Raw genomic sequence first — 230,686 nt, 5'->3', positions numbered from 1 at the left:
AGCTTGGAGAAAATTTATTCTCCAAGAAAATCCCAATCCAGCTCTGCATCCGGTTCCTGCTGAACAACTGAAGTTGTGTTATGAGATGCTTGTGACAGCCCAGCCATACAGCCTGCCAGAAATACCGGAAGTGTTCTCTCCATAGCACTTTCTACAGAGGAAATAATCTGATTTACAAATCGCTCTTCTCGTTCTCTGGTTTCAAAGTAAGGATCATCCTGACTGCGATAATAGCGGTCAAAATATTCCACCAGAGCTACGGCAATCACATTGCTGTAGGATTTGAATTGTTGCTTGTCCATAGTCTGAAGATACTGCCATGCTCGTTTCTGGGTGTCCTTTTCCAAATTGAAACGTAGATTTGTGCTGCGGATATTCTCGATCATGGGTTACTCCTTCCTGCGAAGGCTGGCAAAGGCGAGATATTCATAACCTTTGGCTGTTGCACAAATATCATCCAGAATGGTCACTCGGCTTTCATCATACTACCCGAAGTGCTTAATCAGACAGCCGCCACCACCAACGATATACAGTCGCATCAGATCCGGATTGTATTCATAGCGGCGAAGTGTAGCGAAAATATCAGCCACATAACGTTTAGCTACGGAAGTAATACAGTCCAGATACGGCTTGCTGATGTCAGCAGTTCCGAAACGAAGCACCTGCTCAACGGTAGATTCTTCGATTTTCACGCCGAAGCTGTCCAGTACCGCATTCTTAGCGGCAATCATACATTGATTGACACCGAACTTTTCTGTCCAACAACGGCTCTCTATAGCCTTTTTGTTATTGATATACAAAATGTTCAGGGTACCGTTTCCGATGTCTGCCAGAAGATTGGTTCCTTTGAAATCTCCCAAACGGCTGACAATAGCAGGGTATCCCTGCGGGAACAGACTGCATCCAACAAAACAGATATGGTAGTCTTTGCCGTTGAAGCGGAAATCCACATCCTTATTACGGAGCAGATAGTTTCGGAAATCTTCACGCTGTTTACGAATCCAGGTCAGCGGCAACCTAGCAGCCAGATGAACATCTGCTTCACGGATGCCGTACACATTCAACTCTCTGGCAACTGCCATAAGGGTCAAAATGTAGTAGTCCTCGTCCATGGCTTTATCTGCGATAAATTCCTTATGACCTTCCCCGATGCGGTAATAGATACCGCCATATTCCAGAATGTTTCCGGAAAAAATCGGTTCGGTTTCATAAGCTGCCACTCCGGTATGGGTAACTGTGTTTGCTGTCTTGATGTTGCCGTAGCCATGATCCACGGCAATGATTTTGATGTTATTCAGTTCTCTCATTTGCTCTGTACCTCCTTGTGCTTGTTTGCGTTCATAAAAAATGCCCCCTTTCAGTAGATTTGCTTTGAATTGGCACCAGTTTTTCTAATTTGGTGCTGTTTTTATTGCAATTTCATTCTACTGAAAGAAGGCATAAAACACATTGAGTGTGGATTGAGCGAAAATTGAGCAAAAAGAAAGCAGCCACACACCATAGTGCATGACTGCTACATATCTAAGATAAGATTTCATTAAGAAGTTTTTGATATTTTGTCCCCAAAGATACAATCATCAACTTATACCAAGTATCACGTGAAAATTCACCATTTTCGATACACCATATTTTATAATGCAAATCTCTGGTAGCGGTATATTGATCGATCGGCATTCCATCTACGCTATCAGCATATTTCTGAATATAGTCTGTTCCACTATATTGATTCTTTGTATAATCAATATGCGTGAAAACTTCTCTCCGAGGATAATACATTCCATGCAAAAATGTTGTAATCACATGACCAGATCCGTTTTCTTTATATGGCAATGCTTCGATTTCAATATGCCAAAACTCTTCGTTTGTATTTTGATCCTCACCTTTTTTTATAACCATAAGAAGCTTTGCCATCGTGTCACTATCAATATGAACAATAACTGTTTTAGTACCAGTTAGGCTACTACCATTAAATTTGAATTGTGGACCATAGAATTTTTCAAATGCTACTCCTGTATAGTCATAATACTCAGCAGCCGGCATAGCCAGTCTTTCATCCAAACGATACAAAATATCACAATCCGATGTATCATCATGAATTATTCTTGCAAACCCAACCATGGTATCAAAAGGATCAAGCATAGTTTTATTCGTAAAATAGTTATAGAAATATCCTTTACCATCAAAAATCAAACCATCTTTTTTGAAGATAGCCCCATTTACCTTTGTCAATCCATATTGATTGATTGGATAAGCAAATTCTTCTTTGCCGACAACGTCAGTAATATCAATCTTGCTGGGATATAAATTATCAAAAACAAAAGAAACAACAATTAACGCAACCTTATTCATATCTATATCATCAACAAATGGCGTTATTATTTTGTATTTTGCAATGGCGTTGTAATAAGCATCTGAAGATAATTCTTTCTTTGGTTTAAACATAGTAGTAGCAGCGAATAAAGCACAATTCGATTGATCATTCTCAATCATATATTTCATCAGCTCATCTATGTCAATTCCATTCTCTGCTATTTTCGTTTTTACGAAATCTCTAAATGGAATCATGAACGGATCAATAACGCCTCGTTCACGTTTCATTGCATAATAGAGTCCAATATACTTATGAATCGCTAATCGTTTATACATTATTTTGTTGCATTCTTCTGACTCTGCCATTTCCAAAAGAAAAAGTTCCGGTTCCATAACTATCCTCAATTCATTTTTTCTCTAACAACTGTTGTGCCAAATAAACTCCTGCCTGCGCATAAGTTCCAAGCAATGCTTGTTTCTTCGCTTCTATCATTTCCGGCTCCGCTTCAAACACTATTTCATAGACTGTCATAGCTTTCTGAAAATGTGTGGTTGCTTGCTGAACTTCTCCGATGGTCAGGCAGATATTTCCCAGCGCTTCCTGAACAGTGGCATAATCGATGGTCTGATCTGAATTATACTCACGGATTACACGGGACAATTTTCTTAAAGCAGAAAGTCCCATATCCGGTTGTCCCATTTCAGTAAGCAATACCGCATAGTTCGTAATCTGAGGGATGCTGTCATGATAAGGCACAAGTCCGAACTGCTCCAGCAGTTGGATTCCTTGCTCCATATGCTGCTTTGCCAGTTCATGCTTTCCAGACTGACGATACATACTACCAAGATTGGCATGGAGGTTAGCAGCCAGAAGTGCGTTATCCGAATTAATCTCGGTAAGCATGGCAATAGCATCCTTTTCCAGCTTGATTGCTTTATCTGGTTTCTTTTCACAACACGCACGGTAGTCCATCAGTAAGGCACGATCCGATATTGAACCAACTGCATCATCCTTCAGAAGTTCCGTAAGATGCTTCAGCACTAGCTCCATTCCCTGAACATAATGAAATTTTTCCATATACGGGAACACATCCTCCGCAAAGCTCAGATAAAATGGCATATCATCGTTATCAATCAGATTGATAATGGTTTCAATGGTCTGGAACAACTGCTTATAATAGGAAACTTCTTCTCCGTTACGCAGGCAAATCTGCTGTAAGCTATTAAGTAAAGTACGGCAAGTAGTAACGGACGGCTTGATTTCTTCAACTGCCACTTCCTGCACCATCGGATGTAAAGCAATTACATGACCTTCCATTGCCTGCACAAAGCCTTTTTCAATCAAATCATTAACTGTATTCATGTCACGCAATTTCAGCCAATGAGCAAACAACCTGCCGCTGATACCGGTAACCGGAAGCAAGGAAAGACTTCTCATAACCTCTGTTTCGGTATCTGATAAATGGTACAGAGAAAACAAGGTGCGGATATGATGATAGTAGGTTGCCTTTTGACTTTTTCCATCCTTGGTAATGCCAATCGTATCGGTGGCATCCAGAGCAACTTTTTCTTCTTTCAACTTATTTAACAAGAGCATCGGCTCCATAATTCCGGATTCCAACAAACGGGCTGACATTTCTACCGCCAAAGTATGACTGTGAACAGTTTGGATGATTTGTTCCAAAACAGGTCGGTATTTTTCTGCTTCGGAGTAGAAGCAGCCCATCAAACCAACTAACGCTTCGGTATCTGAAATCTCTTCCAGAGTCATGGAAGTATAATTGTTAAAACGGCTGCGTGTGGTAAACAAAATACGGCAACGATATTTCATCACAACCGACAGCAATCCATCCTGCGTAGCGGTAACATTGAAATTATCAATAATAAACAACGTATCATCTTTTAAAGTGCGCAGAAAACGGTTGTGTTTGCGAAAGCGTTCTTCATCATCGTCATTTGGCAGATCATCTGCAAAATCCATATCAATAATATCCTGCTTCAGATCTCCGGTGTAAGCAAGGTAGAGAATATTGGTATATTCTTTGTTGTGCTGTTTCGCATAGGCTTTCGCCAGTTCACTTTTTCCAATGCCGGCAATGCCCTGGAGAAAAACTTTTCCGTGGTCGCACAGCAAATGATGCAGTGTGGCAAGTTCATCGTCTCGTCCACAGAAATGACGGCAAGGCTTAGGAACCCCACCATCATATACAAAGTCTTTCACGACAGGCGAAAGGGTTCCTGCAGACAACAGCTGCTTGGTATTGGAGTCACGCTTCACAAAGGAACGTTCCATGCCAAAGCACAATGCAGCAGTAAGGAATCTTGCTTCATCCTTTTCTGTTTCACAAGGATAATTCTGGAGAAGCTGCTCCTTGGCTTTATCGGATATAGTTGTATCCTGCACCAGAATATTATAGACTTCCTGCACCGCCATAGCACCGTCATACATCAACGGAAGTACATTCCTGTGCATATCCGCTGCAAGGAGATTACGTTTGTGATTGTTCATATAATATCCGGTGATGCGAGGGCTGATTTTTGCCTGACCATTAAACCAACGGCAGACCAAACCATTATCAAAATCAAAGTCTTTTGATTCTTCCGAGTTTAAGAAACTGACAAACAACTGATACATCATATCAATCTGATTCATGTTATGAGCATCACTGATATATTTACGAATGGTGGTAATGACTGAACTGAAATCTAAATATTCCATAGCCAGCCCTCCTTCCTGAAAATAGTCAATTTGCGCTCAATCGGCGCTCAATGAACCTTTGAAAGATTCTTGATAAGATGATACCACAAAAGAAGTTACGCAGTACCCCAACAATATTATAGCAGAAAATGCCATCTTTTGAAGCAGGAAAACAGGCACTATAAGTTGGGAATAGCGGACAACTTCTCTCTCATAGACTGAAATACCGAGGGAGGTGCGTGGTATCGCAAGAAAGAGTGCTCCAATCAATGTAATTGTCCATTATCCAAAAACCATAGAAGGTCAGCGTGAATTGGCAGAACGTGTTGCCGGTGTCCACGCAGATATGGTCAATCAGCATATTAAAAAACTGAATTGTCCTTCCGAACAGAAGGTACAGCTATTGGATGCGGTTATCAAATCCGCATCCATAGAGAAAGCAGGTGCGCAAACTCTGTAAGTTTGAACACCTGCTTTTTTCTATACCTTTATGATGTCTTTGAAATATTTCTCCCAAGAAACCTTGAACATTTGCTTTTCATCATTCTCCCAGCACCTGAGTGTTCCCGGATCAAGTTTTATCAACCGGGCAAACTGCTTTTTCTTCAACCCAAGGCTTTCACGATATTCTCGTATCATTTTCCCTTGCCCTTTATATAAGAAGCGATTGTAATCATCTAAAAGGTCATCTACCGGAACTTGATAGAGTTCTGCCAGCTTGTCCACGATTTCTTTCGGATAGTGATCTACACAACCCACTTCAAAATCTATGTAATGACCTCTGGTTATGCCAATTAGCTCGGCAACTTCTTTCTGCATCAGCCCCATGTGATGACGGCACCAGCGAAGTCTATCCTGCACATTCGGTATATCTTCATAATTCTGATACTGCTGATTGAATAACTGGGCTTCCAAGAGCTTACGAGGGGCTATCAGTCGGAAACTATGGATATACATCGGTGCATACCTCACATAGCCTTCCGAAGTGGAACAAAGGATGTATGTATTCTCGAAAACCTGTGCCAGAATACGCCATTTGGGTTCTTTTCTGCTATGGGGGTACTGGTTTGGAACCATAAACGCATCTGTGAGAGGATAGCATTATCAATACACTTTGCAGCATAGGTTGCAAGTTTAACATTTTTACCGCTATTGTATGATGATACAGCTTTTATAAGACCTATTGTGCCTATTGAAATCAAATCTTCACTATCACGACAGTTAGAAGAATATTTTTTAGCTATATGTGCCACAAGTCTAAGGTTTTTTTCTATAAGAATATTTTTAGCCTCAACGCTTCCTTTTTCGTATTCCTCTATATAATATTTTTCTTCCTTTGGATTTAAAGGTTTATCAAATAAATTTCTTCCTGAAACATAGGCGAACATATAATAAAAATTCAAGAAAGCAAGCATAAAAAACCTCCATAACAAATTATGTAGCACAAACCTGCTTTATATAATCCGCCTTGATTAATATTATATTAGATATAAAACAAAAATATGATATATTAAAATTTTAAAAAATATTTAAACAATGAGGAAACAAAATAAATTTTAAATCATATTATATTTTAAATCATACTTAAAAGAGGTCTATAATATGCCAAAAATATATTTAAGTCCTTCATTACAAGAATTTAATAAATATCTAAGTGGAGGCAGTGAGGAAGAGTACATGAACCTTGTAGCTGATGCTATGATACCATATTTAGAGGCAAGTGGAATTGAATACACAAGAAACAGACCTGACATGACTTTGACGGAGGTTATAAATGAGTCTAACAGCGATAACTATGACCTTCATCTTGCCCTACATTCAAATGCCTCACCGGAAAGTCTTGCTGGGAAACTTCGTGGAACAGATGTGTATTATTGGTACACCAGTGTTCCTGGAGAATTTTTTGCTGATATATTAGCAGAAAATTTTAAAGATATATATCCAAACCCAGAAGATGTAAAAGCTGTACCAACAAACACTTTAAGAGAACTTAGAAGAACAGTTGCACCAGCAGTATTAATAGAAATAGCATATCATGACAATCCAGAAGACGAAAAATTTATAAAAGAAAATATTGATAAAATAGCAAAAACTATTGTAAGAGCCCTTACTGAATATTTTGGTATACCTTTTGTAGAACCTAAAAAAAGCTAAATGAAGTTTATTCTCACACAGGAAAACCCTTTAAACTCCTGTGTGAGTAACACCATTTAGCTTTTATGCAAATTTACTCCCTGCAATAGCTCTTAAATTATCTTTTAAAACTGCCACTTCTTCTTCTGTAAAGTTTTTAAGAACTTCTCTATTAACATCTTCAATAATATCCTGAATAGGTTCTTTTAACATTTTACCTTTTTTTGTTATAACAACACGAACTTCACGTCTGTCTTCTTTGTTTACAACTCTCTCTATAAGTTTCTTTTTCTGCATTCTATCAAGAACCCCTGAAATTGTTGATGTTTCAAGACAAAGTATTTCAGAAATCTGTTTTGGTGTGGCATATCCCCTATCCCATAAACAGCTTAAAACTCCATACTGTGAAGGTGTTACATCATATTCTGAAAGCTTCATACTAAGATACTGAAATACGGCATGCTGTGCTGTTGTAAGTAAATAATTTATACATTGTGTCAATTCCATGTTTATCTTCCTTTTCCCTTATTGTCCCTTTTGCTTTTAAAACCCTGTTTTTACAATTATATTTTAAATATAATTTTTTGTCAATTAATGTGCATATTTACTATAAATATAGTGAATATATTTAATTTCAAAAACAAAAAATATAAAGCTGTATAAAAATACAGCTTTATATTTTAAGTTATATATTATTTTACAGCTTTTCTAAGCATATCAAATTTTTTAACAGGACGTGGGAATTTAACTTTTAAAATCTGCTGTGGGTGAGGTGCTGAAGTTATCTCCTCTCCATCTTCATTCCACATTTTTTCAACAATCATTTTAAATGACTCACCCTTTGTCGGCATAACTTCTATTTCGTCACCAACTTCAAATTTATTTCTCTGCTCAACAATAGCACAGCCAGTTTCTTCATCATAATCTTCCTGAACCATACCTATAAAATCATAATTTCTTATATAAGTATTGTTTGTATAAACCTGTTCGCTTCCTCCTGGTTTGCCATAATAGAAAGCAGTTGTATAATCTCTATGACTTGCCTTTGATATTTCTTCAAAATAATAAGGTATTCTACTTTCATATTTTTCAGGGCTTTCAAAATAGTCATCAATAGCTTCTCTATATGCTTTTATTACAGTTCCTACATAGAAAGGTGTTTTCATACGTCCTTCTATTTTAAAACTAATAACACCACTTTCAACAAGGTCAGGAATATGATTTAACATACAAAGGTCTTTTGAGTTATATATATATGTTCCTCTTTCATTCTCCTCAATAGGCATATACTCACCTTCTCTTGTCTCCTCAACAAGATAATATTTCCATCTACAAGGATGAGCACAAGCCCCTTTGTTGGCATCTCTACCACTTAAATAGTTACTTAAAAGACATCTTCCTGAATATGAAATACACATAGCACCATGAACAAAGGCTTCAATCTCCATATCACCAGGTATTTTTTCTCTTATCTCTTTAATCTCCTTTAAAGAAAGCTCTCTAGCAACAACAACACGTTTTGCTCCAAGATTGTACCACATATTAGCACTCATATAGTTAGTATTGTTAGCCTGAGTTGAAACGTGAAGTTCCATATTAGGAACAGCTTCTTTTGCAACAGAGAAAACACCTAAGTCAGAAATAAGTAAAGCGTCAGCTCCAGCACTTTCAACTTCTTTAAAATATTCTGCCATTCCGTTAAAGTCATTATTATGAGCATAAATATTTGCTGTAACATAAACTTTTACACCATGGTCATGGGCAAATTTTATACCCTCTTTCATAGTTTCATAATCAAAATTTTTAGCTTTAGCTCTAAGGCTGTAAGCCTCACCACCAATATATACTGCGTCAGCTCCATAAAGAACCGCTATTTTAAGTTTTTCCAAATCTCCTGCTGGTGCAAGCAATTCAGGTTTTACTCTATTATTAATCATCGTTTTCTTCTTCTCCCTCTTTTATCCATTGACCTTCTTTAATTTTTACACATAAAGCCACACCGTCACCTATTGGTATTATTGATGACTCAAGTAAATCACTGTGAGAAATATCCCAAAGGAAATTTCTCATTCTCTTATGTATTGTTCTCTGTCGTCTTGGAACTTCAAATCTTGACTGAGCAATATCTCCTCCCTGTAAAACATCATCAACTATAAGCATTCCACCAACAGGAAGAAGTCTTATACAGTGTGGAAGAAAATTTCCATACTGTCCCTTTGCAGCATCCATAAATATTACATCATAAGGACCTTCAAGAGTTGGAAGTATATCTGCCGCATCACCCTCAAGAATTTTTATTGTATCTGTAAGTCCCATTCTCTCAATGTTAACTCTTGCATCTTTAAGCATAACTTCAAAACGGTCTATTGTTGTTATTGTACCATCTTCTGGTATATATTGAGCCATAAGACTTGATGAAAAGCCTACGGCTGTACCTATTTCAAGTATATGTTTAGGTTTTTTAAGTGTAAGAAGAACACTTAAAAATCTAGCTGTCTCATGAGGTATTATAGGCACATTAGCCTCTGTTGCCTCCTCCTGTATCTCTCCCAATGTGCCTTTATATTTAGGCTGTACTGTTCTAAGATACATATTTAAGTAATCATCTGTTACATAATTCATAAAAATATTCCCCTTAATTAAACTGTGCTTTGTATGCTTCCTTTGCAGAAAGGAAATCATCATAATTATTTGTATAGTAATGTTCTCCGCTTGTTCTATCCTTTAAAACATAGTATATATAATCATTGTCATCTGGATTTAAAGCAGCCTCTATTGCAGCCTGTCCCGGATTTGCAATAGGTCCTTTTGGCAATCCATTATTTTTATAGGTGTTGTATGGAGAGTCGGTTTCAAGGTCATCATAAGTAACCCTTTCTTTTTTTGTTCCCATAGCATAAAGAACTGTTGAGTCTATCTGTAATGGCATATTAATTTCAAGTCTGTTATATATTACACCAGCGGCAATAGGTCTTTCTTCTGGTACAACTATTTCTTCTTCCACAAGAGAAGCAACAGTTAAAGCCTCATCAAATGTAAGACCTAAATTTTCAGCTTTTTTGATATTTTCATCAGTATAGAAATCATTAAATCTTGAAAGCATTTTATTTATTATATCCTCTGATGTAGCATTATCACTTATATAATAAGTATCAGGGAAAAGATAACCTTCAAGTCTGTACTCTCTATCAGAAGGAATATTTTTTACAAACTCATAGTCAAACTGAGCCGTATTTGATGTATTTATAAAATCCTCAGCTGTGACAATGCCTTTTTCCTCTAAATACTGACCTATCTCAGCAACAGTATATCCTTCTGGTATAGTTATTTTATTTTTCTCTGTTATATTTCCTCCACTGCTTAAAAGCTCCATAATTTCTTCTTGTGAACTTCCTGTATTTATAGAATATGTTCCCTGTTTAAATTTTCCATCATATCCATCAATGCGACTTTTAATTCTAAACATAAAACTGTTTGATATAACTCCATTTTCTTCTAATATATCGGCAATATCTGAAGTTGTAGAACCGGAAGGAACTGTAATTATAACATCTTTACCACCATTATCAGCTACTTTATTACCTTTAAAAATTCCAACAGCACATATAACGGCAACAATAAAAATTAAAATAATTACAGCAAATTTAATTTTGTTATTTTTACCCACACAATCACCTTTTCTTCATTAAAATATTTTATTACTGTTTTTATTATAACAGTTTAATTAACAATACTTCAATGATTATAGGACATAAACCGTAAAAATTCTTTAATATTTCCGTAAAAATCATTTAAAATGCCTGTTTTTATAAAACAGGCACAAATTTTTAAATATCTTTTTCAGAGTCAAAATCGTTTTCTATATTAAACACAATACTTTTATTCTCAACACACACATTTACTGTGTCTCCAAAGTTCAAATTGCCTTTAAGATACTCCTCAGCTAATTTATTTTCAATATTAGTCTGTATAGCTCTCTTTAAAGGTCTTGCACCATAAGCAGAGTCATATCCTTCATCAGATATAAAATCTATTGCCTCAGGAGTAAATACAAGGTTTATTCCCATACTGTCTTTTGAACGTTTAATAAGTCCCTTTGTGAGTATTCTTACAATATCATTTATGTTTTCTCTACTTAATGTATGGAACACTATTATATCATCAATTCTGTTAAGGAACTCAGGTTTAAATATATTTTTAACCTCGTCCATAACATTCTTCTTCATATCCTCATAATCTTTTTCAGCCGAATCAACAGTTTTAAATCCAAGTTTTTTAGGAGCAACAATATTTTTTGCACCTGCATTTGATGTCATTATTATTACAGTGTTTTTAAAATCAACTTTACGACCTTTAGCATCTGTAATATGACCATCATCAAGAACTTGAAGAAGAATATTAAACACATCAGATGATGCCTTTTCTATCTCATCAAAAAGCACAACAGAATATGGTTTTCTTCTTACTTTTTCACTTAACTGTCCACCCTCGTCATATCCCACATATCCGGGAGGTGAACCTATCATTTTAGAAACGCTGTGTTTCTCCATATATTCTGACATATCTATACGGATTAAAGCGTCTTCATCTCCAAATAAAACTTCTGAAAGAGCCTTTGAAAGTTCTGTTTTTCCAACACCAGTAGGACCAAGAAAAAGGAATGAACCGATAGGTCTTTGAGGGTCTTTAAGTCCAACTCTACCTCGTCTGACAGCCTTTGAAATAGCTGTAACAGCTTCATGCTGACCTACAACACGTTTATGGAGTATATCTTCCATGTGTATAAGTCTTTCGCTTTCAGACTGTTGTATAGTTTTTAAAGGTATTCCTGTCCAACCTGATATTACATCTGCAACATCTTCTTCTGTGACAGTTGTCTGCATAATATTTTTTTCATCTTCCCACTCTTTACGTTTAGAAGCTAATTTTTCACGGACTTCTTTTTCATCAGCTTTTATTTTAGCCGCTTTTTCAAAGTCCTCATCTCTTATGGCAATTATTTTTGCTTCTCCCATTTTATTAAGCTCTTTTTCAAGTTCCTTAATATATTTAGGTGGAGTAAATGTTTTAAGTCTGACTTTTGATGAAGCCTCATCAATCAAATCAATAGCTTTATCAGGAAGACTTCTATCTGAAACATATCTATCAGAAAGCATTACAGCAGAAACAACAGCCCTATCTGTTATAGTTATACCATAATGATTTTCATATTTCCCTTTAAGACCTCTAAGCATTACAATAGCCTCATCAGTTGTAGGTTCTGAAACATCAATAGGGCTAAATCTTCTCTCAAGAGCTGCATCTTTTTCAATATACTTTCTATATTCCTCCATTGTTGTTGCACCTATAATCTGAAGCTCACCTCTATCAAGATAAGGTTTTAAAATATTAGCTGCATCAATAGCACCTTCAGCACCACCAGCTCCTATTATAGTATGAATTTCATCAATGAAAAGTATTATATCACCTTTTTTACGAACTTCATCTATAACTTTTTTTATTCTCTCCTCAAACTCACCTCTATATTTTGAGCCTGCAACCATTGAAGAAATATCTAAAGAAACAAGTCTTTTTCCCTTAATAGTATCAGGCACATCACTTGAAATTATTTTCTGCGCTAACCCTTCAACTATGGCAGTTTTACCAACTCCTGGCTCACCTACAAGACAAGGATTATTTTTTGTTCTTCTACTTAAAATTTGAACAATTCTATCCATCTCATAATTTCTGCCAAATATAGGGTCAAATTTATCATCTCTGGCAGCCTGTGTGAAATCTCTGCTGTATTTATCTAAACTTGGTGTATCGCTTGATTTTTCATTACTCTCAATACTATGAGGGTTCATTCCTTTAGCATTAGTAGAACCTTCACCAACTCCCAACATATAATAAATTTCTTCTATAATTTTTTGAGAACTGTCCTCCATAGAATTTATTATCTTTGCAGCTATACTTGATGGACTGTTTAATATTGCCATAAGAATATGTTCTGTACCAGTTTTTTTCTCACCAAGTCTTTCAGCCTCAAAATTTGCTGATTTTAAAATATCCTTAGCCTTTGGAGTATAATTCCCATACTGTCCATTATCAGCTCTCTCTGTTACCATTTCATTTATTTTTCTTATAACAATATCTTTTTTTACAGAATGGGCTTCCAATATTTTTGCAGCAACACAATCTTCAACAGACATAAGACCTAAAAGTATATGTTCAGTTCCTATGTAACCACAGGAAAGACTTTCTGCCCATTCTCCTGCCTTTTCAAGGGCAATTTTTGCCTTGTTTGTATAATTGTCAAGCATATTATCCCTCCCTTATATTTTATTATTTATTATTATCACAGATATTGAATATTATTAAAAAATGACTGCCGAAAATATCAGCAGTCTTTTAATTTAACTAAAAATACTAAAAGGATAACTTTCAGGCATTTCAAAAAATTCAAAAATTTCTTTGTTTTTATAAGGTTTAAATGAAAGTCCCGCAGAAAAAAGACCAACATCAACTCTTTTTCTTGTTCTTCTTTCTTTATTATATTTCATATCTCCCACAAGGGGAAAACCTGCATTTGCAAACTGGACTCTTATCTGATGATGACGACCTGTTTCAAGGTTTATTTTAACCAATGAAACAACCCCCAGTTCACTATCTTCACAAAATGCAATTCTATCATAATACAAAATAGCCTCTTTTGCACCCTTTACATTACTATTTACGATAGTAGATATGTTAAGTCTTGTATTTTTAACAATATAATCCCTCAAAGTACCTTTTTCAGGTGGTTTTCCATATACAACAGCAACATAAGTCTTTTTTATATTTTTTTCAGCCATAAGCTTTGATAAAAGAGTTTCTGTTTTTTTATTTTTTGAAAAAACCATAATACCGCCAACAGGTCTATCAAGACGGTGTATAAGACCTATATTTTCATTGTTCTTTTCAAGTTTTAATGCTGTCAAAAAATCCATATCACCTGTTTTATCCGGTTGAGACGGAACTTTGGCAGGTTTAAGGGCAACAATCATATTTTCATCTTCATAAAATATTTTAATATCCATAAAATCAATTTACCTTCTCAAGAATTATACTTCCAAAAGGTGGAACAACAACTTTTACAACTCCACCTATAACTTTATATTCTTTTTCAGTTGTATCAAAACCATTTTCATATGAAACTATACGGCTTTTTAATGTATCATTACATTTTATTTCAATATTTTTTACAGGAACAGAAATTTCTTTTTCCTCGCTTGTATTATTTATTACAGTAAGAACAACATCATCTTTATAAAATCTTCCATAAGCTAAAATGCCATAATCTTTTAAAACAATTTTAACAGAACCTTTTTTGAGGACTTCACTGTTTTTTCTTATATTTATAATAGCTCTATGGTAATTTATAAGGTCTTTATTTTCATTTCCCCAAGGATAAGTTCTTCTGTTATCAGGGTCAGTCCAACCTGTCACACCGGCCTCATCACCATAATATATTGTAGGTGAGCCTGGCCATGTCATTTGCATTGTAATAGCCTCTTTCATAATACCAACATTTACACCAATATCCGCAGCCTCACTGCCCTTTGTGTGAAGTCTTCCAACATTCATATTTGTTCTTGTAAGGAAACGAGAATGGTCATGGTTTGAAAGCTCATTCATAGCTGTATATATAGACTGATATGAAAGTTTAGCCATATTATATTTCATTGTATTTTCAAAAACATCAGCATTACAGAGAAGTTCTCCCTTAAAATCTTCGCTGTGTTTTTCCATACCTGTTAAAAACCATGAAACAGGCTCCATAAATGCATCATAGTTCATAACAGTGTCCCATTCATCTCCCTGAAGCCATTTTGAAGCATCTCCATAATGTTCAGCAAGAATTATAGCGTTAGGGTTTCCGGATTTTACAGATTTTCTGAAATCTTTCCAGAATTTATGATTAAAATCTTCACTGTAACCTAAGTCAGCAGCAACATCAAGTCTCCAACCGTCAGCATTATATGGAGGAGAAACCCATTTCTTGCCTATATACATTATATAGTCATAAAGGTCTTTAGATGCTTCATAATTGAGTTTAGGGTGGTTATCATATCCCCACCAACCGTCATAACAGTCATTATTAGGCCAGTTTTCATCATACCACTTAAAATAGTTATGATATATGCTGTTTTTGTCTTTATATGCTCCCAAAGGATATTTTCCTGTATTTCCATAGAAACCTTCTCTATCAAGCCATTTATTAAAAGCGCCACAGTGATTGAAAACACCATCAATAATAACTTTTATACCATTTTTATGAGCTTCATCTATTAAATGAGCAAAAAGTTTATTGCTAGCCTCAAGATTTTCTTTGTCTGTTGTTCTCTGAACATACATACTTGCATGTTTATTATTAAATTTTTCAAAAACAAGAGGACTTCCTCCGTCTTTAACAATCTTTCCATAGTGAGGGTCTACATAATCATAGTCCTGTATATCATATTTATGATTACTTGGTGATACAAATATAGGATTAAAATATATAACTTCAATTCCCAAATCCTTTAAATATGGAAGTTTGTCAATTACACCTTGCAAGTCTCCACCATAGAAATTTCTTATATCTTCAACCTGTGGCCTTGCATTCCAATCACTTATAAAATTAGTAGGTTTTCCAAGATATATATATTCATTTGTTTTTACATCGTTTGTCTTATCTCCATTATAAAATCTGTCAACATATATCTGATACATGACAGCACCTTTTGCCCAATCAGGTGTCTTAAAATCTCTAAGTATTTTAAAGTGCCATTCTTTATTCAAATCATCTGTGACACCAAGCTTTGTATAATATATGCTTAAACCATTTTTTTCTATCTCAAAATAATAAGTTTTAGCTTCACTTTCCGGAGCTACAACAGTTTTAAAATAGTCAAAATCTCCCTTTGTATCACAAAGTTCCATTTTTATTTTTTTATCATCATATATTAAATAAACATTATCTGCATTATTTTTAGCTGTTCTTATACGTATTGTAACACAATCATATTTTGAAGGTTCAGAAGGTGTTCTGAAATTTTCTGTTTCATCACTGAAAATAGCCTTCACATCAAGTTTTTCATTAATAATTTTTGCGTAAATCATAAGTTTCTCTGTATAACCCAATGTTTTTACAGATATAGATGCTCCCAAAACTACTACCTCCCCCAATAATAAAAATATTATACCGAAATGTATTTTATCATAAAATATAAATTGAATAAACAGTTAATTTTAAAACTTATATATTAACATAATAAAAAAAGCGGTTCAAATAGAACCGCCTGATTTTATCAGAGTTTTTCAACTTTAACAGAAGTATCGAAATCGCTGTCTGTACAACATTCACATCCGCATGCGTCGCAGTCGTCTTCATCGCAGTCCTCGCACACATCTTCTATTTCATCATCGTATTCAAACTCATCATCCCAGTCGTCATCCCACTCATCTTCAAAGTCATCTCTCATACTTTTTTTAACAAGATAGACAACACCAGCTGTTGTTGCAACAAGAAGACCAATAACAACAGCTATAAAAAGATAAAAAGCTCTTTTATCCTCTCTGTTCTGTAAATCGATTACAGCTCTTTTTAAATCATCAATAGAACTTGGACCATCTAAAAATCTTTTCATAATTTTTCTCCTTTCGGCTTTAAAAAATTAATTACCATAGCCTTTAAAAATTTTGTTTCTTGAAAATTCTCTGTTTCTTTTTAAATCACAATACTCCAGATATGCTTTTTTTAACATCTGACGCTCATCATTAAATTTCAAAAGATGATATGCCTCATGAAATTTATAAAATCCGGCATCTGCAAAAAATTCTTCGCTTTGAGGTTTACAGTAAAAAGAATCAGCGGACATAAGATACCAGTGCACTGTTTTACTTACAGTATCCTCACTTCCTTTAAATGAATACTGAGTTTTTCCTATATACTTTATGATTTCACCAGTGGCTCCGGATTCCTCTTTGACCTCACGCAAAGCAGTCTGTTTAAATGTCTCCCCTTCTTCAACGGTTCCCTTAGGCAATACCCAGCCCATATATCTGCCGTTTTGATTTTTATAAAGAAGCAGAATTTTCCATTTGTAAATAACGACACCGCCGCAACTTACTGCTTCTATCACTTAAATACCTCCGACTATATATATTCTTTCTTCTATTAACAAATAGTATAACGCTTTTTTTATATCATTTCAAGATTTGTTGATAATATTACTAACCATTATTTTCAAAAAACATTAATCATGACATTTTAATACAAAAAATAAAAAACGTTTATAATTTTATATAGTTATAAACGTTTTTATATATTATATTAATTCCAATTTTTATCTAAAACAGCCTGCATAAGTTTTCCAGCTATCGGAGCAGCTTTTTTATTATTTCCTGAATTTTCTAAAATAACAGCCACAGCAACTTCTGGATTATCTGCCGGTGCATAGCCAACAAACCAAGAATGGTCTATACCCTTAGAATTTTCTGCTGTTCCTGTTTTTCCTGCTGCTTGATAGCCTTTAAGGGCTGCTGCTGTTCCTGTTCCCTCATTTACAACAGAAATCATCATATCATTAAGCTTTTTAGCTTCATCATAGGTCATTATCTCACCTATTGTTTCAGGAATTATTGTTTCTGATGTTTTTCCGTTAGGGTATTCTATATGGTCAACTATATAAGGTTTTTTCATAATTCCACCATTTGCCACAGAAGAAACAAGACTTGCCATATATATTGGAGTTACAACAGTCTTTCCCTGTCCTATGGCAGTTTCAACAAGCTCACTTTCAGAGCTATTTTTATCTATAACAACAGAGCTTTGACTTGAAGGCAATTCAAAACCTAAAGATGAATTTACCATAAGTCTGTCAGCAACTTTTCTTAAATTTTCTCCGCCTATGCGTTTTCCTATTTCTGCAAAATAGCAATTACAAGACTCTGCCATAGCCTCATGCATATCAACTGTACCATGAGCCTTATTATTATAACAGTGGATAACTTTATCCTCAAACTCTGCTTCACCTGTACATTCAACAGTAAATGTCTCCCAATCTTCAAGATATTCCATAGCTGCAAGAGCTGTTACTATCTTAAATGTTGAACCGGGAGGATAAAGACCTTGAGTTGTTCTGTTTATAAGTGGACTTTCCTCCGAATTTTTAAGTTCATTCCAATTTTCATCAACAGTATTAGGATTAAAATCAGGATAAGCCTGCATGGCAATAATTCTTCCTGTTGAAGGTTCCATAACGACAACAGCTCCCTTTTGGTCTCCCAAAAGGTCTCCTGCAAGGGATTGTATTTCCATATCAACAGTTAATACAACATCATTCCCCTTAACTTCAGTTCCCTTAAAAGCATTTGATATTCTTTGAACAACTTCATTGTGTATATTTTCAAGTTCAAAATTTTCAGCAGCTTCAACACCCGTTTTCCCCATAGATGAATATCCTGTAACATGGGCTGCCATTCTTGAACGAGGATAATTTCTAACATATCCATTTTCTGTATATTCGCTTTCAGCTATTATTTCTCCGTTTATATCCTTTATATTTCCTCTCTTAATTGAAGTATCTGAATATTGAAGTCTTGGATTATAAGGATTTGTTATAAGCTCATCTCTGTCAAATATAGTGAGTTTTCCAAGCCATATTATTATAAGAAAAAACATAAGTGATATAAGCCAGAATATTTTTTTAATACTGCTTTTCATCAGTAATCACTGCTCCCTTCACTTCGTATTTCATAATATGACTCTATCCATTGGAGAAGTCCTATCATCATTATACTTACAATAACAGAACTACCACCATAATTTACAAAAGGCAATGTCACTCCTGTCATAGGAATAAGTTTTATAACACCACCTATTATTATAAAAGACTGAAAAGCAAACATTGTTGTTATACCTACTGCAAGAAGACTGTAATATCTTCTTTCACATCTCAATGCTATTTTTATACCTCTAAAAAATATCATTATAAATATACAAACAATGCCCATAGCAAATATAGTTCCAAATTCCTCACATATTGCCGAAAATATAAAGTCTCTCTCAACAACAGGTATACTTTGAGGCATACCCTTTGTCAATCCACTTCCAAAAAGTCCCCATGTTGATATGGCAAAAAGAGATTGAACAATCTGATAACCTCCACCCTCAACATCTGACCAAGGATTTTTCCAAGCTGCAACTCTAACTCTAACATGACTAAAAAGGTTATAGGCAATAACTGCCGCAATAGAAGCAGCACCCATTCCGCTGAAAAACAAAATTGCATTTGATGTTGCAATATATAACATAGCCATATATGTAAGGAAAAATATTAAAGCTCCTCCCAAATCTTTCTGCATTACAAGCAAAAATACTATACCAGCACTTAAAGAACCTGTAACTATAAGCTGTTTAAGCTCAATACGTTTTCTAAATACTGATGCCAGATAGAATATAAATAGGAATTTTACTATCTCTGAAGGCTGAAAACTTATTTTTCCTATTGTAAGCCAGTTTACAGAACCAAACTCCTCATCACCAAAAACAATAGTCGAAAGTATAAGAATATAACTTACTATAATATAAAGTTTCTCAAACATTTCAAATCTTGGTATGAGTTTGAGTATAAGAGGTATAAGCAACATTATACAAACACCAAATGTCATCCAAACAAGCTGTTTTTCTGCCAATTCTGGTTTAAGTCTTTGAAGCATAACCATTCCTATATCAAGCAAAAATATCATACTGTTCCATATAAGAGGACAACTTTTTTTATAAACTTTACGAGTGACACTCAAAGCAATTATTATAAAAAGTAGTCCTCCAGCACCTACCAAAAGATACCTAATATTGAAAAAGAATTCTCCCGGAATATATGCCAGTATAAGGTATGCTGTTATATGGAAGAATATTATTATTATACGTTGTATAGACACAGCATAATAGGGATTTCCTATATAATATCCCTGTTCCTCTGCAACATATACAACACCTTGCCACAGGTAAAATATAATATAAAATGCAAAAAGATACCTGCTAAACAATAAAACTAATTCAAACATAATAAATACCTCTGTTTCCGAGCAGAAGTCTTAATGCTTACTCAACCCCTCTAAAGAAATGACCTTTTGTACTTCCCTTTTCGCTCATCTCTGAAAGTAATATTTTTGTTTCAGGAGAAATATTTCTTCCAAGAACAACATCACAATAAGCATTAAGTATACGCTCTGTTTTTTTAGGGCCTTCTTTTGTAAATAAAAGTCTTATATAGCCTGTTGAAGTCTCTGCAACCTCATCATAAAATTTTAATGTAAAGAGAGGTTTTCCGTTTAATATCTGACAAACACACTGTTTACAATCAGGCATAAGAGGGAATTTCATTCCTTTTCTGTCTTTCAAGAAATATAAATCTTTATTATATCTCTTTGAACAGTACATTCCAGCTTTTTTATCACCATCAAAAGAACCTATTGGACACTGGTGTGTTGTCATAAGAGGGATATATCCATATCCTAACATTTCACAGTTTTCATCTGCAATATTGTTTATTTCCTTTATGTTAAGCTCAGGAGATATACATATTCTATCAACATTTTTACTGTTCCAATATCTGACAGCTTCACTATTAAAAACATTCATACTATAATCAACAGCGATTTTTTTGCCACTATTTTCAACTATGCTATATTCACCTAATGAGCGTACAAGGAAACCGTCAATATCACTATTTTTAAGTTTATCAATAAATTCACCAAACATATTTCCTGTGTTCATTCTATATATACGAGGTAAGGCTGCAAATAACTTCACACCTGTTTTTTTACATCTCTCTATACATTTATCAATATTTTTTTCAAAAGAGTCTGTAAGTTCAAAATATACAGTGTCAACATTTCTATTTCTTGTGACAACATCAAACTGCATTATATCATTTACAAGAACAGTTATTTTCTTTGTTCTCATAATTCTATTTCTGTTTGACTTAAATTTTTCGCTAGGTGTTGGAACACGTTTTGTCTTTTTAATTATATTTTCAGAAAGCATTTCTGTTGCTTTACGTCTTATTTCATTCAAATCACTTATTCCAACATATATATCATCATCAGCATTTATAGAAATATATCCAAGAGAAAATGGTGTAGCACCCATTTTAGAAAGCTGTTTTTTAAGTTTATCCTCTGTCATAGGCTGATTTTGAGCCTTTTCAACAACAGCACCTTTCACAAAGGCAAGAGAACCGGAATTATCCCAAAGTTTTAAAGTCATTTCCTCACCTTTTCTAGCTGTAAACTCTCCATATATTTCTTTTTTTCTTCTATCTTTCTCCCATGTAGCACGGAGAGTGTCCTCAAGGAGTTTATCATGAGTTTTATAAACAACATTATTTTTGCTTATGTCTCCCTCTATTGAAAGACTTATAACTTCTCCAGCTTTAGATTTTTTATTTATATTACTTCCTACATGAGGTTCAGAGTCTGTCCAAATTTCAATACCGTCTCCCGGCACAAGAGGTTCTCTTGTTCTTATTGTAACTCTGCCTATCTTAGGGTTATATGAGTCAACAAAACCTGTTTTAAGTCCCCAAGTTTTAGGTCTTTCAATACTCATCATATCACTTCCAGAATGAGTTTCATAATATCCTTCTGTAAAACCGCCTCTATTAAAAAGCTGTAAGAGTATTTTCATATCAGCATCATCAACAGCATAATTATCAGGCTCATTAATATACATATCAATATATTTTCTGTAAACCTTTGTTACACCAGCAACATACTCAGGACTTTTCATTCTTCCTTCAATTTTAAATGAGCTTATTCCAGCTTCTATAAGTTTAGGAAGTATTGTTATTGTTTCAATATCTTTAGGACAGAGGAGATGACCTTCTTTTATTTTATCGTATTCATTATATAGAGTATAAGGTAAGCGGCAAGTCTGAGCACATCTTCCCCTATTTCCACTTCTTCCTCCAAGCATACTACTCATTATACACTGACCAGAATAGGAAACACACAAAGCACCATGGACAAAAGTTTCAATCTCAACATCTGTATTTGATGTTATATTTTTTATCTCGGTAAGAGAAAGCTCACGACTTAAAACAACTTTTGAAAATCCCATTTCATATAAATATTTGACATCTTCAAGGGAATTTGTTGTAAGCTGTGTACTTGCATGGAGAGGAAAATCAGGATAATGTTCTTTTACAAGTTTAGCAGCTCCTAAATCTTGCATTATAAGAGCATCAACACCCATTTTATAAAGTTCATCTATAAATTTTAAAAACTCGTTTATTTCCTCATCTTTATAAATAGTATTTACAGTTATATATACCTTTACACCTCTAAGATGACAATAATTGCAAACTTCATCAAGCTCATTTATACCAAAATTATTAGCATACTGTCTTGCACTGAAAGACTTTCCACCAAGATATACAGCATCACAGCCATTATTTACAGCTGCACAAAGGCTTTCCATTGAACCTACTGGAGATAAAAGTTCCGGCGGATTGTTTTTAATCATATCAATTCTCCCTTCATACAAAAAAATAGCAGTAATCTGCTATTTTTATAATACTTATTAAATTTTAATTATATTATGTATTTATTTGTCGGCAGGTGCAAGAAGAAATTCTTCCAAGTCACTTTCAAGTTGAGCATTTTCTTTTTTCAATCGCTCAATCTCTTTTTCAAGGGCTTCTTTTTCTGTTTTAACAACTCCAAGCTCTTTTTCAATATATTCCCTACCTGTTTTTACAGTTTCAAATTCTTTTTCAAGTTTTTCTTTAACAATTTTAATATCATCAAAATCTTTTGAAATATTTTCTTTATCTTCTTTTATTATGTCAAATTCACTTTGTAAATTTTCATTTACCTTTTTAATATCGTCAAATTGTTTTTCCAAATCAATTTTATCTGTGTTAGCCTGTCCAAGTTTTTTCTGTATATTTTCATTTTCAGATTTCATTATATAAATTTCTTTTTGGAGACTACTATTTATATCATTAGATTTTGAAAGTTCTTTTTTATAATTTTCATTTTCATTTTTTAAAGTTTCAATATCTTTAAAAGATTTAGATTTTTCAGCTTTTAAAACCTCAATATTTCCCAAAAGATTTGATTTTTCAGTTCTAAGCTTTTCTAACTCTCTTTCGAGAGCTGATTTTTCAGCTTTAACACCTATAATCTCTTTTTCAAGATTTTCTTTTAAAACTCTCAAATCATCATTTTCAGACTGTAAACTTTTAACATTATCCTCAAGATTTTTAATCTGTTCTTCTGATAATGATAAATTTTGTGAAAGTTTAAGCTGTTCATTAAGCTCCATAAGAACGACATTTTTTTCCATTTCCTTAAAATAATCATCTGCTATATTTATAGCTGTGAGAACAGAAATCATATTACTGCTTACGCCTTTAGCTTCCTCACGTTTTCTTATTTCAGAAAACTTATCATTTATATAATTTGCAACTTGTTTTATATATATTTCTGACTCTTCGCCAGCAAGGGAAAAAGTCTTACCTTCAATAGTCACTTGAACTTTATTTTTCATAAACACCGTTCCTTCTGTACCGAATTTACCTATTGTATTATATCATAAAACCCTCACCAGTTAAAACTATTTTAAAAAATTTTTACAAATGAAAAAAGGCCAACTGCCGATGTTGACCTTTTTCCACAAAGAGAAGGTATTTCTTATTGGGATTGCAGCTTTAAAAGCTACATTGTGAAAATATTGGGGAGTTTTCACATTGTTATTATATCAAAATACTTATATTATGTCTACATAAAATATTAAAATTTTATATTGTTTATCAAATAATACAAAATAAATGATTTTATATTATAAATAGATATTAACTATTATATTCCGCAAGAATTTTTGCAAGTTCATACTCACTTTTTACAATTATACCATCATTAATTCTAACTTGTTCCTCATGGGTTAAAGTTGAAATAGGAGTCTCTGTTATTTCATATAAAGTTCTTCCCTCATCTTTATCTTCATAATATACAGCAATATATCCATCTTTCTGTGTAACTATAAAACTTTCTTCATTTTTCTCCTCAACTATTTTTCTCATAACAACTTCTTTTGATGAGAAAGAAACTATTTGCCAATCTGGATAATATTCAAGCATATCATTAAAATCAAAACCTAATAAAAAATATGGTGGAACCTCCTCACTTTCCTCCATAACACCTTCATTTTTATAATAATATTGATATACCATTTTTGTTGACTCTGTTATTGTATTATCAGCAATAACCATTTGCAAATGGTCTTCTGTATTATCAACATTTTCTGTTTTTACTGTATTATCATCAGTATTTTCAGTAACTTCTTCAATTTGTTCTTGATTTTCACTTTGATATACACTTTCAGCTTTATTATTTTGAACATCATTGTTTATACTGCTATTTCTGTAAACATAAAAAGCTGTACCAAAACACAAAACACCACTTAAAATACATACAGATGCTATTATATATAATATTTTCCTTTCTGCCATAAAATCACTCCTTTAAAAGTAATTATTGACATAAAAAAAATATATATACCTTTTATATGATTAAAAAATACTATATTTTTACAGTAATTTTATATATTTAAAAATATTAAAATTAAAGACCTTTAATTATAAAATTTATACATACATACTCCTACTAAATATATATGTTTTATATAATATATTCTTTTAAAATTAATTTTTATTATTAAAGAATTATATTGATTTTTTTATGTTTTTTTCATATTATTTTCATATCATACTTATATTGTATGCTGTAAAAAACTTAGAAAAATTAAAGCTAAAATCAATTTATGGAGGTCAAATCCAATGGCTCAGGGTAGCACATCAAAAAACAGCATAACTGAAGGTATAATATGGAAACAACTTCTTATATTCTTTTTCCCAATTGTACTTGGAACGTTTTTTCAACAGCTGTATAATACAGCAGACACAATTGTTGTAGGACAATTTGTAGGAAAAGAAGCTCTTGCCGCTGTCGGAGGTTCGGCAAACCAGATTGTAAATCTTATTGTTGGATTTTTTGTAGGTCTTTCATCAGGTGCAACAGTAATAATAGCTCAACACTATGGAGCGAGAAGTCGTGGAAGTTTAAATAAAACCCTTCATACAGCCTTTGCAATAGCTATTGTAGGAAGTATAATAATAAGTGTTTTAGGATTTATATTTGTTCCTTTTCTTCTCAAACTTATGAAAACACAAGAAAGTATTCTTGATACATCAATTTTATATTTAAGGGTATATTTTGCCGGTATAATATTTGTATTTATATATAATATGGGTTCCGGTATTTTAAGAGCTGTGGGAGACTCAAAACACCCTCTTTATTTTCTTATTGTATGTTGTGTAATAAACATAGTACTTGACGTTGTATTTGTTGTAGTATTTGACATGGGAGTTTTAGGAGTAGCCTTTGCAACACTCATTGCTCAGGCAGTAAGTGCAATTCTTGTTACAATAACTCTTATGCGTTCAACAGATATATACAGACTTAAATTAAGAAGAATAAGATTTAACACTGTTTCATTCTATTCAATACTTTTTATAGGAATACCATCAGGGTTCCAGACAACAATGTATAATATAGCAAATATGTTTATACAGTCATCATTAAACCAGTTGGGAACAGACACTGTTGCTGCATGGACAGTTCTTGGAAAACTGGATGCTTTTAACTGGATGATAATAAGTGCTTTTGGTATAGCTGTTACAACATTTATAGGACAGAATTATGGAGCATTAAAATTTGATAGGGTACGAAAAAGCACAAAAATTTGTCTTGGAATGACTCTTGTAACAACTCTTTTACTCAGTATAATATTTGTTCTTTCAGCTAAATTTGTTTTTGGATTATTTACAACAGATAAGACAGTAATTGATATAGGATTTAAAATGCTTATGGTTCTTGCTCCTGCATATATAATATATGTGCCTATTGAAATTTTATCAGGAGCATTAAGAGGTATAGGAAATGTTATAGTTCCAATGGTTCTCACTTGTATGGGTGTATGTGTATTAAGAATTGTATGGCTTATTGTGGTTGTTCCAAAATATAACACTGTTGAATCAATACTTTACAGTTTCCCTATATCATGGGCAATAACAGCAATATTATTTATAATATACTATATTATAAAACAGAAAAAATTCCCTCTTGAGTTAAAAATGGAAAAGAAAGCTCAAGCTGAAAATTAAAAATATAAAAGCTGTGAAATTAAAATTCACAGCTTTTTTTATACATAAAAAAAACAACCTCTTAAATAGAGGCTGTTCCCATAACATAATTTTCAACTTCTCTTGTAATAGCAGACATGTTTGTATTAATTGGAGTTACTGATGTTGTCTGGTCAATATACAATGCATATATATCGCTATTTCTTTCAAGTCTTTCCACATCTACAAAAAGTCTAGATTTAAGAGCATAAGGCTTATTCAAATCCCTCTTTGTAGGTTTTACAAACTCAAAATAATTCTGTCTACTCTGCATTGTAAATCTAAATTCATTTGAATTTTTAGGACATGCAGGAACATTTATATTATATATATTGACATTTTCAGGCATACCCTCATTTAATATTTTTTTTGCAAATGTTCTAAGCACCTTTTTAGCAGCTGACCAATCAGCATTTATATATTCATTTGTACGCTGAACACTTAAATCTGCCTGTATTGAAACAGCTATACTAGGTATACCATGACTATCAGCCTCAAATGTAGCTCCTAAAGTTCCACTACAAGTAACTGAAAGTCCAACATTTTCTCCATAATTTATTCCGCTTATACATAAATCAGGTTTTCGGTCTGCCAACTCAAGTATACCATGAGCAACAGAAAAAGCAGGTGAACCATGAACCCCGTATCCCTTTATAATTGTGTCGTTTATTTTCAAAGGAGTTTCGTCAATTATTCCGACTTCATTAGTTCGTGGGAAAGCTCTCCCCATACCAGTTTGTTGAGTATGAGGAGCTGATACAAGCACATCTCCCAAGTCAAATACTGCTTCAACGGCCGCAATAAGCCCAGGGGAATTTATACCATCGTCATTTGTAACAAGTATCAAAGGTCGCATGTTGTTCACCTTTCTTTCCGAAAACCTTTAATTTATTTTAATTATTTGAATATTTCATATGTCTTTTTGAGAACTGCATCTGTATGATTTGTTATGTCTTTATAAATAGGACACATCTTAGCATAAAGCTCAACGTTCTCTTTGTTAGGCTCAAATACATCTTTAACTTTAACCATTTTTTCAACAGCTTCATCGAATGTCTTGTATGCTCCTACTGCAACAGCTGCACATATTGCAGCACCAACACCAGCAGCACCATTTACAACATTACGTTTTGCAGGTATACCGAATACATCAGCAAAAATCTGCATGAATAAATCACTGTTAGAACCACCACCTGTGATGATGATATTGTCAAGTGTAACACCAAGTTCTTCACACATTTCATCAACACGGTTTTTCATTGTAAGAGCAATAGCTTCAAGTATTGAACGATACATATGAGCTCTGCCATGTCTTCCGTCAAAACCTATCATAATACCTTTTTTGTAAAGGGCATCTGTTGGAGCAAGCCAGTCAAGAACTGTCATAAGACCATCACAACCAGCTGGAACGCTCTCAGCTTCAACACTTAACATTTCTTCTGCTGACATTCCCTCATCTAAAGCCATGTGTTCATAGCTCTTTCCAAGTACATTTTTAAACCAACTTACTGTCCACATACCTCTACGGATACCATTACTTTCATATAAGTAGTTATGTGGTGTTGATGCGAAGTTTGACCAGAAGTTAACTGTATTCTTTGGATTTTCTGTTCCCTGCATCATAGCAGCTATGTATGTTCCTAAAGAAACACAAGCTGTTGTTTTACCTGTACAACCAACTCCAAGACCTTCAACAGCTTTGTCATTTGATGTAGCTACAACTGGAAGACCTTTAGGGAAACCTGTTGCTTTTGCAGCTTCTTCTGTGACATAGCCAAGTATATCACCAGGCATTACAAGGTCAAAGAGCATTTCTCTTGGAATTCCGTAGTAATCAAACTGTTCGCCATCTGGAAGCCATTCCCATTTATCTGTATCCATTGGCCACATTCCCTGATAGTTTGCTGCTGTATCTTTAAATTCACCTGTAAAACGGTGTGTAATATATCCTGATGAAGTTGTAACATATCTTACTTCTGGATTTGTGTGTTCATAAGGTTTTGAAACTCTAACGTCCATCCAGCTCATAGCAGGCTGTGCAAGTGTTCCATCTTCTTTTAAGTATGCACGACAGAAACGTATTGTACATAAACCAATACCAAGTATGTCTTCAACATTTCCCTTAAAGTTTGCCATACATTTTTTACCGGCAACACATATAGCGTCCCACCAGTCATCGTCAGGATGTTCAACTATTCCTGGTTCAGGTAAATCATAAGGTCTTAAAGGCTCTTTACCTTCACATACTATGTTTCCTTCAAGGTCAAAAATTATTATTTTAGCACTCTGAGAACCTTCATCAACACCGATGATATATTTTTTGCTCATTTGTTTCATCTCCTGATTTCGAAATATTTTTTAAGGAAATTATCTTACTAAGTATCCACCATCAACAACAACAAGTGTACCATTTACATAGTCTGAAGCGTGGCTTGCAAGGAATACCATTGTTCCCATAAGGTCCTGTCTTTCTCCCCAACGGTCAGCTGGAATATGCTCTTTGATTTTGATGAATTTTTCATCGTTTGCACTACCTGTTCCTGTTGTCATGCTTGTCTGGAAGTATCCTGGAGCGATACCGTTTACTGTAATTCCGTATTTTCCTAATTCATCAGCATAAGCTTTTGTAAGTCCCATTAAACCAGCTTTCATTGCAGCGTATGCAGGTGAGCCAAGTCCACCAAGGAATGAGAATAATGAACAAATGTTGATGATTTTACCACTTCTCTGTGGAATCATATATTTAGCAACTGCATGGCTTAAATCAAATGCTCCTGTAAGGTTGATAGCTATCATTGGGTCCCATTCTTTTCTTCCGAACTCAAGAACGTCAGCTATTTTACAGATACCAGCACAGTTTACAAGTATATCAATGCTTCCGTATGTTTCAACACATTTTTCAGCGATTTTATCGCACATACCATCTTCTGTAAGGTCTCCCTGCATGAATGTGTATTTAACACCACAGTCTTCGATTAATTTTTTTGTTGTTCCGTCATCATCTACAAAAGCGAATGTAAAAATGTTTGCACCTGCTTTTGCAAGAGCAAGAGCGAAAGCCTGTCCTAATCCGCTGTTTCCGCCTGTTACTATTGCGTTTTTACCTTTTAAGTTAAAGAAATCAAGTGAAAAATCATTAATATTGTAGCTCATTGTAAATACCTCCGTAATCTCGAAAATTATATTTTTTAAAGTTTTAAAGATGTATTAAAGAGGACTCAAACTCCAATTTGTATCTGCGCACCATACAAAATTGGACAAAAAAAGAGCAACTTCCATCTATGCAATATTAGATAGAAGTTACTCTCTCTCGTACTCTTTAGTAACTGACTTTATTATAAGCCTACTGTATCACATTGTCAATAATACTAAATACTCAAATAAATATCAAAATTTTTATGCATATTGCACAATTCTTTTTTCATTTGCCAAAACTGGTGTAAATCTCTCAACTCCAAATTTTTTAACAAACAAATCACACTTACAGAGGAACATATAATACACATTAATTCCTGAACCTCTTAATGTTTCAAAGTTACCCTGTCCTTTTGCAATACATAAATCAGCTTCATAAACAGCTTTTTTAGCCTCATCTGAAAGGACTTCAATCTGTGTTCCAGGTATAGATGTACCATTTGAAATAACCTGTGCAAAATCATTCATACATATTTCTAACGCATCTTTTATTGTTGCATCATTAAGTGTTGGCACACCTCTAACCATAACCTTTATATTCAAATGTGGATACAATTTTTTAAGAACTCTTATAAAAACCTTATCCAAAACAATTTCACCGGCATTGTCGGTAATATAAAGAAGGTTTTTGCCCTTTTCAATATCATCCTTCAAATTTGAAAGCTCATCAGATGAAAGCTTTATTTCTTCTCTCTTTTCAAGGAGTTCATTTAATTTTCCTTCGTCAACAGTGTCCATTGCACCAAAATCTATATAGTTTCCTGTTATGGCACATTTTACAGCTGACTCAAAAATATTATCAGAGTTCATAACTATGTTAAAAAACTCATCTTCTCTTTCAATAAGAAGTTTATTATACTTCTCTTTAGCGTCTTTATATGTATCTGTAACACCTAATTTATTTTCAAGAACAAGCATTGTCTTATTCATTAAGACAGGCGCACTGATATTGTCATCACATTCAGACATTATTTTAAAAACATCTTTTATTATCTCTATACTATCAGTATCAGAAACATTATATTGATTAAGAAGACCTTCTATTTTTCTGATACAGCAGTAATAACACTGAAGATTTGCTCTCATAAAATCTCACCTTAAAAATAAATATAATAAAATCAGCAGTCCCAAAGTTCTATTTTTGTTGTTGAAACAGCCACAGCACCTGTTTTTAAAGCTCCCATTATATCTTCTTTATCCAATATAAGACCACTTGCAACAACAGGCTTTTCTATACCTTCCATAAGGTAATGTATTACCTTTGTAAGACCGGCAGGCATAAATTCAACAACATCAGGGTTACTTGCTTTTACATGTTTTTCTATATTTCTATATGTCATAACGTCCATCATAAAAAATCTTTGTATTGTAAAAAGACCAACTTCATTGGCATGTTTTATGAGTGACGGTTTCATACTTATAATACCATCGGCTTTGGTATATTTTTTTATAAAATCAACACTTATTTCTTTTGGAGAAAGTCCAACAATAAGGTCTATATGTACTATAACCTTTTTTCCAGCTTCTTTAAGCTCATCAACTATATCTGCAATATTGCATATATCACCATAAAGTATATACACAATATCTGAATCAGAATTTTTTGCTGGTTCAATCCATTCATCGCCTTTTATAGCAGGTATAACCGGACATATATCTGTTGATTCCATAAAATGTTTTATTGTCATTGCCATATTATTTAATATCCTCCTGTTTTTAGAAGAGCTCTTATTCTGTCTCCTCAATAGGTAAACGCTCTGATTTTATAGGATTACCTTTTTCGTCATAATCCTCTTTATATTGGTAATACTTTCGAGGGTTTTTAGCTATTTTCAAAAGTCCCGCAGCCATACATATTACAAGGAACATATTAGGGAAGCCGCCAAGATTTGAAGCCGCTTTTATTCCGTCAATTCCAGCAAAACTTATAAGTATCCATGTCATAAGAGCAATAGATACTCCCCATACAGCTTTAAGCCATGCAGGAGACTCTTGTTCTTCCTGTGTAATGCCTTCTGTACAAAGTCCAGCCATAGCATTAGTATTTGAGTCAGATGCAGTAACAAATGAAATAAATACAATAAAAAGATAAAATGGTATTACTATTATAGCAAGAGGAAGCTGGTCAAAAACAGCATATACAACAGACTCAGAGCCTTTCTGAAGCATAATGTCATAGAAACCAAATCCGTTAAGTTCATAATATATAGCTGCTGTTGAGAAAAGTCCCATCCATATTGTAGCAAAAACTGAAGGTATAACAAAGTTACAAATTATAGCTTCTCTTATTGTATATCCTCTAAGTATTTTACCTAAAAATACAGCTGTTATAGGAGTCCATGCAAGCCAGTTACACCAGTAGAATATAGGCCAACTCTTTGCCCATGAGTCACCCATTATTTCACCTGTATAAAGACTCATTCTAAAGAAGTCTGATATGTAAGCTCCAAGAGATTCCATTGTAAAATTAAGCATAAAAGCAGTAGGTCCAAATATAAGAAGGAATACTAAAAGTACCATATAAACCTTTGCATTTATATCTGAAAGTATTCTAATACCCTTCATTACACCTGAAATACTTGATATAACAAATGTTATAACAATTACAGTTATTATAACACCCCAAGATAACGGTGCACTCTTTATGCCAAATACTCTTTCAATTCCTCCACCTATTGTAAGTGTACCTGTTCCAAGAGACGCTGCCATACCTGCAACAAGAGCAAAAAGACATACAACGTCTATAATTGTATTATACTTTGTAACCTTTTCTCCAAAAAGAGGTATAAGAGCAGAGCCTATTGAATACTTAGCTTTCATATTATAGAAAACGAAAGCAAAAGTAAGAGTTGCAACAGTATAAATAGCATAAGGAGACCAAGTCCATTCAAGAAGCATTGTTTTCATAGCAAAAAATGCTGCCTCAAGACTTCCCGGTTCTGCACCTGAAAACTTTGCTGGTGCATACAAATGATACATAGGTTCTGCACAAGCCCAGAAAAGAATCCCTGCAGCAACAGTTGTACAGAGAGTTATCCATGTAATGATTTGTAAAAGACATTATAGGACGCATTTTTCTGCCACCTATACGCACTCTACCAAGAGGTGATATATATACAGCAATAACTGTAAATATACAAAATATAACAGTTGCATTAAAAAGCCATGCAAAATTATCAAGTATCCAGCTTGTAACAGCATTAAGGCTTGAAAGGAAAAGGTCTCCATTTACAAGGCTAACTGCAACCATGGCAACAAGTAATATCCAAGGAGGTAAAAAAACCACCCATTTTACTGACAAATCTATTGTTTTCTCATTAGAAAATTTATCCATTGTTTGCCTCCCTTCCTGTTTTTATCTTGATTTTATGGATATTATTTTTATCCATAATAGAGATAAAACGCTCTTTATCGGAATTATTAAATATATTTTTAGGGATACAGAAAACATCATAACCACATTTTATTGTATAGATGTTTTCTGACTCTAAAAAAATAACTTTATTATCCGAAAAGCTTACAAACTTTCGTTCATCACCGAAAGTTATTCCTTTTTCATTAAGCCATATTTTATATATACCTCTTTCAGAAGCTATTTTTATGGCTTTCCTTTTTCTCAAAAAACCCGGTATGTACAATATAAAAAACATGGAAAGAATTAAAATGACCAATACAAAGCCAATAACAATATATCCTGGATTTCTAATATAGAAAAATAGTAAAAGTATACCCAACACTGTCATAATATAAATATTTAACCTCTTAAAAAGCCCTTCTCTTTTCCAATTTAAACACAGAAGACTTTCCTCTATCTGTGGGCTTTTTAAGGAATATTCAAAATGAAGCATTGCTTTACTCCTTTTTTAATATTAAAAAATTATAAGCCTTTAAGGCTTTTAATAAGTTCTGGCACAACATCATACAAGTCAGCACATATAGGATAATGTGCAATTTCAAAAATTCTTGCATTAGGGTCAGAATTTACAGCAATTATGTTAGGAGTTGTTTTCATTCCGGCCATAAACTGAACCGTACCAGAAACCCCAAAAGTTATCATACATTTAGGACAAACAGTATTTCCCGAAAGTCCTATCTGCTCTTTATGGGTCATCCAACCTTTCTCTACAAGGGCACGACTTGAGGCAAGTTTTCCTCCAAGAAGCTCTGCAAGCTCTCTAAGCATATCCAAATCTTCTTTCTTTTTAACTCCTCTTCCTGCAACAACAAGTATATTCTGATTTACAATACTATCTTCTTCAGCAGTATCTTCTATATTCAAAATCTTCATACTGCTCTCTTCAACATCAAGATTTTGAACAAGGAAATCAGTATTTTCAACAAAATCAGGTTTTACAGGCTGCATAACCTTTTCACGAACAGTAGCAAACTGTGGTCTTGTATTTTCTGTAACTATTTTAGCCATTATATTTCCGCCAAAAGCCGGTCTAATTTGCAAAAGATTGCCATTTTCATCAATATCAAGTTCTGTACAATCTGCTGTAAGTCCTGTTCTATAATTAACAGCAAGTCTTGGAGCAAGTGCTCTACCTTCTGCTGTTCCTCCTATAAGTACAATTGAAGGATTAAGTTTGTCTATACAATCCTCCAAAGCCTTCTCATATATATCAGGCTGAAAAAATTTATCTGTCTCATATAAATAAGCTGATTTTACGGGAAATCCTTTAATTTTTTCTCTCACAAAATCAATATCTTTTCCCACAGCAACAATATGAACAGCTTCATTTGATTTTTTTGAAAGTCTGTATGCCTCACCTAAAAGTTCAAAACTTACAGGACGAATTTCATTTTTAAAAATTTCAAAATAAACCAATATACCACTGGAGGAATGTACTTTTTCTGAAATATTCATTATTATTCACCCTCCTCACAAGTATCAAGATTATTTAATATTTTTAAAATATATTGTGAAGCCTCTTTTCCGTCCTTTGTAACAACATCTCTCTTTGCTGTTCTTTCAGGAGGGAAAATTTTTCTTACTCTTGTAGCAGAACCTTTGAGACCATAATTGTTTTCATCTTTATCAGAAAGATTTTCAAGAGTTATTCTCTTAATCTCTTTTTTTCTGCTTGCCATTTTAAGTTTTAAAGAAGGCATTCTCGGAGTGAATATGGACTTTTCAACAGATAAAAGACAAGGATAGGCTGCCTGTATTACAGACAGCCTTCCATCTAACTGGCATTTGACCTGTATGTCTCTCTCCGTAATCTCTAAAAGCTCATTTATCCAGTTCATATGTGGTATGTTCATCCATTTTGCAACAGCACCGCTCACCTGAGCAGTATCTCCGTCAGTGGTTTGCTTGCCGCATAATATAATGTCAAAATTCCCTGTTGATTTTAATGCTTGTGTCAAAGTGTATGATGTTGCAAGAACATCAGCACCAGCAAAAGCTCTATCACATATCAAATATCCGTCATCTGCTCCCATTGCGAAAGCATCACGGATTACATCTTCAGCTTTATCAGGTCCCATTGTAAAAACAACTACTTCCCCGCCTATTTTTTCTTTTATTCTCAAAGCAGTTTCTAAAGCTGCCAAATCATAAACATTGACAATAGAAGGAAGTCCTGTTCTTATTATAACACCTGTTTTTTCGTCCATATTTCCTTGAGAATATGCCGGAACTTGTTTCATAAAAACTGCTATTCTCATAAAATATTACCTCTATTCAATATCATATCTTTATCAAATTCATCTTTGAGAGCTTTACACTCATCAATATAATCTTTTGGAAGTAAATCTGAAAGTATCTGTTTTTTAAGCTTTCCTATTCCATGTTCACATATTATTTTACCTTTTTTACTCTTATAATCAGAAGCCCATTTTCTTATAAGCTCTACACCTTTAACATATTCATCATAGTTTTCAGGCAAAATATTTACATGAAGATGATTTTCAAGGCCATGACCAAAAACACAACCTTTAAGACCTGAACTTTCAAGACTACTTCTATATTCTTTTAAAATTTGAGAAAAACTTTCATCATCTATTGACATATCTGTTCCCAATTTTGTAATTCTCTTATCATCACGTCTTTTTTCTTCAATGAAAAGATTTGCTGTTTCCGGTGCAGCATGACGAAAAGCCCTTGTTTTTTCCACCTCTGTCTCTCCTGAAACAGCCCAAGCAATATCTGGGTCACTATTATACATAACAGCAGTTTCCATAAGTTCTCCTGCTATTTCTTCTATTCCCTCATCATCACCATGTATTTCAATATAACACATTCCGGCAAAATTGCTGTCTATATCAGGCAATTCTTTTATCTTTGCCATATCCGCTTTTCTTTTTTCAATAAGGTTTATAGAATTTCTATCAATATATTCAAAAGCTCCTATAAAAGCAGTATCTGATTTTGGTATATTATTTTTAATAGCATCTGTAAAATTACCAGCATCCTCTTCAGTCTCAAAAAAGAAACTTATACCCCAAACTTCTTGTGGCTTTTTAATAAGTTTTAAAGTTACTTCGCTTATTATACCTGTAATTCCTTCTTTTCCCATCACTTTGTCAAAAAATTCAGGGTTATCGTTGTCAGAAATTATATTAATTATACCATTAGAACTAACTAACCTCAACGATTTAATATATTTTTGTACATTTCCGTAAACAAAACCACTTATTCCTTGAGCATTAGTGGCACATATTCCACCAACAGTAGCTGATGTTTCGGTTGGTTCAGGTGGCCAAAAAAGTGCTTTTTCCTTAAAAATTCTAAGTATTTCCTTTTTAAGGTCTATAAGATTTATGCCAGGCTCAACTGTTATAAGACCAGTTTCATCATCAAGTATTTCATAACCTTTTACACTGTTCATGTAAGAAAGGTTCATTATATGACCACCTAAAGGCACAGCAGAACCTACAATTCCAGTTTTTCCTCCTTGAATTGTAACAGGTGTACCTTTTTCTTTCATTTCTTTGAGTATCTCAATTATTTCTTCTTCATTTTTTGGAAATGATATACTTTCCGCATTTCCTGTAAATTTCGACTCATCTATTAGATACTCCTCATACTTATCACTCATTGGAAATATAAGTCCACTTTTTTCAGCCACTATGACCACACCTTCCTCATTTAATATATTTTTTGAGTTCTTCAACAATTGCTTTAAAATCATCAACGACAGCAACATTCGATTTCTTTATTATAGCAGATTTTTCATCTGTATTTATAGAAACTATAAAATCGCTTTTTTCTATTCCGGCATAAAAAGCAGCAGAACCTGAAACTCCGGCAGTAATACATATTTTAGGTTTTGCCATTATACCTGAAACTCCAACAAGTTTATCCATAGGAGCCCAAGCACTCATGGCAACCGGTCTACTTACGCCAAGTTTTCCGCCCATACTTTCAGCAAATTCTTCAAGTTTCTCAACAGATGCTTTATCTTTCGCCCCTCTACCTGCAACAACAAGAAGTTTTGCATTTTCCGGTCCTTCTTTTTTGTCTTCTTTTTCTATATTATAATATAAAACATCATTTTCATCTGATGTATTTAAAATGCATTGCTCAATAAATATATTCTTATTATTTCCCTCTGTAATCTGTCCCTCAAAAATTCCTTTTGCCAGAGAAATAAAATAAGGAGATTTTTTCAATTTGAATGTTGCTTCCATATGATTTGAATAAATCATTTTTTTACCAAAAATACAATCATCTGAAAGACTCATATTTCTTACGCCCACAAGAGAACTTCCATTTTTTCGGACAGACATTCTCACAGAGTTTTCAGAAGAAAAATTATCAAAACCATATATATGAATTGCCTCATCATCAATATATTTTTCACAGGAATTTAAAATGTTTTCCGGTATATATCTATCAGAGGTAATGAAAACAACATCATTTGTAGGTGCATAAACTGAAAGTTTTTCAAAATCACTGTTTTCTCTACAAGCAATAATTGTTTTTCCTTCTTCTATATCACTGCAACATTCTTTTATAAATCCTAAAACTTCAAGAGATTGCTTTTCAAATTCATCAGAAAATCCGTTTAAAAATACATGATATCTCATAATTTTTCAAGCCTCTCTTTCAGATATTCATTATAAAGTTTTAAAGCCTTTTCAGCCGGAGTACTTCCTTCTATTATTATTCCTTCTCTACCGTTATCTGGTTTTTCAAGACCACATATTTCAACAGTAGCTTGTCCTAATTCATCAGTTACTCCTAAATCTTCAGGCTTATAAATTTCTATTGGTTGTTTTCCAAGTTTCATTCTGTCTTTAAGTGTAGGAACTCTTAAATAAGATTCCGCAACATTTCCAACAGAAATTACACAAGGAGTTTTTACAACTTGTGTCAATATACCTTCGTCAATCTCACTTATTACTTTTATGTGATTATCATCAAAAGGTTCCATTTTCATAACATTTGTTATACATGGCCAGCCGAGATATTCAGCAAGAATAAGAGGTGTTTTTTCATTATTACCGTCAGAAGTCTGACGTCCCATAACAATAACATCTTTGTCGCCTGTTTTGTTCACGTATCCGGCAACAGACCTTGCGACTAATTCAGGTCTGAACCTAAGGTCATCATTACATTCAACTCTAACGGCTTTTCCATACCCAAGAGCATAAAGAGTTCTAAGGTAGGAATCGCATTTTTCATTGCCTATTGTAAGTGCTTCAAATCTAAACAGCACGTTAAAGCCTTCTGATAAATCAGAAAGCTTTAACATCATTTCCAAAGCACTTTCATCAAAACAGTTCCACATATTTTTGACATACTTTACATCTATGTAAAAGTTTTCATCATAGACCCAGTCATCTTCCGGAAGCATATCAAGGTCAGGAACTATTTTAAAGCACCCAAGTATATTCAATTACTTTCTAAGTGGGATTAATGTTCCCATATTCATAATTCCGTTAGGGTCAAATGCTTTCTTTAATGTGTCTAACATATAGAATGATGAACCGTATTCTTCGTGAACATATTTAGCTCTTGCTTTACCAAGACCGTGGTGGTGAACTATTGATCCGCCATATTTAAGAACCTGCTCGCAGATAATCTGGTTAATTCTGTCATGATATTTATTGATTTCTTCTTCTGGTGGACAATCAACTACATTGTAGTAGTATACGAAGTACATGTTTGTACCATTTATGTAACTGTGTGAAGAATGTCCTCCCATTAATGTCATGTCTGGAACTTCTTCCATTATTCTGTCACAAGCTGTTTTGTAGATTTCATAAATGCAATCCCAGCATCCTGAAACTTCTGTTGTGATACCGATATTCTTTGTAGCTTTGATTTCTTCTCTTTCCTCAGCAATCTGTTCTGGACCCCAGTTTAATCCAGCGAACCATTTTTCAAGTATCTTAGGGTCAACTGGCTCTAATTCTGGATGAGCTGACATTAATTCTTTGATACCTTTTTCAGTAGCTTCTGTAACACCAGCAGGACCTTCTGCCATCCAAATTAATACTGATTTTCCTTCTTCAAGCCAGCTGCTGAAGTGCATAGCTGCGTCAGCTGCATCGTAAAGACGAGCGATTGATGGTTTGTATCCAGCTACCATTACTTCACGTAAGCAATCGAAACCTAATTTCATGTCATCTAATTTGTATCCTACGAAACGGTTGTTTTCTGGCTGATATTTGAATATTTTAACTGTAACTTCTGTTATAAAGCAGATAGCACCTTCATTACCACAGATGATGTGTCTGATGTCTGGACCAGCTGCTCTTCTTGGGATGTTTTTGATTTTGCAGATTTTACCATTTGGGAATACAGCTTCAAGTCCAACGATCATATCTTCAATTCCACCATAGAGTGTTGAGAACTGTCCGATACTTCTTGTAGCTACAAGTCCACCCATCTGAGCAAGTGGTTTTGACTGTGGAGAATGTCCTGTTGTATATCCCTGTTCTCTTAACATATCGTCAAGGTCCTGAAGAGGAACACCACACTGGCATGTTACCTGCATGTTATATTTGTCAACTTTGATAACTTTGTTCATTGTAGAACCATCAATAACGATTGAGTCCTCTAATGCTGTTTCAAGTCCGCCCTCGATAGCTGAATGTCCTGTTCTTGGAACTACGTTAATCTGATTTTCGTTAGCGAATTTTAATACTTCTGAAACTTCTTCAGCACTGTGAACATATACTACTGCAGCTGGAATTGGCTGTGTATAAACTTCCATAACCTGCTCATATTTTCTGTAACGGTCAATGCTGCTGTCTTTTAATACTTTTTCGTCTGTTATAACGTTTTCTTTACCAAGAATGTTTACTAATCCTTCTACTATCTTATCTCTTGAAATAATTGCTGCCATAATCGTTTCCTCCTATGCATTATATTAATATTATTATTAATTTATAATTGACACGACCAAAAGGTTATGTGTAATCAAGTTTAAACCTGCGCACAATTTATATCTATGATTACACATAAAAAAAGAGAAAAGCAACACTAAATGTGGATTATATTTCCACACTCAGTTACTTTTCTCTCAAATCTCTTTCGGTAACTTGGTTACAGTATAAAACTTTATTGGTTTATTGTCAATTGTATATTTTTTATATTTATTAAGCATATTTTTTGTGCACTTTTTCAAATGTAAATTTTATATTAATTATTGACTTTAAATATTGCAGTAAATTATCATATACTTAACATTATAAATATAGAAATTGCTATTTGCTATCTTAAGAGCTTTTAGAGTTAAAAGAGTAGTTTGCATATATATGTAAATTACTCTTTTTTTATTTTTAAGGAGGTGTATTAAATTGATAAAGCATAAAGACAAGCTTGTAATTACATCAATAGCAGCAGGATATAATCTTATATATAATCTTTATGTAATGAAAGCTCTTTATTATTCCACAATGATTGAGGGATTACATCTTACCCATTATCAACTAGGTAGAATATATAGTATGTATGGTATACTGGCTATGTTCTCTTATCTTTGCGGAGCTTTCTTTTTAAAGAAATTTCAATCTAAAAAACTTATATATATTCCTTTGATGATAACTTCATTTGTTTCACTGTTTCTTGCAAGCTTGCCATCATATACATTAATACTATTAATGTTTGGAATTGCAGGTTTTACCGTTGGAGCAACATTTTATCCTGCTTATTTAAGTATACTTCATAATACAGGCAATCCTGAAAATCAAGGTAAAGTTTTTAGCACATTCTTTTTTATGAATAGTATTTTTGGAAGTATATTTTCAATAATAGGTTTTAAAATAATATCATTAATGAATAATTCTGAAAGCCAAATAAGATTTCTATTTTTATTTTACGGTATATTAACATTTATTTCTGCAATATTTTCAATTATAACTTTAAAAGATATAAAAGATACTGAAAAAGATGAAGGCAAAAAATTTGATAAAAAACAAATAATGGCAGTTGTAAAAAACAAAAATATATTTTTAACTATAATAGTAGTTTTTGCAAATTATGTAGCTGTTGCAAATTTTACATACATCCTTCCATATCTTTCATATAACTTTAATCTTCCAGATTATGTTTTAAACACAATATCAGTTGTAAGAATGTATCTTATTATAATAATAGCAGCACCTATTGCCGGTTCAATAACAGATAAACTTCAATCATCAGCAAAACTTATGAGAATATCTTTTATATTATATATAGCAACTATTTTTATAATGGTATTCATTTTTCCAAGAAACCCTATAATGACCATAATATGTTCAATAATGATATGTTTTTTTGCTTATGGTGGAAAAAGTATGGCTCTAATTACAATAGATGAAACTGGAATATCAAGAAAACTTTATGGTGTAGCAATAAGCTATATATCTTTTGTGGCATATTCTCCTGATGTATTTTATTTTTCATTGAGTGGTTGGATATTAGATAATTGCAAAACATATGGTTATAGTATAGTATTTGTTATGTCAGCTGTTATATCTCTTATAGGTTTAATAGCATCATCATTACTTATCAAAAGAAAATACAAATCACAATAAATTCATTGTATGTTTTGTATAATTATCAAGTATATTTTTTATCAGTTTTAAACATATTTTTTATTTTTTCAAAAAAAGTGTTGATTTTATTTTAACTATATTCTATACTGATTACAAGTTACAAGAGTGTAGAGAGAAGTAACGCTATTGATATCAATAGCCTTGCTTCTCTTTTTTTATGCTCACAAAACAAAAGAACTGTTGACTGCAGCAACAGTTCACGAACTCATTACAATTAAATAAAATGGAGGTATAAAAATGAACAAGGCTTTTATTAAAAAGTATGGTACGCTTCTTCTTCTTGCAGCTGGTGCCGGTATTATCTATCAGCTTCCATACATAAGAGAAACTTTCTATGTTCAAATTCAGGAAGCAATGCAACTTACAAATGCTCAGATGGGTATGCTTTCATCAGGTTACGCTACAATGGCAACATTCTCATATTTTGTAGGTGGTATCGTTGCAGATAAATTCTCAGCAAGAAAACTTCTTACATTTTCATTCCTTGTAACTGGTATTTTAGGACTTTGGTTCTCCACATTCCCTGCATACAATGTTGCACGTGTAATATTCGTACTTATGGGTGTTTCTACAATCATAACATACTGGTCAGCATGTATCAAAGCAACTCGTATGCTTGGTGATAGCTCAGAACAGGGACGTCTTTTCGGATTACAGGAAGGTCTTCGTGGTATACTTAACGCAGTTCTTGTTTTTGGTATGACAGCAGCTTATGCTCACTATTCAGACCAAATTCTTGGAACAGCTATGGCAATAAGAGTATGTGCTATATCAGTTATCATAATAGGTATTTTAAACTGGTTCTTCATTGAAGATACAAAAACAGAAACTCAGACACAGAGTATCGGACAGGTTGCAAAAGGTATGTTCGGTGCATTAAAAATACCTCGTGTTTGGTTACTTGTAGCTGTTGTTTTCACAGCATACAGTCTTTACGGAATTATAGGTTATATTAATACATATGCAGTTAATGTTTATGGACTTTCACCAACAGCAAGTGCTTCTCTTGGTGGTGTACGTTATCTCCTTCAGGGTGTTGGTGGTATTATCGGTGGTTTCCTTGCCGATAAAATTGGTTCACGTATTAAAGTTATTGTTGGCGGTGCACTTCTTCTTGCAGCTTCATTTGCATTATTCCTCTTCCTTCCAGCAGAAGCAGGTCTTGTTAATGCAGTTATAGTTAACTTTGTATTTGGATTATTATTCATATATGCAGTAAGAAGCCAGTACTTCGCAGTTATTGATGATGCTGGAATTCCTGTTGAACTTACAGGACGTGTTTCTGGTATAGTTTCTTGCCTTGGTTATACACCTGACGTATTTATGTACACAATGATAGGTGGATGGCTTGATACATATGCAGGCAAAACAGGTTATAACATGATGTTTATCTATGCTATTGTAATGGCATTACTTTGTGTTGTTGTTTCACTTGTATTGTCAAGAGTTACAAGAAAGTATAGATCAGCAAATACACAAAACTCCTAATTTTTCATTTTAATTTTTTACCTTACTCTATATTTACCATGAAATAACCCCTTCTTTATAGATGGGGTTATTTCATTTTTATCTATTTTATATATAATTTATTATTCAACTAAAAAAGCATCTCTTTTAAATAGAGATGCTTTTTATTTGTATTTTGTTTTTATATCATATTATATCTTTTTAATACTTTAACAATTCGTCCACCCATAGGTATATAAGCAAAGTCTTCTTCTGTAATACCTTTTATAAAAAGCATTACAACACCATATATCAATATGCTTATAACTATTGAAATAATTGTTGATATTGTATTTCCAATAGATACATAAGTTAAAAGTCTATAAACTCCAAAACAAGCAATACCCATAACTATTGAGCCAGCCATAGGTTTTATTATACCACCTTTATAATCAAGTTTTACTTTTGTTATTCTAGCAAATGAAACAAGATTATAAATCGAAGCTACTGCATAACATCCTGTTGTTGATATAACAGCACCGAGAACGTTTACACTCGGTATAGCTATAAGGAAATAGTTTAATATTATTTTAGCAATAGCACCTAAAATAGCACCCTTTACAGGTACATCAAGACGACCTATTCCTTGAAGTATTCCTGTTATCATCTGGCATATTGCAAGGAATATAATTGATATTGCACCAACTGTAAGAAGATTTCCACCTTTGTCCGCATCTGGGAAAAGCATTCTTATTATAGGGTCTCCCAAAACACCTATACCCACAGCAGCAGGTATTGAAAGTATCATTGCAATTCTAAATGTTAAACTCATTTTTCGTTTTACATTTTCTTTTTCATTAAGTCTTACAGAAGCGGCTATACTAGGTATTGTAGCAGTAGCCATTGCTGTTGTTATTGATACTGGTAAAGTTGTCAAAGTAACATATTTACCTGATAACTGACCATAAAGAATAAGTGACTCATCATATGAAAATCCTGCAACTTTAAGTCTTCCCATAACCATAACCATATCTGCAAGATTTGTTATACTAAAAACTGCAGTTCCGGCTATAATCGGTATAGCAGTTCTTAAAAGCATTTTTACAATGTATCCGTTTGTATCTACTCTATGTTTATGCCCTTCTCTTTTAATTCGTCTTTTTATACGTGGTCTAATCAGCATATATGCAATAATCATTATGATAAGACCTGCAAGAGCACCTACACCAGTTCCAGCAGTACCTCCGGCAGCACCAAGAACTATATTTTTGCTACCTTTAGGAACTCCTATTCCAAGAAAAACATAGGCAAGATAAACACTGAAAACTGCATTAAATATCTGTTCAACTATCTGTGATATAGAAGTTGGAACCATTGTGTTCATACCTTGAAAATATCCTCTGTAAACAGACATTATTGCAACTATAAACAGAGTAGGTGCAAGAGAAACCATACACCAGTAACTATCTTCTGCATCAATGAGCTTTGATATAGGCTCTGCAAATACATACAGCCCTACCATAAATACAAATCCCATTAGTCCTGAAACAAGCATTGACACTTTAAATACTTTATGGGCATTTCTATACTCTTTTACAGCTATTCTCTCTGAAACCATTTTCGATATGGCGGCAGGAAGTCCGGCTGATGAAAGTATAAGCAAAAAGGTGTAGATATAATAGCCGGCACTGTATATACCATTTCCCGTATCTCCAATCATATTTGTAAGAGGCAATCTGTATAAAAATCCTATTATCCTCACAATTATACCGGCAGAAGCAAGTATTGCAGCCTGTTTGATAAAAGATGAATTTCCTTTTCTAGCCATTAACCACACCTCTTATTTTATTAAAAACTATATATTAATTATTGTTACCATGTATTCTTGCTTTTCTTCTAAGGTTTGAATCAAGAATTTTCTTTCTCATACGGAGATTTTCTGGAGTTACTTCAACAAGCTCATCATCAGCAATAAACTCAAGACACTGTTCAAGAGACATTATAATAGGTGGTGTAAGTTTAAGAGCATCGTCAGAACCTGAAGCACGTGTATTTGTAAGCTGTTTTTTCTTACATACATTTATATCCATATCCTCAACACGTGAGTTTCTACCTACAATCATACCAGCATAAACTTTTACACCAGCACCAATAAAGAGGTCTCCTCTTTCCTGTGCATTGTAAAGACCATAAGTTATAGCCTCACCGTCTTCAAAAGCTATAAGTGAACCCTGAGAACGCATTGGGATTTCTCCTCTGTATGGCTGATATGAGTCAAATACAGAGTTTAATATACCATTTCCCTTTGTATCTGTTAAAAACTCATTTCTATATCCAATAAGACCTCTTGCAGGTATAGAGAACTCAAGTCTTGTATATCCACCATTAGCAGGAGCCATATTTGTAAGCTCACCTTTTCTTGAACCAAGTTTTTCAATTACACTTCCAACAAATTCTTCTGGAACGTCTATTGTAACATTTTCAATAGGCTCATATTTCTTTCCATCAATCTCATGGAAAAGAACTTCTGGTTTTGATACCTGGAACTCATAACCTTCACGTCTTAAAGTTTCTATAAGTATTGAAAGGTGAAGCTCTCCTCTACCTGAAACTTTAAAGCTTTCTGTTGTATCTGTATCTTCAACTCTAAGACTTACGTCTGTATTAAGCTCTTTGTAAAGTCTCTCTCTTAAATGTCTTGAAGTAACAAATTTACCTTCCTGTCCAGCAAAAGGACTGTCATTTACAGAGAAATTCATTGATATTGTAGGCTCTGAAATTTTTACAAAAGGAAGAGCCTCAGGTTTTTCTGGTGAACATATTGTATCACCAATCATAATATCTTCAATACCTGAGAGGGCAACTATTGAACCATAGCTAGCTTCTTTAACTTCCTCTCTGTTAAGACCTTCAAATTCATAAAGTTTTGTAATTCTTACTCTCTTACTTGTCTCTGGGTTGTGTATATTTAAAACAACAACTTCATCATTTACTTTAAGAGTACCATTTTCAATTTTACCAATACCAATTCTACCAACATATTCACTGTGGTCAATAGTTGTAATAAGAGCCTGAACAGGTGCTTCAGGGTCTCCCTCTGGTGCTGGTATATGTTCAATAATTGTCTCAAAAAGTGGTTTCATATCTGTTCCTGGAACATCTGGGTCTAAAGACGCAATACCACTTCTAGCTGATGCAAAAACGAAAGGTGAGTCAAGCTGATTGTCATTAGCATCAAGCTCCATAAAAAGTTCAAGTGTTTCATCAACAACATCATGTGGTCTTGCTTCCGGTCTATCTATTTTGTTTACACAGACAACAACTGGAAGGTCTAATTCAAGAGCTTTTCTTAAAACGAATTTTGTCTGAGGCATAGGACCTTCAAAGGCGTCTACAAGAAGTACAACACCATTAACCATTTTAAGAACACGTTCAACCTCACCACCAAAGTCAGCATGGCCCGGTGTGTCGACGATATTTATTTTTATATCTCCGTAATGGACAGAAGTATTTTTTGAAAGTATTGTTATACCTCTTTCTCTCTCAATATCTCCTGAGTCCATAACTCTTTCTGCAACAACCTGATTTGTACGGAATGTACCACTCTGTTTTAAGAGCTCATCAACAAGAGTTGTTTTACCATGGTCTACATGGGCAATTATAGCAATATTTCTTATGTTTTCTCTTTTCTGTATCATTTGTATTACTCCTATATTCAATTATTAAATAAAAAACAACATTAAAAAAACCACAAAATATTTTATCATATAGAGCGGTCTTTATCAATTTATTATGAATATTTTAACTTCAAAAAATTAAATAAAATTTATTTTAAACACGGTATTTTTTTAACAAAAAAGAACAAAAAAAAGCCTTTCAACATAAATGAAAGGCAATTTTGTACCATAACCTATATATATTTCCAGTGCTAAAGCACATTCAGAACTATGATAATTGATTAAGCACGTGTTACATTAGCTGCCTGAGGTCCTTTAGCTCCCTGTACAACTTCGAATTCTACTTCCTGACCTTCTTCAAGAGTTTTGTATCCTTCTGCCTGGATAGCTGAGAAATGAACGAAAACGTCATCTTCGCCTGGTACAGAAATGAAACCAAAACCTTTTTCAGCGTTGAACCATTTTACAGTTCCTTTTTTCATTGTAAAAATCCTCCTACCGGTTAAAAAAAAATAAATATGTTTTGTAACAAGTATTACAATAACACATATTACCAGTTGTGTCAATAGATTTTTTTGATAAATATATTAATAACAATGTTAAATTTGCGACTTATTTTTTGCATTTTCAACAAAATTATTTTGTATACCCGTTATCTTCTTGTAAAAAGTCATTTTCTATGGCTTGTCGTGCCAAAAAGTCACAGCGTTCATTTTCAACATTATCAGCGTGACCTTTTACCCATATAAAATTCACATTATGGATATCTAACAAGTTTAAAAGTCTGTCCCACATATCAATATTAGATGCCATATCATTCTTATTTCTTTTCCAGCCATTAGCTTTCCACTTTTTAGCCCAACCCTTTTCTATTGCATCAACAACATATTTAGAGTCACTGTAAAGATTTACATTACAACTTTCTTTTAATGTCTCTAAGGCTTTTATAACAGCTAATATTTCCATACGGTTGTTTGTTGTCTCCCTAAATCCTTCTGACAATTCTTTTCTTTTACCTTTATAGAGCATTACAACCCCATATCCACCTTTTCCCGGATTTCCAGAACAAGCTCCATCTGTATAAATATCAAGAGTTATTTTATTTTCTTTATTTATTATTATTTTTTCTTCTATATTTTCACTAACTTCTTTTTTCTCTGAATTAAGTATGGCTTCTGATAAAGCTAAATCCTCTATTGTAGTAATCTTTATATTGTTATAATCACCCTCTATTATTTTTACAGGTATATCATAACGTTCAGCAAGCATGGCATCATCAGTTCCCAAAAATCCTTCTTTATCTGCCATAAAATGAGCTTTATATATTAAATCATATTTAAAAGTTTGAGGTGTCTGTATATACCACATAAAATTCCTATCTGGTGTATCAATAACCATATTATTTTCATCACATATTTTTATTGTATCTTTCGCTCTTGCCCCTAAAACTCCTGTACCACAGTTTTCAGCAGATTCAATCGTTTTAAGTATATGCTCTTTTTTAACAAAAGGTCTAACTCCGTCATGTATAAGTACAATAGAATTTTTATTTTCAATAGCCTCTATACCTTTAAAAACAGAGTTTTGACGCTCCTTTCCACCTTCTATTATTTTTGATACCTTTTTGATATTATATTTATCTACAATATCATTTTTACAATATTCAATAAACTCTTTTTTAGTGACAAGTATAATTTCATCAATCTCATCAATCTGAGAAAATTTTTCAAGAGTATATACAACAACAGGCTTATTTTGTATACTCAAAAACTGTTTACTTATATCTGTGCCCATTCGTTTTCCGCTTCCTGCTGCAACAATCACAACTGTACAATTAAAACCCTTATACATAAAAACCCTCCACATAAAATAAGAGCACAAATAAATGTGCTCTCAAAATTCTGCTATTATTTTGCACTAGGACCTATAATTTTTGTAAATATCATTCTTCCTGCTGCTGTCTGAAGAACACTTGTGACAACAACATTCATTGTCTCACCAATAAATTTATTTCCACCTTCAACAACAATCATTGTACCATCATTAAGATAGCCTATACCCTGTCCATTTTCTTTTCCCGCTTTTATGACAGTAACAGTCATTTCTTCACCTGGAAGAACAACAGGTTTTATGGCGTTTGCAAGTTCGTTTATATTTAAAACTTTTACACCCTGAAATTCTGCAACCTTATTAAGATTAAAATCATTAGTCATAACAAAGGCATCTATTTTTTCAGCCATTTTAAGAAGTTTTATATCAACTTCAAGATTTTCTTTTGTGTTAAAATCAATTATCTCAACAGGAACATCAAGCTGTTTTTGAATTTCATTTAAAATATCAAGACCTCTCCTCCCTCTATTTCTTTTAAGAGAGTCTGCTGAGTCAGCTATATGTCTTAATTCATCAAGTACAAAGTTAGGTATTATTATCTTACCTTCTATAAAACCTGTATGAAGAAGGTCAAGTATTCTACCATCAATTATAACACTTGTATCAAGTATTTTAGGTTTTCCTGCATAGGTATTTTTTTTATCAGAACCCTTAATCTGTGCTCCGATAGATGCTATATTTGGAACAGTAATTTCATCTTTCTTTCTTCTAGCAACTCTAAGACCAAGAAAACCAAGTATAATATTTAAAAGTATTGTTATGCCTGTTCCCAAAGGACCAAAACCTGTAAGGGCAAGACCTATAAGGTTTGCTATTACAAGCCCTATAAATATACCGAAAACACTTATCATAAGCTCTTTTGAGTTCATCTTTATAAGTCTTTCCTCAGCTACAGACATTCTTTTCATAATCTTTTCGGTAATATATGATGATAAAACAATATAAAATATAAGTCCAAAAATAATTCCGATTATAAATGGAACATAATTAGGTACAAAATCCTGAACATTCATAAAATTTGACACATACATAACATTTATAACCAGTGTAAAAACTGTAATAGCAATCAGTCCAATAGAAACCTCCAAAAGTCTCTTCAAAAGTTCACCTCCCCCGATTATCTATTTTTTACAGTACAAAACTGTATACATAAGAGTTTAACAATTAAATAACAAATTTGCAAGCAGTTCTTCTGCTTTTTCTTTAACAATATTATTTGACAATATTATCTCACTTACAATAATCTGTTTTGCATTTGTGAACATCTTTTTTTCAACACCAGAAAGATTTCTTCTTTTTTCACGACTGTTAAGATTTTTAGCCACTTCCGCAACTTCCATAAGACGACCAGTTTTTATTTTTTCAAGATTTTCTTTATATCTTTGGTTCCAATTGTCTGATGAAACAATGTTAGATGAATTTACTTGTTTTATAGTCTCTATAATTTCATCTTCTGATGATACTTTTCTAAGTCCAATATTTTCAGCTTTAGCCGTTGAAAGTTTTATTTTAAGTCCACCAAAAAGAGTTTTTATTAAATAATAGCACTCACCATTTTCGGTTTTTTCAATATCCTCAACAATACCTCCACCATAAACAGGGTAAACAATTTTGTCTCCTTTGTTAAACATTTAAAATTCTCCTTTCTCTCATAGTAACTAAAAATACAAATTAAAATATATTAATTATTATTAACATAATTATCCTATATAATTCTAAAATTCATTGATTTTAAAGCCTTTTTAATAATTATAGCATTTTATGTAAAATAAATCAAAGACAGTAATTTTAAAAATTTCCTACATTTTTTGTTTCACATACTAAATAATGTAGTTTTAATTACCATATAATATTGTTTTACCATTGCAAAAATATATAATTTTTGATATATTAATATACAGATACAATTAATAATTATTAACAAAAATTCAAGGAGGACTATATGGCTGATTTTCAAATTTTCAGTGATGGAGCCTGTGATATAAAACGTGATATTGCTAAAGAAAATAATATAAAAATTATACCTTTTTATGTTTCATTAAATCACACTGACTACTATAAAGAAATTGACGAACTTTCACTGGATACATTTTACAATGAAATGATAGGCAACAATGTATTTCCAAAAACTTCTCTTCCTTCTGTCCAAGACTATATAAACGCTTTTACAGAAGATTTAGAAAAAGGAAAAGATATTTTATGTTTTACAATAACAGATACTTTAAGTGGTTCATATCAATCTGCTATCACTGCAAAAATGATGCTTGAGGAAACATACAAAGACTCAAAAATAATAATAATAAATTCATGGCATGCAACAGGCTCTCAGCTTCTTATGGTTCTTGAAGCTGCAAGAATGCAGAAAAATGGTATAGATATCGAAAAGGTTGCTGAAGTTTGCGAAAAAATGAAAGTAGATGGAAGAATAATATTTGTTGTTGGAACATTAGAAAATCTTAGACGTGGAGGAAGAATAGGAAAAATAGCAGCTGTATCTGGAAGTATACTTAATTTAAAACCTGTAATCGTTCTGAATGGTGGAGAAATAAGTGTTGGAGCAATTGCTAGAGGAAGAAAAAAAGCAATTAAAAAAGTTATAGACCTTACAGTGGAACATTTCAAAAAAGAAAATGAAGATTATAAAGACTATTTATTTACAATAGGTGCTACAAACTTATTTGAAGAAATAGAACCTTTTCAATCAAACATTATAGAATATTTGCCTGAAGCAAAATTTTTAAACTCATTCCAAATAGGAGCAACAATATCAACTCATACAGGCAAAGACACATTAGGTATATGTTTTGTAAAGAGATATGAAAATTATATGTAAAATAAAAAGAGGCTGAATACTAAAATATTCAGCCTTTATTTTTTATATATGAGTTGTTTTTAAAGAGTCAAATTCGTCTGTAATTTCTTTTGGAGGTTCAGCATCCATAAGACTTACAACAACGATAACAAGTACAGATACTATGAAACCAGGTACAATTTCGTATATCTGGAATATACCGCCAAGACCTTTTAACATAATCCAAACAATAGCAGTAACACCACCAGCTATAACTCCGGCAATAGCACCTTTTCTTGTCATTCTTCTCCAATAGAGACTTAAAACAATTGTAGGACCAAAAGCAGAACCAAATCCAGCCCAAGCATAACTTACAAGACCAAATATGCTACTGTTAGGGTCAAGAGCTATAAATATTGCAATTACAGCAACAACAACAACTGTAACACGGCTTATATTTATAAGTTCTTTATCTGTTGCAGTTGGTTTGAGGAATGCTTTATAAACATCCTCTGATATAGCAGAAGCTGTTACAAGAAGCTGAGAGTCACAAGTACTCATTGTTGCAGCAAGTATTGCAGAAAGAAGAACACCTGCAATTATAGGGTGGAAAAGTTGTTTTGAAAGCTCCATAAATATTGTCTCATGAGCACCTTCTGCAAGAGGTGTTGTAAAGTAAGCTACACCAAAAATACCAACCATTATTGCACAAGCAAGAGATATTATAACCCAAACCATAGCAATAATTCTTGCAGGTCTAACTTCTTTTGATGACCTTATAGCCATAAAACGTGCAAGAATGTGAGGCTGTCCAAAATATCCAAGTCCCCAACCAAGACCTGTAACAACAACAAATCCAGAAATATTTGTTCCATTAGGAATTATATCGAAAGAACCAGGATGAACAGCATTTACAGCTTCCATTGTAACTCCTACACCACCAAACATTCTTGCGATTGTCACAGGTATAATTATAATAGCTATAAACATCATTATTCCCTGGAAAAGGTCTGTCCAACATACAGCCTTAAATCCACCAGAACAAGTATATATTACAACTATTGCAGCTCCTAAAAGAAGTCCTGCTCTGTAACTCATTCCAAAAACAGTCTGGAAAAGTTTTGCACCTGTTACAAATGCGGAAGATGTATACACAAGGAAGAATATAAGTATAAAAAGTGCAGTAACAATTCTTAATATTCTTGAATTGTCTTTAAATCTGTGTTCAAAATAATCCGGCATTGTAAGTGCATTTCCTGAAATTTCAGTATACTGTCTAAGTCTTTTTGCAACAAAAAGCCAGTTTAAATATGTACCAAGTGCAAGACCTATGGCAGTCCAAATAGCCTCCTGAGAACCGGCAGCACTTAAATATGCAAGACCAGGAAGACCAGTAAGAAGCCAACCACTCATGTCTGATGCCTGAGCACTTAAAGATGCAACCCATACATTAAGTGAACGTCCACCAAGTATGTAGTCTGACATATTTTCGTTTTTATTGGCAAAGAAAAGACCTATGGCAAGCATAGCCAAAATATAAATAATAAAAACTATTGCATACGTCATTAAAATAACCCCTTCCAAAATTTTTAGTTTAAAGCCAAAATAATGGCTTTATATTTCTTTTTATAAAGAAATTCCGCATATGCATATAAACAGGTTTATATATACATTCAACCCATTATCTAAATTATTATTACAAAAGAATGCTTTATTGTCAATACTTTGTCATGGTAAAGCATTGTTTTTCGAAATTTTATACAATAAAAAAGGTATTTCATTAAAGAAATACCTTTTTTATTAAATATTATTCATTTTTTCCATAATCTCTTTCAAGATTTACAGAATCAAGGTCAAATACTCTTATAGCATCAAGACTGTTTTCCTCTTTTGAGAGTTTTCCGTATTTGTCAACTTCTCCAAGGTCTTTAGGTCCATGAGAGAGAGAAGCCGCACCACCTATACAACCGCCTTTACAAGCCATACCCTCAATAAAGTTGAAAGGAAGTTTGCCCATTGACGCAACTTTTATTATTTTAACACAATCTGCAAGACCGTCATATTTTGTTGGTTTGAAAGGCTTGTCTATTCCTTCAAGTTTTATAATCTGAGTAACAGCGTCTGTAACTCCTCCACTTCTTGCAAATATTCTTCCATAATATGAAGCATTGTCAAGAACAGACTCTGGAATTTCTTTGAGATTTATATCCATAGCATCAAATATTGCTTGAAGTTCCTCAAATGTCATTGTATATTCAACAGCGTCCTTAATATCTTCAAGTTTAATTTCCATTTTCTTTGCTGTACAAGGTCCAATAAATACAACTTTAGCAGTAGGGTCTGTTGATTTTATAATTCTTGCTATGGCAACCATAGGAGAAACTGTTCCAGAAACATGGCTCATCATATCAGGATAATTTTTTCTCATGTAACTTACAAAAGCAGGACAGCAAGAAGTTGTCATCCATTTTCTTTCGTCAATTGTCTCTGCAAATTCATGTCCTTCATGGTATGCTACAACATCAGCACCAAGAGCAGCCTCAACAGCATGATAAAAACCAATCTTTTCTATACCGCCTATAACTTGATTAATTTTTGCATCTGTAAACTGACTTGATATTGCAGGAGCAACAACTGCATAAACTTTATATTTTGTATTATTTTCAGAGTCTTTTATAAGTTTCATTATATCGAGAACATAAGACTTATCTACAATAGCTCCGAAAGGACAATTATAAACACAAGCACCACATGAAACACATTTTTCATCATCAATACGAGCTTTTCTGTTTTCGTCCATACTTATGGCATTTATAGCACAAGAACGTATACAAGGTCTCTGAACTTCACTTATAGCATTAAATGGACATACAGCTTTACATCTTCCACACTCAATACACTTATTCTGGTCAATATAAGCTCTGTGGTTCATTATTATAATTGCATCTTTAGGGCAATTTTCATGGCACTTATGACCAAGACAACCTCTACAAGCCTCTGTTACAACAAATCTATCAATAGGACATTCATCACAAGCTTCAGGAAGTATTTTAATTACATTATCACCTTCAAGAGGTTTCATAGTAAGTTTTGCTCTTTCCTGAATGATGTGTCTTTCTTTGTATATACAACATCTTGTCATTGGTTTTGGTCCCGGAATAAGTTTTTCTGAAATATCTTGGAGACTTTCAAGGGAATCACTCAAAGTGTTACTTAAAAGTCTTTTTACAAGTTCTTTGTTTACCATATATTTTATGTACTGAACATTACTTTCAAATTTACGCATAGCCTACCCCTTTTTCTCTTAAATATATTTTATTTTTACTTCTTTTCCCATCTCCTCAACAAGATGAGCAAGTTCCTTTATCTGATTTATTTTAAAATTAAAATTCATATCAAATCCTTCTGCTTGATGTGCCGGATTTACAGCTTGACCAACCCATAAATTAAGTTTGTCACAATCCTCTATAAGAAGTCTTGCAAGCATTGCTGCTGCATTTCTCTCCTGAAGTTTAGGAAGAATATAAGGCATTTCTCTTGGATTATTATAGGACTTTATAAGCTCTATGGCTTTATTTATAGTTATTACGCCCTCTGTTACAAGCTCTACTTTTGGAATTACAGCAACAGGAGGAACAGTAGGAGTCATTGTTGATAAATCAATCTCAACTTCACAGTTTAAAGCTCTAGCAATTATATTGGCAGTAGTACCACCACATACAACAACTTTTCCATCTGATTTAAGTATTTCATTTACAATTATAAAATCATCATCAGGATTTTTAGGAGGCCCTGTAAAAAGATTTATTTTATTCTGTCTCCTTATTTTAACAGCAAGAACTGTTGTATCATCTCCCGCTTCTCCTTCATAATATGTATTACATTGATGAAGTACTTTTCTTATGGTTGCTTTTGTTGAAATATTATTCTGTGATATTTCTTTTAAATATTTTTCAACATTTTCTCTCTGCCAACCTAAACAAAGACTTTTTCCAACTCCTGCATGGACAACTCCATCACTTACAGCTACAAGCATACTTTCTTCATCTAATTTAAAATTAGCTTCATATATTATTTTTTCATTTATAATTCTTTTTTCCTTTTCTATATTATAGCTTTCACCCTTTTTAATAAGAAATATAGAAGGATTATCAAACTCGGCTGTATAAACATTACCATCATTATAAACTTTTATAATTGTAAATGTGGAATATGCAAGTTTTCTTTCAGAGCATACAGGAAGTGTATGAACTATTGTATCTATTGTATCCTCAAGAGTTGCTCCCTCTTTAAGCATTGTTGCTGCAATTTTAGATGTAAGAGTTGCAAGTATATTTGCCTTAACACCACTTCCCAATCCGTCAGACAACACAAGTATTTTGCTATCAGGAAGATTGACCTGTTCAACATGGTCTCCACAAAGCTCCTCGCCGTATTTTATAATACTGTTATAAGCCGTATCAACAAAAAACATAATCAATCACCTTCTTTTATAACAACATCTCTAAGCTTATTAAGTGCAATTTTAGTTTCAGCAGTAGTCTCTCCCAAAAGACTTGCTATAAGCTGAGCAACTCTCATTTGTTTTTCAATTACATTGTTTGCAGTTTCAGCAGTTTGTTTTTTCAAAGCTGCAATTTCAGCCTTTCTTTTTTCATCAAGAGTTACATCCTGCATTGTTATAAGAATTTCGTTTTGTTCCTTTATATATATAATATTTTGTAAAACAACCTTATCATAGTCAACAAGTTTTACTTTTTTTCCTATTATGTCTTTTTCTTCTCTTATACATCTAAGTATATCATTGGCAGGTATAATATTTTCAATACTTCTTCCCACAATGTCAGAAGCTTCCACATTAAATATTCTCTCTGCCGTAGGATTAAAATTAAGAACCTTTAAATGTTTATTTAAAACAATTATTGTATTTCTTGAATTAAAAAATATTGTACCATTTATATTTTCAGCCTTTGAACGCATATAAGGCATACACATATCTGTTGTAGACATTCCTTCATATACAGCTTGGGCTTTTTTTCTACAACTGTCATAACCACAAGCACCACAATCAAGTTCATCAGCCCTTGAGTTTTTACCCATTTTTTTGAGTATTTTTATAATATCTTCATCGCTGGCTTTTTTTCTGATTACAGGTTTAGGCTCATATTCACAGTTTAAATCAATTTTAGACCAATCAATTTGGCTTTTATTAACTTCCCAACCTTTTTTAGCAAAAAATCTCATTCTCTGCTTTCTCATAAACATTCCTTCAGTTTTATCAAGTATAAAAGGTCCATTTATACAAGACTCATCACAAGCAGAAATACCTATATAAGATTTGCCAATAGTACCCTTTTCCATAGAAATAAAAAGATTTTTAACATGTTCAAGACCATTTATTTTGAACATATCATATCCATTTGTCTCTATAACATTGTAAAGCTCTTTAAAAATATCACCTGATATTGAATAATTTTCTCCGAATATATTTGGAGTTACATCTGGAACAGAAGGTTCCAACTCATCAATATTTATAAAACTATGTTTAAACATACGTGTAATTTCAACAAAAGTAATATGAGCATTAACAGGTACATCAGAATATAAAGGACTTGTAAGAGCTTTTTTACTCATACACGGACCTATATAAACTGTATATGCATTTTTATTTTCGGACTTTATAGCCTTTCCAAGAGCCTCAACAGGAGTAACAACAGGTATTATATACTTTGTAAGGCTAGGATAATATTTTTGTATAAACATATTAACAGAAGGACAACTACTGTTTATTATATAGTTTAAATCAGAATTATTTTTTATAAAATTTATATATTCTGATATACAAGCCTCTGAACCTGCTGCAATTTCTTGAACGGAATAAAATCCAAGCTTTCTTAGAGCTGATATAAATTTTCCCGGCTCTTTAAAAACTCCCAAATAGGCAGAGTCAAGACAAGCAACAACTCTTTGACCGGATTTTATTTTTTCCTTTACAATAGAAATATCATTATCCATATTTTTTGCATGTTTAGGACAAGCAACAAAACATTGACCACAAGCTATACATTTTTCTTCATCAATTACAGCTCTGTTATCATTAAAGCGAATAGCCTTTACAGTGCAACTTCTGACGCACTTATAACAGTTCATGCAGTGTTCGGCTGTGAAATTAAACAATTTCATCAGCATACCTTCTCCCTTACAACACTTTCAAAAAATTCATTGGCTGTATCAGGCTGTACAGAATAAACTTTATCATCAAATTTTACAGACACAGCACCAACACAATTTCCAAGACAAAAACTTGCTTTTACACTAAGTTTTTCAGAAAGTTTATTTTCTTCAATAAGTTTTTCAAAAATTTTTATTATGTCATAAGACCCCTTTAAATGACACGCACTTCCAATACAAACATTAATAACCATAAAATCGTTCTCTCCTTTTAAAATATAATAAATATGAGAATTAATATTATATAGTTAGGATACAACATTTTTTAAATTTTTTCCATAGAAACAGAATATTTTTTATACAATTCTACTATAATAATAAAATTAATAGCATTTTCATATATATTTTTTTACTTGACACCACAAACTTTTACATATTATTTTATGGATTTTGCAGATTGTATTCAAAATATATTATTTAACAAAAAAATAACACTCCTTAATTTCAAATAACACTCTGTTTATCTTGAAAACATAGCATTTTTAGTGTAAACTCAACAGAGCGATTAATTTTACAAGGAGTTTTATAATGAGTATTTTAAATGTAACAAACTTAAGCCATGGATTTGGCGACAGAGCTATTTTTAATAATGTTTCATTCCGTCTTTTAAAAGGCGAACACGTAGGCTTTATTGGTGCTAATGGCGAAGGAAAATCAACATTTATGAATATTGTCACAGGTAAGCTTCAGCCTGATGAAGGAAAAATTGAATGGGCAAAAAATGTTCGTGTAGGATACCTTGACCAGCACACAGTTCTTGAAAAAGGAATGACTATTCGTGATGTATTAAAATCAGCTTTCTCATTTCTTTTTGAAATGGAAGCAAATATGAATGAAATGTACGGAAAAATGGGAGACGCAACACCAGAAGAACTTGAAACTCTCATGGAAGAAACAGGAACTATACAAGATTTACTTGACACTCACGATTTTTATATTATAGATACAAAAGTTGATGAAGTTGGACGTGCATTAGGTCTTGATGAGATAGGTTTTGACAAAGATGTAACAGAGCTTAGTGGTGGACAGAGAACAAAAGTCCTTCTTGGAAAACTTCTTCTTGAAAAACCTGACATACTTCTTTTGGACGAGCCTACAAACTATCTTGATGAACAGCATATTGAATGGCTTAAAAGATACCTTAATGACTATGAAAATGCATTTATACTTATATCCCATGACATACCATTTTTAAATAGTGTTATAAATCTTATATATCATGTTGAAAACCAAGAAATAAACAGATATGTGGGAGACTATGACAAATTCCAAGAAATATATGCAATGAAAAAAGCACAGCTTGAAGCTGCTTACAAAAAACAGCAGCAGGAAATTGACGAGCTTAAAGACTTCGTTGCAAGAAATAAAGCAAGGGTTGCCACAAGAAACATGGCTATGTCAAGACAGAAAAAACTTGATAAAATGGACATAATAGAGCTTGCTAAGGAGAAACCAAAGCCAGAATTTAACTTCAAAGAGGCGAGAGCTTCAGGAAGATATATATTTAAAACAGATAATCTTGTTATAGGTTATGATGAACCTTTATCAAAACCATTAACTCTTGAAATGGAGAGAGGTCAGAAAATAGCTTTAACAGGTGCAAACGGTATTGGTAAAACAACACTCTTAAAAAGTATTTTGGGACTTATACCACCTCTTTCAGGTACAGTTGAGCTTGGAGACTATTTAAGTATAGGATATTTTGAGCAGGAGAAAAAATATGAAAGCAATATAAGCTGTATTGATGAAATTTGGGAGGAGTTCCCTTCATTTAATCAGTATGAAGTTCGTTCAGCTCTTGCAAAATGTGGACTTACAACAAAACACATTGAAAGTATGGTAAAAGTATTAAGCGGTGGAGAACAGGCAAAAGTACGTCTCTGTAAACTTATAAACAGAGAAAGTAATATACTCCTCTTAGACGAGCCTACAAACCATCTTGATGTTGATGCAAAAGAAGAACTTAAAAGAGCTTTAAAAGCATATAAAGGAAGTATACTTCTTATATGCCATGAACCAGAATTTTATCAGGATTTAGCTACTGATGTATGGAACTGTGAAAGCTGGACAACAAAACATATTTAATTATTTTGTTTATCAAAAAAAACCACAAAGAAATCTGTGGTTTTTTTATTATTTAAAATGAAAAAACAGCGGTAAATTTTACCGCTGTAAAAATATTAGTCTTCTTTTTTTCCAAAGCCAAATAATGATTTTTTAGGTTTTTCTTCAACAATAGATTCAGGCTCTTTGTTTGAAAGGTTAGGCTCTCTAACAAGGGCAACTTCCTGTTTGATAACAGGTATACGGATACCTTTGTTTGTACCAAACTCAATGATGAAACATTCAGCTGTAACATCAACGATTGTTCCATACATACCATTGTTTAATAATACAGAATCACCAGGTTTAATCATTGAACGCATAGCGTCTGCTTCTTTTTCTCTCTTTTTCTGTGGTCTAATAGAGAAGAAATATAAAGCACCAAAAATAACAACACAGTATATAACTATAACCATTATAGGATTTGACATAAATCCACCTGTTGCCTGTGTTGTACTTTCAGCAGCTCCACTTGTTCCGCCATTTCCCACTATTGAACTTGTGCCACTGAGTAAGTAAAATAAATTGCTCATTAAAATTCTCTCCTTTTTTACTTATTATTCTCAGAATAATAAAACATAGTATATAAATTATATTAAAATCATTTAAAATAGTCAAATTAAATTTTAATATAACAAAATTATTTGCCGTTTTCCTTAAATCCTTCAAGTTTTGCTTTCTTATACTCTGCAAATGTTCCATTTTCAATGGCATCTCTTATTTCTTCCATCATTGTATTGAAGAAATGAAGATTATGCATAACACAAAGACGCATAGCAAGCATTTCTTTCGCCTTGAAAAGATGACGTATATAAGCCTTTGTATATCTCTGACAAGTTGGACAAGTACAAGTTTCGTCAATAGGTGTATCATCAAGCTCATATTTTGCATTCATAAGATTGAGTTTACCCTTATTTGTATAAACATTGGCATGACGTCCATTTCTTGCAGGAAGGACACAGTCAAAGAAATCAACACCTCTTTCAACAGCTTCAAGAATATTTTCAGGAGTTCCGACACCCATAAGGTATGTAGGTTTATTCTGAGGAAGGTATGGTACTACCTCTTCTAATATACGATACATTTCCTCGTGAGTCTCACCTACTGCAAGACCTCCTATTGCATATCCGTCTAAATCCATGTCAGAAATAACTTTCGCATGCTCAATTCTTATATCAGCATAAGTTGCACCCTGATTTATACCAAAGAGCATCTGTTTTTTATTTATTGTATCATCAAGATTATTAAGTCTATCAATCTCAGCCTTTGAACGAGCAAGCCATCTTGTTGTTCTAGCAACAGACTGTTCAACATAATTTCTTTCAGCAGGTATTCCAATACACTCATCAAAAGCCATAGCTATTGTAGAAGCTAAATTTGACTGTATTCTCATACTTTCTTCTGGTCCCATAAATATTTTTCTTCCGTCAATATGGGAATTAAAATATACACCCTCCTCTGTTATTTTTCTAAGAGAAGTAAGTGAAAAGACCTGAAATCCGCCAGAATCTGTCAATATTGGTTTGTCCCAAACCATAAATTTATGAAGACCTCCAAGTTTTTTAACAACTTCATCTCCCGGTCTCAAATGAAGATGATATGTGTTTGAAAGCTCAACTTGACATTTTATTTTTTCAAGGTCTTCTGTTGAAAGTGCACCTTTTATAGCTGCAAGAGTTCCAACATTCATAAAAACAGGTGTCTGTATAACACCATGAGGAGTGTGAAACTCACCTCTTTTTGCTCTACCACAAGTTTTTAATAATTTATACATTCATACTCTCCATTCTTTATAATTAAATAAATCAACCAATAAATAATATACATTTAATCATTATTTTTTTCAAGTATAATAATTATGTATATCATAAAATGATTTTTTTTGATATAATAAAACTCAAATAAATATATAATGGAGAAATTTTATGGAAAAAATAAATCTTATTGCTACAACAACATTTGGTCTTGAGGCTGTTGTAAAAAGAGAGCTTATGGCTTTAGGCGTTGATGATATACACGCTTCTGACGGTAAAATCGAATTTACAGGTGATGAAAGCACTATTGTAAAAACAAATATGTGGCTTCGCTGTGCCGGTCGTGTTTGGATAAAAATGGGTGAATTTAAGGCTGTTACATTTGATGAGCTTTTCGAGAAAACAAAAGCCCTTCCTTGGGGTGACTGGATACCTGTTGACGGAAAATTTACTGTTGTGGGAAAATCTGTTAAATCAACTCTTTTCAGCGTTTCAGACTGTCAGGCAATAGTTAAAAAGGCTGTTGTTGAAAAATTAAAACAAAAATACAAAGTTGACTGGTTTGATGAAACAGGAGCAGAATATAAAATTCAAGTTTCAATACTTAAAGATGTTGTTACATTAGCCATTGACACATCAGGCTCAAGCCTTCATAAAAGAGAATACCGTGCCGATGCTATGACAGCTCCTTTAAAAGAGTCTCTTGCAGCTGCTATGGTACTTTTAAGTTATTGGAGAAAAGACAGAATACTTCTTGACCCATTCTGTGGTTCAGGAACAATTCCTATTGAAGCAGCTCTTATAGGAAGAAATATTGCACCGGGATTAAACAGAAAATTTGCCTCTGAAGAATGGGAAAGAATTGACCCAGCTTTATGGAAACAAGCAAGAGTTGACGCTTATAAGGCTATAAACTATGATTGTGAACTTGAAATATACGGCAGTGACATAGACCCTGAAGCAATAGAAGTTGCAAAAGAAAATGCTATAAAAGCTGGTGTTGATGATTGTATAACATTTGAAGTAAAACCATGTCAAGATATTAAGCTTATGGGAGACTATGGTGTTCTTATAACAAACCCTCCTTATGGTGAGCGTTTAGGTGAGCTTAAAGAAGTTGAAAATCTTTACAGGGCTTTGGGAAGAATTATGGCTGACAATACAACATGGTCAACATATCTTATAACATCAATGGAATACTTTGAAAAACTCTTTGGAAGAAAAGCAGATGCGAAACGTAAACTTTTCAACGGAAGAATAAAAACAGATTACTATCAATTCTACGGTCCAAGACCACCAAAAAAACAGTAATATATATTAATGCAGAGTATTAAAAACACTCTGCATTTTTATTTTTCTTAAAAAGTGCACAAATTTTATATACTTATTTTATATAACTCTAACAATTTTAAGAAATATATTTTTTCGTCATATTTTTATAATTTTAAAACCTTTAACATATTTAAACAACTGCTTTATACAATAATTATGTTAACTAATTTGTTTTGATACAAAAGAATATATGCAATTATATCATTATTACAGTATTTTTATTTGTATTTTTTATTCATTTTTTAACTATTTAACAGACTAACAAAATATAAATCATAACAAAACATCTTCCCTTTTCTAAAATTTATGATATAATAATAAACGTAATAAGGAATGACAATTATTAGTAACCAGAAAGGGGACTTTTAAATGATAAAGAAAATTAACATAAAAGGTTTAGATGATATAAGAACAATTAATCAGGCAGCTTCAAACTGCAACTATGATGTATGGCTTCACAGTAAATCAACAATGGTTGATGCAAAATCAATTCTTGGTTTACTTGCTCTTGACTTCAATGAACAGATTGACCTTGTTGTTGAAGATGGAGTAAACACTAAAGGCTTATTTAATGAGTTATCAGATTATATTGCAAAATAATTTGACATAAAACCTTCTTAATAAAATTTTTAATTTAATGATAATCCTACAACCCTAAAAAAATAGGTATTTCCAAAGGAAATACCTATTTTTTCATCTTATTTTTAAATATCCCTTTTCAACAGACAAATCAAGTATAGCTGTCAAAAGTTCTGCAAACTCTTTAGGACCTTCAAAAACAACTTTATTTCTTTTTTCAACTTGGTCTCTATATATTCCATGTTCTTTCCAAGCCTTACCCTCTGTGGCATAGTTTAACATTATAGGCTGTATTCTATCAAGCATCGAAGCAAATTTTGCTTCTTTTGTGTCAACTCTTTCAAATTCTTCCCACAACTCTTTATATTCTTTTCCCTGTTCTTCCGGTAAAAGTCCATATATTTTTTCAGCTGCTTTTTTCTCTCTTTCTTCTTTGTCAAGATTAGCTTCTGCATCATAACAATATGTATCACCAGCATATATTTCAACTAAATCATGCATTAAAACCATTTTCATTGTTTTTAAAACATCTATATCATCACCCATATATTCAGAGAGAACAAAAGCCATAAGGGCAAGATGCCAAGAATGTTCTGCATCATTTTCAGTTCTGTCACCACTTGAAACATATGTCTGACGAAATATATTTTTTGCCTTATCTATTTCATATATAAATTCCATTTGTTTTTTAAGTCTATCTTTCATAAGCTTCCCCTCTCCCACTTCATTCTATATTCATATTCATTTGTATTTTCATCAAAGTGTTTCTCTTCAATACGAAAACCATTTTTAATATAAAAATTGAAAGCCTTTTTATTTTTTTCATAAACATCAAGTTTAAGCAAATCATATTTATTTTTCAAATATTTAATAAGCTCTGTTCCAATGCCTTTTCCCCTAAAAATATCATCTGTAAATATTCCTGCAATATATCCATCATCAACACCAGCAAAGGCTTTTACAATATTATTTTCATAATAAACATATACTTCCGAATTTAATATACATTCTTTTACAAATTCAAAATTATCATGCCAATATTTTTCATCTACAAAACTATGGACAGAAACATTTGATTTAAGCCATATATCCATAATATTATTAATATCTATAATATTAAAATCAGCTTTTTTAATCATAAAATACTCCTTAATCTCAAAAAGGCTGACACCATAAAGGTATCAGCCAAAAAAATATTAAAGTTTATATTCTTTTCTTCCTATATCTGTGCGGAAATGTTTCTTTTCAAAATCAACAATTTCAACACCTTCATAAGCTATTTTTATAGCTTCATTTATGTCTTTTCCTATACCTGTGATACCTAAAACACGTCCACCATTTGTAACAAGTTTACCGTCTTTTTCTGCTGTTCCTGCATGAAATACAACGATATCATCACGTTTTGCAATTTCATCAAGACCTTTTATCTCAAAGCCTTTTTCATAAGCAACAGGATATCCACCACTGGCAAGGACAACACAAACAGCTGCGTTATCATACCATTCAATATTCATATCAGCAAGTTTTCCATCAACACAAGCTTCCATAATTTCAAGAAGGTCTGTTTTAAGTCTTGGAAGTATAACCTGTGTTTCAGGGTCTCCGAAACGAGCGTTATATTCAATAACTTTCATACCGTCTTTTGTGAGCATAAGTCCAAAGTAAAGTATACCAACAAAAGGACGTCCCTCTTTAGCCATAGCATCAACAGTAGGCTGGAATATTGTTTTCATACATTCTTCATTCATTTCTTCTGTATAGAAAACACTTGGTGAGAATGTACCCATACCACCTGTATTAAGTCCTTTGTCACCGTCAAGGGCTCTTTTATGGTCCTGTGCACTAACCATAGGAACAACAGTTTTTCCGTCACAGAATGATAAAACAGAAACTTCTGGTCCCTGTAAAAATTCTTCGATTACAACAGCATTTCCTGCTGAGCCGAATTTTTTATCAAGCATAATCTCTTTAAGTCCGCTTTCAGCTTCCTCTCTTGTCATGCATATTAAAACACCTTTTCCAAGAGCAAGACCATCAGCTTTTATAACAATAGGCATTTCCTGATTATCAAGATATTTTTTAGCTTCCTCATAATCTGTAAATGACTCATATTTCGCAGTAGGTATGCCATATTTTTTCATAAGGTCTTTTGAAAAAGCCTTGCTTCCCTCAATTATAGCAGCATTTTTTCTTGGTCCAAAAACTCTTAAACCTTCTTTTTCAAAAGCATCAACAACACCACCAACAAGAGGGTCGTCCATACCTATTATAGTAAAATCTATTTTTTCAGACTTTGCAAAGTCAACAAGTTTATCAAATTCCATAGCACCAATAGGAACACATTCAGCATCAAGTCCTATTCCTGCATTTCCAGGAGCACAGTATATTTTTTCAATAGCAGTATTTTTTTTGAGACGCCAAACAATAGCATGTTCACGTCCACCGCTTCCAACTACAAGTACTTTCATTTTATTACTTCCTCCTTACCTTATTACCAACAATCTCAATTTTTCCTTCTGCAAAAAGTTTTATAGCTTCAGGGAATATCTTCCATTCTGCTTCAATCATAACTTTCTTTTGAAGGCTTTCAGGAGTATCATCATCATCAATATATACAGCTTTCTGAAGTATTATAGGGCCTGCATCTGTCTCCTCAGTTACAAAATGAACTGTTGCACCTGTAACTTTTACGCCTTTTTCAAGAGCTGCTTCATGTACCTTTAAACCATAATATCCATTACCACAGAAAGAAGGTATTAAAGAAGGGTGAATATTCATTATTCTATTTCTGAAAGCATTTATAAAGTAAGGTCCTATTACAACCATAAATCCTGCCATTATAACAAGGTCTACTTCTCTACTTTCAAAATGTTCAACAAGAGCTTTTTCATAAAGCTCACTGTTTTCAAAATCTTTTTTTCTTATAACTACGCCTTCTATGTTATGGTTTTTAGCTCTCTCAAGGGCATATGCCTTTGGACTACTGCTTACAAGAGTAACAATCTTTGCATTTTCTATGTATCCACTTTCTATACTGTCAACTATTGCCTGAAAGTTTGTGCCTCCGCCAGAAACAAGAACTCCTATTTTAAGCATATTTCTACCTCTTTTTCATTTGATGTTATTTTTCCTATAACATAAGCTTTTTCATTCATGCCTTCAACAACTTCCATAACTTTTGAAACGTTTTCAGGGGCAACAACAAGAACCATACCAATACCCATATTGAAAGTATTGTACATACTCATTCTTTCAACCTGTCCAAGTTCCTGCATAAGTTCAAAAATAGGAAGTACAGGCCATGTTCCTTCTTCAATTGTAGCACATAATTTCTTTTCTTTTGGAATACATCTTGGAATATTTTCGATAAATCCTCCACCTGTGATGTTGCTTATACCTTTGATTTCAACATTTTTGATAAGTTCAAGGATTTCTTTTACATAGATTTTTGTAGGTTTAAGAAGTGACTCTCCCAGAGTTTCTCCAAGGCTTTCAACATACTCCTTGCAGTTTTCCTCTGTGATTTTGAAAATTTTTCTTACAAGGGAATAACCGTTACTGTGAATACCGCTTGAAGGAAGTCCAATTATAACATCTCCTTCTTTAATATTTTCACCAGTAATCATATTTTTCTTATCAACTATACCAACAGCAAAACCTGCCATATCATATTCATCTTCAGGGTAGAAACCTGGCATTTCCGCAGTTTCTCCACCAATAAGAGCACAGCCTGACTGACGACAGCCCTCTGCAACACCGCTTACAATATCAGCTATTTTTTCTGGAATATTTTTTCCACAAGCAATATAATCAAGGAAAAAGAGTGGTTCAGCTCCATTACAAATTATATCGTTTACACACATAGCAACACAGTCTATACCTACTGTATTATGCTTGTCCTGTACAAAAGCAAGTTTGAGTTTTGTACCAACACCGTCTGTACCTGAAATAAGAACAGGCTCTTCCATTTTCATCTGTGCCAGTGAAAAAAGACCACCAAATCCTCCTATGTCGCTTAAAACTTCTTTTCTAAAAGTGCTTTTTACGTGTTCACCCATAAGTTTTACGGATTTGTATCCAGCTTCAACGTCAACACCTGCATCTTTGTAATTAAGACCCATTTTTGTATCCTCCTTATTTTTCGGTTGTGTTTATTACAACAATGTATAAAAAAAGCAAAACAGACCTCTTTCGAAATCTGTTTCAGCTTTGATTTAATGATTGGATTTACCAAATTTCTATAATATATTTTTATCATAGGACCCAAAAAAAGTCAACAAAAAGGCTTTGATTATATAGTTATAGAAATATACTTCGTCAGTCCATATAAAAATATGGCTTATTATAAAAAATTTTAGGTTAAATTTTTAAATATCTGTAATTTTTTCAAATATATTTTTGTTTTCATTTATTTTTGACTCATTTCCTATTACACATATACTTGATTTTTTCATAATTTTGTCAAACATAGCCCCATAAGAGCGTATTTTTTCAATATCAGCAGACAAAATTCCATCTCTTTCTTTCTGTCTTATATCATCTGAAATATTGCACATATAAGCAGCAAAAGATATATCAGCTCTTTCTGCCATTGATTTTGGTCTATCAAAGTTATTTATTGTACCAATTATGTATTTTTTCATTTCTCTTTCATCAGCATTAAAATTGCTTATAAATTCCCCTATATTGTCAAAAGCATCAAGAGTCTCTTTAATATTAGGGTCTCTGTAAGAATAGCAGTATACATTACCATTTTTAAGTATCTGACAACCACTTCCATAAGCTCCGCCTTGAACTCTAACCACATTCCACAAATATTCAAGATTTATAATTGTTTTTAAAACATTCATATCCCCAGAATATGTATATCCATAATCTTTATAGTTTGTAGCCTTTGCATCATATACTATCTTTCCACCTGTCGTAAAAGCTTCACTATTTATTGATTTATCAAAATCATATTTTACAATATCAAATTTATAATCAGGTAATTTTGATACAAAATTTTCAAAATTCTCTTTATATTCTGATATATACTTTTCATCAGTCTCAAAAGCAGCAATAACATTATTTTTATTGAATATATGTTTATATGTTTCTTTTATATTTTCAATTATGTTATCAAAATCATTTTCAATTCTTTTTTCAATATCACATAAAAATTTATAGTATGCTATTCCAGATGTTCTATCTTTATATATAGAGTTATCAGCAAAATGAGAGAGAGCCTTTATACTTGAAACCATATGAGCATTGTTTAATATTTTATTTTCAAGATTGAGTTTTTCAGCTTTTATTACGTTTTTAAAATCATCTTTATTGTCAAAAACAGTATTAAACACAATCTCATCAAAAAGCTCAAACATTTTTGACATATTATCTTTTATAGCTTTTCCATTAAGTGATACAACAGGAGTATAATCCTCTTTATTTCTTGTATATATATCAAAACTTAATGACACATCTCCAGTATACATATTTATTTCAGTAGGAAGTTTTCTGAAACTATATTTTTTCGTTCCCATTTTTCCCATTATATCAGTCAAAAGACCTGCGTATTCAATAAGATTTTCAGGCACATTTCTTGTATCAAATACAATCTGACTATAAACTATTTTATTTGTGTCATAAGGTGTAAAATGTAAAACACCACATTCAGTATCTATTATACGGCTATCTATTTTCTCAATACTTTTTTCTATCTCATCAATTTCTATAACAGGTATTGACTCAAGATTTTGTTTTGTATCTGTCCTATTTTGATATTCTCTCAAACTTTCATTTTCTTTTATAATCTGATTTTTTTCATAATCTGACATTTTTGAGAGTATTTCATCAAGTTTCTCATCTGTTTTTTTATCAATTTCAGCTTGTTTTCCAATTTCAGGAGAAACAACAACAAGAGATGAATGTTCATTATCAATTAAACAATCTTTTATGATATTCTCAAAATACCCTTTTTCACTTTCCTCTCTTATTTTGTCCATATACTTCCATCTATAAAACCCATCAAAAGGATTTTCATTATGAAGCCATACTTTCATAGCTTTAAGACCATAAGCCAATCCCTTTGGTTTATATCCATAGTTTTCTTCTCTCATATGAAATTCAAAAACATTTAAACTTGATTTTATAACATCTCTGTCTATACCTTCATCAGAAATTCGTTTAAGCTCTGAAAGTATTATATTTTTAAATTCGTCTTTTCTTTTTAAATCACAATTTTTTCCAACAATACTTAAAACTGTCTCATAGGTTGATGAGTCATACCAACCTTCTATATCTTCAGCTATTCCAGAATCAACAAGTTTTCTTTTTATAGCTGAGTCATTAGTCTCAAAAAGTATATATGAAAGTATATCCATAGAAAGAGTATGTAAAGGATTATCGGATTTTCCTGTAACAATATTGTACGCTATATATGAACCTTCATCATCACTTTGGGCTGAATATGTATCAGAATAAACATTATTTTTTATATATGAATTATCCTCTTTTATTTCAGGAATACATGATGTTTTTTCATACTTTGAAAGATATTCTTCGTCTATATATTTAAGATGTTTTTCAATATTCATGTGTCCATAAAGGTATATATAACTGTTTGAAGGGTGATAATATTTCTTATGAAAATCAATAAATTCATTATATGTTAATTGAGGTATATATTCAGGGTCTCCCCCAGACTCATATTTATAGGGAGAATTTGAAAATAAACTTTCTGAAATTGTACCTGCAAGTATTCTTTCTGGGTCTGAAAAAGCCCCCTTCATCTCATTATATACAACACCTGTATATTTGAGTTTTGTTTTATCTTCGTTAAATTCATAATGCCAACCCTCTTGAAGAAAAATTTCTTTTCTTTCATATATAAGAGGATTAAAAACTGCATCAATATAAACATTCATAAGATTTTCAAAATCTTTTTCGTTTGTGCTTCCTATTGGATATACAGTTTTATCGGCATATGTTAACGCATTGAGATATGTATTTAAAGAACCCTTTGCAAGCTCATTAAAAGGGTCTTTGACTCTATATTTTTCAGAACCACATAAAACAGAATGTTCCATTATATGGGCTGTACCCTTATGATTTTCTGGTGGTGTCTTAAATGTAGTGAAAAAAACTCTATTTTTGTCATCATTAGAAACATAAATAAGTCTTGCTCCACTCTTTTCATGATTAAAGAGATATACATCCGAATTTATATCTTCAATATATTCTTTAGCTGTAAGGATAAAACCATAATATTTTTCATTTATTTTAAAATTTGTCATAGTATCATTCCTTGCTTTTAAAAATTTATAGATTAGATTATAACCTCTTTCGACATTTATTTCAAAGGTTAAAAATTTTATAAAAAACTATTGACAAATATATATTTCTAATTTATAATCATTATCAGATAACAACAATTTAATTTTATTGAATTATCAAATATATATTTTTTTAAGGAGGAAATTAATTATGAAAAAATTTGTTTGTTCAGTTTGTGGTTACGTTCATGAGGGAGATTCTGCTCCAGAAAAATGTCCAGTTTGTGGCGTTGGTGCTGACAAATTCAAAGAACAGGCTGGAGAATTATCATGGGCAGCTGAGCACGTTGTAGGTGTTGCTCAGGGTTCAAGCGAAGACATCATGGCTGACTTAAGAGCTAACTTTGAAGGTGAATGTACAGAAGTTGGTATGTACCTTGCAATGGCTCGTGTAGCTCATAGAGAAGGTTACCCAGAAGTTGGTTTATACTATGAAAAAGCTGCTTGGGAAGAAGCAGAACACGCTGCTAAATTTGCTGAATTATTAGGCGAAGTTATCACAGATTCTACAAAGAAAAACCTTGAACTTCGTATCGCTGCTGAAAACGGTGCAACAGCTGGTAAATTTGACCTTGCTAAGAGAGCAAAAGCTGCTAACCTTGACGCTATCCATGACACAGTTCATGAAATGGCTAGAGACGAAGCTCGTCACGGAAAAGCTTTCGAAGGTCTTTATAACAGATACTTCAAATAAGATTTACAAAACTCTCATAGTAAATAATTACTAGACATATTATTCTATATTACAAACGTACTCAATACGGTTCACTATATGTGAACCGTATTTTTATATGTTCATAAACAATAAAAACAACAGTCTTTTTTTATGACTGTTGTTTTTATTTTATCTCTGTGTAACTTTAAGACGAGCCATAGCCCTTGCAAGAGCAGCTTTAGAATAATAATATTCCTTCATACTTTGCTTTTGTCTAAGTCTCTCCTCTGCCCTTTCCTTGGCAAGTTTTGCACGTTTTATGTCTATTTCCTCTGGAAGTTCTGCTGTATCAACAAGGAGTATAACATAATCAGGCATAATTTCAACAAATCCTTCACTGACAGCAGCTTTATGCCACTGTCCATCAACCTGAAATCTAAGTTCTCCAGAATTTATTGTTGTTACAGTGCTTTCATGACCTGCCATTATTCCAAGACTTCCATCAATGGCAGGTATTATGAGTTTTTCGCAAGGACCACTATAAAATTGTTTATCACTAGCTACAATTTTTAAATCAAAAGTCTTTTCCATAAATACACGTCCTTACTGTATATTTTTAGCCTTTTCAATAACTTCATCTATTGTTCCAACCATAAAGAAGGCTTCCTCTGGATATTCATCCATTTCACCGTCAATTATGGCTTTAAATCCCCTTATTGTCTCAGAAAGAGGAACATATTTGCCTTTTATACCTGTAAAATTTTCAGCTACTGAGAAAGGTTGTGACAAGAATTTCTGTATTTTTCTAGCTCTAAAAACACTAAGTTTATCATCTTCATCAAGTTCTTCCATACCAAGTATAGATATAATATCCTGAAGTTCTTTATATTTCTGTAAAAGCTCCTGAGTTCTTCTTGCAATATTATAATGTTCTTCCCCTACTATATCTGGCTCAAGTATACGAGATGTAGACTCAAGAGGGTCAACAGCTGGATATATACCTTGTTCGACAATCTTTCTTGAAAGAACTGTTGTTGCATCAAGATGTGCAAATGTTGTTGCTGGAGCTGGGTCTGTAAGGTCATCGGCTGGAACATATACAGCCTGTACTGATGTTATAGAACCATTTTTTGTTGATGCTATTCTCTCTTGAAGTGCACCTACATCATTTGAAAGTGTTGGCTGATAACCAACAGCAGAAGGCATACGACCTAAAAGAGCTGAAACCTCAGAACCTGCCTGTATAAATCTGAATATATTATCAATAAATAAAAGTACATCTCTGTGTTCCTTATCTCTGAAATATTCAGCCATAGTAAGACCTGTTTGTGCAACTCTCATTCTTGACCCTGGTGGCTCATTCATCTGTCCAAAAACAAGGGCTGTTTTCTCAATAACTCCTGACTCTTTCATTTCATGCCAAAGGTCGTTTCCCTCTCTTGAACGTTCACCTACACCGGTAAATATAGAATAACCACCATGTTCAGTAGCTATATTGTGTATAAGCTCCTGTATAAGAACTGTTTTACCAACACCAGCACCACCAAAAAGACCTATTTTCCCTCCCTTTGAATATGGTGCTAAAAGGTCTATAACTTTTATACCTGTTTCAAATATTTCAACAGCAGGACTTTGTTCATCAAAACTTGGAGGGTCTCTATGAATTGACCATTTTTCTGTCCATTCTTTTTCTTCTTCTCCATCTATCGTGTCACCCTGCATATTAAACATTCTTCCAAGAACACCCTCACCAACAGGGACTTTTATAGGTTCTCCTGTGGCTGTAACAACGTGTTTTTTAGAAAGTCCTTCGCTTGATGCCATCATTATACATCTTACAACATTTCCGCCTATATGCTGGGCAACTTCCATAACTGCTGTTTTTCCATTAAATTCAACTGTAAGAGCATCTTTTATTGCTGGAAGATTTCCGCTTTCAAACTCAACATCAACAACAGGCCCTGTTATCTGTACAATTTTTCCTGTTTCCAATTTTATTTCCTCCTTTCTATATTAAAAACATTAAATATTCTGACTTCCGCCTACTATTTCATTCATTTCCTGTGTAATAGCAGCCTGTCTTGCCCTATTATATTCAAGAGACAATTTTGCAAGCATTTCATCTGCACTTTTTGTTGCTGCGTCCATTGCCATCATTCGACTATTCTGTTCACTGGAGAAAGACTCAATAAGTGCTCCAAAAACAAGACCTCTTACATAATTAGGTACAAGATGGTTCATAACAACATCAACAGAAGGCAAAAATTCTGTTGTCTGTTTATATTTATCATTTTTAGACTCCTCAAAAAGATGACTTTCAAGAGGTAAAACTTTCATTATTTCCGGCTGTGATTTAACAGGTGATATACTTCTTGTATATATTAAATATATATCGTCAAGGTATCCTTTTTCAAAAAGATATATAAGAGACTCCGAAATAGCTCCAGACCTATGTATATTAGGCTTCTGTGCTGTATATAAAAATTCTTCATCTACCTGAAGACCTTTTTTTGTAAAATATCTTCTTCCCATTTCACCAACAACAAATAGTGTATTGTTATCATTCTTTGAAATATGTTCCTCTGCCAATTTCAAAACATTATGATTATAAGAACCACAAAGGCCTTTATCTCCTGTTATAACAAGATAACCGGCATTTCTAACTTTTTTGTCTTTTCTTTGGTCAAAAAATTTATTTTCAAAAGAAGGTGTGTGCTCAACTACGGCAGATATAGTTGACTCTAAAAGTTCAAAATATGGAGCTGTCTCATCATGGCGTTTTTTTGCTTTTTTAAGTTTTGATGAGGATATAAGATACATTGCATTTGTTATTTTTCTTGTATCTTTAATACTTTTAATTCTATCCTGAATTTCTTTTATGCTTGCCATAATCCTTTCACCTGCTCTTTATATTCCTTAGCACCACTTAATATTTTTTCTTTTAATTCATCTGAATACAATCCTGTTTCCATTATATTGTCACATATTTCAGGGTATGTATTTTCAAAATATGTCAAAAGTCCCTTTTCAAAATCCTTAAGTTTTGACTCAGGAATATCCATCATTAATTTATTTTCAGCTACACATAAAACTATAATTTGTTCATAAAGTTTCATAGGTCTACATGTAGGCTGTTTCAATATCTCAATAAGAGTTTTTCCATATTTAAGTAACTCTTTTGTTGAAGGGTCAAGGTCTGAACTAAACTGTGTAAAGACTTCCATTTCTCTATATTGAGCTAAGTCTATACGAAGACTTCCTGACACTTTTTTCATAACTTTTGTCTGTGCAGCTCCACCAACTCGAGAAACTGAAAGACCTACATTTACAGCTGGTCTTACACCAGAGAAGAAAAGGCTACTTTCAAGGAAAATCTGTCCGTCTGTAATAGAAATAACATTTGTAGGAATATATGCTGAAACGTCTCCTGCAAGAGTTTCTATTATAGGAAGGGCTGTCATTGAACCGCCACCATTTTCTTTATTAAGATGACAAGAACGCTCCAAAAGTCTTGAGTGAAGATAGAAAACATCTCCCGGATAAGCTTCTCGTCCTGGCGGTCTTTTAAGAAGAAGTGAAATTGTACGGTAAGCAACAGCATGTTTTGAAAGGTCATCATAAACTATAAGTACATCTTTACCTTTCTTCATAAAATATTCACCTATTGCAGTTCCTGAATAAGGTGCTACATACTGTAAAGGTGCTGGGTCACTGGCTGGAGATGAAACTACAACAGTGTAATCCATAGCACCATATTTTGTAAGTGTAGTCACAAGATTTGCCACTGTTGAGGCTTTCTGACCTATACCTACATATATACATATAACGTCTTGACCTTTTTGGTTAAGTATTGTATCTATGGCTATTGATGTTTTACCTGTTTGTCTATCACCTATAATAAGCTCTCTCTGTCCTCTACCTATCGGGAACATTGAGTCGATAGCAAGTATACCTGTTTGAAGTGGTTTATTTACAGGTTCTCTTGATATAATATCCGGTGCTTCCTGTTCTATATTTAAAAATTCGTCTGTCTCAAAATTACCTTTTCCGTCTATTGGCATTCCAAGAGCGTCTACGACACGTCCAATAATACCTTCACCAACATTAACTCCAGCTCTTCTTTTAAGCCTATAAGCCTGTGAACCTTCTTTTATTCCAACATCTGAACCGAAAAGAATACAGCCCACAGTTTTTCTCTCTATTTTTTGAACCATGCCTTTTATATCATTATCAAACATTATAATTTCACCATACATGGCATCTTCAAGACCGTATACAGTTGCTATTCCATCTCCAACTTGTATAACTGTTCCTGTTTCTTTTACACTTGTTTTTACTTCAAAATTATTTATCTCCTCTTTTAACACAGAAACTATTTCTTCTGGTTTTAGACTGTTCATCTTTTCACCCCCTGTATTAATCTTTTTCTGAGCATTTCAAGACTATTTTTGACACTTCTGTCATACTGTTTGTCTTTACACTGAACCATAATTCCACCTAAAAGAGTTTTATCCTCTTTAAGTTCTATTTTAAAATCCTTTTTATTTTCCAAATTACAAAGCATATTTTTTATAGCTTCTATCTGTTCATTATCTGGCATAGTTGAATAATAAAGTGTAGCTTTTCCCATACCCTGTTTTTCAAAATATAAATCGTCAAAAGAATTAAAAATATCAAACAATATATCAGCTTTTCCATTGTCACAGACAACATCAATAAAACTTTTCATTTTATCATTAAATATTCTATCTGTTACAGAATGTTTATCATGTTTTGATATGGCAGGATTACAAAGACATTCAAATAACATATTATTATTAATAAGAATATTTTTACATTCCTTCACATCATCAATATTAATATTCTGCTCCATAAGTGCTTTTGCATAAATTTCAGATAACTGTGTCAATGGGCTTCACCTGCCTCCGATATAAATGCATCAATCATTCTTCTATTGTTATCATCATCAATTGACTTTTCTGCAATTTTTTCTGCTGCCATTATTACAAAGTCAGTTGTATTAAGCTGTAACTCTCTCAATGCTTTTTGTTTTTCATCATTCATTGATTTTTCTGCATTTTTTATTATAATTTCAGCGTCATTTTTAGCTGTGTCAATTATTGAATTATATTCTTTTTTAGCTGTTTTTTGAGCTTTTTCTATAATTTCATCTGCTTCAGCCTTAACATTACTTATAGTTTCCTCATAAGATTTTTTAAGACTTTCTGCATCTTTTTCTGCTTTTTTAGCATTATCAAGAGAAGTATTTATAATATCTTCACGTTTTTTTATAATTTCATTTACAGGCTTAAAAAGAAAACGCTTTAAAACAAAATATATCAAAGCCAAATCTATAAAAGTCCATAAAATATTAAGATTTAATGTAAGCATAAGGATTACCTCCTTATTTCAAGAACATTATAATAAGTATAGCGATAACAAAACCATAAATGGCTGTTGATTCTGCAAGGGCACAACCTAAAAGAAGAATTTTATTTATATCGCCTTTTGCTTCCGGCTGTCTTGCAACAGCTTCTGCTGCTTTAGATGTAGCTATACCAATACCTATACCTGCTCCGGCACATGCAAGAACTGCAAGACCTGCTCCAACTGCTATTAAACCCATAATAAATTCCTCACTTTCAAATAAATATTATTCAATAGACTCTTTTATAAATAATGATGTCAAAAATACAAATACATAGGCCTGTATAAGACCATCAAATAAATCAAAATAAAAATTAAATGGTATCGGAACGATAACCGGTATAATAAGTTTTACAAGTTCTACAACAACAAAGCCTCCAAGTATGTTTCCAAAAAGTCGCATACATAATGAAAGAGGTCTTATAAATATTTCAAGAACATTTAAAGGTGCTACAATAGCCATAGGCTCTGCAAAACCTTTTATAAACTTCTTTGTTCCTTTAAATTTTACACCGGCATACTCTATAAGAAATATACTTACAATAGCAAGTCCCGCTGTAACATTTAAGTCTTTTGTAGGAGGAACAAGCCCAAAAATACCTATCAAATTTGAAAATCCTATGTATATTGCCATAGTCTCAATTATAGGTATAAAAACTTTTCCTTCCTCTCCCAATATACCTTTAAAAAAGCCATTCATTCCATCAACAGCAGTTTCAATAATAATCTGTCTTTTTGTTTCCGGAATAACTTTAAGGTTTCTGGTAAATATAAAGCATATAACAGCTAATGCTGCAATTATAATCCAGGTTACAACAGCAGACTCAGGAACCGGAATGCCTCCAAAAATAGGTATTGTAAAACTTATTTTACAATTTAATTCCTGAATAAGCTCCTGCGATAATGCTTCCATTATTTTTTCACCTGCCTTACATATAATTTATTTAAACGTTTAAATTTCATGTAATAAAGTTTAACTTTAAAAAACATTATTGTCAAGTTAAAATAATTACAATTATTTATGTTTTAGGAAACAAAAAAATTCTATATTATTTTATAATAAAGTTATATTAAATTTGTAAAAATAAAAAACTATATAAATTTCAGACATAATATATAGTTTTACACTATTATTTTTGTATATAATATATAATTTATTATACTTTTTAAAATCAATTGACATTTTTATACTCCGTTATATAATAGTTTATAGAATATATTTATTTTATATATGAAATTTAAACGTTTTAAAAAATAATTAACAAGGAGGTGATTATTATTTATCAAAGAGCTACCATTAAAGATGTAGCTGCAAGAGCCGGAGTCTCAACAGCTACTGTTTCAAATGTTATAAATAATAATAACAATGTTAAAGAACATACAAAAGAAATTGTATTAAAAGCAATAAAAGAACTTAATTATCATCCTGACAGAGTGGCACAAAGTTTTAAAACAGGCAAAAAACAAGTTATAGGTCTTATAGTCCCTGATATAAGTAATAGTTTTTTTGCTTCATTAATAGAAAACATAGAAGCTGTACTTCAAGAAAAAAATTATCAAGTTTTAATAGCTAACACTCACGAAAATATAAATAATGAAATTGAAAGTATAAGAATGTTTACATCAGGTCTTGTTGATGGTCTTATAGTTGCCTCATCTACAACAGAATACAAAGAACTTGAAACAATTTTACCTAAAAACAGTAAAATTCCTATTGTATTTCTTGAAAGGTCGGTAAATGATTGTCCTTTCGACTCTGTAATGATATCTGATTATGATGCAGTACGTCAAAGTGTTGAGTATCTTATATCTAAAGGACATAAAAAAATAGGCTTCATATATGGTATAACAACAATAAGTCCTGCTATTGAAAGACTTAGAGCATATAAAGACGCACTTGAAAAAAATGGTATAGAATTTAATAAAAAATATATAAAAGATGTTCCAAATCATTCTTTTGAAGCCGTTGATAGTCTTGTAAAAAATGGTTGTTCAGCTATTATAGCAGCAACAAATAAAGTTACAATTGACACCATACTATATTTTTTAAATAATGATATATCAATAAAAAATCAAATACAGTTGACAGGATTTTTAAATGATGATTACTCATCAATAAATATTACAAATATGCTTTTAATACTTCACCCTATAAAAGAGTTAGCTAATCACTCAGTAAGACTTCTTTTTAACAGAATGGAAAATCCTGATAGTTCTATTAAAAATACTATACTTTTAAGCAGATTTGCAAAGCCTCAAAACTAAAAAACAGTCTTTCAGTTATATAAAAATAACCGAAAGACTGTTTTTTAAATACCAGCTTTAGCACATATATCCTCTAAGCAACATTTATCACAATAAGGCTTTGTTCTCGCTGTACAAACATCACGACCATGAAAAACAAGTCTATGACAAAAATCACTTCCCTCTTCCGGAGGAATTATATCCCAAAGAGCCATTTCAACTTTTTTAGGCTCTTTTATTCCATCAACAAGACCTATTCTATTTACAAGTCTTATACAGTGAGTATCTGTAACTATGGCAGGTTTTCCGAAAACATCACCCATAATAAGATTAGCACTCTTTCTTCCAACTCCCGGAAGTTTTAAAAGTAAATTAAAATCATCAGGAACCTTTCCATTATACTCATCTCTTAAAACCTTCATACAAGCACTAATATCTCTAGCTTTACTTTTTCCAAGACCACATGGTCTTACAATTCGTTCTATATCCTCCACATCAGCCTCAGCTAAAGAATTTAAGTCTGGATAATATTTATATAAATCTTGCACAATTATATTAACTCTTTCATCAGTACATTGAGCAGCTAATCTTACACTTACAAGAAGTTTCCAAGCATCATCATAATCCAATGTACATCCTGCATCAGGATATTCTCTTTTTAATCTCTCTATAACTTCAAGAGCAAGTTCTTTTTTTGTCATAAAAATCTCCTTTCAATTAAAAATTTTAACTAAAATATAATTTAGATTATTATATCATAAAAATCAACATATAAATTTATACATTAAAATTATATTCTTTGCAACCAAACAACAATAATTTTTATTAAAAGTACACTGTATACTATTAAAATTTTACATATTTTTAATACCTATATGTACACTATTTATTACTAATTATTTTTTTTCTGAACAAATTTTACATTGTAAATTTTATTAAAAATTACTTTTATATTTTAGGTTGATTGTGCTTTTTATTTCTTATATAATGGACTTCGAGAGGTGGTATTTAAATGAGTGATATGAGAGGAATTTATAACTCAGTAACAGACATAAGAAGAAAAGTATTTACAGAAATAGCTAGACTTGCCTATGAAGGTGGAAACTATGCAGAGAAAATAGAAGCTTTGCCTTATAAAATCCTTCCAGGTGAACAGGCTAAATATCGTGATTCAATTTTCCTTGAACGTGCCATAATTGGTGAGCGTTTACGTCTCGGAATAGGTCTTCCACTTAGAAGAATGGACGAGCATGCTCCATTAAGCACAGGAATTGAAAAAAGTGCAATAGCAGAAAAATATTATGATGACCCATTAATTAATATTATAAAATTTGCTTGTAACGCTTGTCCAGAAAAGAAAATTGAAGTAACTTCTACATGTCAGGGTTGTCTTGCACACCCTTGTGTTGAGGTATGTCCAAAAGATGCAATACATATTGTAAATGGAAAATCTGTAATTGACCAGGAAAAATGTATTAAATGCGGAAGATGTGTTGATGTATGCCCATATCATGCAATCAACAAACTTGAACGTCCATGTGCTTTAAGTTGCGGAATGGACGCTATAAAATCAGACGCTCTTGGACGTGCTGAAATTGATTATGATAAATGTGTATCTTGTGGAATGTGTCTTGTAAACTGTCCATTTGGTGCGATTGTTGATAAAGGTCAGATTTTCCAGACAATACATGCAATGAAAACAGGAAAAGAAGTTATTGCTGCAATAGCTCCTGCTTTCGTAGGTCAGTTTGGCCCTACTGTTACACCTGAAAAAGTAAAAGGTGCATTAAAAGCTTTAGGTTTTGCCGATGTTGTTGAAGTTGCAATAGGTGCAGACCTTTGTACAGTTGAGGAAGCAGAAGACTTCCTTGAAAAAGTTCCTGAAAAACAGCCATTTATGGCAACAAGCTGTTGTCCTGCATGGTCTGTAATGGCTAAAAAACTTTTCCCAGATTTCAAACCATATATTTCAATGGCACTTACACCTATGGTACTTACAGGTCGTCTTATAAAGAAAAACAAACCTGATGCAAAAGTTGTATTTATAGGACCTTGTGCTGCTAAAAAACTTGAAGCTAGCAGAAAGAGCGTAAGAAGTGATATCGACTTCGTTTTAACATTTGAAGAAGTTATGGGTATGTTTGAAGCTAAAGGAATTGACCTTCCTCAGGTTGAAGCAGATACACCATTTGCAGAAGGAACTGCAAATGGTCGTGGATTTGCTGTAAGCGGAGGAGTTGCCGCTGCTGTAAAACAGTGTATACAGAAAAAACACCCAGACAGAGAAGTTCTCATTGACTCAGCAGAAGGACTTAAAAACTGTAAAACAATGCTCATGATGGCTAAAGCTGGAAAACGTAACGGATACCTTCTTGAAGGTATGGCTTGTCCTGGAGGCTGTGTAGCTGGTGCTGGAACACTTCAGGCTGTTATGAAATCAAGCAATCTTGTTAAAAAATACACTGCTGAAGCTGAAAAGAAACTTGCTTTTGAAAGCGATTATCTTGACAACTTAGACCTTTTAACAAAAGAATAATAAACAAAAAGACTGTATGAAAATCATACAGTCTTTTTTTATTTATTTAATTACTTTTGATATTTTTTCAAAAACTTCTTTTAAATCTATTGGTTTACTTATATGACCATTCATACCTGCTTTAATACTCTTTTCCATATCATCAGAAAAAGCATTTGCTGTCATTGCTAATATAGGAATATTTAAAGCATCTTTTCTATCCATTGAACGTATAATTTTTGTTGCCTCATACCCGTCCATAACAGGCATCTGAATATCCATAAGAATAAGGTCAAAATATCCTGGTATAGAATTTTCAAATTTTTCAATGGCTTCTTGTCCATTATAAGCAGTTTCCAAAACAGCACCTGTAACTCCCAAAAGTTCCACAGCAATTTCACTATTTAATTCATTATCTTCAACAATAAGAAATCTCTTTCCCCTAAAATCACATGATAATTGATCTTTGTTTAAATCATTTGAAGCTTGTCCACTACGAATTTCAGAAAGTACATTTGTTAGAGTAGACTCAAATAAAGGTTTTGATATTATAACATCCACTCCTGCTTTTTTACTATTTTCTTGAATATCAGAAGCATCATAAGCAGTCATAAGAATTATAATTGGAATTTTTGATATAGAAGATTTTTTAATACGTTTTACAGTCTCAATACCATCTATAAAAGGCATTTTCCAATCTATAATACATATATCATAACTATGTTCTTCATTTTGAGCTTTTTCTACTTTAGCAACAGCCTCATAACCATTATCTGTAATATCAACATCAGCTCCAAGTTTATTAAGAAGTAATTTTGTATGAGCTAAAGTATCATCGTCGTCATCAGCCACAAGAACTTTAAGTCCCTTAAAATCTTCACAAGATTTTTTATCATTTTTAACTATACCAAAAGGAAGTATTACAGTAAATGTTGTTCCTCTGCCAACTTTACTTGATACAGATATTGTTCCATTCATAAGTTCTGTAAATTTCTTTGAAATTGAAAGTCCTAAGCCTGTCCCACCATATACATGGCTAACATTTGAATTTTCCTGTTCAAAAGCCATAAAAACTTTATCATAATTTTCTTTTGCAATTCCACAACCTGTATCAATAACCTCAAATTTAAGCCAAATCTCATTATTGTCAGAGCTTGTTTTTGTTATACGAAGTGTAATTTTACCGCCTTTAGGTGTAAATTTTAAAGCATTTGAAAGTAAATTCATAATTATTTGATTTAAACGTAAAGAATCCCCATAAAGATTTTCGTCTATATCTCCAACAAAGACTATTTCAAAATCAATATCTTTATCCTTTGCTTGATTATAAATGACATTATTTAAAGACTCCATAAAAACTTTAAAATCAAAATTATCACGTTTTATCTCAATACGACCACTTTCTATTTTTGACATATCAAGAACATCATTTATAAGAACTAAAAGATGTTTTGATGACATATTTATTTTTCTTAAACAATCTGTAATTTTACTGTCATTTCCTATATTTTGTAAAGCAATCATAGTCATACCTATAATTCCATTCATAGGTGTACGTATCTCATGGGACATTCTTGAAAGAAATTCACTTTTTGCTCTATTTGCTTGTTCAGCTTTAATCATAGCTTGTTCAAGTTCTTTTTGAGTATTTATCATAGCTGTTTCATCTGTAAGTACAGATATAAAACGTTCTTCATTGTCATCATATATTCTATATGTCTGTAATGCAAATATTTTTTCTTTATTTAACATAGGGTGATTATAATGGAATATAGTGTTCCAATAAGTTTCACCTTCAGTATTAAAAAGCTGACGTATATTTTCTCTATCTTTCTCATCAATATAATCAAAAAGAAGTGCTGGCGAAACATCTTTAGGATTTGGAGCAAAACCAAGTATTCTTTCTGCATTTTGAGAAATATAATTTCTTTCAGGATTGTTTAATTCATTTATCATAAATATATGGTCTATATTTCGTGAAAGTAAATCAAAAAGCTGATTTTGATTTTTAAGCTTTTTAGTTTGCACTTGTAAAAGATATTTATATGTGAAAAATACAACTAAAACAACAATAAACATAAGACATGACATAAACATAGAAAAAACACATGACTTTTCAGCCTCAGAATAAAAATAGTCAAATTTATTTTTAGCATAGTCAAGTATACCTGAAAGCTGTAAATCAAACTTTTCATTTACTTCATTAATATGTTTTGTATTGTAATATACAATTTCAGCTTCACTTCTCTCATCATCAGCTACATATTCAAGAAACTCTGAATATGCATCTTTCATTTCTTTAAGTGAATTTTTAAGGACATAAACATCTTCTTTTTCACCAAGATAATTTTCTTCTATTGATACAATCTGTAAATCAATATCATCATAAAATACTTTAACTCTGTCTCTTACATCATTAACAACATCTAGAGTATTTATATTTTTAAGCTGTTCAAATGTTATTCTTACATTATCTATATCATTTTGTATATTTCTTCCTGCATCAAGAACTTTAAAAGGGTGATTTCTTATATCATTAAGCCTGGACATAAGATTTTTTACACTAAATATTGATAAAAAAAGAAAACATACAAGGAGTCCAATTAAAATAACACCTGATATAGTCGAAATCTTTTGAATTTTTAAAAGTTTATCTTTTTCATTGTTCATAAGCTCATACCCTCTTAATAATAATATTTAACTATATTTATTTTATCACGAAGATAAAAAAGCTACAATTAAATTAAAAAAAACACAAAAAATAAGGGCTCTAAAAAAAGAGCCCTTAAAAATAACTATATCATAGCTTCTGCAAGCCTTATTATCATACTCTCAGCAAATTTATAAAACTGGAGATATTTCATTGTATTATCATCAAAAACACATTTTTTCTGTATAATATTCAAAGCCTCATCAATAGTCAATAATACTTCCTCCTTGTCAATGGCAAAATACTGTAAAATTCCTTCTGCTATGGCATTACCAACTTTTTTTCTATATTCATAACTTCTCAAAAGTTCTGCTTCTTTTTTATTAGTCATAAAACCACACTCTAAAAGCACTGCTGGCATTTTTGTGTATTTCAATACATAAAAATCTTTCATTGCCTTTATACCTCTATTTTTAAGACCGGTGGCAGCTATACATTTGTTATGAATACATTCTGCAAATTTTACATTATTACTGTTATCAAAAGAATATATATATGTCTCAAATCCATTTGCATCATTCCAAGAGTCACCAAAAGCATTTGCATGAACACTGATATATATATCAGCTTTTTTTTCGTTAGCCATGTCAACTCTTTTTTTCAAAGATACATCAGTTTTTTCAGAAGCTACATATATAACATCTATATCATATTTTTTTAAAAATTCACCAGTAATTTTTACAACTGCTTCATTGAATTCATTTTCTTTCATAAAACTTCCATCATTAAAAAGAGGTGTTCTTTTTCCAGGTGTTTCTGTGCCATGACCATCATCAAGGGCTACTTTTATTTTTGCCATTCACATCACCCTTTTAAATATTAATATTTAAAAATTATCTGCAACAACCGCATGAACAGTTATTGTCATCAGACTGAGCTGATTCTCTACCCTGTGCATATCCTTCTTCAAAACCACATTTTTTGCCAGCTCTGAAACCTGCTTCGTATGCCTCTCTAAGTCTGCTATCATTGTTTGTATTATTACCACAGTTACCACAATTATTACAACTATTACATCTGCAACACATATTATCAATTCCCTCCTTGTCCTTTTCTTTACTACAATATATGTAAAATTTCAAAAAGTGTTACGAATAATTTATATTGTTATGAAAATACTATTTATGAGGTGATATATATGGATATTCCTAATTTTAAAAATGCAACAGACCTTTTAAATCATTCAAGAGAGGCAAGAGAACTTTTTATGTCAATGGGTGAACATTCTATGGGTAAAGTTATTTTAAACTCTGATAGTATCAAAACCATTGAAGATTTAAAAAAATACAAAAAAAGATTTTAAACAACAAAAAGCCTGATTTTTATCAGGCTTTTATAATTTTTATACACTATAATATAATATATTTTGTAAAAATTTTTGAGATATACAATACATTGACATAAAAAAATTAATTTGTTAAAATACATAGGTAACAGATGTTCGGTCTGTTAACTGTATCGGCAGAGAGTTGGGGAGTCTATTTTCATAGCTTCCTTTTTTTTGCTGTAATTATTATTAAAGTATAAAAATATTAAGTAGGTGTTATTAATGTCTGAAAAAAATGCAAATTCTTCATACAATAATGAGAGTATCACCTCTTTAAAGGGTGCTGACAGAGTTCGTCTTCGTCCTTCTGTAATATTTGGTTCAGATAGTATAGAAGGTTGTGAACACTCTGTATTTGAAATACTTTCAAACTCTATTGATGAGGCTCGTGAAGGTTTTGGAAATAAAATAGATATAACTCTTTTTAAAGATAAATCAATACTTATAAGAGATTATGGTAGAGGAATACCTGTTGATTTCAATCAAAAAGAAAACCGTTTCAACTGGGAACTTGTATTCTGCGAGCTTTACGCTGGTGGTAAATACAGTAATAACAGTGGTGAAAACTATGAGTTCAGTCTTGGTTTAAACGGTCTTGGAACTTGTGCCACACAGTATTCATCAGAATATATGGATGTTACTGTACTTCGTGACGGTTATAAATATGAACTTCACTTTGAAAAAGGTGAAAATATAGGTGGTCTTGTAAAAACAAAGACAGATGACAAAAAAACAGGTTCAGAAATAAAATGGCGTCCTGACAAAGATGTATTTACTGATATAGACATACCTATTTCATACTTTAAAGATATACTTAAAAAACAGGCTATTGTAAATGCTGGTTTGACATTTGAACTTTATGATGAAGAAAATGATGAGACAAGTATATTTGTATATGAAAATGGTATACGTGATTATATATCAGAGATAACAGGGGATAAAGGTTTTACAGATATACAATACTATGAAACAGAAACATCTGGTCGTGATAGAGAGGACAAGCCAGAATACAAACTTAAATTCCAAACTGCTTTCTGTTTTAACAATGAATATAACCTTTTGGAATACTATCACAACTCAAGTTTTCTTGAATACGGTGGTTCACCGGATAAAGCTGTAAAAAATGCTTTTGTATTTGCAATAGATAAATATATCAAAAACAATGGTCTTTATAAAAAAGATGAAAAGAAAATAACATTTTCTGATATTGAGGATAGTCTTATACTTGTAATAAACTCATTCTCAACAATGACAAGTTATGAAAATCAGACAAAGAAATCAATAACAAATAAATTTATACAAGATGCCATGGCTGATTATTTCAAACATCAGCTTGAAGTATATTTTATAGAAAATAAGATTGAAGCTGACAAAATTGCAAATCAGGTTTTAGCAAACAAACGAAGCAGAGAAACAGCAGAAAAAACAAGAGTTAGTATAAGAAAAAAACTTACAGGAAATATTGATATAAATAATCGTGTTGAAAAATTTGTAAATTGTCGTTCAAAGGATGTTGAAAAACGTGAAATATATATTGTTGAGGGTGACTCTGCTTTAGGTTCATGTAAATTGGGAAGAAATGCAGAGTTTCAAGCAATAATACCTGTAAGAGGAAAAATACTTAACTGTTTAAAGGCTGATTACAATAAAATATTTGCAAACAGTATAATAACAGACCTTTTAAAGGTTTTAGGCTGTGGTGTTGAGATAAAATCAAAACACAACTCTGACCTTAACTCTTTCGATATCAACCAGCTTAAATGGAACAAAGTAATAATATGTACTGATGCCGATGTGGACGGCTTCCAGATAAGAACTCTTATTTTAACAATGCTCTATCGTCTTGTGCCAACACTTATAAAAGAAAAGAAAGTATACATTGCCGAGTCCCCACTCTATGAGATAACAGCTGGCAAAAATACTTACTTTGCCTATTCTGACAGTGAAAAAACACAGATACTTTCAAAAATAAAGGGCAAATATAAAATACAGCGTTCAAAGGGACTTGGTGAAAACCAGCCGGAAATGATGTGGGAAACAACAATGAACCCAAAAACACGCCGTCTCATACTTGTTACACCGGACACAGTTGAAAATACGCAAGAAAAATTTGAACTTCTTTTAGGTGAAAACTTAAAAGGAAGAAAAGAATTTATAGAAGAATTCGGTCACTTATATATAGATTTAAGCGATATAAGCTGATAGAAAGGCAGGCTTTAATATGGCTAATAAAAAAGATACTGATGATTTTATATCATTAAATATAGTTGAACAAAAAATTACAGACACTCTTGAGCTTAACTATATGCCCTATGCAATGAGTGTAATAGTTTCAAGGGCAATACCTGAAATAGACGGTTTCAAACCTTCCCACAGAAAGCTCCTCTATACAATGTATAAAACAGGACTTTTGACAGGCGACAGAAAAAAATCATCTGCTGTTGTAGGTGACACAATGAAACTTAATCCTCACGGTGACGCTGCAATATATGAAACAATGGTCAGACTTACAGAGGGAAATGGAGCACTTTTACACCCTTTTGTTGACTCAAAAGGTAACTTTGGAAAACAATACTCAAGGGACATGGCATATGCAGCAGCAAGATATACAGAAGTTAAGTTATCTCCAATATGTAATGAGATATTTGCAGACATAGATAAAAATACAGTTGAGTTTGTAGATAACTTTGACTCATCAATGAAAGAGCCTGTACTTTTACCTACAACTTTTCCAAATATACTTGTAAACCCAAATCAAGGTATAGCCGTAGGTATGGCAAGCTCAATTTGTAGTTTCAATTTAAAGGAAGTATGTGATACAGCTATTGCATACATAAAAAATGAAAACTGTGATATATCAAAAACTTTAAAAGCTCCTGACTTTTCAACAGGTGGAGAGATAATATACTCCGAAAACACAATGAAATCTATATATGAGACAGGTAGAGGAAGTTTTAAAGTACGTTCAAAATATAGATATGATGCTAAAAATAGTTGTATAGAAGTTTATGAAATACCATACACAACTAATGTTGAGTCTATAATAGACAAAATAATACAGCTTATAAAAGCGGGAAAAATACGTGATATAACAGACATTCGTGATGAAACAGACCTTAATGGTCTTAAAATAGCAATAGACATAAAGAAAAGCACAAAACCTGATATACTCATGCAAAAACTCTTTACAATGACACCTTTACAAGACTCTTTCAGTTGTAATTTCAATCTTTTAATTAAAGGAAGTCCAATGACAATGGGCATAAAGGGTATATTAAGAGAATGGACACTTTTCAGAATGGAGTCTATAAGAAATCAGACAGCTTTTGACATAAAGAAAAAAAGTGATAAAAAACATCTTCTTGAAGGACTTTCAAAAATACTTATGGATATAGACAAGGCTATTTCAATAATAAGAAACACAGAACTTGAAAATGATGTTGTTCCAAATCTTATGAGTGGCTTTGATATTGACGAAATACAAGCTGAGTATATAGCAGAGATAAAACTTAGAAATATAAACAAAGAATATATTTTAAACAGAATAAAAGAGCTTGACACTTTGACAAAGGATATAAATGACCTTAAGGAAATATTAAATAGTGATAACAAAATCAAAAATATAATATGTCAGCAACTTAAAAAAGTAGCAAAAAAATATGGAAAAGACAGACTTACTTCAATTATAGATGAAAATGAAATTGAAACTGTATCAACAGAAGATTTTGTTGAAGATTACAGCCTTAGACTTTTCCTTACAAAAGAAAATTATTTCAAAAAAATATCTCTTGTATCCCTTCGCTCCTCGGGAGAACAAAAGCTCAAAGAGGGGGACGAAATTATACAGGAAATTGAAACAACAAATAAATCTGAAGTTCTTTTATTCTCAGATAAATGTAATGTATATAAAATAAAAACAAAAGATATTGCAGACAGTAAAGCTAGTCTTTTGGGAGAATATTTGACAAATCTTTTAGGACTTGATGAAGATGAAAAAATACTTTATATGGTACCAACTTATGACTATACTGGATTTATGATTTTCGTTTATGAGTCTGGAAAAGCAAGCCGAATACCTTTAAGCTCTTATGCAACAAAAACAAACCGTAAAAAACTTATAAATGCATATTCATCGAAATCACCTGTTGTATATATGGAAAAATTTGATGACGAAGCTGATATAATTGTATTCAGAGATACAGACAAAGCATCTTTAATAAATACAAATCTTATATCAGAGTCTGCCACAAAGAGTGCTTCAGGAATGCAGATTTATACATTAAAGAAAAACAGCAAAATTTCTTCTGTAATGAAAGCAGAAAATTTCCAAAGTGAAGATATAGAATATTATAGAGCTGAAAATATACCATCAACAGGGCATTTCTTAAAAGAAGATGACATATCAAAAAATGAGCTTTCAGGTCAATTAAGTATTTTATAAAACAAAAAACACCTACACAATGTAGGTGTTTTTATATTTTTATAATTTAAAATCAGCAAAGATAATCGTACCATTCCCACTCTGTTTCCATTATATCCTCTAAACTTTCAGATGAAGGCTCCTCAACAAGTTCAAATTCTACCTGAAACTCATGGTATCTCTCCCCTTCTATTGTTGCAATACCTGTAATAACATAATTCTTTCCTTCACCCTCTACATACTCCCCTTCAAGTATAAGTTCATCTTCCTCTATCTCAATCATATTAATACCGTTTTTTTTCTGTTCCTCTGTAAATTCAAAACGCATTTAATGCACCCCTTTTAAAATTATTTTATTATTTATAAAAATATGATATACTATTACAGAAAAAAAGTAAATAATGGAGGATATTATGAATTATATAGTTCTTGATTTGGAGTTTAATCAACCTTTTCATTTTAAAACTGGAAAATCATCTGAATTAAATCCTGAATGTCCCTTTGAAATAATACAAATCGGTGCTGTAAAACTTAATAAAAATTTTGAAGTTTCAAATACATTTAACTGTATGATAAAACCACAATTTTATACAAGAATACACCCATATGTTGAAAAAATAACAGGAATAAAAGAAGAAGACCTTAAAGATAAAGTTTCTTTCAAAGAAGCCTTTAAACAATTTACAAAATTTATAGGTGATGAAGACAGCGTTCTTTGTACATGGGGTATTGATGATATAAAATCACTTTACAGAAATATACTTGTTCACAATATAAATATTGACCTTATAACAAATAAATATATAAATGTACAGGCCTATGCTACAAAATATCTTAACTATGAAGCAGGAAAAACAATAGGCTTAAAAAATGCAGTTACAGAGCTTGACATAGAAATAGAAAACTCTTTCCATGATGCTTTAAATGATGCAGACTATACAGCAAAAATATTTAAAATAGTAAAACCTAAAAAAATGGACTATGACACATTTAATGTTATGGACTTAGCAAGAAAAAAGACAGGAAAACGCATAATAAACACAAAAGCTCTCATGGAACATTTTATATCAGAGCTTGGTCGTGAAATAAGCGACGAGGAAGCAAAAATAATAAAAATGGCTTATAAATTAGGTAGAAATCAAACTTTTGACTCTGTATATATAAAGAAATCAAAATAAAAAAAGACATCTGAAAATTCAGATGTCTTTTATATTTTTATATACTATATTTAAGTATAAGAGTTTCAACGGCTGTTTCAGCATCAATAAGACCTGTTTTTATACTCATATCAATTTCAATACATTCCTCAAGAGCTCTTTTGAGACCTGAAACAGTAAAATTTTTAGATTGAGCAATATACTCTTTTACAACAAAATCACGTATACCAATCATAGTAGCTATACTTTTCATATCCTCACCGGCGTTTGTCAAAACCATACATTGAAGTATCAATCTAAACTGACGAACAACCATATACAGTATCATTCCGGGGTATTCTTTCATAAGTATAAGATTTTTATATATAGTCAAAGCCTTATCTGGTTTTCTCTTTCCAATAGCTCCTACAAGGTCAAATATTTTAGTTTCAAGAGATTTTGTACATATATCATCTATATCCTTTACAGTGACTTCCTCGCCCTCTTTTTTATATGACTCAAGTTTCTCAATCTCCCTTGAAAGATTTTCAAGCTCTCCTCCGGCACTTCTTATTAAATATGAAGCTGTTGATTTAGAAATAACAATTTTATATTTTTTAAGACTTCTTGAAATCCATTCAATAATATCCTTCTCATCAGGCGTTTTAAATTCACAGGCATATCCTATTTTTGTAAAAGTTTTATATATTTTCTTTCTCTTATCAATTTCATCTTCAGAAAATACAAGACAGACACTATCAGGCAAATTTTTTATGTATTCCTCCAAAGTGTCAACTTCTTCACTGTTTCCTGTGTCTTTTTCAGTATCATCATCACCCTTTTTACTTCCTCTAAAATATCCGCTATTTCTCACAATAAGAAGTTTTTTATCACTGAAAAAAGGCATAGTTTCACAAAAGTCCATTATTTTTTCAACACTAATAGACTTATCCTCCATACAGAGATAATTCATCATCTCAAAAGAAGGGTCAATAATAGCTTTTTTTAATCTTTCCTCATAGTTTTTTTTCAAAAAATTTTCACTACCATAGAAAAGATAACATTTTTTTATATCACCGGATTTTATATGTTTTTGTATCTCTTTCATGACCTACTCCGTTTCAATTACAGGTTTTATTTTATAAAAATCACTATACAATTCAACTACTAAAGATTTATTAACTGATGTATTATAATATTTTATGTGATATTTATCAAGTACATCTTTAATATTATTTGAAATATCTTCATCAGAAGATATAATTCCAATATCAGGAGAAATATTTTTAGAAAAATCATCAATAAAATCTGTATATGCTGGTATTTTTACAATATCAGATTTTAAATCAATATTTTTTGATAGTATCAAATTTTGGTCTGATTTTTCTATATCTCCTGTAAATAAAATAGTATTTTCCCTATCTTTAAACTTCATAACTATTGAACTATGATTTTCATTTCCGTCATAAATTTGATAATCTAAAAAAGGATATAATATTTCAAATTCTGCCTTGTTATTCAAATTAACACTATCTCCAAAAGATACTTCATACAATGGTATATTTCTTTCAAATGTGCTTTCAACAAGTTTTGTATAAATTCCAGTTTTAGCAAAATCAAATTTAGGTATTATAACATTTTTGACATCAAAATTCTCTATTATCTCAATAGCACCTTTTGCGTTATACTCATTCATATTAGATATAAACAAAACATCAACGCTGTCTTCTCCCTTATATTCCAAATATGGTATAACATCATTAATGCCTGTATTATTTCCAAAATCTAAAAAATGACCACCACCATCAACAACAGCAGTAAAACCGTCATATGTAGTGTAAACAGCAGAATTACCCTTTCCCACATTAATAAATGCAAATTCATTCTTTTTAAAAATATAATCATAATTAATTATAAATGAAAATAATAAGGCTGTTACAATAGAAAAACATCTTATATATTTTTTATCTATAAAAATAAATATCCATACGAAAGTAATATAAAACAATAAAACAGCAATAATATTTATACTACCTGTTTCAATATATAGATACTTAGAATTTTCTGTTATTGCAGCTAAAAATTTTATAAAATTAATAAGTACAAATACAGTTCCTGCCAAAAAGACTCCCAAAAAATGTATTAAAAATGAAGTTATAACAGAAACAAAACCCATAATAACAATAATTCCGGCAACAGGAATTACAATTATATTTAAAAACAAAGATGCTATTGAAACACCATAAAAATAATACATACATAAAGGTAGTGTCATTATATTTGCACCCATTGATATAAAAGCAACTGATTTAACAAAACTATTTATATTGTCAAATCTTTCAGAAATTTCATTTCCCATTCCTATGCCTATTGCAGCTATAAAAGAAAGTTGAAAACTTATACTATAAAGACTTTCAGGAGAAACAATAAGTATAATAAGTGCGGCCACAGCAACAGAATTTAGTATATCACTTTCCTCTCTTATTATATTTCCTATCAAAATAATAAGAGACATTATACAAGCTCTTACAACTGAAGGATTAGAACCGCAAAATAACATAAACATAATTATAAAAGGAATTGTTATTAAAGATGAAATTCTTCTTGATAATCTAAATATTACAGAAAACAAAAAATATATAAATCCTGAAACGACAGACATATGTAAACCCGAAACTGCTAATATATGACTTATTCCAGCTTTTTTAAATATATCTGTATAATACTCATCTATATACCTTTTCTCTCCTGTAATCATAGCTTTAAGTATTCCGCCCTCTCTTACAGGTAGAATAGTATCAATTTTTTCATTTACACAATCACGTAAATTTTCAATATACCAATAAAAATCTTTTTGTATATTTTTTGATGTAATTTCAAATGTATCACCAAATATACTATAATCATATCCATTATAATACATATAATTATTTTGTGAAAACATACCAGGAAAAGGAGCTTCATCACCTTTTTCAATTACACCTTTAATTTTTACTGTCATTCCATTTTCAATATTAACACCTTTTTCACAGACTGCTGTAATATTAAATTTATCATTTGTATTGGCATTATCTGTATAAATATTAGCTTTTCTCAAGTTCATAACTTGATAACCATTTTCAGATATATATTCATCACTTACAATGCCTTCAACATAAACTTCAACGCCATTTCTCACAAATCTTTCAGCAATTTCAGATTTTGGCGTAATACTTTTAAAAGCCAAAACCATACCTAAAATAGTAAAAATGCTTAGAACAAAAAACACTTTCATTCTATTAAAACGCATTATAATTATTTCAGAAATAATAATAACAGCCAAAAACAGGGCAATATCTGTTTTTGATTTCAGATAATGCCCTGCTAAAAGTCCCATTATATAATAAAAAACAACATATATTATAGTCCTTTTCATATTTAATCACCATATACTGTGTCAGCCTCAAAAGGTTTGCTAAAATCCATATGACCTTTAAAATCCTGCTGTTTTTCACCTTCTATAAGAAACTGCACTTTTTTAATATTATCCAATTCTGTAAGAGAATTTACTATTGAGTATATTGTAAACCATTCTCCAGCAGAACCACCTGTATGTTTAACCACAAAATCGCCACTTAAATCAACATAACAAATCCCGTCTGTTGTCTCTGTTTTTATACTCCTAAGTTTTGTTTCTGGTGGAACTGTTGGATAACTTCCTGACTCTTTAGGTCCTTTTATAAGCTCCTCTATTATATATTTTTCAATAGGCTCATTAGGATTAACTTCAATTTCTCTTTCCTCAACGTTAAACTGTGTAGCATCTTTGTTTGAAAAATAAAGTTTTACAGTTCTATAATTTTTAGGTTCTGGTGATATCACCGTATCTATAACAACATCATCAGCACCCATAATGCCTATAACTTGACCATTTGCCTTTTTAATATCCTCTCCAGCAACAGTTATTCTCACATAATCAACAAAATCAAGACCTGTAAGAGTTTTTACAATAGAAGCTCTGAGTATAAGCTCATCGCCAGAGTCAAGAGAATAATAATCAGAAGATATATCAACAGTAACAATATTTTTATTTATATTTACTTTTTCAAAAATAACATTGTCTGGTATAACACCTTGAAGTCCTTCTGTTTTAGGTCCTGCTTTAAGCTCTTTTAAAACAGAAACTACAATATCATTATTGTTTTCGCCTTTAACTTCTCGTTGTTCACTTTTCATAACAGATGTTGTAGTCTCAATAAAATAAAAATCTATTCCAACATCTATCATGTCATCTTTGTTTGTAACATATCTTATGCCCAAAATACAACCTAAAAATATAATTAATATACCAATACATATAACTATATTTCTCAATAATTTTTTATTCAATGAAGCACCTCCTTATTTTATATAGATTCCATTGATTTAACATTCTGTCTCAAAGGAATTCTTACAACAAATGTTGTGCCTTCATTTTCTTTACTTGTAACTTTTATACTTCCATTATGCATAAGAACTGTTGAATGAGTTATGGAAAGTCCTAAACCTGTTCCACCTGTTTCTCTATCTCTTGTCTTATCAACACGATAAAAACGGTTAAATATTTTTCCAAGTTCTTCTTCTGCAATCCCTATTCCTGTATCAACAACTTTAAAGAATGCATTTTGGTGGTCACAGTCAACATATAAACTTACCTTTCCACCATTGTCTGTATATTTTATACCATTTTCAACAAGATTTGATATTGCCAAAGTAAATTTTGTACTATCAACTTCAGCAGAAACCTCTTTATCAGCAATAAGCTCAATAGTTATATTTTTCGCATAGGCAAGAGGTGAAAGTCTTTTAACTATATCACCACAAAGTTTTACCATATCTGTCATCTCATACTTTATAGGAATTTCTCTCTGGTCAAGCTTAACAAGTGTTAATAAGTCGTTTATTATCTCTGTCATTCTGTCAACTTCAGAGTTTATATCCTGAAGAAATTCAACATACATTTCTTTTGGAACTTCCTCCTGAAGAAGTATAGACTCGCTTAAAACTTTTATAGAACTTAAAGGTGTTTTAAGTTCATGGGATACATTTGAAACAAAAGTCTGCCTTGTACTTTCAACCTGTTCAAGTTTATCAGCCATATTATTACAAGCCTCTGCAAGGTCTGATATTTCATTATGGCTTCTCTTATTAACAACAACCCTTTGCTCAAGATGACCTTCTGACATTTTTTTAATAACATCAAGCATATTTTTTAAAGGCTCTGTTATTATCTGAGACATAAAAAACATTACAATACCTGATATTATAACAACTCCACCAAGAAGTATTGCAACTTGTTTTTGTATATCGTCTATGGTATCAAAAATATCAGAAGATGAGTCAGATATAAGTACAGCACCAATCTGATTTGATTTACTATCAACAATAGTTACAGCAGCATATATAATTTCTCCAGCCTGCTCTTTTGCAACATCTTTATTATCTAATGCTTCAACAATTTCAGGAATTAAAATTGTTTTTCCTGTTTCTGTTTTATTTGAGTCATTTACAACCATTCCTGATGAGTCAACAACTATTATTCTATATCCACCCTGTCGGCTTGTCTCTTGAATATCATAGTCAAAAAGCTCTTTCTTGCTCTCATCAAAAAGATAATTCATAACTGTAATATGGCCAGATATTACATTAGCCTGACTTAAAAGCTCTTTTTTTCTCTCCTCAACATAATATTTATTCATTGTTCTAAATGTTGTACTTGTAAAAAAGAGAAGTGGTATAAATCCTATAAATATATATGTTGCCAAAAGAGTCCATCTAAGACTTCTAAAACCTTTCTTTTTTCCCTTAGTTAAAATAGTAACCAACTCCCCATTTTGTAAATATATATTTAGGTTCACTTGGATTTGCTTCTATTTTTTCTCTAAGGCGTCTAACATGAACATCAACAGTTCTTACATCTCCCGGATAATCATAGCCCCAAACTGTATCAAGAAGATTTTCTCTACTATAAACTTTGCCGGGATTTTCCATAAAAAGTTCAAGAAGGTCAAATTCTTTTGCAGTAAGGTTTGTTTCTTTTCCATCTATAAAAACTCGTCTACTTTCATATTCAAGTTCAAGCTCTCTTATTTTAAGTGTTTTAGCGGCTTCTTTAACAGGTGCAGCCTTTTTAACACTTCTTCTAAGTATAGCTTTTATTCTAGCTTTTAACTCAAGAATATTAAAAGGCTTTGTTATATAGTCATCTGCACCATACTCCAATCCCATTATCTTGTCCATATCCTCGCCTTTTGCAGTTACCATTATTATAGGCACTTGAGAAAACTCTCTTGTCTGCTGACAAACTTCAAGACCGTCCATTTTTGGAAGCATTACATCAAGTACAACAAGGTCATAATTACCTGCTTTTATAAGATTTAAAGCTTCCTCCCCATCAAAGGCGGAATCAACCTCCATTCCATCCTGTTCAAGAGAAAACTTTATGCCTTTTACAATAAGTTTTTCATCATCTACAACTAAAATTTTATATGCCATTTTTACCTCCTGATTATTCTAAAGTGATAAACTCTCTTATTTTTTCAAAAGTTTTATCACCTATTCCATAAACATTTTTAATTTCATCAATGGTTTTAAAACCACTATTTTTCTCCCTATATTCAATAATTCTATCCGACAAAGCGTCTCCTATACCTGGAAGAACCATAAGTTCATCTTTTGTAGCAATATTTATGTTTATCCCTTTACCAAGAGAAACATCTTCTGCTGTTTCAATGTCGTTAGGTGTCGTTTTTTCGGTTATTTCCTTACTATACATTATACATACTTTTCCGGAATTCTCAATTATAAAGTGTTGACTATGAAACAGTGGCATTTCTAAATTACTTTCATCAATATTTCCATCAGGTATTCCCCCTGCCCTATATATAAGGTCTCCAAGAGTTGATAAAGTATCCATATTGTATACACCGGGATAATTTATATTCCCACTTATTTCAACAGATATATTTTTACTGTAATCAGTCTTTGTATCAAATACAACACTATCTCCACCATTTATTAAAACAGCTCCCTGATTTCTATCTAAAAAGCCATTATAAAATATTCCGGAAAATACTATTAATATACATAAAACTATAATTGTTATATAAAATCTTTCAAAAACCTTAAAATTCAAATTTTAATCACTTCCAAATACAAAAATAGTTTTTATTTTTATTAAAATCTGTTATAATAATTAACTGTATATTACGGTTAAAAAAATTATGTAAGGAGAAAAAAATGAGAGCAGCTTTTTTAAAACTTTTCATTTTATTATATATTTTTTCTGCAAATATTTCCACAGTTTATGCGGAAAAAAATGAAGTACAAACACAACAGGAAACACAAACAACAATAGAACCAAAAACAAACCTTATTGACCCTAACACAACCCTTGATATAATAGGCGAAAGTGCAATACTCATGGACGCTTCGACTGGCGAAATACTCTATGAAAAAAACATGCACGAACAACTCTATCCAGCTAGTATAACAAAACTTATGACTGTTCTTCTTGCTTTTGAATACGGAAAACTTGATGAAACAGTAACATTTTCAGAAGAAGCCATATTTGGTATAGAAAGAAACAGCAGTCATATAGCTCTTGATGTTGGGGAACAGATTACCCTTGAACAATGTCTCTATGCAATACTTCTTCAATCCGCAAATGAGGCTTCTTTGGGAGTAGCTGAACATATAGGTGGTTCAAAAGAAGGCTTTGCAGATATGATGAATGAAAAGGCAAAAGAACTAGGCTGTCAAAATACTCATTTTGTAAACCCTAACGGACTTCACGATGACAATCATTATACTTCTGCCTATGATATGGCACTTATAGCAAAGGAAGTATTAAAATACGATAAATTCAGAGAGATAATAGCAACTCTCAAATATGAAATACCTCCAACAAACAAACAGCCTGAGACAAGATATTTATATGCACAACATCAGATGATTAAACCACCTTCAATATATGTATATGAAGGTTGTGAGGGAGGAAAAACAGGTTTTACAAACCAAGCTTTAAACACTCTTGTAACCTATACAAAAAGAGATGATACAGAACTTATAGCTGTTGTATTAAAAGACACAGGTGCAAACACATATGTTGATACAAAAACTCTTTTTGATTATGGTTTTGAAAATTATGAAACACTTAAAGCTTTTTCATCAGACGATTTTTCAACACAAAAGGACATAACCCAAACATACAAAAAAGATACCTTTGACCTTGGAAAACTTGATATAAAAGCTGACACAGATGTTTATACAACAGTAAAAAAATCTGATACAAAGCCTGAATATACTCAAAAAATAAATATAGATAACAATAAAATAGTACCTACAATAAAAGAAGGAAGTACCATTGGAACTGTTGATATATATGATGGCGAAACAAAAGTTGGTTATTCAAATCTTATAGCTTCAAATACAATAGAAGCTATACCAGAAGAAACTATTAAAGCTCAGAAAAAAGAAGAATTAAAATCATTAATATTAAACATAGTAAAGATTATAGTTACAGTTATTATAATATTTATAGTATTAATTATAATTATAAGAATTGTTCACAGAAGAAAATACAGAAGAAAAAAATTTAGAAGAAGAAAATACAGATAAAATAATACTAAATTAAGCCGGATTTAAAAATCCGGCTTTTTTATTTCATAATAAAATCAAGAGCTTTTTTATATTTCTCCAAACGGTCAATATCTTTTTGTGTTACAACTTTAAGTCTTGTCAAATCGCTATTGTGAATTATATCTTCTTTTTTTACAGCAATTGCAATTTCATTTGTTTTTACTCTATTTATATAGTCCATGTAATCTTCATTTTTATTTTTTGTGAGACATTTTAAAGCCTCTAAAATATTATCAGGTATACCCTCTTTTTTTAAATCATCAAAAGTTAAGTTTGCATCTTCAACAACATCATGTAAAATAGCTGTGACAGTAGTTTCCTCTGTAACCATTTTATCAGCAATTAAAATAGGGTGTAATATATAAGGCATACCACCTTTGTCATAAACATCTTTATGGGCATTATAGGCTATAATCATAGCTTTTTTAGTAAGTTCAGTATATATCATATTAACCCTCCACAATTTTTACAGAAATAGCACTGCCTGCAAACATCATTTCTTCAACAATAATTGCATTACTATAAAAAGAAGGTGCTTGTATATCAAGTATACACTCCTCATAGTCTTCTGTCTCATTAATTTTTTCTATTCCGTTTATTTTTACTCCTCTATCATGAAAAAATTCATCTGTATTTTTATAAAACTTACTGCTGTTTTTAAGTTTAACATATATTCGTATATTTCTTGGTCTTATCATAAATTTATTTTCTATATATTCAAACAAAACCAAAACAACAACTGTTACAACAGCAGAAAAAATAGAAATAAAATAATATCCCATACCAACAGCAAGACCTATACAGGCAACAGTCCATAAACTAGCAGCAGTTGTAAGTCCCTTTACAGAATTTTTAGTTTTTAATATGGTTCCAGCTCCAAGAAATCCTATACCACTTATAACAGAAGCTCCAAGCCTTCCTATATTACTTTCAGATACCGTTATTTTTTCGGAAGTCATTGAAAATATAACAGCATCACTTACTATTTTTACTTGAATAATTGCTATAACTGCCGCACTTACACATACAAGTATATGAGTTCTAAACCCTGCCGGTCTATTTCTTTTTGTTCTCTCAAAGCCTATTAAAGCCCCTATAAACACTGCCAACATAATTCTTATAACTATATCATTATAGGCAATATACATAAAGACCTCCTTTATTTTGTCAAATCAGCCTCTTTTGCAGAAACAAAATTTATAAGGCTTTCAGGATTAATTATAATCTGCTGACCTCTTATGCCAGCACTTACAGCTATTTCATCAAATAATATAGCTGTCTCATCTATATATGTAGGATATTTCTTTTTCATTCCAATAGGAGAACAACCACCTCTTATATATCCTGTTAAACCTAAAATTTCTTTAACGTGTATCATCTCAACTTTTTTATTTCCTGAAATATGGGCTGCTTTTTTAAGGTCGAGCTCATCATCAACAGGTATACAAAAAACATTTATACCGTTTTTATCTCCTCTTGTAACAAGAGTTTTAAAAACCTGTTCAGGGTTCATTCCTATTTCACTAGCTGCATGGCTTCCTGAAAGATTGTTTTCATCATATTCATATTCTTTTATACTGTAACTTATTCCTTCTGTATCAAGCATTCTCATAGCATTTGTTTTTGTCATGGGGTTAATTCTCCTTTACAGTAATTTTAAAAATAAAAAAACAGACTTATGGAAAACCATAAGTCTGCAAAAAATTTTAATAAAAATTAAGCATTTATTCCGTTTACAAGTCTAGCAAGAGTTGATTTCTTTCTAGCTGCTGCGTTTTTGTGGAAAATTCCTTTTGTGTATGCTCTGTCGATAGCTGAAACTGCACCAACTAAAGCTGCTGCTGCTTCCTCTTTGTTTCCAGCGTTAACAGCTACAACAACTTTTTTGATAGCTGTTTTAGTCTGAGATTTAATCATTCTATTTCTTAATGTCTTTTTGCTGATGACTTTAATTCTTTTTTTTGCAGATTTAATATTTGCCACGTTAATGTTCCTCCTAAAAATTGTTTGTTTTCGTTCTTTGTATTTTTAAAAATTTAGATATTGGGGAATATCGCTTTTTAAAAAAATATTAACCACTATTCTTCGACACGGTTGGGCAATTAGCCCTGTGGTTAAACCAACATAGTCTATTTTACTCTATATCTTACCATAAGTCAATGAATATATTAAAAAAATTGTGTATAAAATAAATTCTAAAAATAACTATTTTTATACTATACTACACAGCAGGAGGAATACTATGAACAAAGAAAATCACGATATAAATATATACTCCGGCATACGAACAGACTTAGCCATAGAAGCCAGAGAGAATTTTGAAAGTGATGAAATAGAAGGCGTAAAAACAGAGACAGAAAAAAACGAAAATTATACTATAACCCATGTAAGTATACTAAATGAAAAAGGTAGTGAAATTTTAGGAAAACCTATTGGAAATTATATAACAATAGAGTCTCCAGAAATGAGAGAAAATAATATTGATGTTCATGAAGAAATAATTGAAAAAACTTCCCAATGTATAAAAAAACTTATTGAAATAAACAATATAAATCCTACAAATATTCTTATTGCTGGATTAGGAAACAGATATGTGACTCCTGACGCTTTAGGACCAAAAACAATATCAAAAATACTTGTCACTCGCCATATTATAGATACAGTTTCAGAAGATATAGAAGGGGCTGTAAGCTCTGTATGTGCCATATCACCGGGAGTTATGGGTATAACAGGTATAGAGACAGGAGAGATAATAAAAGGCATAACAGAGAAAGTTAAACCAAATCTCATAATAGCCATAGACGCTTTAGCTGCAAGAAGATTTTCAAGAATAAATGCTACAATACAAATGTCAGATATAGGAATTATTCCCGGTGCTGGAGTTGGAAACAAAAGAATGGCTCTTGATAAAAAAACTCTCGGTGTGCCTGTAATAGCAATAGGTGTTCCAACAGTAGTTGATGCTGCTACTCTTGTAAATGATACTATGGATAGAATACTTGATGAAATGGTACAATCAGCAAAAGAAGGCACTGAAATATATAATATGCTTAAAAATCTTGACTATGATGAAAAATACAGACTTATAACAGAACTATTAACACCCTATGCTGGAAATATGTTTGTGACACCTAAAGAGGTTGACGCTGTTATAGATAGACTTGCAAATATAATAGGAAATTCAATAAATATATCTCTCCACGAAGGTATAACAACAGATGACATAAACAGATATAAATATTAAAATACTCCCCTTTTTAAGGGGAGTATTTTGTGGGTGTACATATTACTATTTTATTTTAAAACGCTAAGTAAATTAGTGTCTAAAATGACGCATTCCTGTAAATACCATTGCAATACCGGCTTCATCACAAGCATCAATAGATGCCTGGTCTTTTATTGAACCGCCCGGCTGAATGATAGCTGTAATTCCGGCTTTTGCACATTCCTCAACACAATCTGGGAATGGGAAGAAGGCATCAGAAGCAAGAGCAGCACCTTTTACAGTATCAGCTCCAAGGTGGTCTATACCATGCTCAATAGCCTGTTTACAAGCCCATATTCTATTAACCTGTCCAGGTCCAATTCCTACGGACTGTTTATCTTTTCCTATTGCAATACCGTTTGATTTTGTATATTTAACCATTTTCCAAGCAAAAAGGAGGTCTTCCATTTCTTTTTCAGTTGGTTTTCTCTTTGTAACAACTTTAAGTTCTTCTTCATGGAGAAGTTCGTTGTCAATATCCTGTATAAGTATACCACCTGATACTTTTTTAATATCAATAGAGCCTTTAGGCTGTTTTTTGTCAATACCTTCAAGAGTTAAAAGACGGATATTCTTTTTCTGTTCAAGAACTTCAAGAGCCTCTTTTGAGAATGAAGGAGCAAGAACTATCTCAACAAATATTTTGTTGATTTCTTCTGCTGTTGCTTTGTCAATTTCTCTATTTGCAACTATAATTCCACCGAATATAGATACAGGGTCAGAATTATATGCTTTAACATAAGCCTCGTGGATTGTTTCAGCACTAGCAACACCACAAGGATTTGAATGTTTACAAGCAACTATTGTAGGCTCTGTATATTCTTTTAAAAGCTCTAAAGCTCCGTTTGTATCATTTATGTTATTGAATGAAAGTTCTTTACCGTGAAGCTGAACAGCATTTGTAAGCATTCCCTCACCTGCTCCAACTTCTTTATAGAAAGCTGCTTTCTGATGTGGATTTTCACCGTAACGCATTTCCTGTACTTTTTCATATGTAAGGCTTATTGTATCTGGGAACTGTTCAATTCCAGCAGCTTTTTTCATATAGTCAGCTATAAGGCTGTCATAATGTGATGTGTGCATAAATACCTTTGCAGAAAGGTAGAATTTTGTATCAATAGAAATATCTCCTGTTTCTTTTATTTCAGATATAATTTTGTCATAGTCTTTAGGGTCTATAACAACAGCTACGTCTTGATAATTTTTAGCAGCAGCTCTTATCATTGTAGGACCACCGATGTCAATATTTTCAATAGCTTCTTCTCTTGTAACACCTGGTTTTAATATAGTCTGTTTAAAAGGATAAAGATTTACAACAACCATATCAATAGTATCTATTCCAAGTTCTTTAATCTGTCTCATGTGTTCTTCATTTCCTCTTATAGCAAGAACACCAGCATGAATTGATGGATGGAGAGTTTTTACACGACCATCAAGGCACTCTGGAAAACCTGTTACATCAGAAATTCCTATAACTTTTAATCCAGCTTCCTCAAGTGCTTTATGAGTACCACCTGTTGAAATTATTTCATATCCTAAATTTGTAAGTTCCTTTGCAAAATCAATAATACCTGTTTTGTCTGATACACTAATTAATGCACGTTTCACTTTTTTTCCTCCTTTAATTAAAAAACAAAAACCGCCTGAGCAAAATTCTGTCATAGAAAACACAAAATTGCCCAGGCGGTCGGCTTTAAAACACTGCACTCCCTTGTAGTTAATCTACTTCCGCCAGTCATGCAGTTAAAATGCTCTGTTAAATTAATTACACATATATATTATAGCCTAATTGTAATTAAGTCAAGAAAAATATTTTAAATTATATTATTCTCTGTCTCACAACTTCATACATAAGTATTCCGGCAGCCATAGAAGCATTTAAAGACTCGGCTTGTCCTGGTATAGGCAGTTTTACAAGGTCATCACATAAAGATGTAGCTTTATAAGAAAGCCCCCTTGCCTCATTTCCTATAAAAAACGCTGTACCCTTTTTTAAATCGAGGCTATAAGGATATTTTTCACCTTTAAGATGTGCCGCATAAATTGATATATTATTTTCTTTTAAAAGCTCCACTGTTTCAGCCACATCACAGTTTTGAAAAATATTTATATGAAATATAGCTCCCATTGTTGAGCGAAGTACCTTTGGATTATAAAGGTCAACACTTCCCTTTGTGAGAAAAATTCCATCAGCTCCTGCCGCATCAGCAGTTCTTATTATAGTTCCCAAATTTCCTGGGTCATTAAGTTCTTCAGCAATAATATAAAATCCATTTTCTTTTTTGTTTGATACAACATCTTTAGGATTTTTTTCAAATTTTTCACAGACAGCCAATATTCCCTGAGGATTTTCAGTGTCTGCACAAAATTTAAACACATTATCACTTAAAACAAAAACTGAAGCTCTATTCTCAAATTTTTCAATATCATTATTTTTATAATAACTTTCAGAAACAGCAAACATATCAACTTTAATACTCTGTGGAATTTCCAAAATAAATCTTTCTCCCTCAACGACAAAAAGACCTGTTTTGTCTCTATCTTTTTTATTTTTTAAACTTTCTATTTTTTTTACTATTTTATTCTGTCTACTCTCTATCAAAAAATCACCTTATACTTTTCTTTTCCATAAAATCTTGTATAATACTATTCTCTCCAAGGACAATAACTATATCTTCTTCCTCAAAAACATAAGTTGCAGAAGGAGTAACTTCAACTTTTCCACCATGTTTTATAGCAACAATATTAAGACCATATTTTGCACGAACCTCACAGCCGGCTATTGTTTTTCCTATCCAATCTTTATTAGGAGGTATCTCCGCTATACCAAACTCATCGGAAAGCTCCATAAATTCAAAAAAGTTTCCATAAAGAAGGCTGTTTGCAACCCTTACGCCCATTTCTCTTTCTGGGAATATAACTCTATCAGCACCTATTTTCTGAAGAACCTTTTTAGACCTTTCATCTTGTGCCTTAGCTACAATATATTTAACTCCTGCTTCCTTTGCTATAAGTGTAGCCATTACACTGGCTTCAAGTTTACTTCCTATGGCTATTATAGCAACATCAAAATTACCTATTCCAAGAGATTTCAAAGCAATCTCATCTGTCATATCAGCTTTTACAGCATGAGTAACAAACTCAAGAGCATTTTGAACAACCTCTGCATTATTATCTACTGCAAGAACATCAAAACCTTTATCAGAAAGAGTTTTTGCAACACTCATTCCAAATCTTCCAAGTCCCAAAACTATAAACTGATTATTCAATTTCATAATGTTTCCTCCAAAATTATCCTACCATTATACCTTCTTCAGGATATTCTACATGTTCAATATAATTATTCTGTTTTCTTGCAAGCCCTATAATAATTGATATAGGTCCTATTCTTCCCATAAACATGGCAAGAGATATAATAAGTTTTCCAACAACTGAAAGATATGGTGTTATACCTGTTGTTATACCAACAGTTCCAAGGGCTGATGTTGTCTCAAAAAGAAGGTCAATAAATTCATAACCAATATCCATTCCCTTTTCAGTTATAGTTAGAACCATTGTAACACCTATAACTGTTGCAAAACTTATAAGAAATACTGCAAGAGATTTCTGTATTATACCTAAAGGAACTTTTCTTCCCCATATATTTGTTGTAATACTTCCTCTTGCAACAGAAATAACAGTTATCAAAAGAACAGCTATTGTAGATGTTTTTACACCGCCGGCTGTACCTGCTGGTGAACCACCTATAAACATAAGTATTATACTTAAAAATTTTGATGCATATGTCATGTCAGCCTGTGATATAGAATTAAATCCGGCAGTTCTCAAAGTTACAGACTGCATAAATGAAGCTGTAATTTTTCCACCAAAACCAAGGCTTCCTAATGTCTGTGGGTTTCCATATTCAAATAAAAATATTAAAAAAGCTCCTCCCAATATTAAAATCGGTGTAAACACAAGTACAACCTTACTATGAAGTGAAAATTTTGAACAAGCAGTTTTAAATGATAATTTATTATTTCGCTTTAACTTAATAACTTTTATTATATCAATCCAAACTGTAAATCCAAGACCACCAATTATTATAAGACTCATTATAATTAAATTTAAGTAAACATCTGAAACATAAGGTGTAAGACTTGCATCACCTATAATATCAAATCCAGCATTACAAAAAGCTGAAACCGAGTGGAAAAATCCCATTCCAATTCCTCTTATAACACCAAACTTTGGAACAAACTCTATTGAAAGTAACATTGCTCCAAGACACTCAATTATAAGAGTTCCTTTAAGTATACTTTTTACAAGTTTAACCATTCCAGCCATAGTATCTTGATTTAAAGACTCTTGTATTACCATTCTTTCTTTTAATGTTATTTTTCTTTTCCTCATGATAAAAAACATTGTAATAACAGTCATAAAACCAAGACCGCCAATTTGTATAAGAAATATTATAACAAACTTGCCAAATACAGTCCAATGTTCAAGGGTATTAACAACAACAAGACCTGTAACACAGACAGCAGATGTTGCAGTAAAAAGAGCATCTACAATGCCTATACTCTCTCCGTTTTTACTTGCTATTGGAAGATTTAACAAAAATGTTCCTATACAGACAACGGCAAAAAATCCTAGTATAACAATTCTTGTAGGATTTAGTTTAAAAAAATTATTTTTCTTACCAATACTCTCCATAACCAAAATCTCCATTTTAAATTTTATATAATAATTGTGATTATAGCATAAAAATATATTAAATCAATAGAATAATATAAACTTTTAATATACAAAACTTTAATGTTTAATTATAGGACAATATAAAAAGACGGATTGCTCCGTCTTTAAATTGTTTTTGTTTTTTTATTTCTCAAATAAATTATAACTATACCAACAACTATCAAAAATGCTGATAAAAGTTGTGAAACAGGTATACCTGTTGAACCTATTATAAGCTGGTCTGTTCTAAGTCCCTCAATCCATACTCTGCCCAAGGCATATCCTATAATATAAAGTCCAAATATTTCGCCGTCAAATTTCTTTTTTCTTTTCAAAACCATAAGTATTATAAAAACACAAAGGTTCCAAAAAGACTCATACAAAAATGTAGGCTGCACCTGTATATATTCAACACCATTTATATTTACAACTTTATCTAAAACACTTTGAGATATATTAGAAACTTGGTCTTTCATATAACGCATGGCAAAGAGACCATCTGTGTATCCACCAAAAGCCTCTCTGTTAAAAAAGTTTCCCCATCGTCCTATAATCTGACCTAAAAGCAAACTAGGAGCTGCTGTATCAGCAAAAAGCCAAAAATTTAATTTTTTTGCTTTTGTATAGAAATATGCAGTTAATACTCCTCCTATTATACCACCATATATGGCAAGTCCTCCATTTCTTATAGCAAATATCTCTGATAAATGTTGACTGTAATAGTCCCAAGAGAATATTACATAATAAAGTCTTGCACATATAACACAAACAACTATTGCTATCATTGTGAAATCCATATAGTTTTCAGGATTTTGATTTGTTCTTTTAGCCTCATAAAGAGCAAGAAACAGCGATAAAATTATACCTGTACCTATTATTACGCCATACCAGTAGACATCTATACCAAATATACTAAAGGCTACATTACTAAGCTCCTTTATCTGTATCCCCAGATTAGGAAACCATATTTCAGGCATATCCCCCATTATTAAATTCCTCCTATTCTAAAGGTTTTACAACAGACAAAACCATGTTTTTACTGTCAAAACCTTTGTTTAAAACCCCACTGACAAAATTTATATCTATGTCGGAAATAGCATCATAAACTTCTGAAATATCAGTATTTTTAACAGCAAAATTAATCTGTGCTATTACAATAGCATCAACAGAGTTTAAACCTCTTATAAATCTTCCCTTATGTTTTTCTTTTATTCTCTCAAAAACTTCTGATGAAAGACCATTTCTCTGTACTTGTTTAAATTTTTCTGCTATAAGTTCCGCTATATCCTCAGGATTTTCACATTTTCCTGTAATAACAAAAAATGCAAACTCTTTACCTGAAACAAAATCAATTCCAAGACTTTCTTTTAGTATTCCTTTATTATACAGATTTTCATAAAACTCAGAGCTTTCTCCAAAAAGTATATCTCCGCCAATTTTTAAAGCAAAAGAAGTTTTTAAATCACTTTCAAAAAAACTCTTAGGCAATTTAAAACCAACACTGAAAACAGTTTCTTTTATGTCCATCTGTACCATAGAATATTTTTGTACTATATCACAGGGTTCATCATCATATACGGATTTAACTTGCTTTTTACTGTTAAAACCTTTAAACTCATTTTTAATTAAATCAAAAAGTTCATTTTCATCAAAATCCCCTGCACATATAACAGCCATATTATCAGCAGTATAAAATGAATTATAGCATTTATTAAGCATATTTTCATCTATTTTTTCAACAGTGTCACAAGTTCCTGCTATTTTATTTTTTATACTGTGGTTGTGATACATTATATTTAACATCTCATAATATACACGCCAATCAGCATTATCATCATACATTGTTATTTCTTGTTTTATAATACTTTTTTCAGACTCCACATTTTCATTTGTAAAATATGGAGTTTTGACCATATTTATAAGTATTTTTACATTATCATAAAAATTTTCTGAACAATTAAAATAGTAAACCGTTTTTTCAAAATCAGTAAAAGCATTGGCAGAAGCACCATTTTTTGAAAATAGTGTAAAAACATCACCCTCAGGATTTGCAAAAAGTTTATGTTCTATAAAGTGGGCTGTTCCTGACTGGGAATTATATATTTTTCCATTATCATAAAAATTCATATCATTAGCACCATAAAAAAACACTATGGCACACTCTTTATTTACATAGTCTTTTTTAGGTATTAAATAACATTTAATTCCACTTTCTTTATCAGAAATAAATATTTTTTCTTTTATAACAGAATTCTTTTTCAAAACAGATGACATAAAATTCCTCCTATTCTCTACCTGAAATAAAATACACGGTGTCAGGTTTAATTTTTTTACCTACTTTTGTAATTTCATTTTTTGTACAGTTATCAATCATTTTTACATAATCATCTATTGAATAATTTTCATCAATTATTATATTGTCAAGTATACTGTCACAAATAAGAGGAATACTATCTTTTTTATCTATAAAATATTTTATAACTGATTTTTTAGCTGATTTTATTTCATCATCAGTAATATTATTTATCATATCTTTTATAGTTGTCTCTATGGTTTCAACGGTTTTATCATAACTTTCAATATCAATTCCAGCCTGCACCATAACAACACCTTTAAACTTATAAACAAAAGAGTTTATATAATAACAGAGACCTTCTTTCTCTCTAACACTAGCAAAAAGTCTTGAGTCAGCACTTCCTCCCAATATCTCACTAAATATTAAAAGGGGTATTATTTCTTTATCTTTAAATGTTATACCTGTTTTAAATCCCATACAAAGTTTACCTTGTTTTATATCTGCAACCTCTGTAACTTCATTTATTTTGTCTCTGTATTTTTCATTTTTTTTATTAAAATTACTTTTTCTGAATATAACATCAGAGAAATTTCCCCTAAGATAATTTTTTATTTCTTCTTCATTTACATTTCCTGAAACTATAATTTCAAAAGGACAGTTTTTAATTATATATTTATAATAATCAAAAAGTTCTGAAGATGTTATTTTCTCTGTACTTCTTAAATATCCTGTACAATCCAATCCAAAACCTTCATGACCATACATTTCTTCTACACATCTGTCAATGGCATATTCATTCATATTATCTCTTTTTGACTTTATTTCATTTAAAAGTCTGTTTTTTTCTCTGTCAAAGACATAAATATCAAACTTATTTTCATTTACAAAAGGTTTATATATTATTTCTCTCAAAAATTCAAATTCTTCAAAAAGGTTACTTTGTTCTATACACAATGTTTCCATATAAAAAAGTATAATATGCTCATCACCCTTTTTTATAACAGAAACATCAAAAACAGCACCTTTCATATTTTCCAATCTCTCCATAATATCTCTTTTTGTTCTGTATTTATCACATGAAACTGAAAATATTTTTGCCAAAAGGGCATTTTTTGAAACTTCATCATATTCAGGTTTAGTTCTTATAGCTATTGTTATCAAAGCTGTTTTAAATTTATTTGTATTAAAAAATTGGGCAATATTATTCATTTTACACCTCACAATAGAAATAAAATATATTTTTATACTACCCTCTTTTTTATTAAAAATACAAAAAAGCCTTTGAACAAAATGTCCAAAGGCTTAATATTATTTATTATTCATTTACGTAGTTATCAAAGTATCCCTGTACAAGAATGATAGGTGTACCTTTGTCACCACTTCCGCTTGTAAGGTCACAGAGTGAACCTATAAGGTCTGTAAGTCTTCTTGGAGTTGTTCCCTGAGAAGCCATGTTTCCTTTAAGGTCAGCATCTTTCTTTGTGATAGCTTCTGAAATTGCTTTTTTAAGTTCCTCACCTTTAAGGTCAGCAAAATCATTGTCAGCAAGATATTTAAGTTTAAGTTCGTTTGGAGTTCCTTCAAGTCCATCTGTATATCCAGGTGAAACAACAGGGTCAGCAAGCTCCCAAATTTTTCCTACTGGATCTTTGAAAGCACCGTCTCCATAAACCATAACTTCAATATGTTTTCCTGTTTTTTCAATAAGTTCTTTCTGAATTCTATCAACAAGAGCTTTACAATCTCTAGGGAATAATTTTACTGTATCCTCTGTTGATTTGTTTGAACCTAAAAGACCATACTGGTCATTGTATCCACTTCCGTCAATAGAAGCTGTCATTATTTCGTCCATACCATAAACTATTTTAGCTCCTGCTTTTTTGAGAAGTCTCTTTGTTCTTACTCTTGTGTGGATATCACAGTTAAGAACACAGTCTGTATAATTAAGTATAGCTGTTGGGTTGTTTGCAAAAACAACTTCAACTTCTGCACCACATTCTTTTATAAGTGATGAGTAGTATTCGATATAGTCAACACCTGTAAATACGTGTACAGGGTTTCCAAATTTTTCTCTGAAATCAGCTTCTGTTAAAACATCTGTCCAAGGATTTACTCCCTTTTCGTCAAGTAAATCATAATCTATAAAATGGTTTCCAACTTCGTCTGAAGGGTAGCTGAACATAAGAACTATTTTTTTAGCTCCCTTTGCAATACCTCTAAGGCATATAGCAAATCTGTTTCTACTTAAAATAGGGAAAATAACACCGATTGTGTTGTCGCTATATTTGCTTGCAACGTCTTTTGCAATAGCGTCAACTGAAGCATAGTTACCCTGTGCTCTTGCAACAATTGACTCTGTAAGTGCAACAACGTCTTTATCATGAAGCTCAATATTTTCAACTTTTGAAGCTTCAAGTACTGTATCAACTACGATTGACGCAATGTCATCACCTTCATGAATAATTGGTGCTCTTAATCCTCTGGAAACTGTTCCTACCATTCTTCCCATAACCGTTTTCTCCTTCTTAAAATAAAATTTATTTTTTATAAAATTAATTAAAATTCACCGATAATTGCCCGTTTTATCGATATAATTATATTATAATGTATTAAAATTTATAAGTAAACTACAATTTACTTACACTTTATATAAGCAAAACTTATATTATAAAAATATGTATGTAAAAACTATTATCACTATCAAAAATACTATATTATATAATGTAAATTTTTTCATATATAATCCCTTATCACTGCCATCACACTGGCTATATATCTTAAATGATATTAAACTGGCAAGAGAAGCAACTAAAGTTCCAAGACCACCTATATTTGTACCCTGCAATAAAGCTACATAATCTGATGTGAAACCAGAAAGCATAAGAGCTGTTGGAACATTACTTATAAACTGGCTTAAAACAACAGCTGAAATCATTTCCCTTCCATTTATAACTGCATTTACACTATTTTTTATAATTTCAATTCTTCCCATATTTCCAACAAATATAAAGAAAAATACAAATGTCAAAAGAAGACTAAAATCTATTTCTTTTATTATTTTTCTATCGTAAACTATAAATCCAAAAAGAACAATAAAAAACATTATTCTATAATCTATTAAATTAAAAACTGTAAAAAGACATATAACAAAAAATACTGTAAATACAGCAACTCTGTTTTTATCAATATCATTCTTTTTAGTATCTTTATGTTCTATTTTTTCACCCTTCATAAATAACATTGTAATAAGTATCAAAATAAAACTTAAAACACTTATAGGGATAACTATTGAAAAAAATTCACCTGTCCCAACACCATAATAAGAATATAAATAAAGATTTTGAGGATTTCCAACAGGTGTAACCATACTTCCAAGGTTAGCAGCAATAGTCTGCATAACAATAACAAAAATAATTTTATCTTTATACTTTTCTCCAAGAACAGCTATTGAAAGTGGAACAAAAGTTATAAGAGAAACATCATTAGTTATGAACATTGATGAAAAAAAACAAAGCATAACAAGTATTATTGATATATGTTTTATATCTTCAGCCTTTGATATAAGTTCAACTGATACTCTCTCAAAAAAACCTGCTTTTTTGATACCTGCAACAACTCCCATAAGACAAAAAAGAAGTGCAAGAACTTTAAGGTCAATATATTCTATATAATGTTTATCAGGAATTACAAAAAACATTGATATAATAGCAAGTATTCCCGAACAACAAAGAACAGTCTCCCTCTTAAAAAAATCTTTTATAAACCCCATTATTATCCCCCTTACGCACAAAAATTCCAACGGAACAAGTCCGTTGGAATTATAAAAATTTTATTATTCGTTTCTCATTGCAACCATAAGTTTTGGTATAAGCTGTTTCTTTCTTGAAACAACACCCTCAAGAATAGCTGAATTATCTACAACTTCTTTCTTGAATGCTTTATTTACATACATAGCTGCATCATCACCTATCATTATAAGGTGTGTTGATTCATCAACTATATTTGTAAGCATAAAGAACATCATATCCACGCCCTGTGAAGCAAAAGTCTTTTCCATATAAGAAAGGAGTTTTGGTTTTATTACATCAAATACTCTTGAGTTCATAGAGCTTATCTGTCCAACACCAAATGTTATGCTATCAGCAGTAAATTTCTTGTAATCCTGATAGAATATTTCTTCAGGTGATTTTTCTGCAAGATTACTTCCAGCGTCAAACATTTCCTCTGCAAATGATACAATATCAATTCCTGCAATCTCTGCAAGTCTTTCAGCAGCATTTTTATCAACAGCTGTACAAGTAGGTGAACGGAACATTAATGTGTCTGATATAATTGCAGCACAGAGAAGCCCAGCAATTTTAGGCTCTATCTCAACACCATTTTCACCATACATAAGATAAACTATTGTAGCTGTACAACCTAAAGGCTGATTTCTGAAATATACAGGAGACATTGTCTCAAGGCTACCAATTCTGTGGTGGTCGATGATTTCAAGTATATCAGCATTATCAAGACCATCAACAGCCTGTGATTTTTCATTATGGTCAACAAGAATTACTTTCTTTTTGTCCAAATCAAGAAGAGACCTTCTTGAAATCATACCATAATATTTTCCTTCATTATCAAGAACAGGGAAGTCTCTGTGTCTAACTTTACCCATAATCTGTTTAACTTCCTCTGTGAAGTCCTCTGTCTTGAAAGTTATAAGATTTTTTGTTTTCATGAAGTAACGAATAGGTGTACTTTGATTTATAAGTCTTGCAGCAGTATAAGTATCGTGAGGTGTTGTTATAATAGCACAACCTCTTTCCTGAGCAAGTTTTGTTATAGTATGTGTAACAGGTGAGCCTGTACAAATAATAAGGCAACCTGCACCCATTTCTATGGCACAGAGCTGATTGTCATATCTGTTACCAAGTATTACTATATCTCCCTCATCAACATATGTTTCAAGGAGGTCAGGATTTGCAGCAGCAATAAGGATTTTACCTTTTTCAATTACTGTATTTTCGTCTCCAACAACAATTTCACCTTCAAGAGTCTCAACAACATTTTTATATAATGTTTTTGATGTTGAAAGTATTGTATTATCAAAAATATCCATGTTAGCTGTTGCAAGGTCTTTGATTGATATTATACCAACAAGTTCATCAACATTATCTGTAACAGGAAGTGTTGATACTCCTAAATCTCTCATAAGTGTCCATGCTTTTTTAAGTGAATACTCACTAGCAACACCCTGAGTTTTTCTCATGTTTATATCTTTAACCTGATTTCCAGCATCTGTAACGTATTCAGGTATATCGACATTAAATCTTTTGAGAACATATTCTGTCTCACTGTTAATCTGACCAGCTCTACAAGCAACAAAATCCTGGTCAGGTTTTATTTTGTTTTTAAGGTTTGCATAAGAAATTGCTGAACATATAGAGTCCGTATCAGGATTTTTATGTCCAATAACGATTATACTATCTTTTTTCATATAATAAATTCCCCTTTCACTATATTTTTCACCTTCTCGATATTTAAAGTATACAGAAACAAAAAAGATTTATCAATGGAATTTTACAGAAAAATTTAAACATCATCATAATTAATCACAGTGCTTAAAATTTTAATTAATTTATAGTTAATTTTACTGTATTATTTTGATGCAATAAGTTTTTTGAGGGCATATTCCATACGACTTACAGTAAGTTCATACATATCAACTTCCTTTGAAATCATTCTTATTGTGTCATAACCATAAGTGTGTATCCATCTATTTTCTGCAATAGGATTAAGCCAAACAACATTTTTATATTTATTTTTAAATTTTCTTATCCATTCTATGCCTGGCTCCTCATTAAATACACCATAATAATAATTTCCGCCTACACTTAAAAGCTCTGTTGGTGACATGGCAGCATCTCCAACAAATATTATTTTATAATCTTTATTAAGATTTCTTAAAACCCAGTTTGTCTCAACACTTTTATCATATCTACATTCTGGTGTTGTATAAAGCTGGTCATATATACAGTTATGGAAATAATATATTTTCAAATCTTTAAAATGGTTTGATTTACTTACAGCCTGAAAAAGAGCACTACACATTTGACTGTATCTATGCATAGAACCACCAGAGTCAAAAAGTACAACTAATTTAACTGTATTCTGTCTTGGTCTATCGAAAACAAGTTTAAGTCTTCCAGCATTATCACAAGTTTTCTGTATAGTTTTTTCAACGTCCAATTCAGTTTTAGGTCCTTCAACACGGCTTGAAAACTGTCTAAGTCTTCTAAAGGCAACTTGAAGTTGTCTTGTGTCAAGTATATTATCATCTCTAAAATCTCTGTAATTGTGCTCTCCTGCCATCTGTAATGCAGAGCGAAGCCTTCCTTCTCCCCCAACACGTATACCCTTAGGACTGTAACCGGAATGTCCCATTGTAGAGCCTCCACCTGTACCAATCCAATATATACCACCGTCATGTCTCTCTTTCTGTTCTTCAAGACGCTCTCTCAAAAGTCTTTGAAGGTCTTCAAGGGTAAGATTTCCATTTCTAAGGTCTGCTGCCAACTTATCAAAATCCTCAGCCATAGCCTTTGGATTTTCCAAAAAGTCATAAATCTCTTTTGGTATTTCATCAAATTTTTTAATATCTTTAAAATAATCAGCAAAAGCAGTATCAAACTTGTCAAACTCGCTTTCACTTCTCACAACAATAGCTCTACAAACATGATAAAATTCTGTAAGGCTTGATTTACAAAGACCTTTTCTCAAAGCCTCCATAACTGTAAGCCATTCATTTACAGAAACATCAAGACCTGTATCTCTAAGTTTATAAAAAAAGTCTATAAACATCAAAACACCGCCTTTCTTACCATCTTGGGCGAGCAAATCCTCTTTCTTTTGCCTTTTCAACAGTTTCAAGATCTTCATTTTTCTTAAGAAGAACACCGGCAAAAGGAACTTTTTCTTTTATCTCATCAGGATTAATTCCACCTATGGCGAGAGCCTGTATCCAGTCAATAACTTCTGATGTACTAGGTTTTTTCTGAATATCTCTTACATCTCTTATAAGATAGAATGTTTCAAGAACTTTTTCAACAAGATATTCATCTATATCATCAAAATGAACCTTTATAATCTCAGCCATCATTTCAGCATTAGGAAACTCTATATAATGGAAAATACATCTTCTTAAAAATGCATCTGGAAGCTCTTTTTCCGCATTTGATGTTATTATTACAATAGGTCTAACTTTAGCTTTTATAGTTTCCTTTGTCTCTGGAATATAGAACTCCATTTTGTCAAGCTCCCATAAAAGGTCGTTAGGAAACTCAAGGTCAGCTTTATCAATCTCATCTATAAGAAGAACAACCTGCTCATCACTATTGAAAGCCTCACCAAGTTTTCCAAGTTTTATATATTTTTTAATATCATTAACGCCCTCTGTTCCAAACTGGCTGTCATAAAGTCTCTGTACAGTGTCATAAACATAAAGTCCGTCCTGAGCCTTTGTTGTTGATTTTATATTCCATATTATAAGTTTTTTATTAAGAGCCTTTGATATTGCATCTGCAAGCATAGTTTTGCCTGTTCCCGGCTCACCTTTTATTAAAAGAGGTTTTTCAAGTGCCATAGCTATATTAACACTTCTCATAAGGTCCTCTGAAACTACATACTCATTACTTCCATTAAAATTGTTCATACAAATCTCCCTTCATTATTAAATGTTTTTTAAGTTTATCATATTTATCTTGTTTTTGTCTATTAATTTTTTGCAATAAAAAAACGGTATAAAAATATACCGTTTTTAATAATCAAAATTATTTTTCCTGTGTAGCAACTTTTTCACTGTGATGAAGCTTAATTTGACGATTTTCATTTAAAACAACCTGTGCAATATTAAGTGAATGGTCTGATATTCTTTCAAGATTTGTGAGTATGTCAAGGAAATATATTCCCGGTTCAGCATTACATTCATTGCTTGCAAGACGTTGTATATGTCCAAGTCTGAATTTATTTCTTAATTCATCAACAATATCTTCTTCTCTTACAACATTTCTTGCAGCCTCAACATCAAAGTTTTCAAAAGCCTTTATTGACTCTGCAAAACTTGTAAAGCTGTGTTTTACAATCTCTTTAAGCTCTGTCATAGCAATTTCAGAAAATTCTGTTTTAGACTCTTTCATTTCTGAAGCTATACCAGCAAGATTTTCACAGTGGTCTCCAATTCTTTCAAGGTCGTCTACAAGATGAAGAAGTGAAGTAACTGTCTCATTTTCAATATTGCTTATAGGTTTACTACATATTTTTACAACATATTCATTTATTCCATCACATATATTATCAATTTTTTCTTCTCTTTTTAAAACCTTTTCAATCTCGTCAGGGTTTTTATTATAAATACAACTTATTGCTGCATCAAGATTTTTAAGTACAACATTACCCATTCTTATAACTTCTTTTACAGCAAGCTGAACAGCAACGCTAGGTGTCTCAAGAACACGGTCGTCAAGATGTACAATAACTTTTTCTTCTTCTGTTTCCTGAACTTTGTTAAGTTTCTTAGCAAGGAATATTATACCATTGCTGAATGGGAAAAGAATTATTGTAGTAGCAACGTTAAATGAAGTATGAACAATACTTATTTCAGTTATTGTTATAAGCTGCTCTCCTAAAGCAGGATTTATCATCTTAAAGTATATAATAGAAAGAATACTGAATATAATAGTACCTATAATATTAAAGAGAAGATGCATATAAGCAGCACTCTTTGCATTTCTGCTTGCACCTATACTTGAAAGCATAGCTGTTATACAAGTACCGATATTCTGACCCATTATAACATATACAGCTGCATTAAATGGAACAAGACCAGCAACAGCAAGAGTCTGTAAAATACCTACTGAAGCAGAAGAACTCTGTATTATAGCTGTTACAACAGCACCGGCAAGAACACCTAAAAGCGGATTAGCACCAAGTGTTAAAAATGCTGTTCTGAAAATTTCAGAGTCTCTTAAAGGTGTAACAGCTCCAGACATCATGTCGATACCTATGAAAAGTATACCAAAGCCAATAAGTATAGAAGCTATTTCTTTCTGTTTGTTTTTCTTTGCTGTTATAAGTGCAACAACACCAATCATAACAACAACAGGTGCTAAAGTTGAAGGACTTAAAAATTCTGCCCACTCAACACTTGATACAAGCCAACCTGTTACAGTAGTACCAATATTAGCACCCATGATAACACTCATAGCCTGTACAAGGTTCATAAGACCAGCGTTAACGAAACCAACAACCATTACTGTTGTTGCGGAAGAACTCTGTATTATGGCTGTTACAAAAGCACCAAGAAGAACTCCCATCAATTTGTTTTTTGTAAGAACTTCAAGCATTTTTTTCATTTTTGAACCGGCAGCATTCTGGAGCCCCTGTGCCATAATCTGCATACCGTAAATGAAAAGGGCTAAGCCTCCCACAAAAGGAAATAAAACGTCAGTTAGCATAAAATTATCCTCCTCAAAAACCTTCCTCATTTTTATTATTCCCCATACTTCAACACACATACCATAACATTCGCGAAACATAAAATCAACACAATCTAAACATATTTAACATACATTTAACAGTTTTTGTATATATAAACAAAGTAAAACAAATAATTATGTCTTTTATTTGTAAAAATTAATGTAAATATAAAATAAAAATTAATTCCAATTATTTGAAAAAAATTTTCTATATTTATATAATTTTAAAATTAAATATCAAATTATACCCTCTATAAAAAAAATGTATACTTTCTTTAATATCATTTTACTTTATCAATTTAAAAAAAAATGTTATACTGTTCTTACAAAACTAAATCAAGGAGGTTTCTAATATGAATTCAAAAATCAGAATTGGTATTGCCGGATATGGCAACATCGGAAGAGGTGTTGAATTGGCAATTAAACAGAATAAAGATATGGAGCTTGCAGCTGTTTTCACAAGACGTGACCCTTCAACAGTAAAAACTATTACAGAAGGTGTTAAAGTTGTTCATGTTGATGATGCAGCTTCTATGAAAAATGATATTGATGTAATGATACTCTGCGGTGGTTCTGCAACAGACCTTCCTGTTATGGGTCCACAGTTTGCTGAGATGTTTAATACAATAGATAGTTTTGATACTCATGCAAAAATACCTGAATATTTTGCAAATGTTGATGCAGCTGCTAAAAAAGGAAACAATGTTTCAATAATTTCTGTTGGCTGGGACCCAGGTATGTTCTCAATAAACAGACTTTATGGTGAAGCTATACTTCCAGAAGGAAGCCACTACACATTCTGGGGAAAAGGTATCAGTCAGGGACATTCAGACGCTATAAGACGTGTTGAAGGTGTTCAGGACGGAAAACAGTACACAATACCTTCAGAAGCTGCTATGGCTGCTGCAAAAAGCGGTTCAGAGCCTGTGTTAACAACAAGAGAAAAACACACTCGTGAATGTTTCGTTGTTGCAAAAGAAGGTGCTGACAAAGCATTAATTGAAAAAACAATCAAAGAAATGCCAAACTACTTCTCAGATTATGACACAACAGTTAATTTCATTTCTCAGGAAGAACTTAACGAAAAACATAGCAAAATGCCTCATGGTGGATTTGTTATAAGAAGTGGAAAAACCGGAGATGGTGAAAATCATCATGTAATCGAATATTCATTAAAACTTGATTCAAATCCAGAATTTACATCAAGTGTTCTTGTAGCTTATGCAAGAGCTGCTTACAGACTTGCACAGAAAGGTGAAAGCGGTGCAAAATCAGTATTTGATATAGCTCCAGCTCTCCTCTCTCCAAAGTCAGCAGATGAATTAAGAAAAGAATTACTCTAAAAAAATTAACGGTACAGAAATTAATCTGTACCGTTTTTATTTTAATTAAAGACCATAAGTATAACTGTCATAGCCACAAGACTTACAGGTATACACAGGGAATTTATAACTCCCGCCAATGAATAGTTTGCTCCAAGTCTTTGACAATATATAGGTGCAATACTAAGTATAGGAGAAAATACAGCCATTATAAGTATTTTTTTAACATCATTTGAATAAGGTAATATATTTAATATAATCAAAGCAAAAACAAAAGCTCCTGCATATCTTATAAATATAACCTTTAATATTTTTTTAGCATTATCCCAATCCATATTCACTTCAAAAACGATACCTATAAGAAATATAGCAAGAAATGTATTTGCATTAGCAAAAAGTTTTATTATACTGTAAGCACCATCTGGAAGATATATTTTTAAAGATGTTATTATAAACATAAATATATATGTAACAAAAGATGGAGATGAGAAAAGTATCTTAAAAAATCCTTTAACAGACATTGTATTACCTTTGCTCACAATACTAGAAACTATTGCAAAAGAAACTCCAAGACACATAATACCATTTCCCATATCAAACATACACAGAGAAGCTATTGTTGCAGAAGGGAAAAAAGCCTGAGCAAATGGAATTGTAAAATTTCCTATATTGTAACCTGATGAATTTATCATATAAAAAACTTTATCAACAGTACCCTTTCTTTTAGAAACAAAAAATCCAACAAAAAGCATTATAATATTTGTTATAAGTCCCAAAAAAATTATACTTACAAGAGTACTATTTATTACAACACCTTGAAACCCTGAAGCCAAAGCCGCTGGTAAAGTTATATTCATTATTATTTTTGAAATAACTTTACTTTCTGAAATTGTTATAATACCGCTTTTTTTAAATATATATCCTAAAGTTATTATAAGTATAAAACCAAAAGCTCTAATTAATATTGTTTCCATTAAAATAAAATCCCCCCAAATCACAAAAAAGAGGCTGTCTACTGACAACCTCTTTTTTATTTATATAAATAATTAGTTTAATTTGCTTTTAGCTGTTTCTGCTAATTTAGCGAAAGCTGCTGTATCGTTTACAGCAAGGTCAGCAAGCATCTTTCTGTTGATTGTGATGTCTGCTAATTTTAAACCGTGCATTAATTTGCTGTAAGAAATATCGTTCATTCTTGCAGCAGCGTTAATTCTTGTAATCCAAAGGCTTCTGTATTCTCTCTTTGTCTGTTTTCTACCAGCGAATGCATAAGCCATAGCTTTCATTACAGACTGTTTAGCAACTCTGTACTGTTTGCTTCTTGCTCCACGGTAACCTTTAGCTAATTTTAAAACTTTTTTATGTCTTTTTCTAGCGTTTAACGCTCCTTTAACTCTTGCCATTTCAAAAATCCTCCTTATATACTATTCCCGAAAAATTATGCGTAAGGTAATAATCTCTTCTTAACGCTGTTTGAAACTGTTTTGTCAACTAATGTTGCGTGTCTTAATTTTCTTTTTCTCTTTGTTGTTTTCTTTCCGAGAATATGCTGTGTATTGGATTTATTTCTTTTAATTTTACCTGTTCCAGTAACTCTATAACGTTTTGCAGCTGCTTTTTTTGTTTTTAATTTAGGCATAATGTATATCCTCCTTAGATTATATCTTATTTAGAACTTTTAGGAGCAAGGAACATAACAAGGCTCTTTGCTTCCATTTTTGGTGGTTTGTCAACTACTCCATACTCTGAAATGTCTTTGGCAAAATTTTCAAGAATAATATTCGCTGTTTTTGAGTGACCTATTTCACGACCTCTAAAACGAATACTAACTTTTACCTTATCTCCGTCTTTCAGGAATTCAATAGCTTTCTTAACCTTAACCTGTATATCATGTGTGTCGATACTTGGAGACAAACGCAATTCCTTAACATCAACAGTTTTCTGTTTCTTTCTTGCTTCCTTCTCTTTTTTCGCCTGGTCAAATTTGTACTTTCCGTAGTCCATAATACGACATACCGGCGGTTTAGCAGTTGGTGCAATTTTAACAAGGTCTAATTTTCTTTCGTCAGCAATTTTCTGTGCCTCTCTTGATGAAACTATACCAAGCTGATTTCCTTCCTCATCGATAAGTCTTACTTCTTTGTCTCTAATTTGCTCATTGATCATTAATTCTGTAATAGCCGAGCACCTCCCCAAAATAATTAGTTAATAAACAATAAAAAAAGTGAATAGAAGTCTATCCACCAGAAAATACATCATAAAACACAGCACAAAACTGTACTGTTTTTAAAATACGTATTAACCCAAACACCTATGTATTTAAGGTGAGAAGTGGACACTTCTTCTTTATTACTGAGATAGTATACCACACAAAAAATTATGTGTCAACACATTTTTATACTAATCAAGAATATATTTTTAAAATCAGGCAGACAGCAAAAACTGTCTGCCCTCTTTTAAACAATTAGTTGTTAGCTCTTGTTTTGATTTCTTCTTTAACTCTTGCGATAACATCATCAAGGTCAAACTGTCCTTCTTCACCATTAGTTCTTGAACGAAGTGAAACTTTTCCAGCTTCTTTATCTTTTTCACCAACAACGATGATATAAGGAACTCTTTCGTTTCTAGCCTCTCTGATTTTGTATCCAATTTTTTCAGCTCTGTTATCTGTTTCAACTCTAATACCTTCAGCATCAAGTCTGTCAGCAACAGATTTTGCATAATCTTCAAATTTTTCAGATATAGGAAGAACTTTAACCTGAACAGGAGCAAGCCATGTTGGGAACTGTCCTGCAAAGTGCTCTATTAATATACCGATAAATCTTTCAATAGAACCGAAGCAAACTCTGTGTATCATAACTGGTCTCTTCTTTGTTCCGTCAGCAGCTGTATATTCAAGTTCAAATCTTTCAGGCATCTGCATATCAAGCTGTATTGTACCACACTGCCATGTTCTTCCAAGAGAGTCTTCAAGGTGGAAGTCAATCTTAGGACCATAGAATGCACCGTCACCCTCATTTACAACATACTCAATTCCGTTTTCATTAAGGGCATCTCTAAGACCATTTGTAGCAATTTCCCAAGCCTCATCAGAACCCATACTGTCTTCTGGTCTTGTTGAAAGCTCTATATGATACTTAAATCCGAAAAGACTGTAAACACTGTCAATAAGTTTGATTACTCCGCTTATTTCGTCTTTAATCTGTTCTTCTGTCATGAATATATGAGCATCGTCCTGATTGAAGCAACGAACACGCATAAGACCATGTAAAGCACCTGATTTTTCATGTCTGTGAACAAGACCAATTTCACCAACTCTTAATGGAAGGTCTCTGTATGAGTGCATATTCTGTTTGTATACAAGCATACCACCAGGACAGTTCATAGGTTTGATAGCAAAATCCTGTTCATCAATTATTGTTGTATACATATTGTCTTTGTAGTGGTCCCAGTGACCGCTTGTTTCCCAAAGCTGTCTACTTAATATGATAGGTGTTGAAACTTCAACGTATCCAGCTTTTTTATGAATTTCTCTCCAGTAGTCGAGAAGTGTATTTTTAACAACCATACCCTTTGGAAGGAAGAATGGGAAACCTGGGCCTTCATCAAGAAGTGCAAAGAGCTGTAATTCTTTACCAAGTTTTCTGTGGTCACGTTTTTTAGCTTCCTCAATCATGTTAAGGTATGCGTCAAGGTCAGCAGCTTTTGTGTAAGCTGTACCGTAAATTCTTGAGAGCATTTTATTCTTTTCATTTCCTCTCCAATAAGCACCAGCAACAGATGTAAGTTTAAATGCTTTAACTGGTTTTGTGCTCATAAGGTGAGGTCCTGCACAAAGGTCAACGTATTCACCCTGTTTATAGAATGAAATTACAGCGTCTTCTGGAAGGTCGTTTATAAGCTCAACTTTGTATGGTTCTTCTTTTTCTTCCATAAGTTTGATAGCTTCTGCTCTTGGAAGTTCAAATTTTTCAAGTGGAAGATTTTCTTTTACTATATCTTTCATTTCTTTTTCAATAGCTGTAAGTTCTTCCGGTGTAAATGGTGTAGGTCTATCAAAATCATAATAGAAACCGTCTGCAATAGCAGGTCCTATGGCAAGTTTTGTTTCAGGATAGAGTCTTTTTATAGCCTGAGCCATAATATGAGAAGCTGTGTGACGGAAAGCTCTCTTTCCTTCTTCATCATCAAATGTACAAATACTTACTTCTGAGTCTTTATCTACAACAAAACGAAGGTCCTGTGTTTCTCCGTCAACGATACCACAGCAAGCATTTCTTGCAAGTCCTTCGCTTATACTTTTTGCAATGTCAAGAACAGAGATTGCATTTTCATATTCTTTTACAACTCCGTCTTTAAGTGTTACCTTAATCATTTTATTTTCTCCTTTCAAAATTAAAAATCCCAATAAAAAAAACTCTCATACCTTATTTAATAAAATAAAAAGGGACGAGAGTATAATATTCCCGCGGTTCCACCCTGATTGTAAAAACCACTTAATTAAAGACTTTAACGCAGTCATACGGACTTTTTTAAAGTCACTCCGAGGTGGTCTTCGAACTATCGTAAATAGGAATACTCACACCAGTTTTATTAAAAAATAAAACTGTATTCCCTCTCTGAAAGATACTTGACAGCCTACTGTCCTCATCAACGCATTTAAAATATATATTAATGACGTTATTATATCACATTAAAAAAAGCTGTCAAGCATTTTTACATTTATGTATCAAAAGTTTTACAAATATGACCTAAAAATACAAAACAATCTTTTTTAGATTATCAAAATATGATATATTATTGTTTGTGTTTTTAAAAGGAGGTGTTTTGTCTTTATGGATATTCTTATAATAATGTCAGTAGGAATTTTTATAGGTTATAAATATTTTAACGAAAAATATTCAGGTATAAACAGTCTTGTACAAACTTTATGTACTGCACTTTTAATATTTTCAATGGGTGTATCATTGGGAAGTAGACCAGAATTTTTTTCGGAGCTTTATACTCTTGGAATAAAAAGTATTGCTTTTTCAATTATACCTATAATATTTTCAATTATTCCTGTGTATATTCTAACAAAAAAATTTTTGGACAAAAAAACGGGTGATAAAAAATGATAATAATAGCTTTAATAAGTCTTGTTGCAGGAGTTTTATGTGGACAATTTGTTTTTGATGTAAATGTTATAAATATGTTTTCACATATATCCGATTATGCTTTATACATACTCATGTTTGCAGTAGGAATAAGTGTTGGAACAAACAAGCAAGTATTCAGAAAATTAAAAGAATATCATGTAAAAATAATAATAATACCTTTCGGAATAATAATAGGTTCAATATTTGGCGGTATTGTTTGTAGTATAGTTTTAAAAATGCCTTTAAATGAAAGTTTATCAATAGCCTCAGGTCTTGGCTGGTACAGTCTTTCAGGTGTTCTCTTAACAAATTTAGGCGGAGCACAACTTGGAACTTTGGCATTTTTAAGCAACATAATGCGAGAGCTTTTCTCATTCCTTTCAATACCTTTTGTGGCAAAACATTTTAATAAATATACAGCAATAGCTCCGGCAGCAGCTACAAGTGAAGATACAACCCTTCCAATGCTCATAAAATATACAAGTGCTGATGTGGCTGTTATGGCTGTCATAAACGGTGTTATATGCTCCGCTGTTGTTCCTATACTTATAAACTTCTTTTTTAATTTATTTTAAACATAAAGAGCAGATAAAAATATTCAAACCAAAAATATTTTTATCTGCTCTTTTTATATATAACTTCTTAATAAAGTCGACAGATATTTTTTATAAATACTTCAAATTGATATGTTATATTTTCCATATGATGTAATCGGGGGGTATATTTATGATATTTACGGAATTTATTGAATTTATACATTTTACAGACTTTTTAAAATTAACAAGATTTATAAAACAAGCAATATTATTAATTATTTTTTTATTGATAACAACACAAATTTATCATTTTATATTCAAAAAAAGAAAGTTTGGTGCATTTATAAGACTAATTTTATATACTACAATTTTTATAGTATTTTTAAAAGTTTCGGGAACGGCAAATCCTCTTTCACTATTAACTTTTGAAAAATCAGAACTTCCAGAAGGTTTTATATATTATAGTCAAACTGATGAAAATTGGGGTAACGAATATTATGGAACATCAGACCTTATAAAAGATACAGGCTGTGGACCTACTGTAACTGCAATGGTTATTTCATCTTTGACAGACACACAAATAAATCCAAAAGAAATGGCAGACTGGTCTTATAATAATGGTTATTACAGTAAAAGCTCTGGCAGTTATCATACACTTATAGGAGCAGCCCTTGAAAATTTCGGACTTTCTTATACAATAACAAACAGCTCTGATGACGTAAAATCTGCATTATATGAAGGTAAATATATAATTGCTCTTATGGGAAGTGGACACTTTACAAAAAGCGGACATTTCTTAATACTTTGTGGAATTGATGAAAATGAAAAAGTGACAATAGCAGACCCTAACAGTATTAAAAATACAGAACGATTATGGAATTTTGAAACAATAGCATCTGAAACAAAATACAGCACTACAATAGGTGGTTCCTATTGGATTATAGAAAACAATTAAATAAAAAAGCTGTCCATATAGGACAGCCTTTTTTTATATGTATTAATTAGTTTCTAAAGTTCTTTGTAGCATCTTTAAATTTGTCGTGAACAGCTACCATAGCATCATCAACATCTTTTTCATCAATAAGAACGGAAATTTTAATTTCTGATGTTGAAATCATATTGATGTTAACGCCTGCATCATAGAGAGCTTCGAACATAAGACTTGCAACACCTGGGTTTGTAGCCATTCCAGCACCTACAACTGAAAGTTTTGCAATATTGTCTTTATGTGTAATCTCTTTAACTCCAAGTCTCTCTTTATTTTCTTCAAGAACATCAAGAGTACGCTGTAAGTCTGATTTTGCTACTGTAAATGAAATATCTTTTGTATTATCACGTCCAATAGACTGAAGAATAATATCTACACTGATTTTTTCTTTAGCAAGTAATGAGAATAAAGCAAAAGCCTTTCCTGGAACGTCCTCAATTCCAATTACTGATATTCTAGATACATCTTTATCTGAAGCGACACCGCTAATAAGCATTTTTTCCACGTTTGTTTCCTCCTTAACTACTGTTCCTTCTGCTCTTGTAAGACTTGAGCGAACAACTAATTTAACATTGTATTTTTTAGCAAGTTCAACTGAACGATTATGAAGAACTTTTGCACCAAGTGAAGCAAGTTCAAGCATTTCATCGTAGCTGATTTCATCAAGTTTCATAGCTGATTTAACTACTCTAGGGTCTGCTGTGTAAACACCATCAACGTCTGTGTATATTTCACATATATCAGCGTGAAGTTTTGCAGCAAGAGCAACAGCAGAAGTATCAGAGCCACCTCTACCTAATGTAGTAACATCATCATATTTATTTACACCTTGGAAACCTGTAACTATAACAATGTTCTTTTTCTCAAGTTCAAGGTTAATTCTTTCTGTGCTTATTGTTTTAATTCTGGCATTGCTGTAATTAGAGTTTGTATCAATTCCAACCTGGAAAGCATTTAATGATATTGCATTTCTTCCAAGAGCATTTATAGCCATAGCCATAAGAGCAACAGACTGCTGTTCTCCTGTTGAGAGGAGCATATCCATTTCCCTTCTTGAAGCATTTGGATTAATTTCTGCTGCTTTTTCTATAAGTTCATCAGTAGTATCACCCTGTGCAGATAATACAACTACCATGTCGTTTCCTTCATCATAAGCTTCAATAATTCTTTTTGCAACATTGAAAATTCTTTCTGCGTTAGCTACGGAACTACCGCCGTATTTTTGTACTATTAACAATTTAGTATCCCCCCGTTTATTCTGAAATAATTGTTGCACCATCTATGTCAGGCTCAAGAAGTGTTAATTGCCACTCATGAGGCATTGAATTTAGGTATGCAGACATTTTATGTTCAAACTCTGTGGCTTTATCCTCTGTGAGAACAGCCATAAGTGTAGAACCAGCACCACTTAAATATGCGCCAACAGCACCATAACCCTTTGAAGCTTTAAATATACGCTCCATTTCAGGTATAAGCTGTCTTCTGTATGGCTGATGAAGTTTGTCATCCATAGCCATTCTTAAATTATCTATGTTTCCAGTCATCATTGAGGCAACTAAAAGCCCCGTTCTTGATGAATTAAATATGGCATCTTGTCTTGATATTTCATCAGGCAAAACACCTCTGGAAGCTGAAGTTGATATTGGGAAATCCGGAACCATAATAGCAAATCTTAATTCTTCCGGTACTCCTATTTTAACATATCTCATCTCGTTTGTGTCAAGAGCACCTACAACCATTCCACCTAAAAGAGCAGGATTTGAGTTGTCAGGGTGTCCTTCAATTTTAGCAGCAATCTGTGCTAAATCATCTTTTGTATAGTTACAGCCAGAAAGATGATTTGCAGCCATAAGACCAGCTACAATACAAGCGGCACTACTTCCAAGACCTCTTGTTACAGGAATATAATCCTCCTGTATAAGTCTTATGCCAGGCATAACCTTCCCTATCTCTGCATAAAAGTCAACCATTGTTCTGTAAATAAGGTTTGTTTTATCAGCAGGAATATTTATAAGCTGTTTTCTTCTTACTTCTATTTCAACGCCTTTTTCAATTTCCTCAAACCAAAGGTGATTATAAAGCTTTAAGGCAATACCAATACTGTCAAAGCCAGAACCCATATTTGCGGAAGTTGCAGGCACTCTTATGTGCATCATAATTAAACATCCATACGGATTACATTTCTTATATCCGCAGCCTTTCTTAATATTTCTAATTTTTCTTTAAGGCTTCCTTCTGTTTCCTGACCTGTTATAATTGCAACCTCGTCATCATCATAATCAAGGTCAGCAAACTCACAGCCTTCAAAAAGTACTTTTGACTCTGTTTTTATTCTCTTAATGTCTCCACCGGCACGTATAAAAGCCTTTACAGGAACATAATTAAGCTCAAGTATTTCAAGTTTTTCATCTATCCAATCAATATGTACATTTTCTCCCATATGACGAACAGCGTCAATAACATCAGATACAACAGCACTAGCAGTTGGAAGACTTCCAGCACCACTTCCATAATACATTGTATCTCCTAAAACATTACCTTTAACAAATATTGCATTGAAAACTCCATCAACTGTTGAGAGTGGGTGATTTTTTGATAACATAAAAGGAGCAACCATAGCAGATATACCATTTGAAAGTTTCTTACTTGTTCCCACAAGTTTTATTTCACATTCAAGTTCTTTTGCATACTCCATGTCTTTTCCTGTTATATTTGTAATACCCTCTGTATAAATCTCCTCAAAGTTGGCAGTTTTGCCGAAAGCTAAAGATGAAAGTATAGCTATTTTACGGCAGGCATCATGTCCTTCAATATCCGCAGTAGGGTCTTTTTCAGCATATCCAAGTTCTTGAGCTTTTTTCAAAACTTGACCAAATTCTTTTCCCTCTTTAGCCATTTTTGTAAGTATAAAGTTTGTTGTACCATTTAATATACCTGATATTTCAAGTATATCATCAGCTGTAAGACATTCATTTAAAGGTCTTATAATAGGAATACCGCCTCCTACACTTGCCTCAAAAAAGAAATTTACGTTCTTTTCTCTGGCAATCTGTAAGAGCTCAGGTCCATGAGCAGCAACAAGAGCTTTATTTGATGTAGCAACACTTTTTCCCTTCAAAAGAGCTGATTTAACAAAAGTATATGCTGGCTCAACTCCTCCCATAACTTCAACAACAACCTTAACACTGTCATCGTTTAAAATGTCATCTATATTATGAGTTAGAACTTTCTCAACAGGAAGCCCTGGAAATTCTCTAAGGTCAAGAACATACTTAACATTAATTTCCTCTCTAGCCTTCTTATTTACTATATGCTGATTTCTTTTTATTACTTCAAAAACACCGGAACCAACTGTTCCGTAACCCATTATAGCTATATTTATCATTTATAAAATCACTCCCTAGCAATTATTTTAAATGTCTGTACGCCATGTATAGACTCTATCTTTTTGACAAATGTGCTCATATCGCCTTTCATATCATTTGTCTCTATTGTTATTGTAACATTGGCTATGCCATTTATAGGTATAGTCTGATTTATAGTAAGAATATTTGCACCTGCATCGGCAATGCTATTGAGTATAGATGATAAAAGACCTGGGCTATCATCAAGGTTTACAGATACAGTAACAGTCTTACCTCTTGTGTTTTCATATAGAGGATAAACAGCGTCTCTGTATTTATAAAAAGCACTTCTACTTATACCAACCTTTGCAACAGCGTCCTGGACTGTTTTTTCTTTTCCACTTTCAAGAAGATTTTTTACTTCCATTACCTTTAAAAAAATCTCAGGCAGTACACTTTTATCTACAATAAAAAAATTCTTATCTTCTCTCATAACGCATCTCCTGTATTTCTAACATAAACATTTGTAGTCACATCAAGGAATATAACACATATTATTATTAAATTCAAGTACTAATTATAAAATACTTTAAAAAATTAAATTAGAGACACTTTATTTAAAATACAAACTCATCAAAAGAATCTATATACTTATCACAAATTTTTTCCATTTCTCCCCTTTTATCATCAGAAAACTCATCATAGACGCCAACAACAAAGGCTCCTGATTTTTTAGCTCCCATAGCTGCATGGGGAACATCTTCAAACACAACACAATTTTTTATGTCCTCACCAAGTCTATTTGCAGTTTCAATATATATATCTGGAAAAGTTTTATTTACTCCAACATCATCAGAAAAAACAATAGTGTCAAAATATTTCAATATATCATGTCTTTTTAAAACTGCATAACACATATCTTTTATACTAGATGTAGCTATTCCCAACTTTATTCCTTGTTTTTTTAGTCTATCTAAAAATTCAATGACACCTTTTTTGAGATTTACATTTTTCTCATATTCATCATAAGCCAAATTGTAAAGTTCATTCATAATTTCTTCCTGTGTCATATCTATATTGTATCTTGTCTTTATATAATTTACACCTTCTGTAAAAGTTAAAGATGTTATTGTTCTGTTATACTCGTCATCAGGCTCAATTCCAAACTTTCCGAGGAATTTTCTATCAGCATTAACCCAAACATACATTGAGTCTGTAAGTGTGCCGTCAAGGTCAAATATAAAAGCTTTCATAAAAACCTCCCTAGTTTAAAAATATACTTTTTATTTTATCAGCAATACATTAAAAATCAAGATTATTAAGCAAATGTCCTTTAAATTAGACTTTTTAACATCTTATTTATTGATAAATTTTAAAAATCTGATAAAATTAATTTAATATTTATAAGGAGAAATAATTATAATGATAAAAAAAATAGAACTTGGCGACAGAATAAAAGAAATAACAAATATTTTCTCTGAAAATTTTGATGACATATATACTTTTATGGAAAAAGAAACAAAGCCTGAAATTTTAAATCTTGCTCCTGCAATATTTAGAAAATGGTATTATGGAACGATAGTTGAAAACACTATACTTTCACCAGCAAATATAATAGGAACATCAGATATAGTTTCAAAAAATAAAAACTCTGTTTTTGCTATAAATCTTTCAGTTGATAATACAAAACGAGGAAAAAACAAATTTATATATACAGGTATACTGTATAATATTGAAAATCACCCTATTATAGAAGATTTAAAAATTGCAGCTGAAAAATGTTTGCCTGATGCTCCAGCTGATGAAAATGGAGCTATCACAAAAGAATATGCCTACTCTGTATCAAAGTATCTTTCTATGAATGACCCTTTTTATGCAGAGTATATTTTTAACCTTATTTACAGGTTCAAACTTTTAAACATCTTACCTTCTATACATTCATATAGAGTACAGCTATCATCATCAGCTGACTCATTTTTCAAAAAAGGAAATGAAATAATATTAAGACTTATAATAGATGAAAGTATAAAAATATGTGCTGAAAAAATATCAAGTATTTTAGAGCTTCCAAATAAGACAGTAAGTTTTGATACAATATACTCTCTACTTCAAAAGCCTATTTCTGCTGATGATATATTTGAAAAAATATACTCATCAATAGGAGTTGATATTAATAAAATATGGGAAGCTTCTGAAAAAAATCAGCTTTCACAGTATGATATGGCAATACTTTCATCTACATTTTATATAGGAATAATAATAGATAAATATTTCATGTCAATTTTTAGTGGTTATCTCAAAATAACAGAGCCTTTTTATGCTTCTGGAATGAGTTTCAGAAATACAATAAACTCTTTAGCCGAAATAATAACACTTAAAAAAGATACTGGTCTTGAAATATTTTCTCCTTGCTCCTACTACAAACTTACATCATTAGGCAAAAAACTTATATATGGTTACTCTGAAGGAGATAAGCCTATTCAAAAAATGCCTGAAAATATAAGTTTTAATGATATTGTAGATGCTGTTACATTTGAACATGGTCAACTTAAAATATTAAATGCACAAAAAACATTTGAGGCAAAGAAAACAAATGTATATGAGTTTAAAATGTGGTATGGAAACAATGAAAATTTATGGAAGGTTACAGAAGTTTTAGAAAGTTTAACTCTTGAAGAATTAGGCAATGAAATATGTATATGTTTTGCCTTTGAAAATATTGTGGATTTCAGTTTTATAATAGAAGACTCAAATAGTTTCCCTGTTGAATATATATCAAAATTCTCAAAGAGACCTTCTCTAAATAAAACAGAAAAATATAAAATTTCTGACCTTAATATTTCACCGGGAGATATAATAAAATTTAATCCTACATTTGAAAAAGACTTAAGACTATATATAAAATGTATTGATGTTCATTCAAGAAATGGAAAAATAGTTTATCCAAGAATAAAATCTCAAAGCGAGAGTATTACAAAAGAGGAAGAAGATTTTGAACTTATTTGAAATATGAAAAGAGGTAATATACAATGAATAATCTTATGCATCAACACGGCGGTGATTTAGACGCCATAGAAAAAGCCTATGGAATACCAAAAGATGAAATTTGGGATTTTAGCGGAAATATAAACCCTTTAGGTTTTCCTGAAAGTGTTAAAAAAGCCCTTTCTGAAAATATAGATATAGTTACAAGATACCCTGATAAAAGATATACAGCTTTAAGGGAAAGCATAGGAGAATACACAGGAGCAAATCCTGAACATATCGTTGTTGGAAATGGTTCAACAGAGCTTATATCTACATTTATAAAGACAGCTAATGCCAGAAAAACAATAATAATAGGACCTGCTTATTCTGAATATGAGAGAGAAGCCTCAATATGTGGAAGTGATTTCAAATACTTCCCTCTTAAAAAGGAAGAAAACTTTGAAATAAATATGAAAAATATTTTATCTGAACTTACAGAAGAAATAGGAATGTTGATAATATGCAATCCCAACAATCCAACAGGTACAGCTATAACAGTTACTCAGATGAGAGAAATTTTAAGTCACTGTAAAAACAACAATACTTTTGTAATGGTAGATGAGACATATATAGAGTTTAGTGACAACATAGAAGAAATATGTACTATCCCTCTTGTAAAAGAATTTGACAATGTATTTGTTATAAGAGGAATATCAAAATTTTTTGCAGCTCCCGGAATACGTCTTGGATATGGTATATCAAGTAATGAAAAGTTTTTAAACACACTTTTATCTGTTCAAGACCCATGGTCTGTAAATATTTTAGCATCTTTCGCAGGAGAGAGACTTTTTTCAGACAAGGAGTTTATTGAAAAATCAAAAAAACTTATATCTGACGAGAGAAAGAAAGCATTTAATGAGCTTTCAACATGGAAAAACATTAAGGCTTATCCTTCATGTTCAAACTTTATACTCTTAAAACTTATGACTGACAAAACAAATTCAGCAGAAATATTTGATAAACTTATTCGTGAAAAAATGCTTATTCGTGACGCAGAAAGTTTTACATTCTTAGATAATTCATATTTAAGATTTTGTATACTTAACCCAGAACAAAACGAAAAACTTCTCTGTGAGCTTAAAAAAATAGTTGAATAATCAAAAAAGCTATCCCTAAGGATAGCTTTTTATTGTTTTATTCTTTTATAAGTCTTTTCCATTCATTCCAAAAAGCTATATAGCCATTTTTCTCAAAATCATTCTTTGGCAATATCTTTTCGTAACACTTATTATAAAATTCCTGAACTTTATTTGCAAAGTTTACAACTTCTTCTTTATAATCTGAAAGTCTTATATTGTATGTATTTCCCTTTTCAGTTTTTATAATAACAATATTATCATTGTGTTTAACTTCATAGTCGACACCATTATCACAACCACTTATATATACATTCTCTAAATTTTCATCAGCAAACATACTATGACCACAACAAGGCAACATCTGCTCTCCTGTATTTGTTATATAATGGTCATTTTTTATTGTCTCAAGCATACGCAAAGCCGAAGCACTGACACAACATGAATAGCTTAATATTTCTTTTTCTATTCTGACAGATACATCACCATGTAAGCATAAATCATCTTTATTATCCTTTGTGCCATCTATCCAATAAAAATCATAAGCATTTATCTGAAAATTTTTAATATTTTCTAATCCATCAAAAATTCTATCAATTCTTTCTCTGTCATAATCAAGTATAAAATTATTATAGTATTTATAAATATAATACAACTGTTCTTTTTTAGAAGATACAATGTCAATTCCCCTATCATCATACATATTAAAAACAATGCTATTAAACGTATCAATAAAATATGTATAATAAGACAGATAACTACAACCTCCAAAATCAGTTTTTGCAATTTCAGTTATAATATTATAATAGTCTATTTTATGACTATCTAAATTCCAAATAAGTTGTTTTCTTTTTAAAACTTCATCATCTTCTAAAATAAATTCATCTGAAACTATTTCATCAGGTTTATCAATATTTAAAGTTTTTATTATTTTTTTAATCTTTTTTCGATAATCTTCAGTTTCATCATATATAACATCTATTCTTAAAATATCAAAGGTACTTTCAAAATTTTTAAATACTTCATATGCTTTATCAGCTGTATTCTTTATAAATTCAGGATTTACAATAGTTTCTTCTTCGTCAAATTTCAAATAATGCTCCCAATCCTCATATTCTGATATACCAAGTCTAATACCTATATCACAATTATAAAAAAGAGGATTTTCAAAATCACTGATACCAATTTTTAAAATAGTATTTTTAATTTTATCACTTAAATTCATTTAGCACCTCCCAATATTTCAATTTTAACAATATAGTATATCAATAGCCATTAAATTTTTCTTAAAACAAAAAAGGTATGGAATTTTATTCCATACCTTAAAAATATTATTTTTTATTTTTTCATCTGAGCAAGTCTTTCTTCAACCTGAGCAAGAATAGCTTTGTATTTCTCACCTTTAGCTTTTTCCTCGTCGATAACTTTCTGAGGAGCTTTAGCAACAAATCCCTGATTGCTGAGTTTCTTTTCAACTCTCTCAATCTCTTTAAGCATTTTTTCTTTTTCTTTTTCAAGTCTTTCAATCTCTTTTGCAATATCAACAAGTTCAGCAAATGGCATATAAATTACAGCATTTTCTATAACAGCAGAAACTGCATCATCATCAATTCCTGTTTTATCAGACTGAACAGTAACATCACTTGCATAGGCAAGAGTTTTGAAGAATACTTTTGATTTTTCAAATATTTCTCTTGTATTTTCATCAGCAGAAACAACAAATACATGAGCTTTCTTTGAAGGAACAACATTCATTTCAGCACGTATATTTCTTATATTTCTTACAGCTTCTTTTACAAGGTCAATTTCTTCTTCATTAGCCTTAAAGTTCCATTCATCTTTAAATACAGGCCAGTTTGAAATCATAATGCTTTCTTCCTCTGACTGTATATGAGTGAATATTTCTTCTGTTATAAATGGCATATATGGATGAAGAAGTTTTAAAGCATTTATAAGGACTGTTTTAAGTGTCCAAAGAGCAGCGTCTCTTGTTTCATCTTCCTTATTATAGAGACGTGGTTTAACCATTTCAATATACCAGTCACAGTATTCATCCCAAAGGAAATCATGTATTTTCTGAACAGCAAGACCAAGCTCATAGCTTTCCATATTGTCTGTAACTTCTTTAGCAAGAGTATTTACTTTTGAAATAATCCATTTATCAGCTGATGTAAGGCTGAGTTTTTCAATGTCATATTCTTTTTCTTCAAGGTTCATGAGAACAAATCTTGAAGCATTCCATAATTTATTAGCAAAGTTACGGCTTGAGTCAAGTCTCTCCCAATAAAATCTCATATCATTTCCAGGAGCATTTCCTGTTATAAGCATAAGTCTTAATGGGTCAGCACCGTATTTGTCAATAACCTGAAGTGGGTCAATACCATTTCCAAGAGATTTTGAGAATTTACGTCCTTGGTCGTCTCTTATAAGACCATGAATAAATACATCTTTGAAAGGTATTTCACCCATCTGTTCAATACCTGAGAATACCATTCTTATTACCCAGAAGAATATAATATCATAAGCAGTTACAAGAACACTTGTAGGATAAAAATGCTGAAGTTCTTCTGTGTTTTCTGGCCAGCCTAATGTTGAGAAAGGCCATAAAGCTGATGAGAACCAAGTATCAAGAGTGTCCTCGTCCTGTTTAAGGTTTGTACAACCACATTTTGAACATTTTTCAGGTGCAGTTTTAGCAACTTCAATATGTCCACATTCCTGACAATAGTATGCAGGAATTCTATGTCCCCACCAAAGCTGTCTTGATATACACCAGTCACGAATATTTTCAAGCCAGTGAAGATATATTTTACCAAAACGGTCAGGTATAAAATGAAGGTCATCTTTTTTATAAGCCTCAATGGCAGGTCTTGCAAGTTCCTCCATTTTTACGAACCACTGTAATTTAATTAAAGGTTCTACAACCTCATTACAACGCTCATGAACACCAACAGCGTGTGTAATATCTTCAATTTTTATAAGGTATCCTTCATTTTTAAGTCTCTCAACAATGAGTTTTCTTGCTTCAAGTCTGTCAAGACCTTTGTACTCTCCAGCATTTTCATTGAGAGTTCCGTCATCATTCATAATATTTATTCTTGGAAGGTCATGACGAAGACCAACTTCAAAGTCATTAGGGTCATGGGCAGGAGTAATTTTAACAACACCTGTTCCAAATTCTCTATCAACATAGCTATCAGCGATAACAGGAATTTCTTTATTAACAATAGGAAGTATAACAGATTTTCCTATATATTCTTTATATCTCTCATCATCAGGATGAACAGCAACAGCAGTATCTCCAAGCATTGTTTCAGGTCTTGTTGTTGCAATTTCCATAAAATCATCAGTTCCAGCAACAGGATATTTAATATGCCAAAAATGACCAGCTTTATCAATATGGTTTACCTCAGCATCAGAAATAGTTGTCTGACATTTTGGACACCAGTTAATTATTTTTTCTCCTCTATATATGAGACCTTTATCGTAAAGTCTTGTAAATACTTCAAGAACAGCATCTGAACAGCCTTCGTCCATAGTAAAACGAACTCTATCCCAGTCACAGGAGCTACCCATTTTTCTAAGCTGTTTAAGAATAATTCCGCCGTATTCTTCTTTCCAAGCCCAAGCTCTCTCAAGGAAGCCTTCACGTCCAACATCTTCTTTTGTAAGACCTTCCTCAAGCATTTTCTGAACAACTTTAACTTCTGTTGATATACTAGCATGGTCAATACCCGGTATCCAAAGAGCGTTATATCCAGACATACGTTTCCAACGAATAAGAATATCCTGAATAGTATTGTCAAGAGCGTGTCCCATGTGAAGCTGACCTGTAATATTTGGAGGTGGCATAACTATTGTGTATGGTTTTTTACTCTTGTCTACTTCTGTATGAAAATATTTTTTTGCAAGCCATTCGCTGTAAAGTCTATCCTCTACAACAGAAGGGTCATAAGTTTTTGCTAATTCTTTTATCATTTTTATCCTCCTGTAAAATATTAAATAAAATAAGGCTAGTAAAAAAAGAGCCTTCGTCCAAAAAAGGACGAAAGCTCGCGGTACCACCTTTATTCCTGTAAAACAGGCTCTCTGAAAGTATTTAACGGAACAACCCGCCCATATCTACTTAAAAATACTTAAAATTTCAATACAGGAACTCCCAGGCTACCTTCAACATACCATATCCAAAAAAGTCTCTCAGTCAACGGACTTTTCTCCCTGATGGCTGTATATGTTTACTCCTCCTGTTCACAGTTTTTATCATAACTGATTTTAGTTTAGCTTATAGATTTTGTCAATAGAAAAATCACATAACCTTTACAAAAAACTTTCTTTGACGTGGACCGTCAAACTCTGTAAAGTATATGCCCTGCCAAACTCCCATTTTAAGTTCTCCATTTTCAACAATAATTGTCTGATTTGAACCCATCATTGAAGCTTTTATATGAGCAGATGAATTTCCCTCTGCATGACGATATTCTTTATCCTCAGGAACAATTTTTGAAAGTTCCATAAGCATATCTTTTACTACATTGGGGTCAGCATTTTCATTTATAGTAACTCCGGCTGTTGTATGAGGTACAAATACAACACACATACCATTTTCAACACCACTTCTTTTTACAGCATCTTTAACAAGACCTGTAATATTTACAAATTCATTTGACTTTGTTGTTTTTAATGAAAATTCGAATACCATAAATATTCCCCCTCTTTAGTTATTAAAAGTTATTAAATCAATCGTCACCTTTACAGTACTTTGATATATTTAAAAGTATTCCAACAGACGCCATTGTAATAAGAAGGGAACTTCCTCCATAACTTATAAAAGGCAAAGGCTGACCTGTATTAGGAATTGTATTTGTAACAACAGCAATATTTATTAAAGCCTGAAAACCAATCATAGTTGTTATACCAGTTGCTACAAGACAATTATACATATCTTCTGACTTTAATGCAATCTTTATGCCTTTCCATATAAAAAGTGCAAAAAGAATTATTACAACAAAAGCACCAATCATTCCAAGCTCTTCACATATTATAGCGAATATAATATCATTGTGTGCTTCAGGAATAAAAGTCTTCTGTCTACTCTGGCCGAGACCAAGACCAAAAAGCCCTCCACTAGCAACAGCATAAAGTCCCTGTATAATCTGATAGCCATCTCCAAGAGGGTCAGAAAAAGGGTCTCGCCATATTTTTATACGACTAAAACGGTAAGCAAACTGAGGAAGTGTTACAGCAAAAAATCCTCCAATAGATGCTATTATTCCAGCAACAACAAAATACCATATTTTAGGGCTTGCTACAAAAAGTATTGTAGCACCAATACCAGTAACAATTATAGCTGTACTCAGGTTTGAAAGTGCTATAAGTATAACAGGTATTCCAAAAACAGCACAACACTTTAAAAATCCTTTCATAGTTTTCAAAGAATTTTTATGAGTAGATATGTATAAGGAAAGAAAAAGTATTACAGAAATTTTCGCTACTTCTGAAGGCTGAAATCCAAAAAGCCATCTTTTCTGACCATTTACCTCTGTTCCTATAAACCTAAGAAGAACAAGACAAACATTTGAAAACATATAAGCCAAAAAGGAAAGTCTCTTATACAAATTCATAGGAAGTCGCATTGTTATCCACATAGCTATAAATCCTAATATAGCCCATATTGTTTGCCTTTTTAAGAAATAATACATATCATAATTAAATTTTTCACTTGTGAGTGTATCGTAATAGCTTGAGCTAAATATCATAATAATACCAAAAAACACAAGTATTATAACTACAAAAAGTATTGTATAATCAAAACTTTGTGCTTTAGGTCTTGGTTTTTTTTTCTTTGGCCTGGAATTTTTTACACTTCCATTCACAGTACCACCTCTTTAAAATTTATTTTTTAAAGCTTTTTACTTTCTCTTTAAACATATCGCCTCTCTGTTCATAGTTGTCAAACATTCCCCAACTTGCACAGGCTGGAGAGAGAAGAACACAATCTCCTTCATTGGCAATATTTTTTGAAAGCTCCATGGCCTCATCAAAAGTCTCACATATTGTGACATGTCTAAACTCGTATTTATAACAAGTTTCTTTTATTTTCTGGGCTGTAACACCAATAAGAACAATATGTTTTACTCTGCCTTCAAAAGTTTCAACCCATTCATCATATTCAGAACCTTTATCATATCCACCACCTATAAGAACAATAGGTTTTTTCATAGCAAGAACGGCTCTTATAGCTGCATCAGGATTTGTTCCCTTAGAGTCGTTATAATAATCTACACCATCAACAGTGTCAACAAACTCTATTCTATGCTCTACACCTTTAAAATTTTTGAGAACTTCTCTTATATTATCCATAGGAACACCAGCAAGGAAACCTATTGCAACAGCAGCCATAACATTTTCATAGTTATGAACACCTAAAATCTGAAGTTCATCAATATTAATTACAGTTTCATTTGTATCTTCCCATTTTAAAATTATATTTCCATTATCAAGATATATTCCTTTTTCAAGAGGTTTTTTACTGCTGAAAAACATAACTTTTGCTTTTGTTTTATCAGCCATTTTAAGACAGGCTTCATCTTCACAGTTTAAAACACAGAAATCATCAGAAGTCTGATTTTCAAATATTCTCTCTTTCATAGCAATATAATTTTCAACAGTTTTATGTCTATCTAAATGGTCAGGTGTTATATTTAAAACAGCACTAACTTTAGGTTTAAATGTTTTAATTTTTTCAAGCTGGAAACTACTTATTTCTGCCACAATTCTACTATCCTCTGTGAGACTAGGCACTTTTTCAGAATATGGAATACCTATATTTCCTACAACCTCTGTTTTTGGATAGTATGATTTTAAAATCTCACCTGTAAGAGTTGTAGTTGTTGTTTTTCCGTTTGTTCCTGTTATAGCCATAACTGGACATGGAGTGAACATAAAACTAAGTTCAATTTCACTTATAACAGGTACACCATTTTTTTCAGCCTCCACAATAAAAGGAAGGCTTGTTGGTATTCCCGGACTTAAAACTATAATATCCATATCATTTGCTATATCATCAGGATTTTTTCCAGCATATATTTTTATACCTTTATTTTCAAGACTAGAAACATCTCCAAGAGCTTCTTTTTTCTTTAAATCCTGTAATGTTACATCAGCACCTTTACTTTTTAAAAATTCTGCTGCTGAAATTCCACTTCTAGCCATACCGCATACAAGTGCTTTTTTACCTTCAAAATTCATAATATTAAAACCCCTTTTCATTTATCCCTTACATAAACATATACTTGCATGCAAGAAGACCTACAAGACAAAGCATTGCTGTTATTATATAAAATACTGTTACAACTTTTGTTTCACTCCAGCCACAAAGCTCAAAGTGATGATGTATAGGAGCCATTTTAAATATTCTTTTACCTGTTTTCTTAAAGTAAGCAACCTGAAGAATTACAGATATAGACTCCATAAGATATATAAAACCTACTATAATTATAAATATAGGCATTTTAAGTATAAGAGCTGTTGATGCAACAAAACCACCAAGGGCAAGAGAACCTGTATCACCCATAAACACTTTAGCAGGATATGCATTAAATATAAGGAAAGCAAGAAGACTTCCTCCCGCAGCTCCTGCAATAGGTAAAATTCCACTTCCGGCAGCCCATGCAACCATCATAAAGAACACTGAAACAATGAGAGTTACACCACTAGCAAGACCGTCAAGACCGTCTGTAAGGTTTACACCATTTACAGTTCCCAAAACAGTTACAACTAAAAATGGTATATATATAATTCCAAGGTCAATAGTTACACCTTTTGTGAAAGGAATAAATATATCAGTTCCTATTCCACTTTTAATTATATAAAAAGCAAATAAACCTGTTATAACAAGCTGACCTATAATTTTCTGTATAGGTGTTAAACCTAAAGAACGTTTTTTTACAACTTTAATATAATCATCAATAAAACCTATAACACCAAAACCCAATGTTACAAGTAAAACGGCTAAACCGTCCATATTACCGTTTATAAAGAAAGCTCCACCCATAACGAAAGCTGCAAGTATTGCTATACCACCCATTGTAGGAGTACCCTGTTTTTTAAGATGACTTTCAGGTCCTTCCTCTCTCTCTGTTTGTCCGAATTTAAGTCGTCTCAATACAGGTATAAGCATAGGACAAAAAACTATACCTAATATAAACGAAATCATAACAGAATAAACTGCAATTTCCAATGTAGTTACTACCATTTTATTTCACCTCTTGAATTTTTTCTGCTGTCTTTTCAAAGTGCATACCTCTTGATGCTTTTACAAGAACTGTTGCACCTTCACTGACAAGTTCTTCAATACCTTTTTCAATAAACTCATCTTGAGTCTCAAAATAAAAAGCATTTCCTCCCAAAGACAAAGCACCTTCATACATTGATTTTGAAATTTCACCTATACATATGATTTTATCAATTTTCTTTTGAGCTGCATAAACACCTGTGTCATAATGCATTTCTTTGGCAAACTGTCCAAGCTCAAACATATCTCCCAAAATACAAATTTTCTCCCCTTCTCCACCAGAAAGAACATCAATTCCAGCTTTCATAGAGACAGGATTAGCATTATAAACATCATTTATAATTGTTGTGCCTTTTTCTGTCTTTATAACAGCCATTCTCATTTTTGTAGGCACAAACTCCTCTATACCTCTTTTTATTTCAGCCACAGTAAGACCAAGTTTATTTCCAACAAGAGCTGCCGCCATAGCATTTAAAACCATATGCTCTCCCGGAACAGGTATATATACACTGAAATTTTCATCTTTCATATGAATGTCACAACTTATGGACTCAACACCATTTTTCACTATATTATCAGCATATATGTCTTTTTTATTTTCAACACCATACCAAAGTGTATTAAATTTAGTTTTACCTTCAAGAGTTTGAAGCATATCATTATCTATATTTAAAACAGCTGTTCTATTATCTTTCATAAAATCAAATATTTCACATTTAGCTTTAAGTATGCCTTCTCTGCTTCCCAAATTTTCTATATGTGAAACTCCAACATTTGTTATTACAGCTATATCAGGCTTTGCAATTTTTGAAAGATTATGTATTTCCCCAAAACTATTCATTCCCATTTCAAGAACAGCAACCTGTGTATCTTCTGTAATTTTAAATACAGTTAATGGCAATCCTATTTCATTGTTAAAATTGCCCTCTGTTTTAAGGACATTATATTTCTGCATTAAAACAGAGGCAATCATATCTTTTGTTGTTGTTTTTCCAACACTTCCTGTTATACCAACAACAGGAATATCAAAAAGTGAAATATAATATTCCGCTAAATCCCTAAGAGCTTTTCTTGTATCAGAAACATATATAACAGCTTTTTCACTTTCTGTATTTTCAGCAGAAAGACAGCATAATGCCCCTTTTTCAAAAGCCTGCTCAATAAACTTATGACCATCAAAATTTTCACCTTTTAAAGGTATAAAAAGGTCACCTTCTGATATTTTTCTTGTGTCAGTTGTTATATTTTCAATAACTACATCATTATATTTTTCATCTGAAATTTTTCCGTTTACAGCCTGTGCAACGGATTTTAATGTAATGGGTTTCATAAAGCGTCTCCTCCAAAAGCCTTTCTTACTTCCTCAACATCATCAAAATGTATTGTCTTATCTGCAAAAATCTGATAGTTTTCGTGTCCCTTTCCTGCAACAACGACAACATCTCCTTCTTTTGCCATTTTAACAGCATAATTTATAGCTTCACGTCTATCAACGATTTTAATATATTCACAGCCTGATTTTTTTGTTCCCGGTTCAACATCATCAAGTATACGGGCTGGGTCTTCTGTACGTGGATTGTCTGATGTTATTACACAATAGTCGGAATAAATTCCGGCAATCTCTCCCATAATAGGACGTTTTGTGCGGTCTCTATCTCCACCACAGCCAAAAACAGTTATTATTCTACCTTTAACAAATTCTTTTGCTGTTTTAAGTATATTTTCAAGACCGTCAGGAGTATGAGCATAGTCAACTATGGCATTAAAACCTCTTTTACTTCTCACAGTCTGGAAACGTCCGCTTACGCCTTTATTTTCTGATAAACCTTCTATTATTGTATTCATATCAATACCCATTAATATACAAGCACCTATTGCACCAAGAGCATTATATATACTGAATTTTCCCGGTGTATTAAGGCTTACAGGGTATTCTTTACCTTCATAATCCAGAGTAAATTTAACACCATCAGCAGAAATATGAATATTTTCAGCCTGAAGGTCAGCTTTTTTATCTATTGCAAAAGTTATAACTCTACCTTTTGATTTTGAAACCATAAAATCTCCTGCTTCATCATCTATATTTATTACAGATGAAAGGCATCTTTCAAAAAGTAAACTTTTAGCTATTTTATAGTTTTCCATTGTTATATGATAATCTAAATGGTCCTGTGTAAGGTTTGTAAAAATACCAATGTTATATCTTATTTCATCAACTCTGTGAAGGTCTAAAGCGTGAGATGAAACTTCCATAACAACATCTTTACAACCTTCATCAGCCATTCTCTTAAAAAGTTCTTGAAGTTCAAGACTTTCAGGTGTTGTTCTCTCAGTAGGTATAACTTCATCACCTATTCTATTTTCAATAGTTCCTATAATACCTGTTTTATGTCCTATTTTATCAAGAACAGATTTTATAAGGAATGTAGTTGTTGTTTTTCCGTTTGTTCCTGTAACTCCAACAACATTCATTCTCTCTGAAGGTCTTCCATAAAATTCTGCTGCAATATGGGCAAGAGCTTTTCTTGTATTTTCAAATTTTATAACTGTAACATTTTCATCCATACCCTCAATTTCTTTTTCACAGAATATAACAGAAGCACCGCTTTTTACAGCATTAAGGGCATATTTATGTCCGTCTGTCTTAAATCCTGTTATACATAAAAATGCATCATTCTCTGAAACTTTTCTTGAGTCATATTCGACTTTTTTAATTTCAGTATCAACGCTACCTTGAAGTAATTTATATTCTATATTGCAAAGTAAGTTTTTAACTTTCATAATCTGCCTCCCAATTACTTTATAACAATTTTCAACTATTAATTATAACACATTAAATAGCATTTAAAAAGGATTTTGGCACAAACATAAGAGTTTATAAATTATACTGTAAATTAAATATGTTAGACAAAAATACTTGCTTTTACTGGGTATATATTATAACCTTTGAGTCAATATTTATTGTCTCTCCTGCTGGTGGAAATTGTTTTGTTACATTTTCCCCTTCTCCTTGTATTTCAAATTCTATATTTGACTCTTTCAATATATTTTTAGCATCAGCTAAAGACAAATTTGATATATCAGGAACAGTATTTTTTACTGTTTCAGGTAATTCTTTTTCTTTTTCACTGTATACAGGTTCAATTCCCATATATGGTAATATATTAAGCAAAAGTTCCTGCATAACAGGACCTGCAACAGTTCCCCCATAATATGTTCCCTGTGGTTCATCTATTAAAACTATTGCCATGACTTGAGGATTTTCAGCCGGTGCAAAAGTGAGAAAAGAGGCTATATATTTTCCACTTCTTCTTGGAAGTTTTTCTGATGTAGCAGTTTTTCCACCTATTCTATATCCTGGTATATAAGCTTTATTTCCTGTACCTTCAGAAACAACACTTTCAAGTATTACTTTCATCTGTTCAGATGTTTTATCTGAAAGTATTTTTTCATTTTCTCCATATTCAAGTTCTTTTATAACATTACCTTCATTGTCTGTTATTTTACAACCTATATGAGGTGTTATAAGATAACCTCCATTTACCATTGATGATACAGCTCTCAAAAGTTGGAGTGGTGTTATCTGAAAAGACTGACCAAAAGACATTGTTGCAAGCTCAACAGGTCCAACATTTTCTAATTTATGCATAATACCCACAGCCTCACCAGACAAGTCTATTCCTGTTTTTTCATTAAAACCGAATTTATCCATATACTCATAAAATTTTTCCGCTCCAAGTCTCTCTCCCAATTCCATAAATACAGGGTTACATGAGTTTTGAACTCCTTGAACAAAAGTTTGAGCTCCATGAGTTCTGGGATATCTCCAACATTTTATCATTCTGTCGCCAGCTATGTGGTAACCATTACAAAAAAATGTACTTTCAGGTGTTACAACTCCCTCTTCCAATGAAGCAGCAGAAGTGACAGTTTTAAATGTACTTCCCGGTTCATATGTATCATTTATGGCAGTATTTCTCCACATTTGATTAAGAGCATCATTTTGTTCTTTTTCACTTAATGTATCCCATATACTTAAAAGTTCAGAGTCATTTATAACAAAAGGATTATTTAAGTCAAAATTAGGATAGTTTGCCATAGCATAAATCTCACCATTTTGAGGATTTAGAACTATTATAATACCTTTCTGAGCTTTTTTTGACTCAACAGCTTTTTTAATAGTCTGTTCTGCATATTGTTGTATAATAATATCAATGCTTGTGACAAGATTATATCCATCAATAGGGGCTATTCTCTCTTGAGTGCTATCAACTTCAAGACCTTTTGAGTCTGTCAAAGTCAATATTTTACCTTCCTCACCCTTTAAATACTCATCATATTTTGCCTCAAGACCTATTATTCCCTGATTATCTTTTCCAACAAATCCTATAACTTGAGAAGCTATATTGCTATAAGGATAAATTCTCTTTACATCTTCATCAACAACAATTCCTTCTATGTCTTTTTTTCTTATTTCCATAGCAATTTCACTATCTACTTTTGTTTTTATTCTTACAAGAGCCACTTTTTGATTTACTTTTTCAAAAACTTCATCATACTCCATTTCCAAAACTTCTGAAAGATAATTTGACACATAATCTTTATCTTTAATCTGTGCCGGAATTACACTTATAGCGTTTACAGTCTCTGTAACAGCAATACCAGTTCCATTTCTGTCAAGTATGCTTCCTCTATCTGGTGATATAAGCCTATCTCTTGTCTGTTGCTCATAGGCCATTTTCTGAAGTTCATCAGCTTTGACAGTCTGTATATATATAACTCTACCAATAAGTACAAGAACAAAAAGCTGTATTGAGAAAAGCACAAAGAGCAACTTTTTCTTCATAAATATACTAGGTTTTTCCATAAAAAAATCCCTGCCTTCAAAAATTCATTTGTATATTTTATTTTGAAGACAGGGTATGTATTCTATTGTGTTTATTGTTTTTTAAGTATAATATTTACTTCCGAACCTGCTTGTGCAAAAACTTCACCTTTAGGATTTTGAGATGTAACGACACTTCCTTCTGTTTCACCTTCAAAAGTTACAGCAAATCCAGCTTGTTGTAAAGCTGCAACAGCCTCATCATAAGTTTTTCCATAAACATTAGGAACTTGAACTGTGTCTCCTTCACCTTCACCCTTTGTAACATAGAGAAGTATTTTAGAACCCTTATCAACATCAACGCCACCATGAGGTGCTTGATTTATTATTGTGTCTCCACTTCCTACTATTTCATAAGTAAGTCCTAAACTATCAAGTATATTTACAATTTCAGAAGCAGATTTTCCTGTGTATTCCTCAATAGCAACTTTTTGTGTTGCTACTGTTGATGTTGAATCTTCACCTATCTCATCAGGATAATCTGGTTCATAGGATTTATAATGTATTATATTTTCCATAAGCTCTTTCATATATGGAGCTGGAGAAGTTACACCATCAATATATTGTTCCGGTTTATGTACAACTACCATAGATATTATTTCAGGATTATCAATAGGATAGTATGATACAAATGAAACTGTATGAATATAATCAGAACGTTTTCCCTGCTGAGCAGTACCTGTTTTACCACCAATAGCATAACCTTCTATTCTTGCTTTTTTACCTGTACCAACTGTGAGAGTTGACTCCATATCTTTTCTTACAATATCTGATGTCTCTTTTGATATAACACGACGTATTATTTCAGGCTGTTTCTCTTCAATAACATTTCCATCAGCATCTAAAATTTGACTTACAATATATGGTCTCATAAGTTTTCCACCATTTATAACAGAACAAAAAGCATTTATAATCTGTATAGGTGTAGTACTAAATGACTGACCAAAAGACATTGTTGCAAGTTCTGACGGACCTATATCTTGCATAGGATACATAATACTTGAAACAGCTGCTTCCCCTGGAAGGTCTATGCCTGTAAGCTCACCAACTCCAAAATCTTTCTGGTACTGATAAAATTTTTCAGCTCCAAGCATCGCAGCCATATCCATCATACCAACATTACAAGACTCAGCAAGAACACCTTCAACATTTATAATTCCATGACCACTAGTAAGATGACAAGGTATATTCCAACCTCCAACACTACGGCTACCTGTACAATTAAATGTTGTATTTGGAGTTATAACTCCTTCTTCAAGGCAGGCAGCTACAACCATAGGCTTAAATATTGAACCTGGCTCAAAGCTACTTGAAACATTAAAGTTATTCCATGTATTATTTAAGTATTCATATTTTTGTTCATCAGTCATTGCTTCCCAAGTTGTTGCAAAATCTGGATTTGTTGAAAGCTCTAATGGCTGGGAAGGATTATTTCCATCAAATGTTTTACCCTGTGCCATAGCATATATCTCTCCACTATTAGGGTTCATAACAATAACAGAAACATTATCAGGATTATGGTCAGCCATAGCTTTTTTCGCTACCTGTTCAGCATACTGTTGTATAGTGTAATCTAAAGTTGTAACAACAGTATTTCCGTCTTGTGGAAGTATTTCATTAGTTACAGCACTTGCAGCACTGTCATAAGTTATAAAAGAACGTCCTGGAACTCCGCTCATTTCTTTATCATATTGAGCTTCAAGTCCCCATTTTGTATCACCACGAATAAAACCTAAAACATTTGAAGCAATTGTGCTCATTACATAATTTCTTTTTGTATCTTTTTCATATACAACAGCTGTTGAAAGTTTTGCACCTTTCTCCTCAAGGGCTAACTTTTCATCTCTTGATATACCTTTTTTAACATACTTAAATCTTACATTGTATTTAGGTTCTCCAGTTGTTTCATCAACGGAAAAAATATCATACAATGTATCTTTATCAACACCTATTACCTCATTAAGAGCAGTTATAACATTTTCTTTTACATTTACAGCTTCTTTGTTTCCATTGGCAACCTGTTCTTTGTAATTATCATCAAGCTCTTTCATCATAACAGGGTCAACAGCAACATTATATACAGTACTGCTTACAGCCATAGGCTGTTTATTTCTATCAACAATAGAACCTCTATTAGGAGGTATTGTTGTATCATTAGACCTTGTTATCTGTTGACTTATAGCTTCCTGCTCATATTCTGCACCTTTAACAGTTTTGAGATAATACACTCTACCTGCAAGACCACAAAAAATAGCAGTAAAACAAATCATAACAAAAAGCAGTTTGCCTTGCATTATTCCCTTTTTCTTTGCCAATATAAATCAATCCTTTTTAAATATACTCAAAGCCTTTGAAAAAAGATTTGATATTGAAAATTTTTCCTCAGTATCTGTATTATTATTATCATCATATTGTATTGTATAACCTTGTTCTGGAACATCTATGTACACAGTCTGATATTGCTGAGGTTTTGACATTCCAAGTCTTTCTATGGCTTCCTTTTCAATAACCTCAAGATTTGTTTGTTCAGCTATTTCTGCGGAAAGTGCGTTATTTTCACTTTGCAGAACCGAAAGTTCTGATTTCAAATTGTTTATTTGCTCTCTTTTTTCAACTACTCTGGCATAAGAACTCATTGTAAGTATACAACAGCCAAAAACAAAAACAACAGCAACAGCAAATTTAAAACTTATTATTCTGTTGCGGATTCTCTCCGCTCTTGCCTCTTTTTCTTTGAGTAGACGCTCCCTCTTTTTTTGCCTATCCTCATTGTTGTCTGGATAATATGGAGGGACAGTTTCATAAGCAACACTTGTTGTGTTATAGCCATTGTTAACATTGTTAGTATAGCGGTTATACCTTCCCAATTCACGATTTCTGTTTTTCTTAGAATTTTTTCCGGCGGAAGCCATACCCCATACTCTCCCCTCAATAAAATTTTATTTTCGTTCGAAAACTCTTAATTTTGCACTTCTTGCTCTATGGTTTGCAGAAAGTTCTTCATCGCTTGGAAGTATTGGTTTTCTTGTAACAACTCTACCTTTTGATTTTTTCCCACAAACACATACAGGAAATTCTCTTGGACATGTACATGGATTTTCTTGTTTTCTGAACTCATTTTTTACAATTCTATCTTCCAAAGAATGGAAAGTTATTATTGCAAGTCTTCCCTCTGGATTTAAAAGGTCTGTCATATCATTTATTGCAGTTTTAAGAACGTCAAGCTCACCGTTTACCTCTATTCTTATTGCTTGGAAAGTTCTTTTTGCTGGGTGTGGCCCGTCCTTTCTTGCTCCCTTAGGAACTGCTTTTTTTATAACATCAACAAGTTCAAAAGTTGTCTCAATAGGCTTTATTTTTCTTTCAGCAACAATAAATTCTGCTATACGTTTAGCCCATCTCTCCTCACCATACTCAAATATAATATCATTAAGCTCTTTCTCACTATATTCATTAACAACTTCATAGGCACTTAAAGAACGGCTTGTATCCATACGCATATCAAGAGGAGCATCTTGCATATATGAGAAACCTCTTTCCGCCTCATCAAGCTGATGAGATGAAACTCCTATATCAAGAAGAAAACCATCCGCTTTTTCTATGCCTAAATCTTCAAAAACTTGTTTAACATTTGAAAAATTGCTGTGTACAAGAGTGACTTTATCTTTAAACTCTTTAAGTCTTTCTGTGGCAGCATTTATGGCGTTCATATCTTGGTCAATACCTATAAGTCTTCCTGTTGTAAGCCTTTTACAAATCTCATAGGAATGACCAGCACCTCCCAAAGTACCATCTACATATATGCCATCTGGTTTTATATTAAGACTCTCTATACACTCATTAAGTAAAACTGAAATATGATGAAACTCCATTGTACCACCCTTTTATATAACTGAATTAAAATTTTAAAAAGCAAGCTAATTGTCAACAAAATTGAAATACAAAAAATTTCAACTCTGTTCACAACTCCAATTGAAATAATATCTTTTTTAAGCTGAGTATATTATTTAAAATTTGGAGGATAACTTTCCCTTCCAGTATTTTCAAAACTCAACGACCCCTGTAAAAAAGAACCTTACAAATCGTCTTGCATTATTTTGACCGAAACAGAATTTTATTTAATCTGTATTTATATTTTGCTACTAAATAAAAAGACACTTCTCAAGACTATTTTTAATAATATAATTCTTGACAAGTTTATATATAATACATGTAATTTTTATTACAAAAAATATATTTAATTCATATTATCATAATTATTGTAACAAATCAAAAACAATAATAATAGTATAAATATTTCAAAAATTAATTATTTTTTAGAGTCAAAATATAACCTATAAAATAATTTTAATATATAAACTATTAAATTACAAGGATATTCATCTATTTTGACAAAAAAATTTTGCCCTAAAATCCAGCAATTTTCTTATTTTATATAAAACTAAAATATAAATTTTATTATATTTTACTTTAAAACAAATATAAAAGACATTTTTAAATATATTTTTGTATTAAAAAATGTATGATATTTTGTACAATATTTTTTAAAAATAAAAAGCGGGTAACATACCCGCTTTTTATTTAATAATCATAATTTTTCTTTATAATCTGCATCATAATATTCTGGTTCTTCTGGTATTATAAGAGCACATATAACATAAAGAATAACACCAGTAATACAACCTGTCATAAATGTTATTACAGCCCACAAAAGTCTTACAATAGTAACATCAGCATTTACATAATTAGCAATACCAGCACATACTCCGCTAAGTTTTTTATCTGTTGTTGACCTATAAATTTTTCTTTCCATAATATTTACCTCCCTATTTTATGCAATTCTTTATAAGACCATTATCTGCAAAACTAAAATATTTATTGTCAGCAACAATAATGTGGTCTAAAACTTCAATATCTATCATATTAAGAGCTTTTGTAATTTTTGCAGTTGATTCTAAGTCTTGAAAACTTGGTTTAAGTTTACCACCAGGGTGGTTATGGGCAAGTATAATTGAGCTAGCTTTATTTCTTAAAGCACACTCAACAACAATTCTAGGATATATAAAAGCCTCATCAACAGAGCCTTCACTCACTAAGTTTGAATTTATAAGTCTTTTTTGAGAATCAAGAGAAATAACATAAAAATTTTCATAATTCTCATAAGCAAGCAATGAAACAGCATATTCACCGGCATCATTTGAAGATGATATTTTAGTTTCTCTTTTATTCCATTTACCAGAGTTAGCTCTTCTTACAACTTCACTTTGAATAGCTAAAAATATAGCTGCATTTTCTGTTATATTAGTTTTTTCAACTATATCTTCAGGTCTACTTGAAAAAAGCATACTCAAACTGCCAAACTCTTTTATTATACGATGAGCAATTTCATTTGTGTCTCTTCTTGGTATACAGTAAAAAAGAAGAAGTTCTAAAAGTTGATGGTCATCAAAGGCTTTTGCACCTTCATTTTTAAAACGTTCTTTAAGTCTTTTTCTGTGACCTTCGTGTAAATTTTCAGTCATTTAATATTATCTCCCAAAAAACTCATCTACAAGTTCAAAGACTTTTCCCGAATATACAATATCAAGAAGTTTTCCAAGTCTTCTCAACGCTTTCTTTGCCATATCACAATCAATTATACCCATATCCAAAGCATCAGCAATTTCCTCTATATCGACAACTTTAATTTTGCTATCAGGATATATTATAACATCAGCAAGAAGGTCTGAAAAAGTATATGTATTTTGTTCTTTATCATAAACAGTGTCTATTATATCACAGTAATAATAAACAAGTTTACCTTCATCATTCATAAATTTACTTATTTTATATCCCTCATCAATAAAATAGCATGATATACACTTTGAAAAATCATGTCTTGGATGAATAACATTCCATTTTGTAACTGCTCTTTTATCATCTATAAATATTATTTCATCATCTTTAAGATATATAATTTCATCAGGAATATATCTTTTTCTATAAATTTTAGGTATATCCATATATCCTACCCCCTTATTATACCATAATCAAATAAATATTATTAAATTATGTCGATTTTTAAGAATTTATTAGGAATATGATAATACAATATGAATTTTACTTCAATGGAAAATTTACAAAATATTTACTAAAAATTAAAGGACTGTAAACAACAGTCCCTTAAAACAAAATTTTTTATTATTCTATTGTATTTACAGATGAGCCTTTAAAATAATGAACAAGTATATCTTCAAAAGAAAATCCCTTTTCTGCCATTCCTTTAACACCGTTTTGACTCATTCCAACACCATGACCATTTCCTCCACCTTTAAATGTTATACTGCTTATAAATCCATTACTATCTTTTTCACAGTCAAATGTAAAAAATCCACTAGGCATAATTGATAAATTTTTAAATTCCATTCCATTTTTACATTTTAATATAACATCAGTTCCATTAACAAAACTTTTAGGAGGAATAATTTTTCTTATATTATACTCACCATTTACTCTTATAGCACCACTTTCACCTATTATAACAATAGTCATTACATTTCCGCCCTGACCTCTTTTTGTTATTTCAATATTTTTAATTCTTCCTATATTTGAAACTTTTCCCTTTTCAAAATCTTTACCATTAGATGAATATTCCATCATAGCAGGACTATTCTTAAACAAATTTTCAGAGCTTTTTTTAACAGCTTGAGAAAGTTCTGTACCTGTCATATTTACATACCATCTATACCATGGAGAACTGCTGTCATAGGTTTCTGTATCACTCTTAAGAAATTTTCTAAAATCATCTTCATTCTCAAGACTTGAAATTTCACTATTTTCAAATTGAGGAGTACTTACAAGATAAGGCTGTGTATTACTTGGAAATTCCTTTGTAACAGAATCTGCCCAAGTCTCACCGGAATTTGCTGTAAATCCAAAGGAAGTTGAAAAATAATTGGCACTTATAACAGTGTTTTCATAAGTTAAAAACATATTTTTTGTCTCATCAACAGCTTCATTAGACTCCTCATATTCTCCCATATTATTATAAACTTGTGAATTTACTGTATCATCAATATTTGCACCATACTCAGAAAATCTATTTAAAAAGAACTGATTATATCCATAACTTCTAGCTGTAACAGCTTGAACCATAAGTGGAACTTTTCCAAAAGATACAGGCATTTCACAGGGCACAACACCATAAAGATATTCTTCAAAAGGCAATTCATTGACTATAACAAAACCACTATCCCTTTTTTCAATTTCAATAGTTCCTCTATATTTAGGTAAAGCTTTCGCCTTTGTAAGAGTTTCTATTGAGGTTGTACCACCATTTAAAGGTTTTATGTATATACGGCAATTATTCGAAAAATATTCTCCACAATTATTAATATCAATAATAAGTCTCTCGTCAGGCAAAAACTCTTTCTCATTATTACCATATAAAAGTTTAAATCCCTCTTTAGAACGCAAAACTATTTCATTTTGTATATATCCATCTTTATTATTATCAGAAAGTACAACTCTCATATTTTCAGGTTTTTTAGCTTTTTCAAACCATACAGAACAAACTTTACCCTCTTTCATATATATTTCACACAAATTTTCAGCACACAGAAGTTCTGATTTATCACTTAAAACTCCATCTTTTCTGTAAACTGTAAAGTTTTCATCATAATTAATTCTTCCGTCTTTTTCAGTTTCAATGTAATCATCAGAAACCAGCTTTATTTTATCATCACTATATTTTTCTATTGGTATAATTTCTATATCATTATTTTTTATAACAATATCACCACATATATTTTCATTTATAGAGTAATCAAAAATCTTTTTCCTTGAAAAAATATTTACAGAAACAGTATTTTCACTTTCTTTTTTAACAAATATATTTTTAAATTCTATCTGATTTTGTAAAACCTCTGTAAAGCCTAATATATTATTTCCTCTAACAATAGCTTTAACAGTATTTCCTACAAATAAATTGCCTGAGCCATTATAAAAATTAAACTGTCCCTTATCTGTATAATATATATCTTTATTATCGGAAACATCAAAAATTTTAAGTTCTTCCTCTTTACAACCCATATTTTCAGCCACATCAATAATAAGACTATTCCATAAAGCATAAGAAATGGCTTTGTTTTTTATATCATCAGACATTTTTATTTTTGTCTTATTTTCAGAATTTATCAAATCTATCAAAGATTGGGCTTGTATAATAGTTAAAGGTTCATCAGGCTTAAATTTTTCACCTTCACCAACCATAATTCCTTTACAAAAAACATAATTAACAAAATTATACTCATAACTTTCAATATCAACATCAGAAAATTGAGCCTTTTTTTCCATATTATTTATATTTTCAATATCATCAAATATAAAAGATATTGCCACAGCTGCATCTATACGAGTTACAGGCAAATCCTCCCCAACTTTTCCAACTTCATTATAATATATAACTTGATTTTTAGTGATATTTTTATCACTCATACCACAAGAAACCAAAACAAAAGAAAATATAATAACGAAAAAAATAATAATATATTTTTTCATAACTCCTTGTCCTCCTCTCATAAAAAATAATATGCAGATTTGGACAAAAAAAGAACTCTCTCTTAAAAAAGAGAGAGTCCAAAATTCAGAAGCTTTAAGAAAAATTTAAAAATCCCCGAAATGCCGTTCCTGCCTTCTGACACCTAGCCGTAGCCAGGTGGGTATCCGCAACTAAAACTCTGCCTTCCTCAGCCCAAAGGGAATTAGTAAGAGGCCTGACATATTCTTCGTTTATAGGATTCCCGTTTAAGTAATGTAGGTTCAAAAACAACAGGTTGTCGCACACTTCAGGAACCTTTATATTTATTATAATAGCTAAATAATAATTTAGCAAGACTTAAAATTTGTATATTTCGACTTATTTTTTAGAAAAAATACTTGACAACATAGAAATTCCACTTCCAATAAATATAAAAACATCAGCAATATTAAATATAGGGGCATTTTTAGTTTTTATATAAATGAAATCTGTAACCTCTCTTTTAGTTCCTCTTTCAATAATATTTCCTATGGCACCGCCTATAATCATAGCCATTCCAGTTTTTAAAAATGTTTGACCTTCTTTTTTTAAAAGTTTTATGAAATATACTGTAATTGTGGAAAGAAGCATTCCAGAAGATATAAAAACAAAGTCAGGATACTTCTCAAATTTACTATATGCAGTACCTTTATTTTTTATGTGCCATATATAAAGTTTATCTTTTAAAATTTCTATTTTAGTATTAACAGAAACTTTATTTTTTATAACATACTTTGAAAATAAATCTAATATTGAAATTGACACAATAAAAATTATATATCTCATAAAAAACCTCCTAACTTTTAACTGTAAAATTTTTAATTTCAATAAAAACACTATTATCCTTTACAGTAAGTATAACATCACCCAATCCTTTTTCACCAGTTTGAGGAAGTGACATTTTAATATTTTTTATTTCTTTTTCTTTTAAAAGTTTTTTCACATTTGTTTTATTTATATTTACACCATAAACTTCAAGACTATTTTTCCAAATTGTAAATTTACAGCCTTCTTTCCAGCCTTCACAATAAAATGACTTTGTGTTTTCAAAAATTCTTTTTCCACAAATAGGACATTTTCCTATACCGGAAACAGATTTTTTAGTTTTAGTTTTGTTTTGTTCTTTTTCAAACTGAACAGAGGTATCAGAATTTTTAGCATTGTCAACTAAAAATCTAACATATCTCTCAATACTTCCCATAAATCTTTCAGAAGTCATTTTTCCCTTTGCAATAGATGAAAGACCTTTCTCCCATTTTCCTGTTGTCTCAGGAGATTTAAGCTCATCAGGCACAATTTCAATCAATTTTTCAGCTTTTTCAGTTGGCACAAGATTTTTTCCAGAACGTCTAACATATCCAACAGAAATAAGTCTTTCAATTATAGCAGCTCTTGTTGCCGGAGTTCCTATACCCGACTCTTTCAAGCTTTCTTTCAACTCCTCATCTTCAACAAACTTTCCTGCATTCTCCATGGCAGATAATATTGTAGCTTCTGTATACTGTTTAGGCGGCATAGTTTTTTTAGATAAAACTTTACATTTTTTAATATTCAAATTATCACCAATATTTACTTTAGGCAATATAACTTCATTACTATCTTTTTTATTATTAAAACCCTCATATAAAACAGTCCAACCTTTATGGACAATCTCAGTTCCCTTTGATATAAAACGTTCATTATCAACTTTAACAAAAATCTTTACCGAATTATATATATAAGGGGTATAAAATACAGATAAAAACCTTAATACAACTATATTAAAAACTTTCTCCTCATCACTTGAAAGTTTTTCAATATTTAACTTTCCCTTTGTAGGTATTATTGCATGGTGGTCTGAAACTTTTGAATTGTCAAAAACTCTTTTTGTGAGAGAATTTTTAATATTATTTAATGAGTACTCAACAAACTCTGAATATTTTCCTGTATCCCCTATTTTTTTAAGTATTTCACCCATTTCCTTTTTCATATCATCACTTAAATATCGACTGTCAGTTCTTGGGTATGTTATCACTTTATGTTTTTCATATAATGCTTGAGCAATATCAAGAGTTTTTTTAGCTGAAAAACCATATTTCTTATTACATTCTCTTTGTAATTCTGTAAGGTCAAAAAGTAAAGGGTGATTTTGTTTTTTCTCCTCTATAATATTATCATAGACAACTGCATTTTTACCCTTAACTCTTTCAACAATGTTTTTTGCAATATTTATATCTTTAATTTTAGTCTCTTTATCGTCAGGATATTTAAACCATGTACCCTTAAAATCGCCATAATCACTTTCAACTTCAAAATAATCTTCAGGAACAAAATTATCTATTTCTTTTTGTCTTGAAACAATCATGGCAAGGGTAGGCGTTTGAACTCTGCCTATACTTAAAAGTGCTCTATGTCTAACAGTAAAAGCTCTTGTGGCATTTATTCCAACAAGCCAATCAGCCTCAGAGCGACATTTTGCAGAATGGAAAAGATTATCATAATCACTGCCATTTTTAAGATTTTTAAATCCTTCATTTATAGCAGTATCAGTCATACTTGAAATCCAAAGTCTTTTAAAAGGCTTTTTACATTTTACTATATCATATATATATCTAAATATAAGTTCCCCCTCACGGCCACTATCTGTGGCACATATTATACTTTCAGTATCTTTACTATTCATAAGTTTACTTAAAACTTTAAGTTGACTTTTTGTTTTAGGTAAAGCCTTCAATTTTATATTTTCAGGTAAAACCGGCAAAGTATCCATAGACCATTTTTTCAAAGACACATCATAATCTTCCGGCTCAAAAAGTGTCACTAAATGACCAATAGCCCATGAAACAATATATTTTTCATTATATAAAAAACCTTCTCCTCTATCTTTACATTTCAAAACTCTAGCTATATCAGAAGCCACAGAAGGTTTTTCAGCTATAACAAGTATTTTCCCCATAACTAAAATTCACCTCTTTATATTAACTTAATAAAGATTATACAGCAGTATTTTAAACACAGTCAACGAATGTAAATTTTTATGTTTATTGAATATTTTGTCAATAAATAATATAATGTTGACATATTTAGTGTTTATATATAAAATTAACATGAATTTTGTTTAAAGGTGGGATATTATGGGATTTAAAATAGTATGTGACACATCAGCAGACCTTACACCTGATGAAATAAAAGAATTAAATATTGATACAGTTTCATTTTATATATCTTTTGATGGCGTAAATTATGAAAAAGAACTTTCAGAAATTACTATTGATGATTTCTATAAAAAACTTATAGATGAAAAGCTTTTTGGAAAAACATCAATGCCAACTATACAGGATTATTCAGAAGTTTTTGAGAAACATTTAAAAAATGGCGATGACATAATATGTATATGTTTATCATCAAAATTTAGCGGTTCTTATGCAAGTGCTGTAAATGCCAAAAAAATTCTTGAAGAAGAATATCCTGAAAGAAAAATAACAGTAATAGACTCAACACAAGTAACTGTTGCCGAAGGACTAATAGTAAAATATGCTGTTGATATGCAAAGAAAAGGATTTTCCTATGAAAAGACAATAGAAACAATAAACAAAGTCAAAGAAACTGCAAGAATTTATTTTACAGTTGACTCCCTTGAACATCTCAAACAAGGTGGAAGAATAGGAAAAGCCAGTGCTTTTGCAGGTGCACTTTTAAATATAAAACCTGTAATAGTAATGAAAAATGGAGAGCTTATACCTGAAAAGAAAGTAAGAGGTCATAAAAAGGCTTTACAAACTCTTGTTGATTATGTAAAAGAAGACCTTATGAAAGAAAAAGACCAATATGAAATACAGCTTATAAATGTTATAAAAGACGACTCTATAAAATTTGTAACAGAAGAACTTACATTTTTAGGCTTTAAAATTACAGAACCATCTGTTATTTTAGGCTCAACAATAGCAACTCACGCCGGACCTACTGTTGTAGGAATATGTTATATAAAAAAATATGAATACTTATAAAAAATAAAAGGATGTCAAAAGACATCCTTTTATTTTCTACCAGTAGAACCAAAACCGCCAGCACCTCTTACAGTGTCGGAAAGCTCTGAAACTTCATTAAATTCAACAGAAAGGAACGGAGTGACAACAAGCTGTGCAACTCTCTCACCTTTTTCAATTACAGCATCAACATTGCTATGGTTATGTATAAAAACAAGTATTTCTCCTCTATAATCAGCATCAACAACACCAACTTTATTTGCCGGTGCAAGACCTTTTTTAGAAGCAAGTCCACTTCTTGCATAAACAAGACCAGCATATCCTTCTGGTATCTCAACAGCTATACCAGTAGGTATTTTACAAGTTTCTCCAGCTTTTATTTTAACATCTTCATCTATACAAGCATAAAGGTCATAACCTGCTGCAAATTCACTTCCTCTTATAGGAATTATAGCATTTTCATTTACTTTTTTTAAATTAATAATCATTTTAAAATCTCCATATTTTTATTTATTATCATAAAGAACAACTTCTGATGTATCAAGGCTCTTTTTAACATCAATAACTCTTTGATTTGTACTTCCAGCCCAATGATATTTAACATTTTTAAGTTCTAAAATAAACTTTCCATCAACAAGAACATCTATATACTGCATGAAAGGAAGTCTTCTGACTTCCTCCCATAAAAACCCTGTATAGAGCCATATAGTTTTATTTGGATATTTAGATTTTATCTCCTCAACAAAATTACCTATATCCCATATATTACAAGGGTGGAGAGGGTCTCCACCTGAAAGAGTTATTCCATTTATATAATCTTTATCAAGTTGTTCAAAAATTTCAGCTTTTGCATTTTCATCAAAATCAACACCACTATCAATATCCCATGTTATAGGATTATGACAATCTTTGCAATGATGAGTACAGCCCGAAACCCAAAGGACAACTCTCAAACCCTCCCCGTTAAGCATATCGTCCTTTGTTATATTATGAAACTTCATGTCACATTGATTTCCTTTCTGCAATTTCTGCCATTTTGGCTTTATTAAGACGAGTATCACCTTTAACTCTTGAATATGAAAGATAACCATTCATTCTATCAATTTTTGTAAGGTTCTTGCTTCCACATTTAGGGCATACATCCATTTCAAGTTCCTGATGACCACAGTCGTCACAGTATGCAAGAGAAAGGTTTACACCTTCATAAAATCCCATTTTCATGGCACGTCTTATAAGAATTTTAACAGCCTCTTTATTATAATCAATAGGATATTTTACATACTGAATTTTTCCACCATTCATAAGGTCCCAAAATCTTTTTTCTAAATCCTGTTTCTGTATAGGAGTTATATCCTCTGTTACATGACAATGGAATGAGTTTGAAACGTATGGTCTATCTGAAACATTTTCTATAATACCGAATTTTTTTCTAAACTGTTCTACCTGAAGTCCACAGAGACTTTCGGCAGGAGTTCCATAAAGAGCATAAAGTTTTCCGTCCTCAGCCTTAAACTGTGCAACTTTTTTATTTATATATTCCATAACCTCAATGGCAAAATTTCCATCCTCAACAAGAGATTTTTTATTGTGAAGCTCCTGAAGTTCATTAAGGGCAGTGATACCAAATGATGCAGTAGCAGCCTTTAAGAGAGGTTTTATTTTGTCATGCTGATTTAGATGACCACCATAGAAACCACCTTCACAGTATGCCATAGGATTTGTAGAAGCTCTCATCTCTCCAAGATAATCATAAGTTTTAAGATGAATTTTTCTTATCATTTCAAGATAGTAATCAAGAACCTCATAAAAATCTTTACTTTCAGCCTCAGCCTTAGCATAAATCATAGGAAGATGAAGGGAAACAGCACCTATATTAAATCTTCCAACAAAAACAGGTTTATCATTTTCATCAGCAGGGTTTATTCCGCCTCTTTCGTACCATGGAGAAAGGAAAGCACGGCAACCCATAGGGCTTATAACCTCACCATATTTTTTATACATTTCAGCAACATACCCTTCACCAGTAAGACTTAACCAATCAGGATACATTGTTTTTCTTGAACATTCAACACCTTCATTGAATACATCTTCAAGTTCTCCACCTTCTCCGTGAAGATTTTCATCATATAAAAATACGATTTTAGGGAAAAGAACAGGTTTTTTATTATCTTTTTTGCCCTGTCCATGTCTATGAACCTCAAGCATTGTTATAGCTGCCATTTTAGCAAACTTACTTCTTCCAAGACCTATTGTCATTGTAACGAAAGGATAATCCCCTCTTGATGAACCAACAGAATTAAGTTTATACTCAAGTCCCTGAAAACCTTGTTCAAAATCTCTTTTAAGTTTCTTTAAAGCAGTTTCCTCAGCAAACTTTTCATCATCAACACCATAATATTTCTGTTTTTCTATTTCTTCATTATAATATTTTTTATAACTTAATTCTGCATATGGAGCTAATATATTATCAATCTGTGGCACTGTAAAACCGCCATACTGCTGAGCTGCTGTTGAAAGTATAACATCTCCTATAACGTCAAAAGCAACATCAAGAGTTTTAGGCTCATTATACCAAAGATTTCCCATTTCAAAACCGCCCTTTAAAACATTACCCATGTCAAAAAGACAGCAGTTCATAGTATCACGTCTTGCAGACATATCATGAATATATATATATCCGTCACGACAAGCCTGTAATTCCTCAACATTTAAAGAAAACTTCTGATAAAGTTCTTTATTAAGCTGATTAAATATAAGACTTCTCTTTGTAGCAACAAGGGCACTGTCTGTATTTGCATTGTCCTTATCACCAATATACATTATTGACTGTGCTTTTTTATATACACCGTCAAGCATATGAACAAAATCCTGTTTATAGTTTCTATAATCTCTATAACTCTTTGCAACGGCAGGATTAACTTTTTCAAGAGCACTTTCCACAAGGTTGTGCATAGTCTGTATAGGAACAAGAGTAAGTTTTTCCTCCTTTATATGCTCCTCTACATATCCGCAAATATCTTTTAAATTTTCCGCTGTAAGTTTTATCATAACACGCTCAGCCGATTTATTAACAGCATTAGCAATCTTCTGAGAGTTGAACGCTTCAAGAGTATTATCTTTTTTAATAACTCTTATCATATTTTCCTGCCTCCTTTTTTCTTTTTTAACACAACATATTGTTGTCTGCATAATACTATACCACATATATTGCTATGGTGGTAGGGCAAAATATATTTTTAGCATAATAACCAAAGGTATATGGATTAAAATTTTTAAAAAAGTTAAACTTATTTATTGACTTTAAAAATTGTTGTAAAGTGAAATTAAAATTTATTTTATAATTCATAAATATTTTTTTAAAAAAGGACAATAATATAAATGCAATAAAAAATAAAATCCAAGGAGGAATTTAAAATGGATAAAGCAAACAAAGCCATTAAATGTTCAGTAAGCCAGTGTGCATATCATTGTGGAGATAAAGGATACTGTACTCTTGACACAATTCAGGTAGGTACACACGAAGTAAACCCAACACAGAAAGAATGTACAGACTGTGAATCTTTCGCAACAAAAATCTGATTTTAGAGTATTAATCTATATTTAACAAAAAGCAGTATATCAAAAAAATAAATTTGATATACTGCTTTTTTTAATAACACTTGTCCTCGTTTTTACATATAATATATAAAAATGAAAAGAGGAAATCAAAATGAAAGAAGAATATTATGAAAATCCATGTTGTATTTTAGATAATAACATCTGTGATACTAAAAGAGGATTTGCTTATTTTTCCCGCTCGGGAGATATTGTTTCTGATTTAGATACAAATATTATAGATTTTAATGATGTGCCTGTAATGACCGAAATTTTTGATTATAATGAAGGCTCAATTAAAATTAAGTCAGCAGGTTGGTATTATATTCAATATATAATAAATATACCTTATAATGATGAAATATCAACAAGCTTTGCTATATATGGAAATAATGAAGCTTTGGAAGGCACAATAATAGAAGTATCAAACAAAAAAAGTAATACTACAAATTGTTATGGTGCTCAAACTATTGTAAAATTGGAAAAAAACACAGAAATAAATATAAAATCATTAGAAAATATAAATTTAAAATTCGCAAAGCCTTATAAAAATAGTCTCTCAATTTTTATATTAAAATTAATTTAAAAAATTTAATATATAAAAAACTCCGGACAAAAATCCGGAGTTTTTATTATTATATGGTTTATTATTCTTCTGGAAGATTATGAAGTTCTTCTATATCATTTACAGGTTTTTCAAGACCTTCTATAACAATATTGTTTTTCTCTGCATAGTCCCAAAGAGCAGCATGAAGTGCTTCCTCTGCAAGACATGAACAATGAACTTTTACTGGTGGAAGTCCATCAAGAGCCTCCATAACAGCTTTATTTGTGATTTCAAGAGCTTCTTTAATTGTTTTACCTTTTACAAGCTCTGTTGCCATACTGCTTGTTGCAACAGCGGCACCACAACCAAATGTTTTGAATTTAGCATCTTCTATTATGCCATTTTCTATTTTAAGATAAACTTTCATTATATCTCCACATTTTGCATTACCAACTGTACCAACGCCGCTAGCGTCCTCAATTTCTCCCACATTTCTTGGGTTCATAAAATGGTCCATAACTTTTGCACTGTATTCCATAGTTGTATCCTCCTAAATTAATTGCACATTTGTATTATTAATCAGTTAATCTGTTTTATTTATTATTATTTATTGTTTTTTATATATTCTTCATAAAGTGGAGACATATCTCTAAGTCTTTGAACAATAGGTGGAAGTTTTTCTATAAGATAATCAACTTCTTCTTCTGTGTTCATGTGTCCAAGAGTAATTCTCAAAGAACCATGAGCTTTCTCATGAGGAAGACCTATTGCAAGAAGAACATGAGAAGGGTCAAGAGAACCTGAAGTACAAGCAGAACCACTTGACGCACAAATTCCATTCATATCAAGGAATAAAAGCATTGACTCTCCCTCTATAAACTCAAATGAAAGATTTACATTTCCAGGAAGTCTATCTGTTGGGTGTCCATTAAGTTTTGTATGGCTTATTCTTGATGTAAGCTCTGTAATAAGTTTATCTCTCATTTTTATAAGCTTTGGTGAAAGTTCGTCCATCTCAGCTGTTGCCATTTCAATAGCTTTTCCAAGACCTACAATTCCTGGAACGTTTTCAGTTCCTGCACGTCTACCTCTTTCCTGAGCACCACCATGTATAAATGATTTTAATTTAACGCCTTTTCTTATATATAATGCTCCAATTCCTTTAGGTGCACCAAGTTTATGACCTGAAAGTGAAAGCATATCAATGTTCATTTCTTTAACATCTATTTTAACATGACCAACAGCCTGAACAGCGTCTGTATGGAAATAAATATTATTTTCTCTTGCTATTTTTCCAATCTCAGCAATAGGCTCTATTGTACCAATTTCGTTATTTGCAAACATAATTGATATAAGAATTGTATCTGGTCTTATAGCAGCCTTTAAATCTTCAATTCTTACTTTTCCATATTCATCAACAGGAAGATATGTTATTTCAAATCCTTTTGATTCAAGATATTCACAAGTGTGAAGTATAGCATGATGTTCAATTTTAGAAGTTATAATATGTTTTCCTTTTGATGACATACTATCAGCTATACCCTTTAATGCCCAGTTATCACTTTCAGAACCGCCAGCTGTGAAGAAAATTTCTGCCGGTTCAGCACCAAGAGCCTTTGCAACTTGTTCTCTTGCTTTATCTATTGCTTTTTTACTTTCTCTAGCTATACTATAAACACTTGAAGCATTTCCGAAATGTTCACTGAAATAAGGTATTACTTCATCAAGAACTTCTTTTCTTACAGGTGTTGTTGCTGCATTATCAAAATAAATCATTTTGTCCATAACTAACTGCTCCCTCATTTTTAAAATTTTATATCTATTCTATATTATTAATCTCTTTGTATTCTGTTGCCAGTTCAGCAAGATTTATTGAATCCGCTGCCTCATTAAGACTAGCCTGCATTTTTTCCCATACACTCTTTGACACACAACAAGTGCAAGTTTCAGGACAGGCAGCTGTTTTTTCATTACAGCAATCTTGAGAAAATGAATCCTCAAGGGCTCTTAGTATGCTTCCGACTTTTATATCTTTAGGGTCCATAGCAATTCTATAACCGCCTCCTGCACCTCTAACGCTCTTAACAAGACCGGCTTTTTTCAGTGGAGGTATAAGCTGTTCAAGATAGCTTTCTGATATATGCTGTCTTTCAGCAATACTTTTTATACTTATACAATTATCTTTTCCAAAAACAGCTATATCAATCATAGCTTTTAGCCCATATTTTCCTTTAGTGGAAATTTTCATAATATCACCTCACTTAAATTCCGAGTTGTTTACTAGGAATTTACATATAATAAGATACCATTTTGAGAATTTGTTGTCAATAGATTTCATAAAAAAATCCTAGTATTTTTGTCGGATATTTTGAATACAATATACCATATTTATTTTTCACATTTTGTGTATTAAAAAATAATATTTTCCCGTTTTGTGATAGCTACTTTTTTTGAATACAGAATAAAAATATAATATCTATAATACATGTATGACAACGAATACAATAACAAAAACTTGATATACTTTTAATGAGGAGGGTTGTTATGGAGTTCAAAGACAGGCTCAGATTTTTAAGAAAAGAAAAACATCATACACAGAAAAAGCTTGGTGAAATACTAAATTATGGCTATACAGCAATATCAAACTACGAAAGTGGAAGAAACGAACCGTCCATTTCTGATATTAAAAAAATAGCTAAATTTTTTGATGTTTCAGTTGACTATCTTTTATGTGTAAATGATATAAGAAATCCTTATCTTCAAGAAGAATCATCAGAAAGCTTTATGGAGTTTAAAAATCTCTTTTCAAAACTTGACGAAGACAACAAAGAGGAACTCCTCAGATATATGAAATATCTTTCTGTAAGGGATAGTATAGACGAAAACGCTGCCTCATCAACAAGTATTCTTAAAGTGGCAGAAGAAAAAGAAACTTATACAACAAAAAAGACTGAAACAAAAACGGAATATTGATATTCCGTTTTTTTATTTCAGTCCATTAATTATTTAATCTTATTCCTATTTTAAAGCCATCGGCCTGTTTTTTCATATCTTCCGCCGCCTGAAGTGTAGCTTCTGTTATAGTAACTCCACCCATAAGACGACCTATTTCATTTATAGATTTTTCTTTTGAAAGAGCTATTATATCTGTTGTTGTTCTATTATTAGCAGAATGTTTCTCTATAAGAAAATGGCTATCAGCCATAGCTGCAATTTGTGGAAGATGTGTTATACATATAATCTGATTTTTAATACTAACCTGTGACATTTTTTCTGCCACTTTCTGGGCAGTTCTTCCACTTACACCTGTATCTATTTCATCAAATATAAATGTATCTATTGTATCAACCTCTGAAAGTATGGATTTTAGAGCAAGCATAACTCTTGACATTTCACCACCAGAAGCAATTTTTGCCAAAGGTTTAAGCTCCTCTCCCATATTAGGTGATATTAAAAATTCAACATTATCTCTACCCTTTGACGTAAACATATTTTTATCTGTTATAGAAATTTTAAAAGAAGCGTTTTTCATCTCCAAATCTCTAAGCTCTTTTTCAACAGACTTTTCAATTATTAAAGCTTTTTCTTTTCTTATTTTACTTATATCATCACATAAAGAATTTATATTATTTTCAAGTTTTGATTTTTTGGAATATAACTCTGACAATATTTCTTCACTATTTTCCATAAAATCAAGTTCTTTTGTAATTTTATCGTAAAAATTAAGTATTTCATCTATATTCTTTCCATATTTTCTTTTAAGACCATAAATAAGATTTAATCTCTCATCAATTTCCACAAGTTCGTCAGGGTCAGACTCAACACTTCTAAAATATGATTTAAGTTCATGACAAACATCATCAAGTAAAGCTGAAACTGTCTCAAGATTTTCTGCAATTTGTGAAACACTAGGGTCAATATCTGAAAGTGTATTTATATTATATAAAGCCTCTGAAATATTATCAGAAGCGGAAGAATTTTCACCATTTCCCTCATATAAAAGTTCAAGACTTGTACCAGAAAGACGCACAACTTTTTCAAGATTTGAAAGAACTTTTCTTCTATCGTTAAGTTCTTCCTCCTCTCCCCTTTTAAGTTTAGCATTTTCAATATCTTCTTTCTGAAAACGGAGCATATCCATTCTTTGAGCTCTCTGCATTTCATCGCCGTTAAGGTCATCTATTGATTTTACAATACTTTTATACTGAGAATATAAATCTCCTAAAATAGAGAGTTTTTCATCAAGGTTCTGCCCACAGAACTTATCTAAAAGAAATATATGTTTTTTAGGATTTAAAAGGGATTGATGTTCATGCTGTCCATGTATATCAATTAAATTTTCAGATATACTTTTAACAGTTCCTGCTGTAACTATTGTACCATTAACTCTAAATACTGATTTTCCAGAATTATTAAATGTACGATTTATTATAATAGAATAGTCTTCCTCAGTATCAATACCATTTTCAGAAAGTATATCATTTATATTTTTATTTCCAGAAAACAACACTTCAACTTTAGCAACTTCTTCATCTTTTCTTATAAAATCTCTAGTTACTCTGCTACCTAAAGCAAAATTTATAGAATCTATAATCATAGACTTTCCAGCTCCTGTTTCACCTGAAAGTATATTTAATCCCTTTTTAAATTTTATTTCACTTTCCTCTATGAGTGCTACATTTTTTATGCGTATATTCTCTAGCATAGAGGGTTACCTCCTTACTCTGTACGTATCACCTTATAGAGCTTCTCTATAATAGTAATCGCCTGTTGTGTTCCTCTAGCAACACAGAAAACCGTATCATCACCGGCTATTGTACCTAAAATTTCGCTGTTCTGCATACTATCAAGGGCAACAGCCACAGCCATACCCATACCATTTAATGTTTTTACAACTATCATATTTTGAGAATAATCTATTTTTATAACAGCCTCTCTGAAAACTCTTATAAGTCTCTCTGAAAGCTCATTATCTGTATTTGAAAGTACAGAGTATTTCTGTCTTCCGTTTTCAGTAGCTATTTTTGTAAGTTTCATTTCTCTTATGTCACGGGAAACCGTAGCCTGTGTAACGTCAAAACCGGCCTCTTTAAGTCTCTGTGCCAGCTCGTCCTGTGTTTCAATTGAATTTTTTTCTATAAGGTCTAAAATTTTAGCCTGTCTTGCAATTTTCATACATTAACCTCCGTTTCCTGACAATTTTTCTCTAAGTATATCATAAAAACTTTTCATTTCTGTTTTTATTATAGTTGTATAGAATTGAGATTTTTTAATTCTAACTATATCATTATTTTTCATTTTTATAGCGTCCTGTCCATCAGCACTTAATAAAAACTCACTGTCATTACTTTTAGAACGCATAACCATAGTAATAACATCATCAGCAGAAATGACTATGGAACGTGAATAAAGATTATGAGGGCATATTGGAGTTATAGCCATAATCTTTGTATCCGGCTTAAGTATAGGGCCACCTGCTGAAAGATTATAGGCTGTTGAACCTGTTGGAGTTGATATTATTATTCCATCAGCTCTAACAGTATCAAGATACTCTTTATTAGCATAAACATCTATTTCAACAAGTTTTGAAAATGCTCCTCTTGTTATGCATATATCATTAAGAGCAATTATACTATCATTATTAATATTATCACCCTTATTTATATACGCTTCTATCATTAGACGTTTTTCAACTTTATAATCATTTTCCAAAACTTTTTCAATAGCATATTCTGCCCCCAAATTGTCTGCTGCCGTAAGAAAACCTAAGTTTCCCAAATTAATACCCAAAAGAGGAGTATTATATTTTGCAGTTCTTCTTCCTATTCCTAAGAGTGTTCCATCTCCTCCAAGAACAATAATAAAATCAGCTATTGAAAATAATCTATCCTCATCAATACCATATTTATCAAGATTAAATTTTTTAGCAATATCACAAGGTATATAAGGACAACAACCTTTATTTTCAAGGAATGTTATAAGTCTTTTTGTGACAGACAAATCCTCATCTTTTTCAAGATTTGGCATTATACCTGCAATAGTCATATAATCACCGCCGAATATCAATCAAGTATATTATGAGATGCGTCAGTTATTTCAGACGCAAGAGCATAAGCTTCTTCTTTTGTAAGTCCTTCGTTTTTTCTATCAAGATATATGAGATACTCAATATTACCTTCTGGCCCTTTTATAGGTGAAAAACTTATATTAAGTACATTCAAACCATTTTCAAAGGCAAAATCTATAATTTTGAGTATAACCTCTTTATGAACACTTATATCTTTAACAACGCCTTTTTTGCCAACTTTCTCTCTGCCAGCTTCAAATTGTGGTTTTATAAGACAGACAAGCTGACCTGTCTCTCCCAAAATACCCAAAGCTGCCGGTATAATTTTTGTCAAAGATATAAAAGACACATCAACAGAAGCAAAATCCGCTTCCTCCGGTATCTGTTCATGAGTTACATATCTCATATTTGTTTTTTCCATGCAAACAACCCTAGGATCATTTCTAAGTTTCCAAGCAAACTGACCGTATCCAACATCTATTGAATACACTTTTTTAGCACCATTTTGAAGCATACAATCTGTAAATCCACCAGTTGACGCTCCTATATCCATACAAACTTTATCTTTAAGGTCAACGCCAAACTCATTTATAGCCTTTTCCAGCTTATAACCGCCACGGCTTACATATTTCATTTCAGCACCTTTGACCTGAATATCTGCATTAACATCTATTTTTGTACCTGCCTTGTCCTCTTTCATGCCGTCAACATACACATTTCCAGCCATAATTACAGCCTTTGCCAACTCTCTTGAATTGACAAGATTTTTTTTGACAAGAAGCACATCAAGTCTTTCTTTCTCAGCCATATTTTATTCCTCTACAATACTTTTTATTTTTTCATATATATAATCTTTTCCAAGACCATAAGCCTTTTGAAGCTCCAAAATACTTCCATGTTCTATAAAACAATCATCATAACCAAAGGAATATACCAAAGGACTATTTTTATTTCCTGAAAGTATTTCCATTACAGTAGAACCCATTCCACCATGTTTTAGACCATCCTCAATAGTAAATATATATTTACATTTTGAAGATATGTCAAAAAGCATTTCTTTATCAAAAGGTTTTATAAATCTTGCATTTATAAGAATAGGATTATAACCGTCATTTCTAAGCATAGAAACCACATCAAAAGCAGTTTTTGCCATATTTCCTTCAAATATCAGGGCTATTTCTTCACCGTCAAATATTTTTTCAGATTTTCCATATTCAATAGGAGTATCTACATCAGAAAATATTTCTAAAGCCTCTCCCCTTGGATATCTAACAGCAATAGGCCCATTAAAATTAATAGCAAACTCAATCATATTTTCAAGTTCATAGCCATTCTTAGGTGACATAATAGTCATATTAGGTATACCTGAAAGATATGATATATCAAATACACCCTGATGAGTTTCACCGTCAGAACCTACAAGTCCCGCTCTATCAACAGCAAAAACAACATGAAGTTTTTGCAAACATACATCATGTATAATTTGGTCATAAGCTCTCTGTAAAAATGTTGAATAAACTGCAAAAACGGGAACTTTACCTGATATAGCTAAACCTGCTGCAAATGTGACAGCGTGTTGTTCAGATATGGCAACATCAAAAAATCTTTTTGGATAACTTCTGCTAAACTCTGTAAGTCCTGTTCCGTCAGCCATAGCCGCTGTTATTGCAACAATATCTTTATTTGATTTTGCTATCTCAACTAATTTATTTCCAAAAAAATCTGAGTATGAAATTTTTTCGGATTTTTTAAGGGGTTTACCTGTTTTCACATTGAAAGGTGAAACACCGTGAAACTCCCAAGGTCTATCCTCTGCAAATTTATATCCTTTACCCTTTTTAGTATGAACATGAAGAAGTACAGGGCCGGAAACATTTTTTATTTTTTCAAGAACATCTATAAGCTCATCAATGTTATGACCATCAGATATACCTATATATTTAAATCCCATTTCATCAAAAAATGCACTTGGAATTATAAAATATTTTATTGTATCTTTAAATCTCTCAACCAATTTTTCAACAGGTTTTCCCAAAACGGGAATATTGTCAAAAAATCTATGAACTCCAGCTTTAACACTGAGATATGAAGGGTCTGTCCTAAGTTTTGAAAAATGCTTTGACAAAGCACCTACATTTTTTGATATTGACATTTCATTATCATTAAGTATAACCAACATATTTGTGGCAGAACGACCAGCATTATTAATTGCCTCAAGAGCAATTCCACCACTTATAGAGCCGTCACCTATAACAGCTATTATGTTTTCATCTGTGTGATTAAGGTCTCTAGCTTTAGCCATACCTAAAGCCGCAGAAACAGATGTTGAACTGTGACCGACTGCAAAAGCATCATAAACACTTTCAGAAGGCTTTGGAAAACCACAAAGACCTTTATACTGTCTAAGTGTATTAAATCTGTCTTTTCTTCCCGTAAGTATTTTGTGAACATAGGCTTGATGACCAACGTCCCAAACTATTTTATCCTTAGGGGTGTTAAAAACATAGTGAAGGGCTATTGTAAGCTCAACCACACCAAGGTTTGAAGCCAAATGACCTCCTGTTTTTGATACATTTCGTATTAAAAAGTATCGTATTTCATTAGCAAGCTTTTTAAGCTCATCTCTATGAAGTTTTTTTAAATCAGATGGCGAATCTATACCTTTCAGTATATCTCCCATCAAAATCACCCCTTTTTAAATTAAAAAAGTAAACCTACAAATATTCCAAGAACAGCTCCTGCCATAACCTGTAAAGGTGTATGTCCCAAAAGCTCTTTAAGTTGTTCTTCTGGTTTTAAACCACTGTGAAAAACAAGTTTATTAAGTACTGCGGCTTGTTTGCCAGCCGCTCTTCTTACACCTGCCGCATCATACATTACAACAAATGAAAATGCAAGAGACACTGCAAAGGAAGGTATATTAAATCCATGTATCTTTCCTATACTAAAAGTTAAAGCCATAACAAAAGAAGTGTGTGAGCTTGGCATTCCCCCAGAACCATAAAGTCTTGTAAGGTCAAGTCTTTTTTCTGAAAAAAGCGTAAGTATTACTTTTATAACCTGTGCTGAAAGCCAACCAATAATGCCTGCCCAAATAGGAGTATTACTCAAAAATTCATTTACCATACTTTCCCCTCATTTCTAAATATATGTTTTTCAATATTCTCGCTTTATAAGGTATTCTGTAAGTTGTAAAAGAAAATCTGCCTTTTCACCAAAGCTCTTAAGTATATCTATGGCTTCATTTGAAAGTTTAATTACAGTTTCTTTTGATTTTTCAATTCCATACATTGTAACATACGTAACTTTTTCATTTTTTTCATCACTTCCAACAGGTTTTCCTAAAACTTCTGTTGTACTTGTAACGTCAAGTATATCATCTTGAATTTGGAAAGCTATTCCTATTTTATCTCCAACTTCACCCATAAGTTTTATACTTTCATCATCAGCACCAGCAATACAAGCACCAGCCATAAGAGCACCACTAATCATAGCAGCTGTTTTATTTCTGTGTATAAACTCAAGAGTTTCACCGTCTATTTTTTTACCTTCACTTTTTACATCAACAACTTGTCCTGATAACATTCCATAAACTCCAGCTCCATGGCTTATAGCTTTCATAGCCTTTGAAGCATTTATTGAGTTTTGATTTACACAGGCATCAGCCATTGTCTCCATAGCATGATGAAGAAGTGCGTCACCTGTAAGTATAGCTATATCTTCACCAAAAACTTTATGATTTGTAGCTATTCCCCTTCTAAAATCATCATTATCCATAGCAGGCAAATCATCATGTATAAGTGAATAGGTGTGTATCATCTCTATGGCAGCAGCAAAAGGCTCTGCATTTTTAATATCTCCACCAAAAAGTTCACAGGCAGAAATAAGCATAACAGGACGAAGTCTTTTTCCACCTGCAAAAACACTGTATCTCATAGATTGAAAAATAATTGAAGGATACTCCTCTTTTGAAGGTATAAATTTTTCAAGTATATCCTCACAATATTTTATTTTTTCGCTAAACACAGTATTAAAATCCATTTATTCTTCCTCCTTAGCATATTCAAAAGGTTTCTGTGAAAATCCGCCCCTTCCATTATTTTGAAGTATTTTTACTTCCTCCTCAATGGCATTAAGTTTATCTCTACATATAACTGAAAGCTCCATTCCCTGTTTATAAAGTTGAACAGATTTTTCAAGAGGTATATCATTATTTTCAAGGTCTTCAACTATTTTTTCTATTTTAGCCAAAGCCTCCTCAAAGGAAATATTTTTCTTTGCCAAAATATCACCACTCTCTTTTTGAAATATCTGTAACATTGGCAGAAATATTTCCATTTGCCAATATTACATTTATATTGTCCCCTTTGTTTATGCCCCCAACAGTTTTCACTGTCTTTCCATCTTTGTCCTCAACCAATGCATATCCTTTTTTAAGCATGGCAATAGGAGAAAGAATTTCAATTTTATTGAGTAATCTCTCAAAAATAATATTACTCTCTGTTATTTTATTTTTAATAATATTTTCAATTTGTTTTTCAAGATTTGAAATATATATTTCATAATCTGCTATATTATCCAAAGGTCTTTTAAAAATCTTTTTATCCATAAGATTTTCAAACCTTATTTTTTCATAATTAATTCTTGAATTAATACTGTAATTCAAATCAGAAATAATTGTGTCAAGTCTTTCATTCTCAATACTCAAGTCATTTACTGCAAGCTCTGCGGCAGCCGAAGGTGTTGGAGCTCTAAGGTCTGCAACAAAGTCTATAATTGTAAAATCTGTTTCATGTCCAACAGCAGATATTACAGGTATCTCCGAGGCAAAAACTGCTCTTGCAACTTTCTCATCATTAAAGGCCTGTAAATCTTCCATAGAACCGCCACCACGACTAACAATTAATGTATCGCATTTTCTCCACTCATTAGCCATTTTAATGGCTGACACTATTGAATTTACAGCACCTTCTCCCTGAACAAGAGCTGGAATTACAACAATTTTTACACCTTTATTTCTTCTTTTGGATATGTTTATAATATCACGAACAGCAGCACCCGTAGGAGAAGTTATAACTCCTATACATTTTGGATATTTACATATTTCTCGTTTATAATCCTCATCAAAAAGCCCTTCTTTTGAGAGTTTTTCTTTAAGCTGTTCAAAGGCAATATTTAAAGCACCAACTCCCAAAGGCTCCATAAGTTCTGCATAAAGCTGATATTGACCTGTTTTTTCATAGGCTGAAACATATCCACATATAACAACGTCCATACCATTTTCAGGCATAAAAGGAAGTATATCAGCACTTCCCTTAAACATAACACAGTTTATAGCAGCATTTTTATCTTTAAGAGTAAAATACATATGACCTGAAGAATGGTATTTAAAATTTGAAATCTCACCCTTAACCCAAAGACTATTTAATATAAAATCATTTTCTATAATATTTTTTATATAACGATTAATCTGTGATACAGAAAAAACTTTAGGTTCTATCATAAAAACACCAACTGAAATTTATTATAAAACTTAAACTAATTTTCCTAAAATACCATTTACAAATGAAGGTGCACCGTCAGAGCTGTATTCTTTAGCAAGCTCAACAGCCTCATTTATTACTACACCGTCAGGTGTTTCATCGTCAAATCTCATTTCATAAACAGCAAGTCTAAGTATAGCAAGGTCTACATTAGCCATTCTCTTTGTATCCCATTTTCTAGCAACACTGTTTATTATTTCATCAATCTCATCAACGTGTTCTCTAACACCATTTACTGTTTTAAGTATAAACTCTTTCTCGTTTTTAGAAAGGTCCATTTCAGCTTCCTCAAAGAATATATTCTTTGCTTCCTCCTCATTGTCAGTAAATCCAAGCTGAAAAAGTAAAGTAAACGCATTTCTTCTCACATCTCTACGACGCATAAATATCCTCCTAATTATTACACTACAAAAAGGCGGAAGTAAAAACCTCCGCCTTCTGAAAACTTTTATTCTTCCTCTTCTGTCTTTGGTTTTCTGCTGTCAGTAACTATACCTGTTATATTTACATTAACAAGCATAACCTCAAGACCTGTCATTGTCTCAACAGCATTTTTAACTTTTTTCTGCACTTCCATAGCAACATTTTGTATCTTTGAGCCAAACTCAACAACAATATCAACTTCAATACTTACTTCACCATTGTCAGCACAAACCTTAACACCTTTCGACTGACTTTTTTTGCCAAAAAACTCAACAAAAGTATCTGTTGCATTTCCAGAAGCAGCATAAACACCTTCAACTTCACGTGAAGCTGTACCTGCAATAATAGCAATAACTTCATCTGCTATCTGAATTTGTCCGATAGATTTATTATTCTCAGTCATATATTTACCTCCTGACAAAATCTTTCTTTATATAAAATAAAGTATATTCTTGAAACAATTGATTTTATACATTCTGTAATTTATATTATATCATTTTTTTTATTATTTGCAATTTTAAAAGTATAATTTATGCATATTATGCATAATAATTAACCTATTCCCTTAAATATGATATTGAGTATATATACAATAAGAGTTATACCAACAAAAAGGTATTTTGACGCAGGCTCAAACCATTTACCGATTTTTTTATCTCTGCCAAGCTGAACCTGTTCCCTTGCATAACCTTTTCCACAAACCCAATAAAACATAATTCCTGCAAGAAGTGCTCCAAGAGGTATTATGTATATAGAAACAGCGTCCATCCAACTTCCAACAGCGTCACCGCTCTCTATAAACACACCTACAACAATGGCAATTATACCAACAATTACAACAGAAACAAGTCTTGATAAACCGAATTTTTCCTGTAAAGCCTCAACAGGAGTTTCAAAAAGGTTCATAAGAGATGTCACCGCTGCAAAAAGAACAGCTGTAAAGAATACAAATGAGAAAAGCTGTCCCATAGGCATAAGTTTGAATACACTAGGCATTGTTATAAACATAAGTGGTGGACCTGCTGCTGGGTCAAGACCAAAGGCAAATACAGCTGGTATTATTACAAGTCCCGCTAAAACTGCTGCACAAGTATCAAAAAAAGCAACATTTTTTGCACAATTTATTACGTCCTCATCTTTTTTAAGATAACTTCCATAAACTATTGTGCCAGAACCAGCAAGAGACAATGAGAAAAAGGCTTGTCCCAAAGCATAAACCCATGTGTCAGGATTTTTAAGAAGCTCCCAATCAGGATTGAAAAGATATTCATATCCCCTTGCTGAACCATCAAGCATAAAAACTCTTATGGCAAGTATTATAAAAAGGAAAAAGAATGCAGGCATAAGAACTTTATTTATTCTCTCAATACCTTTAGATACACCCATTACCATCATTATAAAAACCATAATAAGACCTAAAATATGCCAGCCTACACTACCAAAATTTTCTGAAAGCTCAACGAAATATTCAACAGAGTCACCACTAAAGGCAGAACCTGTCAAAGAGCCAAAAAGGAATTTTATAATCCAGCCTACAACAACAGAATAACCTATGGCAATACCGAGAGAACCTATAACAGGTATAATTCCTATAAATTCTCCCCATTTTCCGCCACGTCTTTCAGAAGCCTTTTTAAAAGCGCCTAAAGGTCCTGTTCCCATAGCCCTTCCAAAAGCCATCTCTCCTGCAACTCCAGTAAATCCAAGAAATACTACAAATATAAAATAAGGCACAAGAAATGCTCCACCACCATATTGTCCTGCTCTGTAAGGGAACATCCATATATTGCCCATACCAACAGCAGAACCAATACAAGCAAGTATAAATCCAAGGCGTGAACTAAAAGTGTCACGTTTTTTAACCTTAACTTTTTCTTGCATAAAAACTCTCCTCCCATTTTTAGTTAAGGTATATTATAGCATAAAATTTTATCAAATAAATGAAAACTTTTTTAACCACTATTTAATAAAAAAACTGTCTTCTATAAACAACATTAAATTGCTTATAAAAGACAGTCAAATTTTCAGCTTTTTTTCAAAGGGCTTATTCTTATTTTATCATCAGTGACACCAGTTTTTCTTTTTACTATATCCATAATCTGTGCTGTTTCCGCCTCAGAAAGTGACTCTTTATTTACAACTACATCAACAGTCTCATCATCAATTCTCACATAGACTTCACTAAATCCCTTTGATTTTATCATAGCTTCTGCCGCTGTTTCTTTTTCAATTCGGCTTTGAATTTCAAGCATAGACTCTGTACATTCTCCCTTTTTTTCCTCAGAAACATTTTCATTATTAATCATTTCTGTCAAAATATCAGTCTGTTTAGCTCTTGACTGGTCTCTTTCAAGTTTAGCTTGAGCAAAATACTGTTCAGGGTCTGTATTTGAATTTACAAAGACAGCAGTTCCGTCATCTGATGAGGCTGTAAGAGCACCCTCACCCTCTGCCATTGTCATTTCTGCACTGTCATCCTCCTCCGGTTCATTATCTGCAAGGGGCTGTATACTTCCGTCATCATTTAAAATTGCATAAGCGTCACCCTCCTCTGTTATATTCATAGCAGTTTTTTCCGCACTGTCGCTTGTTGTCTCAGAAAAATTAAGATATCCTGCAACAGCAATCATTATTGCAAGAGTAGTAACTATAACTTGATTTCTTTTCAATGTAAACATTATGTATAACCTCCTATTTCATTTTAAAAACAGCTATTTTATGAGACGGAAGATTTAAAAGAGCTTCCGCCGCTTCTGTTATAGCACTTTTTACATAGGCATTATCAGCACCCTCCGAAACTATAACAGCCCCTTGTATTTGAGGCATACTCTCAGATATAACAAAAGGCTGATTTTTGCCCTCATTATTTTCTATTGAAACTGTACTTTCCTCAAAAACTGTTTTTTCTGATGAACTGTTTTCTCCATTTTCTGTATTTCTTTCCTGTCGTGTATCCTTAGCTATAACTTTTTCAGATGTACTTGACAGTGTAACCATAACTTTTGTATTTCCTGCACCTTCAATTTGAGAAAATATTTCAGACAGTCTTTTTTCAATATCAGTTTCAATATTTGTATTATTATTTTCACTTTTCTCTTTAACTTCTGTCTCAACTTCCACTGTTTTTTTATCTCCTCCAAAAAACGAACTACTTATAATAAGAAGTATTACCCCTGTAATAAATATTGCCAAAATATCCATTTTAAAATTTTTATTGGAGGAGCTGAAAAGTTTTTTTAAAAAATTACCCTTCATTTTTCCACCTGCTCATTTGTTTTTACAACTATATTTTCTATACCGTATTTTTTGGAAAGATACTTTACAAGGTCATCTTCACCACTGTTTTCACTACAAAAAATAGTTATTTTTTCCACTTTACCCTGTCTGTCGGTTTCAGTTTCTGCATAAGCATTTTCTCCACAAAAATCATATACATATCCCTTTACCTCCCTTTCAACACTTTTTGAATACTCCGAAAAAGCAAAATCCCTAATACTCTCGTCATAAAAACTGTAATCTGTTTTTTCAATATTATTAAAACTATCTTTGAAATTGGAAAGTGGTTCTAAAATTACAGCTAAAAGAAGAAGTCCCATAAAAATATTTATAAATTTTTTAAGACTGTTCTCGGGAAAAAGTATTTCGGCAAAAGAAATAAATATCATAAATACTGCTATAATTTTTATATATGCTTTAAAACTCTCTAACATTCTTTATAATTACCACCTTTTATAAAATTACAAAATTCCTGACGTGACAATAACAATTATTGAGAATATAAATATAATTGCTGATGTAACAACAGCACCAACAATTAAAAGAGTAAAATCACCAGCACACTCCATACAGCCTATAAGTCTTTTATCACAAAAAGGCTCAGATAGAGCACCAGCCAGACGATACATTATAAAAACAGCAGAGAGTTTTATAATAGGTATAAGACACATTCCAATTATTATTACTATCGAGACAGCAGAAACACTTCCCTTTATAGCCGAAATCATAGCAACAGCACTTTCAACAGTTCCAGACATAACATCACCTATAACAGGAACAGCCCCCACAACAGCTTTAGCTGTCTTTCCTGCCACACCGGACACAGCAGGCACAGCTAATTTTTGAATTGAAAGTATTCCTGTAAATAACAAAGCTGTTCCTTTAAGTGTCATTGATATACATTTTTTTAAAAGCTGTGTAAAAGATTTTAAAAGGTCTCTTTCTGATATATAATTTATAATCTCAAATGTAGAAACTGTAACAGCTGAAGGAACAACAAACTTTGATATAAAGCCTATTATAAAAGTGGAAACTCCTCCCACAAAAGGAGCTATTACAACACCCTCTCCAACTCCCCCAGATGACACAGCAAGAGTTATAAAAATAGGTATTGTGAGATTTAAAAATCCCCCCATATTTTCAACAGTTTCTATGGCAATCTCTGCACCTGTATAGAACACATTACATATAGAAAGTACCATAATCATATAACAGACATAAAAACCAAGTTCCCCAACAGATTTTCCACAAAAAGATGTTGTAACAGTTCTAAGTAAAGCACTCATTATCATTACAGCAGTCATTCCAATAAAAATTGAAAACACATCTTTTATCTCTCCAAAAAGACTATTTAAAAAAAAATTAAAAGCATCTGAAAGTGAAAAATCAATATCACCTTCTAAAACTTTCTTTACAATATCTTCAAAACTCATTCCAGAAATATCCTCTGTCTTTTTGTTTATCTCATCAATATCAGTACTCTCCTCTATTGTGTCTCTCAAAAAATCCTCTTTTTCATTGGCAAAAATGGGATTTTCAACAAAGAGACATAGAAGAATAATTATAATTAAAAAAATAAATCTCTTTTTCACAAATAAAATCCCCCTTATGACAAAAGACCTGTAACAGTATCAATAAGTGCTGTAATAACAGGAATTGAAAGGCTCATTATTATTATTTTTCCACCTAATTCTATTTTTGAGGCTATAAAACCAAAATCCGCATCTTTACAAATTTGAACAGCAAATTCCGATATATATGCAACTCCTATAACTTTCATAACTATTTCAATATACACAAAATCAAGACCAGTTTTTGAATATATGTCTTTTAAAACACTTATTCCTTCACCAAGGTTTTCAATAACCATAAAAAGTATTATTATTCCTGTAATCATAGCAACAGTGAGAGAAAATTCAGGAGAATTTTTTTTGATTGTAAGAGCCATAAAAGTTCCTGTAATTCCAACTATGGCTATTTTGCCAATATCCATAACATTCACCTCTCAAAGTTGAAAAAGTGTTTGAACTGTCTCAAAAAGACTACTTATGTAATGTATAACCCAAAAAAGAACAACTACAAGACCTGCAAGAGTTGTCATCATAGCTTGTTCTTCCCTTCCCGCACGTATCAAAACTTGATTTAAAACAGCCACAAGTATACCTACTGCCGCAATCCTAAAAACAATGCTTATATCCATAAACCCCACCTCTCTTTAAAAAAGGACAATAACTATCAAAAGACCTGAAAGTATTCCAAAACTTTTATAAACTTTTTTACTCTTATCATATTTTTTAATAAGTCTTTCAAGAGTCATATCAATATACTCAACAGCATATCTTCCGTTTTCAACCTGTCTTAAACTGTCAAGATAACCTAATGTTTTTCCAAAATACAAAAATGCATTTATATCATCAACAGTAAAATATGATTGTTTTTCATACTCTTTTAAAGCCTCCTCCCAACACATAGAAGCTGTCTCAAATTTTTGTTGATTAAGTAATTCTGATGTTCTTTTAAATATTTCACTGGTGGTACTTTGTAATTTTGATGAAATATCAAAAAAAACCTCTGAAAGAGGAAGATGTGTATACTCCATATTACTTGAAAAAAGATTAAAACCCTTTTTCATTTCTTCCAAATCCTCTATCCTATACTTGTCCACACTTTCAAAATACATAGAGCATAAAACCGTTGAAAATATAATAAAAATACTTCCTATAATTTTAAAAAACAAATCAATCACCCTTATATATTTGTTTGCCCTTACTATCAAAAACAGTAAAATAATTTCCTCTTTTTCCTAAAACAATATATCTTTCAAAACATTCAGCTAAAATAAGATTACTTATTATTTTTTTAGAATAAACATCATCAATACTCTTTCCATGAATTGTACATATTAAAACTACACCGGAATTAAAAGCCTCACTTATAGCCTTTACATCTTCATCTCTGCCTATTTCATCAACAGCAATAACATCAGGAGACATACTTCTCAAAAGCATTTCCATTCCCAAAGCCTTAGGACAACTGTCAAGTATATCCGTTCTAATGCCAATATCATTTCTAAACTCTCCCATAAAATTTCCGCCAATCTCGCTTCTCTCATCAACAACACATACATTCATAGGCTTTTTGACGCCACTTGTCCCGTCACTTATATTTCTTATAATGTCTCTTAAAATTGTTGTTTTTCCATATCCGGGAGGAGATATTATAAGAGTATTCATAATATCATTATCATGTGTTATATAAGGAATTATTTTTTTACTGCAACCCTTTATTTCATGGGCAATTCTTATATTTATACTACTTATGTTCCCAAAAGTTTTTACCCTACCATTTTCAATTACAGTTTTACCTGTAATTCCGGCTCTATGTCCTCCTTGAATTGTTATAAATCCTCTTTTCAAATCTTCATCAAAGGCATATAGTGAATATCTACTCATAAGCTCCATAGTTTTGTTTATATCATCTTTAGAAACATTCACAGCAATATTTATATCTCTTGTCTTATTCATATTTTTATCAACAAAAAATTCACCTTCAGACGTTCTGAAAATAACAGGACTTTTATTTCTTATTCTTATTTCATATATATTTCTATATTCACTATCTCCAAAAGCTGCCACAGCTTTTTTAATAACTCCTCCAGTTGAAATCAAAAGCTCGTCCCTTATCACAGTATCAAACCTCCTTATAAAAAATATATATTAAATAAAATCATGTTTTATGATATTTTTTAGATACAAAACTATGGATTTTTCTTCCATATGTGATATAATATTTATAATTTCACAATATGTCATGTTTTTTATGATAATGGGGGGTGAGTGAAATTTTTAATGTACTGATTATTAACGAAAATTTAGAAATAGACTATAGAAATGAATTTTCACTAATACCACAAAACAACAAACGTCTTAATATTATAACGGCATCAAATATTAAAGATGCTGAGGAAATAATTTTAAAAACAACAATAAATCTTATACTTATCAGTGAACCTAAAATTTTTCCTCACAACTATAATAATCCGGTTTCGGAAGGAAAACTTACATTAAGAACATCAAGAAAAATTATAAACATAAATTTTTCAGATATACTTTTTATAGAGTCTGACAGACATAGATGTATAATAAATAAAACTGACAATACAACTATCTCTGTATCTATATCAATAGGAAATATTCTTGAAAAACTCAATAATTCAAATCTTGTTAGATGTCATCGTTCTTTTATTGTAAATACAGAAAAAATATCAAGCATAGATAAATCATCAGAACCATGGCTCATACATTTCAATAATTCCAACAAACTTGCTTTTGTTAGCAGAAGTTACAGAAACTCAATATCACGAATATTTAATAATATGTAAAAGCGGTTTTTTACCGCTTTTTTGTTTTATCACTTTAAAGTGTATTAGCGTATTGACACCTTACTTTTAAAGAGTTAAAATAAGGCTTACATATACATATGTTTATATGGAAAACACACGTATAATATAACTTTGAAGGGGGACAAAAATATGATAGTTATAATGAAACAGAATTCCACACAAGAAAATATAGATAATATAGTAAACACAATTCATGAGTTAGGACTTGAAGCTCATCTCTCAAAAGGAGCTGAAGTTACTCTTATAGGTGTTGTAGGAGACAAAGAAAAGTTTATACAGAAAAATCCTCAAATTATGCCGGGAGTAGAAAGAATTATAACAGTAAGTGAGTCTTACAAATTAGCTAACAAAAAATTCCACCCAGAACCAACTGTTGTTGATGTAAGAGGTGTTAAAATTGGCGGAGACAACTTTGTAATAATGGCAGGACCTTGTGCTGTTGAAAGCAAAGAACAGCTTCTTGAAAGTGCTATGGCTGCAAAGGCTGGCGGTGCACAAATTTTAAGAGGTGGTGCATACAAACCACGTACTTCCCCATACTCTTTCCAAGGTCTTGAGGAAGACGGTCTTAAATACATGGCAGAAGTTAGAGAAATTACTGGAATGCCTGTAATAAGTGAAGTTACAAGTCTTCGTGCAATAGATGCTGCAAAAGAATATGTTGATATTCTTCAGATTGGTGCAAGAAATATGCAGAATTTTGAACTTTTAAAAGCTGCTGGAAAATCAGGACTTCCTGTACTTTTAAAGAGAGGATTATCAGCAACTATTGATGAATGGCTTAACGCTGCTGAATATGTTATGAGTGAAGGTAATCCAAATGTAATACTCTGTGAGAGAGGTATAAGAACATACGAGACAAGCACAAGAAACACTCTTGATATAAGTGCTGTTCCTGTTCTCCGTTCAAAAACACATCTTCCAGTTATAATTGACCCAAGCCACGCAACAGGTGTAAGAGATTATGTTTCACCACTCTGTAAAGCTGCTGCGGCTGTTGGTGCTGACGGTCTTATGGTTGAGGTTCACCCAAATCCAGCTTGTGCCCTTTCAGACGGTCCTCAGTCATTAAATCCTGAGGATTTCAAAAAAGTATGTGATGAACTTCGTCCATTTATTACACTTGCAGGAAGGAAGTTTGAGTAAATGTTTAAAAAAGCGGGTATCATAGGCTTAGGACTTATAGGCGGTTCTTTGGCAAAGGCTCTTAGAAATCGCTGTGGAGTAAAAGAAATAGTTGCTTGTAACAGAAATATAGATGTTTTGGAAATGGCACAGTCAGAAGGTGTAATTGATGCATATAGTACAGATGTTACAGATATATTTTGCGGCTGTGACATAGTTATAATATGTACTCCAGTAGGTAAAATATTTGAGTATGCCGAAAAGCTTACAAAATACATAGATAAAGACTGTATAATAACAGATGTGGGAAGCACAAAGTTAACGATATATGAAAATATGAAAAAAATAGCTGATAAAATAACGTATATAGGCGGTCACCCTATGACAGGCTCAGAAAGATTTCGTTATAGCTCATCAAAAGAACATCTTTTTGAAAATGCTTACTATATTCTCACACCTTCAGAAAATGTATCTGATGAAAAAGTTTTAAAACTTAAATCAATGGTAGAAAAAATAGGAGCAATACCTGTAATAATATCTCCTAAAGAACACGATTATGTTACTGCATCAATAAGCCATGTACCCCATGTTCTTGCAGCCGGTCTTGTAAACACTGTAAAAAATCTTGATAGTGAAAAAGGATATATGCATCTTTTAGCAGCCGGTGGTTTTAGAGATACAACAAGAATTGCATCATCAAGTCCTGATATGTGGGAAAGTATATGTCTCGAAAACAGAGACAATATAATAGATGTTCTCACATCCTTTGAGGAAGTTATAAAAAATGCAAAATCAGTTATTAAAAATGGTGATAGTAATGAAATACACAGCTTTTTTGAAAATGCTAAAACTTACAGAGACTCTTTCTCAACAGCCACACCAAAAAGCTATGTAAGACGCTATGAAATAGCTGTTGATGTTCTCGATAAACCGGGAAGTATAGCAATAATAGCTGTACTTTTATCAAGCAACAACATAAATATTAAAAACATGGGTATTTTAAATAGCCGTGATAAAGAGGAAGGTGTTTTATACTTTGCTTTTGACACAGAAGAACAACGTCAAAAGAGTATAGAGCTTCTTCGTAGTATGAATTATGAAGTTAATGAAAAATGATTTAAAGGATTGATTTTGAAATGAAAAAAGAAATATTTCCTAAAAACGGTTTAAAAGGAAATTTCACTGTTCCGGGAGACAAATCAATATCCCACCGTTCTGTTATGTTAGGTTCAATAGCCTCCGGCGACACAGAAATTTACGGTTTTCTTATGGGTGCTGACTGTCTTTCAACAATAGACTGTTTTAGAAAAATGGGAATTAATATAGATGTTACAGATGAAAAAGTTACTGTCCATGGAAAAGGAATGTATGGTCTTTCCTCCCCTTCTTCTACTCTCGATGTGGGAAACAGTGGAACAACAATGAGACTTATAACAGGTCTTTTAAGTGCACAGGATTTTAATTCAAATATAACAGGTGACAGCTCTATTCAAAAAAGACCTATGAATAGAGTTTCAATACCATTAAAAGAAATGGGAGCAGAATTTGAAGGTGAAAAAGACGGTAAACTTTTTGCTCCTTTTGGAATACATGGTAAAAAACTTAAAGGTATACACTATACCCTTCCTGTTGCCTCTGCACAGGTAAAAAGTGCATTAATTCTTGCGGGACTTTATGCTGAAGGTGAAACAGTTATAACAGAGCCTGAAGCTACTCGTGACCACACAGAAATAATGCTTAACTATCTTGGTGCAAATATTGAGCATAAAGATAAAGACATTATATGTCACCCTGTAAAAGAGCTTTACGGAAAAACAATATATGTTCCAGGAGATATTTCATCAGCAGCATATTTTATGGTTGCCGGTGCAATATGTGAAAACTCTCATATAATACTTAAAAATATAGGAATAAACCCAACAAGAACAGGAATAATAACAGTTCTTAAAAATATGGGAGCGGACATAAATATATTAAATGAAAAAACTGTATGTGGCGAACTTGTGGCTGATATTGAAATAAAATCATCAAAACTTAAAGGAACTGTAATTGAGGGAGACTTAATACCAAAACTCATTGACGAAATACCTATAATTGCTGTTGCAGCTACATTTGCCGAAGGTACAACAATAATAAGAAATGCTGAAGAACTTAAAGTTAAGGAGTCAAACAGAATTAAAACTGTAAAAGATGAGCTTTCAAAACTTGGTGCTGATATAACAGAAACCGATGACGGAATGATTATAAAAGGTGTAAATTCTCTTAAAGGTGCTGAGACAGAAAGCCATAATGACCACCGTATAGCAATGAGTATAGCTATTGCAGCTCTCAAATGCGAGGGAAAAACAATAATCAATAATTCAGAATGTGTTGACATATCTTTCCCAAACTTTTATCATTATATAGAAGAGCTTTAAAAAGTGTAAATCTGAAAATATTTCGGGGGGACGTTTTAAATGATTAAAACAACAATTATAGGTTTTGGTGATAGTCTAACATATGGATATGGTGTTGATATAAACACATCATATATAGACAGATTGGATAAGTATATGCCTCTTTATTACCCTTCAATATCCTGGAATATTGTAAAAAAAGGTGTGAACGGTGATAATACAAGAGGTGCATTGAGACGTCTTAGAAAAGATGTACTTGACCTTAATCCTAACATTGTCATAATACTTTTTGGAACAAATGACAGTTCAATGTATGATGACCACTTCTGTTCACAGAGTGAATATGAAGAAAATCTTGAAAACATAATAACAATAATAAAAGCACATAATAACAGAACAGGTTTAAATAACTGTATACCTATACCTGTACTTGTGACACCACCCCCTGTTATTGATGAGAAAGCTCACCCTTTCACATCATGCAACAGAATAAAACAGTATGCCTACATAGTTAAAAAACTTGCCAAAAAATATCATTGTCCTATTGTGGATTTTTATGATTATATGGTTGAAGAAAGCGGTGGAAATTTTAAAGAATATCTCCAAGAGGACGGTGTGCATCTCAGTTATAAGGGATATGACTGTATGTATGACTGTATATTCTCAGAGCTTACAAAACTTATAAATTATGAAGGCATTTTAAAGGATTATGATAAATAAACTATAAAGCACCCTAAGGGTGCTTTTTTTAATTCTTAAATATTTCCTAAAAATTATTCAAAAAATTGTTATTTTTTTTAAAAATGATATAATTATTTTATAATATCAATCTAATGATATTATGAACACAATAATTATTTATCAAAAGGGGGATTTTTTATGTTGAAGAAAATCAAAGGTTTTACCTCGGCCGCATTAGCAGGAATTATGACATTATCATTATGTCAGGGTGTAATGGCAGAAGAAAAACCTATTTCAGTACAGATTAATGGTGTTTATGCTGAAAATCTTGAGGCTACTCCATTTATTGAAAACAATTCTGTTCATATTTCAACAGAAGATGCTAAAACTTTATTTGGTGCTGAGTATGCTTATGAGGGAAATGTAGCCATAAGAGAAGTTGCTGAAAAAGCAGGATACACAGTAGGCTGGGACGCTACAAACAGAGCTGTTATCGCTGTTGATAAAGAAAAACTTCTTGAAGATATTGGCGAATTTACATTGATGGATAAATACAATGCATATTCAAACAAATTTTTAGAAGATAACTATACTATTGGCGGAGACTTTAATTTTGATATGTCTTTAACAGACATAAAATCTGGAGAAACTACTCCTGTTAAAGGTTCCGGAACAATAGATGGTATCACATCAGGTAATAAACTTGATATGTCATCATCAATGAATTTTGATTTCTCTCAAATTCCAAATCTTACAGAGGAAGACAAAGCTTTAATAGACTCTCTTAGTGCTTTTAATGTAGAATATAAAATGGACATGGAAACAGGAAAGATTTATTTCAAATCACCTGAACTCCAGAAAGCTATGGAAGTGTCTGATACAGCTTGGTTATGCTTAGATTTACAGGAAATGTTTCAGTCATATATGCCAGGTTTTGATTTTAAAGAACTTTTAAACACAGCACAGACAGGAAGCTATAAAGATGTAGTAAAAGCACAGCTTGATATGTTACCTGCATTCAACACAGTAAATGATTATGAAGTAATGAAAACTGCTCTTTCATTATTCAATGATGCATCATTTACAAAAAACGGAAATGTATATACTTCAAAAACAACAGTAGGCGATGCAACAACAGGATTATCAGAAAATACACTTGTTATGACTGTTGATGACAATGACAATGTTATAGGTTATTCAATGGACTCTGTAACAACTGTTCCTAATGTTATGTCAATGACAATATCTGCTTCTGCTGATGAAGATAATAATATGGTATCAAAAATAGATATTGATATGACAGGATTATTAAAATTAGCTATGACAATGAATGCTAAATATGTAGAAACAGAAACAGTTGCAACAGGTGCTCCTGAAGCTAATGCAGAAATAATAGACTTAAATGAAATAATAGCAAATAACATGATGGAACTTGAAACAGCTACTCCAGAAACAGCTGTTGAAGTTTCACCAGCCGCTTAATATAAACAAACAAAAAAGAGCCGTTCAAAATGAACGGCTTTTTTATTTATTAAAATTTATATAACATTTATCTGACACATCTTCATTGACTCAAGGGCATTTTTATGACTTTCAGGAGTAACCCCAGCACAACATTTTGAGTCAACAGTTATAGGAATTTCAGGGAAAAAGGCTTTTATTAAAAGTGCATTTGATATAACACATATATCTGTACAAAGTCCTATAAGTTCAATATACTCTATTGGTGATTTTTTATTTATAATATCAAGATATTGAACTATTTCTTTTGAACCAAAAGTGTCTTTATCAAATACAGGAGAATTATATTCTTTTCTCATATTTTCAACTTTTTCAGTAAGTTTCCACCCTTCACTGCCCTTTATACAATGTTTTACAGGAAGTTTTATACCTTCCTGTGTTTCAAGGTAATCTTCTGTATGAGTATCTCTTGTAAAAATTACTGTACCTTTAAAGTTTTTAATTTTATCACACACATTATCAATAATACCCATAGCCTCTGCTGTTCCAAGAGAACCATCAACAAAATCATTTTGCATATCTATTACAATAAGTATTCTACTCATAAAAATCCTCCTTATCTTGTTTGAAGTGTATTTATTATATCAAAAACCTCATCAACATATCCCTTTGCTTTTGAATAAGGACAAGATACCTGTATATGATTTATGCCTCCTGTGGTTTCAAAAACAAAATTCCATGTGTAAATATCTATATTTTGAACATAGCCTGTAACATCAAAACGTACAACTTTTTCATTATTTATATTAAAATTTTGATTTTCAAATATATCAATATTATTATAAATACCATTAATCTCATTTTTGTAGTCTTCAATATATTTTTCACTGTTTTCATATTTAGAATATGGAACAAGTTGACTATCAATTCTAAGTATTCCATTTTCAGAATAAATCTCCATATTATATTCAGGATATGTAAAAGTACTCTCCATATTCCATTTAGCAGGTACTATGAGAGAAAAAATACCATCTGATGATATAATCATTTTTTTAGATGCATAATTTTGATTTTCAAGCCATTTATATTTCAAATTAAAATTATATCTTGTATCAGGCATAGCAATATGGGATATTATAACAGCAGCCTCTCCCCTTGTTATATTATCATCAGCATAAAATGTGCCATATTCATCTTTACCAGACAATATTCCAGCTTCATAAAGTTTATATATACTATCACTATATTCTGTCTCGCTTCTAACATCAGGAATATTTATAACAGTATTTTTTCTATCAAAGCACTCATCAGGTAAAGATTTTGCAAATATATAAGCAACTTCTCCTCTTTTTGCATTTCTTGTATAATCATCAAAAGTATCTTTTTCTATTATTCCATTTTCTATGGCATAATCAACATATATATCATACCAATTTTCATACTCTTTATCTTCAGAAGGCTTTATTTCATCGCCCCTTCCAAAATATATACTGTTTATTCTTGAAGCCACAGACAAAGCCTCTGCCAATGTAAATTGGCTATTAGGATAAAATTTTCCAGCTTCCCTTCCTGACAATAAACCCAACTCATAGGCAGGTTTTACAGCATTTAAAACCCATTGTGCTTCTATATCAGTGAAAGTTTCATCAGTAAAATTATATTTCTCCTGAAAGTTTTGAAATCCCTTTTCTTTTTCCATGGCAAAAACAGAAGTGCTTAAAACTGTAACAGAAATTAATGTTGCACATACTTTTTTTAAAAAAACAGTATTCATATAACACACCACCTTCAAAATATAATACATATTAAGTATATAATATTTTAAAACCATTTCAAATAAAAATATTGAATATTGACAAATATACATAAATATAATATTATAAATTTATTGTTTATGCGGATATGGCGGAACTGGCAGACGCGCTGGACTTAGAATCCAGTCCGAGAGGGTGCAGGTTCGATTCCTGTTATCCGCACTTTAAATTTTAATTATCAAAAAAAGTCGGACTTTTAGAAAAGACCGACTTTTTTATTTTATAAATTTTATAATACTTAAAAAACAAAAAAGACAACCTCAAATGAGATTGTCTTTTTAAAGTGAACCAGGAGGGATTCGAACCCCCGACCCACGGCTTAGAAGGCCGTTGCTCTATCCAACTGAGCTACTGATCCATATTAAAAGCGGGTGATGAGAATCGAACTCACGTGTTCAGCTTGGAAGGCTGACGTTCTACCATTGAACTACACCCGCATATTGAATTATCAGTTTTTCAAAGGAACAAGAAATATTATACTAACATTTAAAATATTTGTCAAGCATTTTTTAGAATTTTTTCGGCAGTTTATAAACTGCCGAAAAAGATGAACCAGGAGGGATTCGAACCCCCGACCCACGGCTTAGAAGGCCGTTGCTCTATCCAACTGAGCTACTGATCCATACTAAAGCGGGTGATGAGAATCGAACTCACGTGTTCAGCTTGGAAGGCTGACGTTCTACCATTGAACTACACCCGCACACCCTGTTTTTCAGTCGCTTTATCAACTCAACGAAAATTATTATAACAGGACATTTACACTTTGTCAACATTTTTTTGCAAAAATTTTAAAAAAATAAAAACCTTGAAAAATCAAGGTTTTTACAACATATCAAAAAAATTTTTTCAAAAAAGTTTATCTAAACGCATAAAATTATCTTCATCTACATACACCATTATAGTACCTCGCATATTTCCATTTTCATCTATATCAAATATACCAAATGTAGGATAATTTATTCCTCTTGGTAAAGATATACTTCCTGGATTAAATATATATATGCTACCATCATATTCATTAGCTGGTCTATGAGTATGACCAAAGAACACAGCATCAGCACCCTTTTCCTGTGCCCAATAAGCTATATTATCATAACTCCAATAAACTTGCTGTTTATGACCATGAGTGATAATTATTTTTTTACCACATATATTTAACATTTTTGTATCTGGTGTGTTCATTCCATAATCATTATTACCTCTTATATAATAAAAAGGTATATCAGAAAACTCCTCTTGAAGTTCTTTTGCATCTTCGTCATGGTCTCCCAAATGTATTATACCATTTATTTTATCGCCTATACGCTCTATAACATTTCTTGCATTACTTAAATAACCATGAGTGTCACTTATAACAAGCAATTTCATATTATAAATCACCTAATTCCTTTTTAAGCTCATCTTTCATAAGTCTTAAAGCTTTACCTCTATGACTTATGCTGTTTTTCTGCTCAGGAGCCATTTCAGCTGTTGTCATGCCATATTCAGGTACAAAGAATATAGGGTCATATCCAAAGCCATTTTCTCCTTTAATTTCATGGCCTATTATACCTTCTATTGTTCCCTTTGTAGTAATAATTTTTCCTCCAGGTATAGCTGTTGCAATGACACTAACAAATCTTGCTGTTCTTTTTTCTTCTGGAACATCTTTCATAATATCAAGTATTTTACTGTTTTTTATGTTATATGGTGTATCCTCTCCCATATATCTGGCAGAATACACTCCAGGAGCTTTATCAAGATAATCTATCTCAAGACCAGAATCATCAGCCATTGTTATAAGACCTGATATTTCCATTATTTCACGAGCTTTTTTTATAGCATTCTCCTGAAATGTTGTACCATCTTCAACAACATCAACATTTATTCCGGCTTCCTCCATAGATATTACTTCAACATTCATATCTGACATTATTGCATTTATTTCTTTTATTTTACCTTTATTTTTGGTTGCAAATATTATCTTTGTCATTTGTTTCTTTCCTTTCATAAAACATTTATAAACTATCTGTATGCAAAAAAACAAACATAATAAAAAAAGAGACTTATTATCTCATCAAATATAATTATACTATTTATTTACTTTAAAGACCATACCGTTTTTAAAAGCTACCTACAAATTTATATAATAATAATCATTACATAAACAATCAGCTTCAACAGTTCTTGGAATAATCATAAGGAAAACAAAAACAATAACCAAAACTCTCAAAATTTTCATGAAAGCACCTCCTAATATACAATTTTATACATTAAAAAAGGCACTATCTATAAAAAAATTATTTCAAATTTTTGCTATAAAAAACAAAAGGACAGATTATTTTACATCTGTCCTTTTTAAAATTATCGTATTTTGTAATTATTTTTCATATAATACACAGAATCATATATAGCCTGAGCAACTTTCTGCTGATTTGCAGAATTACTTATTTTCTGTGCATCACCAAGATTTGAGAGAAAAACAGCTTCTATAATTACAGCAGGAACTTTTGTTGAGTTAAGAACAAGAAGGTCTGTTCTGTGTTTTAATCCTCTATCTGTTGTTCCAAGAGCACCTACAATAGAATTTTGTAATGTCTGTGCTAATATCTGGCTTGTGAGTTTTCCTGCCACATCTGTTGAGTGAGTTTTATAAAGTAACTCTGTACCATTAGGTATAGCATTAGGTGAAACAGAATTCATATGTATTGATATAAACATATCAGCACTTTCATTTGCTTTCTGAGCTCTTGTAGCATTTTGAGGATAAGAATCATCAAGTCTTGTAGCATAAACCTTTACATCATCTTTTCCATCATTTTCAAATAATGCATATGTTTTTAAAAGAACCTGAAGATTTAAGTCTTTTTCATTAAATCCATTTCCACTTGTACCAGGGTCTTGATATCCATGACCTGCGTCAAGCATTACAACACAATCATATTTTTCTTTAGGATTTTGAACTTTTATATAAACATTTGTCGCATCTTCTGTGATTGTGTAGGCTGTAATCTGTTTTTCATTAAATGTTATAGTTGTGTTTCCTGCACTATTTGTGCCTAAAGTAAAGCTTGTAAGATAGCTATCATTTACATTATATGTTCCATATCCATAAGAACTTGTATAATTTCCCGGAAGTGTCATTGTATATTTAAGATTGATATAATCATCATTGTGAGCTATTGAATTTATATTTATAGGCTGTATTTTCTTCATTGTTATTGTTCGTGTAGAAGAATTATAGCTTATATTATCAAGAGTGCCCTTTGATACATCAATCTTAAAACTATTTCCTGATGAATATGTATTAACTTCAGCTGATGATGGAACTTCCAATGTAACTCTTGTTGTATTTTCATCAAACTGACCTGTTCTTATGGCAGTTATAACATTAAGTCCACTTACTGAAGGATTTTCAGGTAAATTTGAATTTGAATTAGGAAAATCTATAACAACTCTATCAGGATTTGTAAGTTTAAAAACATTTCCGCTAGTTGCATATTTTCCTGTTACAGTTACAGTATCGACTTTACCATTACTTGTCATATTTATTGATGTAATATCATTTTTTGCAAAGGATACAATAATTCCCTTTTTATCAGATGTAAAACTTACACCATAATCGCTGTCTGCTGATTTAAGGTCAAAAACAACTCTTGTAATTTTCTGAGGAGTAACCTGATTTTGACCACTTCTTATTCCTGTAATATTTGAACTATTAGCAACAGATATTTCATTATTTGACATAGCAAGAGTAGCATCATATATATCAACAACAAGTCTATTACCACTTACAAGCTGTGTTGTATACTTTGAAATCTGTCCAGATGTATTTATTGTATAGCTCTCAGCAGCTCCTGAGGCTGGAAGTGAAACAGAATTAACATTAACACTTCCCCCAGAAGGGTTTGTATATGTTTTAATTTCTCCGTCAGTTGGTGTTGTTGGAGTTTGTGGAGTTTCTGGAGTGACTGGTGTCTCTGGTGTAGAAGGAGTTTCTGGTGTCTCTGTATTTCCAGATTTACCATCTTCATTTATGATTACATATCTTGTATCACCATTCCACTGAACATCACAGTTTAAAGCCTCTGAAACAGCTCTTACAGGTATAACAGTACGGTCATTTATAATCATAGGTGGAACGTCCATAGTAAAGGTCTCACCATTTTTTGTTCCTTTGTTATTTCCAACCTGTATAACAACAACATCTCTTCCCTTTGATATAAAAACCTCACTTGTTGTTCCATTCCACATAACTTCTGCTCCCATAGCCTCAAAAACAGCTCTTGCCGGCACAAGGGTTCTGTTATTAAGCACAACAGGAGGCATATCTCCACTATCTACATCTTTTCCATTAACGCTTATATAAACTTCTTCTGCGGAATAAGCATGGCTTGCTCCGTCATATACAAGTGTATAATTAACAATAGGTGCAGCACTGGCAACAGTAGGCATTAACATTGTAAATGCTAATGTAATAGCAGCAAATTTTTTTAAAAATTTACACTTCAAAATTATTCCTCCTTTTTTATTATTAAAATCATTATATAGTATATCAAAAAATATACAATTTAGTGCAAAAAACTCTAAATTGTAACATATTCGTAATAAAATGGACAAAAAAATAAGGTGTATAATTACACCTTATTTTGACGCTAAAATATTTAATTTTGTTTCAAAAAAATTAAATTATTTATCTTCACCGACAGATTTTTTGTAATATAATTCAAGTTTTTCTTTTACTTTCTTATGAACTTTTGAGGCTGGTGTATTCATAAGAATTTCTATACCCTCATCAAGAGTTGAAACTGGATATATATGGAACATCCCCTCTTTTACAGCTCCTATAACATCATCTCTCAAAACAAGGTCTTTTACATTTGTAACAGGTATCATAACACCCTGATTTCCTGTAAGACCTCTTTTTTTGCAAAGGTCAAAGAAACCTTCTATTTTGTAGGTAACTCCCCCTATTGCCTGAATTTCACCTCTCTGATTTATAGAACCTGTTACAGCTATTTCCTGATTTATAGGTATCTCTGAGAGACTTGAAAGTATACAGTAAAGCTCTGTACTTGATGCACTATCCCCATCAATACCATTATAATTCTGTTCAAAACATATTCTACAAGAAAGAGACAGTGGGAAATCCTGTGCATAAGTTTGACCTAAATATCCTGTTATAATCTGAACACCCTTATTATGAGTTTGACCACTCATTTCAGCTTCTTTCTCAATATTTACTATACCAGATTTTCCCAAATATGTTGTGGCAGTAATTCTTGTAGGATTACCGAACATATAACTTCCCATATCAAATACAGCAAGACCATTTATCTGACCGACTTTTTTACCTTCTGTATCAATCATTATAACGCCTTCATCCATCATCTCGCCAAGTTTTTCTTCATACATTTTAAGTCTATTTTCTTTCTCGGATACAGCTTTATTTACATGATAGGCTGTTACTGTATCAGATTTATCTATTGAAGCCCATGTGGCAGCCTCACAGAGTATTTCAGCTATATAATTAAATCTTGTGGAAAGTCTATCTTGTCTCTCAACAAGTCTTGAGGAATACTCAACAATCTTTGCAACAGCAGAACTGTCAAAAGGAGCTGTTTTTTCTCTCTCAGAAAAAGCTCTGACAAATTTTGCAAGTTTGTGTATGTTCTCCTCATTTCTGTTCATTTCATAATCAAATTCAGCTCTTATTTTAAAGAATTTACCAAAATCGTCATCATACTCATTTAAAAGCTCATAGTAGTAACTACTTCCTATAAGTATAACTTTAACTGAAACAGGAATAGGCTCTGGTTTAAGAGTTGGCATTGTAGCAACTCCAAGCTGTTCTCTCAAGTTTTCAATAGTTATTTCTTTTGTTTTTATAACTCGGCGTAAAGCCTCCCAAGCCTGAACATTAGATAAAAGGTCATGAACCTGTATTATAAGGTATCCTCCATTAGCTCTATGAAGAAGACCGCTTTTAATTTTCATAAAATCTGTTGTAAGATTACCAAACTCATTTCCATACTCAACCTCACCAACAAGATTATAATATGTTGGGTTAAAATCTATAATAACAGGAGCTCCCTTTGTCTCAGAGTTATCAACAAGAAGATTTACACTATATTTAAGAGTTATATCCTCTGTCTGTTTTTTATTTAACATAGGAAGAAGTGCTGAAAGTCCCTCCTCTGCCTCCTCATCATCTTCCATAAATTCTTCAATATTGTCAAGAACATCTTCCTGAACAGAATTTATATATTTGAGAACTCTGTCATACTCTTTATATTTCTCTTGAACAGCATTAACATGATGACCTATTGCAAACATACCAACTTTATAATCCAAGTCATCCATAGCTTTTTTAGCTTCCTTGTCAATGTCTCTTATGTCACGCATTATAATAGAGACTTTTTCTTGAACCTGTTCCGATGACTCATTTATTTTTTCTTTTGTCTCATCATCAAGTTTTTCATATTCTTCTTCATTTATTGTATTACCGTCTATCATAGGCATAAAATATATACCGGAATTTGTTGATTTAACGCTAAATCCATTTTCTTTAGCCACATCAGACATATGCTTCATTAAAGCTTCTCTTTTATCTTCATAAACCTTTGTTATTTCATTTTTCTGTTTATCATAATCATCAGATGAAAAAGCCTTCTGTATTTCAGAGTTAAAAAGCTCTACAAGCTCGCTCATATCTTCTTTAAACTCTTTACCTTTTCCTGGTGCAAATCTTAAAGCTGTTGGTCTTTCAGGATTTTCAAAGTTATAAACATAACACCAATCATAAGGAACGGGCTCATCTTTTGCAACTTCCATAGCTTTCATTTTAGCATATGTTGTTTTACCTGTGCCGGAAGGACCTGACATATATATATTATAGCCTTTCATTTTTACCATAATACCGAAATCGAAGGCATCAACGGCTCTTTCCTGTCCTATTATTCCTTTGAGGGGGCTTAAATCCTCTGTATCGTCAAACTTAAGTTCCTCTGCAAGACAATAATTTTTCAATTCAGTATATTTTAATTCTCTATGCTTTTCCATTATACTGCCTCCTTTTTCTGAAAATCAGAGGGTATCTTCATAACCCTCATATATAGGAAAATATTTCCACATTATAACTGCATCTTCTTTAGTATCTGCATAATAATTTTTTCTAAAGCCTTCTGGCTTAAATCCATATTTTGTATAAAGTTTCTGTGCAGGAGCATTACTTATTCTAACTTCAAGGGTAATACCTATCATCTCTTTTTCCTCTGCACATTTTATCATTTCTTGTATAAGCATATCACCTATGCCCTGTCGTCTGTAATCAGGGTGAACAGCTACATTTGTTATATGTCCCTCTGTCACAACGTGCCACATTCCCGCATGTCCAACAACTTTTTCACCATCAACAGCAACTCTATATATAGCCATAGCATTTGAGTTTACTTCTCTCTCAAAATCCTCACGAGTCCAAGGAATATGAAAACAGAGCTCCTCAACCTCCAAAACACCTTCAATGTGTTCTTGTGTCATAGGTACTATTTTAATCATTATTTTTGCCCTCCATAGCCTGTTTTTCAAGAAGTTCTCTCTCTGCCTGTGGTTTTCTTATGTATATAGGAGTAAAATCTCCACCATCTAAAGCTCCACCATTTTTTACAATATCAAAAGCAAGAGAAGCCACAGCTCCCGCATTTTGCATATTACAAGAAGGTGGTGCAAGTATAAAGTTCTCATTTTTAAGAAGTTTTTCTTTGTGAACAGGAACACCATCACCTAAAAATATAACTCCCATGTCAAATTCTTCTGCTCTCTCTATTATCTCATCTATTGAAACAGCTATATGTCCTGTAAGATTTTGAAGTTTGCCATCTTCCCACTGATATAAAGCTGTATAAACCTGTGAACGTCTAGCGTCCATTATTGGACATATTATTTTGTCAGTTTCAAAAATATTATATGCCAAAGCGTCAAGAGTTGGAACTGGTACTATTTTTTTGTTTAAACCTAAAGCAAGTCCCTTTGCTGTTGCTGCTCCAATTCTCAAACCTGTGAAAGAGCCAGGACCTTGAGAACAAGCTATATAATCAACTGTTGAAAGGTCAAAGTCTGTCATTTTTACAACAGCGTCAACCATAGGCATTATAGTTTGAGAATGTGTCATTTTATAATTTATAGTGTATTCACCTATAAGTTTTTCTTCATCTGCAAGAGCTACGCTTGCAACCTGACCTGTTGTATCAAGTGCTAATATTTTCATTTATTACACCTCTTAATCTATTGTAATTTTTCTGTAATCAAGACCTTTCTCAAGGTCTTTTTCAATTCTTATCCATTTTGCGTTGGAAGGAATAGCCTCCATAACTAGAGATGCCCACTCTACAAGACAAACACCTTCACCGAAAAAATATTCCTCGTATCCTATATCGTCAAGTTCCTCAACACATGAAATTCTATACATATCAAAATGATACATAGGAAGTCTTCCATAATACTCATTTACAATATTAAATGTAGGACTTGTTATATGTTCATGTATATCAAGACCTTTTGCAAAGCCCTTTGTAAAAACAGTTTTACCTGTTCCCAAATCTCCCTCAAGGCAATATATATCACCTTTATTGGCATTTTTTCCTATATTTTCTCCAATAGCTTCTGTCTCCTGCGGACTAAAGGTTTCAAATACCATAAAAAATTTTCCTTTCTGTTATTCATATATAAACAGACTTTCAACGCCTGTATCTATCTGTTTTGATTTTCCATTTTCAAATACAAACATACTACCCTTTGTATTCATATAAAGCATTTTGCCCTCACCTATATAGAACATAAAATACACATCTTTATCAATAGTATAAACTGTGCCATTTTCAATATAACACAGATTACCAGCACCACTTTCATTATCAGTTTCCTCTATATAATAAAGAATTCCATTGTCTGTTCCAAAACAATAGGCAGAAGGATTTTCAACAACTTTTTCAGATGTTTTTCCGTCTGTAAATTCAAGTATATTTTTTCCACTTGCATCAGTATATGAAAAAGCTGTATTTCCAGTTAAATCATCAAATATTGAAGTTTTAACAAGAGTACTATTTAAAGGTTCAAAATATCCTGAAATATTCCCGTTTTCATTCACAGATGCAATAACAAGTTTTCCCCCTGTACTCTCTGTATAGTTATCAAAAAACATAATCTTATCACTGCCAGCTGAAATTTTAGTTGTCAAAAGATTTATATTGGAATAACCTTCTATTTTAGAAGGATTTTTGCCTGATTTACATATATATACGTCTTTAGATGATGACTGTATGCTTTGAGACAATATATTAGTAATATCCGAAGGCAAGCCTATCTGTGATATATTTATTTTAGGTAATTTACTAATATCAAGTATTGAATATATTATAAAAGAATTTTTGCTGTCAATACCATAGGACTCAAATACATTTTCAGCAATAACTTTCTTTTCTCCATTATTATAAGAATATAATGTATTTGAAGGTACAGAAATTTCCGTTGTAACTATAAACTGTCTTATACTATCTCTAACCTCTTTACTTTTATAGGCAGCCTCAGCTGTCATGTATTCCTCAAGGGTTTTTCCTGAAAAGGCTAATGGGTCAGGTACAGCTATATTTTTATCTTGTTCAGCCAAATCATCTACAACATAATCAGAGGCTTTAAGGGTAATTCCAACATTTTTATAATAATATAAAGTTTCATCATCACCAGCAACTTTTATATATGGGCTTACATCTTCATCAATAATCTGAGGAGAGTTTACAAAGTCATACATATAAAGTATGTACTTATCCCCTGTCTCGTCACTTTTCACATCAACATAGTAAACTTTATCGCCCTTTTTATTATAGGAATAGCCTGCAACATTTTCACTTAAACATATTTGATTTTCATTTGAATTTATAGCTGTTGAATAGAAACTTCCTTTTTCCATATTCTGTTTTTTATAAACAACATTTTGACCACTGTTGGCAATAAAGAAAACAGAATTACTATCAAGTCCCTTTGATATTTCAAAACTTTTATTTCCGTCATAGCCATATAATGTGAAAGTTTGGTCACTCTCAAAAACTCTATAAGCTATATTTCCCGAAGATTTATAAATATCAAAATCATAAACATTTTTTGCAATCTCTGTTGACTCATTTTTCTTTACATCAAGTTTATAAAGTATGCCTGTACCATTTTCCAATATATTACCTTTATAAAAAACAGTTTTTCCGTCATCAGTGATTGTTGAACCTTCAGAAACAGAAGAAAAACTTTCAGGCTTTGAAGAATAAATATTATCAGCAATTTTTTCTGTCTTAAAATTATTTTTCATCATATATAATGAATTATCTTTTGAATATAAAACAGGGAAATCCGACTTTGAGAGTATTTCATTATTTTTATTATAATTAAAATAAAAAATAACTGATATTAAAGCCGCAATAAAAATAACAATGACACCTACAAATTTTACATTTTTTATTTTTTTCATAAAACCACCCTTAGTAAAACCTTTCTTTAAAAATTAAAAAAGCCCTCTTTATAACAAAAATATCTTTTTTAATTATGTGTCTACCTTTTTTGCCAAATATAAAATTACTTGTATTTTTAGTTTTTACTTTTGATGTTTTTACTTTTTTCTTCTTTCTAAAAATAGAAAAAACTATTTTTAAATACTTAAAAATATTAAATCCCCTTTTTGCCATTGATATGGCTGAAAATCCTGTCTGTACATAGCCTATAATATCTTTATTCACCCTAAGGAATACCTCCTTTTTTTAATATATTGAATAAAAACTATTAACTTTAAAATTATAACACTTCATTACAAAACTAGTCAAACATAGTATATACCCTAAGTTTATGACAAAATACATTCATCTTCAACTTATAAGTTTTTAAAAAATTGTTAACAATTTTAATATATGGTTTACAAATATGTAATAAGCCTATATAATGTATAGCGTTGTTATGTATGAAAATTATGGAAAGGTGATTATATTGTCAACAAAATTTGAAAATTTATTTAATTGTGTGAGAAACGAAAGTGAACTTACATATCTCATACATGAAAAAAACAGCAATGTTGTGACAAACGAAATTTCTCTTAAAAAGAATTATATAAAAATAGCATCATTACTCCTTATTGCAACAGTAGCAGCTGGCGGTTCTGCCGCAGCTTACAAAATAAACACTCTTACAAAGGCTGTTGAGGAGTCCCAAGCAAAACTCCGTGAAGTTGAAATAACAAACAGCAATCTTATGGAAAAAACACAGAACCTTGAGACAGAAAACAGTGTTCTTCAAAATGAAAATACAACTCTCGAAAGCGATTTCAAAAGTATTATACAGAAAGCTGATGAACTTGAAAACAGAATAAACGAGCTTAATGGTGTTAAAGATGAGCTTTACAACACTCTTGACGAGATGAGCAGTATTGGACAGAAATACAAAGAAACAGTTTTAGCAGAGTCTGAGTTAACAGATGAACCTAAAAAATTTACAACACTTGTATACACACCTCTTGAAAAAACAACATCTCTTGCAAGCTCTTTAGCATCAATAGAAAGCATGATAAATATAAATTCAAGTGAGTTTATAGCAGCCGCAGACAATGTTACAACTACTCTTGCAAATAATCAGGCTGAATTTGCTTCAAAAGTTCTTGAAGGTGTAACAATACCTTCATTATGGCCTGCAAATGGAAGAATTACTTCTGGTTTTGCTGACAGAACAGACCCTATAAATGGAGGATATGAATATCATAAAGGTATTGATATTTCTGTTGGAACAGGAAGTCCAGTATATGCAACAGCTGGAGGAAAAGTTGTAATATCAAAATACAGCAGCAGTTATGGATATTATGTTGTAATAGACCATGGAAACGAGTATAAAACACTTTATGCACACAACTCTGAGCTTCTTGTAAAAGTTGGTGACTATGTTGAAGCTGGACAGCAGATAGCACGTTCAGGAGCAACAGGAAATGTAACAGGTCCTCATGTACACTACGAAGTTATAGAAAACGGTGTAAATGTTGACCCAAGAGATTTTATGGCATAATAATTTAAAAAAATAAAGCCTTTATGAAAATTCATAAAGGCTTATTGTGTTTAAAAATTTTTAAAATTACCATTTATAGTGATGAAGTTGTCCTTCTTTTAAAAGTCCTTTAAAATTCTGCTGTCTTAAAGCTTCATAAAGTATTATAGCAACAGAATTTGAAAGATTAAGGCTTCTAGCCTCATCAAACATAGGTATTCTTACAGATGTTTCTTTGTGCTGTAAAAGTATTTCCTCAGGTATACCAGCACTCTCTTTACCGAATACTATGTAATCATTTTCACCATATTCAACTTCTGTGTAAACTTTTTTAGCCTTTGTAGTAGCCATATAAAGTTTAGCACCTTTATTTTTTTCAATAAAATCTTCCCAATTCTCATAATATCTTATATCTAAAAGATGCCAATAATCAAGACCAGCTCTCTTTAAATATTTATCCTCAACAGAAAATCCAAGAGGTTTTATAAGATGAAGAACAGACTGAGTTACAGCACAAGTTCTTGCAATATTTCCTGCATTTTGAGGTATTTCAGGTTCATGTAATACAATATGCATTTTTTATCATTCCTTTATGTTTTGTTTAAAAGTTACAAAATATTCTATCATAGACACCTATCAAAAACAACTCTATATAAAATATTATAAATTGTTTCTATTTTAGTACAAAAAGTATTGACTAAATAGCAATTATATATTATTATTAGATAACAATAATTATTAATAAATAGTGAGGAGCGAGGTTTATGCAGGAAATTTCAAAACTTCTTAGAGAAAACGGCCTTAAAGTAACTCCCCAGCGTCTTGCTATATATAACATGCTGATGAACACAGATAAGCATCCCAGTGCAGAAACAATATACAAAGAACTTGTTGTTGATAATCCATCAATAAGTCTTGCAACAGTATATAAAACACTTGATTCTTTCAAATCATCAGGTCTTGTTAGCGAGCTCAATGTAGGTGATAATTGTGCAAGATATGATGCAGTTACAAAAAGTCACTCTCATATTGTTTGTACATGCTGCGGACGAGTTGAAGATATTAAATTTGATATTTTTAATAATATTTCAGAAAAGGCTGCTGAAAAAACAGACTACAAAATTTTATATGAACAGCTTATATTCTATGGATTATGTCCTGAATGTATAAAAAAACAAAATGACTAATTTTAAAAACCGCTATGCCAAAAGGCCTTAAGCGGTTTTTTTAGTTGAAAAAAGTAATATTTTAATTTATCCTATTATTAAAAAATAATTTTTAAGGTGATGATAAAAATGTCCAGCGAAAGAAAACTTTTATCTGAAAAAGTTGCAAATCAAATCATAGACATGATAACCATAGAAAAGAGATTTTCTCCCGGAGATAAATTACCAAATGAAAATCTTCTTGCTGCTGAACTCGGTATAAGCCGTACTCCTCTTAGAGAAGCAATAAAATATCTCACTGCAAGAAACATACTTGAAATAAAAAGAGGTAAAGGAACATTTGTAACAAAAAATCCTTCTCTCTCTGAAGATTTTGGCATGGAAACTCTAGAAAACATGATAATAAAATTAAAAGACTTATATGAAATAAGACTTATGATTGAGCCACAAATAGCATATCTTGCAGCAAAAAGAGCAACAAATGAAGAACTGGAAAAAATCATACATTACGGAATGGAAACAGAAGCAAAAATATTAAATAATGAGGATAGGACAGAAACAGACAGAGCTTTTCATGGCGAAATAGCGAAGGCTGCTCATAATGATTGGATAAAAAGACTTATGCCTATACTTAATAATGCCATATCAACAGCAGTAAAAGCCTCCCATGTAAGACCGGAAATATTACAACACACTCTAAAAGACCACAGAACACTAATGGAATTTTTAAAAGAGCGTGATGCTGAAGGAGCAGAGCTTGCAATGCGTTTACACATAACTCGTGTTATAAAAGCTTTTGGTTTAGATAACGAAAATTCTTGACAATATGTCATAATAGGATTATCATGACATTATACAACTACGAAGATGTATTATGTTTAAGGAGGTAATGTATAATGAGAAGTGATAAAGTAAAAGTAGGACATCAGGCAGCCCCAGCCCGTTCACTTATGCACGCATTGGGACTTACAAATGAGGAAATAAGAAAACCTTTAATCGGTATTGTAAGTTCATACAATGAGATAGTACCGGGACATATGAACCTTGATAAAGTTGTTGAGGCTGTAAAAATGGGTGTTGCTATGAATGGCGGTGTACCTATTGTATTCCCTGCAATAGCAGTATGTGATGGTATAGCTATGGGACATATAGGAATGAAATACTCTCTTGTAACTCGTGACCTTATAGCAGACTCAACAGAGGCAATGGCTATGGCTCATGGCTTTGACGGTCTTGTAATGGTTCCAAACTGTGATAAAAACGTTCCAGGTCTTTTAATGGCAGCTGCAAGACTTAACATTCCTACAATATTTGTAAGTGGTGGCCCTATGCTTGCCGGAAGAATACACGGACAGAAAACAAGTCTTTCAACAATATTTGAAGCTGTTGGAGCTGTTGCAAATGGTACAATGACAGAAGAAGAACTTGACGAATATGAAAACAAAACTTGTCCAACTTGCGGCTCATGTTCAGGTATGTACACAGCAAACAGCATGAACTGTCTTACAGAAGTTCTTGGTATGGGACTTAAAGGAAACGGAACAATCCCTGCTGTATATTCTCAGAGAATACAGCTTGCAAAACGTGCTGGTATGCAGATTATGGAACTTGTAAGAAATGACATAAAACCAAGAGATATTATGACAAAAGAAGCATTCTTAAATGCTCTCACAATGGATATGGCTTTAGGATGTTCAACAAACAGTATGCTTCATCTTCCTGCAATAGCTCATGAAGCTGGAGTTGATATAGACCTTGACATAGCTAATGAAATAAGTGCAAAAACTCCTAATCTCTGTCATCTTGCACCAGCAGGACACACATACATAGAAGAACTTAACGAAGCTGGTGGAATTTATGCTGTAATGAACGAAATAAACAAACTTGGACTTCTCCATACAGATTGTATGACAGTTACAGGAAGAACAGTTGCAGAAAATATTAAAAACTGTGTAAATCTCAATCCTGAAGTAATAAGACCTGTTGAAAATCCATACAGCACAACAGGTGGTATAGCTGTATTAAAAGGAAATCTTGCTCCTGACTCATGTGTTGTAAAAAGAAGTGCAGTAGCACCTGAAATGATGGTACATTCAGGACCTGCAAGAGTATTTGACTGTGAAGAAGACGCTATTGCAGCAATAAAAGGCGGAAAAATAAATCATGGTGATGTTGTTGTAATAAGATATGAAGGTCCTAAAGGTGGTCCGGGAATGCGTGAAATGCTCAATCCAACATCAGCTATAATGGGTATGGGACTTGGAAGTACAGTTGCCCTTATAACAGATGGTCGTTTCTCCGGTGCATCAAGAGGTGCTTCTATTGGTCATGTATCACCAGAAGCAGCAGTTGGCGGAAATATCGCCCTTGTTGAAGAAGGAGACATTATAGACATTGACATACCTGCAAACACAATCAATTTTAGAGTTAGTGATGAAGAACTTGAAAAGAGACGTGCAAACTGGGTTCCTAGAAAACCTTCTGTTACAACAGGATATTTAGCAAGATATGCTGAAATGGTTACATCTGGAAACAGAGGAGCTATCCTTGAAATAAAAAAATAAAGAAATAATAAAATATATAAAAATGCCAGTCTAAATATAAAGACTGGTATTTTTATTCATAAATAGCTTTTACTTTTCATATATATCATAACATCTATCATTTTATTAATCTGTTCATCTGTAAACTGTGAAAAAAAATTATAATATTTAAAATTCTTTAAATACTCAAAATTTTTAACATTACTTTTTCCAACTAGATAATCAATACTTACATCAAAAAATTTTGAAATCTTAATTAAAACATCTATCGAAGGTTCATTTCTTCCATTCTCATAATTTGAAATAGCACTAGCACCATAATTCAAATATTTTGCTAATTTATAAGCTGTACAATTATTTTCTTTTCTTAGTTGTTTAAGTCTTTCTTTAAATTCCATAATATCCCCCTGTATATATAAACACATATATTTATAATACTATAATTATAAATTTATATTTCAACATCTGTCAATAAACACATATTAGCTATATACTTTAATAAGGTGATGTCTATGATTAATATAGATTATGGAAAAATAAAACTTAATCTTAATAAAATAATAGAAGAAAAAAATATAAGTAAAAACAAATTGGCTCAACGTACTGAAATGCAAAGAACCCAACTTAATAAATATTGTAATCAAAATATACAACGTATAGACTTATCAATTTTAGCAAGATTATGCTATGTTCTTGAGTGTGAAATCTCAGATATTATAGAATACATTCCTCCTGAGGAGTAAAAACAAAAAGACTGATAACAAATAATGCTATCAGCCTTTTTATTTTAATTATTTTCATTTTTTATTCTTTTAACAAATTTCTCTATTCTCTCAAGAGCTCCTTTTATACTCTCAATAGAATAAGCATAAGAACATCTTATAAAACCTTCTCCACACTCTCCAAAGGCTGTTCCCGGAACAACAGCAACATTTTCTTCATAGAGAAGTCTTTCACAAAATTCCTCACTTGTGAGACCTGTTGACTTTATACATGGGAAAACATAAAAAGCCCCCATAGGTTCAAAACATGAAAGCCCCATATTTCTAAATCCGTCAACCATTACACGACGTCTTTCATCATAGGCTTCACGCATAATGTCAATATCTTCTTCCCTTTCCTCACTTGTAAGAGCCTCAAGACCTGCATACTGGCTCATTGTAGGAGCACACATAATTATATACTGATGAATTTTTGTCATCTGTTTTATAAAAGGCTTAGGTGCAGCAGCATATCCCAAACGCCAACCTGTCATGGCAAAGGCCTTTGAAAATCCATTAAGGACTATTGTTCTTTCATGCATTCCCGGTAAAGATGCTATTGACACATGTTTTCTGCCATATGTAAGTTCTCCATAAATTTCATCACTTATAACAACAAGGTCATTTTTTATTATTATATCTGAAATTGCCTCAAGGTCTTTTTTCTCCATAATAGCACCTGTTGGATTGTTAGGATATGGAAGTATTATAGCTTTTGTTTTATCTGTAATTTTTTCTTCAATATCACTTACAGTAAGTCTAAAATCATTCTCCTCTTTTGTTGTAAGAGGAATAGGAACTCCACCAGCCATAACAACACAAGGCTTATACGAAACATAAGAAGGCTCTACAACAAGAACTTCATCTCCTATCTCACATATAGCTCTAAGGGCAAGGTCTATACCTTCACTGGCTCCTACTGTTATAAGTACTTCTTTTTCTGCATCATATTTTATATCATATTTTTCATAAAGATAATCTGCAATGGCCTGTCTTAAAGGTACCATTCCCTGATTTGATGTATAAGCTGTTTTTCCCTTTTCTATTGATGTTATAGCTTCCTCTCTAACATGCCAAGGAGTCTCAAAATCCGGCTCACCAACACCAAGAGATATTACACCTTCCATAGTACTTACAACATCAAAAAATTTACGTATGCCTGATGTAGGCATTTTTTCTATACTTTTTGCTATATACTGTTTGCTCATGGCGAAACTATCATCCTCTCATCTGATTTAAGGTTCTGTCCCATAACTACACCGTGGTCTTTATAATTTTTAAGTACAAAATGAGTAGCTGTTCCAATAACGGCATTTATTGTTGAAAGTTTATCAGAAACAAAGAAAGCAACTTCCTTAATATCTTTTCCCTCAACAATAACAGTAAGGTCAAAACCACCTGACATAAGATACACTGCTTTTACTTCTGGAAAACGAAGTATTCTGTCGGCTATTCTGTCAAATCCGTCACCTCTTTGAGGAGTAACTCTAACCTCTATAAGAGCTGTAACGTATCTTCTTTCTGTTTTGTCCCAGTTTACAATGGCACTATAACCACAGATTACTTTTTCTTCCTCCATTTTTTTAATCTCCGCCGCGACTGCTTCTGCACTTACGCCAAGAGTTTCAGCTATGCTTTCTGCTGACATTTCGCTGTTTTTTTCTAATAAAGAAAGTATTTCCTCACGCATAATTTGTACCTCCGTTAAACATTTTATTTGATTTATTATACTCATATTGTAAAAATTTATCAATAGAAATCACAGTTTTACTCTGTAAAGTTCATCACTTTTTGGTGGTAAAAGCTCTCTTTTACCTTCTTTTCCCACAATATATTTTCCATTTTCTATTATCTCGCCTATTACAGAAGCCTCAATTCCTGCATTTTTAAGCTTACAGACAAGGTTTTCTCCTTCAAAGGCTGTAATTATCATTGAACCACTAGAAATAAGACTGTAAGGGTTTATATTGGTAAAATTACATATGGTTTCAGTTTCTTTCTTAAGAGGTATTTTATCCTCATATATAATTATACCAGTATTTGAACAGTCAGCCACTTCCCAAACAGCACCGAAAATTCCACCTTCTGTAACATCATGCATGGCTGTTGCACCATGTTCTGTTGCTATTTTTGACTCTGGCAATACAGACAAAAACCCACTCATTTCAATAGCTGATTTTAAAATTTCATCATCAATTTTATTTTTAAGTTTATCATAATAATCTGTGGCAATTATAGCTGTACCCTCAAGACCTGCCCATTTTGTCATTATAACCTGCTGTCCAACTTTTGCCCCACCGGATGATATAAACTTCTTATTATTCGATTTTCCTATTACAGTGGCTGAAATAACAGGCTTTGTGACAGCCTCTGTAACCTCTGTATGACCTCCTAATATTTCTATACCAACTTCATTGGCAGCTTTATATGCTCCCGACATAATCTCTTCAAGAAGCTCCTCAGAGCTATTTGGAGGAAGTAAAATTGTAACAAGTATTCCAACAGGCTCTCCACCTGATGAAGCTATATCATTACAATTTATATGAACAGCAATATATCCTGCATTTTTATCAGCTCCAGTTATAGGGTCTGTTGATACTATACACATTTCACCTTTCATATCAACAGCAGAACAATCCTCTCCCGTTTTTGGTCTTATTACTATTTCATCACGTCTGTTTTTATTTCTATTTATGGGATTTAAAACAATCCTTTCAAGGACTTCCGCCGGTATTTTTCCTATTTCCATAATATAATATATCCTTTCTTGACTAAAAATTAAAAAAGGAACGTAATTACTACGTTCCTTTTTGATTATTACTGTGTTGCAGCAGCTGTATCTGTTGTTGCAGTTGCTTTCTTTGTTCCCACTGTAACTTCATCAGCTGTTGCTCTATATGTTGAATTGTTGAAAAGTGTTCTGCTTACTTCATTTCCATTTTCGTACACAACTTTGTATGTACTTACTTTGTGTCCAACCTTTCCTGCATAGGTAACAACTCTTTCACCTTCTGGAAGATTTGGGTCATAAGTTATTTTCTCGGCTGGTTTTGGAACACTTCCATTATAAACTGTCTCATATTTTACACTATGACCACTGTCATGGATTTCGTAACCATACACATTTGTTATAATCTTGTTTGTAGTAATGTATGCTTCAAGATAAACCGGATAATCAGTTGAATTTTTAAATTTAAGGTCTTTATAATCTCCTGCAATAGCTGCATCCATACCCATAGGTACATAGGCAACTGTAAGAGAATGATTTGACCTTTCAACAATATCAAGTTCAGCATTTATAACTGCATTATAGAGAGTTGTTGTAACCTGACAAACTCCTCCACCTACACCCTGCTCAACTTTACCATTTACATATACTCCGGCATCTTTATAACCATTTTCATATGTCTGTGGTCCAAGAGTTGCATTCATTGAGAATACTTCTCCTGGTGCAAGAAGTGTTCCATTTACACTAGCACAAGCAATTCTAAGGTTTTCATTTCTTCCCTCAGAACCAGGACCATTTGTAAATGATGTGGAATAACTTCCTATAAGTGTAGTTGCCATCATATTTTGTTCTTTTGTTATTGTAGGAAGAAGTTCTTTTGTCTCAGCAGTAAACTCTCCTGCCTGTCTACTTTTAAGCTGTTCTTTTAACTTCTCAGCAGTTTTTTCTACATCAAGCTCATAACCAGCTTTTTCATCAGTTGCTACGAACTGTCCTCCTGATTTTGTGAGCTGAGAATTTTGTGCTGGCACATCAAACTCTGCTTTAAGCTCATTTAAAACTGTTGTAACCTTTTCTGTATCATAAGAATATTCTGGTTCTATGTCAATTCCGTTTTCTGCATATCCAAGTACTTCTTTATATCTTGATTTAAGGTCTCCGCTTCTTCCGCATTCAAATGCTTTTTTAGCTGCACCCTCAATATTATAGTGAGCTCCAAAATCAGCAAATGTATACTGATATCTTCTGTCAACATCGGTTATATCTAATCTCTGGCTTTCCAAAGGTTTTTGAAGTTGTTCTCTTAAAACTTCAACAGCCTCCGCCTCTGTCTTTCCTGAAAGGTCTATTCCAGAAACTTTAACCCCTGTATATATTGTGTTAATTTCAACAGTATTAACCATTTCCTCATAATTTTTCTTATATGTGTAGTAGCTCACAGCACTGAATATTGCAACAACGGCAACAATCGCCAATAATATTACTTTGATATTAACTTTTTTTGTCTTAACATTTTTTTCTTTTTCGGCTCTCCTGCCCATCAATACTGCCTCCTTAAAAACATATAACTAGAGTATACAAAAATTTTTACAAATTTACAATAAAGGTCTTATTATTTATCATTAAATTTTTGTTACAAAAAATATAAATGCTTGAAATACAAGGATTTCAAGCATTTAAAAATTAAAAAATTATTTTTCTCTTTTTTTCTTATTTTTAAGAAGTTTTGCTGCTGTTGAATTTGTTTGACTACTTTTGACTGTATTTTCAGTTTCTTTAGTAATTTCCTGTTTAACTACTTTTGTTTTAACATTTTTATTTTCAGAAACCTTTACTTCTTTTCTACCGTTAAAAATACCTACAATTATTTTTTCAACTTTATCTGAAACAAAATAAAATCTTCTTGCAAAAACATCAAATAAAAATACAATCAAAGCTAATACAATGAGAATTTTATCAATTTTAACAGTATCATAAACAACACTTTCATTAGCAGAATAAACATCAGAAGGTGATGATATAATTTTTCCTCCTGTTGTTTCAACAATTTTATTTATAATATTATCTCCTTGCGATACTCTCGTTATGTCATACTCAAGAGGATAGTGTATATTAAAAGCAGTATTTATATTTTCTGTTTTTCCCTCTTTATCTGTAACTTGAATATTCATAACATAAGCACCTTCAGTAGTTTCAGGAATTTTTCCTGTAAAAACTCCTGCCAATACAGCTTCAAAATTAACATCATATTCTTTATTGTCAAAAGACACTATTTTACCACTTATATTATTTATATTATTATTTTTAGGAATTTCAAGAGTTATTATACTTTCAGAACCATTTATTTCAGCAGTAGCTTTCACTTCATCAGAAATTTGTTTTTTCATTATCCATGATACAGTATTTCTTAAAATTGTATTTCCTGTATCACTAGAAAGCCAGTCTGATGTCCATTTTCCGTTTACATCACTTGTCCAAACGGCACTTCTTCCTATTCCATACTGCCATGTTGCCAAAAGTGGTTCTTCCTTGTCTGTCTCAAGAACCATATCTGCTCCCGATTTAAGGGTACTACTTATATATCCTCCAACCTGTGGAACTTCTGAAATATTTTCCGTTATTTCAGAATAACTTCCAGCAGAAGGATAAAAATTTCTGTTATTTATATAGTCTTTTCCAGCCAAAAAAGTCTCATTGGCAAATATTTTTGGAAGGTCTGTAAACTCATTTGTAAAATAGTATCGTCCATTACTTTTTTCAGCAAGACTTTTTAAAAGTTTTGTATCAGCACCACTTCCAACAGCTACTGTTGATAATGTTATACCTTCATTATTCATACTCTTTATAACACTATCATAACCTGTTGTCTCTGCCTGACCGTCTGTTAAAAGTATTATGTGCTTTATTTTTGCATTAGTAACACTAAGTTTTTCATAAGCTTCATTCAATGCAGGAAGTATACTTGTACCTCCGTCAGGCTGCATTTTTGCAACTTCATTTTTTATAGCTGTTCCATTTTCACCTAAAACAGTAGGCTCCCAAACCCACTCTGGAAAATCGTCAAAGCTTAATACTCCAACGGTGTCTTCAGCTCTCAAAGTGTCAATACTTCTTATTACAGCTTCTTTTGCCATTTCCATTCTTGATATACCATAATTGGCATCGCTCATACTTCCTGAATGGTCAATAACAAAAACCATTCCAATATCAGGATTTTCACCTTCAGTTTTAAGCTGCATATCAACAGGCAACATTGTCTCAAGCTGCGTTCCAAAATATCCACCTAAAGCCAATGAATTTTCACCGGAAGTCACTAAAAGACCACCACCCATATTTTTTACATACAAATCAAGGGACTGTAAAAACTCCTGTGAAAGATTGTCTATATTTACATCTGATATGACAACAGCGTCATATTTTTCAAGCTGTTCTATTGTTGATGGTGCAGATTTTCCGTCACTTGAAACAACATTTAATTTTGATGCTTCAAGTATTTTTTTAATCTCTCTACCACTATCATTTTCATCTATAACAAGAACAGAAGGAACATCTTCAATATAACAACTTTCATAAATCTGATTATTTTCGCTATATGTATCTATTTCCGGCTCTATAACAGCTCTATAAATAACAAATCCACCTTCTGTTGAAATATCATTTACAGCAATATTATTTGTACCTTTATTTATAACTATATTTTCATTATACACAAGATTATTATCTTTATATAATTTTAAGACACTATTTGTATTAATTGTACTGTCAATAGTAACTCCTACCTGATAGCTTACATTTCTATTTATATATCTATCCACATTTAGTGATGTTATCTGAACTTCATCACCCATATTCACTTTTGGTATATAGGCATCAACAGTAATATTTTTTGATTTCAATATTCCAGCTTCTTTGACAACATCACCTGTATTTTCAACACCGTCACTGACAAGCACAATTCTTTTAGCTGTATTGTCATCAAAAAGAGTTGATGAAAGTTTTAATCCTTCCTCTATATTTGTTGAGCTATCAGATACATATCCCTTAAAACTCCAATCAAATATATTTTCATCAGGTTTCTTTTCAACAACAGCATTTGAACCAAAAACAACAGCACCATAACGCATGTTATCATCTGTATATTTTTTTGACTGGTCAAAAAAATCTTTTGATTTTTCAGCAGCTTCTCTACTACTTGCAGACAAGTCAACAGCAAATATTGTAGTTACAGTATCTGTAACCTTTGAAAATCTAATACCTGAAAGAGCTAATATTAAAAGTATACAAACAATGCTTCTTATTACTGTAAAAAAGTTTCTTTTTATTTTGCTGTACCCTTTCATTTTAAAAGCTGTAAAAATTATTACACCAATAAATATAGGTATCAACAAAAGCCAAAAAGCATTGTCAAAACTAACTCTCATGACAATTCACCCACCATTCAACAATTAAAGCCAAAAGAACTATTATTATAAGTATTCCTCCAAGGCTTTTATCTGTGGAAGACACTTTTTTAACAGCAGTTTCTTCCCCATTATTTTCATATTCTGCAATATTATCAAAATCTCTTACAGTATTAACTGCAAATACACTTTCTTCTGTAATACCTGAACTATTATTTTCACAAAGTGTATATATGCCTTTCTCATCAGTTGATGTAAAAACATCAGCTGGGAAAGGTGGTGCAATATTAACTTTATCACCAGAAGGTTTTAAAATATAAGCCTCCTTTGTATCAGGAAGAAGATTTATATTTACATCATCACCAGTAAATATATTTAAAATATCTGTATTTCTTTCTGGGAAAAAATAATTTATACAGTTATACATAATAATAGGAAATTCCATTTTAAGAGGTATATCTGTATTTCTAACATCAAATGAAAAAACAACAGTTTTCTGTCCTTTATTATCTCCATAAAAAGCAACAGGCGTATCACCACTTTTTAAAAATACTTGTCCCCATGAAGGAACTTCAATATTTTTAGCTTTAAGTATGGCAGCATTCATATTTTGTATATTTTTTGTAATATCACAGCTAACCTCTGTCACATTTTCTGAAAGCTCTGTTTCTCCCAAAACATTTAATATATTATTTTCTTTTGGAGGTGAAAATACCATAACATGACCATCTTTAGGCATATTTTCAGGTAAAACTCCATCATATATATAAAGCGAATATCCTTCTGCATTATTTATAAAATCTTTTTCACCTTTATATATTTCAATCCCTGGTATTACAGACAATACTTTTTCTATAAAAATATTATCATCAGAGAAAAGCAAGGCTTTTTTTGATGTATTTTTATTTATAGTATAGTAATACTCATCATCATATTTAAAATTATCCTCAGGACTTAAAACAGCCTTTAAATCAGTTATATTACTACTATCAATATCAAAATACAAATCGGCATTTGATTTCCCTTCAATATCAGTTTCCAAAACATCTATAATATCGTTACCATTATACAAAGTAACATTTCTTTTTACAGTTTCATCACCATAATTTTTGACCTTTACAAGAACATTTCCATTATTTTCGGAAAGAAGTGATATTCCTGCATTGTCATCAGAATTTTTAACAGATACAATTTGTATATCTTCTAAATCTCCACTGTCAAAGCCTGTATCTGTAAAAACATATACATTTCCATCATGGTTTGATTTTACAGTCTTTATAATTTCAAGAGTAGCTTTCATGTCAACACTTTCAAGAGATTGTTTTACATCACTCACAACTCTTTTTGCATTGTCTTTACCCTGACTATGTTCAATAACAGTGTGAGGGTATTTACCGGCAGATACAACAGTAAAATATGTATCTGGCGAAGCATTATCAATTATTTTTTCAATCTCTTTTTTGCTATATTCAAAACGAGTTGGAGAAACATCAGTGGCACTCATACTTGCTGATGTATCCATAACAATTATGTAGTGGGAGGCTTCCTTTCCTCCTTTTATATAAGGCTCTGAGAGAGCAAAAGCCACCAAAGCCACAACTATTATCTGTATAAACATAAGTATATTTTTTCTAAGTTTCTGCCATGGCTTTTTTGCAATAGAACTTGCAGCAGCTTTTTTCCACAAAAAAGAGGAGGGAACTCTGACCTCTTTATGTTTCTCCTTAAGAATATACATTACTATAATTAAAGGTATTCCCAAAAGGGCTATAAACCCAAGGGGATTAAAAAAGCTCATATTTCACTCCTCATTTCATATCACATATTTCTGTGCAAAAAACGCACATATATTCCAAAGGAATATTTAAACATACTATAAACTATTAAAATTCCTATAACAGCAATTATTAATGTTAATATACTTGTCAATGAAAATATCATATTAGAATTTTTAACAATGCTCATAGCCATTGTTATGGAGAATTTTAAATCAACAAGACTTAAAAAACATCCTATAACAAATACAATTATTCCTTTTAAAATTTCCAAGCCTGATAGGCTTTTTCCTTCACACATAATTTTTTCCTCCTTTATTCTTCAAGTGTGGAAAAATATTCTGTAACCATATCACGCATACCATAAGGTATATTATTTTTCTCCATACTATTAAGAGCTTCATTTCTGTATTCATTATAAACCTCAGAATATGGCATACTTTCACCTGCGTTTCCTATGGTATTCTCATCAGTAATATTAATATTACCTCCTTCATTTTCAACACCTTCAACTTTTTCATCTGTGGAACTTTTATTTATTGCATCACGAGTATATATTTCAGCATGGTTTCCAGCTCCAGAGCCTCTACCACTTCCCTGTCCATTACCATTTTCACCCATGCCATTTCCTTGGCCATTACCACTACCATTTCCTTGGCCTTCTCCTTCACCCTGACTTTCGCCTTCTCCTTCAAGCTGTGATTTTGCACTGCTTATATTTTTATTTATATTATCAATAGTCTGTCTTAAAGCATTACTTTTTTTAGTTGAATTTGAAAGAGATGACACTATATTTTTAATTTGTTCCTGTGAAATAGAACCTTTAGAAATACCATCAACAATGGAATTTAAAGCACTCTTTATATCTTGTGATGTAAGTTCACTCATAAGTTTTTCCAGTTCTGAAAGCATTTTTTCAATTTCTTCATCACTTAAATTATCTAAATTTTCCATAAGCTCATTAAGGGCATTTTCCATATCTTTTGAATTACCATTTTTCAAAGCTTCTGAAAGTTTTTTTGTATTTTGATTTTTTGAAAGTGTATCGGCTATTTTTGAAACATCTTTATCAAAACTGTTTTTTTCAAGTTTTTTAAGCTCCTGTTCAGTTTTTTCGAGAGCTTTTTTTGCATCTTCTTTTGTGACAGAGCGTTTTAATTCCGCCTTTAGACTTTTAAGCTGATTTTTAAGTTCTTTAAGCTCTTTATCTGATATATCCTTATTTTTTTCAGCTTCTTTTTCAATCTCTTTTATATTTTCAATATTTCTTTCTATAAAAGGCTCAAAATTCTCTTTGCCATAAGGTTTTACAAAGCCTACTGCTAAAGCACAAACTGAAACAACCATAAAAACAGCTATAACTCTTTTTGGAAAAGTTATTTTATATTCTTTAGCCATATTTTTATTTTTAGCCTTTAAAAAAGCATCTTCAACAGCTAATTTTTCAACATTATTTGAATAATTATCTTTTGAAAGTATTTCATAAGCTGTAACAAATCTTTCATTATATCCAAGAGAGTCACATTTTTTTGCAGTTTTAAAATAATCAACTTTATCTTTAAAGACTACAATAAAAATAGGAACTATAAAAGACATAAATATAAAAACAAAATAAATATTATTTTTATAATCAATACTTTTAAATTTTGAAATAATTTCAAGTATTATTCCAAGTATTACAAAAACACAGCCTGTAACAAAAAATCTTTTTATATAAAGCTCAAACATTATTTTTAATTTAAGAGGTTTCAATATTTTTTTAAGTTCATTCAAAGAACAGCCCTCCTATTTATTCATTTGTCTTTCTAAGCCTTAAAGAAGCAAGGAGCATAAATAAAAATGTTATTATTATATTTACAAACATATTTATAATCCAAAAATATTTACAGAAAAATTCTAAGATATTATTTTTATCTTGCCAATATCCAAAGAATGACATAACTATATCTGTTCCCAACTGTTTATCCATTAATGTTGCAAAACCAACACCAGGATTTGCAATATTAATCATAAATATAGTAGTTATAGAAGGAGATTCCATATATATACTGTTATAATAGGCTATATATATAAAAGAAATTATTAATGTTCCAAAACAAAATAATCCTAAAACCATATATGTTAAAACCATAGAAGCAACTGTCTTTTTAAAGAAAGTTGAAAAGAATATTGCTATTGAACCAGCCATAGCAGATATAATTATCATATAAACTTCCATTATAATAACATTTACAAAAGAAAGTCCTCCCCAGAAAAATGTTATGGCAAACACAGGAAGTGTAGAAATCATCATAAGTATAAATATACCTATTGAAGAAACCATTTTGCCCCAAATTATTGATAAAGGTTTCATTTTTGTTACAAGAAGTATATCAAGAGTTTGTCTTTCTCTTTCACCACTTATACTTCCCGCTGTCAAAGCTGGAATTAAAATCATTGTCATACCAAACTGCATAAATCCAAGTACAGCATAAAGTATAGACAATTCTCTCAAATTCATAGTGCTATATACTCCGGAAGTTATTGCATTTATAAATATTATAGCAGCACCTGATACAACAAGAGTATATAAAGCGATTGCTAAGAACATTTTCCATGACCTTAAAGATGTTTTTATCTCACGTCTTATAATAGGATTAAGCATCATTTTCATTACCTCCTGTTATCTGCATAAATATTTCTTCAAGATTACCTTCTTTTTCTTTAAAACTCAAAAGTGGTATATCCTCCATAACTATATCTTTAAGCAATACAGAAAGCTGTTTATCATCACCATCAAAAGCAAACTCTATATCATCTGTATTTTCTATAATTTCAGATATAAAAGGTTTCTCAGAAAGTATTTTATAGAGTTTTTCACTATACTCAAAAGGCTTTACATTTATAATTCTCTTTTTAGTAAGTTTTTTCATTATCTCAGCAACAGAACCTTCAGCAGAAAGCTGTCCTCTATCTATTATGCCTATCTCTGTACACATCTCTGCAAGCTCCGGCAATATATGAGAGCTTATTATAATTGTTTTTCCCATTTCTCTAAGTTGTTTAAGTATTTCTTTCATTTCAACTCTTGCTCTTGGGTCAAGACCGCTGGCAGGTTCATCAAGTATAAGTAATTCTGGGTCATGTATAAGACTTCTCGCAAGACAAAGTCTCTGTTTCATACCTCTTGACAATGAATCTACATAGCTATCTTTTTTATCAGAAAGGTCAACAATCTCCAAAAGATTATCTATAATATCCTTTCTTTCTCTGTAAGGTATGTAATATGTCCCAGCATAAAAATCCATATACTCTGTAACTTTGAGATTATCATAAACACCAAAGAAGTCTGGCATATATCCTATTTTTTCTCTCAAAAGTCTTGGATTTTTTATAACTTCATTGCCATCTATAACAACAGAGCCACTTGTGGCAGACAAAAGACCTGCTATAATTTTCATTGTAGTTGTTTTGCCCGCTCCATTAGGCCCTACAAAACCATATATACTTCCTTTATTTACATGGAGGCTTAAATTATTAACAGCAGTAAATTTGCCATAATTTTTAACAAGATTTTTAATTGTAAGCATTATTTTACGCCTCCTTTTATACTTATTCCCGGCATTGAAAATTCCATATAATTGCTTGGATAATAATTTTTTATTCTTATTTCATTATTTTCATTTATATATGATGAAAAATCTGTTATTTCTCCTGTTTTTAAAGGTTCATAGGATTGAGTTTTTATATTGTATATTTCCTCTTTAACATTAGAATCACCATAAGATGATATTTCAAAAGATTTTAATGTTAAAACATCAGGTATTACAAATACCATTGGAACCTCTGCAATACTTCCGTCATCACCATAAGCACTTATATAATTATTTTCTGTACTGTAATCAACATCACCTTTTACTTTGTCGTCCTCAACATAAGGTTTTATTATACCAAAAGGTATATCATAATTTTCCATATCAGAATATTTTATAACATTGTCAATATAGTAAATATTACTTACAACATTTTGAGGATATTTACCATTTATCAGTGTACCAGTTTTTAATATATTTTCATCATCAAACATATATAAACTTATACTCATACCCTGTACATTTTCATTTATATTTCTTGTATATGACTCACTCATAGCTTGTTCTAAAAGTGTAGCTCTTTTATTAATTTCAAAAACTTCACTGTCAGAATACAATCCTGAGTCAGCTCCATTTCTTAATTCCATATATCCATCATTAATGCCCATATATATGTCTAAACCATTTCTATAATTATGTCTATCTGATATTGTGCTATCATTTTCAAGACTAAATTCTTTAGTTGTGATTTCTCCAGAAGGTATATTATCCAATCTAAAACTTAATGTATCCATAACTACAATAGCATCTTCAAAATTATGTGAAGTTTTATTATCGACAGTTATTATAAGTTTATCTTCATTAATTTTTGCGTCAAAACTTATATTTCCTCCTAAATTCACATTTTTTTCTGTTTCCACAGTATTATCAGACCATTTTTCTGTGTCAAAATAAGATATTTTTCTATTTTCGCCAACATTTATTTTAGCAACACATACATCTTCATCACTATATCTATAATACTTTGTAGAGTCAGGTTTTATAGGGACATTTTCAGAAAGCTCAACAGATACATTTCCTGCATCAGGTGATTTTGCGTTTATACTCATATCTGCTTTTCCATAGCTTGAGCCGTTTTGTATTCCAACAGAAGAAACAACTCCCAATATTCCTTTATTATAATAGCTTGTACTACCCAAAACAAAAATAATAACTGTAACAATGAAAGCACAAGCAGGTATTAGAACCCAGCCAAACTCTCTTTTATCTTTTCTTTTAAGTATTACATATAAAACAGGTCCTATTGTTAATATGTATACAATAACAATAGCAAATATAATATTTAATTTTACTTTATCTTTAAGCGGTACAGATTTTGCAACATCATTATTGCTACTGTATGAATAGCCTTCATCTAAATTTCCACTTTGAAATTTAATACCACTATTTTCAAAAGCCATTTTTATAATATTGTTACTGCCTAAATATCCTGAAAAAGGATATAATGCCAAATCAAATGTGGCTGTTATGACTTTTCCTCCACCTTGATTTTTAATATAAAAAAGTGGTATTCCGTTATCATCAACTATAACATTTAACCCTTCCCCTTTAATATCACAAGTATACATTCCAGAAAGTTCAGGATATGCACCAAATGTTTTTTCAGAAGGATTACTTGCAGTTATTCCAAAAATTTCAGAAAAGGCAGAAAGACTTCTCATCTCATTTTGACCTGTTCCAAATACTATATTGCCACCATTTTCAACCCATTCTGTGACTGCGTTTATCTGATTTTCATTTAATGATTTAGTATCAAAATCAGTTATAATTATATTTTTAAAACTTTCAAGTACACTTGTACTTTGCGGAAAATTATCTTTTGTAAAAAAGAATATTTTTTCCGGTGTTGTATAATCTAAAATATTATCTGTATGCAAATCAAGACCTTGTATATAGTTCATTCCTGAATGAGTATCTGTTAAAACAGCAGTTCCTATTGTGTCAGGACTTAAAGCCTTTACAGGAAAATTATTTCTATAAACAACATCTTCCTTTTCATCATTTAAACTTATCTCAATAGATGTATTTACTGTTGAAAGGGCTGAATTAAAAGTATATTCTTTTACAGCCCCCTTAGCTATGTCAATATCCTGATAATATAATATATATTTTCCGGCTTCTCCATAACTTTCATTTTTAATTTGGAAATAAACTTTTATAGCCAATTCACCTTTAAAGTCTTCTCCATTATTTTTTACATTTATATTTATAGGTGTTTCTTTACCTACAATATATTCACCGTCAAAACCTATTTTGGCCGAAACTTCAAAACCATTGTTGTCTATAACAGAAGAAACAGGTGTTTCTTCACCTGTTTCCTCACTGGTAGAGCCATCTATAACCTGCGTAACTTCTTGAGATATAGGTGCTCCAAATATTACTTGAGCAAAAGGTGCAATCGTTCCTATTACCATTGCCAGCACAAGTACTATTGCAAGTACTGATACCATTTTTCTTTTTTTGCTGTTCATAAAATACCCCCTAAACGGTTTTATAGTTATGTAATAATTATACAATAGGTAAACTAACCCAATACATTAAATAAATCTTAATTTTTCTTAAAAAAGTACTTTTATGAAACTTAAAACACCTTGCTCATTTTTAATTATAAATTTATATTTTATATTTTTCAAATAAATAAAATGCTATTTTACGCCAAGTTCTTTTATAAATCTTGAACGTTTCATCTTTTTATCATGTCTTTCTACAATTTCCGATATATACAATCTATTTTTTGCTCTTGTAACACCAACATAGAAAAGTCTTCTTTCTTCCTCTATTTCCTGTGGTGTACTACTTTTTTCATGGGGAACTATATCCTCAACCACAGAAGGTATAAAAACAGTATCGAACTCAAGACCTTTTGCACTATGCATTGTTGAAAGTGTAACAGCATTTTCAATATTTTTTCCCGTTTTATTTTTATCATCTTTAAGTCTGTTTGAAAGCTCCTCTATATAGTCAAAAAACTCTTGAAAAGTTTCTTTATCTTTTGCAGCTTCTGTTATCTCATCGGCTATCTCTCTTAAAGCCAATATATTTGTTTTTCTGTAATCTGCATAATCCTGTAAATAATCATCATAGGCAACAATATTTCTTATATATTTTACAGCCTCAAAAGGTTTTCTTTTTCTTATTTGATAAACATGACTTAAAAGCTCATCAATTCTTTTTTCTTGAAAAGTTTTAAGTGTAGGTATCTGATAAAGAGTTTTTATTAAAGGTCCAGAAAGTTTTTGAGCCTCTGATATTGTATCACGGCTTATATATCTTTTAGGTTTATTCATAATTCTTATAAAATCTGAATTTCTCGTTATATCCTCTGAAAACCTCATATAAGAAATTATATCCCTTGCTATAAAATGCTCATATATATTTAATATACTATCTTTAAGATTATAGGGTATATTTTTATCACCAAAACATCTTGCAAAATTACTTCCTTGCATATTTGTTCTATATATAACTGCAATTTCTCCAAGAGGTATACCCTTTTCATTAAGTTTCTGTATTTTTTCAGATATTATTTCAGCTTCTTCTGTTGGATTTTCAGGTTTTAAAAGTATTGCAATTTTACCTTTTCTATCTGTACCCTTTATTTCCTTTTCATATCTATTTTTATTATTTTTTATAATTCTCTCACTAAGTTTTATAATGCTGTCTGTTGAACGATAATTTATATCAAGAATAACTTTTTTAGCACCATTAAAACTTTTTGGAAAATCCAATATAAAATCCGGTCTTGCTCCTCTAAAACTGTATATACTTTGGTCATCATCGCCCACAGCAAAAACATTATTTTCAGGCTGGGCAATCATTTTTATACACTCATACTGACCTTTATTTATATCTTGAAACTCATCTATAAGTATATATTTATATCTATTTTGCCACATTTCAAGAACTTCTTTATTTTCCAAAAGAACTTTATGACATATATAAATCATATCATCAAAATCAATTTTTTCATTTCTAGCCTTATAATTTTCATATTTTTTATACATATATTTAAAATCATCATCAGGCATACTAGAAGCAGTATAATTATGTATATCCATAAGCTCATTTTTCATAAGCATTGTTTCTGTTAAAAAATCATTTATATAGCTTTCCTCGTCGTCAGTTTCAATTTCACTTTCATTGAGCATATTTTTTAAATAATTCCATTTTTCTTCTTCATTTAGTATACTGTCCAAAGTGTATCCGCAATAAACCCTCAATATTCTGAAAAAAAGAGCGTGGAAAGTACAAAAAGTAACTCTCTCTCCTCCCAAAACATTCATAGCATTAAATCTTTCTTTCATCTCAGTAGCTGCCGCTTTTGTAAATGTTATTACAAGTATACTTGAAGGTATAACAGAATAATTTTCAATCAAATATTTTACTCTGTGGGTAACAACAGTAGTTTTTCCACTTCCCGGACCCGCCAAAACAAGCATAGGGCCTTTAAAATAGCTTACAGCCTCTTTTTGTTTTTCATTCAAAAAGTATTCCATGTATAACCCTCCCCTTCTCTTTGATTATACATTTTACCACAAAAGGAAGCTGTTAACCTACTGTATTTTTAAAAGAGCAAAACTTATTTATATTGCTTATTGACAATAATTGTATTAGAATTCTAGTATGGTTTTGGAATTTCCTTATTATAATATATTATGGTTAAGGAGGGTATATTTTGAATATCGGATTATTTACAGATACATATTTTCCACAGATAAACGGTGTAGGTACATCAGTACACACTCTCGCAGAAGGACTCAGAAAAAGAGGTCATAATGTATATATTTTCACACCTTTTGACCCAAGAATAAAAGAAGATGAAAAAGATGTAATAAGAATGCCAAGTATGCCATGTTTTATGGTAAAAGGCTTTAGAATAGGTCTTTTATATACACCACAGGCATTAAATAAAATAGCACATCTTAAACTTGATATAATACATACACAGACAGAGTTTTCATTAGGAATGTTTGGAAGAATGTTAGCAAGAACTTTAAACATTCCAACAGTACACACATACCACACAATGTATGTAGATTATGTTCACTATGTAGCAAAGGGAGCTTTAATAACTCCTGCTATGGCAAAGGATTTCAGCAAAATTTTCTGTAACAGAGCTGACGCTGTAATAGCTCCTACAAAAAAAGTTTTAGACTCTCTTATAGAGTATGGTGTAACAAAAGAAATAGACATTATTCCAACAGGTATAAACACAGAACTTTTTAAAAAATCAAATTATAAATTAGAAGATACAATACAATTAAAAAAAGAAATAGGTCTCAATATTGATGACCCTATAATGCTTTATCTTGGAAGAATAGCAAAAGAAAAAAGTATTGATGTATTGATAAATGCAATGCCTGAGCTTTTAAAAAGAATACCTAATCTAAAACTTGTAATAGTAGGTGATGGGCCTGTAAAAAAAGACCTTGAAAATCTTACAGAAAGTCTTAATCTTACAGAAAACATAATATTCACAGGTGCAAAACCTTGGGCTGAAATAGGAAAATACTATCAGTTGGGAGATATTTTTGTAAGTGCATCTACATCAGAAACACAAGGTCTTACATTTGCCGAGGCTATGGCTGGAGGTCTTCCTGTAATAGCAAGAAAAGATGAGTGTCTTGAAAATATAATAATTCATGGAAAAACAGGTCTTCTCTTTGAAAATCCTGAAGAACTTCCAGATATGGTTGAAAGTATTATAAAAAATAAAGATACATTAAAATCATATTCAGAAGCATCAATAAAAGCAATGGAAGAACTTTCTGTGGAAAACTTTGCTTTAAAAGTAGATGAGCTTTATACATTTGTATTGGAAAACAAAAAAGCTAAACACAAAACTGTACCTTTAATAATACCTAAAGTTCAAAAAAGAACAACTGTATATCGCATTAAAAAACTTCCAAATAAAATTATACGAAAAGGAAGACGTGCAATAACATTTGCAAAAATGACAAAACATGGCATAATTAAAGTTTATAGAAAAGAATTTAAAAATATAACAAATGAGAAAGAAGGTAACAGAAAATGATTTCAGAAAGAATGAAAGCCTTCACAGCAAACAGTTCTGTTATAAGAGCTATGTTTGAAGAAGGCAAAAAAATGGCTGCCTTATATGGCAAAGAAAATGTATACGATTTCAGCCTTGGAAATCCAAGTGTTGAACCTCCAAAATCTGTTAAAGAGGCAATTATAAAAATACTTAACAATGAGTCTCCTAACTTTGTCCATGGATACACAAATAACTCTGGTTATGAAGATGTAAGAAAATATATTGCTGATTCTACAAACAGAGAATTTGGCACAAAATTTGATGTTGAAAATATTGTGATGACTTGCGGTGCAGCTGGTGCATTAAATATTATTTTCAAATCAATACTTAATCCTGATGATGAAGTTATTGTTTTTGCTCCATTTTTTGGAGAATATAACGCTTATGTTAAGAGCTATGACGGAAAACTTGTTATTGTTGAAGCTGATACAGAAACTTTCCAGCTTAATACAGAAGCATTTAAGTCAAAAATAACAGATAAAACAAAAGCTGTTATAATAAATACTCCTAACAATCCTTCAGGTGTTGTATATTCAGAAGATACATTAAAAAAACTTTCTGAAATTCTTGTGGAGGCTGAAAATAAAATAGGTCATCCTATATATCTTATATCTGATGAACCTTACAGAAGACTTGTATATGATAATATAGAGGTTCCTTTTGTATCAAAATACTATAAAAATACATTTGTTGCATATTCATTCAGTAAGTCTCTTTCACTTCCTGGAGAAAGAATAGGCTATATAATAGCAAACAGTGAACTTGACGGTTTTGAAGAAATGATGAACGCTTTAAACGTTGCTAATAGAATTATGGGCTTTGTAAATGCTCCTTCACTTTTCCAGAGAGTTCTTCCATATTGTATGGATGAAAAAGCAGATATTGAAACTTATGATAAAAACAGAAAGCTTTTATACAGTATGCTTACAGATTTAGGCTTTGAATGTATAAAACCAGAAGGTGCTTTCTATATGTTCCCAAAAACACTTATAAAAGATGATGTGGCTTTCTGTAATAGTGCAAAAGAGTTTAGAATACTTTCAACACCAGGTTCTGCTTTCAGTTGTCCTGGACACTTTAGACTTTCCTACTGTGTATCAACAGAAACAATAGAAAGAAGCTATGACAGTTTCAAAGCTCTTGCAAAAAAATATTTGGGGTGATAAATTTGGAAAAACTTTGGAAAAAAAATTTAAGAGATATAGAACCATATGTTCCGGGAGAACAGTCTGAAAATCCTGATATAATAAAACTTAATGCAAATGAAAATCCATATCCACCTTCACCAAAAGTTGTGGAAACACTTAAACATTTTGATAGTAATATGCTTAGAAGATACCCTTCTTCATCAGCTTCAGAGCTTAAAAAAGTTCTTGCTGAATTTCATGGTATTGATAAAAATTGTGTATTTGTAGGAAATGGCTCTGATGAAGTAATAGCTTTATCATTTATGGCATTTTTTAACTCTAAAAAGCCTATACTTTTTCCTGATATAACATACTCATTCTATCCTGTATGGTGTTCACTCTATAAAATACCATATATAACAAAGAAAGTTACAGAAGATTTTACAATAAATCCTTCTGATTATTATGAGGAAAATGGTGGAGTTATAATACCTAACCCTAACGCACCTACTGGAAAAGGTGAAAAACGTGAATTTATAGAAGATATTCTTGAACATAATAAAGATTGTATTGTAATAATAGATGAAGCCTATGTTGATTTTTCAGAATATTCATGTGTTGAACTTATTAAAAAATATGATAACCTTGTTGTAGTACAGACATTTTCAAAATCTCGTTCTCTTGCAGGAATAAGGGTTGGAGCAGCTTTTGGAAACCCTGAACTTATATCTGTTCTTGAAGCTGTAAAAAATTCTTACAACTCATACACAATAGACAGTATTGCTCTTGAACTTGCCATAGCTTCAATAAAAGACAAAGATTATTTTGAACTTACAAATCAAAAAATCAAACTTACAAGAGAACGCACAACAAAGGCTTTAAGAGAATTAGGCTTTAAAGTTTATGATAGTGATACAAACTTTATTTTTGTTGATTGTGGAAAATATAATGCAAAAGAAATTATGGAATATTTAAAGACAAAAAATATTTATATAAGATATTTTAATATTCCAAGAATAGATAATCACCTTAGAATTACCATAGGAACAGACTTTGAAACGGCAAAAACTGTTGAAGAAATAGAAAATTTTATAAAATAATATAAAAAAACAGGGTATGTTTATACATATTCTGTTTTTTTAATTTAATTTTTATGTTATAATGATGTGGTGAAAAATTTTATTAAGGGGGAGTTTTAGTGAATTATTCAATAATGTTTTTAAGTCCTACTGGTAATACAGAAATTCTTGCAAATACTGTATTAAACACATTACCATTAAAAAACTGTGTTTATTTTGGAGGATTTAATGCTGAACAGGCAGAAAAATCTGATTTAGTATTTGTAGGATTTTGGACAGACAAAGGTACTTGCAATGAAGAAACTGCTGAATTTCTTAAAAATTTAAAGAATAAGAAAATAGCATTATTTGGAACAGCAGGATATGGTGGAGCAGAATATTTTGACAGTATTATTTCACGCATTAAAGAAAATATTCCCTCCGAAAACGAATTTATAGGCAGTTATATGTGTAAAGGCAAATTAACTGAAGAAACAAAAGAACGTTATATTAAAGAACTTGCAGATGGTTCAAAAGACAAAGAGCATATTGAGCTTATGCTTAATAATTATGAAGATGCTCTTTCTCATCCTGATATTAAGGATTTAGTAAATATAAGAGACTTTGCAAGAAATATGTACTATTTCGTTTAATTAATTTATGTTCAAATGAAAAAACGATTTTAGAGTTAATCTAAAATCGTTTTTTATTGTATAAATTATTCTATAAAGCCACCTTCTGTGAGAGACTGAATTAAATTATTTAATGTTGTTGCTATATCTTCAATTGTAACATCTGATGTATTAGATAAAGTCTGTACAGCTGGAGCTGGTGTTATTTGTGCCTCTGGACCTGTTGCTCCTCTTGGGCCCGTTGCTCCTCTTGGGCCTGATGGACCAGTTGTTCCTGATGGACCGGTTGTTCCTCTTGGACCTGTTGCTCCTCTTGGGCCCGTTGCTCCTGTTGGTCCCGTTGCTCCTGTTGGACCGGTCGCTCCTGTTGGGCCTGTTACTCCTGTTGGGCCTGTTACTCCTGTTGGGCCCGTCACTCCTGTTGGGCCTGTTACCCCTGTTGGGCCTGTTACCCCTGTTGGACCTGTTACCCCTGTTGGGCCCGTCACTCCTGTTGGGCCTGTTACTCCTGTTGGACCCGTCACTCCTGTTGGGCCTGTTACTCCTGTTGGGCCTGTTACCCCTGTTGGACCTGTTACCCCTGTTGGGCCTGTTGCTCCTGTCGGACCGGTCGCTCCTGTTGGGCCTGTTACTCCTGTTGGGCCTGTCACTCCTGTTGGGCCTGTTACCCCTGTTGGGCCTGTTACCCCTGTTGGACCTGTTACCCCTGTTGGGC

At 31.8% G+C, this 230,686-nt stretch carries 211 protein-coding genes, 5 tRNA genes, 1 other RNA gene, 1 pseudogene, 1 riboswitch and 1 other annotated feature; of the genes and pseudogenes, 44 read left to right on the top strand and 174 right to left on the bottom strand.

Going from position 1 to position 230,686, the window contains the following annotated elements; genetic code table 11:
• Nucleotides 1-14: 14 nt before the first annotated feature.
• The 4 genes and pseudogenes from B5E58_RS02880 to B5E58_RS02865 form a co-directional block, all read right to left on the bottom strand.
• Entirely contained in the window at nucleotides 15-386 is a 372-nt protein-coding gene (locus B5E58_RS02880) for a hypothetical protein (protein ID WP_016408413.1), read from the bottom strand.
• Nucleotides 387-389: 3 nt separating this feature from the next.
• Nucleotides 390-1,307: pseudogene (locus B5E58_RS02875) on the bottom strand (ParM/StbA family protein).
• A gap of 214 nt (nucleotides 1,308-1,521) precedes the next feature.
• Nucleotides 1,522-2,703: a hypothetical protein gene (locus tag B5E58_RS02870; RefSeq protein ID WP_088108176.1), complete on the bottom strand. Its 1,182-nt coding sequence runs from the start codon at nucleotides 2,701-2,703 to the stop codon at nucleotides 1,522-1,524.
• Nucleotides 2,704-2,716: 13 nt separating this feature from the next.
• Nucleotides 2,717-5,029 (bottom strand): tetratricopeptide repeat protein, encoded by a 2,313-nt coding sequence (locus tag B5E58_RS02865; RefSeq protein ID WP_088108175.1) that lies wholly within the window; start codon nucleotides 5,027-5,029, stop codon nucleotides 2,717-2,719.
• A gap of 292 nt (nucleotides 5,030-5,321) precedes the next feature.
• Here B5E58_RS02865 and B5E58_RS13415 point away from each other — a divergent pair, with 292 nt between their 5' ends.
• Nucleotides 5,322-5,468, top strand: a complete 147-nt coding sequence (locus B5E58_RS13415; protein ID WP_158097650.1) for a hypothetical protein — start codon at nucleotides 5,322-5,324, stop codon at nucleotides 5,466-5,468.
• A 20-nt stretch (nucleotides 5,469-5,488) separates the two neighbouring features.
• Here the strand turns inward: B5E58_RS13415 and B5E58_RS02860 are convergent, their stop codons facing one another.
• Both B5E58_RS02860 and B5E58_RS13975 read right to left on the bottom strand, forming a co-directional pair.
• Nucleotides 5,489-5,923, bottom strand: coding sequence for a helix-turn-helix domain-containing protein (locus B5E58_RS02860; protein ID WP_158097649.1), 435 nt, complete (start codon nucleotides 5,921-5,923; stop codon nucleotides 5,489-5,491).
• Nucleotides 5,924-5,976: 53 nt separating this feature from the next.
• On the bottom strand, nucleotides 5,977-6,423 hold the full coding sequence (locus tag B5E58_RS13975) for a sigma-70 family RNA polymerase sigma factor (protein ID WP_088108173.1): 447 nt from the start codon (nucleotides 6,421-6,423) through the stop codon (nucleotides 5,977-5,979).
• A 187-nt stretch (nucleotides 6,424-6,610) separates the two neighbouring features.
• Here B5E58_RS13975 and B5E58_RS02850 point away from each other — a divergent pair, with 187 nt between their 5' ends.
• A complete protein-coding gene (locus B5E58_RS02850) occupies nucleotides 6,611-7,162 on the top strand; it encodes an N-acetylmuramoyl-L-alanine amidase family protein (protein WP_088108172.1) in 552 nt (183 codons plus the stop codon).
• A gap of 63 nt (nucleotides 7,163-7,225) precedes the next feature.
• On the opposite strand, the gene B5E58_RS02845 is transcribed toward B5E58_RS02850, so the two are convergent.
• The 14 genes from B5E58_RS02845 to B5E58_RS02780 form a co-directional block, all read right to left on the bottom strand.
• Nucleotides 7,226-7,648 carry a MarR family winged helix-turn-helix transcriptional regulator gene (locus B5E58_RS02845; protein ID WP_088108171.1) on the bottom strand — a complete coding sequence of 141 codons (423 nt, stop codon included), beginning with the start codon at nucleotides 7,646-7,648 and terminating at the stop codon, nucleotides 7,226-7,228.
• 185 nt (nucleotides 7,649-7,833) lie between these two features.
• The gene (locus B5E58_RS02840) at nucleotides 7,834-9,078 is read right to left on the bottom strand and encodes a peptidase U32 family protein (RefSeq protein WP_088108170.1); all 1,245 of its coding nucleotides are present in this window, start codon (nucleotides 9,076-9,078) and stop codon (nucleotides 7,834-7,836) included.
• Nucleotides 9,071-9,763, bottom strand: a complete 693-nt coding sequence (locus B5E58_RS02835; protein WP_088108169.1) for an O-methyltransferase — start codon at nucleotides 9,761-9,763, stop codon at nucleotides 9,071-9,073. Before B5E58_RS02835 ends, B5E58_RS02840 begins: the two co-directional genes overlap by 8 nt.
• Before the next feature lie 13 nt (nucleotides 9,764-9,776).
• Nucleotides 9,777-10,808: an endolytic transglycosylase MltG gene (gene mltG, locus B5E58_RS02830; RefSeq protein WP_088108168.1), complete on the bottom strand. Its 1,032-nt coding sequence runs from the start codon at nucleotides 10,806-10,808 to the stop codon at nucleotides 9,777-9,779.
• Between the two features lie 160 nt (nucleotides 10,809-10,968).
• Nucleotides 10,969-13,443, bottom strand: a complete 2,475-nt coding sequence (locus B5E58_RS02825; protein ID WP_088108167.1) for an ATP-dependent Clp protease ATP-binding subunit — start codon at nucleotides 13,441-13,443, stop codon at nucleotides 10,969-10,971.
• 93 nt (nucleotides 13,444-13,536) lie between these two features.
• Nucleotides 13,537-14,199: an RluA family pseudouridine synthase gene (locus B5E58_RS02820; RefSeq protein ID WP_088108166.1), complete on the bottom strand. Its 663-nt coding sequence runs from the start codon at nucleotides 14,197-14,199 to the stop codon at nucleotides 13,537-13,539.
• Between the two features lie 4 nt (nucleotides 14,200-14,203).
• Nucleotides 14,204-16,312, bottom strand: a complete 2,109-nt coding sequence (locus tag B5E58_RS02815) for a glycoside hydrolase family 13 protein (protein WP_242956579.1) — start codon at nucleotides 16,310-16,312, stop codon at nucleotides 14,204-14,206.
• Nucleotides 16,313-16,452: 140 nt separating this feature from the next.
• Nucleotides 16,453-16,791 carry a hypothetical protein gene (locus B5E58_RS02810; RefSeq protein ID WP_088108165.1) on the bottom strand — a complete coding sequence of 113 codons (339 nt, stop codon included), beginning with the start codon at nucleotides 16,789-16,791 and terminating at the stop codon, nucleotides 16,453-16,455.
• A 27-nt stretch (nucleotides 16,792-16,818) separates the two neighbouring features.
• Entirely contained in the window at nucleotides 16,819-17,286 is a 468-nt protein-coding gene (locus B5E58_RS02805; protein WP_088108164.1) for an NUDIX hydrolase, read from the bottom strand.
• 191 nt (nucleotides 17,287-17,477) lie between these two features.
• Nucleotides 17,478-18,869 carry a peptidoglycan D,D-transpeptidase FtsI family protein gene (locus B5E58_RS02800; RefSeq protein WP_088108163.1) on the bottom strand — a complete coding sequence of 464 codons (1,392 nt, stop codon included), beginning with the start codon at nucleotides 18,867-18,869 and terminating at the stop codon, nucleotides 17,478-17,480.
• A complete protein-coding gene (locus B5E58_RS02795; protein ID WP_088108162.1) occupies nucleotides 18,869-20,212 on the bottom strand; it encodes an FtsW/RodA/SpoVE family cell cycle protein in 1,344 nt (447 codons plus the stop codon). The genes B5E58_RS02800 and B5E58_RS02795 overlap by 1 nt, the downstream gene beginning before the upstream one ends.
• Before the next feature lie 37 nt (nucleotides 20,213-20,249).
• A complete protein-coding gene (locus B5E58_RS02790; RefSeq protein WP_088108161.1) occupies nucleotides 20,250-22,673 on the bottom strand; it encodes a U32 family peptidase in 2,424 nt (807 codons plus the stop codon).
• An 81-nt stretch (nucleotides 22,674-22,754) separates the two neighbouring features.
• A complete protein-coding gene (zapA, locus tag B5E58_RS02785; RefSeq protein ID WP_088108160.1) occupies nucleotides 22,755-23,702 on the bottom strand; it encodes a cell division protein ZapA in 948 nt (315 codons plus the stop codon).
• 304 nt (nucleotides 23,703-24,006) lie between these two features.
• Entirely contained in the window at nucleotides 24,007-24,663 is a 657-nt protein-coding gene (locus B5E58_RS02780) for a BofC C-terminal domain-containing protein (protein WP_088108159.1), read from the bottom strand.
• A 327-nt stretch (nucleotides 24,664-24,990) separates the two neighbouring features.
• On the opposite strand from B5E58_RS02780, the gene B5E58_RS02775 reads away from it, so the two are divergent.
• Nucleotides 24,991-26,376, top strand: a complete 1,386-nt coding sequence (locus B5E58_RS02775; RefSeq protein WP_088108158.1) for an MATE family efflux transporter — start codon at nucleotides 24,991-24,993, stop codon at nucleotides 26,374-26,376.
• Nucleotides 26,377-26,437: 61 nt separating this feature from the next.
• On the opposite strand, the gene surE is transcribed toward B5E58_RS02775, so the two are convergent.
• The 14 genes from surE to B5E58_RS02710 all read right to left on the bottom strand — a co-directional run bounded on the left by surE (nucleotide 26,438) and on the right by B5E58_RS02710 (nucleotide 39,893).
• Complete coding sequence (surE, locus tag B5E58_RS02770; RefSeq protein ID WP_088108157.1) at nucleotides 26,438-27,250, bottom strand: 5'/3'-nucleotidase SurE; 813 nt, start codon at nucleotides 27,248-27,250, stop codon at nucleotides 26,438-26,440.
• 41 nt (nucleotides 27,251-27,291) lie between these two features.
• A complete protein-coding gene (locus tag B5E58_RS02765; RefSeq protein ID WP_088108156.1) occupies nucleotides 27,292-28,722 on the bottom strand; it encodes an FGGY-family carbohydrate kinase in 1,431 nt (476 codons plus the stop codon).
• A 39-nt stretch (nucleotides 28,723-28,761) separates the two neighbouring features.
• A complete protein-coding gene (locus B5E58_RS02760; protein WP_088108155.1) occupies nucleotides 28,762-29,547 on the bottom strand; it encodes an SDR family oxidoreductase in 786 nt (261 codons plus the stop codon).
• Nucleotides 29,548-29,790: 243 nt separating this feature from the next.
• The gene (locus B5E58_RS02755; protein WP_088108154.1) at nucleotides 29,791-30,675 is read right to left on the bottom strand and encodes a damage-control phosphatase ARMT1 family protein; all 885 of its coding nucleotides are present in this window, start codon (nucleotides 30,673-30,675) and stop codon (nucleotides 29,791-29,793) included.
• A 32-nt stretch (nucleotides 30,676-30,707) separates the two neighbouring features.
• On the bottom strand, nucleotides 30,708-31,277 hold the full coding sequence (locus B5E58_RS02750; protein WP_443080021.1) for a glycerol-3-phosphate responsive antiterminator: 570 nt from the start codon (nucleotides 31,275-31,277) through the stop codon (nucleotides 30,708-30,710).
• Nucleotides 31,278-31,317: 40 nt separating this feature from the next.
• A complete protein-coding gene (locus tag B5E58_RS02745; protein WP_275532712.1) occupies nucleotides 31,318-32,595 on the bottom strand; it encodes a BCCT family transporter in 1,278 nt (425 codons plus the stop codon).
• Nucleotides 32,513-32,923, bottom strand: coding sequence for a BCCT family transporter (locus B5E58_RS13865; protein ID WP_275532711.1), 411 nt, complete (start codon nucleotides 32,921-32,923; stop codon nucleotides 32,513-32,515). Before B5E58_RS13865 ends, B5E58_RS02745 begins: the two co-directional genes overlap by 83 nt.
• Complete coding sequence (locus B5E58_RS02740; protein ID WP_088108152.1) at nucleotides 32,916-33,437, bottom strand: hypothetical protein; 522 nt, start codon at nucleotides 33,435-33,437, stop codon at nucleotides 32,916-32,918. Before B5E58_RS02740 ends, B5E58_RS13865 begins: the two co-directional genes overlap by 8 nt.
• Before the next feature lie 29 nt (nucleotides 33,438-33,466).
• On the bottom strand, nucleotides 33,467-34,459 hold the full coding sequence (locus tag B5E58_RS02735; protein WP_088108151.1) for an electron transfer flavoprotein subunit alpha/FixB family protein: 993 nt from the start codon (nucleotides 34,457-34,459) through the stop codon (nucleotides 33,467-33,469).
• 2 nt (nucleotides 34,460-34,461) lie between these two features.
• Complete coding sequence (locus B5E58_RS02730) at nucleotides 34,462-35,262, bottom strand: electron transfer flavoprotein subunit beta/FixA family protein (RefSeq protein ID WP_088108150.1); 801 nt, start codon at nucleotides 35,260-35,262, stop codon at nucleotides 34,462-34,464.
• Nucleotides 35,259-36,665, bottom strand: a complete 1,407-nt coding sequence (locus B5E58_RS02725) for an FAD-binding oxidoreductase (protein ID WP_242956578.1) — start codon at nucleotides 36,663-36,665, stop codon at nucleotides 35,259-35,261. The genes B5E58_RS02730 and B5E58_RS02725 overlap by 4 nt, the downstream gene beginning before the upstream one ends.
• A gap of 16 nt (nucleotides 36,666-36,681) precedes the next feature.
• Nucleotides 36,682-37,626, bottom strand: coding sequence for an electron transfer flavoprotein subunit alpha/FixB family protein (locus B5E58_RS02720; RefSeq protein WP_088108148.1), 945 nt, complete (start codon nucleotides 37,624-37,626; stop codon nucleotides 36,682-36,684).
• Nucleotides 37,623-38,438 carry an electron transfer flavoprotein subunit beta/FixA family protein gene (locus B5E58_RS02715; protein ID WP_088108147.1) on the bottom strand — a complete coding sequence of 272 codons (816 nt, stop codon included), beginning with the start codon at nucleotides 38,436-38,438 and terminating at the stop codon, nucleotides 37,623-37,625. Before B5E58_RS02715 ends, B5E58_RS02720 begins: the two co-directional genes overlap by 4 nt.
• Nucleotides 38,439-39,893: an FAD-binding oxidoreductase gene (locus tag B5E58_RS02710; protein ID WP_088108146.1), complete on the bottom strand. Its 1,455-nt coding sequence runs from the start codon at nucleotides 39,891-39,893 to the stop codon at nucleotides 38,439-38,441. It lies immediately after the preceding gene.
• 454 nt (nucleotides 39,894-40,347) lie between these two features.
• Between B5E58_RS02710 and B5E58_RS02705 the strand changes: the two genes are divergently transcribed.
• Both B5E58_RS02705 and B5E58_RS02700 read left to right on the top strand, forming a co-directional pair.
• Nucleotides 40,348-41,565 carry an MFS transporter gene (locus B5E58_RS02705; RefSeq protein ID WP_158097648.1) on the top strand — a complete coding sequence of 406 codons (1,218 nt, stop codon included), beginning with the start codon at nucleotides 40,348-40,350 and terminating at the stop codon, nucleotides 41,563-41,565.
• Nucleotides 41,566-41,823: 258 nt separating this feature from the next.
• Nucleotides 41,824-43,074, top strand: a complete 1,251-nt coding sequence (locus B5E58_RS02700; RefSeq protein WP_088108144.1) for an MFS transporter — start codon at nucleotides 41,824-41,826, stop codon at nucleotides 43,072-43,074.
• Nucleotides 43,075-43,234: 160 nt separating this feature from the next.
• On the opposite strand, the gene B5E58_RS02695 is transcribed toward B5E58_RS02700, so the two are convergent.
• The 6 genes from B5E58_RS02695 to B5E58_RS02665 all read right to left on the bottom strand — a co-directional run bounded on the left by B5E58_RS02695 (nucleotide 43,235) and on the right by B5E58_RS02665 (nucleotide 50,230).
• Nucleotides 43,235-44,860, bottom strand: a complete 1,626-nt coding sequence (locus B5E58_RS02695) for a putative polysaccharide biosynthesis protein (protein ID WP_088108143.1) — start codon at nucleotides 44,858-44,860, stop codon at nucleotides 43,235-43,237.
• Between the two features lie 34 nt (nucleotides 44,861-44,894).
• On the bottom strand, nucleotides 44,895-46,730 hold the full coding sequence (gene typA, locus B5E58_RS02690; protein ID WP_088108142.1) for a translational GTPase TypA: 1,836 nt from the start codon (nucleotides 46,728-46,730) through the stop codon (nucleotides 44,895-44,897).
• A gap of 260 nt (nucleotides 46,731-46,990) precedes the next feature.
• Nucleotides 46,991-47,191 (bottom strand): cold-shock protein, encoded by a 201-nt coding sequence (locus tag B5E58_RS02685; RefSeq protein WP_004036546.1) that lies wholly within the window; start codon nucleotides 47,189-47,191, stop codon nucleotides 46,991-46,993.
• A 154-nt stretch (nucleotides 47,192-47,345) separates the two neighbouring features.
• On the bottom strand, nucleotides 47,346-48,560 hold the full coding sequence (gene ispD, locus B5E58_RS13925) for a 2-C-methyl-D-erythritol 4-phosphate cytidylyltransferase (RefSeq protein ID WP_330395600.1): 1,215 nt from the start codon (nucleotides 48,558-48,560) through the stop codon (nucleotides 47,346-47,348).
• A 56-nt stretch (nucleotides 48,561-48,616) separates the two neighbouring features.
• On the bottom strand, nucleotides 48,617-49,699 hold the full coding sequence (locus B5E58_RS02670) for a PIN/TRAM domain-containing protein (RefSeq protein WP_242956577.1): 1,083 nt from the start codon (nucleotides 49,697-49,699) through the stop codon (nucleotides 48,617-48,619).
• Nucleotides 49,700-49,756: 57 nt separating this feature from the next.
• Nucleotides 49,757-50,230 carry a CarD family transcriptional regulator gene (locus tag B5E58_RS02665; RefSeq protein ID WP_088108141.1) on the bottom strand — a complete coding sequence of 158 codons (474 nt, stop codon included), beginning with the start codon at nucleotides 50,228-50,230 and terminating at the stop codon, nucleotides 49,757-49,759.
• Between the two features lie 311 nt (nucleotides 50,231-50,541).
• Here B5E58_RS02665 and B5E58_RS02660 point away from each other — a divergent pair, with 311 nt between their 5' ends.
• On the top strand, nucleotides 50,542-51,432 hold the full coding sequence (locus B5E58_RS02660) for a DegV family protein (RefSeq protein WP_088108140.1): 891 nt from the start codon (nucleotides 50,542-50,544) through the stop codon (nucleotides 51,430-51,432).
• Between the two features lie 42 nt (nucleotides 51,433-51,474).
• Here B5E58_RS02660 and putP read toward each other — a convergent pair whose 3' ends face one another.
• The 5 genes from putP to B5E58_RS02635 all read right to left on the bottom strand — a co-directional run bounded on the left by putP (nucleotide 51,475) and on the right by B5E58_RS02635 (nucleotide 57,815).
• Entirely contained in the window at nucleotides 51,475-52,956 is a 1,482-nt protein-coding gene (gene putP, locus B5E58_RS02655) for a sodium/proline symporter PutP (protein WP_088108139.1), read from the bottom strand.
• Nucleotides 52,957-53,197: 241 nt separating this feature from the next.
• On the bottom strand, nucleotides 53,198-54,676 hold the full coding sequence (locus tag B5E58_RS02650) for a 4Fe-4S dicluster domain-containing protein (RefSeq protein WP_088108138.1): 1,479 nt from the start codon (nucleotides 54,674-54,676) through the stop codon (nucleotides 53,198-53,200).
• Between the two features lie 18 nt (nucleotides 54,677-54,694).
• Nucleotides 54,695-55,864 carry a SpoIIE family protein phosphatase gene (locus B5E58_RS02645; RefSeq protein WP_242956576.1) on the bottom strand — a complete coding sequence of 390 codons (1,170 nt, stop codon included), beginning with the start codon at nucleotides 55,862-55,864 and terminating at the stop codon, nucleotides 54,695-54,697.
• 2 nt (nucleotides 55,865-55,866) lie between these two features.
• Nucleotides 55,867-57,573, bottom strand: a complete 1,707-nt coding sequence (locus tag B5E58_RS02640; RefSeq protein ID WP_158097647.1) for a [Fe-Fe] hydrogenase large subunit C-terminal domain-containing protein — start codon at nucleotides 57,571-57,573, stop codon at nucleotides 55,867-55,869.
• Nucleotides 57,573-57,815 (bottom strand): NAD(P)H-dependent oxidoreductase subunit E, encoded by a 243-nt coding sequence (locus B5E58_RS02635; protein ID WP_088108136.1) that lies wholly within the window; start codon nucleotides 57,813-57,815, stop codon nucleotides 57,573-57,575. Before B5E58_RS02635 ends, B5E58_RS02640 begins: the two co-directional genes overlap by 1 nt.
• Before the next feature lie 334 nt (nucleotides 57,816-58,149).
• Between B5E58_RS02635 and B5E58_RS02630 the strand changes: the two genes are divergently transcribed.
• Nucleotides 58,150-59,706 (top strand): ABC-F family ATP-binding cassette domain-containing protein, encoded by a 1,557-nt coding sequence (locus B5E58_RS02630; RefSeq protein WP_088108135.1) that lies wholly within the window; start codon nucleotides 58,150-58,152, stop codon nucleotides 59,704-59,706.
• Nucleotides 59,707-59,801: 95 nt separating this feature from the next.
• On the opposite strand, the gene yajC is transcribed toward B5E58_RS02630, so the two are convergent.
• Together yajC and tgt are read right to left on the bottom strand one after the other, a co-directional pair.
• Nucleotides 59,802-60,257, bottom strand: coding sequence for a preprotein translocase subunit YajC (gene yajC / locus B5E58_RS02625; protein ID WP_088108134.1), 456 nt, complete (start codon nucleotides 60,255-60,257; stop codon nucleotides 59,802-59,804).
• A gap of 107 nt (nucleotides 60,258-60,364) precedes the next feature.
• The gene (tgt, locus tag B5E58_RS02620; protein WP_088108133.1) at nucleotides 60,365-61,498 is read right to left on the bottom strand and encodes a tRNA guanosine(34) transglycosylase Tgt; all 1,134 of its coding nucleotides are present in this window, start codon (nucleotides 61,496-61,498) and stop codon (nucleotides 60,365-60,367) included.
• 151 nt (nucleotides 61,499-61,649) lie between these two features.
• Here tgt and B5E58_RS02615 point away from each other — a divergent pair, with 151 nt between their 5' ends.
• The gene (locus tag B5E58_RS02615; protein WP_088108132.1) at nucleotides 61,650-62,789 is read left to right on the top strand and encodes a THUMP domain-containing class I SAM-dependent RNA methyltransferase; all 1,140 of its coding nucleotides are present in this window, start codon (nucleotides 61,650-61,652) and stop codon (nucleotides 62,787-62,789) included.
• Between the two features lie 390 nt (nucleotides 62,790-63,179).
• The gene (locus B5E58_RS02610; protein WP_088108131.1) at nucleotides 63,180-63,410 is read left to right on the top strand and encodes an HPr family phosphocarrier protein; all 231 of its coding nucleotides are present in this window, start codon (nucleotides 63,180-63,182) and stop codon (nucleotides 63,408-63,410) included.
• 93 nt (nucleotides 63,411-63,503) lie between these two features.
• Here the strand turns inward: B5E58_RS02610 and B5E58_RS02605 are convergent, their stop codons facing one another.
• The 6 genes from B5E58_RS02605 to B5E58_RS02580 form a co-directional block, all read right to left on the bottom strand.
• Entirely contained in the window at nucleotides 63,504-64,094 is a 591-nt protein-coding gene (locus B5E58_RS02605) for an HD domain-containing protein (protein ID WP_088108130.1), read from the bottom strand.
• Nucleotides 64,091-64,528 (bottom strand): GNAT family N-acetyltransferase, encoded by a 438-nt coding sequence (locus tag B5E58_RS02600; RefSeq protein WP_088108129.1) that lies wholly within the window; start codon nucleotides 64,526-64,528, stop codon nucleotides 64,091-64,093. The genes B5E58_RS02605 and B5E58_RS02600 overlap by 4 nt, the downstream gene beginning before the upstream one ends.
• A gap of 57 nt (nucleotides 64,529-64,585) precedes the next feature.
• Complete coding sequence (purD, locus tag B5E58_RS02595) at nucleotides 64,586-65,857, bottom strand: phosphoribosylamine--glycine ligase (protein WP_088108128.1); 1,272 nt, start codon at nucleotides 65,855-65,857, stop codon at nucleotides 64,586-64,588.
• 4 nt (nucleotides 65,858-65,861) lie between these two features.
• The gene (gene purN, locus B5E58_RS02590) at nucleotides 65,862-66,485 is read right to left on the bottom strand and encodes a phosphoribosylglycinamide formyltransferase (protein WP_088108127.1); all 624 of its coding nucleotides are present in this window, start codon (nucleotides 66,483-66,485) and stop codon (nucleotides 65,862-65,864) included.
• Nucleotides 66,473-67,510, bottom strand: coding sequence for a phosphoribosylformylglycinamidine cyclo-ligase (purM, locus tag B5E58_RS02585; protein ID WP_088108126.1), 1,038 nt, complete (start codon nucleotides 67,508-67,510; stop codon nucleotides 66,473-66,475). The genes purN and purM overlap by 13 nt, the downstream gene beginning before the upstream one ends.
• Nucleotides 67,511-67,756: 246 nt before the next feature.
• Nucleotides 67,757-70,666 (bottom strand): insulinase family protein, encoded by a 2,910-nt coding sequence (locus B5E58_RS02580; protein ID WP_088108125.1) that lies wholly within the window; start codon nucleotides 70,664-70,666, stop codon nucleotides 67,757-67,759.
• A 190-nt stretch (nucleotides 70,667-70,856) separates the two neighbouring features.
• Here B5E58_RS02580 and B5E58_RS02575 point away from each other — a divergent pair, with 190 nt between their 5' ends.
• The gene (locus B5E58_RS02575) at nucleotides 70,857-71,399 is read left to right on the top strand and encodes an NADH peroxidase (protein WP_088108124.1); all 543 of its coding nucleotides are present in this window, start codon (nucleotides 70,857-70,859) and stop codon (nucleotides 71,397-71,399) included.
• A gap of 150 nt (nucleotides 71,400-71,549) precedes the next feature.
• Here the strand turns inward: B5E58_RS02575 and atpC are convergent, their stop codons facing one another.
• Genes atpC through B5E58_RS02535 form a run of 8 tightly spaced genes read right to left on the bottom strand, consistent with a single transcriptional unit; the run spans nucleotide 71,550 to nucleotide 77,700 of the window.
• Nucleotides 71,550-71,951 (bottom strand): ATP synthase F1 subunit epsilon, encoded by a 402-nt coding sequence (gene atpC, locus B5E58_RS02570; protein WP_088108123.1) that lies wholly within the window; start codon nucleotides 71,949-71,951, stop codon nucleotides 71,550-71,552.
• Nucleotides 71,952-71,963: 12 nt separating this feature from the next.
• Nucleotides 71,964-73,352 (bottom strand): F0F1 ATP synthase subunit beta, encoded by a 1,389-nt coding sequence (gene atpD, locus B5E58_RS02565; RefSeq protein ID WP_088108122.1) that lies wholly within the window; start codon nucleotides 73,350-73,352, stop codon nucleotides 71,964-71,966.
• 30 nt (nucleotides 73,353-73,382) lie between these two features.
• Nucleotides 73,383-74,249 carry an ATP synthase F1 subunit gamma gene (atpG, locus tag B5E58_RS02560; RefSeq protein WP_088108121.1) on the bottom strand — a complete coding sequence of 289 codons (867 nt, stop codon included), beginning with the start codon at nucleotides 74,247-74,249 and terminating at the stop codon, nucleotides 73,383-73,385.
• On the bottom strand, nucleotides 74,237-75,760 hold the full coding sequence (gene atpA, locus B5E58_RS02555; protein ID WP_088108120.1) for a F0F1 ATP synthase subunit alpha: 1,524 nt from the start codon (nucleotides 75,758-75,760) through the stop codon (nucleotides 74,237-74,239). The genes atpG and atpA overlap by 13 nt, the downstream gene beginning before the upstream one ends.
• Complete coding sequence (gene atpH / locus B5E58_RS02550; protein WP_088108119.1) at nucleotides 75,757-76,269, bottom strand: ATP synthase F1 subunit delta; 513 nt, start codon at nucleotides 76,267-76,269, stop codon at nucleotides 75,757-75,759. Before atpH ends, atpA begins: the two co-directional genes overlap by 4 nt.
• Nucleotides 76,266-76,751, bottom strand: coding sequence for a F0F1 ATP synthase subunit B (gene atpF, locus B5E58_RS02545; protein ID WP_088108118.1), 486 nt, complete (start codon nucleotides 76,749-76,751; stop codon nucleotides 76,266-76,268). Before atpF ends, atpH begins: the two co-directional genes overlap by 4 nt.
• A 13-nt stretch (nucleotides 76,752-76,764) precedes the next feature.
• On the bottom strand, nucleotides 76,765-76,989 hold the full coding sequence (gene atpE, locus B5E58_RS02540) for an ATP synthase F0 subunit C (RefSeq protein ID WP_088108117.1): 225 nt from the start codon (nucleotides 76,987-76,989) through the stop codon (nucleotides 76,765-76,767).
• Nucleotides 76,990-77,013: 24 nt separating this feature from the next.
• Nucleotides 77,014-77,700, bottom strand: coding sequence for a F0F1 ATP synthase subunit A (locus B5E58_RS02535; RefSeq protein ID WP_088108116.1), 687 nt, complete (start codon nucleotides 77,698-77,700; stop codon nucleotides 77,014-77,016).
• A 356-nt stretch (nucleotides 77,701-78,056) separates the two neighbouring features.
• On the opposite strand from B5E58_RS02535, the gene B5E58_RS02530 reads away from it, so the two are divergent.
• Complete coding sequence (locus B5E58_RS02530) at nucleotides 78,057-79,052, top strand: LacI family DNA-binding transcriptional regulator (RefSeq protein WP_088108115.1); 996 nt, start codon at nucleotides 78,057-78,059, stop codon at nucleotides 79,050-79,052.
• Nucleotides 79,053-79,096: 44 nt separating this feature from the next.
• Here the strand turns inward: B5E58_RS02530 and B5E58_RS02525 are convergent, their stop codons facing one another.
• Complete coding sequence (locus B5E58_RS02525) at nucleotides 79,097-79,732, bottom strand: endonuclease III domain-containing protein (protein ID WP_088108114.1); 636 nt, start codon at nucleotides 79,730-79,732, stop codon at nucleotides 79,097-79,099.
• 320 nt (nucleotides 79,733-80,052) lie between these two features.
• On the opposite strand from B5E58_RS02525, the gene B5E58_RS02520 reads away from it, so the two are divergent.
• Complete coding sequence (locus tag B5E58_RS02520) at nucleotides 80,053-81,567, top strand: 4Fe-4S dicluster domain-containing protein (protein ID WP_088108245.1); 1,515 nt, start codon at nucleotides 80,053-80,055, stop codon at nucleotides 81,565-81,567.
• 42 nt (nucleotides 81,568-81,609) lie between these two features.
• Here B5E58_RS02520 and B5E58_RS02515 read toward each other — a convergent pair whose 3' ends face one another.
• From B5E58_RS02515 to B5E58_RS02505, 3 genes are all read right to left on the bottom strand, one after another.
• Nucleotides 81,610-84,216 carry a response regulator gene (locus B5E58_RS02515; protein WP_088108113.1) on the bottom strand — a complete coding sequence of 869 codons (2,607 nt, stop codon included), beginning with the start codon at nucleotides 84,214-84,216 and terminating at the stop codon, nucleotides 81,610-81,612.
• A gap of 125 nt (nucleotides 84,217-84,341) precedes the next feature.
• On the bottom strand, nucleotides 84,342-85,055 hold the full coding sequence (locus B5E58_RS02510; RefSeq protein ID WP_088108112.1) for an N-acetylmuramoyl-L-alanine amidase family protein: 714 nt from the start codon (nucleotides 85,053-85,055) through the stop codon (nucleotides 84,342-84,344).
• A 34-nt stretch (nucleotides 85,056-85,089) separates the two neighbouring features.
• On the bottom strand, nucleotides 85,090-85,284 hold the full coding sequence (locus B5E58_RS02505) for a hypothetical protein (protein ID WP_088108111.1): 195 nt from the start codon (nucleotides 85,282-85,284) through the stop codon (nucleotides 85,090-85,092).
• Between the two features lie 110 nt (nucleotides 85,285-85,394).
• Here B5E58_RS02505 and B5E58_RS13410 point away from each other — a divergent pair, with 110 nt between their 5' ends.
• The 3 genes from B5E58_RS13410 (at nucleotide 85,395) to B5E58_RS02495 (ending at nucleotide 90,024) form a co-directional block, all read left to right on the top strand.
• Entirely contained in the window at nucleotides 85,395-85,559 is a 165-nt protein-coding gene (locus tag B5E58_RS13410) for a hypothetical protein (protein ID WP_158097646.1), read from the top strand.
• A 246-nt stretch (nucleotides 85,560-85,805) separates the two neighbouring features.
• Nucleotides 85,806-87,785, top strand: coding sequence for a DNA gyrase/topoisomerase IV subunit B (locus B5E58_RS02500; protein ID WP_088108110.1), 1,980 nt, complete (start codon nucleotides 85,806-85,808; stop codon nucleotides 87,783-87,785).
• A gap of 19 nt (nucleotides 87,786-87,804) precedes the next feature.
• Nucleotides 87,805-90,024, top strand: coding sequence for a DNA gyrase subunit A (locus B5E58_RS02495; RefSeq protein ID WP_088108109.1), 2,220 nt, complete (start codon nucleotides 87,805-87,807; stop codon nucleotides 90,022-90,024).
• 52 nt (nucleotides 90,025-90,076) lie between these two features.
• Here the strand turns inward: B5E58_RS02495 and B5E58_RS02490 are convergent, their stop codons facing one another.
• Nucleotides 90,077-90,331: a hypothetical protein gene (locus B5E58_RS02490; protein ID WP_088108108.1), complete on the bottom strand. Its 255-nt coding sequence runs from the start codon at nucleotides 90,329-90,331 to the stop codon at nucleotides 90,077-90,079.
• 85 nt (nucleotides 90,332-90,416) lie between these two features.
• On the opposite strand from B5E58_RS02490, the gene B5E58_RS02485 reads away from it, so the two are divergent.
• A complete protein-coding gene (locus B5E58_RS02485; protein WP_158097645.1) occupies nucleotides 90,417-91,181 on the top strand; it encodes a 3'-5' exonuclease in 765 nt (254 codons plus the stop codon).
• Nucleotides 91,182-91,218: 37 nt separating this feature from the next.
• On the opposite strand, the gene holA is transcribed toward B5E58_RS02485, so the two are convergent.
• From holA to B5E58_RS02455, 6 genes are read right to left on the bottom strand one after another with little or no spacing between them, the layout of a single operon-like run.
• The gene (holA, locus tag B5E58_RS02480; protein ID WP_088108106.1) at nucleotides 91,219-92,247 is read right to left on the bottom strand and encodes a DNA polymerase III subunit delta; all 1,029 of its coding nucleotides are present in this window, start codon (nucleotides 92,245-92,247) and stop codon (nucleotides 91,219-91,221) included.
• Between the two features lie 3 nt (nucleotides 92,248-92,250).
• Nucleotides 92,251-94,554: a ComEC/Rec2 family competence protein gene (locus B5E58_RS02475; protein WP_088108105.1), complete on the bottom strand. Its 2,304-nt coding sequence runs from the start codon at nucleotides 94,552-94,554 to the stop codon at nucleotides 92,251-92,253.
• Nucleotides 94,555-94,556: 2 nt separating this feature from the next.
• Complete coding sequence (locus B5E58_RS02470; RefSeq protein WP_088108104.1) at nucleotides 94,557-95,507, bottom strand: GerMN domain-containing protein; 951 nt, start codon at nucleotides 95,505-95,507, stop codon at nucleotides 94,557-94,559.
• 17 nt (nucleotides 95,508-95,524) lie between these two features.
• Nucleotides 95,525-96,982 (bottom strand): sensor histidine kinase, encoded by a 1,458-nt coding sequence (locus B5E58_RS02465; protein WP_088108103.1) that lies wholly within the window; start codon nucleotides 96,980-96,982, stop codon nucleotides 95,525-95,527.
• On the bottom strand, nucleotides 96,963-97,652 hold the full coding sequence (locus B5E58_RS02460; RefSeq protein ID WP_088108102.1) for a response regulator transcription factor: 690 nt from the start codon (nucleotides 97,650-97,652) through the stop codon (nucleotides 96,963-96,965). The genes B5E58_RS02465 and B5E58_RS02460 overlap by 20 nt, the downstream gene beginning before the upstream one ends.
• 13 nt (nucleotides 97,653-97,665) lie before the next feature.
• Nucleotides 97,666-98,292: a helix-hairpin-helix domain-containing protein gene (locus B5E58_RS02455; RefSeq protein ID WP_088108101.1), complete on the bottom strand. Its 627-nt coding sequence runs from the start codon at nucleotides 98,290-98,292 to the stop codon at nucleotides 97,666-97,668.
• A 104-nt stretch (nucleotides 98,293-98,396) separates the two neighbouring features.
• On the opposite strand from B5E58_RS02455, the gene B5E58_RS02450 reads away from it, so the two are divergent.
• Complete coding sequence (locus B5E58_RS02450) at nucleotides 98,397-99,776, top strand: D-alanyl-D-alanine carboxypeptidase family protein (protein ID WP_088108100.1); 1,380 nt, start codon at nucleotides 98,397-98,399, stop codon at nucleotides 99,774-99,776.
• A 40-nt stretch (nucleotides 99,777-99,816) separates the two neighbouring features.
• Here the strand turns inward: B5E58_RS02450 and B5E58_RS02445 are convergent, their stop codons facing one another.
• The 4 genes from B5E58_RS02445 to rpsT all read right to left on the bottom strand — a co-directional run bounded on the left by B5E58_RS02445 (nucleotide 99,817) and on the right by rpsT (nucleotide 101,780).
• Nucleotides 99,817-100,245, bottom strand: coding sequence for a GTP pyrophosphokinase (locus tag B5E58_RS02445; protein ID WP_088108099.1), 429 nt, complete (start codon nucleotides 100,243-100,245; stop codon nucleotides 99,817-99,819).
• A gap of 1 nt (nucleotide 100,246) precedes the next feature.
• Nucleotides 100,247-100,945: an MgtC/SapB family protein gene (locus B5E58_RS02440; protein ID WP_088108098.1), complete on the bottom strand. Its 699-nt coding sequence runs from the start codon at nucleotides 100,943-100,945 to the stop codon at nucleotides 100,247-100,249.
• Between the two features lie 11 nt (nucleotides 100,946-100,956).
• Nucleotides 100,957-101,427 carry a Cys-tRNA(Pro) deacylase gene (ybaK, locus tag B5E58_RS02435; protein ID WP_088108097.1) on the bottom strand — a complete coding sequence of 157 codons (471 nt, stop codon included), beginning with the start codon at nucleotides 101,425-101,427 and terminating at the stop codon, nucleotides 100,957-100,959.
• 86 nt (nucleotides 101,428-101,513) lie between these two features.
• Nucleotides 101,514-101,780 (bottom strand): 30S ribosomal protein S20, encoded by a 267-nt coding sequence (gene rpsT / locus B5E58_RS02430; protein WP_088108096.1) that lies wholly within the window; start codon nucleotides 101,778-101,780, stop codon nucleotides 101,514-101,516.
• Between the two features lie 259 nt (nucleotides 101,781-102,039).
• Between rpsT and gpr the strand changes: the two genes are divergently transcribed.
• Nucleotides 102,040-103,041 (top strand): GPR endopeptidase, encoded by a 1,002-nt coding sequence (gene gpr, locus B5E58_RS02425; protein WP_206608541.1) that lies wholly within the window; start codon nucleotides 102,040-102,042, stop codon nucleotides 103,039-103,041.
• A 72-nt stretch (nucleotides 103,042-103,113) separates the two neighbouring features.
• On the opposite strand, the gene purH is transcribed toward gpr, so the two are convergent.
• From purH to B5E58_RS02360, 13 genes are all read right to left on the bottom strand, one after another.
• The gene (purH, locus tag B5E58_RS02420) at nucleotides 103,114-104,670 is read right to left on the bottom strand and encodes a bifunctional phosphoribosylaminoimidazolecarboxamide formyltransferase/IMP cyclohydrolase (protein ID WP_330395597.1); all 1,557 of its coding nucleotides are present in this window, start codon (nucleotides 104,668-104,670) and stop codon (nucleotides 103,114-103,116) included.
• A 62-nt stretch (nucleotides 104,671-104,732) separates the two neighbouring features.
• Nucleotides 104,733-104,811, bottom strand: a riboswitch (ZMP/ZTP riboswitch).
• 70 nt (nucleotides 104,812-104,881) lie between these two features.
• On the bottom strand, nucleotides 104,882-105,664 hold the full coding sequence (locus B5E58_RS02415) for a TrmH family RNA methyltransferase (protein ID WP_088108095.1): 783 nt from the start codon (nucleotides 105,662-105,664) through the stop codon (nucleotides 104,882-104,884).
• Nucleotides 105,665-105,668: 4 nt separating this feature from the next.
• The gene (locus tag B5E58_RS02410; protein ID WP_088108094.1) at nucleotides 105,669-106,337 is read right to left on the bottom strand and encodes a potassium channel family protein; all 669 of its coding nucleotides are present in this window, start codon (nucleotides 106,335-106,337) and stop codon (nucleotides 105,669-105,671) included.
• 16 nt (nucleotides 106,338-106,353) lie between these two features.
• A complete protein-coding gene (locus B5E58_RS02405; protein WP_242956575.1) occupies nucleotides 106,354-107,757 on the bottom strand; it encodes a TrkH family potassium uptake protein in 1,404 nt (467 codons plus the stop codon).
• Between the two features lie 146 nt (nucleotides 107,758-107,903).
• Complete coding sequence (gene lgt / locus B5E58_RS02400) at nucleotides 107,904-108,764, bottom strand: prolipoprotein diacylglyceryl transferase (protein WP_088108092.1); 861 nt, start codon at nucleotides 108,762-108,764, stop codon at nucleotides 107,904-107,906.
• 13 nt (nucleotides 108,765-108,777) lie between these two features.
• The gene (gene yfmH, locus B5E58_RS02395; protein WP_088108091.1) at nucleotides 108,778-110,052 is read right to left on the bottom strand and encodes an EF-P 5-aminopentanol modification-associated protein YfmH; all 1,275 of its coding nucleotides are present in this window, start codon (nucleotides 110,050-110,052) and stop codon (nucleotides 108,778-108,780) included.
• A gap of 10 nt (nucleotides 110,053-110,062) precedes the next feature.
• Complete coding sequence (gene yfmF / locus B5E58_RS02390) at nucleotides 110,063-111,283, bottom strand: EF-P 5-aminopentanol modification-associated protein YfmF (protein ID WP_088108090.1); 1,221 nt, start codon at nucleotides 111,281-111,283, stop codon at nucleotides 110,063-110,065.
• Between the two features lie 106 nt (nucleotides 111,284-111,389).
• Nucleotides 111,390-112,583 (bottom strand): coenzyme F420-0:L-glutamate ligase, encoded by a 1,194-nt coding sequence (locus tag B5E58_RS02385; protein WP_088108089.1) that lies wholly within the window; start codon nucleotides 112,581-112,583, stop codon nucleotides 111,390-111,392.
• Between the two features lie 156 nt (nucleotides 112,584-112,739).
• The gene (locus B5E58_RS02380) at nucleotides 112,740-113,843 is read right to left on the bottom strand and encodes an SLC13 family permease (RefSeq protein WP_088108088.1); all 1,104 of its coding nucleotides are present in this window, start codon (nucleotides 113,841-113,843) and stop codon (nucleotides 112,740-112,742) included.
• 63 nt (nucleotides 113,844-113,906) lie between these two features.
• Complete coding sequence (locus B5E58_RS02375) at nucleotides 113,907-115,556, bottom strand: putative manganese-dependent inorganic diphosphatase (protein ID WP_088108087.1); 1,650 nt, start codon at nucleotides 115,554-115,556, stop codon at nucleotides 113,907-113,909.
• Nucleotides 115,557-115,717: 161 nt separating this feature from the next.
• A complete protein-coding gene (locus B5E58_RS02370; RefSeq protein ID WP_088108086.1) occupies nucleotides 115,718-116,920 on the bottom strand; it encodes a vWA domain-containing protein in 1,203 nt (400 codons plus the stop codon).
• Nucleotides 116,921-116,936: 16 nt separating this feature from the next.
• Complete coding sequence (locus tag B5E58_RS02365; RefSeq protein WP_088108085.1) at nucleotides 116,937-117,770, bottom strand: AAA family ATPase; 834 nt, start codon at nucleotides 117,768-117,770, stop codon at nucleotides 116,937-116,939.
• A gap of 118 nt (nucleotides 117,771-117,888) precedes the next feature.
• The gene (locus B5E58_RS02360; RefSeq protein WP_088108084.1) at nucleotides 117,889-119,571 is read right to left on the bottom strand and encodes a Na/Pi cotransporter family protein; all 1,683 of its coding nucleotides are present in this window, start codon (nucleotides 119,569-119,571) and stop codon (nucleotides 117,889-117,891) included.
• Between the two features lie 374 nt (nucleotides 119,572-119,945).
• On the opposite strand from B5E58_RS02360, the gene B5E58_RS02355 reads away from it, so the two are divergent.
• Complete coding sequence (locus tag B5E58_RS02355; protein ID WP_088108083.1) at nucleotides 119,946-120,935, top strand: diaminopimelate dehydrogenase; 990 nt, start codon at nucleotides 119,946-119,948, stop codon at nucleotides 120,933-120,935.
• Nucleotides 120,936-120,976: 41 nt separating this feature from the next.
• On the opposite strand, the gene B5E58_RS02350 is transcribed toward B5E58_RS02355, so the two are convergent.
• The 5 genes from B5E58_RS02350 to thrS form a co-directional block, all read right to left on the bottom strand.
• A complete protein-coding gene (locus B5E58_RS02350) occupies nucleotides 120,977-121,888 on the bottom strand; it encodes an AEC family transporter (protein ID WP_088108082.1) in 912 nt (303 codons plus the stop codon).
• 72 nt (nucleotides 121,889-121,960) lie between these two features.
• Nucleotides 121,961-122,317, bottom strand: a complete 357-nt coding sequence (rplT, locus tag B5E58_RS02345) for a 50S ribosomal protein L20 (RefSeq protein ID WP_088108081.1) — start codon at nucleotides 122,315-122,317, stop codon at nucleotides 121,961-121,963.
• Nucleotides 122,318-122,352: 35 nt separating this feature from the next.
• The gene (rpmI, locus tag B5E58_RS02340) at nucleotides 122,353-122,553 is read right to left on the bottom strand and encodes a 50S ribosomal protein L35 (protein ID WP_088108080.1); all 201 of its coding nucleotides are present in this window, start codon (nucleotides 122,551-122,553) and stop codon (nucleotides 122,353-122,355) included.
• A gap of 26 nt (nucleotides 122,554-122,579) precedes the next feature.
• The gene (gene infC / locus B5E58_RS02335; protein WP_088108079.1) at nucleotides 122,580-123,080 is read right to left on the bottom strand and encodes a translation initiation factor IF-3; all 501 of its coding nucleotides are present in this window, start codon (nucleotides 123,078-123,080) and stop codon (nucleotides 122,580-122,582) included.
• A 298-nt stretch (nucleotides 123,081-123,378) separates the two neighbouring features.
• Nucleotides 123,379-125,286 carry a threonine--tRNA ligase gene (gene thrS, locus B5E58_RS02330; protein WP_088108242.1) on the bottom strand — a complete coding sequence of 636 codons (1,908 nt, stop codon included), beginning with the start codon at nucleotides 125,284-125,286 and terminating at the stop codon, nucleotides 123,379-123,381.
• Between the two features lie 463 nt (nucleotides 125,287-125,749).
• Between thrS and B5E58_RS02325 the strand changes: the two genes are divergently transcribed.
• From B5E58_RS02325 to B5E58_RS02315, 3 genes are all read left to right on the top strand, one after another.
• Nucleotides 125,750-126,031 carry a hypothetical protein gene (locus B5E58_RS02325; protein WP_088108078.1) on the top strand — a complete coding sequence of 94 codons (282 nt, stop codon included), beginning with the start codon at nucleotides 125,750-125,752 and terminating at the stop codon, nucleotides 126,029-126,031.
• Nucleotides 126,028-126,627, top strand: coding sequence for a lysine exporter LysO family protein (locus tag B5E58_RS02320; protein WP_088108077.1), 600 nt, complete (start codon nucleotides 126,028-126,030; stop codon nucleotides 126,625-126,627). Before B5E58_RS02325 ends, B5E58_RS02320 begins: the two co-directional genes overlap by 4 nt.
• 151 nt (nucleotides 126,628-126,778) lie before the next feature.
• Nucleotides 126,779-127,543: a C39 family peptidase gene (locus tag B5E58_RS02315; protein ID WP_088108076.1), complete on the top strand. Its 765-nt coding sequence runs from the start codon at nucleotides 126,779-126,781 to the stop codon at nucleotides 127,541-127,543.
• Nucleotides 127,544-127,589: 46 nt separating this feature from the next.
• Here B5E58_RS02315 and B5E58_RS02310 read toward each other — a convergent pair whose 3' ends face one another.
• From B5E58_RS02310 to B5E58_RS02290, 5 genes are all read right to left on the bottom strand, one after another.
• Nucleotides 127,590-128,813, bottom strand: coding sequence for an aspartate kinase (locus B5E58_RS02310; protein ID WP_206608540.1), 1,224 nt, complete (start codon nucleotides 128,811-128,813; stop codon nucleotides 127,590-127,592).
• A gap of 16 nt (nucleotides 128,814-128,829) precedes the next feature.
• Nucleotides 128,830-129,732 (bottom strand): homoserine kinase, encoded by a 903-nt coding sequence (gene thrB, locus B5E58_RS02305; protein ID WP_088108074.1) that lies wholly within the window; start codon nucleotides 129,730-129,732, stop codon nucleotides 128,830-128,832.
• Between the two features lie 2 nt (nucleotides 129,733-129,734).
• Nucleotides 129,735-130,961 (bottom strand): homoserine dehydrogenase, encoded by a 1,227-nt coding sequence (locus B5E58_RS02300; protein WP_088108073.1) that lies wholly within the window; start codon nucleotides 130,959-130,961, stop codon nucleotides 129,735-129,737.
• Between the two features lie 8 nt (nucleotides 130,962-130,969).
• Nucleotides 130,970-131,413 carry an ACT domain-containing protein gene (locus B5E58_RS02295; RefSeq protein ID WP_088108072.1) on the bottom strand — a complete coding sequence of 148 codons (444 nt, stop codon included), beginning with the start codon at nucleotides 131,411-131,413 and terminating at the stop codon, nucleotides 130,970-130,972.
• Nucleotides 131,414-131,537: 124 nt separating this feature from the next.
• Nucleotides 131,538-132,173, bottom strand: coding sequence for an HAD family hydrolase (locus tag B5E58_RS02290; protein WP_088108071.1), 636 nt, complete (start codon nucleotides 132,171-132,173; stop codon nucleotides 131,538-131,540).
• A gap of 169 nt (nucleotides 132,174-132,342) precedes the next feature.
• On the opposite strand from B5E58_RS02290, the gene B5E58_RS02285 reads away from it, so the two are divergent.
• Entirely contained in the window at nucleotides 132,343-133,926 is a 1,584-nt protein-coding gene (locus B5E58_RS02285) for a hypothetical protein (RefSeq protein WP_088108070.1), read from the top strand.
• Nucleotides 133,927-133,949: 23 nt separating this feature from the next.
• Nucleotides 133,950-135,044 carry a pyridoxal phosphate-dependent aminotransferase gene (locus B5E58_RS02280; RefSeq protein WP_088108069.1) on the top strand — a complete coding sequence of 365 codons (1,095 nt, stop codon included), beginning with the start codon at nucleotides 133,950-133,952 and terminating at the stop codon, nucleotides 135,042-135,044.
• Between the two features lie 37 nt (nucleotides 135,045-135,081).
• On the opposite strand, the gene B5E58_RS02275 is transcribed toward B5E58_RS02280, so the two are convergent.
• From B5E58_RS02275 to B5E58_RS02185, 19 genes are all read right to left on the bottom strand, one after another.
• The gene (locus tag B5E58_RS02275; RefSeq protein ID WP_088108068.1) at nucleotides 135,082-136,248 is read right to left on the bottom strand and encodes a DUF3885 domain-containing protein; all 1,167 of its coding nucleotides are present in this window, start codon (nucleotides 136,246-136,248) and stop codon (nucleotides 135,082-135,084) included.
• Nucleotides 136,249-136,361: 113 nt separating this feature from the next.
• The gene (locus tag B5E58_RS02270; RefSeq protein WP_088108067.1) at nucleotides 136,362-139,001 is read right to left on the bottom strand and encodes a valine--tRNA ligase; all 2,640 of its coding nucleotides are present in this window, start codon (nucleotides 138,999-139,001) and stop codon (nucleotides 136,362-136,364) included.
• A gap of 60 nt (nucleotides 139,002-139,061) precedes the next feature.
• Nucleotides 139,062-139,284 (bottom strand) — a binding site (T-box leader).
• Nucleotides 139,285-139,329: 45 nt separating this feature from the next.
• A complete protein-coding gene (locus B5E58_RS02265; protein WP_088108066.1) occupies nucleotides 139,330-139,722 on the bottom strand; it encodes a secondary thiamine-phosphate synthase enzyme YjbQ in 393 nt (130 codons plus the stop codon).
• 37 nt (nucleotides 139,723-139,759) lie between these two features.
• Entirely contained in the window at nucleotides 139,760-140,896 is a 1,137-nt protein-coding gene (gene ftsW / locus B5E58_RS02260) for a putative lipid II flippase FtsW (protein WP_088108065.1), read from the bottom strand.
• 19 nt (nucleotides 140,897-140,915) lie between these two features.
• Nucleotides 140,916-142,271, bottom strand: coding sequence for a UDP-N-acetylmuramoyl-L-alanine--D-glutamate ligase (murD, locus tag B5E58_RS02255; RefSeq protein ID WP_088108064.1), 1,356 nt, complete (start codon nucleotides 142,269-142,271; stop codon nucleotides 140,916-140,918).
• Nucleotides 142,272-142,299: 28 nt separating this feature from the next.
• A complete protein-coding gene (gene mraY, locus B5E58_RS02250; RefSeq protein ID WP_088108063.1) occupies nucleotides 142,300-143,277 on the bottom strand; it encodes a phospho-N-acetylmuramoyl-pentapeptide-transferase in 978 nt (325 codons plus the stop codon).
• A gap of 1 nt (nucleotide 143,278) precedes the next feature.
• Nucleotides 143,279-144,646, bottom strand: a complete 1,368-nt coding sequence (locus B5E58_RS02245; RefSeq protein WP_088108062.1) for a UDP-N-acetylmuramoyl-tripeptide--D-alanyl-D-alanine ligase — start codon at nucleotides 144,644-144,646, stop codon at nucleotides 143,279-143,281.
• The gene (locus tag B5E58_RS02240; protein WP_088108061.1) at nucleotides 144,643-146,097 is read right to left on the bottom strand and encodes a UDP-N-acetylmuramoyl-L-alanyl-D-glutamate--2,6-diaminopimelate ligase; all 1,455 of its coding nucleotides are present in this window, start codon (nucleotides 146,095-146,097) and stop codon (nucleotides 144,643-144,645) included. The genes B5E58_RS02245 and B5E58_RS02240 overlap by 4 nt, the downstream gene beginning before the upstream one ends.
• 142 nt (nucleotides 146,098-146,239) lie before the next feature.
• Entirely contained in the window at nucleotides 146,240-148,183 is a 1,944-nt protein-coding gene (locus B5E58_RS02235) for a penicillin-binding transpeptidase domain-containing protein (RefSeq protein ID WP_088108060.1), read from the bottom strand.
• Nucleotides 148,184-148,254: 71 nt separating this feature from the next.
• Complete coding sequence (locus tag B5E58_RS02230; RefSeq protein ID WP_088108059.1) at nucleotides 148,255-150,516, bottom strand: penicillin-binding transpeptidase domain-containing protein; 2,262 nt, start codon at nucleotides 150,514-150,516, stop codon at nucleotides 148,255-148,257.
• 6 nt (nucleotides 150,517-150,522) lie between these two features.
• Nucleotides 150,523-151,113, bottom strand: coding sequence for an FtsB family cell division protein (locus B5E58_RS02225; RefSeq protein WP_088108058.1), 591 nt, complete (start codon nucleotides 151,111-151,113; stop codon nucleotides 150,523-150,525).
• A 27-nt stretch (nucleotides 151,114-151,140) separates the two neighbouring features.
• Nucleotides 151,141-152,073 (bottom strand): 16S rRNA (cytosine(1402)-N(4))-methyltransferase RsmH, encoded by a 933-nt coding sequence (rsmH, locus tag B5E58_RS02220; RefSeq protein ID WP_088108057.1) that lies wholly within the window; start codon nucleotides 152,071-152,073, stop codon nucleotides 151,141-151,143.
• Between the two features lie 716 nt (nucleotides 152,074-152,789).
• Nucleotides 152,790-153,014: a PspC domain-containing protein gene (locus B5E58_RS02215; RefSeq protein WP_088108056.1), complete on the bottom strand. Its 225-nt coding sequence runs from the start codon at nucleotides 153,012-153,014 to the stop codon at nucleotides 152,790-152,792.
• Between the two features lie 13 nt (nucleotides 153,015-153,027).
• Nucleotides 153,028-153,723 (bottom strand): RadC family protein, encoded by a 696-nt coding sequence (radC, locus tag B5E58_RS02210; protein ID WP_088108055.1) that lies wholly within the window; start codon nucleotides 153,721-153,723, stop codon nucleotides 153,028-153,030.
• Nucleotides 153,724-153,729: 6 nt separating this feature from the next.
• Nucleotides 153,730-154,203, bottom strand: coding sequence for a DUF402 domain-containing protein (locus B5E58_RS02205; RefSeq protein ID WP_088108054.1), 474 nt, complete (start codon nucleotides 154,201-154,203; stop codon nucleotides 153,730-153,732).
• Nucleotides 154,204-154,381: 178 nt separating this feature from the next.
• The gene (locus tag B5E58_RS02200) at nucleotides 154,382-156,739 is read right to left on the bottom strand and encodes a SpoIID/LytB domain-containing protein (protein WP_158097644.1); all 2,358 of its coding nucleotides are present in this window, start codon (nucleotides 156,737-156,739) and stop codon (nucleotides 154,382-154,384) included.
• 108 nt (nucleotides 156,740-156,847) lie between these two features.
• Nucleotides 156,848-157,036: non-coding RNA, 6S RNA (gene ssrS, locus B5E58_RS02195), on the bottom strand.
• Nucleotides 157,037-157,097: 61 nt separating this feature from the next.
• Entirely contained in the window at nucleotides 157,098-157,544 is a 447-nt protein-coding gene (gene lspA / locus B5E58_RS02190) for a signal peptidase II (RefSeq protein ID WP_088108052.1), read from the bottom strand.
• A gap of 10 nt (nucleotides 157,545-157,554) precedes the next feature.
• A complete protein-coding gene (locus B5E58_RS02185; protein WP_088108051.1) occupies nucleotides 157,555-159,693 on the bottom strand; it encodes a DNA topoisomerase III in 2,139 nt (712 codons plus the stop codon).
• A 178-nt stretch (nucleotides 159,694-159,871) separates the two neighbouring features.
• Between B5E58_RS02185 and B5E58_RS02180 the strand changes: the two genes are divergently transcribed.
• The gene (locus B5E58_RS02180) at nucleotides 159,872-160,744 is read left to right on the top strand and encodes a DegV family protein (RefSeq protein ID WP_088108050.1); all 873 of its coding nucleotides are present in this window, start codon (nucleotides 159,872-159,874) and stop codon (nucleotides 160,742-160,744) included.
• A 29-nt stretch (nucleotides 160,745-160,773) separates the two neighbouring features.
• Here the strand turns inward: B5E58_RS02180 and dut are convergent, their stop codons facing one another.
• Genes dut through nrdD form a run of 3 tightly spaced genes read right to left on the bottom strand, consistent with a single transcriptional unit; the run spans nucleotide 160,774 to nucleotide 163,861 of the window.
• Complete coding sequence (gene dut, locus B5E58_RS02175; RefSeq protein WP_088108049.1) at nucleotides 160,774-161,211, bottom strand: dUTP diphosphatase; 438 nt, start codon at nucleotides 161,209-161,211, stop codon at nucleotides 160,774-160,776.
• Between the two features lie 18 nt (nucleotides 161,212-161,229).
• Complete coding sequence (gene nrdG, locus B5E58_RS02170) at nucleotides 161,230-161,724, bottom strand: anaerobic ribonucleoside-triphosphate reductase activating protein (protein WP_088108048.1); 495 nt, start codon at nucleotides 161,722-161,724, stop codon at nucleotides 161,230-161,232.
• A gap of 1 nt (nucleotide 161,725) precedes the next feature.
• Nucleotides 161,726-163,861 carry an anaerobic ribonucleoside-triphosphate reductase gene (nrdD, locus tag B5E58_RS02165; RefSeq protein WP_088108047.1) on the bottom strand — a complete coding sequence of 712 codons (2,136 nt, stop codon included), beginning with the start codon at nucleotides 163,859-163,861 and terminating at the stop codon, nucleotides 161,726-161,728.
• A 276-nt stretch (nucleotides 163,862-164,137) separates the two neighbouring features.
• Here nrdD and B5E58_RS02160 point away from each other — a divergent pair, with 276 nt between their 5' ends.
• Together B5E58_RS02160 and B5E58_RS02155 are read left to right on the top strand one after the other, a co-directional pair.
• Nucleotides 164,138-164,302: a DUF1540 domain-containing protein gene (locus B5E58_RS02160; RefSeq protein ID WP_088108046.1), complete on the top strand. Its 165-nt coding sequence runs from the start codon at nucleotides 164,138-164,140 to the stop codon at nucleotides 164,300-164,302.
• A 130-nt stretch (nucleotides 164,303-164,432) separates the two neighbouring features.
• Nucleotides 164,433-164,903 carry a hypothetical protein gene (locus tag B5E58_RS02155; protein WP_088108045.1) on the top strand — a complete coding sequence of 157 codons (471 nt, stop codon included), beginning with the start codon at nucleotides 164,433-164,435 and terminating at the stop codon, nucleotides 164,901-164,903.
• A 61-nt stretch (nucleotides 164,904-164,964) separates the two neighbouring features.
• Here the strand turns inward: B5E58_RS02155 and nifU are convergent, their stop codons facing one another.
• The 3 genes from nifU to B5E58_RS02140 form a co-directional block, all read right to left on the bottom strand.
• Nucleotides 164,965-165,402 carry a Fe-S cluster assembly scaffold protein NifU gene (gene nifU, locus B5E58_RS02150; RefSeq protein WP_088108044.1) on the bottom strand — a complete coding sequence of 146 codons (438 nt, stop codon included), beginning with the start codon at nucleotides 165,400-165,402 and terminating at the stop codon, nucleotides 164,965-164,967.
• Between the two features lie 65 nt (nucleotides 165,403-165,467).
• A complete protein-coding gene (gene nifS, locus B5E58_RS02145; RefSeq protein ID WP_088108043.1) occupies nucleotides 165,468-166,649 on the bottom strand; it encodes a cysteine desulfurase NifS in 1,182 nt (393 codons plus the stop codon).
• Nucleotides 166,650-166,683: 34 nt separating this feature from the next.
• Nucleotides 166,684-167,112, bottom strand: coding sequence for an RrF2 family transcriptional regulator (locus tag B5E58_RS02140; RefSeq protein WP_088108042.1), 429 nt, complete (start codon nucleotides 167,110-167,112; stop codon nucleotides 166,684-166,686).
• A gap of 296 nt (nucleotides 167,113-167,408) precedes the next feature.
• On the opposite strand from B5E58_RS02140, the gene B5E58_RS02135 reads away from it, so the two are divergent.
• The gene (locus tag B5E58_RS02135; protein WP_158097643.1) at nucleotides 167,409-167,837 is read left to right on the top strand and encodes a helix-turn-helix domain-containing protein; all 429 of its coding nucleotides are present in this window, start codon (nucleotides 167,409-167,411) and stop codon (nucleotides 167,835-167,837) included.
• Nucleotides 167,838-167,862: 25 nt separating this feature from the next.
• Here the strand turns inward: B5E58_RS02135 and recN are convergent, their stop codons facing one another.
• The 20 genes from recN to spoIIIAA all read right to left on the bottom strand — a co-directional run bounded on the left by recN (nucleotide 167,863) and on the right by spoIIIAA (nucleotide 183,859).
• Nucleotides 167,863-169,569 (bottom strand): DNA repair protein RecN, encoded by a 1,707-nt coding sequence (recN, locus tag B5E58_RS02130; protein WP_088108040.1) that lies wholly within the window; start codon nucleotides 169,567-169,569, stop codon nucleotides 167,863-167,865.
• A gap of 14 nt (nucleotides 169,570-169,583) precedes the next feature.
• On the bottom strand, nucleotides 169,584-170,039 hold the full coding sequence (locus B5E58_RS02125; protein ID WP_088108039.1) for an arginine repressor: 456 nt from the start codon (nucleotides 170,037-170,039) through the stop codon (nucleotides 169,584-169,586).
• 3 nt (nucleotides 170,040-170,042) lie between these two features.
• On the bottom strand, nucleotides 170,043-170,909 hold the full coding sequence (locus tag B5E58_RS02120) for an NAD(+)/NADH kinase (protein WP_088108038.1): 867 nt from the start codon (nucleotides 170,907-170,909) through the stop codon (nucleotides 170,043-170,045).
• Nucleotides 170,910-170,926: 17 nt separating this feature from the next.
• On the bottom strand, nucleotides 170,927-171,739 hold the full coding sequence (locus B5E58_RS02115; RefSeq protein ID WP_088108037.1) for a TlyA family RNA methyltransferase: 813 nt from the start codon (nucleotides 171,737-171,739) through the stop codon (nucleotides 170,927-170,929).
• A 3-nt stretch (nucleotides 171,740-171,742) separates the two neighbouring features.
• Nucleotides 171,743-173,611 carry a 1-deoxy-D-xylulose-5-phosphate synthase gene (gene dxs / locus B5E58_RS02110; protein WP_206608539.1) on the bottom strand — a complete coding sequence of 623 codons (1,869 nt, stop codon included), beginning with the start codon at nucleotides 173,609-173,611 and terminating at the stop codon, nucleotides 171,743-171,745.
• A 20-nt stretch (nucleotides 173,612-173,631) separates the two neighbouring features.
• Entirely contained in the window at nucleotides 173,632-174,057 is a 426-nt protein-coding gene (locus tag B5E58_RS02105; protein ID WP_088108036.1) for a divergent PAP2 family protein, read from the bottom strand.
• Between the two features lie 30 nt (nucleotides 174,058-174,087).
• A complete protein-coding gene (locus B5E58_RS02100) occupies nucleotides 174,088-174,972 on the bottom strand; it encodes a polyprenyl synthetase family protein (protein WP_088108035.1) in 885 nt (294 codons plus the stop codon).
• Nucleotides 174,973-175,215 (bottom strand): exodeoxyribonuclease VII small subunit, encoded by a 243-nt coding sequence (gene xseB, locus B5E58_RS02095; protein WP_206608538.1) that lies wholly within the window; start codon nucleotides 175,213-175,215, stop codon nucleotides 174,973-174,975.
• A gap of 4 nt (nucleotides 175,216-175,219) precedes the next feature.
• Nucleotides 175,220-176,434: an exodeoxyribonuclease VII large subunit gene (gene xseA / locus B5E58_RS02090; RefSeq protein WP_088108033.1), complete on the bottom strand. Its 1,215-nt coding sequence runs from the start codon at nucleotides 176,432-176,434 to the stop codon at nucleotides 175,220-175,222.
• Between the two features lie 30 nt (nucleotides 176,435-176,464).
• On the bottom strand, nucleotides 176,465-176,857 hold the full coding sequence (nusB, locus tag B5E58_RS02085) for a transcription antitermination factor NusB (protein ID WP_088108032.1): 393 nt from the start codon (nucleotides 176,855-176,857) through the stop codon (nucleotides 176,465-176,467).
• Between the two features lie 65 nt (nucleotides 176,858-176,922).
• Nucleotides 176,923-177,300, bottom strand: coding sequence for an Asp23/Gls24 family envelope stress response protein (locus B5E58_RS02080; RefSeq protein ID WP_088108031.1), 378 nt, complete (start codon nucleotides 177,298-177,300; stop codon nucleotides 176,923-176,925).
• Between the two features lie 149 nt (nucleotides 177,301-177,449).
• Nucleotides 177,450-178,778 carry a sodium-dependent transporter gene (locus B5E58_RS02075; RefSeq protein ID WP_088108030.1) on the bottom strand — a complete coding sequence of 443 codons (1,329 nt, stop codon included), beginning with the start codon at nucleotides 178,776-178,778 and terminating at the stop codon, nucleotides 177,450-177,452.
• Between the two features lie 143 nt (nucleotides 178,779-178,921).
• Nucleotides 178,922-179,575 (bottom strand): SpoIIIAH-like family protein, encoded by a 654-nt coding sequence (locus tag B5E58_RS02070; RefSeq protein WP_088108029.1) that lies wholly within the window; start codon nucleotides 179,573-179,575, stop codon nucleotides 178,922-178,924.
• Nucleotides 179,576-179,588: 13 nt separating this feature from the next.
• The gene (locus tag B5E58_RS02065) at nucleotides 179,589-180,152 is read right to left on the bottom strand and encodes a hypothetical protein (RefSeq protein ID WP_088108028.1); all 564 of its coding nucleotides are present in this window, start codon (nucleotides 180,150-180,152) and stop codon (nucleotides 179,589-179,591) included.
• Nucleotides 180,149-180,607, bottom strand: a complete 459-nt coding sequence (locus tag B5E58_RS02060) for a stage III sporulation protein AF (RefSeq protein ID WP_088108027.1) — start codon at nucleotides 180,605-180,607, stop codon at nucleotides 180,149-180,151. The genes B5E58_RS02065 and B5E58_RS02060 overlap by 4 nt, the downstream gene beginning before the upstream one ends.
• A gap of 27 nt (nucleotides 180,608-180,634) precedes the next feature.
• On the bottom strand, nucleotides 180,635-181,765 hold the full coding sequence (locus B5E58_RS02055; RefSeq protein ID WP_088108026.1) for a stage III sporulation protein AE: 1,131 nt from the start codon (nucleotides 181,763-181,765) through the stop codon (nucleotides 180,635-180,637).
• A gap of 14 nt (nucleotides 181,766-181,779) precedes the next feature.
• On the bottom strand, nucleotides 181,780-182,166 hold the full coding sequence (gene spoIIIAD / locus B5E58_RS02050; protein ID WP_088108025.1) for a stage III sporulation protein AD: 387 nt from the start codon (nucleotides 182,164-182,166) through the stop codon (nucleotides 181,780-181,782).
• Nucleotides 182,167-182,178: 12 nt separating this feature from the next.
• Nucleotides 182,179-182,373 (bottom strand): stage III sporulation protein AC, encoded by a 195-nt coding sequence (gene spoIIIAC / locus B5E58_RS02045; RefSeq protein WP_088108024.1) that lies wholly within the window; start codon nucleotides 182,371-182,373, stop codon nucleotides 182,179-182,181.
• A 15-nt stretch (nucleotides 182,374-182,388) separates the two neighbouring features.
• On the bottom strand, nucleotides 182,389-182,919 hold the full coding sequence (locus B5E58_RS02040) for a stage III sporulation protein AB (protein ID WP_275532710.1): 531 nt from the start codon (nucleotides 182,917-182,919) through the stop codon (nucleotides 182,389-182,391).
• The gene (spoIIIAA, locus tag B5E58_RS02035; RefSeq protein WP_158097641.1) at nucleotides 182,912-183,859 is read right to left on the bottom strand and encodes a stage III sporulation protein AA; all 948 of its coding nucleotides are present in this window, start codon (nucleotides 183,857-183,859) and stop codon (nucleotides 182,912-182,914) included. The genes B5E58_RS02040 and spoIIIAA overlap by 8 nt, the downstream gene beginning before the upstream one ends.
• 146 nt (nucleotides 183,860-184,005) lie before the next feature.
• Between spoIIIAA and B5E58_RS02030 the strand changes: the two genes are divergently transcribed.
• The 6 genes from B5E58_RS02030 to B5E58_RS02005 all read left to right on the top strand — a co-directional run bounded on the left by B5E58_RS02030 (nucleotide 184,006) and on the right by B5E58_RS02005 (nucleotide 190,259).
• Nucleotides 184,006-184,554, top strand: coding sequence for a LytR/AlgR family response regulator transcription factor (locus tag B5E58_RS02030; RefSeq protein ID WP_088108021.1), 549 nt, complete (start codon nucleotides 184,006-184,008; stop codon nucleotides 184,552-184,554).
• A gap of 150 nt (nucleotides 184,555-184,704) precedes the next feature.
• Nucleotides 184,705-185,721, top strand: a complete 1,017-nt coding sequence (aroF, locus tag B5E58_RS02025) for a 3-deoxy-7-phosphoheptulonate synthase (RefSeq protein ID WP_088108020.1) — start codon at nucleotides 184,705-184,707, stop codon at nucleotides 185,719-185,721.
• The gene (locus B5E58_RS02020) at nucleotides 185,722-186,816 is read left to right on the top strand and encodes a prephenate dehydrogenase (RefSeq protein ID WP_088108019.1); all 1,095 of its coding nucleotides are present in this window, start codon (nucleotides 185,722-185,724) and stop codon (nucleotides 186,814-186,816) included.
• A 20-nt stretch (nucleotides 186,817-186,836) separates the two neighbouring features.
• On the top strand, nucleotides 186,837-188,117 hold the full coding sequence (gene aroA / locus B5E58_RS02015) for a 3-phosphoshikimate 1-carboxyvinyltransferase (protein ID WP_206608537.1): 1,281 nt from the start codon (nucleotides 186,837-186,839) through the stop codon (nucleotides 188,115-188,117).
• Between the two features lie 39 nt (nucleotides 188,118-188,156).
• Nucleotides 188,157-188,816 carry an SGNH/GDSL hydrolase family protein gene (locus B5E58_RS02010; protein WP_088108017.1) on the top strand — a complete coding sequence of 220 codons (660 nt, stop codon included), beginning with the start codon at nucleotides 188,157-188,159 and terminating at the stop codon, nucleotides 188,814-188,816.
• 159 nt (nucleotides 188,817-188,975) lie between these two features.
• A complete protein-coding gene (locus tag B5E58_RS02005; RefSeq protein WP_088108016.1) occupies nucleotides 188,976-190,259 on the top strand; it encodes a hypothetical protein in 1,284 nt (427 codons plus the stop codon).
• A gap of 56 nt (nucleotides 190,260-190,315) precedes the next feature.
• Here B5E58_RS02005 and B5E58_RS02000 read toward each other — a convergent pair whose 3' ends face one another.
• Nucleotides 190,316-190,843, bottom strand: coding sequence for a cysteine hydrolase family protein (locus tag B5E58_RS02000; RefSeq protein ID WP_088108015.1), 528 nt, complete (start codon nucleotides 190,841-190,843; stop codon nucleotides 190,316-190,318).
• A gap of 11 nt (nucleotides 190,844-190,854) precedes the next feature.
• Nucleotides 190,855-192,012 carry an S-layer homology domain-containing protein gene (locus tag B5E58_RS01995; RefSeq protein ID WP_158097640.1) on the bottom strand — a complete coding sequence of 386 codons (1,158 nt, stop codon included), beginning with the start codon at nucleotides 192,010-192,012 and terminating at the stop codon, nucleotides 190,855-190,857.
• 122 nt (nucleotides 192,013-192,134) lie between these two features.
• Here B5E58_RS01995 and B5E58_RS01990 point away from each other — a divergent pair.
• Nucleotides 192,135-192,214: transfer RNA gene (locus B5E58_RS01990), tRNA-Leu, on the top strand.
• Between the two features lie 122 nt (nucleotides 192,215-192,336).
• Here B5E58_RS01990 and B5E58_RS01985 read toward each other — a convergent pair.
• From B5E58_RS01985 to B5E58_RS01925, 13 genes are all read right to left on the bottom strand, one after another.
• Nucleotides 192,337-192,410 (bottom strand) — tRNA-Arg (locus B5E58_RS01985).
• 8 nt (nucleotides 192,411-192,418) lie between these two features.
• A tRNA-Gly gene (locus B5E58_RS01980) sits at nucleotides 192,419-192,489 on the bottom strand.
• A gap of 111 nt (nucleotides 192,490-192,600) precedes the next feature.
• Nucleotides 192,601-192,674 (bottom strand) — tRNA-Arg (locus B5E58_RS01975).
• Nucleotides 192,675-192,681: 7 nt separating this feature from the next.
• Nucleotides 192,682-192,752 (bottom strand) — tRNA-Gly (locus B5E58_RS01970).
• A gap of 146 nt (nucleotides 192,753-192,898) precedes the next feature.
• On the bottom strand, nucleotides 192,899-193,420 hold the full coding sequence (locus B5E58_RS01965) for a metallophosphoesterase family protein (protein ID WP_088108013.1): 522 nt from the start codon (nucleotides 193,418-193,420) through the stop codon (nucleotides 192,899-192,901).
• Nucleotide 193,421: 1 nt separating this feature from the next.
• Nucleotides 193,422-194,024, bottom strand: a complete 603-nt coding sequence (locus tag B5E58_RS01960; protein WP_088108012.1) for an XTP/dITP diphosphatase — start codon at nucleotides 194,022-194,024, stop codon at nucleotides 193,422-193,424.
• A 371-nt stretch (nucleotides 194,025-194,395) separates the two neighbouring features.
• Nucleotides 194,396-196,543 carry an N-acetylmuramoyl-L-alanine amidase family protein gene (locus B5E58_RS01955; protein ID WP_088108011.1) on the bottom strand — a complete coding sequence of 716 codons (2,148 nt, stop codon included), beginning with the start codon at nucleotides 196,541-196,543 and terminating at the stop codon, nucleotides 194,396-194,398.
• A 177-nt stretch (nucleotides 196,544-196,720) separates the two neighbouring features.
• On the bottom strand, nucleotides 196,721-199,093 hold the full coding sequence (locus B5E58_RS01950) for a Lon protease family protein (protein ID WP_088108010.1): 2,373 nt from the start codon (nucleotides 199,091-199,093) through the stop codon (nucleotides 196,721-196,723).
• Nucleotides 199,094-199,117: 24 nt separating this feature from the next.
• Complete coding sequence (rimI, locus tag B5E58_RS01945; protein WP_088108009.1) at nucleotides 199,118-199,588, bottom strand: ribosomal protein S18-alanine N-acetyltransferase; 471 nt, start codon at nucleotides 199,586-199,588, stop codon at nucleotides 199,118-199,120.
• Entirely contained in the window at nucleotides 199,581-200,297 is a 717-nt protein-coding gene (gene tsaB, locus B5E58_RS01940) for a tRNA (adenosine(37)-N6)-threonylcarbamoyltransferase complex dimerization subunit type 1 TsaB (protein ID WP_088108008.1), read from the bottom strand. Before tsaB ends, rimI begins: the two co-directional genes overlap by 8 nt.
• Nucleotides 200,298-200,309: 12 nt before the next feature.
• On the bottom strand, nucleotides 200,310-200,726 hold the full coding sequence (gene tsaE, locus B5E58_RS01935; RefSeq protein WP_088108007.1) for a tRNA (adenosine(37)-N6)-threonylcarbamoyltransferase complex ATPase subunit type 1 TsaE: 417 nt from the start codon (nucleotides 200,724-200,726) through the stop codon (nucleotides 200,310-200,312).
• An 18-nt stretch (nucleotides 200,727-200,744) separates the two neighbouring features.
• Complete coding sequence (locus B5E58_RS01930) at nucleotides 200,745-202,544, bottom strand: hypothetical protein (RefSeq protein ID WP_088108006.1); 1,800 nt, start codon at nucleotides 202,542-202,544, stop codon at nucleotides 200,745-200,747.
• A gap of 10 nt (nucleotides 202,545-202,554) precedes the next feature.
• Nucleotides 202,555-202,809 (bottom strand): hypothetical protein, encoded by a 255-nt coding sequence (locus B5E58_RS01925; protein ID WP_088108005.1) that lies wholly within the window; start codon nucleotides 202,807-202,809, stop codon nucleotides 202,555-202,557.
• Nucleotides 202,810-203,086: 277 nt separating this feature from the next.
• Between B5E58_RS01925 and B5E58_RS01920 the strand changes: the two genes are divergently transcribed.
• Nucleotides 203,087-204,115 (top strand): M23 family metallopeptidase, encoded by a 1,029-nt coding sequence (locus tag B5E58_RS01920; protein ID WP_158097639.1) that lies wholly within the window; start codon nucleotides 203,087-203,089, stop codon nucleotides 204,113-204,115.
• 66 nt (nucleotides 204,116-204,181) lie between these two features.
• Here B5E58_RS01920 and trmL read toward each other — a convergent pair whose 3' ends face one another.
• Nucleotides 204,182-204,670, bottom strand: a complete 489-nt coding sequence (gene trmL, locus B5E58_RS01915) for a tRNA (uridine(34)/cytosine(34)/5-carboxymethylaminomethyluridine(34)-2'-O)-methyltransferase TrmL (RefSeq protein ID WP_088108003.1) — start codon at nucleotides 204,668-204,670, stop codon at nucleotides 204,182-204,184.
• 188 nt (nucleotides 204,671-204,858) lie between these two features.
• Here trmL and B5E58_RS01910 point away from each other — a divergent pair, with 188 nt between their 5' ends.
• From B5E58_RS01910 to ilvD, 3 genes are all read left to right on the top strand, one after another.
• Nucleotides 204,859-205,281, top strand: coding sequence for a Fur family transcriptional regulator (locus B5E58_RS01910; protein ID WP_088108002.1), 423 nt, complete (start codon nucleotides 204,859-204,861; stop codon nucleotides 205,279-205,281).
• A 108-nt stretch (nucleotides 205,282-205,389) separates the two neighbouring features.
• Nucleotides 205,390-206,082, top strand: a complete 693-nt coding sequence (locus B5E58_RS01905; protein ID WP_088108001.1) for a FadR/GntR family transcriptional regulator — start codon at nucleotides 205,390-205,392, stop codon at nucleotides 206,080-206,082.
• A 74-nt stretch (nucleotides 206,083-206,156) separates the two neighbouring features.
• Nucleotides 206,157-207,824, top strand: coding sequence for a dihydroxy-acid dehydratase (gene ilvD, locus B5E58_RS01900; RefSeq protein ID WP_088108000.1), 1,668 nt, complete (start codon nucleotides 206,157-206,159; stop codon nucleotides 207,822-207,824).
• A 56-nt stretch (nucleotides 207,825-207,880) separates the two neighbouring features.
• On the opposite strand, the gene B5E58_RS01895 is transcribed toward ilvD, so the two are convergent.
• Complete coding sequence (locus B5E58_RS01895) at nucleotides 207,881-208,201, bottom strand: helix-turn-helix domain-containing protein (RefSeq protein WP_158097638.1); 321 nt, start codon at nucleotides 208,199-208,201, stop codon at nucleotides 207,881-207,883.
• A gap of 114 nt (nucleotides 208,202-208,315) precedes the next feature.
• On the opposite strand from B5E58_RS01895, the gene B5E58_RS01890 reads away from it, so the two are divergent.
• Nucleotides 208,316-208,546 carry a helix-turn-helix domain-containing protein gene (locus B5E58_RS01890; RefSeq protein ID WP_206608536.1) on the top strand — a complete coding sequence of 77 codons (231 nt, stop codon included), beginning with the start codon at nucleotides 208,316-208,318 and terminating at the stop codon, nucleotides 208,544-208,546.
• 44 nt (nucleotides 208,547-208,590) lie between these two features.
• Here the strand turns inward: B5E58_RS01890 and B5E58_RS01885 are convergent, their stop codons facing one another.
• From B5E58_RS01885 to B5E58_RS01830, 12 genes are all read right to left on the bottom strand, one after another.
• Nucleotides 208,591-209,772, bottom strand: a complete 1,182-nt coding sequence (locus B5E58_RS01885; RefSeq protein WP_088107998.1) for an aminotransferase class I/II-fold pyridoxal phosphate-dependent enzyme — start codon at nucleotides 209,770-209,772, stop codon at nucleotides 208,591-208,593.
• Nucleotides 209,769-210,254, bottom strand: a complete 486-nt coding sequence (locus tag B5E58_RS01880) for an Lrp/AsnC family transcriptional regulator (protein WP_088107997.1) — start codon at nucleotides 210,252-210,254, stop codon at nucleotides 209,769-209,771. Before B5E58_RS01880 ends, B5E58_RS01885 begins: the two co-directional genes overlap by 4 nt.
• A gap of 69 nt (nucleotides 210,255-210,323) precedes the next feature.
• The gene (locus B5E58_RS01875) at nucleotides 210,324-211,313 is read right to left on the bottom strand and encodes an AIR synthase family protein (protein WP_088107996.1); all 990 of its coding nucleotides are present in this window, start codon (nucleotides 211,311-211,313) and stop codon (nucleotides 210,324-210,326) included.
• 68 nt (nucleotides 211,314-211,381) lie between these two features.
• Nucleotides 211,382-212,833 carry a VanW family protein gene (locus B5E58_RS01870; protein ID WP_088107995.1) on the bottom strand — a complete coding sequence of 484 codons (1,452 nt, stop codon included), beginning with the start codon at nucleotides 212,831-212,833 and terminating at the stop codon, nucleotides 211,382-211,384.
• A gap of 150 nt (nucleotides 212,834-212,983) precedes the next feature.
• A complete protein-coding gene (locus B5E58_RS01865) occupies nucleotides 212,984-215,713 on the bottom strand; it encodes a VWA domain-containing protein (RefSeq protein WP_088107994.1) in 2,730 nt (909 codons plus the stop codon).
• A complete protein-coding gene (locus B5E58_RS01860) occupies nucleotides 215,703-217,490 on the bottom strand; it encodes a vWA domain-containing protein (protein WP_088107993.1) in 1,788 nt (595 codons plus the stop codon). Before B5E58_RS01860 ends, B5E58_RS01865 begins: the two co-directional genes overlap by 11 nt.
• Before the next feature lie 20 nt (nucleotides 217,491-217,510).
• A complete protein-coding gene (locus tag B5E58_RS01855) occupies nucleotides 217,511-217,768 on the bottom strand; it encodes a hypothetical protein (RefSeq protein WP_088107992.1) in 258 nt (85 codons plus the stop codon).
• A gap of 14 nt (nucleotides 217,769-217,782) precedes the next feature.
• Entirely contained in the window at nucleotides 217,783-219,240 is a 1,458-nt protein-coding gene (locus tag B5E58_RS01850) for a hypothetical protein (RefSeq protein WP_088107991.1), read from the bottom strand.
• 16 nt (nucleotides 219,241-219,256) lie between these two features.
• Entirely contained in the window at nucleotides 219,257-220,114 is an 858-nt protein-coding gene (locus B5E58_RS01845; RefSeq protein WP_088107990.1) for an ABC transporter permease, read from the bottom strand.
• Nucleotides 220,104-221,036, bottom strand: coding sequence for an ABC transporter ATP-binding protein (locus B5E58_RS01840; RefSeq protein WP_088107989.1), 933 nt, complete (start codon nucleotides 221,034-221,036; stop codon nucleotides 220,104-220,106). Before B5E58_RS01840 ends, B5E58_RS01845 begins: the two co-directional genes overlap by 11 nt.
• The gene (locus tag B5E58_RS01835) at nucleotides 221,036-223,570 is read right to left on the bottom strand and encodes a hypothetical protein (protein ID WP_088107988.1); all 2,535 of its coding nucleotides are present in this window, start codon (nucleotides 223,568-223,570) and stop codon (nucleotides 221,036-221,038) included. Before B5E58_RS01835 ends, B5E58_RS01840 begins: the two co-directional genes overlap by 1 nt.
• 174 nt (nucleotides 223,571-223,744) lie before the next feature.
• Nucleotides 223,745-225,595, bottom strand: a complete 1,851-nt coding sequence (locus tag B5E58_RS01830) for an ATP-dependent helicase (protein WP_088107987.1) — start codon at nucleotides 225,593-225,595, stop codon at nucleotides 223,745-223,747.
• A gap of 179 nt (nucleotides 225,596-225,774) precedes the next feature.
• On the opposite strand from B5E58_RS01830, the gene B5E58_RS01825 reads away from it, so the two are divergent.
• The 4 genes from B5E58_RS01825 to bilS all read left to right on the top strand — a co-directional run bounded on the left by B5E58_RS01825 (nucleotide 225,775) and on the right by bilS (nucleotide 229,992).
• Nucleotides 225,775-227,133 carry a glycosyltransferase family 4 protein gene (locus tag B5E58_RS01825; RefSeq protein ID WP_088107986.1) on the top strand — a complete coding sequence of 453 codons (1,359 nt, stop codon included), beginning with the start codon at nucleotides 225,775-225,777 and terminating at the stop codon, nucleotides 227,131-227,133.
• Complete coding sequence (locus B5E58_RS01820; protein WP_088107985.1) at nucleotides 227,130-228,317, top strand: pyridoxal phosphate-dependent aminotransferase; 1,188 nt, start codon at nucleotides 227,130-227,132, stop codon at nucleotides 228,315-228,317. Before B5E58_RS01825 ends, B5E58_RS01820 begins: the two co-directional genes overlap by 4 nt.
• Nucleotides 228,314-229,381, top strand: coding sequence for a histidinol-phosphate transaminase (gene hisC, locus B5E58_RS01815; RefSeq protein WP_334293182.1), 1,068 nt, complete (start codon nucleotides 228,314-228,316; stop codon nucleotides 229,379-229,381). The genes B5E58_RS01820 and hisC overlap by 4 nt, the downstream gene beginning before the upstream one ends.
• A 98-nt stretch (nucleotides 229,382-229,479) precedes the next feature.
• Nucleotides 229,480-229,992, top strand: coding sequence for a flavodoxin family protein BilS (bilS, locus tag B5E58_RS01810; protein WP_088107983.1), 513 nt, complete (start codon nucleotides 229,480-229,482; stop codon nucleotides 229,990-229,992).
• Nucleotides 229,993-230,057: 65 nt separating this feature from the next.
• Here bilS and B5E58_RS01805 read toward each other — a convergent pair.
• A partial coding sequence (locus B5E58_RS01805; RefSeq protein ID WP_206608535.1) for a hypothetical protein occupies nucleotides 230,058-230,686 on the bottom strand: 629 nt, incomplete at its 5' end.

It is taken from the genome of Tyzzerella sp. An114, from assembly GCF_002161055.1.
Lineage (GTDB): Bacteria > Bacillota > Clostridia > Lachnospirales > Anaerotignaceae > Fimicola > Fimicola cottocaccae.
Note: the sequence above shows the minus strand (reverse complement) of the source record. Positions and strands in the feature narration are given on the sequence as shown.

What these genes read in the sequence shown, in the direction of transcription:
- B5E58_RS02880 (WP_016408413.1), bottom strand. Translation starts at nt 386, where the DNA reads ATGATCGAGAATATCCGCAGCACAAATCTACGTTTCAATTTGGAAAAG.
- B5E58_RS02870 (WP_088108176.1), bottom strand. Translation starts at nt 2,703, where the DNA reads ATGGAACCGGAACTTTTTCTTTTGGAAATGGCAGAGTCAGAAGAATGC.
- B5E58_RS02865 (WP_088108175.1), bottom strand. Translation starts at nt 5,029, where the DNA reads ATGGAATATTTAGATTTCAGTTCAGTCATTACCACCATTCGTAAATAT.
- B5E58_RS13975 (WP_088108173.1), bottom strand. Translation starts at nt 6,423, where the DNA reads ATGCTTGCTTTCTTGAATTTTTATTATATGTTCGCCTATGTTTCAGGA.
- B5E58_RS02850 (WP_088108172.1), top strand. Translation starts at nt 6,611, where the DNA reads ATGCCAAAAATATATTTAAGTCCTTCATTACAAGAATTTAATAAATAT.
- B5E58_RS02845 (WP_088108171.1), bottom strand. Translation starts at nt 7,648, where the DNA reads ATGGAATTGACACAATGTATAAATTATTTACTTACAACAGCACAGCAT.
- B5E58_RS02840 (WP_088108170.1), bottom strand. Translation starts at nt 9,078, where the DNA reads ATGATTAATAATAGAGTAAAACCTGAATTGCTTGCACCAGCAGGAGAT.
- B5E58_RS02835 (WP_088108169.1), bottom strand. Translation starts at nt 9,763, where the DNA reads ATGAATTATGTAACAGATGATTACTTAAATATGTATCTTAGAACAGTA.
- B5E58_RS02825 (WP_088108167.1), bottom strand. Translation starts at nt 13,443, where the DNA reads ATGCTTGACAATTATACAAACAAGGCAAAAATTGCCCTTGAAAAGGCA.
- B5E58_RS02820 (WP_088108166.1), bottom strand. Translation starts at nt 14,199, where the DNA reads ATGGATATTAAAATATTTTATGAAGATGAAAATATGATTGTTGCCCTT.
- B5E58_RS02810 (WP_088108165.1), bottom strand. Translation starts at nt 16,791, where the DNA reads ATGAAAAGATTTTTAGATGGTCCAAGTTCTATTGATGATTTAAAAAGA.
- B5E58_RS02800 (WP_088108163.1), bottom strand. Translation starts at nt 18,869, where the DNA reads ATGAAAAGCAGTATTAAAAAAATATTCTGGCTTATATCACTTATGTTT.
- B5E58_RS02795 (WP_088108162.1), bottom strand. Translation starts at nt 20,212, where the DNA reads ATGTTTGAATTAGTTTTATTGTTTAGCAGGTATCTTTTTGCATTTTAT.
- B5E58_RS02790 (WP_088108161.1), bottom strand. Translation starts at nt 22,673, where the DNA reads ATGATTAAAAACAATCCGCCGGAACTTTTATCTCCAGTAGGTTCAATG.
- zapA (WP_088108160.1), bottom strand. Translation starts at nt 23,702, where the DNA reads ATGAAAAATAAAGTTCAAGTGACTATTGAAGGTAAGACTTTTTCCCTT.
- B5E58_RS02780 (WP_088108159.1), bottom strand. Translation starts at nt 24,663, where the DNA reads ATGGCAGAAAGGAAAATATTATATATAATAGCATCTGTATGTATTTTA.
- B5E58_RS02775 (WP_088108158.1), top strand. Translation starts at nt 24,991, where the DNA reads ATGGCTCAGGGTAGCACATCAAAAAACAGCATAACTGAAGGTATAATA.
- surE (WP_088108157.1), bottom strand. Translation starts at nt 27,250, where the DNA reads ATGCGACCTTTGATACTTGTTACAAATGACGATGGTATAAATTCCCCT.
- B5E58_RS02765 (WP_088108156.1), bottom strand. Translation starts at nt 28,722, where the DNA reads ATGAGCAAAAAATATATCATCGGTGTTGATGAAGGTTCTCAGAGTGCT.
- B5E58_RS02760 (WP_088108155.1), bottom strand. Translation starts at nt 29,547, where the DNA reads ATGAGCTACAATATTAATGATTTTTCACTTGATTTCTTTAACTTAAAA.
- B5E58_RS02755 (WP_088108154.1), bottom strand. Translation starts at nt 30,675, where the DNA reads ATGAGAGCAAATCTTCAGTGTTATTACTGCTGTATCAGAAAAATAGAA.
- B5E58_RS02750 (WP_443080021.1), bottom strand. Translation starts at nt 31,277, where the DNA reads ATGACAATAAAACATTTTATGGAATCAACAGATATATGTCCGGTTATA.
- B5E58_RS13865 (WP_275532711.1), bottom strand. Translation starts at nt 32,923, where the DNA reads ATGGATAAATTTTCTAATGAGAAAACAATAGATTTGTCAGTAAAATGG.
- B5E58_RS02740 (WP_088108152.1), bottom strand. Translation starts at nt 33,437, where the DNA reads ATGCTTCATTTTGAATATTCCTTAAAAAGCCCACAGATAGAGGAAAGT.
- B5E58_RS02735 (WP_088108151.1), bottom strand. Translation starts at nt 34,459, where the DNA reads ATGAATATTTCAGAAAAAGTACATTCCTCCAGTGGTATATTGGTTTAT.
- B5E58_RS02730 (WP_088108150.1), bottom strand. Translation starts at nt 35,262, where the DNA reads ATGAGAATAGCAGTTTTTATGAAACAAGTTCCGGCATATTCTCAAGGA.
- B5E58_RS02720 (WP_088108148.1), bottom strand. Translation starts at nt 37,626, where the DNA reads ATGAGATATCATGTATTTTTAAACGGATTTTCTGATGAATTTGAAAAG.
- B5E58_RS02710 (WP_088108146.1), bottom strand. Translation starts at nt 39,893, where the DNA reads ATGGCAGCAATTATTTCAAGAGATAAGATAGTAGAAGGATTAGTAAAC.
- B5E58_RS02700 (WP_088108144.1), top strand. Translation starts at nt 41,824, where the DNA reads ATGAACAAGGCTTTTATTAAAAAGTATGGTACGCTTCTTCTTCTTGCA.
- B5E58_RS02695 (WP_088108143.1), bottom strand. Translation starts at nt 44,860, where the DNA reads ATGGCTAGAAAAGGAAATTCATCTTTTATCAAACAGGCTGCAATACTT.
- typA (WP_088108142.1), bottom strand. Translation starts at nt 46,730, where the DNA reads ATGATACAGAAAAGAGAAAACATAAGAAATATTGCTATAATTGCCCAT.
- B5E58_RS02685 (WP_004036546.1), bottom strand. Translation starts at nt 47,191, where the DNA reads ATGAAAAAAGGAACTGTAAAATGGTTCAACGCTGAAAAAGGTTTTGGT.
- ispD (WP_330395600.1), bottom strand. Translation starts at nt 48,560, where the DNA reads ATGTATAAGGGTTTTAATTGTACAGTTGTGATTGTTGCAGCAGGAAGC.
- B5E58_RS02665 (WP_088108141.1), bottom strand. Translation starts at nt 50,230, where the DNA reads ATGTTTAACAAAGGAGACAAAATTGTTTACCCTGTTTATGGTGGAGGT.
- B5E58_RS02660 (WP_088108140.1), top strand. Translation starts at nt 50,542, where the DNA reads ATGGCTGATTTTCAAATTTTCAGTGATGGAGCCTGTGATATAAAACGT.
- putP (WP_088108139.1), bottom strand. Translation starts at nt 52,956, where the DNA reads ATGACGTATGCAATAGTTTTTATTATTTATATTTTGGCTATGCTTGCC.
- B5E58_RS02650 (WP_088108138.1), bottom strand. Translation starts at nt 54,676, where the DNA reads ATGCGTAAATTTGAAAGTAATGTTCAGTACATAAAATATATGGTAAAC.
- B5E58_RS02645 (WP_242956576.1), bottom strand. Translation starts at nt 55,864, where the DNA reads ATGTTTTTTGTTGATACGGCTTATAACAGTATTATAAAATACGGCGAG.
- B5E58_RS02640 (WP_158097647.1), bottom strand. Translation starts at nt 57,573, where the DNA reads ATGAAATTGTTTAATTTCACAGCCGAACACTGCATGAACTGTTATAAG.
- B5E58_RS02635 (WP_088108136.1), bottom strand. Translation starts at nt 57,815, where the DNA reads ATGGTTATTAATGTTTGTATTGGAAGTGCGTGTCATTTAAAGGGGTCT.
- B5E58_RS02630 (WP_088108135.1), top strand. Translation starts at nt 58,150, where the DNA reads ATGAGTATTTTAAATGTAACAAACTTAAGCCATGGATTTGGCGACAGA.
- yajC (WP_088108134.1), bottom strand. Translation starts at nt 60,257, where the DNA reads ATGAGCAATTTATTTTACTTACTCAGTGGCACAAGTTCAATAGTGGGA.
- tgt (WP_088108133.1), bottom strand. Translation starts at nt 61,498, where the DNA reads ATGTATAAATTATTAAAAACTTGTGGTAGAGCAAAAAGAGGTGAGTTT.
- B5E58_RS02615 (WP_088108132.1), top strand. Translation starts at nt 61,650, where the DNA reads ATGGAAAAAATAAATCTTATTGCTACAACAACATTTGGTCTTGAGGCT.
- B5E58_RS02610 (WP_088108131.1), top strand. Translation starts at nt 63,180, where the DNA reads ATGATAAAGAAAATTAACATAAAAGGTTTAGATGATATAAGAACAATT.
- B5E58_RS02605 (WP_088108130.1), bottom strand. Translation starts at nt 64,094, where the DNA reads ATGAAAGATAGACTTAAAAAACAAATGGAATTTATATATGAAATAGAT.
- B5E58_RS02600 (WP_088108129.1), bottom strand. Translation starts at nt 64,528, where the DNA reads ATGATTAAAAAAGCTGATTTTAATATTATAGATATTAATAATATTATG.
- purD (WP_088108128.1), bottom strand. Translation starts at nt 65,857, where the DNA reads ATGAAAGTACTTGTAGTTGGAAGCGGTGGACGTGAACATGCTATTGTT.
- purN (WP_088108127.1), bottom strand. Translation starts at nt 66,485, where the DNA reads ATGCTTAAAATAGGAGTTCTTGTTTCTGGCGGAGGCACAAACTTTCAG.
- purM (WP_088108126.1), bottom strand. Translation starts at nt 67,510, where the DNA reads ATGGGTCTTAATTACAAAGATGCAGGTGTTGACGTTGAAGCTGGATAC.
- B5E58_RS02580 (WP_088108125.1), bottom strand. Translation starts at nt 70,666, where the DNA reads ATGACAAATTTTAAAATAAATGAAAAATATTATGGTTTTATCCTTACA.
- B5E58_RS02575 (WP_088108124.1), top strand. Translation starts at nt 70,857, where the DNA reads ATGAAAAAATTTGTTTGTTCAGTTTGTGGTTACGTTCATGAGGGAGAT.
- atpC (WP_088108123.1), bottom strand. Translation starts at nt 71,951, where the DNA reads ATGGAAAAGACTTTTGATTTAAAAATTGTAGCTAGTGATAAACAATTT.
- atpG (WP_088108121.1), bottom strand. Translation starts at nt 74,249, where the DNA reads ATGGCAAGCATAAAAGAAATTCAGGATAGAATTAAAAGTATTAAAGAT.
- atpA (WP_088108120.1), bottom strand. Translation starts at nt 75,760, where the DNA reads ATGAACAGTCTAAAACCAGAAGAAATAGTTTCTGTGTTAAAAGAGGAG.
- atpF (WP_088108118.1), bottom strand. Translation starts at nt 76,751, where the DNA reads ATGCTTACATTAAATCTTAATATTTTATGGACTTTTATAGATTTGGCT.
- B5E58_RS02535 (WP_088108116.1), bottom strand. Translation starts at nt 77,700, where the DNA reads ATGGAAGCATTATCGCAGGAGCTTATTCAGGAATTAAATTGTAAAATA.
- B5E58_RS02525 (WP_088108114.1), bottom strand. Translation starts at nt 79,732, where the DNA reads ATGACAAAAAAAGAACTTGCTCTTGAAGTTATAGAGAGATTAAAAAGA.
- B5E58_RS02520 (WP_088108245.1), top strand. Translation starts at nt 80,053, where the DNA reads ATGAGAGGAATTTATAACTCAGTAACAGACATAAGAAGAAAAGTATTT.
- B5E58_RS02515 (WP_088108113.1), bottom strand. Translation starts at nt 84,216, where the DNA reads ATGAACAATGAAAAAGATAAACTTTTAAAAATTCAAAAGATTTCGACT.
- B5E58_RS02510 (WP_088108112.1), bottom strand. Translation starts at nt 85,055, where the DNA reads ATGGCAAAAATAAAAGTAGCCCTTGATGATGGTCATGGCACAGAAACA.
- B5E58_RS02505 (WP_088108111.1), bottom strand. Translation starts at nt 85,284, where the DNA reads ATGTGTTGCAGATGTAATAGTTGTAATAATTGTGGTAACTGTGGTAAT.
- B5E58_RS13410 (WP_158097646.1), top strand. Translation starts at nt 85,395, where the DNA reads ATGGATATTCCTAATTTTAAAAATGCAACAGACCTTTTAAATCATTCA.
- B5E58_RS02500 (WP_088108110.1), top strand. Translation starts at nt 85,806, where the DNA reads ATGTCTGAAAAAAATGCAAATTCTTCATACAATAATGAGAGTATCACC.
- B5E58_RS02495 (WP_088108109.1), top strand. Translation starts at nt 87,805, where the DNA reads ATGGCTAATAAAAAAGATACTGATGATTTTATATCATTAAATATAGTT.
- B5E58_RS02490 (WP_088108108.1), bottom strand. Translation starts at nt 90,331, where the DNA reads ATGCGTTTTGAATTTACAGAGGAACAGAAAAAAAACGGTATTAATATG.
- B5E58_RS02485 (WP_158097645.1), top strand. Translation starts at nt 90,417, where the DNA reads ATGAATTATATAGTTCTTGATTTGGAGTTTAATCAACCTTTTCATTTT.
- holA (WP_088108106.1), bottom strand. Translation starts at nt 92,247, where the DNA reads ATGAAAGAGATACAAAAACATATAAAATCCGGTGATATAAAAAAATGT.
- B5E58_RS02475 (WP_088108105.1), bottom strand. Translation starts at nt 94,554, where the DNA reads ATGAAAAGGACTATAATATATGTTGTTTTTTATTATATAATGGGACTT.
- B5E58_RS02460 (WP_088108102.1), bottom strand. Translation starts at nt 97,652, where the DNA reads ATGGCATATAAAATTTTAGTTGTAGATGATGAAAAACTTATTGTAAAA.
- B5E58_RS02450 (WP_088108100.1), top strand. Translation starts at nt 98,397, where the DNA reads ATGAGAGCAGCTTTTTTAAAACTTTTCATTTTATTATATATTTTTTCT.
- B5E58_RS02445 (WP_088108099.1), bottom strand. Translation starts at nt 100,245, where the DNA reads ATGATATATACTGAACTTACTAAAAAAGCTATGATTATAGCCTATAAT.
- B5E58_RS02440 (WP_088108098.1), bottom strand. Translation starts at nt 100,945, where the DNA reads ATGTATATTGCCTATAATGATATAGTTATAAGAATTATGTTGGCAGTG.
- ybaK (WP_088108097.1), bottom strand. Translation starts at nt 101,427, where the DNA reads ATGACAAAAACAAATGCTATGAGAATGCTTGATACAGAAGGAATAAGT.
- gpr (WP_206608541.1), top strand. Translation starts at nt 102,040, where the DNA reads ATGAACAAAGAAAATCACGATATAAATATATACTCCGGCATACGAACA.
- B5E58_RS02410 (WP_088108094.1), bottom strand. Translation starts at nt 106,337, where the DNA reads ATGAAATTGAATAATCAGTTTATAGTTTTGGGACTTGGAAGATTTGGA.
- B5E58_RS02405 (WP_242956575.1), bottom strand. Translation starts at nt 107,757, where the DNA reads ATGGAGAGTATTGGTAAGAAAAATAATTTTTTTAAACTAAATCCTACA.
- lgt (WP_088108092.1), bottom strand. Translation starts at nt 108,764, where the DNA reads ATGGGGGATATGCCTGAAATATGGTTTCCTAATCTGGGGATACAGATA.
- yfmH (WP_088108091.1), bottom strand. Translation starts at nt 110,052, where the DNA reads ATGTCATCTGTTTTGAAAAAGAATTCTGTTATAAAAGAAAAAATATTT.
- yfmF (WP_088108090.1), bottom strand. Translation starts at nt 111,283, where the DNA reads ATGAATAATATTGCCCAATTTTTTAATACAAATAAATTTAAAACAGCT.
- B5E58_RS02385 (WP_088108089.1), bottom strand. Translation starts at nt 112,583, where the DNA reads ATGGGAAGAATGGTAGGAACAGTTTCCAGAGGATTAAGAGCACCAATT.
- B5E58_RS02380 (WP_088108088.1), bottom strand. Translation starts at nt 113,843, where the DNA reads ATGGGGTTTATAAAAGATTTTTTTAAGAGGGAGACTGTTCTTTGTTGT.
- B5E58_RS02375 (WP_088108087.1), bottom strand. Translation starts at nt 115,556, where the DNA reads ATGAAAAAAGATAGTATAATCGTTATTGGACATAAAAATCCTGATACG.
- B5E58_RS02370 (WP_088108086.1), bottom strand. Translation starts at nt 116,920, where the DNA reads ATGTTTATAGACTTTTTTTATAAACTTAGAGATACAGGTCTTGATGTT.
- B5E58_RS02365 (WP_088108085.1), bottom strand. Translation starts at nt 117,770, where the DNA reads ATGAACAATTTTAATGGAAGTAATGAGTATGTAGTTTCAGAGGACCTT.
- B5E58_RS02360 (WP_088108084.1), bottom strand. Translation starts at nt 119,571, where the DNA reads ATGCTAACTGACGTTTTATTTCCTTTTGTGGGAGGCTTAGCCCTTTTC.
- B5E58_RS02355 (WP_088108083.1), top strand. Translation starts at nt 119,946, where the DNA reads ATGAATTCAAAAATCAGAATTGGTATTGCCGGATATGGCAACATCGGA.
- B5E58_RS02350 (WP_088108082.1), bottom strand. Translation starts at nt 121,888, where the DNA reads ATGGAAACAATATTAATTAGAGCTTTTGGTTTTATACTTATAATAACT.
- rplT (WP_088108081.1), bottom strand. Translation starts at nt 122,317, where the DNA reads ATGGCAAGAGTTAAAGGAGCGTTAAACGCTAGAAAAAGACATAAAAAA.
- rpmI (WP_088108080.1), bottom strand. Translation starts at nt 122,553, where the DNA reads ATGCCTAAATTAAAAACAAAAAAAGCAGCTGCAAAACGTTATAGAGTT.
- infC (WP_088108079.1), bottom strand. Translation starts at nt 123,080, where the DNA reads ATGATCAATGAGCAAATTAGAGACAAAGAAGTAAGACTTATCGATGAG.
- B5E58_RS02325 (WP_088108078.1), top strand. Translation starts at nt 125,750, where the DNA reads ATGGATATTCTTATAATAATGTCAGTAGGAATTTTTATAGGTTATAAA.
- B5E58_RS02320 (WP_088108077.1), top strand. Translation starts at nt 126,028, where the DNA reads ATGATAATAATAGCTTTAATAAGTCTTGTTGCAGGAGTTTTATGTGGA.
- B5E58_RS02315 (WP_088108076.1), top strand. Translation starts at nt 126,779, where the DNA reads ATGATATTTACGGAATTTATTGAATTTATACATTTTACAGACTTTTTA.
- thrB (WP_088108074.1), bottom strand. Translation starts at nt 129,732, where the DNA reads ATGATGCACATAAGAGTGCCTGCAACTTCCGCAAATATGGGTTCTGGC.
- B5E58_RS02300 (WP_088108073.1), bottom strand. Translation starts at nt 130,961, where the DNA reads ATGATAAATATAGCTATAATGGGTTACGGAACAGTTGGTTCCGGTGTT.
- B5E58_RS02295 (WP_088108072.1), bottom strand. Translation starts at nt 131,413, where the DNA reads ATGAGAGAAGATAAGAATTTTTTTATTGTAGATAAAAGTGTACTGCCT.
- B5E58_RS02290 (WP_088108071.1), bottom strand. Translation starts at nt 132,173, where the DNA reads ATGAAAGCTTTTATATTTGACCTTGACGGCACACTTACAGACTCAATG.
- B5E58_RS02285 (WP_088108070.1), top strand. Translation starts at nt 132,343, where the DNA reads ATGATAAAAAAAATAGAACTTGGCGACAGAATAAAAGAAATAACAAAT.
- B5E58_RS02280 (WP_088108069.1), top strand. Translation starts at nt 133,950, where the DNA reads ATGAATAATCTTATGCATCAACACGGCGGTGATTTAGACGCCATAGAA.
- B5E58_RS02275 (WP_088108068.1), bottom strand. Translation starts at nt 136,248, where the DNA reads ATGAATTTAAGTGATAAAATTAAAAATACTATTTTAAAAATTGGTATC.
- B5E58_RS02270 (WP_088108067.1), bottom strand. Translation starts at nt 139,001, where the DNA reads ATGATAAAAGAATTAGCAAAAACTTATGACCCTTCTGTTGTAGAGGAT.
- B5E58_RS02265 (WP_088108066.1), bottom strand. Translation starts at nt 139,722, where the DNA reads ATGGTATTCGAATTTTCATTAAAAACAACAAAGTCAAATGAATTTGTA.
- murD (WP_088108064.1), bottom strand. Translation starts at nt 142,271, where the DNA reads ATGAATTTTGAAGGTAAAAAAGCACTTGTATGCGGTATGGCTAGAAGT.
- mraY (WP_088108063.1), bottom strand. Translation starts at nt 143,277, where the DNA reads ATGGTAGTAACTACATTGGAAATTGCAGTTTATTCTGTTATGATTTCG.
- B5E58_RS02245 (WP_088108062.1), bottom strand. Translation starts at nt 144,646, where the DNA reads ATGAAACCCATTACATTAAAATCCGTTGCACAGGCTGTAAACGGAAAA.
- B5E58_RS02240 (WP_088108061.1), bottom strand. Translation starts at nt 146,097, where the DNA reads ATGAAAGTTAAAAACTTACTTTGCAATATAGAATATAAATTACTTCAA.
- B5E58_RS02235 (WP_088108060.1), bottom strand. Translation starts at nt 148,183, where the DNA reads ATGGAAAAACCTAGTATATTTATGAAGAAAAAGTTGCTCTTTGTGCTT.
- B5E58_RS02225 (WP_088108058.1), bottom strand. Translation starts at nt 151,113, where the DNA reads ATGGCTTCCGCCGGAAAAAATTCTAAGAAAAACAGAAATCGTGAATTG.
- rsmH (WP_088108057.1), bottom strand. Translation starts at nt 152,073, where the DNA reads ATGGAGTTTCATCATATTTCAGTTTTACTTAATGAGTGTATAGAGAGT.
- B5E58_RS02215 (WP_088108056.1), bottom strand. Translation starts at nt 153,014, where the DNA reads ATGGAAAGAAAAATTTATAGGTCAACAACAGATAAAAAACTTAGCGGA.
- radC (WP_088108055.1), bottom strand. Translation starts at nt 153,723, where the DNA reads ATGACTGAAAATTTACACGAAGGTCACAGAAAAAGACTTAAAGAACGT.
- B5E58_RS02205 (WP_088108054.1), bottom strand. Translation starts at nt 154,203, where the DNA reads ATGGATATACCTAAAATTTATAGAAAAAGATATATTCCTGATGAAATT.
- B5E58_RS02200 (WP_158097644.1), bottom strand. Translation starts at nt 156,739, where the DNA reads ATGAAAAAATATATTATTATTTTTTTCGTTATTATATTTTCTTTTGTT.
- lspA (WP_088108052.1), bottom strand. Translation starts at nt 157,544, where the DNA reads ATGAGATATATAATTTTTATTGTGTCAATTTCAATATTAGATTTATTT.
- B5E58_RS02185 (WP_088108051.1), bottom strand. Translation starts at nt 159,693, where the DNA reads ATGGGGAAAATACTTGTTATAGCTGAAAAACCTTCTGTGGCTTCTGAT.
- B5E58_RS02180 (WP_088108050.1), top strand. Translation starts at nt 159,872, where the DNA reads ATGGGATTTAAAATAGTATGTGACACATCAGCAGACCTTACACCTGAT.
- dut (WP_088108049.1), bottom strand. Translation starts at nt 161,211, where the DNA reads ATGATTATTAATTTAAAAAAAGTAAATGAAAATGCTATAATTCCTATA.
- nrdG (WP_088108048.1), bottom strand. Translation starts at nt 161,724, where the DNA reads ATGAAGTTTCATAATATAACAAAGGACGATATGCTTAACGGGGAGGGT.
- nrdD (WP_088108047.1), bottom strand. Translation starts at nt 163,861, where the DNA reads ATGATAAGAGTTATTAAAAAAGATAATACTCTTGAAGCGTTCAACTCT.
- B5E58_RS02160 (WP_088108046.1), top strand. Translation starts at nt 164,138, where the DNA reads ATGGATAAAGCAAACAAAGCCATTAAATGTTCAGTAAGCCAGTGTGCA.
- B5E58_RS02155 (WP_088108045.1), top strand. Translation starts at nt 164,433, where the DNA reads ATGAAAGAAGAATATTATGAAAATCCATGTTGTATTTTAGATAATAAC.
- nifU (WP_088108044.1), bottom strand. Translation starts at nt 165,402, where the DNA reads ATGGAATACAGTGCAAAAGTTATGGACCATTTTATGAACCCAAGAAAT.
- nifS (WP_088108043.1), bottom strand. Translation starts at nt 166,649, where the DNA reads ATGGACAAAATGATTTATTTTGATAATGCAGCAACAACACCTGTAAGA.
- B5E58_RS02140 (WP_088108042.1), bottom strand. Translation starts at nt 167,112, where the DNA reads ATGAAAATTTCCACTAAAGGAAAATATGGGCTAAAAGCTATGATTGAT.
- B5E58_RS02135 (WP_158097643.1), top strand. Translation starts at nt 167,409, where the DNA reads ATGGAGTTCAAAGACAGGCTCAGATTTTTAAGAAAAGAAAAACATCAT.
- recN (WP_088108040.1), bottom strand. Translation starts at nt 169,569, where the DNA reads ATGCTAGAGAATATACGCATAAAAAATGTAGCACTCATAGAGGAAAGT.
- B5E58_RS02125 (WP_088108039.1), bottom strand. Translation starts at nt 170,039, where the DNA reads ATGAAAATTGCAAGACAGGCTAAAATTTTAGACCTTATAGAAAAAAAT.
- B5E58_RS02120 (WP_088108038.1), bottom strand. Translation starts at nt 170,909, where the DNA reads ATGACTATTGCAGGTATAATGCCAAATCTTGAAAAAGATGAGGATTTG.
- B5E58_RS02115 (WP_088108037.1), bottom strand. Translation starts at nt 171,739, where the DNA reads ATGGCTGAGAAAGAAAGACTTGATGTGCTTCTTGTCAAAAAAAATCTT.
- dxs (WP_206608539.1), bottom strand. Translation starts at nt 173,611, where the DNA reads ATGGGAGATATACTGAAAGGTATAGATTCGCCATCTGATTTAAAAAAA.
- B5E58_RS02105 (WP_088108036.1), bottom strand. Translation starts at nt 174,057, where the DNA reads ATGGTAAATGAATTTTTGAGTAATACTCCTATTTGGGCAGGCATTATT.
- B5E58_RS02100 (WP_088108035.1), bottom strand. Translation starts at nt 174,972, where the DNA reads ATGGATTTTAATACTGTGTTTAGCGAAAAAATAAAATATTGTGAGGAT.
- xseA (WP_088108033.1), bottom strand. Translation starts at nt 176,434, where the DNA reads ATGATAGAACCTAAAGTTTTTTCTGTATCACAGATTAATCGTTATATA.
- nusB (WP_088108032.1), bottom strand. Translation starts at nt 176,857, where the DNA reads ATGCGTCGTAGAGATGTGAGAAGAAATGCGTTTACTTTACTTTTTCAG.
- B5E58_RS02080 (WP_088108031.1), bottom strand. Translation starts at nt 177,300, where the DNA reads ATGACTGAGAATAATAAATCTATCGGACAAATTCAGATAGCAGATGAA.
- B5E58_RS02075 (WP_088108030.1), bottom strand. Translation starts at nt 178,778, where the DNA reads ATGCAAGAAAAAGTTAAGGTTAAAAAACGTGACACTTTTAGTTCACGC.
- B5E58_RS02070 (WP_088108029.1), bottom strand. Translation starts at nt 179,575, where the DNA reads ATGTTTACATTGAAAAGAAATCAAGTTATAGTTACTACTCTTGCAATA.
- B5E58_RS02065 (WP_088108028.1), bottom strand. Translation starts at nt 180,152, where the DNA reads ATGAAGGGTAATTTTTTAAAAAAACTTTTCAGCTCCTCCAATAAAAAT.
- B5E58_RS02060 (WP_088108027.1), bottom strand. Translation starts at nt 180,607, where the DNA reads ATGTTAGAGAGTTTTAAAGCATATATAAAAATTATAGCAGTATTTATG.
- spoIIIAD (WP_088108025.1), bottom strand. Translation starts at nt 182,166, where the DNA reads ATGGATATTGGCAAAATAGCCATAGTTGGAATTACAGGAACTTTTATG.
- spoIIIAC (WP_088108024.1), bottom strand. Translation starts at nt 182,373, where the DNA reads ATGGATATAAGCATTGTTTTTAGGATTGCGGCAGTAGGTATACTTGTG.
- aroF (WP_088108020.1), top strand. Translation starts at nt 184,705, where the DNA reads ATGATAGTTATAATGAAACAGAATTCCACACAAGAAAATATAGATAAT.
- B5E58_RS02020 (WP_088108019.1), top strand. Translation starts at nt 185,722, where the DNA reads ATGTTTAAAAAAGCGGGTATCATAGGCTTAGGACTTATAGGCGGTTCT.
- aroA (WP_206608537.1), top strand. Translation starts at nt 186,837, where the DNA reads ATGAAAAAAGAAATATTTCCTAAAAACGGTTTAAAAGGAAATTTCACT.
- B5E58_RS02010 (WP_088108017.1), top strand. Translation starts at nt 188,157, where the DNA reads ATGATTAAAACAACAATTATAGGTTTTGGTGATAGTCTAACATATGGA.
- B5E58_RS02005 (WP_088108016.1), top strand. Translation starts at nt 188,976, where the DNA reads ATGTTGAAGAAAATCAAAGGTTTTACCTCGGCCGCATTAGCAGGAATT.
- B5E58_RS02000 (WP_088108015.1), bottom strand. Translation starts at nt 190,843, where the DNA reads ATGAGTAGAATACTTATTGTAATAGATATGCAAAATGATTTTGTTGAT.
- B5E58_RS01995 (WP_158097640.1), bottom strand. Translation starts at nt 192,012, where the DNA reads ATGAATACTGTTTTTTTAAAAAAAGTATGTGCAACATTAATTTCTGTT.
- B5E58_RS01965 (WP_088108013.1), bottom strand. Translation starts at nt 193,420, where the DNA reads ATGAAATTGCTTGTTATAAGTGACACTCATGGTTATTTAAGTAATGCA.
- B5E58_RS01960 (WP_088108012.1), bottom strand. Translation starts at nt 194,024, where the DNA reads ATGACAAAGATAATATTTGCAACCAAAAATAAAGGTAAAATAAAAGAA.
- B5E58_RS01950 (WP_088108010.1), bottom strand. Translation starts at nt 199,093, where the DNA reads ATGGAAAAGCATAGAGAATTAAAATATACTGAATTGAAAAATTATTGT.
- rimI (WP_088108009.1), bottom strand. Translation starts at nt 199,588, where the DNA reads ATGATTAAAATAGTACCTATGACACAAGAACACATTGAAGGTGTTTTG.
- tsaB (WP_088108008.1), bottom strand. Translation starts at nt 200,297, where the DNA reads ATGAAAATATTAGCACTTGATACAACAGGTCAGGTTGCAAGCGTAGCT.
- tsaE (WP_088108007.1), bottom strand. Translation starts at nt 200,726, where the DNA reads ATGGTATTTGAAACCTTTAGTCCGCAGGAGACAGAAGCTATTGGAGAA.
- B5E58_RS01930 (WP_088108006.1), bottom strand. Translation starts at nt 202,544, where the DNA reads ATGAAAAAAATAAAAAATGTAAAATTTGTAGGTGTCATTGTTATTTTT.
- trmL (WP_088108003.1), bottom strand. Translation starts at nt 204,670, where the DNA reads ATGCATATTGTATTACATGAACCTGAAATACCTCAAAATGCAGGAAAT.
- B5E58_RS01910 (WP_088108002.1), top strand. Translation starts at nt 204,859, where the DNA reads ATGCAGGAAATTTCAAAACTTCTTAGAGAAAACGGCCTTAAAGTAACT.
- B5E58_RS01905 (WP_088108001.1), top strand. Translation starts at nt 205,390, where the DNA reads ATGTCCAGCGAAAGAAAACTTTTATCTGAAAAAGTTGCAAATCAAATC.
- ilvD (WP_088108000.1), top strand. Translation starts at nt 206,157, where the DNA reads ATGAGAAGTGATAAAGTAAAAGTAGGACATCAGGCAGCCCCAGCCCGT.
- B5E58_RS01895 (WP_158097638.1), bottom strand. Translation starts at nt 208,201, where the DNA reads ATGGAATTTAAAGAAAGACTTAAACAACTAAGAAAAGAAAATAATTGT.
- B5E58_RS01890 (WP_206608536.1), top strand. Translation starts at nt 208,316, where the DNA reads ATGATTAATATAGATTATGGAAAAATAAAACTTAATCTTAATAAAATA.
- B5E58_RS01885 (WP_088107998.1), bottom strand. Translation starts at nt 209,772, where the DNA reads ATGAGCAAACAGTATATAGCAAAAAGTATAGAAAAAATGCCTACATCA.
- B5E58_RS01880 (WP_088107997.1), bottom strand. Translation starts at nt 210,254, where the DNA reads ATGCGTGAGGAAATACTTTCTTTATTAGAAAAAAACAGCGAAATGTCA.
- B5E58_RS01875 (WP_088107996.1), bottom strand. Translation starts at nt 211,313, where the DNA reads ATGGAAATAGGAAAAATACCGGCGGAAGTCCTTGAAAGGATTGTTTTA.
- B5E58_RS01870 (WP_088107995.1), bottom strand. Translation starts at nt 212,833, where the DNA reads ATGGGCAGGAGAGCCGAAAAAGAAAAAAATGTTAAGACAAAAAAAGTT.
- B5E58_RS01865 (WP_088107994.1), bottom strand. Translation starts at nt 215,713, where the DNA reads ATGAGAGTTAGTTTTGACAATGCTTTTTGGCTTTTGTTGATACCTATA.
- B5E58_RS01860 (WP_088107993.1), bottom strand. Translation starts at nt 217,490, where the DNA reads ATGAGCTTTTTTAATCCCCTTGGGTTTATAGCCCTTTTGGGAATACCT.
- B5E58_RS01855 (WP_088107992.1), bottom strand. Translation starts at nt 217,768, where the DNA reads ATGTGTGAAGGAAAAAGCCTATCAGGCTTGGAAATTTTAAAAGGAATA.
- B5E58_RS01845 (WP_088107990.1), bottom strand. Translation starts at nt 220,114, where the DNA reads ATGATGCTTAATCCTATTATAAGACGTGAGATAAAAACATCTTTAAGG.
- B5E58_RS01840 (WP_088107989.1), bottom strand. Translation starts at nt 221,036, where the DNA reads ATGCTTACAATTAAAAATCTTGTTAAAAATTATGGCAAATTTACTGCT.
- B5E58_RS01835 (WP_088107988.1), bottom strand. Translation starts at nt 223,570, where the DNA reads ATGAACAGCAAAAAAAGAAAAATGGTATCAGTACTTGCAATAGTACTT.
- B5E58_RS01830 (WP_088107987.1), bottom strand. Translation starts at nt 225,595, where the DNA reads ATGGAATACTTTTTGAATGAAAAACAAAAAGAGGCTGTAAGCTATTTT.
- B5E58_RS01820 (WP_088107985.1), top strand. Translation starts at nt 227,130, where the DNA reads ATGATTTCAGAAAGAATGAAAGCCTTCACAGCAAACAGTTCTGTTATA.